Annotated in this window: 186 protein-coding genes, 2 tRNA genes, 2 other RNA genes and 1 riboswitch (2 of these 191 only partly in view); of the genes, 69 read left to right on the top strand and 121 right to left on the bottom strand. The window is 65.1% G+C overall.

The features are described 5' to 3' along the window. Positions 1-296, top strand: the final stretch of a protein-coding gene (locus V2L18_RS01495; protein ID WP_336175952.1) for an antitoxin. The gene continues 5,200 nt to the left of window position 1, outside the view; 296 of the gene's 5,496 nt are visible here — the last part of the coding sequence; the start codon falls outside the window, past its left edge; its stop codon occupies positions 294-296. 257 nt (positions 297-553) lie between these two features. Here V2L18_RS01495 and V2L18_RS01490 read toward each other — a convergent pair whose 3' ends face one another. From V2L18_RS01490 to V2L18_RS01450, 9 genes are all read right to left on the bottom strand, one after another. Continuing rightward, positions 554-1,654 (bottom strand): thiolase family protein, encoded by a 1,101-nt coding sequence (locus tag V2L18_RS01490; RefSeq protein WP_336175951.1) that lies wholly within the window; start codon positions 1,652-1,654, stop codon positions 554-556. Next, the gene (locus V2L18_RS01485) at positions 1,651-2,799 is read right to left on the bottom strand and encodes an AMP-binding protein (protein WP_336175950.1); all 1,149 of its coding nucleotides are present in this window, start codon (positions 2,797-2,799) and stop codon (positions 1,651-1,653) included. The genes V2L18_RS01490 and V2L18_RS01485 overlap by 4 nt, the downstream gene beginning before the upstream one ends. Before the next feature lie 2 nt (positions 2,800-2,801). Next, positions 2,802-3,497: a nitroreductase gene (locus V2L18_RS01480; protein WP_336175949.1), complete on the bottom strand. Its 696-nt coding sequence runs from the start codon at positions 3,495-3,497 to the stop codon at positions 2,802-2,804. A 122-nt stretch (positions 3,498-3,619) separates the two neighbouring features. After that, a complete protein-coding gene (locus V2L18_RS01475; protein WP_336175947.1) occupies positions 3,620-4,477 on the bottom strand; it encodes an NAD(P)H-binding protein in 858 nt (285 codons plus the stop codon). Positions 4,478-4,554: 77 nt separating this feature from the next. After that, on the bottom strand, positions 4,555-5,241 hold the full coding sequence (locus V2L18_RS01470; RefSeq protein WP_336175946.1) for a YafY family protein: 687 nt from the start codon (positions 5,239-5,241) through the stop codon (positions 4,555-4,557). 63 nt (positions 5,242-5,304) lie between these two features. After that, positions 5,305-5,922 carry an ABC-type transport auxiliary lipoprotein family protein gene (locus tag V2L18_RS01465; protein ID WP_336175945.1) on the bottom strand — a complete coding sequence of 206 codons (618 nt, stop codon included), beginning with the start codon at positions 5,920-5,922 and terminating at the stop codon, positions 5,305-5,307. A gap of 237 nt (positions 5,923-6,159) precedes the next feature. Beyond that, on the bottom strand, positions 6,160-7,827 hold the full coding sequence (locus V2L18_RS01460) for an MlaD family protein (protein ID WP_336175944.1): 1,668 nt from the start codon (positions 7,825-7,827) through the stop codon (positions 6,160-6,162). Positions 7,828-7,919: 92 nt separating this feature from the next. Next, complete coding sequence (locus V2L18_RS01455) at positions 7,920-8,759, bottom strand: ABC transporter ATP-binding protein (protein WP_336175943.1); 840 nt, start codon at positions 8,757-8,759, stop codon at positions 7,920-7,922. 7 nt (positions 8,760-8,766) lie between these two features. Then, on the bottom strand, positions 8,767-9,912 hold the full coding sequence (locus tag V2L18_RS01450; RefSeq protein WP_336175941.1) for an ABC transporter permease: 1,146 nt from the start codon (positions 9,910-9,912) through the stop codon (positions 8,767-8,769). Positions 9,913-10,025: 113 nt separating this feature from the next. Here V2L18_RS01450 and dgcA point away from each other — a divergent pair, with 113 nt between their 5' ends. Further along, on the top strand, positions 10,026-11,018 hold the full coding sequence (gene dgcA / locus V2L18_RS01445) for an N-acetyl-D-Glu racemase DgcA (RefSeq protein WP_336176371.1): 993 nt from the start codon (positions 10,026-10,028) through the stop codon (positions 11,016-11,018). A gap of 85 nt (positions 11,019-11,103) precedes the next feature. Here the strand turns inward: dgcA and V2L18_RS01440 are convergent, their stop codons facing one another. Then, positions 11,104-12,276 (bottom strand): MFS transporter, encoded by a 1,173-nt coding sequence (locus V2L18_RS01440; RefSeq protein ID WP_336175939.1) that lies wholly within the window; start codon positions 12,274-12,276, stop codon positions 11,104-11,106. 139 nt (positions 12,277-12,415) lie between these two features. Between V2L18_RS01440 and V2L18_RS01435 the strand changes: the two genes are divergently transcribed. Then, positions 12,416-13,816, top strand: a complete 1,401-nt coding sequence (locus tag V2L18_RS01435) for a protein phosphatase CheZ (protein ID WP_336175937.1) — start codon at positions 12,416-12,418, stop codon at positions 13,814-13,816. A 108-nt stretch (positions 13,817-13,924) separates the two neighbouring features. Here the strand turns inward: V2L18_RS01435 and V2L18_RS01430 are convergent, their stop codons facing one another. The 3 genes from V2L18_RS01430 to V2L18_RS01420 form a co-directional block, all read right to left on the bottom strand. Continuing rightward, a complete protein-coding gene (locus V2L18_RS01430) occupies positions 13,925-14,905 on the bottom strand; it encodes a threonine/serine dehydratase (protein WP_336175935.1) in 981 nt (326 codons plus the stop codon). 129 nt (positions 14,906-15,034) lie between these two features. After that, entirely contained in the window at positions 15,035-16,072 is a 1,038-nt protein-coding gene (locus tag V2L18_RS01425; RefSeq protein WP_336175934.1) for a glycosyltransferase family 1 protein, read from the bottom strand. Then, the gene (locus V2L18_RS01420; protein WP_336175933.1) at positions 16,069-16,869 is read right to left on the bottom strand and encodes a UDP-2,3-diacylglucosamine diphosphatase; all 801 of its coding nucleotides are present in this window, start codon (positions 16,867-16,869) and stop codon (positions 16,069-16,071) included. The genes V2L18_RS01425 and V2L18_RS01420 overlap by 4 nt, the downstream gene beginning before the upstream one ends. 275 nt (positions 16,870-17,144) lie before the next feature. Here V2L18_RS01420 and V2L18_RS01415 point away from each other — a divergent pair, with 275 nt between their 5' ends. Continuing rightward, the gene (locus tag V2L18_RS01415) at positions 17,145-17,924 is read left to right on the top strand and encodes an SDR family oxidoreductase (RefSeq protein ID WP_336175932.1); all 780 of its coding nucleotides are present in this window, start codon (positions 17,145-17,147) and stop codon (positions 17,922-17,924) included. 187 nt (positions 17,925-18,111) lie between these two features. Here V2L18_RS01415 and V2L18_RS01410 read toward each other — a convergent pair whose 3' ends face one another. Then, positions 18,112-19,347, bottom strand: a complete 1,236-nt coding sequence (locus V2L18_RS01410) for an outer membrane protein transport protein (RefSeq protein WP_336175931.1) — start codon at positions 19,345-19,347, stop codon at positions 18,112-18,114. 535 nt (positions 19,348-19,882) lie between these two features. On the opposite strand from V2L18_RS01410, the gene V2L18_RS01405 reads away from it, so the two are divergent. Beyond that, positions 19,883-20,737 (top strand): fumarylacetoacetate hydrolase family protein, encoded by an 855-nt coding sequence (locus V2L18_RS01405; protein ID WP_336175930.1) that lies wholly within the window; start codon positions 19,883-19,885, stop codon positions 20,735-20,737. 256 nt (positions 20,738-20,993) lie between these two features. On the opposite strand, the gene V2L18_RS01400 is transcribed toward V2L18_RS01405, so the two are convergent. Genes V2L18_RS01400 through V2L18_RS01390 form a run of 3 tightly spaced genes read right to left on the bottom strand, consistent with a single transcriptional unit; the run spans position 20,994 to position 23,735 of the window. Next, complete coding sequence (locus tag V2L18_RS01400) at positions 20,994-22,082, bottom strand: TRAP transporter substrate-binding protein (protein WP_336175928.1); 1,089 nt, start codon at positions 22,080-22,082, stop codon at positions 20,994-20,996. Further along, positions 22,079-22,888, bottom strand: a complete 810-nt coding sequence (gene thiD / locus V2L18_RS01395; RefSeq protein WP_336175926.1) for a bifunctional hydroxymethylpyrimidine kinase/phosphomethylpyrimidine kinase — start codon at positions 22,886-22,888, stop codon at positions 22,079-22,081. Before thiD ends, V2L18_RS01400 begins: the two co-directional genes overlap by 4 nt. Before the next feature lie 22 nt (positions 22,889-22,910). After that, positions 22,911-23,735 carry a hydroxyethylthiazole kinase gene (locus V2L18_RS01390; protein ID WP_336175925.1) on the bottom strand — a complete coding sequence of 275 codons (825 nt, stop codon included), beginning with the start codon at positions 23,733-23,735 and terminating at the stop codon, positions 22,911-22,913. A gap of 136 nt (positions 23,736-23,871) precedes the next feature. After that, positions 23,872-23,972: riboswitch (TPP riboswitch) on the bottom strand. A gap of 137 nt (positions 23,973-24,109) precedes the next feature. Between V2L18_RS01390 and V2L18_RS01385 the strand changes: the two genes are divergently transcribed. Beyond that, positions 24,110-24,346, top strand: a complete 237-nt coding sequence (locus V2L18_RS01385) for an Lrp/AsnC ligand binding domain-containing protein (protein WP_336175924.1) — start codon at positions 24,110-24,112, stop codon at positions 24,344-24,346. Positions 24,347-24,472: 126 nt separating this feature from the next. Here the strand turns inward: V2L18_RS01385 and V2L18_RS01380 are convergent, their stop codons facing one another. Then, on the bottom strand, positions 24,473-25,402 hold the full coding sequence (locus tag V2L18_RS01380; RefSeq protein ID WP_336175923.1) for a DMT family transporter: 930 nt from the start codon (positions 25,400-25,402) through the stop codon (positions 24,473-24,475). Positions 25,403-25,645: 243 nt separating this feature from the next. Further along, complete coding sequence (locus tag V2L18_RS01375; protein WP_336175922.1) at positions 25,646-27,955, bottom strand: xanthine dehydrogenase family protein molybdopterin-binding subunit; 2,310 nt, start codon at positions 27,953-27,955, stop codon at positions 25,646-25,648. 380 nt (positions 27,956-28,335) lie between these two features. On the opposite strand from V2L18_RS01375, the gene V2L18_RS01370 reads away from it, so the two are divergent. Next, the gene (locus tag V2L18_RS01370; protein ID WP_336175920.1) at positions 28,336-29,295 is read left to right on the top strand and encodes a DMT family transporter; all 960 of its coding nucleotides are present in this window, start codon (positions 28,336-28,338) and stop codon (positions 29,293-29,295) included. Between the two features lie 353 nt (positions 29,296-29,648). Here V2L18_RS01370 and V2L18_RS01365 read toward each other — a convergent pair whose 3' ends face one another. Beyond that, positions 29,649-31,313 carry a long-chain fatty acid--CoA ligase gene (locus V2L18_RS01365; protein ID WP_336175918.1) on the bottom strand — a complete coding sequence of 555 codons (1,665 nt, stop codon included), beginning with the start codon at positions 31,311-31,313 and terminating at the stop codon, positions 29,649-29,651. A 233-nt stretch (positions 31,314-31,546) separates the two neighbouring features. Between V2L18_RS01365 and pgi the strand changes: the two genes are divergently transcribed. Continuing rightward, a complete protein-coding gene (gene pgi, locus V2L18_RS01360; RefSeq protein WP_336175917.1) occupies positions 31,547-33,238 on the top strand; it encodes a glucose-6-phosphate isomerase in 1,692 nt (563 codons plus the stop codon). 485 nt (positions 33,239-33,723) lie between these two features. Here pgi and V2L18_RS01355 read toward each other — a convergent pair whose 3' ends face one another. Next, positions 33,724-34,206 (bottom strand): BA14K family protein, encoded by a 483-nt coding sequence (locus V2L18_RS01355; protein WP_336175915.1) that lies wholly within the window; start codon positions 34,204-34,206, stop codon positions 33,724-33,726. A 344-nt stretch (positions 34,207-34,550) separates the two neighbouring features. Continuing rightward, a tRNA-Lys gene (locus V2L18_RS01350) sits at positions 34,551-34,626 on the bottom strand. Positions 34,627-34,858: 232 nt separating this feature from the next. Between V2L18_RS01350 and V2L18_RS01345 the strand changes: the two genes are divergently transcribed. The 5 genes from V2L18_RS01345 to V2L18_RS01325 all read left to right on the top strand — a co-directional run bounded on the left by V2L18_RS01345 (position 34,859) and on the right by V2L18_RS01325 (position 39,797). Further along, a complete protein-coding gene (locus V2L18_RS01345; protein ID WP_336175913.1) occupies positions 34,859-35,563 on the top strand; it encodes an HAD family hydrolase in 705 nt (234 codons plus the stop codon). Positions 35,564-35,815: 252 nt separating this feature from the next. After that, positions 35,816-36,556, top strand: coding sequence for a YrhK family protein (locus V2L18_RS01340; protein ID WP_336175911.1), 741 nt, complete (start codon positions 35,816-35,818; stop codon positions 36,554-36,556). 211 nt (positions 36,557-36,767) lie between these two features. Then, complete coding sequence (locus tag V2L18_RS01335) at positions 36,768-37,787, top strand: TRAP transporter substrate-binding protein (protein WP_336175909.1); 1,020 nt, start codon at positions 36,768-36,770, stop codon at positions 37,785-37,787. A 123-nt stretch (positions 37,788-37,910) separates the two neighbouring features. Continuing rightward, positions 37,911-38,468 carry a TRAP transporter small permease gene (locus V2L18_RS01330; RefSeq protein ID WP_336175907.1) on the top strand — a complete coding sequence of 186 codons (558 nt, stop codon included), beginning with the start codon at positions 37,911-37,913 and terminating at the stop codon, positions 38,466-38,468. Between the two features lie 18 nt (positions 38,469-38,486). Further along, on the top strand, positions 38,487-39,797 hold the full coding sequence (locus V2L18_RS01325; RefSeq protein ID WP_336175905.1) for a TRAP transporter large permease subunit: 1,311 nt from the start codon (positions 38,487-38,489) through the stop codon (positions 39,795-39,797). 95 nt (positions 39,798-39,892) lie between these two features. On the opposite strand, the gene serA is transcribed toward V2L18_RS01325, so the two are convergent. The 7 genes from serA to V2L18_RS01290 form a co-directional block, all read right to left on the bottom strand. Beyond that, positions 39,893-41,137, bottom strand: a complete 1,245-nt coding sequence (serA, locus tag V2L18_RS01320) for a phosphoglycerate dehydrogenase (RefSeq protein WP_336175903.1) — start codon at positions 41,135-41,137, stop codon at positions 39,893-39,895. A gap of 227 nt (positions 41,138-41,364) precedes the next feature. Further along, entirely contained in the window at positions 41,365-41,811 is a 447-nt protein-coding gene (locus V2L18_RS01315; protein ID WP_336175901.1) for a copper chaperone PCu(A)C, read from the bottom strand. Between the two features lie 41 nt (positions 41,812-41,852). Next, positions 41,853-42,593, bottom strand: a complete 741-nt coding sequence (locus V2L18_RS01310; RefSeq protein ID WP_336175899.1) for a cytochrome c oxidase assembly protein — start codon at positions 42,591-42,593, stop codon at positions 41,853-41,855. A gap of 303 nt (positions 42,594-42,896) precedes the next feature. Next, positions 42,897-43,469, bottom strand: coding sequence for an acetolactate synthase small subunit (gene ilvN, locus V2L18_RS01305; protein WP_336175897.1), 573 nt, complete (start codon positions 43,467-43,469; stop codon positions 42,897-42,899). 16 nt (positions 43,470-43,485) lie between these two features. Continuing rightward, positions 43,486-45,252 carry an acetolactate synthase 3 large subunit gene (locus V2L18_RS01300; RefSeq protein ID WP_336176370.1) on the bottom strand — a complete coding sequence of 589 codons (1,767 nt, stop codon included), beginning with the start codon at positions 45,250-45,252 and terminating at the stop codon, positions 43,486-43,488. A 439-nt stretch (positions 45,253-45,691) separates the two neighbouring features. Further along, positions 45,692-46,663 carry an HWE histidine kinase domain-containing protein gene (locus V2L18_RS01295; protein WP_336175895.1) on the bottom strand — a complete coding sequence of 324 codons (972 nt, stop codon included), beginning with the start codon at positions 46,661-46,663 and terminating at the stop codon, positions 45,692-45,694. Positions 46,664-47,034: 371 nt separating this feature from the next. After that, entirely contained in the window at positions 47,035-47,580 is a 546-nt protein-coding gene (locus V2L18_RS01290) for an NAD(P)H-dependent oxidoreductase (protein WP_336175893.1), read from the bottom strand. Between the two features lie 133 nt (positions 47,581-47,713). Between V2L18_RS01290 and V2L18_RS01285 the strand changes: the two genes are divergently transcribed. Next, entirely contained in the window at positions 47,714-48,145 is a 432-nt protein-coding gene (locus V2L18_RS01285) for a helix-turn-helix domain-containing protein (RefSeq protein ID WP_336175891.1), read from the top strand. An 82-nt stretch (positions 48,146-48,227) separates the two neighbouring features. Here V2L18_RS01285 and V2L18_RS01280 read toward each other — a convergent pair whose 3' ends face one another. Beyond that, a complete protein-coding gene (locus V2L18_RS01280; protein WP_336175889.1) occupies positions 48,228-48,677 on the bottom strand; it encodes a PadR family transcriptional regulator in 450 nt (149 codons plus the stop codon). A gap of 589 nt (positions 48,678-49,266) precedes the next feature. On the opposite strand from V2L18_RS01280, the gene V2L18_RS01275 reads away from it, so the two are divergent. Further along, on the top strand, positions 49,267-49,932 hold the full coding sequence (locus V2L18_RS01275; protein ID WP_336175888.1) for a TetR/AcrR family transcriptional regulator: 666 nt from the start codon (positions 49,267-49,269) through the stop codon (positions 49,930-49,932). 81 nt (positions 49,933-50,013) lie between these two features. After that, the gene (gene ilvC / locus V2L18_RS01270) at positions 50,014-51,033 is read left to right on the top strand and encodes a ketol-acid reductoisomerase (RefSeq protein WP_336175887.1); all 1,020 of its coding nucleotides are present in this window, start codon (positions 50,014-50,016) and stop codon (positions 51,031-51,033) included. A gap of 99 nt (positions 51,034-51,132) precedes the next feature. Here ilvC and V2L18_RS01265 read toward each other — a convergent pair whose 3' ends face one another. Then, positions 51,133-53,070: a cache domain-containing protein gene (locus V2L18_RS01265; protein WP_336175886.1), complete on the bottom strand. Its 1,938-nt coding sequence runs from the start codon at positions 53,068-53,070 to the stop codon at positions 51,133-51,135. 427 nt (positions 53,071-53,497) lie between these two features. Between V2L18_RS01265 and V2L18_RS01260 the strand changes: the two genes are divergently transcribed. The 6 genes from V2L18_RS01260 to V2L18_RS01235 all read left to right on the top strand — a co-directional run bounded on the left by V2L18_RS01260 (position 53,498) and on the right by V2L18_RS01235 (position 59,816). Then, positions 53,498-54,412 (top strand): PhzF family phenazine biosynthesis protein, encoded by a 915-nt coding sequence (locus tag V2L18_RS01260; protein ID WP_336175885.1) that lies wholly within the window; start codon positions 53,498-53,500, stop codon positions 54,410-54,412. 450 nt (positions 54,413-54,862) lie between these two features. Beyond that, entirely contained in the window at positions 54,863-56,485 is a 1,623-nt protein-coding gene (locus V2L18_RS01255; protein WP_336175884.1) for a 2-isopropylmalate synthase, read from the top strand. Positions 56,486-56,847: 362 nt separating this feature from the next. Continuing rightward, on the top strand, positions 56,848-57,750 hold the full coding sequence (locus tag V2L18_RS01250; RefSeq protein WP_336175883.1) for a class I SAM-dependent methyltransferase: 903 nt from the start codon (positions 56,848-56,850) through the stop codon (positions 57,748-57,750). Next, positions 57,747-58,499, top strand: a complete 753-nt coding sequence (locus V2L18_RS01245; RefSeq protein WP_336175882.1) for a pseudouridine synthase — start codon at positions 57,747-57,749, stop codon at positions 58,497-58,499. The genes V2L18_RS01250 and V2L18_RS01245 overlap by 4 nt, the downstream gene beginning before the upstream one ends. Positions 58,500-58,535: 36 nt before the next feature. Further along, the gene (locus V2L18_RS01240; protein WP_336175880.1) at positions 58,536-59,342 is read left to right on the top strand and encodes an AraC family transcriptional regulator; all 807 of its coding nucleotides are present in this window, start codon (positions 58,536-58,538) and stop codon (positions 59,340-59,342) included. Positions 59,343-59,414: 72 nt separating this feature from the next. Beyond that, positions 59,415-59,816: a DUF2000 domain-containing protein gene (locus V2L18_RS01235; protein WP_336175879.1), complete on the top strand. Its 402-nt coding sequence runs from the start codon at positions 59,415-59,417 to the stop codon at positions 59,814-59,816. Here the strand turns inward: V2L18_RS01235 and V2L18_RS01230 are convergent. Together V2L18_RS01230 and miaA are read right to left on the bottom strand one after the other, a co-directional pair. Continuing rightward, positions 59,809-60,279: a GIY-YIG nuclease family protein gene (locus tag V2L18_RS01230; protein ID WP_336175878.1), complete on the bottom strand. Its 471-nt coding sequence runs from the start codon at positions 60,277-60,279 to the stop codon at positions 59,809-59,811. The genes V2L18_RS01235 and V2L18_RS01230 overlap by 8 nt on opposite strands. Next, positions 60,276-61,226: a tRNA (adenosine(37)-N6)-dimethylallyltransferase MiaA gene (miaA, locus tag V2L18_RS01225; RefSeq protein ID WP_336175877.1), complete on the bottom strand. Its 951-nt coding sequence runs from the start codon at positions 61,224-61,226 to the stop codon at positions 60,276-60,278. The genes V2L18_RS01230 and miaA overlap by 4 nt, the downstream gene beginning before the upstream one ends. Here miaA and serB point away from each other — a divergent pair. Beyond that, positions 61,225-62,124 (top strand): phosphoserine phosphatase SerB, encoded by a 900-nt coding sequence (gene serB / locus V2L18_RS01220; RefSeq protein ID WP_336175876.1) that lies wholly within the window; start codon positions 61,225-61,227, stop codon positions 62,122-62,124. The genes miaA and serB overlap by 2 nt on opposite strands. 184 nt (positions 62,125-62,308) lie before the next feature. On the opposite strand, the gene V2L18_RS01215 is transcribed toward serB, so the two are convergent. The 7 genes from V2L18_RS01215 to V2L18_RS01185 all read right to left on the bottom strand — a co-directional run bounded on the left by V2L18_RS01215 (position 62,309) and on the right by V2L18_RS01185 (position 69,144). After that, positions 62,309-63,823, bottom strand: a complete 1,515-nt coding sequence (locus tag V2L18_RS01215) for a DegQ family serine endoprotease (RefSeq protein ID WP_336175875.1) — start codon at positions 63,821-63,823, stop codon at positions 62,309-62,311. Between the two features lie 263 nt (positions 63,824-64,086). After that, positions 64,087-64,272, bottom strand: coding sequence for a DUF2065 domain-containing protein (locus V2L18_RS01210; protein WP_336175873.1), 186 nt, complete (start codon positions 64,270-64,272; stop codon positions 64,087-64,089). Positions 64,273-64,282: 10 nt separating this feature from the next. Beyond that, on the bottom strand, positions 64,283-65,224 hold the full coding sequence (locus V2L18_RS01205; RefSeq protein WP_336175872.1) for a protease modulator HflC: 942 nt from the start codon (positions 65,222-65,224) through the stop codon (positions 64,283-64,285). Further along, positions 65,224-66,399, bottom strand: coding sequence for an FtsH protease activity modulator HflK (gene hflK, locus V2L18_RS01200; protein ID WP_336175871.1), 1,176 nt, complete (start codon positions 66,397-66,399; stop codon positions 65,224-65,226). The genes V2L18_RS01205 and hflK overlap by 1 nt, the downstream gene beginning before the upstream one ends. Before the next feature lie 285 nt (positions 66,400-66,684). Further along, complete coding sequence (locus V2L18_RS01195; RefSeq protein WP_336175870.1) at positions 66,685-67,197, bottom strand: dihydrofolate reductase; 513 nt, start codon at positions 67,195-67,197, stop codon at positions 66,685-66,687. Then, positions 67,194-68,312, bottom strand: coding sequence for an NAD(P)/FAD-dependent oxidoreductase (locus tag V2L18_RS01190; protein WP_336175869.1), 1,119 nt, complete (start codon positions 68,310-68,312; stop codon positions 67,194-67,196). Before V2L18_RS01190 ends, V2L18_RS01195 begins: the two co-directional genes overlap by 4 nt. Before the next feature lie 37 nt (positions 68,313-68,349). After that, the gene (locus V2L18_RS01185) at positions 68,350-69,144 is read right to left on the bottom strand and encodes a thymidylate synthase (protein ID WP_336175868.1); all 795 of its coding nucleotides are present in this window, start codon (positions 69,142-69,144) and stop codon (positions 68,350-68,352) included. Between the two features lie 202 nt (positions 69,145-69,346). Between V2L18_RS01185 and ssrA the strand changes: the two genes are divergently transcribed. From ssrA to V2L18_RS01160, 5 genes are all read left to right on the top strand, one after another. Next, positions 69,347-69,719, top strand: a transfer-messenger RNA (tmRNA) gene (ssrA, locus tag V2L18_RS01180). 192 nt (positions 69,720-69,911) lie between these two features. Further along, a complete protein-coding gene (locus V2L18_RS01175) occupies positions 69,912-70,499 on the top strand; it encodes an SspB family protein (RefSeq protein WP_336175867.1) in 588 nt (195 codons plus the stop codon). A 134-nt stretch (positions 70,500-70,633) separates the two neighbouring features. Further along, on the top strand, positions 70,634-72,022 hold the full coding sequence (gene fumC, locus V2L18_RS01170; protein WP_336175865.1) for a class II fumarate hydratase: 1,389 nt from the start codon (positions 70,634-70,636) through the stop codon (positions 72,020-72,022). A gap of 145 nt (positions 72,023-72,167) precedes the next feature. Next, positions 72,168-72,371 carry a DUF4169 family protein gene (locus V2L18_RS01165; protein ID WP_336175864.1) on the top strand — a complete coding sequence of 68 codons (204 nt, stop codon included), beginning with the start codon at positions 72,168-72,170 and terminating at the stop codon, positions 72,369-72,371. Continuing rightward, entirely contained in the window at positions 72,368-72,586 is a 219-nt protein-coding gene (locus tag V2L18_RS01160; protein WP_336175862.1) for a ribbon-helix-helix domain-containing protein, read from the top strand. Before V2L18_RS01165 ends, V2L18_RS01160 begins: the two co-directional genes overlap by 4 nt. A gap of 85 nt (positions 72,587-72,671) precedes the next feature. Here V2L18_RS01160 and V2L18_RS01155 read toward each other — a convergent pair whose 3' ends face one another. The 4 genes from V2L18_RS01155 to V2L18_RS01140 all read right to left on the bottom strand — a co-directional run bounded on the left by V2L18_RS01155 (position 72,672) and on the right by V2L18_RS01140 (position 79,389). Beyond that, positions 72,672-73,022, bottom strand: coding sequence for a hypothetical protein (locus V2L18_RS01155; protein WP_336175860.1), 351 nt, complete (start codon positions 73,020-73,022; stop codon positions 72,672-72,674). 195 nt (positions 73,023-73,217) lie between these two features. Then, the gene (locus tag V2L18_RS01150) at positions 73,218-73,577 is read right to left on the bottom strand and encodes a hypothetical protein (RefSeq protein WP_336175859.1); all 360 of its coding nucleotides are present in this window, start codon (positions 73,575-73,577) and stop codon (positions 73,218-73,220) included. A gap of 129 nt (positions 73,578-73,706) precedes the next feature. After that, on the bottom strand, positions 73,707-77,828 hold the full coding sequence (locus tag V2L18_RS01145) for an AsmA family protein (protein WP_336176369.1): 4,122 nt from the start codon (positions 77,826-77,828) through the stop codon (positions 73,707-73,709). 148 nt (positions 77,829-77,976) lie between these two features. Beyond that, positions 77,977-79,389, bottom strand: coding sequence for an FAD-linked oxidase C-terminal domain-containing protein (locus V2L18_RS01140; protein ID WP_336175858.1), 1,413 nt, complete (start codon positions 79,387-79,389; stop codon positions 77,977-77,979). 256 nt (positions 79,390-79,645) lie between these two features. On the opposite strand from V2L18_RS01140, the gene V2L18_RS01135 reads away from it, so the two are divergent. Next, positions 79,646-80,131: a thioesterase family protein gene (locus V2L18_RS01135; RefSeq protein WP_336175857.1), complete on the top strand. Its 486-nt coding sequence runs from the start codon at positions 79,646-79,648 to the stop codon at positions 80,129-80,131. A gap of 15 nt (positions 80,132-80,146) precedes the next feature. Here the strand turns inward: V2L18_RS01135 and V2L18_RS01130 are convergent, their stop codons facing one another. Next, positions 80,147-81,958 (bottom strand): chloride channel protein, encoded by a 1,812-nt coding sequence (locus tag V2L18_RS01130; protein ID WP_336175856.1) that lies wholly within the window; start codon positions 81,956-81,958, stop codon positions 80,147-80,149. A gap of 292 nt (positions 81,959-82,250) precedes the next feature. On the opposite strand from V2L18_RS01130, the gene V2L18_RS01125 reads away from it, so the two are divergent. The 4 genes from V2L18_RS01125 (at position 82,251) to V2L18_RS01110 (ending at position 85,975) form a co-directional block, all read left to right on the top strand. After that, complete coding sequence (locus V2L18_RS01125) at positions 82,251-83,909, top strand: chloride channel protein (protein WP_336175854.1); 1,659 nt, start codon at positions 82,251-82,253, stop codon at positions 83,907-83,909. 62 nt (positions 83,910-83,971) lie between these two features. Continuing rightward, positions 83,972-84,832 (top strand): AraC family transcriptional regulator, encoded by an 861-nt coding sequence (locus V2L18_RS01120; protein WP_336175852.1) that lies wholly within the window; start codon positions 83,972-83,974, stop codon positions 84,830-84,832. A 31-nt stretch (positions 84,833-84,863) separates the two neighbouring features. Continuing rightward, positions 84,864-85,667, top strand: a complete 804-nt coding sequence (locus V2L18_RS01115) for an AzlC family ABC transporter permease (RefSeq protein ID WP_336175850.1) — start codon at positions 84,864-84,866, stop codon at positions 85,665-85,667. Next, positions 85,664-85,975 carry an AzlD domain-containing protein gene (locus tag V2L18_RS01110; RefSeq protein ID WP_336175849.1) on the top strand — a complete coding sequence of 104 codons (312 nt, stop codon included), beginning with the start codon at positions 85,664-85,666 and terminating at the stop codon, positions 85,973-85,975. Before V2L18_RS01115 ends, V2L18_RS01110 begins: the two co-directional genes overlap by 4 nt. Before the next feature lie 249 nt (positions 85,976-86,224). Here the strand turns inward: V2L18_RS01110 and V2L18_RS01105 are convergent, their stop codons facing one another. After that, a complete protein-coding gene (locus tag V2L18_RS01105; protein ID WP_336175847.1) occupies positions 86,225-86,872 on the bottom strand; it encodes a glutathione S-transferase in 648 nt (215 codons plus the stop codon). Positions 86,873-86,990: 118 nt separating this feature from the next. Between V2L18_RS01105 and phaZ the strand changes: the two genes are divergently transcribed. Further along, complete coding sequence (gene phaZ, locus V2L18_RS01100) at positions 86,991-88,205, top strand: polyhydroxyalkanoate depolymerase (RefSeq protein WP_336175845.1); 1,215 nt, start codon at positions 86,991-86,993, stop codon at positions 88,203-88,205. Positions 88,206-88,571: 366 nt separating this feature from the next. Here the strand turns inward: phaZ and V2L18_RS01095 are convergent, their stop codons facing one another. Together V2L18_RS01095 and V2L18_RS01090 are read right to left on the bottom strand one after the other, a co-directional pair. Next, the gene (locus V2L18_RS01095) at positions 88,572-89,609 is read right to left on the bottom strand and encodes a phytanoyl-CoA dioxygenase family protein (RefSeq protein WP_336175843.1); all 1,038 of its coding nucleotides are present in this window, start codon (positions 89,607-89,609) and stop codon (positions 88,572-88,574) included. 260 nt (positions 89,610-89,869) lie between these two features. Continuing rightward, the gene (locus tag V2L18_RS01090; RefSeq protein ID WP_336175841.1) at positions 89,870-91,684 is read right to left on the bottom strand and encodes an aminopeptidase P family protein; all 1,815 of its coding nucleotides are present in this window, start codon (positions 91,682-91,684) and stop codon (positions 89,870-89,872) included. A gap of 437 nt (positions 91,685-92,121) precedes the next feature. On the opposite strand from V2L18_RS01090, the gene V2L18_RS01085 reads away from it, so the two are divergent. Beyond that, positions 92,122-92,337, top strand: coding sequence for a hypothetical protein (locus V2L18_RS01085; RefSeq protein ID WP_336175839.1), 216 nt, complete (start codon positions 92,122-92,124; stop codon positions 92,335-92,337). Between the two features lie 215 nt (positions 92,338-92,552). Here V2L18_RS01085 and V2L18_RS01080 read toward each other — a convergent pair whose 3' ends face one another. From V2L18_RS01080 to murC, 13 genes are all read right to left on the bottom strand, one after another. After that, on the bottom strand, positions 92,553-93,440 hold the full coding sequence (locus tag V2L18_RS01080; protein WP_336175837.1) for a 50S ribosomal protein L11 methyltransferase: 888 nt from the start codon (positions 93,438-93,440) through the stop codon (positions 92,553-92,555). A gap of 293 nt (positions 93,441-93,733) precedes the next feature. After that, positions 93,734-96,217 (bottom strand): UvrD-helicase domain-containing protein, encoded by a 2,484-nt coding sequence (locus V2L18_RS01075; protein ID WP_336175835.1) that lies wholly within the window; start codon positions 96,215-96,217, stop codon positions 93,734-93,736. 414 nt (positions 96,218-96,631) lie between these two features. Next, on the bottom strand, positions 96,632-98,791 hold the full coding sequence (gene ligA / locus V2L18_RS01070) for an NAD-dependent DNA ligase LigA (protein WP_336175833.1): 2,160 nt from the start codon (positions 98,789-98,791) through the stop codon (positions 96,632-96,634). Between the two features lie 351 nt (positions 98,792-99,142). Beyond that, on the bottom strand, positions 99,143-99,973 hold the full coding sequence (locus V2L18_RS01065) for an arylamine N-acetyltransferase (protein WP_336175831.1): 831 nt from the start codon (positions 99,971-99,973) through the stop codon (positions 99,143-99,145). A 173-nt stretch (positions 99,974-100,146) separates the two neighbouring features. Further along, entirely contained in the window at positions 100,147-101,811 is a 1,665-nt protein-coding gene (gene recN / locus V2L18_RS01060) for a DNA repair protein RecN (RefSeq protein WP_336175830.1), read from the bottom strand. Positions 101,812-101,967: 156 nt separating this feature from the next. Next, positions 101,968-102,798: an outer membrane protein assembly factor BamD gene (locus V2L18_RS01055; protein ID WP_336176368.1), complete on the bottom strand. Its 831-nt coding sequence runs from the start codon at positions 102,796-102,798 to the stop codon at positions 101,968-101,970. A 269-nt stretch (positions 102,799-103,067) separates the two neighbouring features. Further along, the gene (lpxC, locus tag V2L18_RS01050) at positions 103,068-104,006 is read right to left on the bottom strand and encodes a UDP-3-O-acyl-N-acetylglucosamine deacetylase (protein ID WP_336175829.1); all 939 of its coding nucleotides are present in this window, start codon (positions 104,004-104,006) and stop codon (positions 103,068-103,070) included. 679 nt (positions 104,007-104,685) lie between these two features. Then, complete coding sequence (ftsZ, locus tag V2L18_RS01045; RefSeq protein WP_336175828.1) at positions 104,686-106,470, bottom strand: cell division protein FtsZ; 1,785 nt, start codon at positions 106,468-106,470, stop codon at positions 104,686-104,688. Positions 106,471-106,654: 184 nt separating this feature from the next. Beyond that, the gene (gene ftsA, locus V2L18_RS01040) at positions 106,655-107,965 is read right to left on the bottom strand and encodes a cell division protein FtsA (RefSeq protein ID WP_336175826.1); all 1,311 of its coding nucleotides are present in this window, start codon (positions 107,963-107,965) and stop codon (positions 106,655-106,657) included. Then, positions 107,965-108,873, bottom strand: coding sequence for a cell division protein FtsQ/DivIB (locus V2L18_RS01035; RefSeq protein ID WP_336175825.1), 909 nt, complete (start codon positions 108,871-108,873; stop codon positions 107,965-107,967). Before V2L18_RS01035 ends, ftsA begins: the two co-directional genes overlap by 1 nt. After that, a complete protein-coding gene (locus V2L18_RS01030) occupies positions 108,861-109,784 on the bottom strand; it encodes a D-alanine--D-alanine ligase (protein WP_336175824.1) in 924 nt (307 codons plus the stop codon). The genes V2L18_RS01035 and V2L18_RS01030 overlap by 13 nt, the downstream gene beginning before the upstream one ends. Before the next feature lie 240 nt (positions 109,785-110,024). Next, the gene (gene murB / locus V2L18_RS01025; protein WP_336175822.1) at positions 110,025-110,987 is read right to left on the bottom strand and encodes a UDP-N-acetylmuramate dehydrogenase; all 963 of its coding nucleotides are present in this window, start codon (positions 110,985-110,987) and stop codon (positions 110,025-110,027) included. Next, positions 110,984-112,417 (bottom strand): UDP-N-acetylmuramate--L-alanine ligase, encoded by a 1,434-nt coding sequence (gene murC, locus V2L18_RS01020; protein ID WP_336175821.1) that lies wholly within the window; start codon positions 112,415-112,417, stop codon positions 110,984-110,986. Before murC ends, murB begins: the two co-directional genes overlap by 4 nt. A 232-nt stretch (positions 112,418-112,649) precedes the next feature. Between murC and V2L18_RS01015 the strand changes: the two genes are divergently transcribed. After that, positions 112,650-112,838 carry a hypothetical protein gene (locus V2L18_RS01015; RefSeq protein ID WP_336175819.1) on the top strand — a complete coding sequence of 63 codons (189 nt, stop codon included), beginning with the start codon at positions 112,650-112,652 and terminating at the stop codon, positions 112,836-112,838. A 4-nt stretch (positions 112,839-112,842) separates the two neighbouring features. After that, positions 112,843-113,244 carry a type II toxin-antitoxin system death-on-curing family toxin gene (locus V2L18_RS01010; RefSeq protein WP_336175818.1) on the top strand — a complete coding sequence of 134 codons (402 nt, stop codon included), beginning with the start codon at positions 112,843-112,845 and terminating at the stop codon, positions 113,242-113,244. 99 nt (positions 113,245-113,343) lie between these two features. Here the strand turns inward: V2L18_RS01010 and murG are convergent, their stop codons facing one another. The 18 genes from murG to V2L18_RS00920 form a co-directional block, all read right to left on the bottom strand. Beyond that, entirely contained in the window at positions 113,344-114,453 is a 1,110-nt protein-coding gene (murG, locus tag V2L18_RS01005) for an undecaprenyldiphospho-muramoylpentapeptide beta-N-acetylglucosaminyltransferase (protein ID WP_336176367.1), read from the bottom strand. Positions 114,454-114,506: 53 nt separating this feature from the next. Continuing rightward, positions 114,507-115,673 carry a putative lipid II flippase FtsW gene (gene ftsW, locus V2L18_RS01000; RefSeq protein ID WP_336175817.1) on the bottom strand — a complete coding sequence of 389 codons (1,167 nt, stop codon included), beginning with the start codon at positions 115,671-115,673 and terminating at the stop codon, positions 114,507-114,509. A 77-nt stretch (positions 115,674-115,750) separates the two neighbouring features. Continuing rightward, complete coding sequence (gene murD, locus V2L18_RS00995; protein ID WP_336175816.1) at positions 115,751-117,136, bottom strand: UDP-N-acetylmuramoyl-L-alanine--D-glutamate ligase; 1,386 nt, start codon at positions 117,134-117,136, stop codon at positions 115,751-115,753. Between the two features lie 61 nt (positions 117,137-117,197). Next, positions 117,198-118,283 (bottom strand): phospho-N-acetylmuramoyl-pentapeptide-transferase, encoded by a 1,086-nt coding sequence (gene mraY, locus V2L18_RS00990; RefSeq protein WP_336175815.1) that lies wholly within the window; start codon positions 118,281-118,283, stop codon positions 117,198-117,200. Between the two features lie 17 nt (positions 118,284-118,300). Then, complete coding sequence (locus V2L18_RS00985) at positions 118,301-119,731, bottom strand: UDP-N-acetylmuramoylalanyl-D-glutamyl-2,6-diaminopimelate--D-alanyl-D-alanine ligase (RefSeq protein WP_336175814.1); 1,431 nt, start codon at positions 119,729-119,731, stop codon at positions 118,301-118,303. Beyond that, complete coding sequence (locus V2L18_RS00980; RefSeq protein WP_336175813.1) at positions 119,728-121,215, bottom strand: UDP-N-acetylmuramoyl-L-alanyl-D-glutamate--2,6-diaminopimelate ligase; 1,488 nt, start codon at positions 121,213-121,215, stop codon at positions 119,728-119,730. The genes V2L18_RS00985 and V2L18_RS00980 overlap by 4 nt, the downstream gene beginning before the upstream one ends. A gap of 359 nt (positions 121,216-121,574) precedes the next feature. Next, positions 121,575-123,311, bottom strand: coding sequence for a penicillin-binding protein 2 (locus V2L18_RS00975; protein WP_336175812.1), 1,737 nt, complete (start codon positions 123,309-123,311; stop codon positions 121,575-121,577). Positions 123,312-123,396: 85 nt separating this feature from the next. After that, positions 123,397-123,750, bottom strand: coding sequence for a hypothetical protein (locus tag V2L18_RS00970; protein WP_336175811.1), 354 nt, complete (start codon positions 123,748-123,750; stop codon positions 123,397-123,399). A gap of 7 nt (positions 123,751-123,757) precedes the next feature. After that, the gene (gene rsmH / locus V2L18_RS00965) at positions 123,758-124,795 is read right to left on the bottom strand and encodes a 16S rRNA (cytosine(1402)-N(4))-methyltransferase RsmH (protein WP_336175809.1); all 1,038 of its coding nucleotides are present in this window, start codon (positions 124,793-124,795) and stop codon (positions 123,758-123,760) included. Continuing rightward, the gene (gene mraZ, locus V2L18_RS00960; protein WP_336175807.1) at positions 124,792-125,295 is read right to left on the bottom strand and encodes a division/cell wall cluster transcriptional repressor MraZ; all 504 of its coding nucleotides are present in this window, start codon (positions 125,293-125,295) and stop codon (positions 124,792-124,794) included. The genes rsmH and mraZ overlap by 4 nt, the downstream gene beginning before the upstream one ends. 577 nt (positions 125,296-125,872) lie before the next feature. Then, positions 125,873-126,274: RNase P RNA component class A (rnpB, locus tag V2L18_RS00955), an RNA gene on the bottom strand. 174 nt (positions 126,275-126,448) lie between these two features. Beyond that, positions 126,449-127,003, bottom strand: a complete 555-nt coding sequence (locus V2L18_RS00950; protein WP_336175806.1) for a lytic transglycosylase domain-containing protein — start codon at positions 127,001-127,003, stop codon at positions 126,449-126,451. 562 nt (positions 127,004-127,565) lie between these two features. Further along, entirely contained in the window at positions 127,566-128,309 is a 744-nt protein-coding gene (locus V2L18_RS00945; RefSeq protein ID WP_336175805.1) for an N-acetylmuramoyl-L-alanine amidase, read from the bottom strand. Next, positions 128,309-128,998 (bottom strand): DnaJ family molecular chaperone, encoded by a 690-nt coding sequence (locus V2L18_RS00940; protein ID WP_336175804.1) that lies wholly within the window; start codon positions 128,996-128,998, stop codon positions 128,309-128,311. Before V2L18_RS00940 ends, V2L18_RS00945 begins: the two co-directional genes overlap by 1 nt. 112 nt (positions 128,999-129,110) lie before the next feature. After that, positions 129,111-129,644, bottom strand: coding sequence for a winged helix DNA-binding protein (locus V2L18_RS00935; protein ID WP_336175803.1), 534 nt, complete (start codon positions 129,642-129,644; stop codon positions 129,111-129,113). A gap of 134 nt (positions 129,645-129,778) precedes the next feature. Further along, entirely contained in the window at positions 129,779-131,083 is a 1,305-nt protein-coding gene (locus tag V2L18_RS00930) for a TRAP transporter large permease subunit (protein ID WP_336175802.1), read from the bottom strand. After that, positions 131,084-131,644: a TRAP transporter small permease gene (locus tag V2L18_RS00925; protein ID WP_336175801.1), complete on the bottom strand. Its 561-nt coding sequence runs from the start codon at positions 131,642-131,644 to the stop codon at positions 131,084-131,086. Positions 131,645-131,924: 280 nt separating this feature from the next. After that, a complete protein-coding gene (locus V2L18_RS00920; protein ID WP_336175800.1) occupies positions 131,925-132,908 on the bottom strand; it encodes a TRAP transporter substrate-binding protein in 984 nt (327 codons plus the stop codon). 514 nt (positions 132,909-133,422) lie between these two features. Between V2L18_RS00920 and V2L18_RS00915 the strand changes: the two genes are divergently transcribed. Next, positions 133,423-134,112 carry an MBL fold metallo-hydrolase gene (locus V2L18_RS00915; RefSeq protein WP_336175799.1) on the top strand — a complete coding sequence of 230 codons (690 nt, stop codon included), beginning with the start codon at positions 133,423-133,425 and terminating at the stop codon, positions 134,110-134,112. Here V2L18_RS00915 and V2L18_RS00910 read toward each other — a convergent pair. From V2L18_RS00910 to V2L18_RS00885, 6 genes are all read right to left on the bottom strand, one after another. After that, positions 134,105-135,307 carry a glycosyltransferase family 87 protein gene (locus V2L18_RS00910; RefSeq protein ID WP_336175798.1) on the bottom strand — a complete coding sequence of 401 codons (1,203 nt, stop codon included), beginning with the start codon at positions 135,305-135,307 and terminating at the stop codon, positions 134,105-134,107. The genes V2L18_RS00915 and V2L18_RS00910 overlap by 8 nt on opposite strands. A 225-nt stretch (positions 135,308-135,532) precedes the next feature. Then, entirely contained in the window at positions 135,533-135,883 is a 351-nt protein-coding gene (locus V2L18_RS00905) for a cytochrome c (protein ID WP_336175797.1), read from the bottom strand. A 289-nt stretch (positions 135,884-136,172) separates the two neighbouring features. Beyond that, entirely contained in the window at positions 136,173-137,387 is a 1,215-nt protein-coding gene (locus V2L18_RS00900; protein WP_336176366.1) for a PQQ-dependent sugar dehydrogenase, read from the bottom strand. 251 nt (positions 137,388-137,638) lie between these two features. After that, positions 137,639-138,127: a BA14K family protein gene (locus V2L18_RS00895; RefSeq protein ID WP_336175796.1), complete on the bottom strand. Its 489-nt coding sequence runs from the start codon at positions 138,125-138,127 to the stop codon at positions 137,639-137,641. A 212-nt stretch (positions 138,128-138,339) separates the two neighbouring features. Further along, on the bottom strand, positions 138,340-138,780 hold the full coding sequence (locus tag V2L18_RS00890; RefSeq protein WP_336175795.1) for a BA14K family protein: 441 nt from the start codon (positions 138,778-138,780) through the stop codon (positions 138,340-138,342). Positions 138,781-139,072: 292 nt separating this feature from the next. Continuing rightward, complete coding sequence (locus V2L18_RS00885; protein WP_336175794.1) at positions 139,073-140,389, bottom strand: FAD-binding oxidoreductase; 1,317 nt, start codon at positions 140,387-140,389, stop codon at positions 139,073-139,075. 201 nt (positions 140,390-140,590) lie between these two features. On the opposite strand from V2L18_RS00885, the gene V2L18_RS00880 reads away from it, so the two are divergent. Next, on the top strand, positions 140,591-141,493 hold the full coding sequence (locus tag V2L18_RS00880; RefSeq protein WP_336175793.1) for a hypothetical protein: 903 nt from the start codon (positions 140,591-140,593) through the stop codon (positions 141,491-141,493). Between the two features lie 576 nt (positions 141,494-142,069). On the opposite strand, the gene V2L18_RS00875 is transcribed toward V2L18_RS00880, so the two are convergent. The 3 genes from V2L18_RS00875 to V2L18_RS00865 all read right to left on the bottom strand — a co-directional run bounded on the left by V2L18_RS00875 (position 142,070) and on the right by V2L18_RS00865 (position 148,471). Beyond that, positions 142,070-145,666, bottom strand: a complete 3,597-nt coding sequence (locus V2L18_RS00875) for a hydantoinase B/oxoprolinase family protein (RefSeq protein WP_336175792.1) — start codon at positions 145,664-145,666, stop codon at positions 142,070-142,072. A 464-nt stretch (positions 145,667-146,130) separates the two neighbouring features. Continuing rightward, positions 146,131-147,354, bottom strand: coding sequence for an alanine racemase (locus V2L18_RS00870; protein ID WP_336175791.1), 1,224 nt, complete (start codon positions 147,352-147,354; stop codon positions 146,131-146,133). A gap of 103 nt (positions 147,355-147,457) precedes the next feature. Beyond that, positions 147,458-148,471: an extensin family protein gene (locus V2L18_RS00865; protein ID WP_336175789.1), complete on the bottom strand. Its 1,014-nt coding sequence runs from the start codon at positions 148,469-148,471 to the stop codon at positions 147,458-147,460. Positions 148,472-148,587: 116 nt separating this feature from the next. Between V2L18_RS00865 and V2L18_RS00860 the strand changes: the two genes are divergently transcribed. After that, positions 148,588-149,214, top strand: a complete 627-nt coding sequence (locus V2L18_RS00860; RefSeq protein WP_336175787.1) for a LysE family translocator — start codon at positions 148,588-148,590, stop codon at positions 149,212-149,214. Between the two features lie 43 nt (positions 149,215-149,257). Here the strand turns inward: V2L18_RS00860 and V2L18_RS00855 are convergent, their stop codons facing one another. From V2L18_RS00855 to arsC, 5 genes are all read right to left on the bottom strand, one after another. Beyond that, entirely contained in the window at positions 149,258-150,241 is a 984-nt protein-coding gene (locus V2L18_RS00855) for a zinc-dependent alcohol dehydrogenase family protein (RefSeq protein WP_336175785.1), read from the bottom strand. A gap of 97 nt (positions 150,242-150,338) precedes the next feature. Next, positions 150,339-150,941 (bottom strand): DUF1007 family protein, encoded by a 603-nt coding sequence (locus tag V2L18_RS00850; protein ID WP_336175783.1) that lies wholly within the window; start codon positions 150,939-150,941, stop codon positions 150,339-150,341. Between the two features lie 34 nt (positions 150,942-150,975). Further along, on the bottom strand, positions 150,976-151,776 hold the full coding sequence (locus V2L18_RS00845; protein WP_336175781.1) for a hypothetical protein: 801 nt from the start codon (positions 151,774-151,776) through the stop codon (positions 150,976-150,978). 6 nt (positions 151,777-151,782) lie between these two features. Continuing rightward, a complete protein-coding gene (locus tag V2L18_RS00840; RefSeq protein WP_336175779.1) occupies positions 151,783-152,397 on the bottom strand; it encodes a HupE/UreJ family protein in 615 nt (204 codons plus the stop codon). A gap of 391 nt (positions 152,398-152,788) precedes the next feature. Beyond that, entirely contained in the window at positions 152,789-153,199 is a 411-nt protein-coding gene (arsC, locus tag V2L18_RS00835; RefSeq protein ID WP_336175778.1) for an arsenate reductase (glutaredoxin), read from the bottom strand. A 340-nt stretch (positions 153,200-153,539) separates the two neighbouring features. On the opposite strand from arsC, the gene V2L18_RS00830 reads away from it, so the two are divergent. Continuing rightward, positions 153,540-154,568: a hypothetical protein gene (locus tag V2L18_RS00830; protein WP_336175776.1), complete on the top strand. Its 1,029-nt coding sequence runs from the start codon at positions 153,540-153,542 to the stop codon at positions 154,566-154,568. A gap of 573 nt (positions 154,569-155,141) precedes the next feature. After that, positions 155,142-155,732 carry a hypothetical protein gene (locus V2L18_RS00825; RefSeq protein WP_336175775.1) on the top strand — a complete coding sequence of 197 codons (591 nt, stop codon included), beginning with the start codon at positions 155,142-155,144 and terminating at the stop codon, positions 155,730-155,732. 188 nt (positions 155,733-155,920) lie between these two features. Here the strand turns inward: V2L18_RS00825 and V2L18_RS00820 are convergent, their stop codons facing one another. After that, positions 155,921-156,430: a MarR family winged helix-turn-helix transcriptional regulator gene (locus tag V2L18_RS00820; RefSeq protein ID WP_336175774.1), complete on the bottom strand. Its 510-nt coding sequence runs from the start codon at positions 156,428-156,430 to the stop codon at positions 155,921-155,923. A 156-nt stretch (positions 156,431-156,586) separates the two neighbouring features. Between V2L18_RS00820 and V2L18_RS00815 the strand changes: the two genes are divergently transcribed. The 3 genes from V2L18_RS00815 (at position 156,587) to V2L18_RS00805 (ending at position 161,595) form a co-directional block, all read left to right on the top strand. Continuing rightward, positions 156,587-158,362, top strand: a complete 1,776-nt coding sequence (locus V2L18_RS00815; RefSeq protein WP_336175772.1) for an N-acetylglutaminylglutamine amidotransferase — start codon at positions 156,587-156,589, stop codon at positions 158,360-158,362. A 22-nt stretch (positions 158,363-158,384) separates the two neighbouring features. Then, positions 158,385-160,166, top strand: a complete 1,782-nt coding sequence (gene ngg, locus V2L18_RS00810; RefSeq protein WP_336175770.1) for an N-acetylglutaminylglutamine synthetase — start codon at positions 158,385-158,387, stop codon at positions 160,164-160,166. A 244-nt stretch (positions 160,167-160,410) separates the two neighbouring features. After that, positions 160,411-161,595: an osmoprotectant NAGGN system M42 family peptidase gene (locus V2L18_RS00805; protein ID WP_336175769.1), complete on the top strand. Its 1,185-nt coding sequence runs from the start codon at positions 160,411-160,413 to the stop codon at positions 161,593-161,595. Between the two features lie 124 nt (positions 161,596-161,719). Here the strand turns inward: V2L18_RS00805 and V2L18_RS00800 are convergent, their stop codons facing one another. The 7 genes from V2L18_RS00800 to V2L18_RS00770 all read right to left on the bottom strand — a co-directional run bounded on the left by V2L18_RS00800 (position 161,720) and on the right by V2L18_RS00770 (position 172,582). After that, entirely contained in the window at positions 161,720-162,784 is a 1,065-nt protein-coding gene (locus tag V2L18_RS00800; protein WP_336175768.1) for a DUF2336 domain-containing protein, read from the bottom strand. A 624-nt stretch (positions 162,785-163,408) separates the two neighbouring features. Beyond that, complete coding sequence (locus V2L18_RS00795) at positions 163,409-164,023, bottom strand: NAD(P)H-dependent oxidoreductase (protein ID WP_336175767.1); 615 nt, start codon at positions 164,021-164,023, stop codon at positions 163,409-163,411. A 566-nt stretch (positions 164,024-164,589) separates the two neighbouring features. Then, complete coding sequence (gene metH / locus V2L18_RS00790; RefSeq protein ID WP_336175766.1) at positions 164,590-168,309, bottom strand: methionine synthase; 3,720 nt, start codon at positions 168,307-168,309, stop codon at positions 164,590-164,592. A 16-nt stretch (positions 168,310-168,325) separates the two neighbouring features. Then, on the bottom strand, positions 168,326-169,240 hold the full coding sequence (gene metF / locus V2L18_RS00785) for a methylenetetrahydrofolate reductase [NAD(P)H] (RefSeq protein WP_336175765.1): 915 nt from the start codon (positions 169,238-169,240) through the stop codon (positions 168,326-168,328). A 1-nt stretch (position 169,241) separates the two neighbouring features. Beyond that, entirely contained in the window at positions 169,242-170,318 is a 1,077-nt protein-coding gene (locus V2L18_RS00780; protein ID WP_336175764.1) for a metalloregulator ArsR/SmtB family transcription factor, read from the bottom strand. A 361-nt stretch (positions 170,319-170,679) separates the two neighbouring features. Beyond that, entirely contained in the window at positions 170,680-171,396 is a 717-nt protein-coding gene (locus V2L18_RS00775) for a phenylalanine--tRNA ligase beta subunit-related protein (RefSeq protein WP_336175763.1), read from the bottom strand. A 97-nt stretch (positions 171,397-171,493) separates the two neighbouring features. After that, a complete protein-coding gene (locus V2L18_RS00770; RefSeq protein ID WP_336175761.1) occupies positions 171,494-172,582 on the bottom strand; it encodes a DUF2336 domain-containing protein in 1,089 nt (362 codons plus the stop codon). A gap of 419 nt (positions 172,583-173,001) precedes the next feature. Between V2L18_RS00770 and tsaA the strand changes: the two genes are divergently transcribed. Together tsaA and V2L18_RS00760 are read left to right on the top strand one after the other, a co-directional pair. Next, the gene (gene tsaA, locus V2L18_RS00765) at positions 173,002-173,556 is read left to right on the top strand and encodes a tRNA (N6-threonylcarbamoyladenosine(37)-N6)-methyltransferase TrmO (RefSeq protein ID WP_336175760.1); all 555 of its coding nucleotides are present in this window, start codon (positions 173,002-173,004) and stop codon (positions 173,554-173,556) included. Between the two features lie 34 nt (positions 173,557-173,590). Beyond that, a complete protein-coding gene (locus V2L18_RS00760; RefSeq protein WP_336175759.1) occupies positions 173,591-174,121 on the top strand; it encodes a cysteine hydrolase family protein in 531 nt (176 codons plus the stop codon). Between the two features lie 252 nt (positions 174,122-174,373). Here the strand turns inward: V2L18_RS00760 and katG are convergent, their stop codons facing one another. Then, positions 174,374-176,557 carry a catalase/peroxidase HPI gene (gene katG / locus V2L18_RS00755; RefSeq protein ID WP_336175758.1) on the bottom strand — a complete coding sequence of 728 codons (2,184 nt, stop codon included), beginning with the start codon at positions 176,555-176,557 and terminating at the stop codon, positions 174,374-174,376. 350 nt (positions 176,558-176,907) lie between these two features. Here katG and V2L18_RS00750 point away from each other — a divergent pair, with 350 nt between their 5' ends. Continuing rightward, positions 176,908-177,861: a LysR substrate-binding domain-containing protein gene (locus V2L18_RS00750; protein WP_336175757.1), complete on the top strand. Its 954-nt coding sequence runs from the start codon at positions 176,908-176,910 to the stop codon at positions 177,859-177,861. 15 nt (positions 177,862-177,876) lie between these two features. Here V2L18_RS00750 and V2L18_RS00745 read toward each other — a convergent pair whose 3' ends face one another. From V2L18_RS00745 to V2L18_RS00735, 3 genes are all read right to left on the bottom strand, one after another. Next, a complete protein-coding gene (locus V2L18_RS00745) occupies positions 177,877-178,308 on the bottom strand; it encodes a DUF4399 domain-containing protein (RefSeq protein ID WP_336176365.1) in 432 nt (143 codons plus the stop codon). A 134-nt stretch (positions 178,309-178,442) separates the two neighbouring features. Continuing rightward, the gene (locus V2L18_RS00740; protein WP_336175756.1) at positions 178,443-179,051 is read right to left on the bottom strand and encodes an MOSC domain-containing protein; all 609 of its coding nucleotides are present in this window, start codon (positions 179,049-179,051) and stop codon (positions 178,443-178,445) included. 106 nt (positions 179,052-179,157) lie between these two features. Further along, on the bottom strand, positions 179,158-180,903 hold the full coding sequence (locus V2L18_RS00735; RefSeq protein WP_336176364.1) for a radical SAM protein: 1,746 nt from the start codon (positions 180,901-180,903) through the stop codon (positions 179,158-179,160). A gap of 376 nt (positions 180,904-181,279) precedes the next feature. On the opposite strand from V2L18_RS00735, the gene V2L18_RS00730 reads away from it, so the two are divergent. Beyond that, positions 181,280-181,603 carry a DUF2293 domain-containing protein gene (locus tag V2L18_RS00730; protein WP_336175755.1) on the top strand — a complete coding sequence of 108 codons (324 nt, stop codon included), beginning with the start codon at positions 181,280-181,282 and terminating at the stop codon, positions 181,601-181,603. 54 nt (positions 181,604-181,657) lie between these two features. Here the strand turns inward: V2L18_RS00730 and V2L18_RS00725 are convergent, their stop codons facing one another. Continuing rightward, positions 181,658-185,419 (bottom strand): hypothetical protein, encoded by a 3,762-nt coding sequence (locus tag V2L18_RS00725; protein ID WP_336175754.1) that lies wholly within the window; start codon positions 185,417-185,419, stop codon positions 181,658-181,660. A gap of 255 nt (positions 185,420-185,674) precedes the next feature. Between V2L18_RS00725 and V2L18_RS00720 the strand changes: the two genes are divergently transcribed. Further along, positions 185,675-186,895, top strand: a complete 1,221-nt coding sequence (locus V2L18_RS00720; RefSeq protein WP_336175753.1) for an NAD(P)/FAD-dependent oxidoreductase — start codon at positions 185,675-185,677, stop codon at positions 186,893-186,895. 43 nt (positions 186,896-186,938) lie between these two features. On the opposite strand, the gene V2L18_RS00715 is transcribed toward V2L18_RS00720, so the two are convergent. Next, on the bottom strand, positions 186,939-187,973 hold the full coding sequence (locus tag V2L18_RS00715; protein ID WP_336175752.1) for an NAD/NADP octopine/nopaline dehydrogenase family protein: 1,035 nt from the start codon (positions 187,971-187,973) through the stop codon (positions 186,939-186,941). Between the two features lie 197 nt (positions 187,974-188,170). Here V2L18_RS00715 and V2L18_RS00710 point away from each other — a divergent pair, with 197 nt between their 5' ends. Then, a complete protein-coding gene (locus V2L18_RS00710) occupies positions 188,171-188,350 on the top strand; it encodes a hypothetical protein (RefSeq protein ID WP_336175750.1) in 180 nt (59 codons plus the stop codon). A gap of 13 nt (positions 188,351-188,363) precedes the next feature. Further along, entirely contained in the window at positions 188,364-189,104 is a 741-nt protein-coding gene (locus V2L18_RS00705; RefSeq protein WP_336175749.1) for a hypothetical protein, read from the top strand. Between the two features lie 368 nt (positions 189,105-189,472). Here the strand turns inward: V2L18_RS00705 and ettA are convergent, their stop codons facing one another. Beyond that, positions 189,473-191,125, bottom strand: a complete 1,653-nt coding sequence (ettA, locus tag V2L18_RS00700) for an energy-dependent translational throttle protein EttA (protein ID WP_336175748.1) — start codon at positions 191,123-191,125, stop codon at positions 189,473-189,475. A gap of 352 nt (positions 191,126-191,477) precedes the next feature. Between ettA and V2L18_RS00695 the strand changes: the two genes are divergently transcribed. After that, on the top strand, positions 191,478-191,729 hold the full coding sequence (locus tag V2L18_RS00695; RefSeq protein ID WP_336175747.1) for a hypothetical protein: 252 nt from the start codon (positions 191,478-191,480) through the stop codon (positions 191,727-191,729). 157 nt (positions 191,730-191,886) lie between these two features. Here the strand turns inward: V2L18_RS00695 and V2L18_RS00690 are convergent, their stop codons facing one another. Beyond that, on the bottom strand, positions 191,887-193,218 hold the full coding sequence (locus V2L18_RS00690) for a globin-coupled sensor protein (protein ID WP_336175746.1): 1,332 nt from the start codon (positions 193,216-193,218) through the stop codon (positions 191,887-191,889). A 472-nt stretch (positions 193,219-193,690) separates the two neighbouring features. Between V2L18_RS00690 and V2L18_RS00685 the strand changes: the two genes are divergently transcribed. From V2L18_RS00685 to V2L18_RS00665, 5 genes are all read left to right on the top strand, one after another. Next, complete coding sequence (locus tag V2L18_RS00685; RefSeq protein WP_336175745.1) at positions 193,691-194,947, top strand: lytic murein transglycosylase; 1,257 nt, start codon at positions 193,691-193,693, stop codon at positions 194,945-194,947. A 178-nt stretch (positions 194,948-195,125) separates the two neighbouring features. Then, the gene (locus V2L18_RS00680; protein WP_336175744.1) at positions 195,126-195,512 is read left to right on the top strand and encodes a 5-carboxymethyl-2-hydroxymuconate Delta-isomerase; all 387 of its coding nucleotides are present in this window, start codon (positions 195,126-195,128) and stop codon (positions 195,510-195,512) included. Positions 195,513-195,624: 112 nt separating this feature from the next. Further along, on the top strand, positions 195,625-196,605 hold the full coding sequence (gene hpaD / locus V2L18_RS00675; protein ID WP_336175743.1) for a 3,4-dihydroxyphenylacetate 2,3-dioxygenase: 981 nt from the start codon (positions 195,625-195,627) through the stop codon (positions 196,603-196,605). Positions 196,606-196,615: 10 nt separating this feature from the next. After that, positions 196,616-197,062, top strand: coding sequence for a nuclear transport factor 2 family protein (locus V2L18_RS00670; RefSeq protein ID WP_336175742.1), 447 nt, complete (start codon positions 196,616-196,618; stop codon positions 197,060-197,062). Positions 197,063-197,437: 375 nt separating this feature from the next. Continuing rightward, positions 197,438-199,072: a thiamine pyrophosphate-dependent enzyme gene (locus V2L18_RS00665; protein ID WP_336176363.1), complete on the top strand. Its 1,635-nt coding sequence runs from the start codon at positions 197,438-197,440 to the stop codon at positions 199,070-199,072. 118 nt (positions 199,073-199,190) lie between these two features. Here V2L18_RS00665 and V2L18_RS00660 read toward each other — a convergent pair whose 3' ends face one another. Continuing rightward, positions 199,191-200,219: a TRAP transporter substrate-binding protein gene (locus tag V2L18_RS00660; protein WP_336175740.1), complete on the bottom strand. Its 1,029-nt coding sequence runs from the start codon at positions 200,217-200,219 to the stop codon at positions 199,191-199,193. Positions 200,220-200,721: 502 nt separating this feature from the next. Between V2L18_RS00660 and V2L18_RS00655 the strand changes: the two genes are divergently transcribed. The 4 genes from V2L18_RS00655 to V2L18_RS00640 are packed head-to-tail and all read left to right on the top strand — an operon-like array spanning position 200,722 to position 204,659. Continuing rightward, positions 200,722-201,816, top strand: coding sequence for an ABC transporter ATP-binding protein (locus V2L18_RS00655; RefSeq protein ID WP_336175738.1), 1,095 nt, complete (start codon positions 200,722-200,724; stop codon positions 201,814-201,816). Further along, positions 201,813-202,751, top strand: coding sequence for an ABC transporter permease (locus tag V2L18_RS00650; RefSeq protein ID WP_336175736.1), 939 nt, complete (start codon positions 201,813-201,815; stop codon positions 202,749-202,751). Before V2L18_RS00655 ends, V2L18_RS00650 begins: the two co-directional genes overlap by 4 nt. Further along, positions 202,744-203,583: an ABC transporter permease gene (locus tag V2L18_RS00645; RefSeq protein WP_336175734.1), complete on the top strand. Its 840-nt coding sequence runs from the start codon at positions 202,744-202,746 to the stop codon at positions 203,581-203,583. The genes V2L18_RS00650 and V2L18_RS00645 overlap by 8 nt, the downstream gene beginning before the upstream one ends. A 44-nt stretch (positions 203,584-203,627) precedes the next feature. Continuing rightward, positions 203,628-204,659, top strand: coding sequence for an extracellular solute-binding protein (locus tag V2L18_RS00640; protein WP_336175732.1), 1,032 nt, complete (start codon positions 203,628-203,630; stop codon positions 204,657-204,659). Positions 204,660-204,913: 254 nt separating this feature from the next. Here V2L18_RS00640 and ptsP read toward each other — a convergent pair whose 3' ends face one another. Genes ptsP through V2L18_RS00620 form a run of 4 tightly spaced genes read right to left on the bottom strand, consistent with a single transcriptional unit; the run spans position 204,914 to position 209,953 of the window. Next, positions 204,914-207,409, bottom strand: coding sequence for a phosphoenolpyruvate--protein phosphotransferase (ptsP, locus tag V2L18_RS00635; protein WP_336175730.1), 2,496 nt, complete (start codon positions 207,407-207,409; stop codon positions 204,914-204,916). Then, positions 207,409-208,035: a dihydroxyacetone kinase subunit DhaL gene (gene dhaL, locus V2L18_RS00630; RefSeq protein ID WP_336175728.1), complete on the bottom strand. Its 627-nt coding sequence runs from the start codon at positions 208,033-208,035 to the stop codon at positions 207,409-207,411. Before dhaL ends, ptsP begins: the two co-directional genes overlap by 1 nt. Before the next feature lie 5 nt (positions 208,036-208,040). After that, the gene (gene dhaK, locus V2L18_RS00625) at positions 208,041-209,108 is read right to left on the bottom strand and encodes a dihydroxyacetone kinase subunit DhaK (protein ID WP_336175726.1); all 1,068 of its coding nucleotides are present in this window, start codon (positions 209,106-209,108) and stop codon (positions 208,041-208,043) included. 11 nt (positions 209,109-209,119) lie between these two features. After that, positions 209,120-209,953, bottom strand: a complete 834-nt coding sequence (locus V2L18_RS00620; protein ID WP_336175724.1) for an MIP/aquaporin family protein — start codon at positions 209,951-209,953, stop codon at positions 209,120-209,122. 949 nt (positions 209,954-210,902) lie between these two features. On the opposite strand from V2L18_RS00620, the gene V2L18_RS00615 reads away from it, so the two are divergent. Both V2L18_RS00615 and metK read left to right on the top strand, forming a co-directional pair. Continuing rightward, positions 210,903-212,594, top strand: coding sequence for a methyltransferase domain-containing protein (locus V2L18_RS00615; protein ID WP_336175722.1), 1,692 nt, complete (start codon positions 210,903-210,905; stop codon positions 212,592-212,594). Between the two features lie 126 nt (positions 212,595-212,720). Continuing rightward, complete coding sequence (gene metK, locus V2L18_RS00610; protein ID WP_336175720.1) at positions 212,721-213,908, top strand: methionine adenosyltransferase; 1,188 nt, start codon at positions 212,721-212,723, stop codon at positions 213,906-213,908. Between the two features lie 163 nt (positions 213,909-214,071). Here metK and V2L18_RS00605 read toward each other — a convergent pair whose 3' ends face one another. The 3 genes from V2L18_RS00605 to V2L18_RS00595 all read right to left on the bottom strand — a co-directional run bounded on the left by V2L18_RS00605 (position 214,072) and on the right by V2L18_RS00595 (position 216,709). Then, positions 214,072-214,476, bottom strand: a complete 405-nt coding sequence (locus V2L18_RS00605) for a hypothetical protein (RefSeq protein ID WP_336175718.1) — start codon at positions 214,474-214,476, stop codon at positions 214,072-214,074. A gap of 83 nt (positions 214,477-214,559) precedes the next feature. Next, positions 214,560-215,258, bottom strand: coding sequence for a response regulator transcription factor (locus V2L18_RS00600; protein WP_336175717.1), 699 nt, complete (start codon positions 215,256-215,258; stop codon positions 214,560-214,562). Then, positions 215,255-216,709: a HAMP domain-containing sensor histidine kinase gene (locus tag V2L18_RS00595; RefSeq protein ID WP_336175716.1), complete on the bottom strand. Its 1,455-nt coding sequence runs from the start codon at positions 216,707-216,709 to the stop codon at positions 215,255-215,257. Before V2L18_RS00595 ends, V2L18_RS00600 begins: the two co-directional genes overlap by 4 nt. Before the next feature lie 342 nt (positions 216,710-217,051). Here V2L18_RS00595 and V2L18_RS00590 point away from each other — a divergent pair, with 342 nt between their 5' ends. After that, positions 217,052-223,177, top strand: a complete 6,126-nt coding sequence (locus V2L18_RS00590; protein WP_336175714.1) for an MBG domain-containing protein — start codon at positions 217,052-217,054, stop codon at positions 223,175-223,177. A 26-nt stretch (positions 223,178-223,203) separates the two neighbouring features. Beyond that, positions 223,204-224,991, top strand: a complete 1,788-nt coding sequence (locus tag V2L18_RS00585) for a ShlB/FhaC/HecB family hemolysin secretion/activation protein (RefSeq protein ID WP_336175713.1) — start codon at positions 223,204-223,206, stop codon at positions 224,989-224,991. A gap of 625 nt (positions 224,992-225,616) precedes the next feature. On the opposite strand, the gene V2L18_RS00580 is transcribed toward V2L18_RS00585, so the two are convergent. Continuing rightward, positions 225,617-225,692 (bottom strand) — tRNA-Ile (locus tag V2L18_RS00580). 242 nt (positions 225,693-225,934) lie between these two features. On the opposite strand from V2L18_RS00580, the gene V2L18_RS00575 reads away from it, so the two are divergent. Beyond that, positions 225,935-226,690, top strand: coding sequence for an SIMPL domain-containing protein (locus tag V2L18_RS00575; RefSeq protein ID WP_336175711.1), 756 nt, complete (start codon positions 225,935-225,937; stop codon positions 226,688-226,690). Between the two features lie 91 nt (positions 226,691-226,781). Here the strand turns inward: V2L18_RS00575 and V2L18_RS00570 are convergent, their stop codons facing one another. Beyond that, positions 226,782-227,672 (bottom strand): carbon-nitrogen hydrolase family protein, encoded by an 891-nt coding sequence (locus tag V2L18_RS00570; protein ID WP_336175709.1) that lies wholly within the window; start codon positions 227,670-227,672, stop codon positions 226,782-226,784. Between the two features lie 284 nt (positions 227,673-227,956). On the opposite strand from V2L18_RS00570, the gene V2L18_RS00565 reads away from it, so the two are divergent. Continuing rightward, entirely contained in the window at positions 227,957-228,340 is a 384-nt protein-coding gene (locus V2L18_RS00565) for a septal ring lytic transglycosylase RlpA family protein (RefSeq protein WP_336175707.1), read from the top strand. A 42-nt stretch (positions 228,341-228,382) separates the two neighbouring features. On the opposite strand, the gene V2L18_RS00560 is transcribed toward V2L18_RS00565, so the two are convergent. Both V2L18_RS00560 and V2L18_RS00555 read right to left on the bottom strand, forming a co-directional pair. Beyond that, positions 228,383-229,024, bottom strand: a complete 642-nt coding sequence (locus V2L18_RS00560; RefSeq protein ID WP_336175705.1) for an MBL fold metallo-hydrolase — start codon at positions 229,022-229,024, stop codon at positions 228,383-228,385. Between the two features lie 136 nt (positions 229,025-229,160). Continuing rightward, positions 229,161-229,415: a hypothetical protein gene (locus tag V2L18_RS00555; protein WP_336175704.1), complete on the bottom strand. Its 255-nt coding sequence runs from the start codon at positions 229,413-229,415 to the stop codon at positions 229,161-229,163. Between the two features lie 640 nt (positions 229,416-230,055). On the opposite strand from V2L18_RS00555, the gene V2L18_RS00550 reads away from it, so the two are divergent. Then, positions 230,056-230,686 carry the 5' portion of a cold-shock protein gene (locus V2L18_RS00550; protein WP_336175703.1) on the top strand. The gene runs 38 nt beyond the window's last position, so 631 of the gene's 669 nt are visible here — the first part of the coding sequence; its start codon is at positions 230,056-230,058; its stop codon lies off the right edge, out of view.

Here is a 230,686-nt window from a genome sequence, read left to right as displayed (position 1 = left end):
TCGACCACGAGACCTTCATCGACCTGTGGGACCGCTACCGGGCCGGCGAGCGCAACGTCTTCACGCGCCGTCTGTACACCCTGCAGGGCCAGCAGACCTTCGACGAGATCCGTTCCAAGTATCAGCGCGACCCGGAATTCAGGGGTGCCGTTGATCGCTACATCGAGGATTTCGAGGCGCTGCTGACCCAGGTCTCCCAGAACGATCGCGACAACATGCTGAGCGAGACCTACATGTCGTCCGACACGGGCAAGGTCTACACCATGCTCGCCCACGCCAGCGGCCGCCTCGACTGAGGTTTAGCGACATAGCGAAACGACAGGGGGCGCGTCGCAGGACGCGCCCCTTTTGTTTTCGGCTTTTAAAATCCGGTAGATTTATCCGGCGTCATCCCCCGGCTTTGTCCGGGGGATCCACCTTTCAGCGCATCCCGGACGAACTGGATTGCCCGGACGGAGCCGGGCAATGACGGTGGCAAGCGTATTGATCAGGAAGATAACGGGGCCGCGAGCCGTCCCGAGGGAATCGGCTTCACACCGTCCTCTCGGCCGTATTATGCCCGCAGCAACAGCGCCGAACCGATGCCGCCCGCGGCCGCGATGGCGCACATACCCGTTCCACCTGTGGCGCCCAGTTCGTGGTAGAGCCGGCAGGCGAGGATCGCGCCCGACGCCCCGATCGGGTGGCCGCGTGCAAGCGCGCCGCCGCCGCGATTGATGCGGTCGGCAGGCAGTCCCGCACCTCGGATGCAGGCCATGGCCTGCGCCGCGTAGGCTTCCATCAGTTCAACAGCGACGAGATCGCCCGGACGGAGCCCCTGCCCTGCCAGAACGCGCTTCACCGCCCGCACAGGCGCAATGCCGGGCATCGTGCTTTCCCCGCCCGCACTCGCATGAGCGACAATCTCCGCCCCACGCAGATGCGGCATTTCGCGAAGAACGTCGGCAGACGCCACGAGGCAGAACGCCGCCGCATCCGCCTCCACCGCCGTTGCCGCGACGCTGACCGTACCGGAGACGACGGGCGTTCGCGCCGCAAGCCTTGGCGACAGCGCACGGGTGAACATGTCCTGCGCCACCCCCGCCAGCGGCACGATTTCACCCGCAAGCCGCTCCCGCGCGGCAAGCGCCCGGGCGTGGCTGGCGACCGCGTAGGCATCCTGTTCCTCGCGCGTAATGCCGTACTGGCGGGCGAGTTCATCCGCCGCATCCGCCATGTCGGGATCCTGTTCGGGAAAGGGCGAAAACGGCGGACGGGTGTAGAATTCGGGTTCTCGGCCATCGGCGAAGGTGTGGGCGCGCAAGGGCCGCAGCGAGAAGCTCTCCGCCCCGCCGGCAATCACGATGCGCGCCTGCCCCGCATCGATCATGGCAGCGGCGAGCGCGATCGCATCGAGCCCGCCGGCGCATTGCGCGTCGATGCTGAGGCCCGAGACATGTGGCAGCCCCGCCGCAAGGGCGGCGACGCGTGCCGGATTTCCGCCGCCGCCGAGCGCATTGGAAAGAATGATCTGGTCGACGCGGGCGCCCCCGATCCCCGCCTCGCGCAGCAGGGCTTCGATCACGGGAGCCGCCAGCTCGTGCGGGCGCAAGGCCTTGAAGGCGCCGCCGCGCGGCACCACTGCCGTTCGAAGCGCTGCCGCGATGAAGCTCATGTTGCCCTCCCCTCCAGAGCGCCAAGATCGGGTTTGCCGGAGGCGAGAAGCGGGAACGGGTCGAGATAGACGAACCGGCGCGGCACCATTTCCGGCCCGAGCTCACCGCGGATCTTCTGCCGGAGCAGCCGCTCTTCGGCATCGTCGTCCCGGCCCTCGATGAAGACGACGAGCACGTTTCCCCTGAGCACATCCTTGCGGCTGATGACGGCGCAGGCCCGACTGCCCAGAACCTCGGCCAGAACCCTTTCGATCTCCTCGGGAAAGACGTTCCTGTCGGCGATGGTCACCATCCGGCTCGTGCGGCCGGCGAGCCAGAGATATCCCTCGCCATCCTGCCGGCCGAGTTCGCCAACCGTCAGGAATTCGCCGTCGCGCCGCGTGTCCGCGCTCTCGCCCTCGCTGTAGCCTTCGAAGAGATACGGGCTCCTCACCCAGATCTCGCCGATGCCCGCCGAGGCGTTGCGGATCTCGATCTCGACGCCGGGATAGGCGCGCCCGACCGAACCTTCCGGCGTGCCACCGTCGCTGAGCGTGATGAAGCTCGTCTCCGAGGCGCCGTAGAACTGGCGCAGCTCAGCAGATGGAAAGACCGACGCGACCCGTTCCGCCGTCGCCCGGTCGAGCGCGCCGCCGCCGCACAGGATCAACCGCACGCCGGGAATGCCGCGCTCCGCCGGCAGCAACTTGAGCTGCGTTGGCGTGGCATAAAGAACGCTGACGCCGGCCTCGGCCAGCCGCTCGGCCTGATGATCGGGCCGCATGCCGGCCATGAATTCCACCCCCGCGCCGGCGTGCAGCGCTTCCAGAACGCCGTAGAGCGCCAGCGAATGGCCGAGATTGCCGAACACCGCCGCACGATCGTCGGCAGTGAACCCGAAGAGCTCTCGGTTGACCTCGAAGCTGCGTTCCCATGACGAGAGGGCGCGGCGGATGACCTTGGGTCGGCCGCGGCTTCCAGACGTCATGCATTCGATGTGCCCGGCGCCGGGCCGCGCCTCGACCCAGGGGGCGCGATGGGAGACCCGCAGGCTCGCCCCCTCCGCCCGCAGGTCGAGCAGCCGGGAGAGCGCATCGGCCATCTCGCCGGATGCCCGCTCCAGCGCAATGCCGTTGCAGGCGATTTCGACCCGCGCCTCGGCCATCCTCAGGCCTCCCCGTCGAAACCGTGAAAGGCTGCGTAGTCGGCGAGCCCGATGCGTTCGGTGCGAAAGCCGTTGACCGGCGCCGCACGGTCCGCCCGGCCCAGGGCGATGCCGCAGACGACGAGTTCGTCGTCGGCAAGGGCAAGGCGGCGGTGGATGTAGCGCCCGTAATTGGAGAGCGCGCCGATCGCGCAGGTGGCATAGCCGAGGCTTTCGGCCGCCAGCATCAGAGCCAGGACCGACATGCCGAGATCCATGTAGCAGCCAGCCCCCATGTCGCGGCGGATGGAGACGACAAGGCCGACCGGCGCATCGAAGAACCGGTAGTTCGCGGCAAACTGCGCCTTGCGGCCCTCGAGGTCGCGCCGGTCGATGCCAAGCGCGCGGTAGAGCGCATAGCCGGCCCCTCTGCGCCGCTCCTTCAGATGCGCGGGCATCGGATCGGGAAAATAGGAGTATTCCGGCGGCTCCGGCGCCTCGGCCTCGGCATGCGCGGCAAGATCGGCACAGAAGGCGCTAAGCGGCTCGCCGGTGAGAACCTGAAAGCGGCCCGGCTGCAGGTTCGAGCTGCTGGGTGCTGCGCGCGCGGCCCGAAGGAGCTGCTCCAGGATCGCCAGAGGCACGGGCTCGCTCAGGAACTTGCGGCAGGAATGCCGGCTTTCCAGAAGCGCGAACAGCGGGTTTTCAGGGCAGGTCATGGGGCGCGGTCGCAATCACGGGAGAGAGGAAACGATAGCGCGGCTTATAACCTTGAAGCCTTCATGCGAACAAGGACGGCAAAGCCACGGACGCATCCTCTCCCGATGACCGGCATGCGCCTTCAGTTGCTGAGAGCCGCGCGCAAATAGCTCTCCAGACCGGTCGGCCCGCGCACGGGATCGGCCGGCGTCTCGATCCCGCCATCGGCGACGACCCCGGTCATTCCGGCGAAAGACTGCGCGGACGCGGCGGAAAATCCGGCCTGGCGGTAGCATGCCTCCCATTCACCCGGCGGCACCTCCTCCACCTGTATCTGCCGCCCCCAGAGGCCGGAGAGCACATCCGCCACGTCGCGCGGCGTGTAACAGCGCGGGCCCTCCACATGCCAGGGCGCAATATCGTCCGCCGGTTCGAGCAGCCGGCGGGCGGCCGCCTCGCCCAGATCGTCGGGCGACACCATCGCGAGCGGCATGTCTGCGGGAAGAAAGGAGACAAGCCGACCCGTTTCACGGGCCTGCCGTGCGGAAAGCAGCCAGTTGCTCATGTAGTATGCGCCGCGATTGATCGCCGCCGGGATCGGCTGCGCAAGTGCGCCCTGTTCCAGCGCATGCAGGACCGTCAGGTCTCCGCAGTGCGAGCCGGGGCGCGCGCCATAGGTCGAGACCACGACGACCTTTTCCAACGGGGCGCCTTCAAGAGCCTGAAGGATTGCGGCCACACCGGCGCTTTCCTCCACATCGATATCGCCAGCCGGGTTTGCCGGCGGATTGAGAAGCAGAGCACGCCGGCCACGGGCGAGAACGTCATGCAGGGACCGCGCGTCGCGAATATCGGCGACCGCGATTTCGGCTCCGACCGCCCGCAGGCTTTCCCCGTGCGACGCGTCTCGAGTCACGATGGTCACCGGTTCTGCGCGCGCAAGCAGATAGCGCGCCGCCGCTGCGCCCACCTGTCCCGTTCCGCCAAGAATGATATGCACGATCAAACTCCTTTTCGTTCGCAAGCGAACGCGCGGAGTAGCAGCGCCTCCCGTCAATTCGTGTCAGGAGCGATCCGTCACAGGTCGGCCTCTGGTTCCTCCAGACTGTATTCGGCCAGAAGGATCCGCCGGGGCGCCGGCAGGCGATCGGCAAGGTTGCTCAAGGACTGGATGCGGTCGAGGCGGAAATGGCGGAATGCCTCGCGGCGCTCGCACCATGCAACCAGAATCTGCGTATCGTCGAAGAAGGCGAGCGCGATGGGCCAGACGATGCGTCTCGTCTCCGCACCGCGCGCATCGCGATAAAGGATCTCGATCTTGTGCTCGGCGGAAATCGCCTGGCGCACCTGTCCGATCCGTTCGCCGTCATCCGTGTTCGACGGGGCGACCGCAAGCCCGCTGGTGCGCATGGCGCGCGCCCGATCCTCGCCGAGCCCGGCGGCGATCTTGGCGAGCGCACCGGATGCGGCTTCGCACAGATCCGGATCGCCACGCCGCTGCACAAAGCGCAAGCCCAGCAGCACGGCGTCGGCTTCAAGCTCGCTTAGCGCCAGCGGCGGCATGAAGAAGCCTTTTCCGAGCACGAAGCCAAGGCCGGCCACGCCTTCCACCGGCGCGCCGAGTTCGGCCAGAACCTTGAAGTCGCGAAGGATGGTGCGCTCCGACACCTGGAACTTCGCCGCCAACTGCTTTGCGGTGACCGGCCGACGGTGCGCACGCAATTCCTCAAGAAGAGCGAGAAGACGTCCACTACGCCCGGTCATGGCGGACCCCAGGCAGTCAATTTAGAAGGGACCGCATCGCGGCAACGGGAGCGCATCCCACCCTCAGATCCGTCCAAGCGTCCAGTTCACGAGATCGACAAGACACTTGTCTGTGGCGCGGTCGATCGCGGCCACGGCATCCTCGACCGTATCGCTCGCCGCGCGCTCTTCGGCCCGGAAGGTGCGGCTGGCGAGAACCTTGCCGTTGCGATCGTTGATGATATTGGCGGCGAACTCCACCCGCGCCACGCGCGCGCCATCGACGGCGAGCTGGAAGGCGCGGATGTCGGTGGCGATCTGGTAGTCGATCAGCAACCCTTCGCCCGGCCGGCCGGCCGCGCGCACGCCGCCGGAATTCTGGAAGGCCTCGATCATCTTGGACTGCAGCAGGCGGGGAACACGGTCGCTCCAGGCCGCACCGCCGAAATAGCTCATCGAGATGTCGTTGGAGACGACGGCGATGTTGTCGGTATCGAGTGCGGCGACCGTATGCGGCGCCGCGACGAGGATCTGGGCCTTGCTGTGACGGCTCGTTGCGCCGAACTCGCGCGGGGCACTGAGCGTGTAGATGTCGCGCGGCGCCGGGCCCCCGCCGAGCGCGGCGCATCCGCTCACCGCCGCGACAAGCGCAACGGCCGCGCCGCGCCGGGCCACATCTGCGATCGTTCTCAGCCACACCATTGCGTCCGTCGCCTCTTTGCCCGCGCTCCGCCGCCGGCATTGCCGGCATCGCGTCACGTCGGTCCGTTTTTCGGCCCGAGGGCCACAGGCCCTTCCCGAACAGGCCTGCACCTTCACAGCCTTTTGCGCTATTCGCACAAGCCCGTAAAGCATCACGCGCCACGAGCCTCATAAATCAGACCGACATTGGTCCGGTTTCCTGTCGACCGGACGGATTCAATCTGACGGAAACATGCCCTAACGTCGCTTTCTCTCACCATTGTAGACGGGAACGTCGTCGCCACCATAAAGAACCCGGCTCGGATTGCGATCGAAATTGGCGAATACCGTCCGTATCTCTTCAAGGGTCTGCCGCGCCTGCTCCAGCACCGCATCCACATTGCGCAGGCCGCGGTCGGAGAAGCGGGCAAACCCGTCCGTGATGGGCCCGATGCGGCTGTTGATCTTGTCGGCGATCTCGCGGATGGAGCGCGCCGCCGCCGTCGCCTCCACGATCAGCCCCTCGCCGTCGCCCTCCACGTAGCCGTCCACCTTGGTCAGGACGTCGTTGACCTTCGAGGACGCAACGTCCAGCTTGCCGGAGATGTTCCGGGCATCGGAGATCACCCGGTCGATATCCGGCTGGCGCTTGCGCACGTCCTGGGTGAAGGCCTGGAGATCTGCGGAGGCGCCGCGCGCATCGGCGAGCGTTTCCTCGATGGTGGTGGTCTGGCCGGCGAGACTCTTGGTGACCTTGTCGACCGAGGCGACGATATCCGACACCCGGTTCGGATCGACGGAACGGATCACCTTGCCCGCATCGTCCATGACGCCGTTGACGTTGCCGGCGACCGTCTTGAGCTGGTCGGCGACCGCGCCGGCATCGTCGATGAACTTGGAGATGCGTTCGGACTTCGCCGCCACGGTATCGCTCGTCTCGCGAATGCTGGCCGCCGCCGCCCGCGCATCGGCGATGATCTGGTCGATCTCGTCCGCCTTGGCGGAAAGCCGGTTCGTCACGTTCTCCACGTTGGCGACGATCGCACTGACCTTGTCCCTGTCGACCGCGCCGATGACGGCGTCGATCTTCTCAAGTTCCGCGTTGAGCCCGGCGGAGAACGTCGACAGCTCGTCCGTCACCTTTTTCGCGCCCGCGGCCACCTGGTCGACCTGATTGAGCGCGTTGTCGAGCTTGCCGGAAGCATTGGACATGTTGTCGACGAACGTCGACACCTTCTGCGGATCGACGGCGGCAACCAGCGTGTCGGCCCGTTCCACCAGCCCCTGCAGCTTGTCGGAAAGCCCGGTGAAGGCCTTGGTCGCGTCCGAGACGCTTGCCATGAAACCGCTCACGCCATCGGAATTGGCGGCGAGCGCATCGGTGAACTTGGTGATGTTGTCGATCGACTCGCGGACCGCCGGGCGGTTCGCATCGATCAGGTCGTTGATCGTGGAAAGGGACTTGTCCGCCTTCGAAAGCACATCGCGCGCGCCCTGCATAAGGTCCTGGAAGCCGGACCGGTCGGCGATGAGTTCGGGGTTCTCTTCCGTTTCCAGAAGGCCCGGCATGTCCTTCGAGCCACCCACAAGCTCCACGTAGGCGACGCCGGTGAGACCGGAAAAGCCGAGCGAGGCTTTGGTATCGGCGCGCAGCGGCGTGTTCGCCTTGATCGCGGTGACCGCGACGACGCGCGTGGGATCGTCATGGGCGAAGGTCAGATCCGTCACCTCGCCCACGCGGATGCCGTTGAAGAAAACCTGACCGCCGACCTCGAGCCCCGTCACCGCGCCGGGAAAGATGACCCTGAGCGTACGGCGCGTGTTGCCCTCGCCCGTCCCCGCCAACCACCAGACGAAGATGAAGGCGGAGAAGATCGTCAGCAGGACGACCGATCCGATCGCGATGTAGTTCGCCCGGGTTTCCATTCCCGTCCACTCCTTGACGACCGGATCACCGCGACGGTGCCCCGATCCGCATGCTGTTCAACGGCCTCTCATGGCCGCGTTGCGCGTGTCCCTCATGCACCCGAGCGACCGCCATCAGGCCTTTCCTGCCCGGCCCGCCTGGCGCCGCGCACGCCGTTGAAATAGGACTGCACCCAGGGGTGATCGAAAGCGAGCATCTCATCGATCGTCCCCGTCGTCAGAACCCGCTTTTCCGCCAGCACCGCAATCCGATCACACGTGGAATGCAGGCTGTCCAGGTCGTGGGTCACCATGTAGACGGTCAGACCCAGCGTGTCGCGCAGCTTGATCGTCAGATCGTCGAAGGCGGCGGCCGCGATCGGATCGAGCCCCGAGGTGGGCTCGTCCAGAAAGACGATCTCCGGATCGAGCACCAGCGCCCGCGCCAGGCTCGCCCGCTTGATCATGCCGCCGGAAAGCTCGGAGGGGAACTTCTCCGCCGCATCGCGCGGCAGGCCCACCAGATCGAGCTTGAAGAGCGCCAGTTCATCCATCAGCCGCTCGCTCAAGCTGAGGTGTTCGCGCATCGGCACCTGGATGTTCTGGCGCACGTTGAGCGAGGAGAACAGCGCGCCCTGCTGGAACAGAACCCCCCAGTTGCGCTCCACATGGGTGCGCTCCTCATCGTCGGCCTTGTCGAGGTCGATGCCGAGCACCTCGATCGTTCCCGCCCGCCGGGGCGTCAGCCCCAGGATCGCGCGCATCAGCACCGACTTGCCCGTGCCCGACCCGCCGACAAAGCCGAGGATCTCGCCGCGATAGACGTCGAGATCCAGATCCTTGAGGACCAGCGTGTCGCCGAAGCCGACCGTCACGTCGCGCACGGAGAGCACGACATCACGCTCAGGGGCCTGCGCCGGCGGGGCCGTTTGCGTGGACGCGGGATCGATCATGGCTGCCTCAGATCCCGATGCCGGCGAAGAACATGGCGAAGAGCCCGTCCGTCACGATGACCATGAAGATCGCCTTCACCACCGACAGCGTGGTGTGCAACCCGAGGGATTCGGAAGAACCGCGCACCTTGAGCCCCTCCACGCAGGCCACCAGACCGATGATCAGCGCCATGAACGGCGCCTTGACGAGGCCGATCATCAGCGTCTGGAAATCGATGGCCGCGCGCAGATATTGCAGGAAGTTCTGCGGCTGGATGCCGAGATAGCTCCAAGCGACCATGGCGCCGCCGACGAGCGAAGCGAGATCGGCGAAAAAGGACAGCATCGGCAGCGCCAGCATCAGCGCCACGATGCGCGGCAGCACCAGCACCTCGCCCACGCGCAGGCCGATGACATGCAGCGCGTCGATCTCCTCGCGCATCTTCATCGAGCCAAGTTCGGCCGTGAACGCACTGCCCGAGCGCCCCGCCACCATGATCGCGGTCAGAAGCACGCCGATTTCGCGCAGCACCAGCACGCCGACCAGATCCACCGAATAGCGGTCCGCCCCGAACTGGCGCAGATAGAACCCGCCCTGCTGGGTGATGATGGCGCCGATCAGGAAGCTCATCAGCATGACGATCGGGATGGCGCCGATGCCGACCCGGTCGAACTGATGGGCGATGGAGACCAGCCGGAGGCGCCGGGGATGGACGATCGTGTTGGCGATGACCACGCCGAGCGTGCCGAGGATGTGCAGCACGGCGACGGCGTCCTTGCCGACTTCCACCATCTGACGGCCGGTCGCCTCGACCAGCCACAGCAGCGAAATCCGGCGCCGGCGCGCGTCCCACGGCGGCGGATGATGCGCCTCCACCTCGTCGAGCAAGGTGCGGAACCGCTCCGTGACGCCGTTGATGCGCACGCGCGCGCCCTTGAACTCGCACCGCCCGCGAATCCTGTGGATGAGCCATGCGCCCGCGGTATCGAGCTCCGTCACCTGCGACAGATCGATCTCGACGATGGCAGGCTTGCCCAGATGCACCGTCTGCACGAGATGCTCCGCCCCGGCCGCATGCGCGAGCAACCACGGACCTGACAGCGACAGGAATGCCGTGCTTCCGGCGCGTTGCGATGAAATCGCCGGCTCCGCGGAGGCGGTCTGATAGGTCATTCGGTTCCGAACGTCCGTGGGGCAAAAGGACCTGCCAAGACTAACCCGTTTGGCCTAACATGTCCCCCGGCAAACACCCGATTCTTCCGTCTTTTCTGAAAGCTATGATCAAAATGACACGCCGGCTGACAATTCAACGCGAGGCCTGGCCTCTGGCCGAGGCCTTCACGATTTCACGCGGCAGCCGCACCGAAGCGGTCGTCGTCGTCGTCGAAATCGAACAGGACGGCCATATCGGACGCGGCGAATGCGTCCCCTATCCGCGCTACGGCGAAACGGTCGAAAACGTCATGAGCGCCATTCGCGGCCGTGAAACCGACCTTGCGGCGGGGCTCGGCCGCGAGGCGCTGCGCACGACGATGCCGGCAGGGGCTGCGCGCAACGCCATCGATTGCGCACTGTGGGATCTGGAGGCGAAGCTGTCCGGCGTACCGGTGGCCGAGGCCGCCGGCCTTGCCCCGGCAGGGCCCGTCACGACCGCCTACACGATCAGCCTTGGCACGCCCGAGGCCATGTTCAAGTCCGCACAGAAAGCCCAGAGCCGCCCGTTGCTGAAGATCAAGCTTGGCGGCGACGGCGATATCGAGCGTATCGCGGCGGTTCGCGAGGCGGCCCCGGAATCCGTTCTCATCGTCGATGCCAACGAGGCGTGGCGCGAGGACGGGCTGGCCGAGTCCGTTGCCGCCTGCGCCAGAGCGGGTGTCGCCCTCATCGAACAGCCGCTGCCGTCCGCTGACGACGATGCGCTGCGCGGGCATGACTTTTCTGTGCCGATCTGCGCCGACGAGAGCATGCACGTGTCCGCCGATCTGGAGACCCTGCGCGACCGCTACGACGCGATCAACATCAAGCTCGACAAGACCGGCGGCCTGACGGAGGCGATCACCACGCTGACGAAGGCGGAGGAACTGGGCTTTCAGGTGATGACCGGCTGCATGGTCGGCACATCGCTCGCCATGGCGCCCGCGCTGCTGCTGACTGCCCATGCCGCCTTCGTCGATCTCGACGCCCCGCTGCTGCTGGCGAAAGATCGCGAGCCCGGTCTCATCTATGAGGGCAGCGTCATCCGCGGCTACGACGGCGCCCTGTGGGGCGGCACGGCCTGAGCCTCGCCTGAGCGCGATTTGAAATGCAATGGACCCGGCCGCGCCTGGCCGGGTCGAGACAGGCCGGGTCGCAACAGGCCAGACTTCAGCCTTCGCGCAGCGTGCGGCCGGCTCCGCGCACGGCCGCAAAGGCCAGCAGAAGACCGGACAGCACGCAGGCCATCGCCATCGCCCAGAAGGCATAGGCGGGGTCCGCGCCATAAAGCGGACCGCTGACCAGCGTTCCAAGCGCCGTGACGAGACCGACGAACGTGCCGCCGAGGCCTTGCGCGGTGGCGGCACGGCGGGCGGGAATGCTGGCGGCGATGAAGGCGACGAGCCCGAGATGCGCGGCGCCGAACGTGAAGCCGTGCAGCATCTGCATCGCGAGCACCGCGGCGGGGGCGGTGAGGAGCGGGAAAAGCGTCCACCGCACGACGCCGGCGAGAGCTCCGAGCGCGATCATCCCCATCGGCGGCATGCGCATGCCGAGGCGCGTCGCCCCCATGAACAACCCGACCTCGACCACCACGCCGGTCACCCAGAAGACACCGATCGCCGTCTCGCCGATGCCTTGTCCGCGCCAGTAGAGCGAGCCGAAACTGTAATAGGCGGCATGGCTTCCCTGAACGAGCGCGGCAGCGAGCAGCACGGCGAGAAAGAGCGGCTCGCGCAGGCCCCGCGCGGAGGGCAGCGCGGGCTGCGCCGGATCCGAACGGTTCAGTTCCGGCAACGTCTGCGCCATCAGGCCGCAGGCCACGAGCGCAACCGCCATCGCCAGGGGAACGAGGTTCGAGGACATCGCCTCCAGCGCGGCGCCGCCGGCCAGTGTGGCGATCATGAACGCCACCGATCCCCACAGTCTCATGCGTCCGTAATCGCCCTCTCCGGCACGCACCGTATCCATCGCATAGGCATCGCTGAGCGGAATGATCGCCCCGTGAAAGATCGCCATGGCAATCATCACCATCAGGATCTGTACGAAGCCCTGGGCCGGCAGAAAACCGGCCACGGCGACACCCGAAATAACGCAAACGATTGATATTGCAGCAGAACGACGGCCAAATCGATCGGCGATCGCCGCGATCACGGGGCCACAGACGATGCGGATGGCAAGCGGCGTGGCGAGGACCAGACCGATTTGCGCATCCGTCAGCCCCTTGTCGGAAAGAAAGATCGCGAAGTACGGCAGGAACAGACCCATCGCAAGAAACTGCAATGCGAAAAGAAGCCCGACACGCCGTTTCAGGGCAAAAGAGGCAGGATTTGCGCGAACCATTGCGGCTATCTAAACTGCCGTTAACGATTTGGACCGATACTGAACGGCGATGGACGAGTTCGGGTCACATTAGAACCTGAAGCGCGCCACGCATAGAGCGCGCGTGAAGCGTCAGGAAATGAAGCCGAGGCGAGAAAGCATGGCCGCAGTCAGCCCCCCTTCCCTTATGCGGGAGGAAGACTACGAAGCAATCGAATCCGCCGTCATGGAGACGACGCGGGGCCGCTGGTTCCTTTCAGAATATGCCCGGCGTAACAGGTCCGCCGACACGAATATCCTGCTCGATGCGATCGGCAAGCTCGAAGGCATGATGCGCCGCGAGCACAGGGTGCCGAAGCTGGAGCGCATCCAGCTCGATCTCGCCGACATGCAGGAGGCAATCCAGCGCACCCGGCGCGAGATCGCCCAGATCAAGACCGAATCCTCCGACGGCGACCGCTTCGCCGAGGCCTCCAACGAGCTCGACGCCATCGTCACCCAGACCGAGGGCGCGACCCAGGACATCCTGCACAAGGCGGAACTCGTTCAGGAACTGGCCTGGACCCTGCGCGAACAGGGCGTGGACGAGAAGGTGTGCGACGACATCGACGCCCACACCACCGACATCTTCATGGCCTGCTCGTTCCAGGACCTGACCGGCCAGCGCACGCAGAAGGTCGTCCAGGTGCTGCGCTACCTGGAATCGCGCATCAACGAGATGATGGAGATCTGGGACGTTCAGGCCGACGAGTTGAATGTCGATCCCGGTCCGATCAACCCGGAAGAACACCGCCCCGACGCCCACCTGCTGCACGGCCCGCAGGGCGAGGACAAGGCCATCAAGCAGAACACCGTCGACGAGCTGATGGACGCCGAAGCCAGGTACATGGCCGATGACGATATGGCCGACGCGGACAGCGCCAGCGCGGAGACGGCGGCAGAGAGCGCCGACGAAGCGGGCGTATCCGAACAGATCGACATCGACGCCATGGATTTCGCCGCCATCGACACCAGCGATGCGGCCGAAGAGGCCGAGCCGAACGAGATCGAGCCGGAAACCGCTGCCGAGCCGGAGGCCGCAGCCGTCGTCACCGAGGACGACCCGCAGGACGACGCGGAGTTGACAGCTGTCAACCCGTCCGCGGACGCCGAGGACGGCGGTTTCGATATCAACGACATCTCGTTCGACAAGATCGACATGGGCGACGAAGAGGCGGAAGCGGACGCGATGGAGGCGACCGTTGCCGACGAGGCTGCAGCGGACGAAACCGGTGAAGAGGAGACCGCCGGAGACGAACTCCCGAAAGATCTCGCGGGCGCAGGCAACGTCCTGGAAGACATGCTCGACGCGGACACCGACGACGAATTCGCCGCCCTTGAGGTTGATCCGCAGGAGCCCTTCGACGCCGCCGACGAGAACGCCGGCCTTGAGAGCGACGAGGACGAAGAGGACGCCGATCAGGCCTTCCTCGACGCGGAAGCCTCTGCCGAGGAAGAGGACGACGCCGCCGATCCGCTGCGCGCGCTTTCCACCGGCGAACGGCTCGCCCTGTTCAACTAGAACATATTTCGGGCGGGTGCCCCCGGATCGCGGGATCTTTTGCTGCGGCCAATAGAGGCGGCGCTCCGCCTCTTATTGGCCCAGAACGGGATCTCCAGCGCCGACGTCCTACCCGAGTGCCTGGGCGAGCATGTCTCTTTCGATGTTGCCACCGGAAAGCACGACGGCAAGCGTGCGCCCCTTGGTCTCGATGCGGCCGGCAAGGACAGCCGCAAGCGCCGCAGCACCCCCCGGTTCCGCCACCAGCTTCATTTCCCGGAACGCGAAGCCCACAGCATCGAGCACCTCTGCATCGGAAACGGTCAAGCCACGCGCGCCGCGCCGCATGTTGATCGCGAAATTGATCGCGCCCGGCGAGGGTGCCATCAGCGCATCGCAGACCGAACCGGCGGCAGCCGCGTTCGACAGTCGCTCTCCCGCCGCAAGCGAACGCGTGTAGTCGTCGAAGTCCTCCGGCTCGACCGGATGGATCGTGGCCCGGGGAAGCGTATCCTCCAGCGCCAGCGCGATGCCGGCCGTAAGCCCGCCGCCGCTGCAGCACACCAGAACCGCCTCCGGCTCAAGCCCCATCGCGGCCGCCTGCTCCACGATTTCAAGTCCCGCCGTGCCCTGCCCCGCGATCACGCCCGCATCGTCATAGGGGTGCACGAAGGTCGCCCCCGTGCGCGTCTCGATCTCGCGCGCGATCGCCTCGCGGTCCTCGGTTTGCCGGTCGTAGCGGACGATGGTCGCCCCGCTTCTGGCAGTACGTTCCATCTTCAGCGCCGGCGCATCGGCCGGCATGACGATGGTCGCCGACATGCCGAGGCGGCGGGCTGCCTCCGCCACGCCCTGAGCGTGATTGCCGGAGGAGCAGGCGACCACGCCTTTCGAGCGCTCGCCTTCCGGGATCATCGAAAGCCGGTTGAAGGCGCCACGGAACTTGAAGGATCCGGTCACCTGCAGGCATTCCGGCTTTACCAGAATGCGACCGCCGGTCAGTTCGTTGAGGAACGGGAATTCAAGAAGCGGGGTGACGACGGCGTGTCCGGCGAGGCGCGCGCGTGCGGCGCGCACGGCGGCCGCATCGGGCGGCGGCAAGGGGCTCATGGGCAAAACTCCAGAAGGCCGGCCGGAAGAAGGCCGGCACAAACCGGGTAGCAGCCCGTAACGCCTCGGGCAAGCGCCCCGGCAACGCGTCACGGCACGGGAGGCAAAAACCGTCCGGCAACGACCCCGCTATTCGGCCGCCCGGCGCATCGCCACGCCGTTCGCCTCCATGACGTTGTCGAGGAACTGCTGCGCCGCCTTCGCCCAGGTGTAGCCGAGCGCCACCTCGCGGCAGCGCGCCCGATCCACATCGAGCGCGGCAAGCGCCGCCTTGCCGAGATCGGCATCGAGCGCGCCGGCACCCGTGCCCTCAAGAATATCGAGCGGGCCGGTGACCGGGAAGGCCGCCACCGGCACCCCGCTCGCCAGCGCCTCCAGAACCACGTTGCCGAAGGTATCGGTGAGGCTGGGAAAGACAAAAACGTCGCCCGCCGCATAATGGACGGCAAGCTCCTCGCCGAATTTCGGGCCGGTGAAATGCACGTCCGGATAGGCACGCTTGAGCCCATCGAGCTGCGGCCCGCCGCCGACGACGACCTTCGATCCCGGCAGGTCGAGCGACAGGAAGGCCTTGATGTTCTTCTCAACCGCGACGCGGCCGACATGGAGGAAGATCGGACGCGGAAGATCCTTCAGCGCTTCCGGCACGTCCTGGCGGGGATGGAAAAGCTCGTGATCGACACCGCGCGACCAGCGCATCAGGTTCTCAAAACCGCGCGCCCTGAGATCCTCCTCCAGCGAGCGCGTGGCCACCATGCAGCCCGAGCCGTCGTTGTGGAAGCGCTTCAGCCAGCCGTAGGACCACGATTGCGGCACCGGCAGGCGCGCGGAGACATATTCGGGAAACCGGGTGTGGTAGCTGGTCGTGTAGTGCCCGCCGTCCCTGAGGATCACCCGACGCGCGAGAAGCCCCAGCGGCCCTTCCGTCGCCAGATGGAAGAAATCCGCCCCGCTCTTGCGGATGCGTCGGCGCAGGCGCGTGGGCGTTGCGAGCGACAGGCGGATTTCAGGGTAGGTCGGGCACGGCAGGGTGGTGAATTCCGCCGGCGTCACGAACTCGACCTCAACGCCGATTTTCGCCAGTTCCTGTTCGGTGATCTCCAGCGTGCGAACCACGCCATTGACTTGCGGCCGCCACGCGTCGGTGACGATCAGAATTTTCGTCATGCAACCGCCTGATGATGGGCGAGCTGCAGCGGCACACCGGTGCGGCACATGTCGGCCCAGCGGATCAGCTCGAAGGTTCCGTCGTGACGTTCCGCGATCGCCGTGCAGCTTTCCACCCAGTCGCCGGTGTTGATGTAGTGGATGCCGTTGGTTTCCTGATCCGCCGCATGGTGGATGTGACCGCAGATGACGCCTGAAACCCCGCGCCGGCGCGCCTCGTCGGCCAGCGTTTCCTCGAAACGGCCGATGAAGTTCACGGCGTTCTTGACCTTGAGCTTGGCCCATGCCGACAGCGACCAGTAGGGGAACCCAAGCTTGCGGCGGACAGCGTTGACGACGGTGTTGACGTTCAACGCGGTGACATAGGCCCAGTCGCCGAAATAGGCGAGCCAGCGGGCGTGCCGCACGACAACGTCGAACTGGTCTCCGTGGATGACGAGGTACTTGTCGCCGCCGGCCGTTTCATGCAGGCAGCTGTCCATCACCTCCACGCCACCGAAATGGGTGCCGGCATATTCGCGCAGAAATTCGTCATGATTTCCGGGCACGTAGACGACACGCGCGCCCTTGCGGGCCTTGCGCAGCAGCTTCTGCACCACATCGTTGTGCTCTTGCGGCCAGTGCCAGTTCTTGCGAAGGCGCCAGCCGTCGACGATGTCGCCGACGAGGTAGACCGTCTCGGCATCGTGCACACGGAGAAAGTCGAGCAGCATGCCCGCCTGGCAGCCGCGCGTTCCCAGATGGATGTCGGAAAGAAACAGGGCCCGATAGTGGCGCGGTTCCGTTGGGGCGTTCATGTTCCGCTCTCCATTGCGAAAGTAACGCTCTTATTCTCGATTCACGTCTCACTATTGTGACAGTGCGCATTTCCTGCCGTGACGGACGCGCCACAGGCGCGATCGCACGATGCCTCCCGCCGCCGCCCCGCGACGCCCCCTTGCCTTCCGCATTGGCATTTGCGAGCAATGGAGCATTGGCCGCCTGCGCACGCGCCGACCTCTGCCGGCACATGCCGTTGCGGACGGTCGGGCGGCCCGGCGGAACCGTTCGTTCAAGAGGGGCAGGACACGGCATGGATCTGGGAATTGCGGGCCGCAAGGCGATCGTCTGCGCGTCGAACCGAGGCCTGGGGCGCGGCTGCGCCGAAGCGCTGGCACAGGCCGGATGCGAGGTCGTCATCAACGGTCTCGATCAGGACCGGCTGAAGGAAACGGCGGCGGCGATCGCGGGCGCAACGGGTGCCAAGATCATCCCCGTTGCCGGAGATGTCTCCGACCCGGGCGCGCAGCGCGCCCTGCTCGCCGCCTGCCCGGAGCCGGACATTCTCGTCAACAACAATGGCGGGCCGCCGCGCAAGGATTTCCGCGAGCTTGACCGCGAAGCCATGGCCCGTGGCGTCGTCCAGAACATGATCACGCCGATCGAGATGATCCAGGCCGTGATCGACGGCATGGCGGAGCGCGGCTTCGGGCGCATCGTCAACATCACGTCCATGTCGGTTCTCATGCCGCTCGAAGGGCTCGATCTTTCCAGCGGCGCCCGCGCCGGCCTCACCGCGTTTCTGGCGGGCGTCTGCCGACAGGTCGCGGGCAGCGGCGTAACGATCAACAACCTGCTGCCGGGCAAGATGGACACGGACCGCCTGAAGGGCCTGTTCGAGCGCACGGTCGCGGCGACGGGCATGAGCATGGAAGAGGCCCGCGCCACCCAGGCGGCTGAGATCCCGGCGGGGCGCTTCGGAACGGCAGAGGAGTTCGGCCAGACCTGCGCCTTCCTGTGCTCGGTCCATGCCGGCTACATGACAGGCCAGAACCTCCTGCTCGACGGCGGGCTCTACCCGGCCGCCTTCTGAGCCGCACCCGGGACGTTTCATGGTTTGGTGGAAGCGGATCGCAGATCTTCCAGCTCGCGGCCCATCCGTCTGACCATAAGCTCTTACAGACAAAAACGCCTGGAGCGCGGGCTCCAGGCGTTTTTCCTGCGATCCGACGCGTGCCCCCCGCTACGCTTCGGGCGCGCTTGACGCGCGCGTTGCGCCGCTACCAGGTGTAGCGGACGGCCGCAGAGACGATGTTCACCGACGAATCGACATCGCCGGTATAGGTCAGACCGGCATAGTCCTGATGCGAGGGACCGATGTTCACGCGGACATCGTCGGCGGAGAAGATGTAGGTGTAGCCGAGATCCAGCGACAGGTTTTCCATCGGCTTGTAGCTGAGGCCGGCGGAGAGCCAGACGCGGTCGCTGTCAGGCAGGCGCAGCGAGCGGATATCCTCATCGATCGGCGACATCTCGTAGGCGACCCCCGCGCGAAGCGTCAGGTCCTGGTTCCAGTCGTACTCGCCGCCGAGCGCAAAGAACCAGCTGTCATCGTAGTTGAAGGGCAGCGTGCGCAGCTGCACTCCGTTGTCGAGGACGACGGCCGGTTCCTTCAGACGGCTCCAGTTCGTCCATTCGACGGTTCCCATGATCCGGAAGCTGTCGGTGATGCGTTGCTTGGCCGACAGGGTGACCATGTCGGGGGTCGCCATCTTGGCCGTGATCCCGAGGTCGGTGCCCGCTGCGGAGAAGACGCCGTCGAGTTCGTGGAACACGGCAGAACGATAGCCGATGCCGATCTCGGTGCCCTTCATCGGCGTCAAGGTGACGCCGGCGGTGAAGCCGTAGCCGATGTCGTCACCCGTCAGTCCCGCGGTCGCCGAGCCGGGAGCCACGCCGGTCGCGCTGGTCAGCCGCACGTCGAAATACTGGAACTGCATGCCCAGACCGACGGACAGCATGTCGTTGAACTTGTAGGCGACCGTCGGCGTAACGTTGACGGAGAACACTTCGGACGTACGGGCATAGATCTGACCCGACCAGTTCGGCCCGGATTTCGTCGAAAGACCGAAGGGCGTGTTGATCGACAGGCCGAGATACCAGTTCTCGTCGATCTGATAGCCGGTATAGGAGGCGGGTATCCAGGCGTCGTTCGCAAGATCGCCGCTGGGGCCGAAGGCCGCCGTCGCCACGCTCGCATCCGGCGTGATTTCCGAGTTCGGCACGATCAGCGTGTGGTGCGATTCCGAAACGAGGCCGATGGTGTTCGTCAGCGTTGCCGGATTCCAGAACATCGAGGAGATCGAATCCCCCCCGACCGCGTTGCCCGCAAAGGACATTCCCTGAAAATAGGCGCTCTGCTCGCGCAGGGCGAAACCGCCCGCGAGGGCTTGGGTCGCCCCGCCGGCGAGCACCGCCATGGAAACCGTGAGAAAGAGATGGTTTTTCTTCAACATGAGCGTCTTCCGTTCCCCGATACTGCTTCGACAGCGCGTCTATCGCTGTCCAGGTACCCTTATTTGTCTGGATGGTAACGACACCGAATAAGTACTGACAACAGCTATAAGGGCATCGATCCGGTCACCCTGCGGAAGGGACGAAAGAACAATGAGCCGGCTTTTTTGCACGACCGTTTGCCCAAGGTTCGAAAACGGTGCGTCAAACCCGCCCAACACCGCCGAAATATGTGTCTGGAGATAGAACTCGTATCGACTGCACAATTTTTGTGCACGTATACAGCATTCAATGACAACCGTCACGAAAGTGCGAATTCGTCGTCATTGTTGCCGAATTGCGACACATCTGTGGCAGGCCGGCATGGTCGGCCCGCCCGCCACGAGCGCGACGGGTTCCGGCTCGCATCGCCGCGCTTTACCGACGATTCGTGTGATGGCGGTGGCGGCCGTCGCGCCGCGGGTGCTTGAAACCGGCCGGGCCACCGGCCATGATCCACGCCAAATCTGCACCACAGGGATCATTGAGGAACCGCCCATGAAACTCGTCCGCTTCGGACCCGCCGGCCAGGAAAAGCCGGGCCTGCTCGACGCCAGTGGCACCATTCGCGACCTCAGCCAGCACACGGCGGACTTCGCGGGCGAGACGATAAGCCTCGGGGCGCTCGACCGGCTGCGGGCGATCGATCCGCAAAGCCTGCCCACCGTTGCCGCCGATACCCGCCTTGGCGCACCGCTTGCCCGCATCGGCCATTATCTGGCGATCGGCCTCAACTATGCCGACCACGCGGCGGAGGCCGGCATGCCGATCCCGGCCGAGCCCATCGTCTTCTCCAAGGCGCCGAGCTGTCTGTCCGGTCCGAGCGATAACGTGGTTCTGCCGAAGGGATCGGAAAAGGCGGATTGGGAGGTCGAGCTTGCGGCCGTCGTCGGCGCGCGCATGTGGCAGGTGTCGGAGGCCGACGCGCTCGCCCATGTTGCCGGCTATGCGGTTGCCAACGACGTGTCGGAACGCAAGTGGCAGATCGAGGGCACGGGCCAGTGGATCAAGGGCAAGAGCGCGCCCACCTTCGGCCCGCTCGGCCCCTGGCTGGTGACGCCTGACGAGATCGCCGACCCGCAGGCGCTGGACATGTTTCTGGATCTCAACGGAAACCGCATGCAGACCGGCAACACGGCCACGATGATCTTCTCCGTGGCGCGATGCCTGTCGTTCCTCTCCACCATGATGGTGCTGGAACCCGGCGACGTGGTGGTTACCGGCACGCCCCCTGGCGTCGGCATGGGCCGCAAGCCGCAGGTCTTCCTGAAGCCCGGCGACGAAATGCGCCTCGGCATCGAGGGCCTCGGCGAACAGCGCCAGAAGGTGGTCGCGGAACAGGCTCGCGCATGAGGCGCCGCTGATGCCGTTTTGGACATTGCGCGTCACCGCGGGCTTCGCCCCCTGCCGAGCGGTTCAAGATCCTGCTTCAGCCTTCGCTCTTCCACCGTCATCACCCGGCTTCGTCCGGGTGATCCAGCACGCGCCGCGCATGCCGCAGCCGGCATTAGATTGCCCGGACAAAGCCGGGCAATGACGACGGAGGGGATTGGACCAAGGCGGAAAAGATCCGAAATCTCTCCTCAAGTTGCCCTGGCGCGCGACGCCCTCACACCCGGACGTTGAGGAACGTCACCTCGTTCGCCCGGCTCCACGGGGTCATGGTCTCGCGCGCCGCCTTGAACGAGCGGTAGACCTCGGCATCCGCGCCGCCCATGTCGGCGAAACCGGCGAGCACCTCGTCCGACGTACGCCGTGCGGCCTCCAGAACGTCGTCGGGGAACTGCATCAGCTTCACGTCGAACCTGTCGGTCAGCGTGCCGAGCTGAACGGCGTTCATCCATTCGCCTTCGGCTAGACCCAGCGCGTTCTCCGCCCGGATGGCGTGAATGACGATCTCCTGGAGGTCCTCCGGCAGTGCGGCGAGCGCGGAAGCGTTCACCAGCGCCTCGCCGGTGCCGTTGGGCTCGTGCCAGCCGGGGCCGTAATAGAGCTTCGTCGCCTGATGGAAACCCATGGCGAGATCGGACGAGGGCCCGAGGAATTCCGCCGCATCGATGACGCCGGACTGGAGCCCGGTGAGGATTTCCGACGGCGGCAGCGAAACCGGCGTCGCCCCCAGTCGGCGCATGACCTCGCCGCCAAGCCCCGGCATGCGGATTTTCAGACCCTTGATGTCCTCAAGCCCCGCGATCTCGCGCTTGTACCAGCCGCCCATCTGGAAGCCGGTGTTGCCGCCCATGAAGGGGCGCACGCCGAAGGGTTCGTAAAGCGCGTCCCACACCTGCTGTCCGCCGCCGCGCTCGATCCAGCACATGTGTTCGAGCGGCGTGAAGCCGAACGGAACGGCGGTGAAGAAGGGGGCGGCCGCCATCTTGCCCTGCCAGAAGAACGAGGCCGAATGGCCGATTTCCGCGGTGCTTCCGGCAACCGCATCGAAGACCTCAAGCGCCGGCACGAGTTCGCCCGCGGCAAAGAGATCGATCTTCAGGCGCCCGGCTGAGAGCCGCGTGATGGCCTCCGCGATGCGCCGCGCGGAAACGCCCGGCCCCGGCAGGTCCTTCGGCCAGGAGGTCACCATTTTCCAGGTGATGACCGATTGCGCCACGGCCGGCGTCGCAAGACCCGCCACGGCGGCGACGCTGCCCGCGCCGCCGAGCCGCAGGGCGCTGCGGCGGCTGATGCCTTTCGTGTTCATTTTGCCTTCTCCCAGAGCGCGTGGAAATGGTGGACGGGTCCGTGACCGTGGCCGATGCGGAGCGTGTCGGCGGCCGCGATCGCGGCGGTGACGTAGTCCTTGCCGAGACGCACGGCCTCGGCGAGCGAAAGCCCGAGCGCGAGCCCGGCGGCAATTGCGGAGGAAAGCGTGCAGCCCGTGCCGTGGGTGTTCTGCGTGTCGATCCGCGCCGCGTCGAACCAGTGCTGGCCGCTGTCGTCCAGCAGGAGGTCGGCGCTCTCGCCGGTCGTGCCGTGGCCACCCTTGAGGAGCACGGCGGCGGGCCCGAAGGCCTTCAGTTCCACGGCCTGCGCCTGCATTTCCTCCCGCGTTTCAGCGAGCGGCGCACCGAGCACCCGCGCCGCCTCCTGCAGGTTTGGAGTGATCACGTCGACGATCGGGAAAAGCCGCTTCACCAGGAAATCGACCGCATCATCCGCGATCAGCGGATCGCCCGAGGCCGCCACCATGACCGGATCGAGAACGACGTTCTTCACCGCCCAGCGCTCAAGCCCCGAAGCCACGACCTCGATGGTGTCGGTGCGCGACAGCATGCCGATCTTGGTGGCCTTGACGTCGAGATCGGAATAGATGGCATCGATCTGCGCGGTAACGAAATCCGGCGGCACATCGTGGATGCCGGAAACGCGGCGCGTGTTCTGCGCCGTCAGCGCGGCGATGACGCTCGCGCCGTAGACACCCAGAGCCGAAAACGTCTTCAGATCCGCCTGGGTGCCCGCTCCGCCGCCGGAGTCCGACCCGGCTATCGTTACCGCGATTGCCGTCATGGGGTTTTCCCGCTCCCTGTTTTCAGTCCACCGTTTCCGCGACGAGATCCGCCGCGTCGACGTTCTCCCGCATGATATCGAGCCGGTCGCGAAGATCGTCCACGTCAAGCCCGTGCAGCGCATCGACGAGCGCACCGGCAAAGCCGCCCGGTCCGGCGGCGCGCTCTGCGGCGATCTCGCCGGCAACATTGACGATGGAGACGCCGGCAGCGGCCGCGACCAGCGGATCCGGCTCGACGGCGAGTGCAGCGGTGGCGACAGCCGTCACAGCCCGCCCCATGGCAGGCACGCGGGCCATCATCTCGTGACCGTTTGCAAGCGCGTACTGCCGCATCCCGTCGCTGACCGTGTCCACGACGCCGCTCAGGATGACCGTCATGCGTTGCGCCTTCGCGAAGCCCGCAATCGAATCGGTCGGCGGCAGCAAGACCAGGAGTTCGGAAACGTTGGCGCGCAGGATGCGCGGTTGCCGCCTCAGGAGCCGCACCGCCAGTTCGCGGCGCGCGGACGCGCGGTCGATGGCGACGGGGGCGAGAACCCAGGGGATGCCGGCGACATCGGCGCCCTCGATGGCCCGTTCGACGGTCTTTGCCGTCATTGTCTCCGTGGCACCGAGATCGACGAGGAGTGCATCGGCGCTGGCCGCGAAATCGCGCACCTCTTCCGGCGCGCCGCCCATGGTGGGAACGGCCCCCATCGCCAGGAGAAGTTCGGCCGTGCGCTCCTGCGCCAGCGAGCCGGTCAGGCAGTGGATGCGCGGCCCGATGAGCCGAAGCCGCTTCAACACCGAGGAAATGCGCGCCGACAGCGGCAGGTGATCGCCGGCGAGGCGACCGGCGGCGCTCATGTCCGCGTCGCCATCCTCTTCGCACCAGCCGTCGTTGGGCCCAAGGCGGGCAGACGCGCCCACGTCGCTTGCGCTCGAAACGGATTTCGGGCTTTTGAATGATGTGGATTGGTGCCCTGTACGGGCTGTGCTGATCGTTCTCTTCATTCCAATTCCCTCCGCCGGCATGATCCGGTTCAGGTTCGAGGGGTTGGCGCTAAGCCTCTCAGCCCTTGTCGGGCACCCCCATTGGATGAATTAACACCTAGTAGGAACGGCAGGCCATGACAAGGGCGACGGTACACCGCTGTGCGTCCTCGCACGGCAAGCTTGCCCCAGGCAGTGCAATCCGTTTGATTGGGGCGAATTCGCTTCACGCCCACCCGGAGACATTCATGATCCCCTTCTTCGTGCTTATCAAATGCGACCTTGGAAAATCTTACGAGGTGGCCAACGAACTCGCCGATGCCGAGATCGCTTCGGAGATCTATTCCACCGCCGGAGACTACGACCTGCTGGCGAAGTTCTACGTGGAGAACGGCACGGATATCGGCCAGTTCGTGAACCAGAAGGTCCACTCCATCAGCCACATCCAGGACACGAAGACGATCCTCACCTTCAAGGCGTTCTGATAAAGGGCAAGGCACTCCGGCGCATCTGGCCGCCGCACGCGGACGTGAAGCCCGCGAACGGCGGCCGTTTTTGCGAATCAGACCTTCGGATCGCCGATAGGCGGCATCCGCTTTACCCGCCTTCGCTCACACCTTGCCCGGCGTCGAGGCGCGGCGGGCGCGGGTGCGGTCGATGCCGAGGCGGTGTTCGCGGTAGAGGACGAACAACCCGGCCGCGATGACGACCGCGGAACCGACGATGACGAGCGGTCCCGGAACTTCGGCGAACATCAGCCAGCCGAGCGCGGTGGCCCAGATGATGGTGGTGTAGTCGAAGGGCGCGATCGTCGAGGCGTCGGCAAAGCGATAGCTCGTCGTCATCAGGATCTGCCCCAGCCCGCCGAGAAGCCCGATCGCGATCATCACCAGCCATTGCTCCGCATTCGGCATCACCCAGGCCTGGCTCGGCCAGAGGAGCCCGAGCGGGATCGTCGCCAGCGCGATGACCGAGGAGGAGGCGGAAAACCACACGACGATGGTGGAGGACCGCTCCGACGTGATCAGCTTGCGCACGATGATCGCCGCCCCCGCCATGAACAGCGTCGCGGTCAGTGCCAGGCTGGCACCGACGGCGGTGCCGTGGTCGAGGTGGCTGTTGCCGAGGTTCGGCGACAGGATGATGATCACACCGACGAAACCGACGCCGACCGCGCTCCAGCGGTAGATGCCCACCACCTCGCTCAGCAGGAACACCGCCATGACGACGGTGAGAAGCGGCGCGGCATAGCCGATCGCCGTGGCATCGGGCAGCGGAATGAAGGCGAGCGCCGCGAAATTGAGCCCCATCGCCGACACGCCGACAATGGCGCGCAGGAAATGGCCCAGCGGCCGCTGCGTCTTGAGCGCCAGGGGCAGCTGGCCCTGGAAAGCCATCATCAAGAGCACCGGAACCATGCCGATGAAGTTGCGTGCAAAGACGACTTCTCCGGTCGGCACCTCGTCGATGACCAGCTTGATCAGCGCCGACATCACGGTGAACACGATGGTGGAAAGGATCTTGAGGACGATGCCGAGCATGGGTCGGCGCTGCGTTTCGTATACAGGCGTCGGCGACGCACCGGAAGACATCTAGAACTGCTGCTTTCAGGCCACGGAAGCGGTGGCGGTCGGAGGGAAGGCGCCAACAGGCGTCAGGTCTGGAAGCGGTCGCCGCCAGGGCGACCGGTCCCGGTTCTCGAGCCTCCTGCCCTCAGGCTCTCATGGCCTGATGGCAGAAAGCTGCCCGATGCACAAGTGCCGCGGCGCCAGCCACGCGCGCCGTCAGGCCTGGGCCGCGCGGATCGCCTGCCAGACCCGCTCCGGCGTCGCCGGCATGTCGATATGGGCCACGCCCGCGCCGCGCCTGAGCGCATCGCCGACCGCATTCATCACGGCGCCGCAACCACCGATGGTGCCGGCCTCGCCCGCGCCCTTGATGCCCAGCGCGTTCGTCGTGGACGGCACATTGCGGGTCTGGAAGTCAAAATCCGGCACGTCGCCGGCACGCGGCAGCGCGTAGTCGAGCAGGGATGCGCTCAGCAGCTGCCCCTCGCCGTCATAGACCGTGTCTTCCATCAGCGCCTGGCCGATGGCCTGCGCGACCCCGCCATGGACCTGTCCGGCAAGCAGCAGCGGGTTCACCGTGACACCGAAATCGTCAACAATCGTGTAACGCACGATCTCGGTCGTTCCCGTCTCCGGGTCGATCTCCACCTCGCAGATATGCGTGCCGTTGGGGTAGGTCGCCTCGGTCTGCTTGATGCGCGCCTGCGCCTTAAGGTCCTCAGGATCGGCCGTGCTCGCCGCGATCTGCGAGAAGCTCACCGCCCTGTCGGTGCCCGCCACCCGGACCATGCCGTCGGCAAGTTCCAGATCGTCAGGTCCCGCTTCCAGCTGATCGGCCGCAAGCGCCTTGATCTTTTCGACGAGCGTGCGCGAGGCCACATCGACGGAGGGAAGCCCGATGGGGATGGAGCGCGAGCCGCCCGTGCCGCCGCCCGTGGCGATCAGGTCGCTGTCGCCCTGAACCACCTCAATGCCGTCGAGATCGAGACCGAGGATCTCGGCCGCCACCTGACCATAGGCGGTGGCATGGCCCTGCCCGTTGGTCTGGGTGCCGATGAGGAGCTTAACCCGGCCCGTTTGGTCCAGCTGCATGTTGACCTCTTCGGAGCCGGCGAAGGCGCAGGCCTCGATGTAGGTCGACATGCCGATGCCGCGATAACGCCCGCGCGCACGCGCCTCATCGGCCCGCGCATCAAAGTCGGCCCAGCCGGCCACTTCCATCGCCTTGTCCATGTGGGCGGCGAATTCGCCGGTGTCGTACATGCGTCCGGTCGGCGTCGTATAGGGAAGCTTTTCCGTCGGAATGAAATTGCGCCGACGGATTTCCGAGGTGGAAAGCCCCATCTCGATCGCGGCCTTGTCGACCAGCCGGTCGATCAGATAGGCCGCCTCAGGCCGCCCCGCGCCGCGATAGGCATCGACGGGCACCGTGTGGGTGAAGACGCCGCGCACCCGCACATGCAGCGCGTCAATGTCGTAGAGCCCCGTCGACATGGTCGTGCCCACGTAGGGAATGTAGGGCCCGAACTGGTGCAGGTAGGCGCCCATGTTGGCGATGACGTCGATTTTCAGGCCGAGGAAGCGACCGTCGGCGTCCATCGCCATCTCCGCATGGGTGAGGTTGTCGCGCCCGTGCGCGCAGGCCACGAAATGTTCCATGCGCTCGCTGACCCATTTGACCGGCCGGCCGAGCCTTTCCGCCGCCACCAGGCAAAGCGGATATTCGCGGTAGACGAACATCTTGGTGCCGAAGCCGCCGCCGACATCCGGCGTCATCACGTGCAGCCTGGCCGGATCGATCTTCAGGATATCGCCGGCGATGATGTCGCGCATACCGTGGACGCCCTGGGAGCCGGTGGTGAGCGCATAGCGGCCGGTGGTCCTGTCATATTCGCCGATGCAGCCGCGCGTCTCCATGTAGTTGGTCACGAGGCGGTTGTTGACGATGTCGATCTTTGTGACGTGCGCAGCGCGCGCGAACGCCTCATCGGTCTTCGCCTTGTCGCCCTGGCCGAGTTCGAAGGCCTGATTGGTGCCGGTTTCAGGCCAGACCAGCGGCGCGGCGCCATTGAGCGCCCTGCCCGTCTCCACCGCCGCATCGAGCGGATCGTATTCGACCTCGATCAGCTCGCCTGCCGACTTCGCCGCATCGACGCTGTCGGCCACCACGAAGGCGATCGCGTCGCCGACGAAGCGCACCGTATCGGAGCACAGCACCTCGCGCGGCGGCACGGCATGCTGCGTGCCGTCGACCTGGGGCATGACCGCCTTCGTCGGCATCAGTCCGAGATCGGGGATATCGGCGGCCGTCAGCACCAGCGACACGCCCGGCGCGCGCCGCGCCTCGTCGAGGCCCGAAAGCGAGAACCGCGCATGCGGCATGGCCGAACGCAGCACCCAGGCGTGAAGCGCCCCCTCCGGCGTAATATCCGGGACATATCGGCCGTGGCCGGTGATGAGGCTCGGATCTTCCTTCCGACGCACCGGCGCACCGATGCCGAATTTCGCGTTGACCGGCTGGTTCATGCAGAAATGCCTTTCGGTTCGCTGTCGCTCTGAGACAATGCTGGCTTTCCTCAAGGAAAGGATAGACAGAAAAGACAAGGATAGAAGAGCCCCGCGACTTGGCCAGCCCCCAAACTCGTTTCCCTGCCCGCCATCGCACCATCCCTTTCCTTGCCGCTTCGTCCACGTGCAGCCGCCCCACTCGCCGGGACGACACGCATCTGCGGTGTGACGGTCGGCAGGATGGGCGGGAGCGCGGCAACCGGGAATGAGATCGGCCGCCGGGACGGATAGTCCTTGCGGTGAAGGTCATTATGATGGACGTTCTGCGCGGAGTATACAATCGCATGCAAGATTCACCACCCCACCCCGATCGCCAACCGCCCGGCGAGCGCCCGGCAATGCAGGGACGCCCCGGCATGGCCGCCCGCGGCCGCCTTCGCTGGCTCGCATGGTGGGAAACACTTGCGGGCAATGCCCGCGGCGCCTTGTGGATCCTTGCCGCCGCCTTCTTCTTCACGATCATGACGACGCTGATCAAGGTGGCGGGCCAGCGCATCCATGTGACGGAAATCCTGCTCGTGCGCCAGATCGTGATGACGATCATCGTGGCACCGACAATCATCGGCTCCTTCCCCTCCTCGCTGCGCACGGCTCGGCCCGAACTTCATCTCATGCGCATCGTGCTCGCCTCCGGCGCGATGGTCTTCGGCTTCACCGCCGTCATTCACCTGCCGCTGGCCGATGCCACCGCGATCTCGTTCGCCAAGAGCTTCTTCGTCACGATCTTCGCGATTCTCATCCTGAAGGAGACCGTCGGCCTGCATCGCTGGGGCGCGGTCGTCGTCGGCTTCATGGGCGTCCTCGTCATGCTGAACCCGACCGGCGAAGGCACGATGAATGTCTATGGACTGATGGCGGTTGCGGGCGCTGCCTGCGCGGCGATGGTGATGATCCTCATAAGGCAGATGACGCGTACCGACCGCCCCGTCACCATCCTGACCTACCAGGCCTGCGGCGTCGGCCTCATCATGATCGTGCCGACCTGGATCTACTGGGTGACGCCGACGCCCACCGAACTCGCGATCCTGCTCGCCATCGGCGTCGTCGCGTGGTGCGCCCAGATGTGCAACATCCAGGCCTTCCGCGCCGGCGAGGCGACGGCGATCGCGTCGCTCGACTACACCCGCCTTCTCTACGCCACCGCCTTTGGCGTCCTGGTCTTCGACCAATGGCCGGGCCTGACCACCTTTGCGGGTGCGGCGATCATCATCGCCGCCTCGCTTTATACCGTCCATCGGGAGGCAAGGCTCAACCGCCGCCTCGTGCGCGATGCCGAAGGACGCGGATACAACAACTAGGATTGGCTTCCGGCTTGCCACCTGAGCCCCCGCCCTCAAAGGTGGAGGACGCGAGGGGCTCGTCCTGAGGGTCGCGGCGGGTTTCGTTGGGGCATCTGGAGAAAGAGGTTAGCAGCACGGAACACCTCCCCCTTGAGGGGAGGTCGAACGGCTTCTTCGGCCGTTCGGGTGGGGGTGAAGGCGGCAGGTTCGGAGCAAGCGAGGGTACCCCCACCCCTAGCCCCTCCCCTCAAGGGGGAGGGGGACGCAAGGGGGCAACTCAGGGCGTTGCGGCATCGTTTGTGCTCGCGGGGAAAAGAAAAAAGTCAGCCGTTCGGGCGGAACGGCAAGCGCCACGTTCGCAGCAAGCGGCCTCACTCCGCCGCGACATCCCCAGACTTGGCCTTTTCCTCTTCCACCAGTTCCTTCTTGGAAAGCTTGCCAACGAGCGTTTTCGGCAGTTCGTCACGGAATTCGATCTCGCGCGGCAACTCAATCGCCGACAGGTGCCCCTTGAGGAAGGTCTTGAGCTCGTCCGCCGTGACTTCCGAACCCTCCTTCAGCTTGACGAAGGCCTTCGGTGCCTGGCCGCGATAGCTGTCGGCGATGGCGATGACGATCACCTCCTCCACCGCCTCGTGCTGATAGATCGCCTCCTCGATCACGCGGGGATAGACGTTGTAGCCGGAGCAGATGATGAGATCCTTGATCCGGTCGACCAGATGGATGTAGCCGTCCGCATCGCGATAGCCGACGTCGCCTGTATGAAGAAAACCGTTCTCGATGGTGCGGTTGGTGTCGTCCGGACGCTCCCAGTAACCGAGCATGACCTGCGGCCCGCGAACGCACAGTTCGCCCTTCTCGCCCTCCGCCATCACCTCGTAGGGGTCTTCCAGCGAGCGGAATTCGCATTCCGTCCAGGCGACCGGCTTGCCGATGGAGCCGGCGCGCGGCTTGCCCTCCAGCGGGTTGCAGGTGACCACAGGCGATGCCTCCGTCAGCCCGTAGCCTTCCACCAGAGTGCAGCCGGTCAGCGCCTCGAAGTTCTCCTTCACCTCCACCGGCAACGGCGCGCCGCCGGAAATGCACATGCGGATGGAGGTCAGGTCGTAGTTCTTCGTTTGCGGCGCGTGGTTGATGGCTGTGTAGATGGTGGGCACGCCGGGGAACAGCGTCACCGACTTGCGCTTGATGAGCTCAAGCAGCATCTTCAGCTCGAACCGCGGCATCAGCGCCATTTCCGCGCCGATCAGCACCGAGAGGTTCTGCGCCGCCGTCATCGCGAAGACGTGGAAGAACGGCAGCACGCAGAGCATCACTTCCTCGCCGGGCCGCGCGGCGGAGAAGAACAGCCGCATCTGCTCCATGTTGGCCGACAGGTTCGCATGGCTCAGCATCGCGCCCTTCGGCACGCCCGTGGTGCCGCCGGTATATTGCAGCACGGCGACATCGGTCATCGGATCGACCTTCGGCGCGCCGGTGATCCTCGGTCCGGAAACGAGTTCGGCAAACGGCAGGTGCGCAGCGTCGCGGGGAACGGAGGCCCGTTCCTTCGCCTTGAACAGCGTGAAGAGCAGCTTCTTCGGCTGCGGAAGGATGTCGGCCATCCGGCAAACGACCAGCGTCTCCAGCCCGCCGGACGCCCTGACCGCCTCCACCTTGTCGTAGATCACCTTGAGATCGAGGGTCACCATGATGCGCGTACGGGAATCACGCGTCTGGAAGGCGATCTCGCGCTCCACATAGAGCGGATTGTAGTTCACCACCGTGCCGCCGGCCTTCAGCACGGCGAAATAGCAGATGGTGAAATAGGGCGTGTTGGGAAGGCACAGACCGACCTGAACCCCGCGCTTGACGCCGAGCTTGCGGAAACCCTCGGCCGCGCGATCGACGAGATCGCCGAGCTGCCGGTAGGTCCACACCTTGCCCATGAAATCGAGCGCCGGACGATCCGCGAACACGCGGACCGTCTCGTCCAGATAGTCGGCCATGGGCCGCGGCGTGAAAACGGGGGCCGCCGCCGTCGCGTCGCCGTTCATTGCGTTTTCTCCCTCATCTGCCCCTCGCGCAACCGAACAGGCCGGTGCCGCGTTGGAAGCCGTGCGCGCCTTTTTCGAATGGCGCATCTCTGACGTGACTTTGGGGGCGGTTTACGCAAGGGTCAACTCCATGACGCTGCGGCACCTGTCGTTTTTCATGTGCGATCGTCCCTGACAAGCCTCCTGAAACCGAATAGCCTGCCCCCGCAAGAGCAAGACGGAGCGACCGACGCATGACCGCGATCAATCCCACGACCGATACAACCGCCTCGGGTCACGTTCCTGCCGGCGACGGCCCGCTCGGCGAAGCCTGGCAACACCTGCTGGAGCATCACCGCGCGCTGACGGCCCATCCGCTCGCCAGCCTGTTCGACGAGGATCCCGACCGGTTCGCACGCTTCTCGCGCGAAGGTGCCGGCCTGCTGCTCGACGTCTCCAAGGTGTTGATGACGGGCGAGACGCTCGACCGGCTTTGCGCCCTCGCCCGCGCCGCCAGAGTGGAGGAACGCCGCGAGGCGATGTTCTCCGGCGCCGCCATCAACGCGACGGAACATCGCGCCGTGCTGCACACGGCCCTTCGCAATGCCGCTGGAAACCCCGTGGAGGTGGATGGCGTCGATGTGATGCACCAGGTCACCGCCGTTCTTGCCCGTATGAAGGCATTTGCCGAGGCGGTCCGCGGGGCGCAGGTGCGCTCCCACACCGACGCGCGCTTCACCGATGTCGTCAATATCGGCATCGGCGGCTCGGATCTCGGCCCGGCCATGGCGACTGCGGCGCTCGCGCCCTACCATGACGGCCCGCGCCTGCATTTCGTCTCCAACATCGACGGGGCGCATCTCGCCGACACGGTCAAGAACCTCGATCCGCGCTCGACCCTGTTCCTGATCGCGTCAAAAACCTTCACCACCGCGGAGACGATGACCAACGCCGCTTCCGCCCGGCGCTGGATCGTGGCGAACCTCGGCGAGGGAGCGGTCAAGGCGCATTTCGCCGCCATTTCCACCGCGCTCGACAAAGTCGACGAGTTCGGCATCGCCAGCGACCGGGTCTTCGGCTTTTGGGACTGGGTGGGCGGACGCTATTCGCTGTGGTCGGCGATCGGCCTGCCGCTGATGATCGCCATCGGCCCGGAGAGGTTTGCCGAATTCCTGGCGGGCGGGCGCGAGATGGACGCACATTTCCGCACCGCACCGCTTGCCGACAACCTGCCTGTGCTGCTCGGCCTCGTCGGCGTCCTCCACCGCAATGTCTGCGGCTACCCGACCCGCGCGATCCTGCCCTATGACCAGCGCATGCGGCTCTTTCCCAACTACATCCAGCAGCTCGACATGGAGAGCAACGGCAAGAGCGTGACGCTGTCGGGCGAGCCGGCCGCAGGCGCCACTGGCCCTGTCGTGTGGGGCGGACAGGGCACCAACGGCCAGCACGCCTTCTTCCAGCTGCTCCATCAGGGCACGGACGTCATCCCGGCGGAATTCATGGTGGCGGCCAACGGACACGAGCCGACGCTACGCGACCATCACACCATGCTGGTCGCCAATTGTCTGGCGCAGAGCGCCGCCCTGATGCGCGGGCGCACGCTGGAGGAAGCGAAGGCGCAACTGAAGGCCGCCGGCAAGGACGCGGCGGCAATCGAAGAACTCGCCCCGCACAAGGTGTTCCCGGGCAACCGTCCGTCCACCACGCTTGTCTACGACCGGCTGGATCCGCGCACCCTCGGCGCGATCATCGCGCTCTACGAGCACCGGGTCTTCGTGGAAGGCACGATCTGGGGGATCAACTCCTTCGACCAGTGGGGCGTGGAGCTTGGCAAGGAACTGGCCACCGCACTGCTGCCGGCGGTCAAGGGCGGCGAGGTGCCGGCCGGCGCCGACGGTTCGACACGAGGACTGCTCGCCGCACTCGCGAGCCGGGCCGGATAGAGACGCCGGTTTTCTGGGGTTCGAGCTGGTTGTTCGAGGCGGGGGCCATCCTTCGAGACGGCCCTGCGGCCTCCTCAGAGCCTAGCTCGGAAATGGTAGCCGGTTCTACGCGCCGAATTCTACGCGCCTTCATACCTCTCCATCGTCATCACCCGGCGAAGTCCGGGTGATCCAGCGCGTGCCCCGAATGCTGCGGCTGGCGATGGATTGCCCGGACTTCACCGGGCAATGACGGTCGAGAGGCATGAGGGGACGAGATCAAAAGCACGCAACCCGATATCATTTCCGGACCAGTCTCTCAGGACGACGTTATCGTGGTGTTGGATTTCCTCAATTCCTCAACACACACAACGTCATCCTGAGGAGCACTCGTGAGAGCGCGTCTGGAAGGATGGGCCCATCACAACACTCCTGCCCGAACGAAAAGCGGCGCCTCTTTCGAAGCGCCGCGAAGTCGGGCGTTCCAATGGCAATAGCCGTTCTGCCTATCGGCAGAAGCGCTGCTCGCCGCCGTAGGTCGTGTAATAGCCCGTTCGCGGATTGAACGAGCGATACTTGCGCGAGCAGTAGTCGTGCCAGGCCGGCGACCACGGCTCGAAACGGCCGCCGTGGCGCGGCGGCGGCGGTCCGCGACGCGCGCCGCGCATGCAGTCGTCATACGCATATCGGTAGTTGCGGTTCCAGTCCGACGAGGACTTGCCGGCACCGGCGATGGCTCCAACACCGCTGCCGATCGCGGCGCCCTTGCCCCAGCTGCCCGTCACAGAACCGATGACACCGCCGACGACGGCGCCACCAACCGCGCCGCCCACCACATTGTTGCCCGTTCGCGTCGCGCGGTTGGCGTAGTCGCGCGCATAGGCATCGCACCGGCGATGCGACTGCGCGAAGGCATCGCTCGCCATGACCGCAAGACCGCCGACGGCGATTGCGACCGCAAGAACCGAGGTCCGAATAATGTGCGTCACCACGCACCTCCCTTTTGTCGTCCCGGGCCACGCCGGGAGCCAAAGACACTAGATCCGCGATCGTGGCTAAATCGCGATATCCCGGGTCGGCACGGCCGGCGCCCCGACTGGAGGCCGCACCGCCTATGGTTTGAAGGATAGACCGTCCTGCACCGATGCGCAGTGACGTTCATCACCTAACGTCGTTTTGACGTTAACCGATACGGATGATGGATCGTTCCAGCGCGCGGCCCACGTGCGACGCGAAACGGACGACGCACACAAGCGCCCCGCGAACGACGGCTCAATAAAACGGCTGGGCGTCACCCGAGGTGACGAATGTCTTTTCTATTTTAGGGAAGGAATGGTGGGTGAGCAGGGACTCGAACCCTGGACCCGCTGATTAAGAGTCAGCTGCTCTACCATCTGAGCTACACACCCGAAGGCCGCTGCGGTCCGCCCCTTGTCGGGCGGCGGCGACGAGGGGGTATATATCGGGGCGGCGCCGGGAGTGCAAGCGGGCTGTCAATGATTTTGCATGCTGGGGAAAACCTTTCCTGAACAAAGGCGCGCGCGATGGGCCGTTCGGCCATTGAATTGCCCCTGCAAAGCCCGGAAAATGGCGGCATCCTCTTTCGTTTTCCCGATCATCCAGTAACACGGCAGGTCTGACATGTCCCGGGGTCGTCCTCTCGACACAATCGGTTTCGATGCGGACGACACGCTCTGGCACAACGAACAGTATTTTCGCCTGACCGAAAAGCGATTCACGGAGCTGCTGGCCGAGTATGCCGAGGCCGGCCATCTGAGCGAACGGCTGCTGGCGGCCGAGAGGCGCAACATTTCGCGCTACGGATTCGGCATCAAGGGCTTCACCCTCTCGATGATCGAAACCGCGCTGGAGGTGACGGACAGACGCGTTCCGGCAACCGTGATCGGCGAGATCCTGGAGGCGGGCCGCGCGATGCTGAGCCAGCCGGCGGAGCCCCTGCCCCATGCGCGCGAGACGCTCGAGCGGCTATGCGGCCGCTACCGGCTGGTCCTCGTCACCAAGGGCGACCTGTTCGATCAGGAGCGCAAGGTCGCGCAATCGGGGCTGGCGGAGATGTTCGATGCGGTGGAGATCGTTTCCGACAAGACCCCAGACACCTATCGGACCGTGTTCGCGCGCCACGGCAGCGGCGCGGAGCGGGCCATGATGGTCGGCAATTCGCTGAAGTCGGATGTCGTTCCAGCGCTTGAGGCCGGCGCCTGGGGCGTCCATGTTCCGCATGATCTCACCTGGGCGCTGGAGCATCACGATACGCCGGATGCCGCCCGCTTCCGCGAGATCGCGAACCTCGGCGAGTTGGAAACGGTGATCGACGAAATCGGCTGACGGCCCGGCACGCACCTCTCGCGCATGCGCCGGTGCTGTCGGCGAGCGAAGCCTCTCACCGGGTTTTCCCGAAATGCCGGAATGGAAGATCTCGCTACGGAACCGACATCCGTCGCCGTCGTTGGGGTAGCAAAGGCCCGCCGGGACGCGTCCCGGGCGGGGTCCGAGACCCAGACAGCGCGACCCGCAAGCTTCCGGCAACGCAAGCCGCGAAGGCAAGCACCGGGGCGCCATTCAAGCGGACCGTCGACAATGGCTCATCTCTACACAGCCCGCCGCCGGGCGCTCAACCTCTTTGCCGGCAAGGCCGATCGGAACGCGCAGCACCGGTGGGAACAGATCAATGCCGTTCTCTACAATGTCGGCGGTCTGACCTTCATCGCCGGGAGCCTCTTCTTCGTGCCCGGTCTTCACCTGGAGACGACCGTCGGGGCCTGGATCTTCGTGGCCGGCTCTTTGGTCTACCTGCTCGTCACCATCCAGGACTTCACCGAAATCCAGCAACGTCTGGCCGAAAAGGGGGCAAGTCCGGCGCGCGAACGGCTGGAGGCCGCAGCCGCCTGGCTCTATCTCGTCGCCACCGTTTTCGTTCTTTCGGGCAGCCTCTGCTTCACCGCACTCATCGACCGTAAGGCGACCGGAGGCCTCACATTTCTCATCGGCAGTCTGGCGTTCTTCATCGGCGGCGCGATCAACCTTTCCCAGATCACACCGGACGTGCAGATGCGTGCGCGACAGATGATGAACCTGACGGCCTTCAGCTTCTCCTCAGGCGCCCTGCTCTTCGCCGTCGCCTCGGTGCCCTATCTCTGGATCCAGCCGGGCGGCGTGAACGCGGAGGCGATCAAGACCTATATCGCCTGGCAGTTCGTCCTCGGCAGCGCCCTGTTCCTGCTGGGCGGCGTGACGAACCACATACGTCTTCACCTGCGTCAGGCGGGGAGCGGCGCTCAGACCGACTATCCGCGGGAGGCAAAAGCGCAGGCGGAGTGATAGCGGCCCGACCAGAAGCGCGGCATCCTCCCCAGGGCGTTTCCATCGGCCATGTCGCCAATCCCTGATGAATTCGGAGTTGTCCGAATGGGGAGTTGATTCTCCCCGCTCTCCATGTGCAGGGTTAATTTGACGCTGCGTAAGCGTGCGAAGACGCGCCGCCGCATCGAGGGATTTGACCTGCGAACAGTCATCAGGGAGGACACAACTGATGTTCAGGCAACTCATCGGGGCCGCCATCTTCGGCGCGGCCGCACTCACCATTCCGCACGCGGCCGGTGCCGCCGACTACAACTGGACATTCCAGACCTCCGAGACGGCCGGCGAGCCGGGCTTTGTCAACAAGCAGAAGTGGGCGGAAAGCGTGAAGACGCTCTCCGGCGGCCGCATCGAGATCGAGGTCCTGCCGATCGGCGCAGTCGTTCCGCACACCGACACGCTGGAGGCGGTTGGCTCGGGCATCCTGCAGGGCCACCTGACCGATCCGAGCTATTTCGCCGGCAAGGACCCGGCCTTCGCCATGATGGGCAATCTCGTCGGCGCGTGGTCGGATCCGTTCGAACTGCTCGGCTTCATGAAGTCCGGTGGCGGCAACGAGCTTTATTCGGAACTGGTCGAGCCCTACGGGGTCCATTTCATCGGAGCGGCGGCGACCGAGCCGGAAGCCTTCGTCTCCGCCAAGCCGATCCGCACCGTGGAAGACCTGAAGGGCATCAAGCTGCGCGCGCCGGAAGGCATGGTCTACGAGATCTTCGCCAAGGCCGGCGCGTCGCCGGTGGTGCTGCCGGGATCGGAGGTCTTCACAGCCCTCGACAAGGGCGTGGTCGATGCGGCCGACTACACGGTCTTCGCCACCAACCAGGCCCAGGGCATGAACGACATCGCCCATTACCCGCTCTATCCCGGCTTCCACTCCTTGCCGCTGATCGACATCTCGATGAACAAGGAAATCTGGGACGGGTTGCCGGATGACCTCAAGGCGATCCTCAACGCCTCCGTCGACCAGTTCACCTTCAACCACATCTATTCGGTGAGAAAGCTCGATGCCGAGGCCGTGAAGCAGGCCAAGCAGAACGAGGACATCGAGATCATCAACTGGTCACCGGAGGAACGCGCCAAGTTCCGCCGCATCGCCCAGCAGGAGTGGCAGGTCTGGGCGAAGAAGAACGACATGACCCAGCGCTACTACGATGCCGTCATCAAGTACCTGGAAGGCCGAAACCTGCTGTGATGCACCATTTCGCGCATTGAAGACGAAGGCGGCGCGGCGTGCCGGGAATTTCCGGCAATGGCGCGCCGCCCGCCTCTCCCCTTCCCGCCTCCTTTTTCCCGACCGTCAGCGCAAGGACCAACGATGACGCAGGATGACGCGCGATCCCCCTCGCCGGACGACACCGGCCCGCCCCCCGGCGCGACCGCTCTCGACCGGCTTGTCGCCGGCTCGGCCAAGGTCTTTGCCTGGGCGATCTTTCTAGCCTTCGCGATCAGCGTCTACGAGGTCGTCGCCCGCTACGTCTTCAAGGCTCCCACCTTCTGGGCGCACGAGACGACGACCTTCCTGATCGCCGCGATCTTCCTGATCGGCGGACCGATCGCGCTCGCTCGTGACAAGCACATCCGGGTGCGGATGATCTACGACGCCGTCCCGCCCGGCGGCCGCCGTCTCCTCGACATCTTCAACGCCATCGTCGCGCTGATCTTCTTCGCCGGCCTCGGCTATGCCGGCGCGATCATGGCCTGGAAGGCGACGCACACGCCCACGGGCGACATCCACCTGGAAGGCACCGGCACCGCCTGGAACCCGCCGACGCCGGCGCTTTTGAAGATCATCATCCTTGCCTGCGTGGTGCTGATGTTCGTCCAGACGGTCCTGCATCTGGTCAGGGCCATCCGCCGCGATGGATCAAGCTAAGTCCGGAGGGCATCGCACATGGGTCTGAACGCCCTCGGCATCGAGGCCGGCACCTACCTGCTCGTCGGCGCCATCTTCGCACTGCTTCTGACCGGCCAGCCTCTCGCCTGGGTCACCGGGCTCGTGGCGCTCGTCTTCACCTTCGGCTGGTTCGGCGGCAATGCGCTGCCGCTCGTCACCGCCCGCATCTTCGGCTTCATCACCGAATATTCGCTGGTCGCCATCCCGATGTTCATCCTGATGGCGGCGCTGCTCGACCGTTCCGGCACGGCGAAGGATCTCTTCAACGGCATGCGGGTGCTGGCCGGGCGCCTTCCCGGCGGCGTCGCCGTGCAGACGTTGATCGTCGCCATTCTGATGGCGGCAATGTCCGGCGTCATCGGCGGCGAGATCGTGCTCCTCGGCATCCTCGCCCTGCCGCAGATGCTCAGGCTCGGCTACGACCGCAACCTTTCCATCGGCGTCGTCTGCGCCGGCGGTTCGCTCGGCACGATGATGCCGCCCTCCATCGTGCTGATCATCTATGGCCTTGTGGCGAGCGTCTCCATCGCCGATCTCTTCGTCGCCGCCGTCACCCCGGCGCTGCTGTTGCTCGCGGCTTACGTCGCCTACGTGCTGGCGAGATGCCTGAAGAACCCGGAACTCGGCCCGCCGATGACGGCCGAGGAGCACGCCGAGGAGTCGGTCACAAGCGCCCTCATCTCGCTCATCGCCCCCGCCTTCATCGTCGTCGTGGTGCTGGGCTCGATCTACGGCGGTATCGCCTCGATCACCGAGGCGGCGGCCCTCGGCGTTTCCTCTGTGCTGATCGTCTCGGCGCTGCGTGGCGAGTTGTCCTTCCGCATGCTGCAGGAAAGCCTCGTCCACACGCTGGAAACCTGCGGCATGATCATCTGGATCGGCATCGCGGCGGCCGTGCTCGTCGGCGTCTACAACCTGATGGGCGGCAACAGGTTCGTTTCCGCCGCGATCCTCGGGCTCGATGCCGCGCCGGTCGTCATCGTCCTCGTCATGATGGCGATCCTGCTCGTGCTCGGCATGTTCCTCGACTGGATCGGCATCGCCCTCCTGACCCTGCCGATCTTCGTGCCCATCGTGAAGCAGCTCGGCTACGATCCCGTCTGGTTCGGAGTGCTCTTCGCCGTCAACATGCAGGTGAGCTACCTCACCCCGCCGTTCGGCCCCGCGGCCTTCTATCTGAAGAGCGTCGCGCCGCCCTCGATCACCCTGCAGCACATCTACACCGCGCTGCTGCCCTTTATCGCGCTGCAGCTTGCGGTGCTTGCCCTGTTGCTGTTCTTTCCCGCGACCGCGCTGTGGGTGATGTGAGGGCGCGGGAAACACCACGCACAACGAAAAAGCCCCCCGCATCCGGTCGGAGGCGAGGGGCTGTCCTGCTTCGTCAGCGGCGGTAGCAGAGCGCTTTACACCCGGTTCAGGAGCCGCGCGCGGATCGTGCCGGGGATGGCGCGGATCTTTTCCAGGATCTCGACAGAATTCGCCACCTGGCCCTCAATGTCGACCACAACGTAGCCGATCTCGCCGTCCGTCTGCAGGTGCTGGGTGACGATGTTGAGGTCGTTGGAGGCGAACAGGTCGTTGAGCTTCTTCAGGGAGCCCGGCGTGTTGTCGTGCACCTGGATGAAGCGGGTCGCATCCGTGCCCTTGGGCAGCAGCACCTGCGGGAAGTTGACCGCGCCCATGGTGGACCCGACATCGGAATATTCCACGAGCCGGCGCGCCACTTCCTCGCCGATGCGCTCCTGCGCCTCTTCCGTCGAGCCGCCGATATGCGGCGTCAGGATGACGTTGTCGAACTCCCGCAAGGGGCTCAGGAACTCGTCGTTGTTGGACTTCGGCTCGCTCGGGAAGACGTCGATCGCGGCACCCGCCAGATGCTCGCTCTTCAGCGCCGCCACCAGCGCGTCGATATCCACCAGCTTGCCGCGCGCGTTGTTGATGAGGAAGGAGCCCTTCTTCATCTTCGCGATTTCCGCCGCCCCGATCATGCCGCGCGTTTCCGGTGTATCGGGTGTGTGGAGCGAAACGAAGTCGGAGACCGACAGGAGATGGTCCAGGCTTTCCGCCGGCTTGACGTTGCCGTGCGAGAGCTTGTCGACCTGATCGTAGTAGATCACGTGCAGCCCCATCGCCTCGGCGAGCGTTGCAAGCTGGGTGCCGATATTGCCGTAGCCGATGATGCCGAGCGTCTTGCCACGCACCTCGCGCGAACCCGTCGCGGACTTCAACCAGCGCCCGTCATGGGCAGCAACGGACTTCGGGAAGATGCCGCGCATCAGCATGACGATCTCTGCGATCGTCAGTTCCGCCACCGAGCGGGTGTTGGAGAACGGCGCGTTGAAGACCGGGATGCCGCGCTTCTTGGCAGCGGAAAGGTCCACCTGGTTGGTGCCCACCGAGAAGCAACCGATGGCAACCAGCGAATTCGTGGAGGCGATGACCTCGTCGGTCAGCTGGGAGCGCGACCGGATGCCGACGATCTGCGTGCCTTTCAGCGCTTCCTTGAGCGCATCCTTGTCGTAGGCGGTCTGCACCCGCTCGACGTTGTGATAGCCGTTTTCGTTGAGGACCGAGACGGCCGACTGGGAGATACCCTCAAGCAGCAGCCAGCGAATCTGGTTTTTTGGGCGGGAAAGGCCATTGCTCATGACGGCACGTGCTTTCGTTTGGAATGGGCGTTCTGAATGGGCTTTGTCGCGACGCGGGATGCGACAAGCGGTCCCGGTGCGCGGGCCCAGACTTATACGCCAAGGCCGCGCGAGATCAACGGGCGTAACCGAGGAATTGCGCCCCCGGCCCTGGCCACCGACGACGGCGCGTCATGGCCTCGCGACCATGCCGATGCCGCGGTGCCCTGAGGATTATTCCTCGAAGATCAGTCGCTTGGCGCCGCTTCGACGAGCACGTCGACGTCGATCTTGCCGACATGCGCGAAATCGAGCGTCATGGAGAAATGATCGCCGGCGGCAAGCGGCCGCTCGTTGCCTTCCACGAAGAGGTGTTCCCGCCATTTGGCGAAGGCCACGGGCTTGCCCGGCTGAAACGTGAACGTGTCGGAAAAGGTCGGCGTGCCGTCATCCACGCGCCGGATACGGACGTCCTTGCCGATCTGCGTGCGCGCACCGTCCAGAACGACGGGTTCGCCGCCCATGTCCAGGATCGCACCATAGATGGGCACGCCCGCACCGGCCGCGGCCGGCGGCGCCCACAGATGGCCGATCCTGAGCGGCCCGAGCCTGTAGCTGTGCGCCGCGGCGAGCCCCGCCGACAGAACGACCACGAGCCCGGCCAGCGCCGCGATGCGCGACAAACGCGAAAACATGCGGAATTCCTCCCTTTACGAATGGTCGTTTCCCCGACGCCCTAGCGAACGACGGGGCTTCCCGACCCGACGCGCTTGGCATCGACGCTGAACTGCGCCTTTCCGCTCGACGAGAGTTCATCGTCGAGCGCCTGCGATCCGCTTTTCAAGGCCCGCGCGGCCGCCAGATTGCCCTGCGACTGGTCGGTGCTCTTGAAGAAGGTATAGGACAGCGTGACCTCGCTCGTCTTTGCCGCGTCCTCGTCCTTTTCCAGCTGCTCGTCGATATAGAAGACGAGCGGCATGCGGGCCGTCTCGCCGGGATCGAGCCTTTCCTCGGTGAAACAGAAGCACTCGATCTTGAAGAAGTAGGGTGCGGCGTAATAGGGCGTGACGTTGTAGGTGGCGCGCGCGACGATCGGGTGATTGGTGCGGTTGTGCGCGGTGTAGTAGACCTTCGTCGCCTCGCCGATGCGGGTTTCAACCGTACGCTGTTCGGGTGCGAAGTCCCAGTCGAGATCCGGCGCGACATTGGCATCGAACCGCACCTTGATCGCACGGCCTTCCGCCTTGCCGGCGATCTCCTTGGTGGTGGTGCGATTGACGGCACCGCCATATCCGGTCGCCGCGCAGAACATCCGGTAGAGCGTCGGCGAGTATATGACGAGACCGACCATGACGCTCAGCATGGCGATGGCCACCGTCACCACGCCGCGATGGCTCTTGCGCGGACGCTCGTGCTCCGGATGGTCGGGCGCGGGGCGATTGGCGTCGGAGGGCTGGTGCGTGGATGTCTCGTTCATGGGCAGCCCTCGACTGTCTGGACAGGCTCAGGCGGGCGGAGCGAAGGGCCCTGCGCCGTCGACTGCCTACGGGCCTAGCATTCCGCCGGGTGAGGAACAAGGTGACGCACGAGGCAGATTGTCGCAGGCGAGATTGAAGCGGCACGCGTGTGACACGTTGTGTGGCCCATCCTGAGGAGGGCCGCAGGCCCGTCTCGAAGGATGGGCCCCGCGCACATGCCCGGAAACGCAAAGCCCCCCGCCCGATTGGGAGCGAGGGGTTGCAAGCATTCGATGTCCGTCGGCGCGCGCGCCCAGATCCCCTCAGATCCCTTCCGGTCCGCGCTGCACCGCCGCAATCCCCGATCGTGACACCTCCACCAGCCCCAGCGGCTGCATGATCTGGATGAACTGCTCGATCTTGGAGGTCCGGCCCGTGATCTCGAAGGTGAAGTGATCGGTCGTGGCATCGATCACGTTCGCGCGGAAGGCATCGCCCAGACGCAGCGCTTCCAGCCGCTTCTCGCCCGCCCCCTGCACCTTGACCAGCGCAAGCTCGCGCTCCAGCGGCTTTTCCTGCCCCTTCTCGTGCGCCTGCACGGTCAGGTCCACCACCCGGTGCACCGGCACCAACCGTTCCAGCTGATGACGGATCTGGGTAATGATCATCGGCGTGCCGGTGGTCACGATGGTGATGCGCGACAGGTGCTGCTCGTGCTCGATCTCGCACACGGTCAGGCTGTCGATGTTGTACCCGCGCCCGGAGAACAGGCCGATGACGCGGGCAAGAACGCCCGGCTCGTTGTCCACGATCACCGATAGCGTGTGCGTTTCCACGTCGTCGCTCACCTTGGTAAGGAAATAGGCCGAAGGCGCGTTTAGGTTCTGTGCGTTCATGTCCCTGTCCCCCTGATCAGACCAGCATCTTGCCTTCGGCGGAAATGGCGTTGGCCACCGCCTCGTCATTGGCCTCGTCCGGCAGCAGCATCTCGTTGTGGGCCTTGCCCGACGGGATCATCGGGAAACAGTTGGTGAGGTTCGCCACCCGGCAGTCGAACACGACCGGCCGCTTGACGGAAATCATCTCCGCGATCGCGTCGTCCAGATCACCGGGTTTGGAGCATTGCATGCCCACTCCGCCATAGGCCTCCGCCAGCTTGACGAAGTCGGGCAGGGATTCCGTGTAGGAATGCGACAGTCGGTTGCCGTGCAGCAGCTGCTGCCACTGGCGCACCATGCCCATGTACTGGTTGTTCAGGATGAAGATCTTGACCGGCAGCTCGTGCTGCACGGCCGTGGACATCTCCTGGATGTTCATCAGGATGGAGGCGTCGCCGGCGATATCGATGACGAGGCTGTCGCGGTGCGCCACCTGCACCCCGATGGCCGCCGGCAGGCCGTAGCCCATCGTGCCCAGCCCGCCCGACGTCATCCAGCGGTTGGGCTCCTCGAAGCCGAAGAACTGCGCCGCCCACATCTGGTGCTGGCCGACCTCGGTGGTGATGTAGGTGTCGTGCCCCTTCGTCGCCTCGTAGAGGCGCTGGATCGCGTATTGCGGCATGATGATGTCGCTGTTGGGCTTGTAGGCGAGCGAGTCGCGCGCGCGCCACGTGTCGATCTGCTTCCACCAGGCCTTGAGCGCCTTCTCGTCGCCCTTCAGCGCCGACGAGCGCCAGACCCGCACCAGATCCTCCAGCACGTGGCCGACATCGCCGATGATCGGCAGGTCCACCTGCACGTTCTTGTTGATCGACGAGGGATCGATGTCGATGTGGATCTTGGTCGAATTGGGCGAGAAGGCATCCAGACGCCCGGTGATACGGTCGTCAAAGCGCACGCCGATGGCGACCATGACGTCGCAATCGTGCATCGCCATGTTGGCTTCATACGTGCCATGCATGCCCAACATACCGAGCCAGGCATCGCCGGAAGCCGGATAGGCGCCGAGCCCCATCAGTGTGGACGTGATGGGGGCGCCGGAGAGCTTCGCCAGTTCACGCAGCAGCTGGCAGGCCTGCGGCCCGGAATTGATGACGCCGCCGCCCGTGAACAGGATCGGCCGGCGCGCGGAGGCCAGCAGTTCCGCCGCATGGCGGATCGAGGCCATGTCACCCTTGATCTGCGGACGGTAGGTCTTGTGCTCGACGCGGCTCGGCCCGTGGTATTCGCCGGTGGCGAACTGCACGTCCTTCGGGATATCGACGACGACGGGCCCCGGACGTCCGGTGGTCGCCACCTGGAAGGCCTCGTGCAGGATGCGCGGCAGGTCTTCGATGCGACGGACAAGCCAGTTGTGCTTGGTGCAGGGCCGGGTGATGCCGACGGTATCGCATTCCTGGAAGGCGTCGGAGCCGATCAGCGACACGGGAACCTGACCGGTGATGCAGACGAGCGGAATGGAATCCATCATCGCGTCGGTGAGCGCGGTGACCATGTTGGTCGCCCCCGGCCCCGATGTGACCAGCACGACGCCCGGCTTGCCGGTGGAGCGCGCATAGCCCTCCGCCGCGTGGCCGGCCCCCTGCTCGTGGCGCACGAGGACGTGCTTGATCTCGTCCTGCTGGAAGATCTCGTCGTAGATGGGGAGGATCGCACCGCCGGGATATCCGAACAGATATTCGACATCGTGGTCCTTCAGCGCCTGCAGAACCATCCCGGCGCCTGTCATCTCCCGTGTCATCGTCTCGTCCTCGTCCTTACCGCCGGTTTCTTCCGGCTCACCGGCCCGCGAGAAGGGCCTCATTGTTCCGTCAAGCTCCGCCCGTTCCGCAACAGCCGATCGGGTAATAAAAAAGGGCCCCGAGGGCCCTGTTGCGCACGACACCGTTCCGGATGACCTCAGGCCATCCCGGCAGCGTGCGCGTTCCTTACAAGAATGAGAGTCGTCATGCGTGAATCCCTTCCGCGACCGGACCCCCGACCACGATGCGGCAGACCCTAAGCGCGCGCGTCGGAGCGGTCAAGCGTAAAAGCGCGAATATTTCGTCGCAGCAACGCATGCTTCTCGAATCTTTCGCATCCGCCCCGCGATCGCCCCGTACCCCCCAGAGGCCGCCCTCCCCCAGGCAGCCTCGTCCGGTCCGCTATTCGCATGCCTTTGGGCCCGACGTCGCGCCTTCTCAGGCCATCGGCACCACGATGGAGCAATGCATCCCTGTGGAATTGAAGACGCGTTCGACCTCACCTTCCACCTGCATCGGCATCACTTCCTCAATGATGCGCGATCCGAAACCGATCGTGTCCGGCGCCTGGACGTCGTGGAGACCGTCTTCGTTCCACTCGATCTTGAGCTTGCCCGCTTCCAGCGTCCAGCGCACCTCCAGCCGGCCAGCCGGATCGGAGAAGGCACCATACTTGGCCGCATTCGTGGAGAGCTCATGAAAGGCCATGCCGAGCGCCTGGGCCTGCGTGCTGGTCAGCAGGACGCGGGGGCCACGCAGGGTGATGGCGCCACGACCCTCGTTGCGGAACGGCGTGAGCTCGCCTTCCAGAAGGTCTGACAGCAGCATGCCGTCCCACCCGCCATTGACGAGCAGCTGGTGGGTGCGCGCCATGGCGTCGATGCGCTGGCCGAAGACGGTGGTGAAGTCCTCCATCGTCCGCGCCTGCGCCGCCGTGCGCCGCGCGATGACGGTGATCGTCGCCAACAGGTTCTTGATCCGGTGCGCGAACTCATGGGAAACGGCATCGCGCATCTGCTCGGCGGCGACCTCGGACGTCACGTCCACTGCATGCTGCACGACGCCGCAGATCTCTCCGTTCTCGTCGTAGGCGGGAACGTGCCGGCAGGTCCAGCAGACCTCGCGCCGGCCGCCGTTCTCGGCGTCCGGTTCGGGAATCGGAAAGATCTGCCGCTCCAGAACCGAGGTCTGGCCGCTCAGCGCCTCCCGCAAGGCGGTCTCGAAAGGGGCGATCTCTTCCGCAGTCGCGGGAAAGGCGTCGAAAACGTAACGGCCGATCAGATCGGCCCGCGTGCGCTGCGTCACGTCCAGATAATGCTGGTTCATGTCCAGAAAGCGCAGCTCGGTGTCCAGCACCATGTAGGGTGTCGGCAGGTCGTTGAAGAGCCGCCCGTAGTCAATCGCGGTCATCGCCGTACTTTGTTACCTTTCCCGCCATGCAACGTGGGCGGACCACGCTCCGGAATGCGCTGTCGGCGGGCAAAAGCGCGCCCTGAGCAAAACACCGCGCTCTGGAAGCTTCAAACGAACGCAGCCCGGAAGCGTGGTCGACTCGACCAGATCACGCGCATGCTCTGCGAAAACTGGTATCGGATACGATGGGAAATGGGAAGCGGTACGGGCAGACCGTACGGATTCGAACAATGGTCGAACTTCTGCGGTCGAACTTCTGCGGTCGAATTCCGGCGCTGTCTTGAGACGACGCCATGCCGGTCGCGGGAGGCGACAGGCGCCGGATGCGGGCCGAGGAGGTCCGCATCCCAGTGTCCAGACGCCGGCGCTCAGCCGACCCGGTCGATCCACGCGGCAAAACTGTCGACGAAGCTTCGCAGGAAGGCGGCGGTCTGTTCGTCGACGATGTTTCCCTCGTCGTCGAAGAGCTCGTCCCTGTAGGCGAAATAGACCTCCGGCTGCCCCATCAGGATCATGCCGACGACGACGGCGACCTGCTTGAGCTGGGACTGGCCGACGGCGGCACCGATGGCGCCGGGCGAGGTGCCGACGATGGCGGCGGGCTTGCCCGTCCAGGAATTCTTGCCCCAGGGACGCGTGCCCCAGTGGATGGCGTTGTCGATCGCCGGCGAATAGGTGCGGTTGTATTCCGGCGTGACGAACAGAACGCCATCGGCGCTCTCGATGTCGCTCTTCAGCCGCAGGACGGAGGCCGGCGGGTTTTCCCACAGATCCTCGTTGTAAAGCGGCAGGTCGCCGATCTCGACGAACTTGAAGGCGAGCTTGCCATCGGCGAGCTTTGCAAGGATTTCCGCGAACTTGCGGTTCAACGACGCGGCTCTGAGCGAGCCCACGAGCACGGCTACGGTTTTCATGGAGGATTGCCCCGTATACATTGGTAACCGGCTCTACATGCGAAACTGGTTGCTGCATCGCAAGATGGCACCTAAAGGTCCCCTAGGCACCTTGATGAAACCGGGTACCATTCAAGTTTCCAAAGGAGATGCAATGGCCTACCTAGCGGAAGAGGCGAAAAGCCGCGCTTCGGACCCCGCCACCCCCGCCGTCTCGCCTTCGCATGTGCACAAGCCCGGACAATGCACCCGCGCCAACGAGGTGATCTCGCTGGTGGGCGACAAGTGGAGCGTCCACATCGTCATGCTGCTGGGGACCGGACGGCATCGGTTCATGGAGATCAAGCGGACGATCGACGGAATTTCGCAAAAGATGCTGACAGTGACCCTGCGCGGGCTCGAGCGCGACGGATACGTGACGCGCACGGTCTATCCGACCATTCCGCCCAAGGTGGAATACGAGTTGACGGATCTGGGGCGTGAACTGCTGGTGCCGCTGCGGGCGCTGGGCTCGTGGGCACTCGCGAACCACGATCGCGTCGTCGCCGCGCGAGAAGCTTATGATGCGCGTGAGCAGACAAAATGAAGCGGGGGCGACGCCGCGTTTCCGCTAACGTCGCCCCCTCTCGCATCCCGGTTTTCCGGTCAGGACGTACGTACCGGAGGACCTACAGCCGTTCGATCTTGCCAGCCGCCTCGTCGATCAGGCCGACTGCGGCGAGAACCTTGTCCTCGTCGAGCCCTTCGCGCAGACGGTTCTGAAGCACGGCCCGCAGGTTTTGCATGGCCCTGCGAACGGGCACCACATCGGTGCGCTCCTGCATCTCCGACAAGGCATCGAGCCGCTTGAAAAGCATCTCGATCACATCGCCCTGCTCGTCGAGCTGCGCCAGCCCTTCCGGCGTCGCCTCGAACAGCTTGCGCGCGCCGTCCGCCGGCTTCTCGCTGATCAGGCCCATGTCGGTCAAAAGCGTCAGCGTCGGATAGACGACGCCCGGGCTCGGCGCATAGCCGCCGGCCGTCCGCTCCTCGATGGCGCGGATAAGATCGTAGCCGTGACGTGGCGCCTCGGCGATCAGCTTCAGCAGCACAAGCCGCAGCTCTCCCCCGTCGAACATCCGCCGGCGCCCGCGCCCGCCATGCCGGCGTCCGTGGCCCTGTGGCCCGTCCTCGCCAAACTCTCCGCCGAAACCGCGATGCATGCCGCGATGCATGCCGCGATGCGGCCCTTCATGACAGCATTCGCCGCCTCCGTGCCCGTGGGGACCGCCCTGGCCATGATGGCCGCCGCAGCATCCGCCGCCATGGGCCCCGTGCATGTGTCGTTGTCCATTCATCGTGAACACTCTCTTTCTGTTTCGATAGCACTAAGATATATCTTAGTTCGATAGCGTCAAGATATATCTTGAAAAGAATTCACGTGGCTTTCGCACCCATATCGGGCGCCGGCCTGCACTTTCAGCCTGCGCCCCTCCCCCACTGCAAGGCTGGCCGCCGCGCGTTACCTCCATGACCACCTTCACAGGCCTTATAGACTTCGCCTCGTCCACATCTGTCTTGACAGGCTTCGCCGCGTTCGCCATTGTTCCGAACCGTACGGTACGGTTCCCTCCAGCTGAAGCGGAAATGCCGACCGTTCCAAGGGCGCGTCCCGGTCCGCGAGGGCGACGGGAAAGATGCCGACCCATTCGATGCGCAGGAAACGCCATGGCCCGCACAGCCGGCACGGTTGCAGATGACAGCGATTTCACGCCCCGCCAGGCGGCGGTGCTGACCTGTGCGTTGTCGCTGCTGGTGGAGGGCGGTGAAAAGGGGCTGACGACGGCAGGCCTTGCGCGCGCCGCCAACTGCTCCAAGGAATCCCTCTACAAGTGGTTCGGCGACCGCGACGGCCTGCTGGAGGCCGTGGTCACCTTCCAGGCCTCCAAGGTGCGGCCGCTGGGAGCCAGCGAAAGCGCGCTCGATGCGGCAGGCTACCGTCGCCGGCTCGTCACCTTCGCCCATGAGCTTCTGTCGGTTCTGGCAGGCGACGTTTCGCTTGCTCTCAACCGGCTCGCCATCGGCCAGGCCTCGCGGCCCGAGTCGCCGCTCGGCCGGCTTCTGGTGGAGCGCGGCAAGCATTCGGTGACGGCGCGCGGCCGGGCCCTGCTCGCGGCGGGCCGGCGCCAGCGCCATCTCGAATTCGACGATGCGACAGCCGCCTACTCCACCTTTTACGGGCTGGTGGTGCGCGACGTTCACCTGCGCCTGCTGCTGGGCGATGCGCTGGAGCCCGGCGAGGACGATTTCGCCGCACAGGCGGAAGCGGCCGTCAATCAGTTCTGCCGCCTCTACGGATCGCAACGATCGGTGGAGGCGCTCTCGACGTCTTGAGACTGCCGCACGCGGCGAGGATGCGCCCTCACCGCGGCGGCCGGAATGACTGCACAAGATCAACGTTTGGAAGGAAAAGCTATGCGCGTCTATTACGATCAGGATGCCGATCTCGGCCTCATCAAGGACAAGAAGGTCGTGGTCATCGGCTACGGTTCCCAGGGACGCGCCCATGCGCTGAACCTGAAGGATTCCGGCGTGAAGGAAATCGCCATCGCGCTGCGCGAGGGCTCTTCCTCTGCGAAGAAGGCCGAGGCCGACGGCTTCGCGGTCAAGAGCGTTGCCGACGCCGCCGCCTGGGCCGACCTGATGATGATGGCCACGCCCGACGAGCTGCAGGCCGACATCTACAAGGACCACATCGCCCCCAACATCCGTGACGGCGCCGTCCTCGCCTTCGCCCACGGCCTCAATGTCCATTTCGGCCTGATCGAGCCGAAGTCCACGGTCGACGTGATCATGATTGCGCCGAAGGGCCCGGGCCACACCGTGCGCTCCGAGTATGTGCGCGGCGGCGGCGTGCCGAACCTGGTGGCGGTCGCGCAGGATGCGTCGGGCAACGCGCTCGACATCGCGCTCGCCTATGCGGCGGGCCTCGGCGGCGGCCGCGCCGGCATCATCGAGACGACCTTCAAGGAAGAGTGCGAGACCGATCTCTTCGGCGAGCAGGCGGTTCTGTGCGGCGGCCTCGTGGAGCTGATCCGCGCCGGCTTCGAGACGCTGGTGGAAGCCGGCTACGCGCCGGAAATGGCCTATTTCGAATGCCAGCACGAGATGAAGCTGATCGTCGACCTGATCTACGAGGGCGGCATCGCCAACATGAACTACTCCATCTCCAACACAGCGGAGTGGGGCGAGTACAAGTCCGGCCCGCGCGTCGTCGGCTCCCAGTCCAAGGCCGCGATGAAGGAGATCCTCAAGGAGATCCAGTCCGGCCAGTTCACCTCGGAGTGGATGCAGGAATGCAAGGCCGGCCAGGCCCGCTTCAAGGCCACGCGCCGCAACAACGACAGTCACCAGATCGAGGAAGTCGGCGAAAAGCTGCGCGGCATGATGCCCTGGATCAAGAAGGGCGCGCTGGTCGACAAGTCGAAGAACTAGGCCCGGCCAACGGGCCCGGGCATTAGTAAAGCCCGCAAAATACAAGCCCCGCCGGTTGGATCCGGCGGAGCTTTTTCGTGTCGATAACCGAGGTCCCCCTCAGGCGGATGCGACGTCCTTCAGGAAGCGGGCGATCTCGGTGCGGAAGGTCTCCGCTTTCGATGCAGCATCGCCGCTGGCGGTGAGCATGGATGCGGCCGAGCGGTTGGTCTCGTTCACCGCGTCGTCCAGCGAGCCGATGCTCTTCACCACAGACTGGGTCTGTTCGGCCGCGTTCTGGATGTTGCGGCTGATCTCCACCGTTGCGATGCCCTGCTGCTCCACCGCGGCCGCAATCGCGGCGGTGTAGCCGTTGACCTCGTCCATTGTGCTCGAAATCGCGCCGATCGCGCCGACGGTTTCCTCCGTCGCGACCTGGATGGAGGAGATCTGCGCGGAGATTTCCTCCGTCGCCTTCGACGTCTGCGTGGCGAGTTCCTTCACCTCCGCGGCGACGACCGCAAACCCCCGCCCCGCCTCACCGGCGCGCGCGGCCTCGATCGTCGCGTTCAGTGCCAGAAGGTTCGTCTGTTCCGCAATGTCGCGGATAAGGGACACCACGTCGCCTATCTTCTGCGCGGAATGGGCAAGGCCTGCCACCTTCTCGTTGGTCGATTGCGCCGCGCCGGTCGCCTGGCCAACGATATCCGTCGTCCGCACCACCTGATTGGAGATTTCGGAGATCGACGAGGACAGCTCTTCGGCCGCCGAGGCGACGGTCTGCACGTTCGACGCCGCCTCGCCGGAGGCATCCGCAGCACCCCGCGCCTGATCCGCACTCGCCGCCGCGACGCTTTCCAGGCTCCGAGCCGTCGATTGCAGGCCGATATTGGTCTCTTCCACCGAGGACAGCAGCCCCTGCGAGGTGGCGCGGAACGCCTCGATCAATTGCTCGATGCGCTGCTGGCGATCCTCGCGGGCCTTCTGGCTGCGCCCCTGTTCCGCCTCCAGTTGCTCCCGCTCTATGGCGCCCACCCGGAAGATATCAACGGCGCGGGCCATGTCGCCGATCTCGTCGGCACGCTCGGTTCCCGTGACCGCGATGTCGCGCGCGCCGCCGGCAAGGGCGACGATCTCGCCCGCGACGCTGCGCAGCGGACGCAGGACCGAGCGATTGGCGAAATAGAGGATCCCGCCGGCCACGGCCAGGAGCAGAACGCCGATGGCGATGCCGACGACCTGTGCCGTCGAGGCGATCGCCCGATAGGCCGACCGGTCGACGGCGAGAAGCGCGACGGCGATCGGCTGGCCCGAATAGTCGTTCACCGACACCCGGGTGATCCGGTAATCGCCGCTCTCCAGACTGCTGCCTTCGCCAGCAAGCTGCGTCATCAGCCGGTCCGGCGAAAACCCTTCCGGCAAGGTGTTGCCGATCACGTCGAAGCCGCCTTGCGCCGGGCGCAGCACCGCCAGCCGATAGCCCGTCTGGCGCGTGAAGCCGGAGACGAAATTCTCGTGAAAATCGAGCCCGAACTCCACCGAGCCGATATGCCGGCCATCCTTGAACACGGGCACCACACCGCGGTTGCCGATCCCCGCCACGCCCTTTTCCAGTCCCCAGACCGGCTTTTGCGTTTCGTTGGTCTGCACGACCGTCTTGCGGAAGCCGGAAAGATCGTCGCCCGACTTCTCCGGCTTGTGCACGCGCAGAAACGACGTCGCGGGCGGCAGGTGGAACTGGAACTGGCGAATGCCGAAGTTCTTCTTGAGCGCGGCGAAGGCCCCCGTGAATTCGGCGGCGAGGCCGTCGCGGTCTCCGGCAGCGAATTTCTCCTGCACGCTGGCCTCGCCCGCGACGAGGCTTGCAAGCATCAGTGCCTGGCGGCTTTCCGACTCGATCGCCGCCTTCAACTGCTGCTCGGCACCCTGGACTTCCCGCGTCAGCGCCGTCTCGACCATGTGGCCCGACACCCACTGCGACACCCCAAAGATCGCCGCTGACGCCAGTATCGCCAGCCCCACGATCAACAGGCTCAATTTGGCTCGAATGGTCTTCATAGGTGCGCCCTCGACAGTCCGGTAAATTTCGTTGTATCGATAAAATTGTCGGGGAAAATAATTACGTATAAACATGTAAAGTTGCTTAAGCTCGCGCCAGCCGCTTGCGTGCGCTGACTTGGCCTTCGATCGGCCCTCGCTTGTTTTACAGGCCTCGGGCGGATTAACGATTTGTTCACGATGAACGACGGAAAGCGCACGCCGGGCGCGGGAATGACCACCACGGCCGGTTTCGCCAGAGAAACCTTGCCCTGAAGCGGCGATCCCCTGGGGTTTTCAACGCGCAAACGGCCTGGGCTTGACGAATTGCGGAGCGCCGGGACGATATTTTGTTGGCCGGGCCGGGGGCCTTTCCGCTATTGGAAGACGTTGAGGGCCCGCCTTCGACCGCCGCCCAAATGCCAACCTGAACCCGGGAACAAGCCTGATGTCGCGACCGTATGCCATCCTCGACGTGTTCACCAACCAGGCGCTTGCGGGCAACCCGCTTGCGGTCGTTCTGGATGCGGACGGGCTGGAAGACGCGGCGATGCAGAAGATCGCAGCCGAGTTCAACCTGTCGGAGACGGTCTTCGTCCTGTCGTCGAGCAATCCCGCACACTCGGCCAGGGTGCGCATCTTCACGCCGGCGCGCGAACTGCCCTTTGCCGGCCACCCGACCATCGGCACCGCCATCCTGCTCGCCACGGACCGCTTCGGCGAGATCGATCAGCCTCAGGACGCCATGGTGGTCCTGGAGGAGACGGTCGGTGCAGTCCGCTGCGGCGTGAAACTCCAGCCCAAGGCCGCAGGATTTGCGGAATTCGATGCGCCGCGCATCGCCAAACCCCATGGCATCAGTCTCGGCGACAAGGCCGAAGTCGCCGCCGCGCTCAATCTCAACACCTCCGACATCGGTTTCGAAAACCACCGCCCCTCGGCTTTCGAGGCGGGCGTGCCGTTCGCCTTCGTGCCGGTCGGCGGCCTCGATGCGCTGGGACGCGCCAGACCCAACCTCGCGGCCTGGGTCGCCGCCTTCGGCGATGGCGATCACAACTCCGCCTTCCTCTATTGCCGCGACACCCGCAACCACCGCACCACTTTCCGCGCGCGCATGTTCGCGCCCGAGATGGGCATCACCGAGGACCCGGCGACGGGCTCGGCCGCGGCCGCCTTCGCCGGTGTCGTTCGCACCTTCGACAAACCGACCGACGGTACGCACTTCATCCGCATCGAGCAGGGTTTCGAAATGGGCCGCCCCTCGCTGATCGATCTGGAAATCGACGTGGAAAGCCGCGAACTCGACGCCGTGCGCATCGGCGGCCAGGCGGTGATCGTCGCGCGCGGAGAGCTGTTCGTGTGAGCTCTGCGCACGGCCATTTTGCCGTTGCATGCCACAAAGACGCTTGCGCCGGGCGGCGCGATCACCTAAGAACCTTTCTTAATCTTTCGATAACCGGTAGTGGCCACACTGGCCGTTACGGATGGTTCTGGCAGCCTCGGACATTCGGGCAGCCTTGAAACGGCAAAGCGGAGAACGACGGGACCGATGATCGCCCGCCGCAACATTACGGCTCTTGCGATCGACGCGCAGATGCGCGGCGCCCCCTCCCTTATTGCCCTTCTTTCCCTTTCGCTTCTCGGCGCGCTCCTCCTTATCTGCCCCTGAGCGTCGACTGCCCTTGTCTTGAGGGCGGGCACTCAGGGGAGTTTCAGATATCGAGCGACAAGCCCGAATGAACGTTGACGCCCCAACGGCCGCCATTTCACCAAGAGCAGGCCCCGGGCAAGGAAACCGAAGGACGACCCCGCAATGACCGCAGGCACCCCCGCAGGCACCCCCGAAGACACCAAAGCCGCGAACACCAATTCCACCGTCTCTTCCGAAGCCGAGCACGTACGGATCTTCGACACGACCTTGCGCGACGGCGAGCAATCGCCCGGCGCCTCGATGACGTTTGAGGAGAAGCTGCAGGTCGCCGAACTGCTCGACGAGATGGGCGTCGACATCATCGAGGCCGGCTTCCCGATCGCCTCTACCGGCGATTTCGAGAGCGTGCAGGAAATCGCGCGCCGTTCGAAGAACTCCATCATCGCTGGCCTGTCGCGCGCCGCCTTCAACGATATCGACCGCTGCGGCGAGGCGGTGAAGCCGGCCCGGCAATCGCGCATCCATACCTTCATCTCCACCTCGCCGATCCACATGAAGTACAAGCTGCAGATGGAGCCGGAAGCGGTGCTGCAGCATGTCGCCGACAGCGTCGGGCGCGCCCGCAAGTGGGTGGATGACGTGGAGTGGAGCGCGGAGGACGGCACCCGCACCGAATTCGAGTTCCTGTGCCGCTGCGTGGAAGCCGCCATCAAGGCCGGCGCTACCACCATCAACATTCCCGACACGGTCGGCTACACCACGCCGCTGGAATACAAGGATCTGTTCGAGCGCGTGCGCGCCAACGTCCCCAATTCCGACAAGGCGGTCTTCTCCGTCCACTGCCACAATGACCTGGGCCTGGCGGTCGCCAACTCGCTGGCCGGTGTCGCCGGCGGCGCGCGGCAGATCGAATGCACCATCAACGGGCTGGGCGAGCGCGCCGGCAACGCGGCGCTGGAGGAGATCGTCATGGCGATCCGTACCCGCCATGACGTGCTGCCTTACACCACCTCGATCAAGCCGCACTACCTGATGCGCGCCTCCAAGCTGGTCTCCGCGGTGACGAACTTCCCCGTGCAGTACAACAAGGCCATCGTCGGCAAGAACGCGTTTGCGCACGAGAGCGGCATCCACCAGGACGGCATGCTGAAGAACGCCGAGACCTACGAGATCATGAAGCCCGAGGACGTCGGCGTGAAGGCGACCTCGCTGGTGATGGGCAAGCATTCCGGCCGCCACGCCTTCCGCGAGAAGCTGTCGGATCTGGGCTTCGAGCTGGGCGACAACGCCTTTGCCGACGCCTTCCGCCGCTTCAAGGATCTGGCCGACCGCAAGAAGAACGTCTACGACGAGGATATCGAGGCGCTGGTGGAAGACGAGATCTCCACGCGCGGCGACGAGATGGCCAAGGTCATCGCCCTGACGGTCATTGCCGGCACCGGCGGTCCGCAGAAGGCGATCATCACGATGGAAGTCGACGGCCAGCACATCACCAAGGAGGCCAACGGCGACGGTCCAGTGGATGCGACCTTCAAGGCCATCCGCACGGTGGTGCCGCACGATGCGCATCTGGCGCTCTATCAGGTGAACGCGGTGACCGAGGGCACCGACGCCCAGGCCGAGGTTTCCGTCCGTCTGGAGGCCGGCGGCCGCATCGCCACCGGCAAGGGCGCGGATACCGACACGCTCGTCGCCTCCGCCCGCGCCTATGTCTCGGCCATGAACCGGCTGGCGCAGCGCATGAAGTCCTCCAACCCGCAAGGGGGAGCGCTGAAGGCGAGCTGAGCGGGAACGGCAGCAAGATCGAAAGGGCCGGCCGATGCGCCGGCCCTTTTTTGTTGGGCGTTGGTTGGCTGGAAGAAAAGGGAGACGGAGCGGCTTTGCCGCGCTTGCCCACGCTGGATTTCGGATCAGCGCTCGGCTTCGCCTCGCTTGTCCGGAATGAGGGAGGGTGAGTTTGGCTTCAAGCCCGCCACACACACCGTCATTCCGGGCGGTCTGCAGCGAAGCTGCATGGCCAGACCCGGAAACCAGCGTGGGCAAGCGCGGCGAAGCCGCTCCGCATTCTTTCTCCCCTCATCCACCGCTCTTCCCCCTGCCTCTTCCCCCTGCTATTCCCACGCCAGCAAACGATCCACGGACATCCCATGACCACTGGCCTTTATGGCGCACCGTCGCGCGACCTTGTCGATATCCCGGCAGACGCCCTCCAGCTCTCGCCGCTCGTGCCGGATGCGCAGGCAATAGAGACGCTGGCCGATGCCGCGCTCGATGAACTGATCATGCTGGCGCCTCCGGGCACGGACGAACGCGCCTTCGCCATGGCGCATGGCTTGCGCGCGCTGAAACCCGGCGCGCCCTTCACCATCCTCGCACCGAAGGACAAGGGCGGCAGCCGGCTTGCCAAGGAACTTGCCGCCTTCGGCCTCGATGCCGAACAGACCTCCAAACATCATCACCGCATCTGCACCGGCGAACGGCCGGCCGAGCTTCACAACCTCGATGAGGCCATCACCCGCGGCGCCCCGCGCTTCGACGAGACCCTCGGTCTGTGGACCCAGCCGGGCATCTTCTCGTGGAACCGGCTCGATCCCGGCAGCGCGGCGCTTGTGGACGTATTGCCACCGCTTTCCGGCAAGGGGGCCGATTTCGGTGCCGGGCTCGGGATCCTGTCAGCCCGCGTGCTCGGCTCGCCCTCGGTCACGAGCCTCGATCTCTACGATCTCGACCACCGCGCCGTGGAAGCCGCGCGCCGCAATGTCAACGATCCGCGCGCGCACTTTCATTGGGCGGACGTGCGCACGGCATCGATTGCCGGCGATCTCGATTTTGTGGTGATGAACCCGCCCTTCCACGAGGCAGGCCTTGAGAACCGCACGCTCGGCCAGACCTTCATCCGCCGCGCCGCCGGCGCGCTTCGCAAGGGCGGCGTGCTGTGGCTGACCGCCAATCGCCACCTGCCCTACGAGGCCCCCTTGCGCGAGGTTTTTGCCCGCGTGGAGACGCGCGGCGAGGTCGCCGGCTTCAAGCTCTTCGAGGCCCGCAAATGACCAAGGCCGTCCGTCTCGACAAGCTTCTCGCAAACATGGGCTACGGCTCGCGTCGCGAGATCCAGATCCTTGCGCGCTCCGGCCGCATCGTTTTCGACGGGTCGGAACTCAGAAAGGCGGACGATCGCATCGCGCTCGATGTGGACCTGCCCGCCCGCATGGAGATCGACGGCGAGCCGCTCGATCCGTTGCCGGGTATGTGCCTGATGCTCCACAAGCCCGAGGGCGTCACCTGTTCCCACAAGGAAGCGGGTCCGCTCGTCTATTCGCTGCTGCCCGAACGCTGGCGGCGGCGCGATCCGGCGCTCTCCACCGTCGGCCGGCTCGACAAGGAGACCTCGGGCCTGCTGCTCCTGACCGACGACGGCACGCTCCTCCACCGCATCATCTCGCCGAAGAACCACGTGGCCAAGCGCTACGTGGCGACGCTCGCCCGCCCCTTGCGCGGCGACGAAGCAAAGGTCTTTGCGTCCGGCACATTGATGCTGGAGGGCGAGGACAAGCCGCTGGCACCGGCAATGCTGGACGTCGTGTCGGAAACGGAGGCCCGCCTCACCATCACGGAAGGGCGCTACCATCAGGTCCGCCGCATGTTCGCGGCGCTCGGCAACCACGTGGAGGCGCTTCACCGCGACCGCATCGGTGGGCTCGACCTGCCGGAGGATCTTGGCCCCGGAGAATGGCGGGTGATGGGCGCGGCCGATATCGACCGGGTCTTCGGCACGCAGGCGCCAGGCGAAGACGCCTGAACCTCACGCCCCCGGCAAGGACGCTTTGGTCTCGCCATGCAGCACAACCGCTACCATCATCTTGGCTGGCATCACGGCATCGAGGTCTTCGAGGCCTCGTTCAGCACGCAGACCTTCGGCCGGCACAGCCACGAGGGCTTCGCCATCGGCGCCATCGCCGAGGGGGCGGGAGGCTATGACTGTCGCGGTGAAAGCGTGGTCCTGCCGGCTGGCTCCCTGTCGCTTCTGAACCCCGACGAAGCCCACACGGGCCGCGCCGTGGCCGACCGGGTGCGCTACAACATGGTCTATGCCACGGAGGAGGCCGTGCGCGCCTCGCTCGGCCTGCGCAACCTGACCGGTTTTCGCGACGTGGCGCCGCGCGATCGCGACCTGAAGGTGGCGCGCAGCCTGCAGCTCCTTGCCGACCGGCTGAACGCGGCGCGCGGACCGGACTGGCAACTGGCCGTTGAAGAGGCGATGCACGATGTGCTGGCGCGCACCTTCGCCTGCTATGCGGGCGCCCCGTTGCGCCGCCCCGGACGCGAGCCCGGCATGGTTCGCGCCCTGCGCGAAAGAATAGAGGCCGGCGTGACGGCAGGAGAGCGGCTGAACCTTGAGGACCTGGCGCGCGAAACCGGCTTCACGCCGTCCTACCTCATCCGCAGCTTTGCCCGCGCCACCGGCATGACGCCGCACGGCTATGTCGTGCAACGCCGCATCCGGCTTGCCCGTGACCTGATGCTGGACAACGTTCCGGCCGCGGAAGCCGCACTCGCCGCCGGCTTCTGCGACCAGGCCCACATGATCCGGCAGTTCCGACGCCACTACGGCGTCTCACCGGGTGTTCTGATCCGGCACTGACAGGTCAATTTCGTCCAATCCTTCCGGCCTGCCCCATGGCATGAGCCCCCTTCCCTCACGAAGGAAGCGAACATGCCGACCAAACCCGTCATCATCCTCTCGCAAGAACTGCCGAAAGGACTGCAGGCCAATTTCGCCGCCGTTCTGGCGATGAGCCTTGGAAAGCTTCAGCCGGACCTCGTGGGCGACGCAACGCCGACCGCCGACGGGATCACGCTGGAAGGGATCACGACCGTTGCCGTGCCGATCCTCGCCGCACCGGCCGAAGATCTGCCGCAACTCTTCGAGGACGGAGCCGACCTGCCGCTTCGCATCGCCTACATGCGCTCCGCCTTCGAGGCCCGCAACTACGACGACTACACGATGCGCATCGCCGAAAAGCCGCTGGCCGATCACGTGCCGCAGGCGCTGCTCTTCGCCGGACCGCGCAAGGCGGTGGACCGCCGCTTCGGACGCCTGCCGCTTCTCAGGTGATGTCGGCACCGGCGCGCGAGGCGCTCGCACCCGGCCAGCGCAGCAGATGCGCCGGGCACACGCGGCAGTCGGTGCTGCCGAAGCCGGGCACAGGAACCGTGAAGCCAGCCTGCATGAGCGTCGCGACCAGATCGCATTCGCCGCGATCCGTGAACGCCGCCGCGCGCACTTCGCCGGCCGCGACCGTCAGCCGGTCGACGTGCCAGCGCAGCACCTTCTCCCGCCGCATGTGCCGGGAGACACGCGCCCGGATGCCGCCCGGACCATGCGCGCTGCCGCAATAGGCATACCAGCCGCGAAGGAGCACCGGATACCCGAGGCGGGGCATGTCGAGCGCGCGCTTTCGCGACAGGCGGATCAACAGGACATAGGAACCCGGCGCCTCCGGTAACCTGCCAACGGTCTTCTCCGAAACCCAGGACACGCCCTCGATCACGCATCCAAGTGCGGCCGGCAGGCTCACGTCAGAGCCTCCAGCTCCCGCGCGACGCGTGCGGCCGTCTCGTCGATCTCGTCGGGTGAGACGCGCGACCAGTCGCCCATCTGGTTGCGAAACCACGTCTCCTGCCGCTTGGCGTAGCGCCGCGTGTCGGTCTTCGCCCGCTCGATCGCCTCGGAGAGATCGCGCGCACCCGATGCCGCTTCGGCCAGCGGACGCACGCCGATCGCCTTCAAGGCCGGCATGGCGGGATCGAGCCCGCGCGCCACGAGCGCGCGCGCCTCGTCCAGTCCGCCCTCGGCGACCATCGTCTCGAAGCGGGCATTGATGCGGGCATGAAGCCAGGCGCGATCGGGCGCGATGACGAGCCGGATGGCCTGCGGCCCGACCAGCGGTCTGCCCGCCGCCGCCTGCCACTGCGAAAGCGAGCGCCCGGTCGAACCGATGACTTCCAGCGCCCTGAGAACGCGCTGCGCATCGCTCGGCCTCAGCGCCGCCGCCATGGCGGGATCGCGGGCCGCGAGCATCGCGTGAAGATCTTCCGACGGCATGCGCGCAGCCTCGGCCCGCCAATGCGCCCTGACCTCCTCGTCGACCGGCGGCACCGGCGACAGCCCTTCGCTCAGCGCCTTGAAGTAGAGCCCCGTCCCGCCGACGATCACCGCAGGCACCCCGCGCGCGGAAAGCTCCGCCAGAACGCCGGCCACCTCATCGCGCCAGCGCCCCACCGAATAGGGCTCCTCAGCCCCGACATGCCCATAGAGGCGATGCTCGGCCTCGGCCTCCTCCTCCGCGCTCGGGCGCGCGGAAAGAACGCGCAGGTCGCGGTAGACCTGCATGCTGTCGGCATTGACGATGGCCGCGCCGGAGGCCTTCGCGATTTTCAGGGCCAGAGCCGACTTGCCGCTTGCCGTCGGGCCAGCTATCAGGACGGCACGCCCGAAGGCCCCCTGCGCAACCGGATCATTCATGTCACACGTCGCAACGCTCATTTCCAATCCTGCGGAACCGGCCGTCGACGGCGCGCTGCTGCAACGCCTGTCGCGCCTGATGCCCGGTGTCGGCGAGGCCCGGACGCTGAAGCCCGGCGTCGCGGCGGATCTCCCCTTCGAAGCCGGCTCCATCACCGACCACGGCGGCTTCGTAGCCACCTTGCGCGATGAACTGACGAGCCTGCCGGTCGATGTCTTTGTGCAGAAGGCGGAAGGCCGGCGCAAGCGGCTGCTGCTGGCGGACATGGATTCCACCATGATCGGGCAGGAGTGCATCGACGAACTGGCCGCCGAAGTTGGCCTCAAGGATCGCATCGCCGCCATTACAGAGCGCGCCATGCGCGGCGAGATCGCTTTCGAGCCGGCGCTCAGGGAGAGGGTATCGGCGCTCAGGGGCCTTCCGGTCGCCGCCATCCGGCGCGTCATCGACGAACGCATCACGTTGACGCCCGGCGGTCGCACGCTGGTCATGACCATGAAGGCCCATGGCGCGCGCTGCGCGCTGGTTTCCGGCGGCTTCACCCATTTCACCAACGCCATCGCCGCGATGATCGGCTTCGACGAGAACCACGCCAACACGCTGGAGGCCGACGGAGACACGCTGGCGGGCACCGTGCGTGAGCCGATCCTCGGCCAGGATGCCAAGCTCGCGCACCTGAAGCGGCTCACCGCGGAGTTGGGGCTAGATCCGTCGGCGACGATGGCGGTGGGCGACGGTGCGAACGATCTCGCCATGATCAGGCAAGCCGGCCTCGGCGTCGCCTACCACGCCAAGCCGGCGGTTGCCGCCGAGGCCGCCGCCCGCATCGACCACGGCGACCTTACTGCGCTCCTGTACCTGCAAGGATACCGGGCCGAAGACTTCGCGGAGGCGTGACGCGCCGCTTGCCCCGGAACCGCTCCCACCTCGCGGTTCTCGCAATCGAATATCCATCGACCTGCCGAAATACTCTCCTTCCACCGGCGAAACACAAAGGGCCGGACCCGGTTTCCCGGATCCGGCCCTGTCTCGTGATTTTCACAACGCGACGATTACTGACGCCGTCGAAACAGGCCAGAGGCTATTTCGCCTCCACCCGCACGGCGACGAAGCGAAGCTCGCCGTTGGGATTGGAGAGCAGCAGCAGCGCCGTGCGGCGACCCTCCTTCTTCAGCTTGGCAATCTGGGCGGCCACGTCTTCCGGCGATGCCACCGGCTCCTGCGCGACCTCCATGATCACGTCGCCGGCAACCACGCGCTTTTCCTCGGCCGCGCTGCCGCTTTCCACGCCGTCGACCAGCACGCCCTTCACGTCGGCGCCGATCTTGTATTTCTCGCGTGCGGCATCATCGAGAGCGGCGAGCTGCATGCCGAGCACGCTGGTCATCTTCGGCGCCACGTCGCCCTGCTCGGCTCCCTCGTCGCCCGAAGCCGCCTCCTCGTCGCTTTCCTTCAGCAGGCCGACCTTCACCTTGACGTCCTTTTCCTCGCCCTTGCGCAGCAGGACGACATCGACTTCCTTGCCGATCTTGGTATCGGCGACGATGCGCGGCAGCTCGCGCATCTCAGGCACGTCCTTGCCGTCGAAAGTGATGATGACATCGCCCGGCTCGATGCCGGCCTCGCCCGCGGGGCCCGCATCGTCGACCCCGGCGACGAGTGCGCCGTGCGCCCGGTCCATGCCGAGGCTCTCGGCGATCTCGTCCGTCACCTGCTGGATGCGCACGCCGAGCCAGCCGCGCCGGGTCTCGCCATATTCCTGCAGCTGTTCGATGACGTGCTGGGCCGTGTCGGAGGGAATGGCGAAGCCGATGCCGATGGAGCCGCCCGACGGCGAGATGATTGCGGTGTTGATGCCGATCACGTTGCCATGCATGTCGAACAGCGGGCCGCCGGAGTTGCCCCGGTTGATCGCCGCATCCGTCTGGATGAAGTTGTCATAGGGTCCGGAATTGATGTCGCGGTTGCGCGCCGACACGATGCCGACGGTCACCGTTCCGCCAAGGCCGAACGGATTGCCGATGGCCATCACCCAGTCGCCCACGCGCGACTTGTCGGAATCGCCGAAGGATACCGACTTCAGTTCCTTTTCCGGCTCAACCTTCAAAACGGCCAGATCGGTCTTCTTGTCGCTGCCGATCAGCGTCGTGGTGAGCTTCGTTCCGTCGTTGAAATTGGCGGTGATCTCGTCGGCGCCCTCGATCACGTGGTTGTTCGTGATGATGATGCCCTTCTTGCCGTCGATCACGAAGCCGGACCCGAGAGATTGCACACGGCGCGGCTGGTCCTGGTCCTTGTTCTGACGGTTGAAGAACTCGTCGAAGAACTCCTGGAAGGGCGAGCCTTCGGGCAGCTGCGGCATCGGCACCGAACGTCGGGCTGCCACCGTCTGCGTGGTGGAGATGTTGACCACCGCATCGAGCAGGTTCTCGGCCAGATCGGCGACGGAGGCTGGCCCGTAGGTGGGCGCGCTCACGGGCGCCTTCGTGGCATCCTGGGCATGAGCACCGGCTGCCAGGCTCGCCCCCATGGCAAGCGCCAGAACCGCTGCGCGCGAGTTGCGGAGCATGAATCCGGTGCGGACGTTCAAGGCCATAGGCCAGTCTCCTATCCACTGAAGGTGTCGTGCCGGTGAGGGCATCTGTTGTCGTGACCGGGTCTCTTGTCCCGGAGCAATCCTCGTCATCGGCCCATTGCCCGAAATCCGGCAATCGGAAATCGGCCATCGGAAATCGACCGACGGCAGCATAACGTGCAGCGCAATCAAACCCGAAATAAGGCCGAAAATCGACCCCGGCCCGCACGCCCGATCAAACCTGCGTCAGCGTCTCCGGGCGCGTCCCACCCGCGCGCAACCCTTCAGCCACGCACGAGCCAGACAATGAAGACGCCCGCGGCAAGCGCGCCGAGACCGGCGAGCCGCAGAACCTGGTCAGGCGCCCCCTGCGCCTGAGCCATCATTCGCTTCAGGGCGCCGGGCAGGAGCGCATAGAGGGTGCCCTCGATGGCAAGCACCAGCCCGATCGCCGTTATGAAGTCGTGCATCCGCCGCCGACTATTGCGTGCCGGCGGAAGACGACGGCATGGACGGTGCGACTTTCGCCGCTCCCGCGCCGGACGCCTTGCCGCCCGGGCCCTGCGGCCCGAGGAAGAAGCGGAAGAAGTCCGAGTCCGGCGAGATCACCATCCGCGTGTCGCTCGAACTCATGCCCGTCAGATAGGCCTGCATGGAGCGGTAGAAGGCGAAGAACTCCGGATCCTTGGAATAGGCCTCGGCGAAGATGCGGTTACGTTCCGCATCGCCGTCACCGCGAATCTTTTCCGCATCGCGCTTGGCCTCGGCCACGATGACCGTGGCATCGCGGTCGGCGCGCGACTTGATGCGCCGCGACTGTTCCTCACCCTGGGCGCGGATTTCGGTCGCCTCGCGCTGACGTTCCGTCTGCATCCGGCGGAACACCGCCTGGCTGTTGGCGTCCGGAAGATCGGCACGGCGGATCTTCACGTCGACGACATTGACGCCGATCTCGGCCGCACGGCGGTCGATATCCTTGCGGATCGCTTCCATCAGCGCCGCGCGACGGTCGCGCACCACGTCGGTGAACGACGAACGGCCCAGTTCCGAACGTAGCGAAGCGTCGAGGAACGTGGAAAGGCGCAGGTCCGCTTCGCGAACGTTGTTCACCGTCTGGAAGAACAGCACCGGGTTCTGGATGCGGTAGCGGGCGAAGGCGTCGACGACGAGACGCTTCTTGTCCGCCGCGATCACTTCCTTGGGCTCCATGTTCAGATCGAGAACGCGGTTGTCGAGGAACACGACGTTCTGGATGAACGGGATCTTCACATAGAGCCCGGGCTCTTTGGCCGTGCGCCGGATCTCACCGAACTGCAGGACCAGCGCCTGCTGCGTCGGATTGACGACGAAGAACGACAGGTAGGCGAGAACCGCCAGCACCACGAGAACGATGGCGACGAAACCGAAAAGACCGTTTTTCATCAGTTGCCTCCCGCACCAGAGGCGCTTCCGGTGGTACTGCGGCCCGTCCGGCCGAGCTTGTCAAGCGGCAGATAGGGCACGACGCCGCTGCCATTCTTGTCGTCGACGATGATCTTGTCGGTGTCGCGGAACACCTTTTCGATCGTCTCCAGATAGATGCGCTCGCGCGTCACGTCCGGGGCCTTCTCGTACTGCTCGTAGACCTTGAGGAAGCGGTTGGCCTGACCTTCGGCCTCCGCGATCGTCTGGTCACGATAGCCGTTGGCCTTTTCCAGCACCTGCGCCGCCTCGCCTCGCGCTTCCGGCACCACCTTGTTGGCGTAGGCCTGGGCCTCGTTCTGGATGCGCTCCTGGTCGGCGCGCGCGGCCTGAACGTCGCGGAACGCGTCGATGACCTGGGTCGGCGGATCGACCTTCTGCATCTGCACGTTGGTGACGTCGATGCCGGCCTTGTAGCTGTCCAGCGTCTGCTGCATCAGCTTCAGCACCGCCTGCTGGATCGGCGCGCGGTTCTCGGTCAGGATATCATCGATCTTGCCCGCACCGACGGCCTCGCGCATGGCGCTTTCCGCCACCGCCTTCACCGTGCCTTCCGGATCCTCGATGTTGAAGAGGTAGGCGACCGCGTCCTTGATGCGCCACTGCACCTTGTAGTTCACGTCGACGATGTTCTCGTCGCCCGTGAGCATCATGCTTTCCTGCGGCACGTCGTTGGAGGAAACGCCGCGCGAGGTGACGTATTCCTGCGTGCCGACGTTGGTTTCGCGCAGACGCGTCACGGCAGGCGTGTAGACCGTTCCGATCGGATAGGGCCAGTTGTAGTTCAGGCCCGGCTGCGTGCGCGCGGTGACCTGGCCGAAAACCAGTTCCACGCCGAGTTCGTCCTGCTCCACACGATAGAAGCCGGTGAGAAGCCACACCGCCACCGCGATGATCACCGCCAGAAGAATGCCCTTGGCGCCGAGGTTGCCGCCGCCACCGGGAAGCACGGTGCGCAGGCGATCCTGGCTGCGCTTGAGGAGTTCCTCAAGATCCGGCGGATTTCCGCCGCCGCCACCGCCACGCTGCGGACCACCGCCCCAAGGGCCACCCTGGTTTCCGCCGCCGCCGTTCCCCCAGGGCCCGCCGCTGCCGCCTTTCCAGCCGCCGCCCCCGCTCTGGTTACTCCAAGGCATCAAGACATCCTTTGTCGCCGGTCCTCACCGCTCCTCACGATGCACCCCGCGAGTGGCCGGAACCGTGTCCATAGTGTCAAAAACTCCGTGGCCGCGGTTATAGGCGAGATAGCCGCACCTTTCAACGAACGCACACCCGGAGTTCCCCGCAGTCCTCCGCCTTGAAATCGGGTTGGCGAAGGCTCCCGTGCAAGTGGGGTTTTACCGCACGAATTCAACTGCCCGGGCCACAGGAAACGCCTGTGTCGCACAGGGGCGTGCGCATCCTTGCGCGCCTCTGAGGGCCTAGCCCGCCCGGCAGTAGGTCAGGAACGTCATGTCCGCGCTGTCCCGCTCCCCGCGAACGCAGGTCTCCCGCGCGCTTTCCATCCATATCGCGGGGTCGATTTCGGGAAAGCGCGTATCGCCTTCGGGCGCGGCATGCACGCGGGTGATATAGAGCCGGTCCGCATGCGCGATCGCATCCGCGTAGAGCGCCCCGCCGCCGATCACCATCGCCTCATCGACCTCCTCCTCAGCGGCGAGCCGTTTCGCCAGATCGAGCGCCGCGTCGAGCGAGGATACGACCTCAATCCCTTCGGCTGAGAAATCCGGATTGCGCGTGACGACGATATTGGGCCGGCCGGGCAGCGGCCTGCCGATCGATTCGAACGTCTTGCGCCCCATCACCACGGGCTTTCCCAGCGTCAGCGCCTTGAACCGCTTGAGGTCGGAGGACAGTTTCCACGGCATGTCGTTGTCCCGGCCGATGACGCCGTTCTCCGCCACCGCCGCGATAAGGCAGATCTTTGCGCTCATTGGGCCTTTCCGTATCCAAGCAGGGCCGCGACATGGTCGGCCACCGCGAGCGACGACGTCAATCCCGGCGATTCGATGCCGAAAAGCCCGACGAGACCGGCAACGCCGTGGGTCTCCGGGCCTTCTATGACGAAATCGCGCGCAGGCTCGCCGCGCGCCGTGAGTTTCGGCCGCACGCCCGCATAGTCGGGCGCCAGCGCGCCGTCGGGCAGTCCGGGCCAATAGCTGCGCACCGCCTCGTAGAAGACCTCGCCGCGCGCGGGATCGACGTCGTAGGCGGGCTCGGCGTCCCAATCCACGTCCGGACCGAACTTGACGCGGCCGGAAAGATCCAGCGTGGCGTGAATGCCCAGTCCGCCATGCACCGGAACCGGGTAGATCAGGCGCTCGAAAGGAGACTTGCCGCTCAGCGCGAAATAGTTGCCCTTGATGCGATGGATCGGCGGAACGGCCTCGGCCGGATAGCCCTCGATCGCGGCCGCCGCATCCTGCGCGCCGAGCCCGGCCGCGATCACGACCTCATCGGCAACCAGGCTCATCGGCGTCTCGCCGCCCACATCCAGCGCGATGCCGTCATCGAGGATCCGCCCGCCTTCAAGCGGCGCGTTGAAGGCGATCATCGCGCCCGCGGCCTCCGCATCGCCGCGCAGGGCCAGCATCAGCCCATGCGCATCGACGATGCCGGTGGAGGGAGAGAGGATCGCGCCTGTGCAGGCCAGATGGGGCTCCATCTCGTGCACCTCTTCGGCCGAGACAAGCCGCAGGTCGTCGACGCCGTTGACCCGCGCGCCCTCCATGATGCCGGAAAGCTTGGCGAGCTGCTCTTGGTCGCAGGCGACGATCAGCTTGCCGATCTTCCTGTGGGCAACGCCATGGCTTTCCAGATAGGGATAGAGCTTCTTGCGGCCGGCCACGCAAAGCCGCGTCTTCAGCCAGTCCGTCGCATAATAGATCCCGGCGTGGATCACCTCCGAATTTCGCGAGGAAACCTCCGATCCGATGAGCCCGTGCCGTTCCAGCACGATGACCTCTCGCCCGGCCTGCGCCAGCGCTCGCGCAATCGCAAGCCCGATGACGCCAGCCCCGACAATGACGGTCTGAACACGCTCCCCCACGACAACTCCCCCCTTTTGTTGTGTTTTATTATGCCGCCTAGACCGCCACCGGCGCCTTGATGTGCGGATGCGGGTCGTAGCCTTCCAGCCGGAAATCCTCGAACCGGAAGCCGAACAGGTCGTGCACCTCCGGGTTCAGCACCATTTTCGGCAGCGGCCGAGGCGCGCGCGACAGCTGCAGTTCGGCCTGCTCCAGATGGTTAGAATAGAGATGCGCATCGCCGAGCGTGTGGACGAAATCGCCGGGCTCGAGCCCCGTTGCACGCGCGACCATCAGGGTGAGCAGCGCATAGGAGGCGATGTTGAACGGCACGCCGAGAAACACATCGGCGGAGCGCTGGTAGAGCTGGCAGGAGAGCTTGCCGTCGGCGACATAGAACTGGAACAGGCAATGGCACGGTGCCAGCGCCATGGCCGGCAGGTCGGCCGGGTTCCAGGCCGAGACGACGAGGCGCCGGCTGTCGGGATTGCGCCGGATTTCGGCGACGATCTCGGCGATCTGGTCGATCGAGCCGCCATCGGGCGTCGGCCACGAGCGCCACTGCTTGCCGTAGACGGGGCCCAGATCGCCGTTTTCGTCCGCCCATTCGTCCCAGATGGAGACGCCGTTTTCCTTCAGGTAGGCGATGTTGGTGTCGCCGTTCAGGAACCACAGGAGCTCGTGGATGATCGAGCGCAGGTGCAGCTTCTTGGTGGTGACCAGCGGAAAGCCTTCCGCCAGATCGAACCGCATCTGATGCCCGAAGACGGACCGTGTGCCGGTGCCCGTCCGGTCGGTTTTCACGGAGCCCTCATCGAGGATCCGCCGCATCAGGTCCAGATATTGCTGCATGGAGACTGCTTTCCGATTCGTTGGAGGCAAAGGTTCGGAGCCAGCGCGCGCCAAGGCAAGGGAAACCGAAAAACATCCGCGCTTTCCCCAAGACAAGAGCGCGCGTGGGGTACGTGCATGGCCCACCCGATCCCCCGAACATTGCAGCCTTTTGCGGGAAACGACGCGCATCCCCAGCAGAAAAGCCGGCCAAGGCCGTCACACTCTTTTCATCCGGGCCACCGCTCCCTATATTCGAACTGCCGGGGCAACCCGGCTATGGCGATAAACGGTCAGTGCAATAAACCTATCGGACCCGGGGGCGGTACCCGGCGCCTCCACCAGAGACCATTGAAGCCGGAAAACGGCGAGCGGTGGTCTCCGGCGGGGGCGAAACAGGATCGACGAGGGTGTAAAGACTGCGCTTTCGCCCGGCATGGTTCCGCCGTTATCGGGCCTTATCAATAGTTGCCAACGACAACTATGCTATGGACAACGCCGTCGCCGCGTAATGCGGTGCAGGTAGTCCTTTAAAGTCCTGTCGGGTAGCACCGGCAGGCGGGGTCCGGAGGCACCTGGCAACAGAAGCCTCCACTTTCTTTTCAGCTGGAGGGAAGATTGTAACGGCCGGCAGTCATGCGTGACGCAGACCGCTTCCCTTTTGCATCGCGAAAGTCCATGTTCGCGGGATCCGAAACGTCTGAATCGAACCCGCATCCATTCGGATGCCTCCCCAACGATACGGCGCGCAGGGCCGCTCCTGCGTTCCACGGAATGTCGAACAGCTCATGCCCGAAGACCTGATCCGCTACGACATCATCATCCAGGACGCCCTTCGCGGCGCAGTGAAGAAGATCCTGACCGAGGTGGCCCGGACCGGCCTTCCCGGTGAGCATCATTTCTACATTGCCTTCGACACGAACGCTCCCGGCGTGCGCATTTCCCAGCGCCTTCGCGAGCGCTACCCGCAGGAAATGACCGTCGTCCTCCAGCATCAGTTCTGGGATCTCACCATCACCGATCACACCTTCGAGGTGGGCCTGTCCTTCGGCGGCGTGCCCGAGCGGCTGCTGGTGCCGTTCGCCGCGATCAAGGGCTTCTTCGACCCGTCCGTCCAGTTCGCGCTGGAATTCGAGCCGGGCAAGACGGCGGAGGAACTGCCGGCCGAGGTGGTCGCCGCCGGCGATGCGGCCCGCACGCTCTCCGACATCGACCAGATGACCACGCCGGGCACGATCGAGACGCTGAACACCGAGACGCCCACCGCCGAAGGCGCGGATGAAAGCGGAAAATCCGCTGGCGACAAGTCCGGCGAAGACAAACCCGCTACCGGCGCCGACGTCGTCTCCCTCGACGCCTTCCGCAAGAAGAACTGACAGCCGAAACGGGGCTGCGCATCGCGCACGCCCCCATCGTCCCGTGCGCGCACGGGAAGGCTTGACGTCGACAGGCCGGGTGCCATTTTCCCCGCTACCCGCCTTCGATTTCATTTCCAGTCCGGAGCCTTCCCGTGGCAAGTCGCACAGAGACCGATACGTTCGGCGAAATTTCCGTTCCCGCAGACCACTACTGGGGCGCGCAGACCCAGCGCTCCATCCAGAATTTCCCGATCGGTGACGAGCGCATGCCCGAACCGCTCGTGCGGGCGCTTGGCATCGTCAAGATGGCGGCCGCCAGGGTGAACGCGGACATGGGCCTGCTCGACGCCAAGCTCGCCGATGCCATCGTCAAGGCCGCCGGAGAGGTCGCCGACGGCAAGCTCACCGGCGAGTTTCCTCTGGTCATCTGGCAGACGGGGTCCGGCACCCAGTCGAACATGAATGCAAACGAAGTCGTCTCCAACCGGGCGATCGAGATTCTCGGCGGCGAAATGGGTTCCAAGTCGCCCGTCCATCCCAACGATCACGTCAACAAGGGCCAGTCGTCCAACGACACCTTCCCGACCGCCATGCACATCGCGGCTGCGCGCGAGATCACAGACCGCCTGGTGCCGGCACTCGTTCGCCTGCACGGCTCGCTCGACGCCAAGGCCGATGCCTTCAAGGACATCATCAAGATCGGCCGCACCCACACCCAGGACGCGACGCCTCTGACGCTAGGTCAGGAATTCTCCGGCTACGCGGCCCAGGTCGCGTCCGCCATCTCGCGCATCGAACAGTCGGCCGACGGCCTGCTGGATCTCGCCCAGGGCGGCACGGCGGTCGGCACCGGCCTCAACGCGGCGAAAGGCTTTGCGGAAAGCTTCGCGGCGGAGGTCGCAAGGCTCACCGGCCTGCCCTTCCGCACCGCGCCCAACAAGTTTGAGGCGCTCGCCGCCCACGATGCGATGGTCTGGGCCCACGGCGCGATCGAGACGGCTGCGGTGGCGCTGTTCAAGATCGCCAACGATATCCGGTTTCTAGGCTCCGGCCCGCGTTCGGGCCTCGGCGAGCTGAGCCTTCCGGAGAACGAGCCGGGCTCCTCGATCATGCCGGGCAAGGTCAATCCGACCCAGGCGGAGGCGCTGACCATGGTCTGCACGCGCGTCGTCGGCAACCAGGCAACGATGGCGTTTGCCGGCTCGCAGGGCCATTTCGAGCTCAACGTCTACAAGCCCGTCATGGCGGCGACGCTGCTTCAGTCGGTACGCCTGCTGGCCGATGCGGCCGTCTCGTTTGCCGAACGCTGCGTAGACGGCATCGAGGCGAACGAGACCCGCATCGCCGAACAGATGCAGCGCTCTCTGATGCTGGTAACCGCGCTTGCGCCGAAGATCGGCTACGACAAGGCCGCCAAGGTCGCCAAGACCGCGCACGCCAATGGCACGACGCTGCGCGAGGAAGCGCTGCGGCTGGGCTTTGTCACGGGTGAGGAATTCGACGCGATCGTGCGGCCGGAGAACATGCTCGGACCGAAATAACCGCGTCGCCACACAAAAAGTGCAATTGGCAACGCAACTTTGTCGGCTCACCCGCGTTGCGGTAGTGGGCTGCATCTGGGAAGGACCGCGAGGCATCCCGGTTGCTTGAACGCATTGGGGCGGGGGCTTCGCGTCGGAGACAGTCATGACAGCCGACATCATCAATTTGCGGCAGGCGCGCAAGGCCCGGCGTCGTGCCGAAAAGGAAACCGCGGCGGCCGAGAACCGGATTCGCTTCGGCAAGACCAGGTTCGAGAAGGACAAGGCGCAAGCCGAGACCGAAAAGGCCACCCGATCGCTTGAGGGACACCGGCTGGAGACCCCCAGCCGCGATGACGACGGCGCATGAGATTGCACAAACGTTCACTCACCCTTCATGGTCACCGCACGAGCCTGGCGCTCGAGCCTGAGTTCTGGGACGCGCTGGAGGAGATCGCCCGCGACCGCTCGCTCTCGCTTGCGGCAACGATCGCCCAGATCGACGACAACCGGGCATCGGATGCGGCGCTCGCCTCCGCTGTCCGCCTGGCCGTGCTTGCGCACTATCGCGGCACCCGCCACTGAACGGTCGACAACCAGCACAACAAAAAAGGGCGGCGCCTCGCGGTGCCGCCCTGATTTTTTTCGCCTTGCGTCGCGGCGAAGCGACTTACCAGTTGCAGGTGTCCTTGCGCTTGGGATCCTTCGTCAGGCTGGTCTTGGTGAACCATTCCTTCGTGAAATCGTCGGCGGGCAGCAGCTTTTCACTGTCGTCGGACACCGAGAACGTGAACTTGCCGTTGGAGTTCAACACCACGAACTTCTTTCCGTCCCGCATCTCCACCGTATAGGTCCGCCGCGCCATGCCGCCGACATAGGCCTTGCCGGCATCGCAGAAGATCGCTTCGCTCATCATGCCATCGGGATCGTCGTTGATATATGTCCCCTGCAACCACTCATCTGCGGATGCCGAGCCTGCGGCCAGGAAGGCGACTGCGAAAATCACTGAACGACGGGACATTTTCATTCCATCTTCCTCGTTTTGAACAAATGGTCAAATATCAGACCGTTCGAGGAGAAAATGGGGTAGCCCTGCCGCGAACCTTGCGGGGAATGCGTTTTGCACAGTTTTTTGTCATCCGCGTCGCAGGCGTTCGGACGCGTTCCTCAACGAAGCGAAAAGACAGTTTGGCCGGGAGAGACGGGGCCGACGGACCTACCAGTCGCAGGTCTCGGTACGGGCCGGATCTCTTGTCAGTGCCGTCGCGGTGAACCATTCCCTGGTGAAATCGTCGGCCGGCAGCAGCTTTTGCTCGTCCTTGCTCACCTCGAACGAAAACGCGCCGTTCCAGTAGAATTCCACGTATCTTTTTCCGTCCCGCACATTGATCGCATACGTTCTTCGTTCGATGCGCGCCAGAGCCTTTCCGTCCTCGCAGAACAGCACCTCGTGTATGAACTGATCCTTGTCTTCGTTGACATAGGTGCCGTGCAACCAATCCGAAGCGAACGCGGATGCGGTGTTTGCGACCACAAGACAGGTCGCAAGCAACAAAGGGCTGCCGGTCAATTTCATCGAGACTTCCTCGTCTTGCCGCGGGTTCACGGACAGGTCTGTATATGAACGGAATCGGCATCTTGCAGCGCCACCGCGTTCAACCCGGCGTCTTACACGATTTATCGGCGTTTGAAGAACCCAGCCGTTCTAGTTGCCCGGATAATCGGGATTGGGAACGACGCGCACGCTTCCCGGAACCGTAATAAAGCGCGGGATCTTCGGCCGCTGCGGCGCCGGCCGGGTTTCACGTGCCGGTGTCCGGTCGCCCGCGATGGAACCGGTGTTCCCCGAGGCTTCGTCGCCGGCGGGAGCGGCGGGCCTGACCGGACGCGGATCGATGGTGATGGGGGCTGCCAGCCCGCCGTCGAGCTGCATCGGCCTTTCGCCGCCCGGCGAGCCGCCTCCGACTGTGTCCGTGTCGTCGGGCACGGCCGACCTGTCCCCGTCGATCGCCGGCCGAATGCGCTTGATGAATTCCTCCATCGACAGCGGCTCATCGGACGGGCCGGGCGTTGCCGCCTGCGGTGCCGGGCTCGGTTCACGTGCGGGAACCGCCTTCTTCGCCGCCTCCCGCGCGGCCTTCTCCCGGGCAGCCTTCTCCTGTGCAGCCTTTTCAGCGGCTGCTTTTTCTTGGGCAGCCTTTTCCTCGGCCGCCTTGCGCTGCGCGGCCGCCGTGTCCTCGGCCTCACGGGCGGCCTTTGAAGCCGCGTCGGCCTTGTCCCGCTCGGCCTGCTTTCGCTTGTCCTCGTCGCGGCGAAGCTGGCGCATCTCGCGCATCAACCGGTCGCGCTCGTTGATGTCGGACTGCAGTTCCTCCACCCGCCGCACTTCCTTCTCGAAGGCGCGCAGCGTCAGGAAGGCGGTGAAGGGCTGGATGTCGATTTCCCGGTGCGGATCGTCGAGCGCGCCGCGAAAGAGCACCCCCACCTGTGCTTCCGCCCCCGTCACCGCGTTCTCCCCCGGATCGACCTTCAGCGACCAGTCGCTCTCAAGCTTCCAGCGCTCAAGATCGACCTGCGCGGACCCGAAGGCGGTCGCGCTCGGGCTGTCGATCGTCACGTTGCGCGCCCGCGCCGTTCCCGCCGCGATCACCAGCGTACCGTCGATGCGTCTGAACGGCAGGGAGCCGGCATCGAGATGGCTTTCGAAAACGCTGGCGATCTTCTCCGGCTTCAGGTCGAGCCCGGCATCTGCAGCCCGGATGACGGAGGCGAACGCCGCCGGGTTGATAGACCGGATCTCGCCGTCGCGAATGGTGAAACTGCCGCCGCCGGCAAGCCCCGCGACGATCCCGGCAATCGAGCGTCCGGTTCCCTCGAAGTCGAGCTTGGCGTCGACAAGGCCGTTCGCCACCGGCCGATCGTTGCGCCGCCACACGAGATTTTCCAGCGCGGCGCCCGAAACGTCGAGATTGCCGGACACCGCCGCCTGCGCACCGGAACGCTTGACCAACAGCGATCCGGAAAGCGTGCCGCCGTTGAAGGCGCCGGAAAGATTGTCGATCGCCAGTTCGTCGCGCTTCAGCTGCACGGCGAAGGTCGCCTGTTCGACCGGCTGCGCAAGCCCGATATCGACCGCGCCGGTTGTGACGTTGAGCGACACGGTGCCCTGGCCCATCAGCGGCACGCCGAAGGCGGCCCCCGGCCAGTGCGATCCCGCCGCCGCGTCCGCGCCGCCGCCAACCGCCGTCCACGCATCGGCACCGAGCAGCAATTCCGAAAGCCGCGCCAGCACCACCTGCGAGACCCGCACATCGCCCGAAACGCGCCGCGCGGGGCCGCCCAGAACCGCATCGAGCTTGCCGCTCAAGGTGACATCGCCGAGCCGCGCGTTGACCTTCGAAAGCGACGCGGAAGCGCCGGCACCGCTCACCGTCGCCTTGGCATCCACGGGAATCTCGCCGTCCATCATCGGCAGCAGGCGCCCGGCGAGCATGCCGATGGGAGCGACATCATCGCTCTTGAAGGCGAGCGTGCCGTCATAGACCGGCCCGCCTTCGCCGGCCGCCCCTTCCGGGAAGGCCATCTTGCCGTCGAAAGACGCGGAGGCACCAAGGCCATCGGCAACCGCAGTCACGGCAAGGCCTTCGCCCGCCTTGCCCTCGGCCCGCAGCGTCACGGCCCCCGGCCCCATACCCGGCAGCGGAACCGCGTCGATCCCCATTTGCCCGAGAAGCCGCACGCCCTCGTCCGCCTTCAGCGAGACATTGGCCGCCACCTGCGCCTCGCGCCATCTCTCGACGCTGCCGGACGCATTCACCGCCGCGTCGAGTGTGGTGCCGCCGAGATCGCCGGCGAGCGACATTTGCACCTTGGAGCTGTCGGCGCTCTCGGCCCGCGCGGTGATGGAAGCGGAAAGGTCGAGCGGCGCGAGCGCATCGCCGCCGGCCTGAAGCCGGTCGACCAGCGCGCTTTGCGGAAAGAGGCCCTTGAGCATCATCACGAGCCCGTCGATGCGCTGCGCCTTCACACTCGTGTCGAATCTGCCGTCCGGCGCGGAGGTGAGCTTGGCGATGCGGCCGCGGGCCTCGATCTTCGCGCCGGCCAGATCCGCGGCCGAGAACTGCTCGACCTCCAGATCGTCGCCGGCAAGGCTGGCGCGCACCTGAACGTCGTCCGCTCGCACGCCGGAATAGACGAGCGTTCCCGCATCGAGACGAACGGACACGTCGGTGTCCAGTCCCTGCCCGGCCTTCGCAGCCTCGCCTTTCCCGTCTCCGCTCTCCCCGACCCCGTCGCGGCGCAGGACGCCGGCAAGCGTGGAAAGCTGGTCGAGATCAAGCCTGTCGGCCTCCAGATTGGCCGCGATCCGTGCCCGCCCGCTGTCTGTCGGGGCGCGCCACGTCACGTCGCCGGAAATCGCCGCATCGCCGAGCTTTCCCTCCAGGCCGTTGAAGGCGACGCCGTCGGCCGCCGCCTCCACATGGGCGGAGGCGGAGAAGGGTTCCAGCGCCAGCGGCATGCCCCCGCCTTCGCCGCGCCGCCACCAGGCCGCAAAGGCCGAAGGCTGCGAACAGGCGACGCGAACGCTGCCGGAAAAGGCGGGCTCGTCGGCAACGCGCAACTCGCCGGAGGACGACACCATCGTCTGGCCGGGCAGGCGCGCCTCAAGCGCGGTGACCTTCCAGCCGCGCGGCAACGTTTCCGCTTCCAGATGGATATCCTGGGCAAGCCCCCCGGCGGCCACGAGGGCGGGCAGATCGAGCTTGAAGGAACCCGGTATCGGCGGCAGCGGCAGGGCCTTTATCCCGGCCATCATCGCGGCGGCGCCTTGCGCGATCGAAATCGGCTCTTTCGGTCCGGTCCCGAACAGACGGTCCAGATCAATCTGCTTGGCGGTCAGACGGGCGGTGAACCGGGGCGTTGCGCCGAACCGGATGCGGCCGTCGCCCTCGATGCGCACCGCACGATCCTCCGGCCCGTAGCGGAACGCGCCCTTGTCGATCTCAAGCGCGCTCGGATCGAGCGAGAACGTCCCCTCGCCGCGCCAGAGCCGCGCCAGAGGTTCGAGCGAGCCCTGCGAATTCGCGTCGTCCGGGTCCGCCATGGCGACGCTTTCCACCGCGTAGCTGCCGGAATAGACCGGTTTGCCGGTCTCCTGGGAAAGCAGGCCGTCGGTCTGCAGGGTCGCCATGATGTCGGTCGGCTGGATGTCGGCCTTGACGCGGATGCCGTCCGCCCCGCGCCGCCCGGTGGCGATGCGCACGGACTGGTGAACGCCGGCAATCGTCGCGCTGCCGTCCGCCTTGAACGGGCCTTCCAGCGAGCGCGCGGAAATCTGGAGATTGATGTCGTCGGCCCGGTAGGTCCGTCCCGTGCGCGCATCCACCACACGAACCGCGCCGTTGGTAACCTGCACGTCCTCCAGCTGGACATCGTCGGGATTGAGGCCGGAACCGGAATCCGGCACATGCGCCGTCAGCCAGTCGATCCGGCCGGATTCGTCGAGCGACACGTTGAGCTGCGGCTTGTCCAGCTCCATGTCGACGACCTGGATCTTGCCGGTCAGAAGCGGCGGCAACTCCACCCGCACCTTGAAGCGCGAGATCACCATCAGCGGGTCTTCCGCCTCGCCCACCCGCACGTCGGAGAAAGTGAGCGTCGGCGTCGGCAGCAGGCGCGCATCGGCGGAGCCCAGAACCGTGACCCGGTGGCCGAGCGCCTTGCCCGCATAGTCCTCGAATGTGGTGCGGTAGGCGCTCCAGTCGATGAAGACAGGCGCCACCAATGCCGCGACCAGCGCCAGGATCAGCGTAATGCCGACGGTGATGTAGATCGAATTCAGCGTTCGTCTCCGTCGCGGTGCCGCTCTGGGGTGCCAGTCTGGACCCGGGTTGTCCGGCGACCCCGGTTCATGGTCCCGGCAACGGGGACCGCTTCGCCCCGTCGCCCATGCCCGCGAACCGAATCGCCCCGTCTCACATGGGGATGATCTTCCCCGGGTTCATGATGTTCAACGGATCGATGGCCTGTTTGATCGCCCACATCACGCTCAGGGCATCACCATGTTCGCGCTTGAGATACTTCTTCTTGCCCTGGCCGACGCCATGTTCGCCGGTACAGGTGCCGTCCATCTCGATCGCACGCCAGTTTAACCGTTCGATGAAGCCGTGCGCAGCCTCAATCTCGCGCTCGTCTTCCGGATCGACAAGGATCGAGACGTGGAAGTTGCCGTCGCCGACATGCCCGATCAGCGGGGCGATCAAGCCGGTCTCGTCAATATCGGCGCGCGTCGCCTCCACGCATTCGGCAAGCCGCGAGATCGGCACGCAGACGTCGGTCGTCACCGACTTGCTGCCGGGCCGGAGCCCCAGGCACGCCCAGTAGGCATCGTGGCGGGCCTGCCAGAGCTTCGAACGGTCCTCCGCCTTGTCGGTCCACACGAAGGGCCCGCCGCCGAATTCCTGCGCGATCTCGCCGAACTGCTCCGCCTGCTCGGCCACGCCTGCCTTGGTGCCGTGGAATTCCAGGAACAGCGTCGGTTTTTCCTCAAGCCCCAGCTTGGAATAGGCGTTGCACGCCTTCACCTGCAGCGTGTCCAGAAGCTCGATACGCGCCACCGGAATGCCGGACTGGATCGTCACGATCACCGCATTGCAGGCGCTTTCCACGTCCGGGAACGGGCAGATGCCGCCGGAGATCGCCTCCGGAATGCCCTGCAGGCGCAGGGTGATCTCGGTGACGATGCCGAGCGTGCCTTCGGAACCGATGAGCAACCGGGTCAGATCGTAGCCGGCCGACGATTTCTTGGCCCTGCTGCCTGTGCGCACGATGGAGCCGTCGGGCATCACCGCGGTCAGCGCCAGCACGTTGTCCTTCATCGTGCCATAGCGCACGGCGTTGGTGCCGGAGGCGCGCGTCGCGGTCATGCCGCCGATGGAGGCGTCGGCGCCCGGATCGATCGGAAAAAAGAGGCCCGTGTCGCGCAGGTACTCGTTGAGCTTCATGCGCGTGATGCCGGGCTGGACGACGCAGTTCAGGTCCTCCGGGAAGATCTTGATCACGGCGTTCATCTGGCTGAGATCGACCGATACGCCCCCTTCCGGCGCATTGATGTGGCCCTCCAGCGAGGTGCCCGCCCCAAAGGGAATGATCGGCGTGCGGTGGGCGGCGCAGATCTTCACGATCTCAGCCACCTCCTCGGTCGACTGCGCGAAGACGACGGCATCCGGTATCTGATTGGCGAGCAAGGTCGTGGTGTGTCCGTGGTGCTCGCGCACCGAATGCGACACCGAACACCGCTCGCCGAAGCGCGCGCGCAGTTCCGCCACGGCGGCCGCGATGCCTTGCCTGTCTTCCCTCTGAGCCTGCTCCGCAGTCGCCAGCGCCATATTTCCTCTCCAATCCGTGGTAAGGCCGGTTCCTGTCGCGGCCCCATTGTTTTTCATGACAAGGTTGCGTTTGATGGCCGGCGAGGCGCCAAACGCAGGCGCCTCGGTTTTTCGACCGCGCGACGGCCCCGCCCCGAGAGGCAGGCCGCAAGGGCGAGCCCCCGACCTTCGCGCTCACTGTCAACCGTCAGGCGTCGCCGCGCAAATCATTTTGCGGCGATCATGCCACACGCGCCATCCAGCCGAGGAGCTTTTCATGCCGAATGCCGATGCCCCCTTCCGCTCGAGCGTCATGCGGGTGGAGGAAGACTGGATCGACTACAACGGCCACCTCAACATGGCCTATTACAACGTCCTGTTCGACCGGGCCATCGACGAGGCATTCCTGGCGGTCGGGCTTGGCCCGGATTACCTGAAGGAGGCGAATGCCTCCTACTTCACCGCCGAAACCCACCTGTGCTACGTGCGCGAACTCTCGCAGGGCGACGCGGTGACGGTGACGACACAGATCCTCGGCTTCGACGCCAAGCGCATTCACGCCTTCCAGGAGCTGCGCCATGCCGACGGCTGGCTATCGGCCACCTCGGAGCAGATGTCGCTGCATGTGGACATGGGAGCGCGCAAGGTCGCCCCGTTCCCCGATGCGATCGCGGAAAAGCTCGCCTATTACGCGAAGCTCCACGAGGCGCTCGGCCGGCCGGAGCGTGCCGGCCGGAGCATCGGGCTGCCGAAGGCGAAATAGCGGCAGCCCGAACCGTTACGCGTAGTGGTTCGCGATGACGGCGCTTGCGATCTCCGACGTTTCGATCACGCCGACGACATCGTCCGGCCGCGGAACGCCGGGATCGCCCTCGATGATGATCGCGTAGGAGCGATCGCGCTGGTTCATGCGGGCGATGACCGAGTTCAGGATGTTGGTCTGCGGCGCGATCACGTAATCGGTCGACATGATGTCGCGCAGGGTCTGGCCGCAGTCGCGGTCGGGCGCATAGGGGATGGTGCCGAAGCGCACGAAACCGGCGATCCGCGCGCCGTCGGAGACGATGACGTGCCGGGCGCCGCACTCGGTAAGCTTGCCGACCACATCGGTCAGCAACGTATCGGCCGGCAGGATCGCGAAGTCCTTCGCCATCACCTCCTTGGCCTGGCGCACCAGATACATGTTGGTGTGCCGCATGGAGGGGATCGGCTTGCCGCGGTTGCGCAGCTTGATGGTGTAGATGTTGGCGGAGATCAGCGCACGCCTGACGCCCACCGCGATCGCCACCGCCAGAACGAGCGGCACGATCACGTTGTAGTCGCGCGTCATCTCGAAGATCATCACGATCGCCGTCATGGAGGCGCCGGTCGCCCCGCCGACGAGCGCGCCCATGCCGACCAGCGCGAATTCGGCCGGCGAGAAGCCGTGGCCGGGAAACAGCATCGAGCCGACGACGCCAACGGCCCCGCCGAGTGCTGCACCGATGAAGAGCGAGGGCGAGAACACCCCGCCCGAGGCACCCGAGCCAAGGCTGACGGAGGTGGCGAAGATCTTCGCCAGCAGCAGCACCACGAGCAGAATGAACGTGTAGGGCGTGCCGTTCAGAATGTCCTGGATGGTAGCGTAGCCGACCCCGGATGTGTGGTAGTGGCCGGTTGTGAGGAAGAAGCCGTAGCTCAACATGCCGATGATCAGCATGCCGATGATGTTCTGCGTGTACTCGTTGCCCGGAAGTGCGGGGAAGATGTCCTCGCACCAGGCGAGGAACTTCACGAAGGCCCAGGAGGCGATGCCGGCGAAGCCGCCGAGCACGGCGTAGGCGACGAGCTGGACCGCGTCGACCGCCTGATGGGGCTCCAGCCCGGCGACCGGCACGATGAAGGCCGGATCGAGCCCGAGCGCGATGCGTGCGATATAGGTCGCCGTTGCGGTGGCCACGACCACCGGCAGGAAGGTGCGCGAACTCACTTCCGGCAGCAGCATTTCCACCGCGAAGAGCACGCCGCCCAGAGGCGTGTTGAAGGTCGCCGCGATGCCGGCGCCCGCACCGGCGGAAAGAAGCGTGATCTTCTGCCAGCGCGCCAGCCGCAACGTGCGCGCGAGCGTGGAGCCGAACGATGCGCCGATCTGGATGATCGGCCCCTCGCGCCCGACCGAAGCGCCCGATCCGATCGAGATGGCCGAGGCCAGCGATTTCACGATCGCCACGACCCCGCGCACATTGCCCTTGTTGTGGTAGATCGCGAACATCACCTCCGGCACGCCGTGGCCCTTGGCTTCGGGCGCGAACGTCTTGACCAGGAAGACGACGATCAGCCCGCCGATGACCGGCGCCAGGATGATGAACGGCCCGAACGAACTCGGCGCCTCGAACTGGTTGGCATCGTAGTAGAGGGAAAAGGTGCCGTAGTAGAAGAGGTTGTGAACGATCGAGATCAGATAGCGAAAGATCACCGCGCCCATGGCCGCCACCAGACCGATCAGAAAGGCGAAGACACAAAGGGCGGGAATGGAATAGACGCGGGCTTCCGGAGAGGCGAGCGGATCGATTTCGGCGGCTTGGGTACTGACTAATTCGGGCGCGGACATGACGGCACAAGTTCCATGAACTGGACTACGCGGAATCGGCCGGGAAAAGGTCGATGCTGGGGTCCAGGCAATGTTTCGCCGTTCGGGAAGCGGGGCCTCTCGAGCAACACGGCGCTTGACGGGGCGTGGACGGGCCAGTCCTGAACCCAGACGCGACGAAAATCAAGGGTGCACGCCGATTTTTGCATAAAACGCGACCACTTTCCCTCGCCTCCGTATCCATCTCATCCTATGCTTGTGGCAGACCCTCGCGAATCGTAACCACAAGAAATAACAAACGCTTTCCCGTCCGATGGCGACAGAAAAGACGCTCCTGAGGAAAATACTGACCCCGCTTGGCAGCGGCTATACTTTCGTGGCAACCGACATAAAGGTGAACGCGCAAGCCTTCATCGCGCGACGACAGCCGCTGGTCTGGCTTCTCGCGCTGGCCATCGGCGTCATCGTCGCTCTGGCTGCGGTGCTCTTCCGTATCGGCATCGGGCTGATACAACTTCCCTGGCTTGGAACGGCATCGGAACACGTCGTTACCGCAAGCCGCAGCGTTCCCTTCTACGTGATCCTGTGCGCCCCGATCGCCGGCGGGCTCATCGTCGGCCTGCTGTTGCACACCATACCCAAGCAACGCACCTTCTCCGTGGCGGACGTGATGGAGGCGCGCGCACGCGGCGGCCACGGCCTGCCGTTCTGGCCGGGCATTTCGTCTGCGCTGCTGACCGTGCTCTCGCTCGGTTCAGGTGCCAGCGCGGGCCGCGAAGGCCCGGTCGTCCACCTGGGCGCGACGCTCGCCACCGCCTTGTGCAACCTGTTCTCGCTCGCCGTCACCGCCCGGCGCGTGATGCTCGCCTGCGGCGTCGCCTCCGCCGTCTCCGCCTCCTTCAACGCGCCCATCGCCGGGGTGCTCTTCGCCCACGAGGTGGTGCTCGGCCACTACGCGCTTTCCGCCATCGTGCCGATCTCGATCGCGTCGGTCGCCGGCACGCTGATCTCGCGGCTGTGGTTCGGCGACGTCGCCGCCTTCGTCATTCCCGGCCACCAGATCACCTCCTACTGGGAATTTCCCGCCTTCGCGCTGCTCGGCGTCGCCTGCGCGGCGGTGGCAGTCATCTTCCAGTTCTCGCTGATCGGATCGGAATGGGTGGCCCGCCACATCCCCATGCCCCTGTGGCTGCGCCCGGCGGTCGGCGGCGCCGCCGTCGGCGCCATCGCACTCGCGTATCCCGAAGTGCTGGGCGTCGGCTATGAGACGACGGACGCAGCACTCAGGAACAATCTGCCGCTCATGACCATGCTGATCCTGCTGGTCGCAAAGACCGCCGCCACCGCGATCACGCTCGCCTCCCGCTTCGGCGGCGGGATATTTTCGCCCTCGCTCTATCTGGGCGCCATGGTCGGCGGGGCCTTCGGGCTGATCGCGGCGAAGGTGTTTCCCGGCCTCGCCTCCTCCGAAGGGCTCTATTCCATCCTCGGCATGGGGGCAGTCGCCGCCGCCATGCTGGGCGCACCGTTCTCCACCACGGTGATCGTTTTCGAGCTGACCGGCGGCTACACGCTGTCGATCGCGCTGCTGATCACCGTGTGCATCTCTACCGGACTGACCCTTGCCGCGCACGGTCGGTCCTATTTCCATTGGCAGCTGGAAATGCGCGGGCTGGAGCTGCAGGCCGGGGCCCACGGCTATCTGGTGCGTTCCGTCCATGTCCGGGATTTTCTGGAGCCGCCGGGCGAAGACGACCCGAAAACCCTCGATCTCGAAGCGGATCCGCCACGCCTCGTGCCGGGCGATTCCATGGAGACCGCGCTGCGCCTGTTCGATGCCTCGGGCATGCCGCGAATTCCCGTGGTCGAGGCGCGCGGATCAGCGGAAGTCGTTGGCTTCGCCCGCCATATCTCGGCGCTCGACCGCTTCAACAAGGCGCTGATCGAGGCGAGCCGGGAGGAACACCAGTAGGCGCGCGTTTATAGAGCAATTGCGTCCAAGACACCCAGCGGCACAATCGCTAAAGTCGCGTCATGACGATGATGAGCCAGCCCGAGGCGCTTCAGGAGACGCCGCTGATGACAGGAGAGCGTGCCCGCTTCTGGCGCGAGGCGCGCCATGGCGCGCTCGAATGCCTGTCTGCAACCTTCCGCACACACGCCTATGCTCCGCACACGCACGAGACCTATGTCGTCGGCGTGATCGTCGCCGGTTGCGAGGGGTTCACCATCGCCGGCCTGAAGACGGCGGCCCGGCCCGGCGACGTCTGTTTCGTCAACCCCGGCGAGCTGCACGACGGCTGTCCCGTCGGCGACGGCTATGCCTACCGCATGGCCTATCCCGAAGTCCGGTTCCTCATCGACATCGCCGAGGATCTGCTCGGGCGCCGGCTGCAAGCCGTCCCCCTTTTCCGTGCGCCCGTTGTGCGAGACCCGATGCTGGCGGCCATGTTCGCGCGGGCCCACCACCGGCTGGAGGAAGGCCGCGGCAGCCTTTACGACGACGAGCTGTTCCATCAGTTCTTCTCCACATCGCTGTGCCGCTACGCCGATCTGGAACCGGCCAGCTACCAGGTCGGCCACCACCCGGGGCTTGCGCGGGCGCGCGACTATATCGATGCGTATCTGTGCGAAAACGTCGACCTTGCGACGCTCGCCTCCATCGCAGGCCTCAGTCGGCACCACTTCCTGCGCGCCTTCCGCAAGACCTACGGCCTTGCCCCGCACGCCTTCCTGCTTGACCGGCGGGTCCACGCGGCCCGGCGCCTTCTGTTGCAAGGCCTCGCCCCGCCGGACGTGGCCACGGCCTGCGGGTTCTGCGACCAGAGCCACCTGAACCGCGTCTTCAAGGGCCGGATGGGGGTAACCCCCGGCGCCTTCCGCGCCGCAAGCTGACCCTTCTGTCTTCTTTCCGGAAACGCCGATCATGCAGCCCCTCACCGAAAGCCCGCGCGCGCCGGGCGCGGAATTCACCGCCGGCATCGTCAAGGCGACGCCGATCATTCTGGCCACGGCCCCCTTCGGCCTGCTGCTGGGGGCCATCGCGGCGCAGAAGGGCCTTTCGCTTCTGGAAATCGGGTTGATGAGCACACTCGTCTTTGCCGGCAGCGCGCAGTTCATCGCCATCGACCTTTGGAGCGAACCGGCACCGTGGCTGGCACTCGGCTTTTCAGCGCTGCTGATCAACCTGCGCCATGTGTTGATGGGCGCCTCGATCTCGCCCAAGCTCGGCCTGTTCCCGCCTGCGCTGAAGCCCTTTGCCATGTATTTTCTGGTCGATGAACTGTGGGCGCTGGCCGAGGCCCGCGCGGCGCGTGCGCCGCTCACCCCCGCCTTCTATTTCGGCATGGGCCTCGTCTTCATCGTCGGCTGGAACACGTGGTCGCTTCTGGGTGGCGTCGTCGGCCCCGTGCTTGGCGATCCTGCGGCCATCGGCTTCGACTTTGCCTTCACCGCGCTTTTCATCGTGCTGATCATGAGCTTCTGGAAAGGGGCGACGACAGGCGCGGTGCTGCTCGCCAGCGCCGGCACGGCCGCCTTCGTCCACGCCCATGTGGAGGGCGCCTGGTACATTCTGGCCGGAGCCTTCGCCGGAATGATCGCAGCCGCCCTTTTCTGGCGGCCGGACGAGCCCGAAACCGCCGGCGCGGATCAGCCCGAATGGAGCGCGGATACGCCCGGCGCCCGCCTTGATGCGCCCACAGGACACGCCACGGAGCCCCGCTCATGAGCGCCTTCGATCTCGATCCCGCAACCCTCGCCGCGTTCGTGGCGATGGGCGTTGCCACCTACGCCACCCGTCTCGCCGGCCTCCTGCTGGTCCGCCACATCCCGACCACCGGCCGCTTCAAGGCAGCGCTCGAAGCCGTGCCGCCGGCCGTCCTGATGGCCGTCATTGCACCCATGGCGATTGCCACCGGCTGGGCGGAGACCATCGCCGCCGCCATCACGGCGATCGCGGCGACGAAATTGCCCCTGTTCGTGGTGGTGGTGATTGGTGTCGTCTCGGTGGTGGCGTTGAGGATGTCGATAGGCTGAGCGGGAAAGGTCGGCTGTGGCCCATTCTGAGTGTCTGGCCCAAAATGGTATCGGGCTACGCGCTTTCGGTCATTCCCCCTCATACCCCTCCGCCGTCATTGCCCGGCGAAGTCCGGGCAATCCACCACCAGCCGCAGCATTCGGGGCACGTGCTGGATCACCCGGACTTCGCCGGGTGATGACGATGGGGGGTATGAAGGTGCTTAGAATTCGGTGCGAAGAACCAGCTACCATTTCCAGGCCGGGCCCTCAGAACTCCACCTCCAGCTCGATGATCTCGTCCGGCTCCTCCATGGCGCCTTCGGTCCATTCCTTCATCAATGGCCAGTCGAGGATCGTGTCGCAATAGGCGGCAAGTTCCGGTTCCAGGCTCACCGCGTAGGTCACGAACCGCGTGCAGACGGGCGCGTACATCGCATCGGCGATGGTCGGCGTCTTGCCGAAGAGATAGGGCCCGCGATAGGCCTCCAGGCATTCCGACCAGATCGTCTTGATCCGCTCCACGTCGGGCCTGGCGCCGGAAAAGATCTTGAAGCTCTCGTGCCTGGCCTTGAGGTTCATCGGCAGGGCCGAGCGCAGGTTGTAGAAGCCGGAGTGCATCTCGCCCGAAATCGCCCGGCAATGGGCCCGCGCGACGCGATCGGTCGGCAGCAGCCCGGCCTTGGGGAAGGTTTCCACCAGATATTGCCCGATCGCCAGCGTGTCCCACACCGTCACGTCATCATGGACCAGCCGCGGCACCAGCACCGAGGGCGACAACAGAAGCAGCTCCTGACGTGCTTCCTCGTCGAGATTCACATGAACTTCCTCGAATTCCAGCCCCGCCATCCGGCACAAAAGCCAGCCGCGCAGCGACCAGGAAGAATAATTTTTTGATGAAATCGTCAGCGTCGCCATGGAACCGTACCTCCCACATACGCATTTTGCACCGCGGGATATCTTCTCGCATTGCACAATAAAATGCATTAGCGCATTTTGTGCATATGATTGCGGGCGGGGCAAACAGGACGGATCCATGATGTATCAGGCTTACCAGCTGCAGGATGACCTGATCGAGCCGATGCGCTTCTTCGCGAAGCAACTGCGCAATTCGGCCGATACCCTGCTCTGGAACTGGACCGACCCGGCCCGCCGCAGGCTGACGGCCGGGCTGGAAATGATCGAGCGTTTCGAGATCACCCACACGAGCCCGGAATTCGGCATCACCGAGGTGATGAGCGGCAACCGTATCGTGCCGGTGCAAACCGAGGTTGCCCTCGACCTTCCCTTCGCGAAGCTTCTCCACTTCACCAAGAACATCGACACGCCGCAGCCGCGCGTGCTTGTCGTCGCGCCCTTGTCGGGCCACTTCGCCACGTTGCTGCGCGGCACCGTCCAGACGCTGCTGCGCGACCATGACGTCTATATAACCGACTGGGCCAACGCCCGCGACGTGCCGGTCTCCGCCGGCCGCTTCGGCGTGGAGGACTACATCTCCTACGTCATCCGCTTCCTGGAGGAAATCGGCCCCGGCGCCCACGTGCTCGCCGTCTGCCAGCCCTGTGTGCAGACGCTTGCCGCCGTCGCCGTCATGTCGGAGGACCACCACCCCGACACGCCGCTCTCCATGACGCTGATGGCCGGCCCGATCGACCCGCGCGAAAGCCCGACGGAAGTGAACGAGTTCGCCGTCGCCAAGTCGCTCGGCTGGTTCAAGCGCTCGGTCATCTCCACGGTGCCCTCGCGCTATCCCGGCGGCGGACGGCGCGTTTATCCCGGCTTCCTCCAGCTCACCGCCTTCATGGCGATGAACATGGATCGCCACCGCAAGGCGCATGAAAACCTGTACCAACACCTGGCCAATGGCCGCACGGAAGAAGCGCAGAAGATCAAGGACTTCTACGACGAGTATTTCGCCGTCCTCGACATGACGGAGGAATTCTACATCGAGACGATCGACCGGGTGTTCCACAAGGCCGAGCTTGCCAAGGGCGAGTTCACCTACCAGGGCCGGCCGGTCGACCCGGGTGCGATCACCCGCACCGCGTTGCTCACCGTCGAAGGCGGACGCGACGACATCTGCGCCATCGGCCAGACCTCGGCCGCCCACGAGCTGTGCAAATCGCTGCGCCCCCACCTCAAGCGTCACCACCTTCAGGCCAATGTCGGCCACTACGGCGTCTTCAACGGCAAGCGCTGGGAACGCGAAATCTACCCGGTCGTCAGGAACATGATCCTGTCTATGGAGTAGGCTTCGCAAAGCGGCACGGACGCGTCCCCTCTCCCATGGGGAGAGGGCTAGGGTGGTTCATGGTTTGGCGGAAGCGCTCAGTAGGGAAAACACCTCTCCCGTGGGGAGAGGTCGGACCGAAGGTCCGGGTGAGGGGGTTCAGGTTCTCCGTATCCACGAAAGCCCAACACCCCTCACCCCAGCCCTCTCCCTATGGGAGAGGGGGGCGGATACGGCTGCTTCCGTGAAAAGATGAAACGCTCTAGGGTGAGGGGATGCGGCGCCAGAGGGATACGGAAAATTCGCCACCCCTCACCCGGCGCATGCGCGCCGACCTCTCCCCATGGGAGAGGTGATTGAAGAGCCCCAAACAGGCATTCACACCGTCTACCCTCGCCACCTCACCGGCGGATCGAGCGGCTTCACGACCCCGACCGGCGGCTGGCCCGTTTTGCCCTTCTTCGCCTTCCAGGTGTTGACCCTATCGTGGATCTCCGCCTGCCGCCCCTTCAAACCCGGCAGCGAGAACGGATCAAGCCCGGTGAACGGGCGGAACGGATTGCGCCTCAGCGAGCCGTAGATGCCGAGCCGCACCGTCGCCCGGCTGCTCACGCCGCGTGCGTGAAAGCCGTGCGTATCGGCCACCACCAGCGTATTCGCCGGCACCACCACGCGCACCGGCGCGCCGTAGCCCATGTCGCGCAGTTCCTCGTCCGATATGCGGAAAGACCCCAGCGCATGATGCCGGTTCTTGTCCGCGTGCGCGGTGAGCGACTTCTCGTATTCGAAACGCAGCCGCGCCGAGGTCATCCGGTGCGAGCCGGGCACATAGGTAAAGGGGCCGCCGTCCTCGGACACGTCCTCCAGAAACAGCCAGGCCTTTGCGGTCGCGTGGAAGGTGTCGGAGTGAAACACCGTCTGCGGATCGCGCGGTCCTCTGTCGGGCTCGGCGAAGACCGTGTGCAGAAACACGATCGGATCGGCATTGACCGAAGCCACGTAGCGCAGCAGCCCCTGGAACATCGGCCCGTTGACGAAGGCGCCGATCTCCGGATGCGCGCCGCACATGGCCCTTGTCACGGGCGCAAAGCGCGTAACCGCGTTGCCTTGCCACATCTCCTGTGCGGGGAATGCGTTGTCTTCCACCGCGCGCCGCAAGGCCCGAAAATCCGCTTCCGGCAGCGCGTTGCGGCGGATGACGAAGCCGTCGCGCTCATAGGCTTCGATATCGCTCGGCTCGACCAGATGCGTCAGCCGCCGCCGGCGCCAGTCGGCCATGCTTTCGGCAAGCTTCACGCGCTGCAGATGGAGCCCGCGCCGGTTGAGCGCGGGCGAACCGATGATCGGGTTCTGGCGAAACGACTTCGCGCCGCTCGCCAGTTCCAGTGCCCACAGCGGCGCGCGCAGCACGTCGAGAGCCTTCATGTCTCCTCCCCGGCGTGAATATCCCCTGGCGGACCGATGGGGTCTGTGGCCCATCCTTCGAGACGGCCCTTTGGGGCCTCCTCAGGATGACGTTGTGCTTGTTGATGTCTTCGTCAAGAATAACAACATGATAACGTCATCCTGAGGAGGCGTCGCAGACGCCGTCTCGAAGGATGGGCCGCAAGTTCCGAACCCGCCCCCCATCGGCGCGTCCCCCAGCACCGGGAGAGAACGTCCCGCGCCCTCTCCCGCATTGTCGCCTAATCCTCCAGCGGCGCGGTCGCCTTTTCAAGCCAGTCTCGCGTCTTGTCATCGACCAGCGGGCCGATCTCGGCCAGCACGCGGGCGTGATAGGCGTCGACCCAAGCGCGTTCCGCCGCGCTCAACATGGCGGTCACGATCAGCCGGCGATCGATGGGCACCAGCGTCAGCGTCTCGAAGCCGAGCATCGGCCGGTCGCCGCCTTCGATCCTCTCCGCCGGCCTCACCAGCTCCAGATTCTCGATGCGGATGCCCCACTTGCCGGCATTGTAGACGCCCGGCTCGTTGGAAACGATCATGCCGGGCTGGAACGGCGTCGTGCCGGTCTTGGCAATGCGCTGAGGCCCTTCGTGAACGCTGAGATAGGAGCCGACGCCGTGGCCCGTGCCGTGGTCGAAGTCGAGCCCGGCCTTCCACAGCGGTATGCGCGCCAGTGCATCCAGCTGCGCGCCGGACGTACCGGCAGGAAAACGCGCGGTGGAAATGCCGATATGCCCCTGAAGCACCAGCGTGAACTGGCGCCGCATCTCATCGTCGGGCGTGCCCACCACCATGGTGCGGGTGATGTCGGTGGTGCCGTCCTCATACTGCGCGCCGGAATCGCACAGATAGATGCTGTCCCTCTCGATCGGCAGGCTCGTTGCCGTCGTCACGCGGTAGTGGCAGATGGCGGCATTCGGCCCGGCACCGGAGATCGTGTCGAAGGAGATATCCTTCAGCTTGCCGGTCTCAGCCCGGAAGCCCTCTAGTTTCTTGGCAACCGAAACCTCGTCGAGCCCGCCCTTGGGCGCGTTTTCCTCAAACCACACCAGGAACCGCGCGAAGGCGGCACCGTCGCGCCGGTGCGCGGCGCGCGCACCCTCGATCTCCGCTTCGTTCTTGATCGCCTTGGGCAACAGCACCGGATCGGAGCCGAAGCTCACCGTGGCGCCGGCGGCCTCAAGACGCCGCGTGATCGCCTCCGCCGACATGTCGGGATCGACCAGCACCGTGCGGCCCGAAAGCCCGTCCAGCGCCGGCAGGAAGGCATCGGGCTCCGCGACCTCGGACAACCGGCCGAGCGCATCGGCCACCGTGTTGGAGAGCTTGCGACGGTCGATGAAAAGCTGGGGCGCCGCATCCGCGCGCAGGATCGTGAAGGCGAGCGCCACCGGCAGATGCGGCAGGTCGTGACCACGAATGTTGAAGGTCCAGGCGATGGAATCGGGCTGCGCAATCACCGCCGCATCCAGGCCCGCCTCGCGCAGCTCCACCTTAAGCCGCTCGATCTTGTCCGCCGCCGATACGCCCGCGCTGGAAAGCGGATGCAGCACGACCGCCTCAAGCGGCGGCTCGGGTCGGTCCGTCCACACAGTATCGATCGGGTTGCCTTCGACCGGGACGAGTTCGGCGCCGGCCTTCTCGCACGCGTCTTTCAGGCGCTTGGCACCGTTCACCGTGTGCAGCATCGCATCGTAGCCGATGCGCATGCCCTTCTTCGCGACAAGACGGATCCAGGTTGCCGGCGGCGTCTCGATCAGGTGCAGCGGCTCGAACAGCGCCGCATCCACCTGGGCGCGCACCTGCAAGGTGTAGCGGCCGTCCACGAAGATCGCCGCCTTGTCCTTGAAGACAACGGCCGCACCGGCGGAACCGGTGAAGCCGGTCAGCCAGGCAAGCCGCTCCTCGCTGGGGGCGACGTATTCGTTCTGATGGGTATCGGTCCGCGGGACGATGAAGCCATCGAGACCGCGCCGGGTGAGTTCGGCCCGCAGGGCGACCAGCCGGTCGCTGCGCGCGCCTGATTCGGAGGGGGGATCATAGGTCTGGAACATGCCTTCAAATTAGCGCGTTCCATCCGCGAGGCGATACAGGATTCGCATATTTGCGCACCGCTTAGCTCCAGCCCTGGCATCGGCACAGGCCCGCGGCGCCGCCACCGGGCCGGCGACATCCGGCCCGACCTGCGACCAACCGGCGCGCTTTCCCCTCGCAAGGGCGAGATCCGGTAAAACATGGTTAACGGAACATGAAGACGCTGTGCATCGGAAAATCTCCGAAAAGCGCAGAAAACCGGCATTTACCGCACACAGAATGTGCCACCCGCCCAAGAATTATGCTGCACTGCAAACGTACAATTACGTACATGTCGAAATGTGAGAGCAGCTATGCGGTGGACGCGCTTACTCGGGGTCAGCGTTGTTCATACCTTGCCATCAGTGAGCGGCGGACAGGACGGATCCAGCCGCAAGTGACGCAAGGAGATTTCACCATGGCGACTGCCTCTGTCACCTCGACCGGACTCCACGGCGGTGCCCGCCACGGCCTGTTCCGCCGCGCTCTCGACCGCATGGTCAGCGCCCGCGAACGCCAGGCACGCCGCTATGTCAACGGCTACCTGCTGTCGCTCGACGACGCCACTCTGAACGCCTACGGCTACGACCGCAGCGAGCTGGAGCATGAAGGCTCCATGACGTTCCCCTACTGAGCAGGCACCCGGCTGAGCCCCTCTCGGGCGGGATGACCGGTCAAACGGGTCGGGATACTTCAGGTCCAAAAAAACGGGACGCAGCCGCAAGGCGCGTCCCGCTTTTGTTTCCGGGGCCTGTTCTTTTTCGCAAGAAGCGGATGGTCGTCCCAGGAGCTCGATCCCTCCAGCGTCATCGCGGACGAGAGGGAGCATCAGGGCACTCCGAATAGCCCCTACAACTCCACCCGCGTATTTGCGAATGTCAGCGTCAGCCAGTCGTCGTGCTCGATGCGGTGGGTGAGGCGGAAGCGCTGGTCACAATAGGCGGCGATCACCCGCGGCCCGTCGGCAACCCTGAGGCCCGAGAGCACCAGCGTGCCGGGCTTTGCCATCAGTTGCGAGATCGGGTGCGCGAGCGCCATCAGCGGGCGCGCCAGAATGTTGGCGACGACCAGATCGAACGGCGCGCGCGCGCGGATGCGCGGATGCTGGACGCCCGCCGCCGTCACGCATTCGATGAGCCCCGGCACCTCGTTGAGCCGCGCGTTCTCCCGCGCCGCCTTCGTCGCCACCGGATCGATATCCGTGGCGAGCACCGGCAGATGCGCGAGCTTCGCCATGGCGATGGCGAGAACGCCGGAACCGGTGCCGAGATCGAGGATCGAGGAGTAGCGCCGACGCTTCAGCACCCGGCACAGTTCCTCCAGGCAGCCGGCGGTGGTGCCGTGATGGCCGGTTCCGAAGGCCTGGGCTGCCTCGATCTCGATGCCGATGGCGTATGGCGAGATCCTGTCGCGGTCGTGACTGCCGTGGACGACGAAGCGCCCGGCCGTGACCGGCGTCAGGCTTTCCAGCCCCTTGGCGACCCAGTCGATCTCCTCCAGCACGTCCGCCTCAACCGGCGCGGCGAAGGCATCGGTGCCGACCCGGTCCAGAATATCGGCCTTGACCGCCTCCGGCTCGCCGTCGAAGAACAGGATTTCGGCCACCCACGGCCCGTCCATCACGGTCTCGTAGACGGAAACCGGATAGGCCTCCTCTTCATAGGCAGCCTCGAGAATACCGGCGATGCGCCGGGCTTCGAGTTCATCCGCCGTCACGCGAGCGCGGATCATGGGCATGGGGGTACGTCCTGGGTAGACGGGCGCGATATGGCGCCCGGAAATGTCTGGTGTTGCGCCTTATAGGGCGAAGGGGATGGACGTGAAAGGGGGCGGATGGGGCCGAGACCGCGTTGAAATCGGTTACATCCGCAATGTCATTCCCGCGAAGGCGGGAATCCAGCAACCACAGAATTTACTGGTGAGACTCCTACGGCTCATTCCGGGAGTGCTGGATCCCCGCCTTCGCGGGGATGACAAAAAACGGCACCATGGGAAGCCCCTTTATCCAAGCCGCGTGCGCAGCCCGTCCCTCAAACCGCCTCGACGAAGCTGTCCAGCACCTTCTTGCGGCCGGCCTTCTCGAATTCGATGGTCAGCTTGTTGCCGTCGATCGAGGCCACCCGGCCGTAGCCGAATTTCAGGTGGAAGATCCGCTCGCCGACCGAATAGGCCGACGCCGTCTCCGTCACGCTTTTGGCGACCAGCTCGCCCTCGATGGTCTTCGGCCCGCCGCGCCCGCCGCCCTTGCGGCCGAACGAACTGCCGCTTTCGGAAAAACCGCCGCCGCCGTTCTCGCGGCTGCGCTGGGCGCGCTGCCAGCCGGGCGTGGAATAGCTGTTGCCCCCGGCAAACGGATCGCGCGTGTCGAAGCGGCTGGCGCCATAAGGCCCCATGCCGCTCGTGCCATAGCCGCCATAGGAGGTGGACGCCTCGGCGACCTCCACATGCTCCTCCGGCAATTCGTCGAGAAAGCGCGAGGGGATCGACGCCTGCCACATGCCGTGGACGCGCCGGTTGGAGGCAAATCGGATGCGGGCGCGTTTCTTCGCCCGCGTGATGCCGACATAGGCGAGCCGCCGCTCCTCCTCCAGCCCCGCCTTGCCCGATTCATCGAGCGCGCGCTGGTGCGGAAACAGCCCCTCCTCCCAGCCGGGCAGAAAGACGGTGTCGAATTCCAGCCCCTTGGCGGAATGCAGCGTCATGATGGAGACGGCATCGTCGCTGCCGTCGCCGGAATCGCGGTCCATGACCAGCGAAATGTGCTCCAGAAAGCCTGCCATGGACTCAAATTCATCCATGGAGCGGATCAGTTCCTTCAGGTTTTCCAGCCGCCCCGGCGCATCCGCAGACCGGTCGTTGCGCCACATCTCGGTGTAGCCGCTCTCGTCCAGAATGATCTCGGCCAGATCCGTGTGCCGCATCGTCTCGATCTGCGCGCGCCAGCGGGCGAAGTCGGCGAGCAGGTTCTTCAGCGTGTTGCGCGGCTTCGGCTTCAGCTCTTCCGTCTCCACCAGCAGTGAGGCCGCCTGCATCAGCGGAATGTTCTGAGCCCGCGCCAGCGCGTGCACCTGCTTCAGCGAGGCCTCGCCCAGCCCGCGCTTGGGCGTGTTGACGATGCGCTCGAAGGCCAGATCGTCCGACGGCTGGATGGTTGCGCGAAAGTAGGCCAGCGCATCGCGGATTTCCATGCGCTCGTAAAAGCGCGGGCCGCCGATCACACGGTAGTTGAGGCCGAGCGTGACGAAGCGGTCTTCGAACTCGCGCATCTGGAACGACGCACGCACCAGAATGGCGATGTCGTTGAGCGCGTGCCCGTGGCGCTGCAGATCCTCGATCTCGTCACCAATCGTGCGCGCTTCCTCTTCCGAATCCCACACGTTCGCGACCGAGACCCGCTCGGCATCCGGATCATCGTGATCAGTGAACAGCGTCTTTCCGAGCCGGCCGTCATTTCTGGCGATCAGATGCGAGGCGGCGGCCAGAATGTGCGAGGTGGAGCGGTAGTTGCGCTCCAGCCGGATGACCTTGGCGCCGGGAAAATCATGGTCGAAGCGCAGGATGTTATCGACCTCCGCCCCGCGCCAGCCGTAGATCGACTGGTCGTCATCGCCCACGCAGCAGATGTTCTTGTTGCCCTGGGCGAGCAGGCGCAGCCAGAGATACTGCGCGATGTTGGTGTCCTGGTACTCGTCCACCAGCATGTAGCGGAAGCGCTCCTGAAAGCTCTTCAGGATTTCCGGCTGTTCGCGGAAAAGCCGGATAGTGAGCAGCAGAAGATCGCCGAAATCGGCGGCGTTCAAGACGGTGAGCCGCTCCTGATAGTCCTTGTAGAGCTTGATGCCCTTGCCGTTGCCAAACGAACGCCCCTCGCCTTCGGGCACCTGGGAGGGCGTCAGCCCGCGGTTCTTCCAGCCGTCCATCAGCGAGGCGAACTGACGGGCCGGCCAGCGCTTGGCGTCGAGCCCCTCGGCCTCGATCAGCTGCTTGATGAGCCGGATCTGGTCGTCGGTATCCAGAATGGAGAAATCGGGTCTCAGGCCCACCATCTCCGCGTGCCGGCGCAGGATCTTCACGCCGATGGAGTGGAACGTGCCGAGCCACGGCATGCCCTCCACGCTCTCGCCGACGAGTTTGGAAATGCGGTCCTTCATCTCGCGCGCGGCCTTGTTGGTGAAGGTCACGGCGAGGATCTGGCTCGGAAATGCGCGCCGGGTCGCGAGAATATGCGCGATGCGGGTGGTCAGCACCCGCGTCTTGCCCGTGCCAGCACCGGCCAGTACCAGCACCGGCCCGTCGACGGTCTCCACCGCCTCGCGCTGTTCCGGGTTCAGCCCGGCCAGATAGTCGACAGCCGCAGGAGCGGGACGCACGGCAGCCATTGCACGCGCGGCGATGCCGCCGGTGGCGGGACGCGGCGGCGCAGGCTCGTTTGCCCGGCCGGCCTGTCCCCCGTTCGGGGCCGGCAGGTCCCAGCCGTCCAGATCGTCGTCATGCGTGCCGCCGGAAGTGCTCATTCGTCCACGAATCTCTTGTGTCATTGCAGAACAATATAGCAACGATCGTGGTGCAAGCGAGGCCGGCGGCCTGGTTTGTTGAGGGGATGGTGGCGGCAAGGCAGGCTTTGTCCGAGGCCGCAACTTCACGCCTGCAGGTTTACTGCCCCGGTCCCTCCGCCCGTCATCCCCGACTTGATCGGGGATCCACTCTGATCACGGCTTGCGCCGGATCGGCCTCGGCATCCCGACAGCACGCATCTGGCCCCGAGATTGTCAGGCGCTTTTGCGGGCCGAAGACGCGCGCGTCTCGCGCGCCGGAGAGACGTCACACCGCATGGAGAGGGCAATGGATCCCCGATCAAGTCGGGGATGACGGATACGGGTGGAACGGAGCACGCGGGAAGGCCCCGATTTCCCCCCACCCCAGGCGACCTACTCCCCCACCAGCTCGAACCATGCGTCCTCGGAGATCACCTCCACCCCGTGCTCTTCCGCCTTTTTGAGCTTCGATCCAGCCCCCGGCCCCGCCACCACGAGATCGGTCTTCTTGGAAACCGATCCCGCCACCTTGGCGCCCAGCCGTTCCGCCATTGCCTTGGCCTCGTCGCGCGACAGCCGCTCCAGCGAGCCGGTGAAGACCACCGTCTTGCCCGCGACCGGCGAGCCTTCCGAGGCCGGTGCCGCCATATCAAGCGGCGTCACCTGCGCCAGCAACGCCTCCAGCGCCTGCCTGTTGTGCGCTTCCGCAAAGAACTGCACGACGGCCTCCGCGACGATCTCGCCGATGCCGTCGATGTTGTTGAGGTCCGTCCAGGCGCCGCTCGCATGGTCCGCCGCCTCGCGCATGGCCTCGGCAAACGCCCCCCACGAGCCATAGGCGCGCGCCAGCAGCTTGGCGTTGCCCTCTCCCACATGGCGAATGCCGAGCGCATAGATGAAACGGTTGAGATCGATCTCGCGCCGCGCGTCGATGGCCGCAAAGAGGTTCTTCGCCGAGGTCTCGCCCCAGCCGTCGCGGTTCTTCAGCTTCACCAGCGAGCCGGCATCGCGGGCCTGCAACGTGAAAATGTCCGCCGGCTGGTGAATGCCGCCCTGATCCACCGGGATCTCGTAGAAGAACTCCACCTGCTTGTCGCCAAGCCCCTCGATGTCGAAGGCGTTGCGCGAGACGAAGTGCTTCAGCTTCTCCTTGGCCTGCGCTGCACAGGTGAGCCCACCCGTGCAGCGGCGGATCGCGTCGAGCCGCCCGGTCTTGGGGTTTTCCTCACGCACCGCGTGGCTGCCGCACACGGGACACACGGTGGGAAACTCGAACGGCGTCGCATCCGCCGGGCGCTTCGTCAGATCCACGTCGATCACCTGCGGGATGACGTCCCCGGCGCGCTGGATCTGCACCGTGTCACCCTTGCGGATGTCCTTGCCGCCGCGGATGGGCTCGCCGTCCTGGCCAATACCCTTGACGTAATCCTCGTTGTGCAGCGTCGCGTTGGAGACGACCACGCCGCCGACCGTCACCGGCTCAAGTTTGGCGACCGGCGTCAGAGCACCCGTGCGGCCCACCTGGATCTCAATATCGCGCACGATGGTGAAGGCCTTTTCGGCCGGAAACTTGTGCGCGATGGCCCAGCGCGGCGAGCGCGAGACGTAGCCGAGCCGCTCCTGCAGATCGAGCCGGTCGACCTTGTAGACCACGCCGTCGATATCGTAGCCGAGCGTCGCCCGGTTCTCCTCGATCTCGTGATAGACGGCGATCAGTTCTTCCACGCTCTCGCAGCGTTTCATCAGCGGGTTGGTGACAAAGCCCCAGCCCTCGAAGGCCTCGATCATGCCCATCTGCGTGTCGGCGGGAAGCGACGTCATCTCGCCCCAGGCATAGGCGAAATAGCGCAGCGGCCGCGATGCCGTGATTTCCGGATTGAGCTGGCGAAGCGACCCGGCGGCCGCGTTGCGCGGATTGGCGAAGGGCTTGCCGCCATTGCCCACCATACGCTCGTTGAGCGCGGCGAAATCGGCATGCGCCATGTAGACCTCGCCGCGGATCTCCACGACGTCGGGCACCCCCTTGGGCAGCCGCTTCGGGATGTCGTCGATGGTCTCGGCGTTGCGGGTGACGTTCTCGCCCGTGGTGCCATCACCGCGCGTCGCCGCCGTCACCAGCTTGCCACCCTCGTAGCGAAGCGCCAGCGACAGGCCGTCGATCTTCGGCTCGGCGGTTACGGCAAGCGCGCCGTGGAGCGGATCGTAGCGCAGGAACCGGCGCACGCGGGCGACGAAATCGGCCACGTCCTCGTCGGAAAAGGCGTTGTCGAGCGACAGCATGGCGATGGAATGGGTGACCTTGCCGAAGGCCTCCTGCGGCGCCGCGCCGACATGCACGGAGGGCGAATCCTCACGCACGAGTTCGGGAAACGCCTGCTCGATCGCCGCGTTGCGCTGGCGAAGCGCATCGTAGTCGGCATCCGAGATCTCCGGGTCGTCCTCGCGATAGTAGAGCGCGTCATGGTGCGCGATCTCCTTCGCCAGCCGCTCAAGCTCCACGCTGGCCTGATCCTTGGTCAGCTTTTCGACAGGGAGGGACGCGGTCTCGGACATGGAAGGATCTCGGATGAAGGGATTCGGGAGGCCGTATTATGCCGTTGGAGAGAGCCCGGGCGAAAGCGCGAAGGTGGCGAAAGGAAGAGTGTCCCCGCCCCTCCGTCCGCGGCCTTGCCGCTAGCCCCTCGGTCCTCCGTCCGTGGTCTTGCCGCTTGTTCCCTTCTCCCCCCTTGTGGGGGAGATGTCGGCGTCAGCCGACAGAGGGGGGTAACGCCGCTTGCTCCAAACCTGCCGCCTACCCCCCTCTGTCACGCGAAGGCGTGACATCTCCCCCACAAGGGGGGAGAGGGGAGCGAGCCGGAACATAGCGCCATGCGCCGGTTCCATCATTGTCAAACAAGCCCCAACTCACGCTACCGAGCGTACATCCTCTTCCATCGGCAGTCCGATCTTCTGCGCGATTACGGCGATATCCTCGCCCGCCATGGCCAGCCCGAAGCGCTTCGCCAGCGTGCAGGCGAGATCGCCAGCATCGCGAAGCTCGCGCACGCTCTTCACGCCGTCGCGCACCTCGGTGACCTTCACGTTGAACATGCCGATACGGCCCCAGGGCGTCAGCCGGTGCAGCATCAGGTTGGCGGAAAACGGCGCCTTGTCCCACGTGGCACAGAGATGGTTGGCCGCCTCGATATCGATCGGCGGAACATCCGCACGCTCAAAGCCGTAAAGCGAATACCACTTATCCTCTGCGAGCCTCTGCAGGACTGTCTCGCCCGTCGCGACGTCCGCGACGATCCGGTAGACCTCGTCCGGCTGATAGTCGAGCCGGTAGCGCTCCACCGGCACCGGCCGACGCGCGCCGCCGCCACCGAAGCCCACGTCGACGAGCCATTCGCGCCCCTCCACATGGACGATATGGGCCAGATGCGAACGAATGCCGCCCCGCTCGCCGCCATTGCGCACCCGCGCGAGAACGGGGTCAAACTCGAAACCCAATGCGTCGAGCGCCAGAGCCATCAGCCCGTTCTGCTCGAAACAGTAGCCGCCGCGCCCGCCCGCAACGAGCTTGCGCTGGAGCGCCCCCGGTTCGAGCGCCGGCACGCGCCCCATCAGCGGATCGAGGCTTTCAAAGGGAATGGCTGAAAGATGCGCCTCCTGCAGCCGCGCGAGCCCTCTGCTCGTCGCGGACGGCGCATCGATGCGTATGCGCGCCAGATAGGCATCAAGATCGAATGTCAAGACAGGTCTCCCGGAATGCTCCCCCACCCGGCGAACGGCCGGCTGCGGTTGCCCTTGTCTAGCTCGTGACCGGGCCTCCACACTGTGACCGCCGCCACACTTTGATCTCTGGCGGCATGTCCCTGACAGATGAAACAGTCCGAATTTCGGCGGACGGGAAAAATCGGGCGGGCTTACGCGCCAGCCATCAGCTTTTCGGCCGCCGCCCGCGCCTCATCGGTGATGACCGCGCCGGCCAGCATCCGCGCGATTTCCTCGCGGCGCGCGGCGTCCTCAAGTCGGGTGAGCCGCGTCGCCACGCGGTCCTCCTCAACCTTCTGCTTGGAAATCTGCAGATGCCCGACCGCACGCGCCGCCACCTGCGGCGCATGGGTGACGGTGAGCACCTGCACCTGCGAGGCGAGCCGGGCAAGGCGAATGCCGATGGCCTCGGCCACCGCACCGCCGACGCCCGTGTCGATCTCATCGAAGACCAGCGTCGGCGCCGAGCCCTTGTCGGCGAGCGACACCTTCAGCGCCAGCAGGAAGCGGGAAAGCTCGCCGCCCGAGGCGACTTTCATCATCGGTCCCGGCCGGGTGCCCGGGTTGGTCTGCACCCAGAATTCCACTTGGTCGATGCCATCGGCGGCGCGCGCCTGCCGGTCGCTGGTGATCTCGACAATGAAGCGGGCGTGCTCCAGCTTCAGTTCCGGCAACTCCCCGGCAACCGCATGTTCGAGGGCTGCCGCCGTTTCGCGCCGCCGCTCGCTCAAGGCGCTGGCGAGCCGGTCGTAACGCGTCTCCGCCTCCTTGAGCGCCGCCTCAAGCGTCACAAGCCTTTCCTCACCCGCATCGAGATCGGAAAGATCGGTTTCCATGCGGGCGCGCAGCGCGCCAAGTTCGTCAACCGGCACGGAAAACTTGCGTCCCGCCGCCCGGAGCGCGAACAGTCGCTCTTCGGAAGCCTCCAGCTCGCGCGGGTCGAATTCGGTCTTGCGCAACGCGGCCTCCAGCTCGCCGCGCGCCTCCTCCAGCAGGTCGAGCGCCTGCCCGATCAGGGAGACCGGCTGGTCGATCATGCCGGCCGCAGCTTCCGCCTTGCGCTCCAGCCGCCGCATCAGCGAGGCGAGTTCGGGGATCGGCGAGGCCGTGCCGTTCAGCGTCTCCACCGCCTCCGACAGATCGCCGGCGATCTTTTCCACCCGCATCATCGCCGCCCGGCGTTCGGCAAGCGTCTCCTCCTCGCCGGCCTGCGGGTTGAGGACGGCGAGTTCCTCGGTCGCGGCACGCAGGAAATCGGCTTCGCGCCGGGCGGTTTCGATACGCTCCTCGTGATCGCGCAACGCCTTGCCGGCTGAGCGCACGGCGCGGTGGGCCTCCGCGACGCCGGCGACCTCCGCCTCCAGCCCGCCATAGGCATCGAGCAGGCGGCGATGGCTCGCCGCATCGACCAGCGCGCGCTCGTCATGCTGACCGTGGATCTCGACGAGCCGCGCGCCGATATCGCGCATCAGCGAGGCGGAGACCGGGCGGTCGTTGACGAAGGCGCGCGTGCGCCCGTCGGCGCTCTGCACCCGGCGCAGGATGATGTCGCCGTCGTCGTCGATGTCGTTTTCGGAAAGGATCTTGCGAGCGGGATGGCCCATGGCAACGTCGAAGGCCGCCGTGACCTGGCCCTGGTCGGCGCCGTGACGCACGAGCCCGGCATCGCCGCGCCCGCCAAGCGCCAGCGTCAGCGCGTCGAGCAGGATCGATTTGCCCGCACCCGTCTCGCCGGTCAAGACCGTCATGCCGGCGGTGAAATCGATGTCCAGCCGGTCGATCAGTACGATATCGCGGATCGAGAGCGCTGCCAGCATGTTGCGATCGGTTCGGAAGATCTCGTGAAGCGGGTCCTGTCTGTCAGGAAAGGGCCGGCCGCACCTGCGAACGGCCCCTATATCTCGGCAGCCGGAGCGCCATGGAGGCTTCCGGTGCGCCCCTTGAGGCCCGAATCAGGATCGGGCCGGCCGGGATCAGATCACCTTGATACTGTTAAACGCCTTGCTGATCCAGCTTCCCGGATTGGCGGAGGGCTCGTAGCCGCCCTTCTTCAGCAGGGTGTAGCTATCCTTGTACCACTGGCTTTCGGGATAGTTGTGCCCGAGCACGGCGGCCGCGGTCTTTGCCTCGTCGATCACGCCGAGCGCGTAATAGGCCTCGGTCAGGCGCGCCAGCGCTTCCTCGATGTGGCGGGTTTCCTGGTAATTCTCGACCACGTAGCGGAACCGGTTGATGGCCGCCACGTAGTTGCGCCGCTCCAGGTAATACCGGCCGGTCTGCATTTCCTTGCCGGCGAGCTGGTCGGTCGTCACGCGGATCTTCTTGCGCGCATCCGCGGCATATTCGCTGTCGGGATAGCGGCGCACCAGCTCGCGCATCGTCGCCAGCGCCTGGGCCGTCACCTGCTGGTCGCGGGTCACGTCCGGCATCTGGCGATAGTAGGAATTGCCCATGATGTAGAGCGCATAGGCGGCGTCCGGCGAACCGGGATAGAGCGTCGCAAAGCGCTTCGCAGCCGTGATCGCTTCCGCGTACTTGCCGCGCGAATAGTTCGTGTAGGCGAGGTTGATCAGCGACTTGCGCGCATATTCGGAATAGGGGTGAAGCCGGTCGACTTCCTCGAACTTCGCCGTCGCCTGCTTCAGGTCGCCGGCGGCGCGGAAGGCCAGGCCCTCGTTGTAGAGCTGATCGGCCGGCGTGTCGTCCATGGCCAGATCATCGGGCTTCTTGGAGGCGCAGGCCGTCAGGGCCAGCGCGGCGACCAGCGGCAGCACGCGAACCAGCGCCCGGCTCCGGTTCATCATTCCCCGCGCCGCAGCCCCGAGTTCGGGTACGTCCGATACGATTACACGTCGCAACACTGATCGCCTCTCCTCAGGAAGCCGCGGCCGTCCCAGTGACAGCCCGGCTTTCTCCAGACCCGGTCCTTCTAGCGCGGAATTCCCCCTGATGGAAAGGGGGCGTGGAACATCGGCCCGCCACCCTTCGCCAACACGCGTCGAGCGCCGCACGTCGTGCATGCGACTTGGCCCGGCTTTGCAACTTTTTTGTGGCGATTGCGCCGGATCGCCGTTCAGGCGACTTCCGGGCAGTAGGCGGGGACGGCGATCTCGCCGGAAAAATCGACCGGAGCGGCCTCACGCTGCGGACGGCCGACGACCAGCTCGTACGCATCCTCGTCGGCAAACAGCGCGACGAGCATGGCGTGGTTCATCTTGTGGCCGGGCTTGTAGGAGCGGTACTCGCCGAGAATCGGATAGCCGGCGAGGCTCAGGTCGCCCACCGCATCCAGCGTCTTGTGGCGCACGAATTCGTCCGGCCAGCGCGTGCCTTCCGGATTCAGAACACGGTCGTCGGCGATTGCCACGGAGTTCTCCAGCGAGGAGCCCTTGGCAAAGCCCATCGCCCACAGCTTCTCCACGTCGGAGACCTTGCCGAAAGTGCGCGCGCGGGCAAGCTCGGTGCGGAACACGTCCGGGGTCAGGTCGGAGACGAAGCGCTGGCGGCCGATCAGCGGCGTGTCGAAATCGATGGTCACGTCGAAGCGCGTGCCGGCATAGGGACGCAGCTCGCTCACCGCACCGTTCATCTCGATGCGGACCGGCTTCAGAACACGGATATAGCGGCGCGGCGCGGTCTGGGTGATGGTGCCGACCTGATCGATGGCATCGACGAACTGGGCCGAGCTGCCGTCCATGACCGGCACCTCGTTCGCGTCCACTTCCACGACCACATTGTCGATGCCGAGGCCGCGCAACGCCGCCATAAGGTGTTCGATCGTGCCGATCGCCTCGCGATCGCGGCCGATGACGGTGCACAGCGCGGTCGCGGAAACCTGCGACCAGTGCGCCTTGATTTCGTTTTCGGTGCCGGGAGCGATAAAGGTGATGCCGTTGTCGGCCGGGGCGGGATGAAGCGTCATCGAAACGGGAGCACCGGAATGAACCCCCAGACCGTCAAGCGTCACGCGCCCGGCCAGAGTTTTCTGCCTGTCGTTGCGAAATCCCGTCATTCTTCTGTCCTCAAGCGGCCACATCGGCCGAGTGCCCCGTTGGGGCCTGGCGGCCCCGGCTGATCGCGTCATCCGTCCGGCTCAGCGTAGGTCGCGAGCGCCGGATGCGTGACCGCAAGCCACGGCAGGACCGCGACTTCGCGAGGGACACTACCCGCAGGGGCGGAAAGGCAGAAATAAAGCTTTATTACGCATTGTAACGGTTCCCAAACCTTCCGCTCCGAAGGCGGGCGCAATCCGCTCCACTCCCGATTGACCGGATATTTGCCGTGATCGGGCAAAATGCAAGGAATGCCTTTGGTTCGGGGCGCCCAATACCGCCCTCCCCCGGCTTTCCCCTCGCACTGTTACAATGCGCGATCAGCCGCCGATCCCCGTGATGGCGGGGATGTGCAGAGCGTGGAAAAGAGGAACTCGCAAGGGCTAGGCTGTTGATGAAGCGGCCGGAATGGGCGCTGGCGACGGGCATATCCGATTCGGCATTCGCCCCCCACCCGACGGGACCTGCCGTCGATCGCATTGCGCTGCTTGCTCCCCTCTCCCCCCTTGAGGGGGAGAAAGGAACAAGCCGCGACGTCACGGATTCCCTCCCATTCCGAAAATCCCTCCCCCAAAACGACAAACGGCCCGGCAAATGCCGGGCCGCTGCCACGAGGAAGTCGAGGAAGTATCTGCGTCGTCAGTTGGCCTGACGGCGCAGGAAGGCCGGGATTTCCAGCTGGTCATCCTCGGTCTGCTGACGGGCCTGGGGGGCAGGCCGGCCATGCGGGTCGAGACGCCCGGCGGCAGCCTGCTGGGCGGGCCGCTTGGCGTACTCATTGTAGGCGGGCTGCGGTGCCGGCTGGGCCGGCATCGGCTGCGGGGCCGCCTGACGGGCCGCGGGCTGCGGCTCGTGGGCATGGGCCTCGTGCCCGAATTCTTCATGCTCGTCGCGACGGCCGAGGCCGGAGGCCAGACGGCGCAGCAGGCTCATCGGCCGGCGGTCGTCCTCGTCCTCGTAGCCATGGCCGTGGGCCGGGGCCTGCGCCTGCTCGTGCTCTTCCGCCGCAACGCCCATCGACTGGCGGATCTCGGCGTGAACGATCGGCGGGAAATCCTCGATCTCCGGCATGCGGCGGCCCGTCACCGCTTCCGCGGTGGGCGGGATGTACGGTTCGGCCGCGGGCTCGTCGACCGGCGCGGGGGCTGCCGGAACCTCGTCGAAGTCGAGCGGCATTTCACGCTGGGAGACGACGCCCGGATTCGGCTGATAGGCCTCGATGGTCACGTCCGGGTCGGAGGCGACCGGGGTGGGACGGTGATGGGCGAGTTCCGCTTCCAGCGCATCTTCCGCGATCGCGGCCGGGGCCGGGGCCGGCTTCGGCGTGAACGCGGGCGCCTGCGAGGAAACCGGCTGGGAGATCTTCTCCTGCTTCTTCGGCTCCGGGTAGCTCACCGCCTTCAGCCGCTCGGTCAGAACCGACATACGGGTTTCGGCGGGAGAGACGTCGTCGCGAAACTCGCGGTCGATACCGGTGGCGACGACAGAGACGCGGACTGTGCCCTCCAGGCTCTCGTCGAAGGTGGCGCCCATGATGATGTTGGCGTCCTCGTCGACTTCCTCGCGAATGCGGGTCGCCGCCTCGTCCACCTCGAACAGCGTCATGTCGCGGCCGCCGGTGATCGAGATCAGCAGGCCCTTGGCGCCCTTCATCGAGGTCTCGTCGAGCAGCGGATTGGCGATCGCGGCCTCGGCGGCCAGCATGGCGCGGTTCTCGCCGGAGGACTCGCCCGTGCCCATCATCGCCTTGCCCATGCCGCGCATGATCGAGCGCACATCGGCGAAGTCGAGGTTGATGAGGCCTTCCTTCACCATCAGGTCGGTGACGCAGGCCACACCCGAATAGAGCACCTGGTCGGCCATCGCGAAGGCGTCGGCGAAGGTGGTCTGTTCGTTCGCGATGCGGAACAGGTTCTGGTTCGGAATGACGATCAGCGTGTCAACCGACTGCTGCAGCTCCTGAATGCCGTGCTCGGCAAGGCGCATGCGGCGCTGACCCTCGAAGTGGAACGGCTTGGTGACGACGCCCACCGTCAGGATGCCCTGCTCACGGGCCGCCCGGGCGATGACCGGAGCCGCACCCGTGCCCGTGCCGCCGCCCATGCCGCCGGTGATGAACACCATGTGCGCACCGGCAAGGTGGTCGTTGATCTCGTCCAGCACCTCTTCGGCCGCCGCGCGGCCGACTTCCGGCTGCGAACCGGCGCCGAGGCCTTCCGTCACCGCCACGCCCATCTGCACGACGCGGTCGGATTGGGAGAGCGTCAGGGCCTGCGCGTCGGTGTTGGCGACGACGAAGTCGCACCCCTGCAGGCCGGCCTGGATCATGTTGTTGACGGCGTTTCCGCCTGCGCCGCCGACGCCGAAGACCGTGATTCTCGGCTTCAGCTCCGTGATATCGGGAATCTGGAGATTGATGGTCATGACTTCCTCGTAATCCTTGGCACGCCCGCTTGCGGGCGCTCCGGCTTCCTCGTCCTCGTTACCGGCTGTCGCCGGCGTCTCGCTTCAGCACCCGCCGCTTCCTCGACGGCGGAGGCTGCCGCCCCCTTGCCTTGCTCCAGAGCATTCCTGTCGTTCAGGCGAACCCGACGGCCCGGAAGGCGCTCTAGAAACTCTCCCGGATCCACCGGCCGACACGGCCGAAATACCCGGTTCCGGTCATCCGCCACTGGCGGCGATCCGGCTCGAACTGTTCGATCTGCGCGACCTGCGGATAGATCAGAAGACCGACCGAGGCCGCAAAGGCCGGTCCCTTCGCCGCTTCCGGCAGGCCGACGATGCCAAGCGGCCGGCCGAGGCGCACATTGCGCCCCATCACCCGGCGCGCCTGTTCGGCCATGCCGTTCAACTGGCTGGCGCCGCCGGTGAGCACCACGCGCTTGCCGACCTGGCCGGCAAACCCGGATGCGTTCAGCCTGTCGCGCACCAGCTCCAGGATTTCTTCCACGCGCGGCCGGATGATCTTCGTCAGCACCGACCGCGGCACCTGTTGCGGCATGTCGCTGTCATCGACCGGCGGCACGGAAATCAGATCCAGATCGTCGCCACCGCCCGGCAGCGTGTTGCCGTAAAGCGTCTTGATGCGTTCCGCATCGCGCAGCCGGGTCGAAAGACCGCGCGCGATGTCCATCGTCACGTGATGGCCACCCACCGCGATCGCATCGACATGCACCGCCTGGCCTTCCACGAAGACCGCCAGCGTCGTCGTGCCGCCACCCATGTCGATGCAGGCGACGCCGAGTTCGGCCTCGTCGTCGACCAGCGTCGCAAGGCCGCTGGCATAGGGGGTCGCGACCATCGTCTCCACCTTCAGGTGGCCGCGATTGACGCAGAGTTCCAGGTTGCGGAGCGGCGGAAATTCGGCCGTGACCACATGCATGTCGACGCCGAGCTTGCGGCCGATCATGGCGCGCGGATCGCGGATACCGCGATTGCCGTCGAGCGTGTAGGAAATCGGCAGCGCATGCACGATGGCGCGGTCGTTGACCGCGAAGTGCTCGCCGCCGGCCGCCAGCACGCGCTGGATGTCGGCCTCGCTCACCGCGTCGCCGGCAAGCGGCACGCTGGCGCAGAAGATTTCGGAGGCAAGCCGGCCGCAGGTCGTGTTGACGATCAGCGATTCAACCGTCACCCCGGCCATGCGCTCGGCGCTGTCCACCGCCTGGCGCACCGCCTGCTCGGCAAGATCGAGATCGACGACGACGCCGGACTTGATGCCGCGGGCGCGCTGGTAGCCGTAGCCCAGCACCTCCACCGCGTGGGTGCGGCCGGGCAGCACGTCGCTGTCCTCGTGCGGCGTCAGCTTGGCGATCAGGCAGCACACCTTGGTCGAGCCCAGGTCGAGCACCGAGACGATGACCGAGCGGCGCGTCGGCAGCGGCTTCATCCGCGGGAGATAGGGAGAGGCAGCAGGCATTACGTATCCGCTCCCTTGCGCGAGACCGAGACTTCGGGCCGGTTTCCGCCCCGGTTGAGCTTCGCATCCTTGGCGAGCTTGACCACGATGCGGTCCTTGAGCCTGAGGTCGACGGCGGTGATGTCGCGGGACAGGAGCCCCTTTTCCTGGTCGAGCCGCACGAGGTAGCGCATCGCATCCTCGGCGCCCTCCTCCGGCAGCCGGACCGTGATGTTGTTTTCCAGAACGAGGTTCCAGCGGCGCTCGGCGATCAGCACCAGCGCGCGGACCCGCGAGCGCAGTTCCGGCACCGCGTCGAGTTCGGCGAGGATCTGCGGCGCCTGCTTCTGCGCGCCGTGGCCGACGACCAGCGGCAGGTTGGCGTAGCGTTCCTTCACTTCGTCGGAGATGACCGTTCCATCGCGATCGATGATCGAGACGACCTTGCCGCGCTGCCACAGCGCGTAAGGCACCCGCTCCTGCAGCGACACCTTCAGCGTGCCCGGATAGAATTTCTGCACCGAAACATCGCGCACCCAGGGATTGCGCTGGAGACGCGCCCGCGCGGCCGCCGCATCGAAGGTGAGCAGCGAGGAACCGTTCGGGATTTCAAGCTCTTCCAGGATCTCGAATTCGGTCGTCTCGCGCTGGCCGGACAGCTGGATTGCCTGGATCGAGAAGCCGGCCTCGGCCGTCAGCGCGTTGGCGGCGGCCTGCGTGTAGCCGCCCAGCACCATGCCGTAGAGTGCGGTGGCGCCCAGGAAACCGAGCGCGCCGGCCGTGCCCACCCAGGGCGGCAGGTGTGCGAGAAAGCCCGCCTCGCGCCACACCGGACGACGATGCAGGCGTGCGACGCCGCGGCCCGGCTTGTCGCCGATCCCTGCCGTCTCGCCCCGCTTGTCGTTCCGACGCTTGATTAGCGCGCGCAACTTGCATCCTCCACCATCCAGCTCACCACGTCCTCGAACGAGTGGCCCGCGTGTCGGGCCATGTCCGGAACCAGGGACGTCGGCGTCATGCCGGGCTGGGTGTTAACTTCCAGGCAAATCAGTTCGCCGGTACCGTGAAGCCTGTCATCGAGGCGGAAATCGGCCCGGGAGACGCCCCGGCACCCGAGTGCCTGATGCGCCTTCAATGTCAATTTCTGTACTTCATGGTAAATATTTGGTGAAATTTCCGCCGGCAGGATGTGTTTTGAACCGCCGGGCGCGTACTTGGCGTCGTAATCGTAGAACTGATGCTGATCGGACACGATGTCGATCACGCCCAGCGCAACATCACCCATTACCGCACAAGTCAATTCGCGGCCCGCTACATAGCGTTCCACCATGATCCGGTCGCCATAGGGCCATTCGGAAGAATAGAGCTGCTGCGGCGGATGTTCCTGGTCCTCGCCGACGATGAGCACGCCGAAGCTGGACCCCTCGTTGACGGGCTTGATCACGTAGGGCGGCTTCATGGCGTGTTCGCGCGCCGCTTCCAGCCGGTCCATGATGCAATGCGGAGCGACCGGCACGCCGGCGGCCTTCATCACCGCCTTGGCGCGGTCCTTGTTCATGGCCAGCGACGACGCCATGACGCCGGAATGGGTGTAGGGAATCTCAAGGATTTCAAGCAGTCCCTGGATGCAGCCGTCTTCTCCGAAGGGACCGTGCAGGGCGTTGAAGGCGACGTCGGGGCGCAAGCTCGTCAGCACCGTGGCAATGTCGCGGCCCACGTCGACGCGGGTCACGCGATAGCCGCGCGCCTCCAGCGCATCGGCGCATTCCTTGCCGGATGCCAGGCTCACCGGCCGTTCCGACGACCACCCGCCCATCAGCACTGCGACATGCTTCGTCATGACCGCACTCAAGCTCCCGTGTTACGCAGCCCCTTGTTCGGGCCTTATCGGGACATGATGCGGTTAAAATTCGTTAGAAAGTGTTAACCTAACCGGGATCTGAACGCGTTTCGTCGATTTTTGTCGTCGATTAATTTTTGTCTCGAATTTCCCTCGAATTTCCTCGCATTTGGCGCAAATGCGAAGACCGTTCGAATAGTCCCGGGCGGGGATAAATTACGAGAATTTTTACCCTGTCCGTTAACCCCGGCCGAGAAACGGTTCGACCGATTTGCCCGGCTCGAACAGGCCGAGCCGCTTGATCTCCCACTCCAGCCGGATGCCGGAATTCTCCAGAACGCGCGCCCTGACCGTCTCGCCGAGCGTCTCCAGATCGAACGCGGTGGCCTCGCCGCGGTTGATCATGAAGTTGCAGTGCATCTCGCTCATCTGGGCATCGCCGATGGCAAGGCCGCGACATCCCGCCGCATCGATCACCTTCCAGGCGGAATTTTCGGTTGGGTTCTTGAAGGTCGAGCCGCCGGTCTTCTCGCGGATCGGCTGTGCCTTCTCGCGATGCTCCGTGACAGCGTCCATTTCAGCCGCAATGGCCTCCGCCTCGCCCGGAACCCCCTCGAAGACGGCGGACGTGAAGATCAGATCGCCCGGCTGGCCGGAGTGACGGTAGGCGTAGTCCATGTCGGCATTGGAAAGCCGGATCACGGTGCCGGAGCGGTCGACCGCGTTGAGCTCCACCATGCGTTCGCGCGTCTCCGCGCCGTGCGCCCCGGCATTCATCCGCAAAGCGCCGCCCACCCCGCCTGGGATGCCGGCATAGAAGGCGAAACCGGAGAGCTTCGCCTGAAGGGCGGCTTGCGCCAACCGTTTGTCGGGCACCGCCGCGCCGACGCGAAGCCGCGTCTCGCCGACCGGTTCCAGATGGCCGAAGCCCTTGCCGGTCAGCCGGACGACGACACCCGGAATGCCGCCGTCGCGGATCAGCAGATTGGAGCCGAGCCCCACCGGCAACACCGGAACCTCTTTCGGCAACACCTTCATGAAGGCAGCAAGGTCGGCCTCGTCGGCCGGCTGGAACAGGAGCTGCGCCGGGCCGCCGACACGCAGCCACGTGACGGGCCCGAGCGGCTGGTTCGCCAGCATCCGGCCGCGAACGTGGGAAAACGCCTCGCGGCCGAGTTCATCGATCAGATCGGGAAAACTCAACGCACCGCCTCCCCGCCGGCGAGCGCCTGAAGCTGGCCGGGCAGCGCATAGGCCCACTGGCTGATGGAACCGGCGCCCAGGCAGACGACGAAATCGCCGGGCTCCGCCACATCCGCGACAAGCGCCGCCAGCGCATCCGGCCCTTCCAGCGCATGCACGTTGCGATGCCCGCGTGCACGGATGCCGGCGACCAGCGCATCGCGATCGACGCCCTCGATGGGCGCTTCGCCGGCCGGATAGACGGGCGCGACGATCACCGTGTCGGCATCGTTGAAGCAGGCGCAGAAATCATCGAACAGGCTCTGCAACCGCGTGTAGCGGTGCGGCTGGACGACGGCGACGACCTTGCCCGAACCGGCCCCCTGAACGCCGGCGCGGGCGGCCGCAAGCACGGCGCGGATCTCCACCGGATGGTGGCCGTAATCGTCAAAGACCGACACCCCGTTCCAGGTGCCCGTCGGCGTGAACCGCCGCTTGACGCCGCTGAAGCCCGCAAGGCCCTTGGCGATCGCCTCAGCCGGAATGCCCAGATGATCGGCAACCGCGATGGCGGCGGTGGCGTTGGAGACGTTGTGCATGCCCGGCATCGGCAGCGAGAGATTTTCAAGCTTAGCGTGACGGCCGGAAATGCGGTCCTGGATGACCACGTCGAAATGGGTCGTACCACCTTCCGGGCGCACATTCTCGAAGCGCACGTCAGCCTGCGGGTTGGCACCGTAGGTGACGATGCGCCGATCCTCGATGCGGCCGACCAGCGCCTGAACTTCCGGATGATCGAGGCACATCACGGCGAAACCGTAGAAGGGCACGTTCTCCACGAACTGCATGAAGGCGGCACGCACGGCTTCGAAATTGCCGTAATGATCGAGGTGCTCGGGATCGATGTTGGTGACGACCGCGATGTCGGCCGGCAGCTTGACGAAGGTGCCGTCGCTCTCGTCCGCCTCCACCACCATCCAGTCGCCCTCGCCGATGCGGGCGTTGGTGCCGTAGGCATTGATGATGCCGCCGTTGATGACGGTCGGATCGAAACCGCCGGCGTCGAGCAGCGCGGAGACCATGGAGGTGGTCGTGGTCTTGCCGTGGGTTCCGCCGATGGCGATGGCCTGCTTGAAGCGCATCAGTTCCGCCAGCATTTCCGCCCGGCGCACCACGGGAAGCGAGCGCTCGCGCGCGGCCACCAGTTCCGGGTTGTCGCGCTTGATGGCGGAGGAGACCACCACCACCCGGGCCTCGCCGAGGTTTTCGGCGGCGTGACCGACATGAACTTCGATGCCCTTGTCGCGCAACCGCTGGACGTTGGCGCTTTCAGAGAGATCCGAGCCTTGCACGCGATAGCCCAGCCGGTTGAGCACTTCCGCGATACCGCTCATGCCGATGCCACCGATGCCGACGAAATGCACCGGCCCGATATCCTGCGGCATTTTCATTTGGAAACTCCTGATTGCGTCTGTTCTGGCGTCTGCGCCCGAAAGTGGGAGCGTTAGCGCAATTCCGTAAGCTTGTCGCCCCCCTCGCGAGGGGCGGTGGATAGTGGAAGATGGCGTAGCGGGTGAGGCCAGCATTTGGCGCATTATTGCTTTGTTGAGTGCGCCGCCATAAATTTAGGATGCGTTCGCTCGGGCGAAGGTCCTTGCCCCAAGATGGATTTCGGAGAACGTCATGTCGCGTAAGAAATTGAACGACGGACCCGATTGGTTGGCTCTGCGTGAGTCCGGGAAGGATTCAAGCGGTCCGTTCGACATCAATCGTCTCATGCAGCAATGCAAAGGCGACAAGCGCGACGCGAAAACGATCGCAGACGAAGACATTAGGCGCTTCGCGAAGACCATCGAGATACTGGGCAAATAGGCCCGTGACCACCCCGATCTGGCTTACCTTCGAAGAAATTCAGGAACTCAGCGAGGTCGTCGGAAGTCATTTTCCCGAGCATCCCGTTCTATTGCCGTCGGCACGGGAAGACGCCCTCGCGAGCGCATTGAGCAGAGCGCCCAACAGGTTTTTCTACGATCAACAAACCGACATTTTGGTCTTTGCGGCGCTCTATATCCAGTCGATCGCAAAGGCTCATGCATTTCTGGATGGAAACAAGCGAATTGCATTTCTGGCGGCAACCTTGTTCCTGCATCGCTATGGCATCCGGCTGAACGAACCCCTTCCCGGTTTCTTCGCGGCGATCGTAATCTCGTTGGTAAAAGATGAGATCTCGGTCGAAGCCGCCGCCGAGATGCTGCAGACGTACGCGGAATTCGAATAGAGCGCTTTCCGACCAAGCGCGTTCGCTTTGTCGACAAGAATATGCTCGGCGCGTCGCTGCCTCCATGTACCAGTTCACCGCAACACCCCAAGCCCCCCCTCAATAAATAGACGCCTTGCCGCCTCCGGCGACGTGCTCCACGAGATCGGCGAGCCGCTTCACCGCATCCGGGCGGCCTTGCGTGTGGGCGGCCGCAGCCGCCGCGATCAGGCGGTCCGGATCGTTCATCAGTTCGCCGAGTTCCTTCGCCATGCGGCGCGCGGTGAGGTCTGCCTGCGGAATGCACCAGGCGCCGCCCGCCTCCTCCAGCACTTCGGCATTGGCGCTCTGGTCCTGGTCGAGCGCATGGGGCAGCGGCACCAGGATCGACGGGCGGCCAATGACCGAAAGCTCGGCCACCGACGAGGCACCGGAGCGGCAGATCACCAGATGGCTGAGCGCGATGCGGGCCGGCATGTCGACGAAGAACGGCGCGATGCTCGCATCCACACCGAGTTCCGCATAGCGCGCGCGCACCCGGTCCATGTCCTCCGGCCGGCACTGCTGGACGAGCGCGAGGCGCTGGCGAAGTGCGGGATCGAGTTCGGCCAGCGCGTCCGGCATCAGATCGGAGAAGAACCGCGCCCCCTGCGAACCGCCGAAGACCAGCAGCCGGAAGGGCTTGTCGAGCGACGGCGGATCGTAGTGCGTCTTCGCGTCTTCGATCACCGCCGGGCGCACCGGATTGCCGGTGTGGCCGGCCTTGGCGGCGAACGGCTCGGCAAGCCGGGTTTCGGCAAAGCTCTGGGCAATGCCGGTGACGAAACGCGCCAGCATGCGGTTCGCCCGCCCCATCACCGCGTTCTGCTCGTGCAGGATCGTCGGAATCCGGAGCACGCGGGCCGCCATCATCGGCGGAAAGGTCGGATAGCCGCCAAAGCCGATGACCACCTGCGGCTTGAGCCGACGCAGGATCATCAGCGACTGAAAGAAGCCGCGGGCCAGCGCCAGCGCCGTTTTCGCAATCGCCGCCGGGCTCTTGCCGCGCAGGGTTTCCGAGGCCACGATGTGGATCTTGCGCGCCGGGAATGACTGGCCGTAGCGGTCGGCGCGCTCGTCGGTGGCGAGTTCCACGATGAAGCCGCGTGCGGCAAGCTCGCCAGCCAGCGCCTGGGCGGGAAACAAGTGACCGCCGGTACCCCCGGCCGTCAGCAGGATCGTCTTTTCCATGGGATCATTCATTCGTTGATCGGATGAGGCCGTCCATCATTCGGCACGCCACCTCACTTGACCGGATCGACCGGCGTGCGCGCCACGCGGCGCACGATGACGGGGGCCGTGCGGCTGGGGCGCGGGCGCTTGCGCGTCAGCGCCAGCACGAAGCCCATCGCCAGCGCGACCGCCAGCATCGACGAGCCGCCATAGGAAATGAAGGGAAGCGTCATGCCCTTGGCCGGCATCATGTTGAGGTTCACCGCCATGTTGATGGCCGACTGGATGCCGAACATCACCATCAGCCCGGCGGTGGCGAGCCGCACGAAGGGATCGGGCTCGCGCCGGGCGTGCGTCAGGCCGCGCAGCACAACGAAGGCGAAGATGGCGAGGAGCACGATGCACAGGATGATGCCGAATTCTTCCGCCGCGACCGCGAAGATGAAATCGGTGTGGCTGTCGGGCAGGATGCGCTTGACGGTGCCCTCGCCCGGGCCGCGGCCGAGCCAACCGCCCTGGACGATGGCCTCGAGCGCGGTGTCGACCTGGTAGGTATCGCCGGAGGCGGGATCGAGGAAGCGGTTGATGCGGGCGGTGACGTGCGGCAGCAGCATGTAGGCGGAGCCGAGGCTCGCGACGCCCAGAAGCCCGAGCACGCCGATCCACACCCACGAAAGCCCCGCCATAAAGAAGAGCGCGCCCCACACCATCAAGAGAAGCATGGTCTGGCCGAAATCCGGCTGGGCGACGAAGAGCGCGGCCACCATGACGAACAGCAGGATGGAGAACAGCCGGCCCGGCACCTCCGGCCGCTTGCCGGCTTCCGACAGCAGGAAGGCGATGAGGATGACGAAGGCCGGCTTGATAAATTCCGAGGGCTGGATGGAAAAGCCGAGAATATCGATCCAGCGCCGGGCGCCCTTCACCTCCACACCGGTGAACAGCACCAGCACCAGCGCCACGAGACAGAGCCCGAAGATGACGAGCGCGGCGCGGCGCACCATGCGCGGGCTGAGCATCGAGGCGCCCAGCATCACCGCCAGCGCGGGAACGAGGTAGATGGCCTGACGCTTGACGAAGAAATAGGGCTCCAGACCGATGCGCTCGGCCAGCGGCGGCGAGCCGGCGAACGACAGCACGACGCCGCCGAGCATCAGGGTGACGAAGCCCGCAAGCATCAGGTGGTCGACCGTCCACAGCCATTCCGAAAAGGCGCTGCGGTCCACGCGGCTGGCCATCTGGTTTCCTCTTCAAGCCGGCCGGGCATCGGCACCCGGCGCTGTCATCTGTCAAAATGCGGTCCGCATCGGCGCCGTCAGGCGACCACGTCCCCGAGCGCGGCAACGGCCTCGCGGAAGACGTTCCCGCGATGTTCGAAACTGGAATACTGATCAAAGCTGGCGCACGCCGGCGACAGCAGCACCACAGGCTCGCCGTGCGGATCGGCCATGGCCGCCCGCGTCGCCTCGCCGAGCGCCGCTTCCAGCGTCCGGCTCATCGTGTGCGGCACGGCATCGCCCAGCGTTGCGGCAAAGCGCTCGGCCGCCTCGCCGATGAGATACGCATGAACGATGCGCGGAAACCAGTCGGTGAGATTGTCGATGCCGTCGGTCTTGGCGCGCCCGCCGGCGATCCAGTAGATGCGATCAAAGGAGCCGAGCGCGCGCTGGGCGGCATCCGCGTTGGTCGCCTTGGAATCGTTGACGAACAGCACCCGGCCGAGCCGGCCGACGATCTCCATGCGGTGCGGCAGGCCGGGGAAGGTGGCAAGGCCGGCCGCGATCGTCTCGGCATCGAGGCCAAGAAGGCGCAGGGCGGCGAACGCGGCGGCGGCGTTCTGCGCGTTGTGGGCGCCGCGCAGGGTGTCGACGCCGGCAAGGTCGGCGACCTTCACCGCGCTGCCTTTCGAAACCTCGTAGAGCTCCGTGCCGACGGCGTGGACGCCGTCTTCCACCGGATGCGTTGCCGAGACGCGGTGCACGCGACCGAGGCCGTCGTCGAGCTGGTCGGCGATGCCGGCGGAGATCGCGTCATCGACGCCGATGACGGCGGAGCGTCCGGCAGCGGCGAGACGGGTCTTGATCGCGACGTAATTGTCCATCGAGCCGTGGCGGTCGAGATGATCGGGAGCGATGTTCATCAGGACGGCGACGTCGGGGGCGAGCCCCGGCGCGAGGTCGATCTGGAATGAGGAGCACTCCACCACGTAGGTCCGGCCCGGAGCGAAGGGATCGAGCGCCAGCACCGGCGTGCCGATATTGCCGCCGAGCTGCGCGTCGCGCCCGGCGTGCTTCAGGATGTGGGCGATCAGCGAGACGGTGGTGGACTTGCCGTTGGTGCCGGTGACCGCGATGAACGGGCAATCGACGGGCCGCAGCCGGCGTTCGCGGGCAAACAATTCCAGATCGCCGATGATCTCGATATTGGCGTCATTGGCGGCGCGCACCGTCCAGTGCGGCTCGGGATGGGTGAGCGGCACGCCGGGGGCGAGGATCAGCGCGTCGAAGACGGACCAGTCGGCCGACGCGAGGTCGACCAGCGGGATGCCGGCGACCGCCGCCTTTTCGCGCGAGCGGGAAGCATCGTCCCAGGCGGAAACGGTCGCGCCGCCGGCCATCAGCGCACGCGCCGTGGCGAGCCCCGAGCCGCCAAGCCCGAACAGCGCCACCGACCTGCCGGCAAATGAAGTGACCTCGATCATCGATCTATCTCGGCTTCCCAGATTTATCTCAGCTTCCCCGGTCTATCTCAGCTTCCCCGGTCTATCTCAGCTTCAACGTGGCGAGCCCGATCAGCGCGAGCACCACGGCGACGATCCAGAAGCGGATCACGACCTGCGATTCCGTCCAGCCCAGTTGTTCGAAATGATGGTGGATCGGCGCCATCTTGAACACCCGCTTGCCGGTCAGCTTGAACGAGAACACCTGGATGATGACGGACAGCGCCTCAAGGACGAACAGGCCGCCGATGATGGCGAGCACGATCTCGTGCTTGGTGGCGACCGCGATGGAGCCGAGCATGCCGCCGAGCGCCAGCGATCCGGTATCACCCATGAAGATGGCGGCCGGCGGCGCGTTGAACCACAGGAAGCCGAGCCCCGCCCCCATCACCGCACCGGCGACGACGGCGAGTTCGCCGGTACCGATGACGAAGTTGATCTGGAGATAATCGGCAAAGACCTTGTTGCCCGAAAGGTACGCGATCAGGCCGAAAGAGCCGCAGGCGATCATCACGGGGACGATGGCGAGGCCGTCGAGGCCGTCGGTGAGGTTCACCGCATTGCCCGCCCCGACCATGACGAAGGCGGCGAAGACGATGAAGAACAGGCCGAGATCGACCACCATGTCCTTGAAGAAGGGAAAGGCGAGCGAGGTGGAGAAGGGCTCGGGCTGGAGAAGCGAGATGCAGAACGCCGCGATCACCGCGATGAGGACTTCCAGCGACAGCCGGAAGCGGCCGGAAAAGCCCTTGTGGCTCGACTTCGTGACCTTCAGGTAGTCGTCGTAGAAGCCGATGCCGCCGAAGCCGAGCGTCACGAACAGCACGATCCAGACATACGGATTGGACAGGTTCGCCCACAAAAGCGTGGAGACCAGCACGCCCGACATGATCATCAGCCCGCCCATGGTGGGCGTGCCCTTCTTGGTGAGAAGGTGCGAGGCCGGGCCGTCCGCGCGGATCGGCTGTCCCTTGCCCTGCCGGATCCGCAGCGCGGCGATGATGGCGGGGCCGAACAGGAACACGAACAGGAGCGCCGTCATGATGGCGGCACCGGTACGGAACGTGATGTATCGGAAGACGTTAAAGGCGGAGAAATCGTTGGAAAGGTCCACCAGGAAATAAAGCATTCAATCGCCCCAGTTGGTTACGACGCCGCGCGGTTCTTCTTCGCGCCGTAGGCGTCGGTGAGGGCGGAAACAAGCGGTCCCATCTTCGTCCCCAGCGAGCCCTTGATCATGACCGCATCGCCTGCCCGGATAGCGGCGAGAAGGTCCTTTTGCAATTCCTCGGAGGTCTCCGTCCACCCTCCGCGCCTGCTTTCGGGGATCACGTCCCACAATTCGCGCATCGACGGGCCGACACAGTAGACGAGATCGATGCGGGCCTTTTCCAGCGGCTCCACCAGCTCCCTGTGAAGCTCGCCGGCCGCCTCTCCCAGTTCCAGCATGTCGCCGATGACGGCGATGCGCCGGCCGCCGCGCGCAACCCGCGCCTTGCCCAGAAGCGCGATGGCCGCGCGCATGGAGGCCGGGTTGGCATTGTAGCTCTCGTCGATGAGCGTGGCCGTGCCGCCACGCAGGGCCAGTTCGTGCCGCTCGCCGCGCCCTTTGGGCGCCTCCATGTCGGCGAGCGCCATCGCCGCGCGCGCAAGGTCCGCGCCCGCAAGTTTCGCCGCCGCCAGAACGGCGAGCGAATTGCCGACGAGATGGCGGCCCGGCGCGCCGATCTTCCAGGTCACGTCCTCGCCCAGGATCCGCCCGGTCACGCAGGAGCAGTCGGAGCGCTCCACGACCTGGGTCGTATGCGCATCGAAAGACCGGTCGGTGCCAAAGGTGACGATCTCCTTCACGCCGGCGGCGACCGCCAGAAAGCGCAGAAGATCATAATGCTCGTTGGAGGCGTTGAGCACCGCCACCCCGCCCGGCTCCAGTCCGGTGAAGATCTCGCCCTTGGCCCGGGCGATGCCCTCAACGGAATCAAACTGCGCCAGATGGACGGGCGCCACCGTCGTGACGATCGCCACATGCGGGCGCACCATGGCGACGAGCGGCGTGATCTCGCCGGCATGGTTCATGCCGATCTCGAACACGCCGAATTCGGTATTGGCCGGCATGCGCGCCAGCGTCAGCGGCACGCCCCAGTGATTATTGTAGGAGGCCACCGAGGCATGGGTGCGCCCGCACTTGGCCAGCGCGAGCCGCAGCATCTCCTTGGACGAGGTCTTGCCGACCGACCCGGTGATCGCGACGATCTTCGCGTTCGTGCGCGCCCGCGCCGCCCGGCCGAGCGCCCTGAGCGCTTCCAGCACGTCGGCAACGACGACATAGCGCCCCTCCGGCGGCAGTTCCGACAGCCGGTCCTCCGCCACGACCGCCAGCGCCGCGCCGCGGCTCAGCGCCCCGTCCACGAACCTGTGCCCGTCGCGGATCTCGCCCCTGATGGCGAAGAACGCCTCGCCGGGCTGGATGGAACGGCTATCGATGGAGATCCCTGTCACCGTCGTCGTCGGATCGCCGACGACGCGGCCCGAAACCGCCTCCACCAGGTCGTTCAGCATCCACAGGACGTCACTCATCCAAGGGTCTCCTTGAGGGGGTTCGGTGCCAGATCGGCCAGCGCCGCCGCCACGGCGTCGTGGTCGGAAAACGGCAGCACCGTGTCGCCCACGATCTGGCCCGTTTCGTGACCCTTGCCGGCGACGCACAGGACATCGCCCGCTTTCAGCATTTCCACCGCGGCGTGGATGGCGATGCCCCGGTCGCCGATCTCCATGGCGCCGGGGGCCGCGTTCATCATCGCCATGCGGATTTCCGCCGGGTTCTCGCTGCGCGGATTGTCGTCGGTGATGATGACCACGTCCGCACGCTTCGTCGCGATCTCGCCCATGATCGGCCGCTTGCCCTTGTCGCGGTCGCCGCCGCAGCCGACGACCACCATGAGCCGGCCGCTAGCATAGGGGCGAAGCGCGGCAAGCGCGTTGTCGAGCGCATCGGGCTTGTGGGCGTAATCGACGAAGATCAGCGCGCCCGCCTGCGTGCGCCCCACCAGTTCCAGCCGCCCCGGCGCGCCCTCGAGTTTCGAAAGTGCGGCTATCGCGACATCCGCCGAAACACCGCTCGCCATGGCGAGACCGGCGGCAATGAGCGCGTTGGAAACCTGAAAGCGGCCGACGAGCGGCAGGTCAACTTCGAAGCGGCGGCCTTCGGCCTCGATCGTCAGACGCTGATGGAAACCCTCGATGGTCAGGCCGACGAGCTTCAGGTCCGCACCCGTTTCACCGACGGTGATCGTCTTCAGCCCCCGCCGCTTCGCGATCTCCGCGATGCGGTCGGTGTATGCCTCGCCCGGATCGTAGACGGCCGTACCGCCCTCGGGCAGCAATTCCTCAAAGAGGCGCAGCTTGGCCTGAAGGTAGTCCTCCACGGTCGGGTGATAGTCGAGGTGGTCGCGGCCGAGATTGGTGAAGGCGGCGGCCTTGATCCGCACCCCGTCGAGGCGACGCTGGTCGAGCCCGTGGCTGGAGGCTTCGAGCGCGGCATGGGTGACGCCGTCGCGGGCAAGCTCGGCGAGCGTCGCATGCAGGGAGACGGGATCGGGGGTCGTCAGGCTGCCGTAATGCGCACCCTTCGACGTAACGACGCCGATGGTGCCGATGGAGGCGGCATGGAAGCCGGCGGCATCGAAGATCTGACGCGCGAAGACGGCGACCGAGGTTTTGCCCGCCGTGCCGGTGACGGCGACGAGCGCCTCCGGCTGCGCGCCGGCAAGACGTGCGGCCAGAAGCGACAGCGCGCGGCGCGGATCGGCGGCGCGGATGATGGGCACGCCGAGCGCGGGAAGATCGGCATCTTCGCCCGTGAGTACGGCGATCGCACCGGCGCCGGCGGCGGCGGCGGCGAAGTCCGCGCCATCGGCCTTCACGCCCTTGAGCGCGGCAAAGATCGCGCCGGGACCGGCCTTGCGACTGTCGGCGGTGATCGAGGAGACATCGAGCGCGAGCGCGGCTTCAGGCGCGCTCAGCTCTTCGGGCAGATCGGCGATGAGATTTTCAAGCAGCATTTCATTCCCGCTTCGGCTATGGCCATGCGCATTCCCGTGAGCTCGCGCCTTGTTCCCCTCTCTCCCCTTGTGCGGGGGATGTCACGCGAACCGCGTGACAGAGGGGGCGGCAGGCTGTGCGCCGTGTGGCTTACCCCCCTCTGTCGGCAGGAGCCGACATCTCCCCCACACGGGAGGAGAGGGGTGCAGATTGCGACGCCACGGGCACACAACGCCGTTCAGGAACTGCGCGGAAGCCGTTTCTTCCACTCACCGACCAATTCCGAAGAAGATCAGGTACGCGCTGTTCATGTCTCGCGAACGCGGCCTGAATCGCGTCTCTCCGGGCTTTCCTCGTATTTCACCTTTGCCGCCCGGGCTCAATAGGACACGAGCGTCGTGTCGCTGTCTCCGGTGAAGTGCGGCGCCACTCCGAGCATCGGCGCGACGCGGGCGATGATCCTGGAGACGGTCGGCGCGGCGTTCATGCCGGCGGTCGCGTAGATCTTGCCCTCTTCCGGCTTCGGCTCATCGATCGTCACAAGCACCAGATACTGGGGATCGTCCATAGGGAAGGCCGCGAGGAACGAGTTGCGGCGCTTGTCATGAGCGTAGCGACCGTTGACGACCTTGTCGGCCGTACCGGTCTTGCCGCCGACCATGTAGCCGGCAACGCGGGCGTTGCGTCCGGAACCTTCCACCGCGTTCAGCCGGAAGAGATAGCGCATCATGTCGGAGACGCGCTTGGAGATCACCCGCTTGGCCACCTTCGCCGCATCGGCCTCGGTGCGGGGGAAGAAGGTCGGCTCGATCAGCAGACCGCCGTTGACGAGCGCGGCACCCGCCACCGCCGTCTGCATCGGGCTGACGGAGAGGCCGTGGCCGTAGGACGCGGTCATGGCGGTGATCTCACTCCACTTGCGCGGAAGCAGCGGGGCGGCGACCTCGGGCAGTTCGGTATCGACCTTGTCCAGAAGGCCGATGCGCTTGAAGAACTCCTGCTGCCGGTCGATGCCCACGGCAATCGTCATCTTCGCCGTGCCGATGTTGGAGGAATGCAAGAAGATCTCCGGGATCGACAGGACACGGCGCGTGCCATGGAAATCGTGGATGGTGAAACCGCCGATGCGGATGGGCGTGGTCGCATCGAAGGTGCTGTCGAGCGTCACCTTGCCGCTGTCCAGCCCCATGGCGATGGAGAAACTCTTGAAGACGGACCCCATCTCATAGACGCCGACGGTCGCCCGGTTCAGGTTTTCCGGCTTCAGCGCCTCGGCGGGATCGTTGGGATCGTAATCGGGCAGCGAGGACATGGCCATGACCTCGCCCGTATGGACATTGAGGATGATGCCGATGGTAGCGATCGCGCGGTAGCGCTCCATCGCCTTGGTCAGTTCGTCGCGCACCACATGCTGGACGCGCAGGTCCATCGACAGCTTCACCGGCTTCAGCGCCTGATCCGTGGCGAAGCCGAAGCGCTGCAGATCGGCGATACCCTGCCCGTCGATGTATTTCTCAAGCCCGGCGATGCCCTGTTCGTCCACGTTGGCGATGCCGACGATATGGCCGGCCGTCGGCCCGCCTGGGTAGAAGCGGCGGTTTTCGGTGAGAAAGCCGATGCCGGGAATGCCGAGCCGGTGGATCGCCTCGCGTTGCAGCGGCGTGATCTCGCGCTTCAGCCAGATGAAGCCGGCGTTGCTTTCCAGCCGCTTGCGCATCGCATCGGAGCCGAGCTCGGGCAGCACGGAGGACAGCTTGTCGATCGCCTCGTCGACATCGACGATCTTGCGCGGCTCGGCATAGACGGAAGGCGCCTTGATGTCGGTGGCCAGCAGCTCGCCGTTGCGGTCGACCAGATCGGGCCGCGAGGCGAGGATCGCCTGCTGCGCGCCGATATAGGCGGATGCGGGCGTTTCCTCCGACAGGCCGAGATCGACCAGCCGGAGCGCGATCAGCCCGTAGATGAGCGCGAATGCGGCCATGACGACGACGACGCGCGCGGGACTGCCGGCATCCTCCGCCATGGAGCCCGAAGCGACGGCCGACGCCCGCGCGTCCTTGGCGCGGGAGGGAGCTTTTGCGGCGAGCGGAGAGAAGTCGCTGGCAGCGAGGGACATCGAGGGCTCCTTCGGGACCGGTCGCAACGATGGGGCGGCCGGGAACGCATGAACGGGCATCAGACGCGGCAACGGCCGCGGGCAACTATCGGATGACGGCGCCGCCGGAGGCGTAGCCGCCGAGCGGATCGGCGTTGAACGGAGTGAAGTCGATCGGCTTGGTCGGCAGGTCGTCGATCGAGGCGATCTGCTTGGCGTCGAGCGGTTCCAGCTGCAGGTAGGCGTTGTAGCGCTCCACCAGCCCCTGAAGCCGGGCAGGCTGGTTCAGTACGCTCCACTCCGCTTTCAGGAGGTCGATCTTCTCTTCCTCCTGGTCGATGGCGCGTTGCAGCCGGGCGACCCGCTCCGCGGCGTTCTCCGCGTCGTGCTTCATGTTGAAGACCACGGCGGCGCCGATGACGACGGCGAAGATCAGGACGATGTTGAGGATGCGAAACACGGGGATCTCAACCTCCAAGCGTCTGGAATGCGGGCAGACGGGGAGCGCCGAGGTTTTCGGGCGCTTCGTCGCGGGACGGGTTTTCGGTACGGATGCCGGCGCGCAGGCGCGCGGAGCGGGCACGCGGATTGGCGGCGACCTCCGCCTCCCCCGGCTCCACCGCGCCCTTGAGCGCGAAGGTGAAGGTCGGCGGGGCGATGTCGGCCTCCGGCATGTGGCGCGAACCGCCGGCATGGACGCGGCAGCGCTCGGCGAGGAACCGCTTGACGATCCGGTCTTCGAGCGAATGGAAGGTGACGACGACAAGCCGGCCGCCGGGCTTCAGGCAGCGCTCCGCCGCACTGAGCGCCTCGACGACCTCGCCGAGCTCGCTGTTCACGTAGATCCTGAGCGCCTGAAACGTCTTGGTGGCGGGATGCGTCGCCTTGCCGGGCTTGCGCCCGATAGTGCGCTCGACAAGCTCCGCCAGCTCCAGCGTGCGGGTGAAGGGCTTCGTCTTGCGCGCTTCCTGGATGGCGCGGGAAATGGCGGAGGCGCGCTTTTCCTCGCCCAGAATGCCGATGATGCGGGTGAGCTCGCGCCCGTCGATCTCGTTGACGACGTCGGCGGCGCTGGGGCCGGCCTGTTCCATGCGCATATCGAGCGGGCCGTCCTGACGGAAGGAGAAGCCGCGATCGGCCTCGTCGACCTGCATGGAGGAGATGCCGAGATCGAGCACGACGCCATCGACCTGCGCATGACCGGCGGCCGCCGCGTGGGCATCGAGTTCGGAGAAGCGGCCGGGCACCAGCGTGAGGCGGCCTGAGAATTCGGCGACCATCGCCTGCCCGTCGCGGATGGCGTTGGGGTCGCGGTCGATGGCGATGACGTTCGCGCCCGCTTCCAGAATGGCGCGCGTGTACCCGCCGGCACCGAATGTGCCGTCGACGATCGTCTCGCCCGGCTTGGGCTTCAGCGCCTCCAGCACCTCGCCGAGGAGAACGGGAATGTGACGCGCCGGTCCGCCAGCGACCGGGGGCTCTCCCCCTTCGCGACCCGCCATCATCCCGTACTCCCCGTAGGCGTTCCCGAAGGCGTCGATGCCCCGGCCGAAGCGGCGGCAGGCTGCGGGGCGCCGGAAAGCACCTCCAGCGCGCGCTTCAGGGCTTCGGCGCGATGCTCGGCGAAGCGTTCCGGGTTCCACATCTGAAACTTGTATCCCTGCCCCACGAAGGTCACCTGGTCCGTAATCCCGGCATGAAGCCTGAGCGTTTCCGGCAGGATGACCCGGCCGTCGCTGTCGAGCTTGAGGTTCTCCGAGACGCCGAACAGAGCCATGGAAACGAAATCGTGCTGCGGCGTGAGCGTGGTGAAACTGTCGACGCGCTTCTGGATCTCGCCCAGAAGCGCATTGCCGCCCGCATCCACCGCCGGCAGATGGGCTGACGGGAAGCAGTAGACGCCCTCGTAGCCCTCGCGAGACAGCGCGGCGCGGAAGGACGCAGGCACGGAAACGCGCCCCTTGGCGTCCAGCCGATTTGTGAAGTTCGACACGAAGTCGGCCATTCATCGCCTCGCCCCTCGCACAAGCAGCCCAAGTGCGAACCCACGCCATCCCGGTTGCCGGCCACCGGATCACCGCCCGACGGATCACGCCCCGGCCGGCCGTCACCCGATTGGTCCTTACGAAGAAACGCGACGGCACCGGGGCACACGCCTCGGCACGAGCCGGAGCACGCAACGGCACCCTGCACGCGGGCGGAAAGGACACGGACGCCGACACCCGGTTTCGGGCCGGATCAGACGGTCTCTTCGGCCCCGTTACGGCAGAAATTCGTCTCTCAAACGGGATGATATGGGATATCATGGGCGATCACGGGCGTCAATGGAACAGACACGTCAGCGCAGGTTTCGATCCCCCCGGAAGTCCCCTGAACGAGGCCGATTTAAACCTCATTAGGCTTAACGGGGAGTTGCCAGCCGGGCGCGTGCGCAGGCCCTGTTCGGCCGCGATATTTCATGGTTAACAAAGGGTTTTCAGAAAAGCGCAGACACGATGCCGCCGCTGCGGCAATTCGCCCGGCCGCGTGCGCCGCACACGGACCGACGCGTTCATGCGCAGGCATGTGGATAAGAAGGATAAGGTGCCAGTCGGCCTGTAAGCCGGGTTCTGTTCGGCGGGCGAACCCGCCGCGACGACCATTCATCTGGGACGCCCGTTGCCGGACGCCTCGCGCGACCTACCCGGACGGTCAACGTGAAAACACGCCTGGGAGTTGCCTCCCGCGCCGTCCCTATTCGGTCTTGCTCCCGGTGGGGTTTACCGTGCCGGCCCCGTTGCCGGGTCCGCGGTGGGCTCTTACCCCACCCTTTCACCCTTACCGCACTTCGCCCTGACGGGCTTCGTGTGGCGGTTTGCTTTCTGTGGCACTTTCCCTGAGGTCGCCCTCGCCGGGTGTTACCCGGCACCGCGTTTCCATGGAGCCCGGACTTTCCTCCCCCGCGGCCTTTCGGCGCTTGCGGGAGCGGTCGTCCAGCCGACTGGCCCGCCGTCAGTAGGGACCGCAGCCGATAAAATCAAGGCCGGACCGCATCGCGGCCCGGCCTTTGATTGTCCGATGCTTGACAGGCTGGGGCCTTCGATCAGGCCCGGCAACCATTCGAGCCCCGGGCCGGGTGCGATCGAGACCGCAACCGGGCACCGGGGCTCTTCGCCGCCTCAGACGACATCGCCCAGAAGGGCGAGGACCCGGTGGCAGTATCGCTTGCTCACCGGATTCATGCGCCGTGCATAGTGCCCGGCATTGTAGCGAAGGATGGTGCCGCAGGTGTCGCCGGAGGCGAGCTCGTGCGCCTTGGCCAGATACCGCATGCCCCATTCCAGATTGGTGGCCGGATCGTAGAGCGCCTTGACCGACCCGCGAAAGCCGATGCCGCGCGCCGTGGCCGGCTTGATCTGCATCAGCCCGATCTCGCCGTGCGAACCGCGGGCACGGGCGTTGAAGTTGCTCTCGATCCTGACGATGGCCTTCGCGAGGCTCACCGGCACGCCATGCTTGCGTGCAGCCGCCGCGATCAGCGCCGAGTATTTCCCCTTCGCATGGCTCTTGACCTCGTCCGCCTCGTCTTCCCCGACCGAGGTCTTGTCGAAATGTGCCTGGTAGGCCCTGAGCGCGGCCAGTGGCCCGCTTCCGTTTCCCGCCATAGCCGGCATGTTCGTCATGAAAGCCCCCGTCGCCACGACCAGGGCGACCCAAAGTGCACGTCCATTCATTCCGGTTGTTTACCCGTTTCCTGTTTGAAGACGGGCGGCGGTATGACGACGGGAGCCGACCAAAATCGGACCGGCCAAATCACGAATTGTTACGAAAAACCCGCGAAATTCCGCGATTTCCGGGGTTGAAATACGAGAATTGGGCAGCGAACTGACGAAGGGTGACGAGACCTTGGGCTTGATGTGAAGGAAGCATGGCCACAATCGGGCACGCCTGATGGCGCCGTGCCCGCATTCGCGCAAGCGCTGACGCACTTTGCGTGCAAACGGGATCGTCGCCTGCACCCCTCAAACGCCGTTTCCGCCGCTTTGGTTCCGCATTTCCACGCAGCTGTAATTCGGGCAAGCCGACACAGGCGTTAGGCAAAGGTTAAGCTTAAGAGAAGGTAAAGGGTGAAAGGCGGCTTTTGCCTCAATCCCTCCGTCGTCATTGCCCGGCTTCGTCCGGGCAATCCACCGCCGGCTGCGGCGGCTGTGGCGCGCGCTGGATCACCCGGACGAAGCCGGGTGATGACGATGGAGGGAGCGGGGCACGGAGGCGCGGGGCCCGGAAGCCCCTTCCCTACTTCCTGAGCGTCGTCAGCAAGCGGTGGAGCGTGGTGATTGTGGAGGCGTCGGCCACCCCGTCCACCTTCATCGGCCGGAAATGGCGCTGGAAGGCCTCGACCACCGTGGTCGTCGCCGCATCGAAGGCCCCCGTCACCGGCACGTTGTAGCCGTAGAGCGACAGCATGGTCTGCAAGGCCTCCACGGGCTGGCCGATGGCGCCTTCCTGCAGGAACCGGCCCGAGACGATGGGTTCGGGCTCCACCCAGTGGCCGACGCCGGCCGAAGCCAGCCGTGCCCAGGGAAACTTCTCGCCCGGATCGATCTTGCGCCCCGGCGCCACGTCGGAATGGGCGAGGACGCGCTCCGGCCGGATCTGATGCCGGCGGACGATGTCGAGGCAAAGCGCCGTCACCGCATCGACCTGCGCGTCGGGAAAGGCACGATAGTCGATCTCGTGACCGGGATTGACGATCTCGATGCCGATGGAGCAGGCGTTGATGTCCTCCTCCCCCGCCCAGAACGACTTGCCCGCATGCCAGGCGCGTCGGTTCTCCGCCACCATCTGGACGATGCACCCGTCCTCGTGGATGAGATAATGGGCCGAGACCTTGGCGTCCGGATCGCTCAACCGCTGAAGCGCGGCCTCTGCACTGACCATGCCGGTATAGTGCAGGATCAGCATGTCCGGCGGCGCGCGGCGCGCGTCATGATTGGGCGAGGCGACGACCTCGCCGGCGAGCGGCGTGTCTGCTTTCATCAAAGACCCCGTTCCAGCGCCACCTTGCGCCACGCCTCGTTGAGCGCGGCCATGCGATCGTTCGCGATGCGCACGAATTCCTCCGGCACCCCGCGCGCGATCAGCCGGTCGGGGTGGCTTTCCGCCACCTGCCGGCGATAGCGGCGCTTGACCTCCTCGTCGCTCGCCGAAGGCTCGACGCCCAGTACCTTGTAGGGGTCCGCGCCCTCGATGACGTGGCGCGCGCGGATCTGCTGGAAGCAGCGATCCTCGATGGAGAAGATCTCCGCCACCCGCTCCAGATAGACGAGCTCGGCCTCGTGCACGTAGCCATCGGCCTTGGCGATGTGGAACAGGCCGTCGAGAATGTCGATCAGCGTCTCCGGCTGCTCGGTGAAGAGGCCGGCGATGCGACGGGCATAGGTCTCGAAGCCGGCGACATCCTGCTTGGCGAGGTTGAAGACGCGGGCGACGTTGCGCTCCTCGCCGGGCGGAATGTCGAAGAGACCGAAGAAGGCGATTTCCTCATCCGTGGTCACCACGCCGTCGGCTTTCGCCATCTTGGCCGAAAGCGCGATCATGGCGGCGGAAAAGGCGACCGAGTTGCGCGCCTCGCCGCCCCCGACGAGGCTCGCGATGCGGTCAAACAGCTGGGCGCCGCTCGACTGGATGGCGGAGGCGACGGCGGCAAGGGTGGACCAGAGACTCATGCGGCGAGTTTATAGGCGAGGCGGGCACCGGACGAACACGGAAAAATACAAACACGGCCCATGTGGCGGAGGCATGGCGGTTTTGCCGCAGCGGAACTGCGGAAAACGCCTTCTACATTGCCGCCGCCGAGCGGGCCGCCTGGTCGTAGTGGCCGGAGACCGAGCGCATGACGGCGGCAAGGCGCGACAGTTCCGCCTCGTCGAGGCCCAGCGTCTTGACCGGGCCGACCAGAAGCGCCTCGCGGATACGGCGGTATTCAAGGCAGGCCGTCTCGCCGGCAGCGGTGATCGAGGCGGTCTTTTCCTTGCCGCGCTTGCCGGTGGAAACGAGGCCCGCCGCCTCAAGCTTCCTGAGCGCGTAGGTGACGGTGTGGGTGTCCTCGATATTGAGGACGAGGCAGATGTCGGCGAGCGTCTTCGGCCGGCCGCGGTGATTGACCGAATGCAGCACCTGCACGTCGAGCGGCGCCATGCCGGGCTGGCCAGCCGCCGTCATCGCCCGCACCATCCAGCGGTGATAGGCGTTGACCATCATCGTGACCGCGAACTCCACCTCCGACAGCGCCGGCATGGCGCCGGCGGCCAGGTGCGCGGAGGAGACGACGGGGCCCACTCCGGCGCCACGGGGCGTTTCGTTCGATGACATGGCGGTTTCCTCGTTGCGTTCGGTCTTTGTCGTTCGGGCGACCCTGCTTCTGATAGAGGTGGTTACCGGATTCCCGCCGGCGCGGGAATGACAAGAAAGAAAGCGCGCGGCACGCGCCGGCCGTTTCCCTTGCCCTAATGCGCCATCATGTTGTGCGGCAGCCACAACGCCAGTTGCGGGAACTCGACCACCAGCGCGACGGCGACGACCATCAGCAGGAAGAACGGCAGCGCCATGCGCGCGACCTTGAAGATGTTGTGGCCCGTCATGCCCTGCAGCACGAACAGGTTGAAGCCCACCGGCGGCGTGATCTGGCTCATTTCCACGACGATGACGAGGTAGATGCCGAACCAGATGAGATCGAGGCCGGCCTGCTCGATCATCGGCAGGATGACCGAGGTCGTGAGCACCACCACCGAGATGCCATCGAGGAAGCAGCCGAGCACCACGAAGAAGATGGTGAGCGCGGCCAGCAACTCGTAGGGCGTCAGGTTGAGCGAACCGATCCACTCCGCAAGCTGGCGCGGGATGCCGGTGAAGCCCATGGCGACCGTCATGAAGGCCGCACCCGCCAGAATGAAGGCGATCATGCAAGAGGTGCGCGTCGCGCCCATCAGCGCCTGGGAAAACGTCTTGGCGTTCAGCGTGCCGGCGGCCCAGGAAAGAAGCAGCGACAACAGCACGCCGACGGCGGCGGCCTCCGTAGGCGCGGCGAGGCCCGCATAGATGGAGCCGACGACGCCGATGATCAGCACCATCACCGGAAACAGCCGGCGCGTCGCCTTGATGCGCTCCCACAGCGGGATCGGATCTTCCTTCGGCGGCATCTTGGAACGGTTGAGCACCGACCAGATCGCCACGTAGCCCATGAACAGCGCGCACAGCATGATGCCCGGCACGACGCCGGCGATGAACAGCCGCGCGATCGACTGCTCGGTGGCCGCCCCGTAGACGATGAGGATGATGGAGGGCGGGATCAGCAGGCCGAGCGTGCCGGAGCCGGCGAGCGTGCCGATCGCCATGCGCTCGTCGTAGCCGCGCTTTTTCAGTTCCGGCAGCGACATCTTGCCGATGGTGGCGGTGGTGGCGGCCGAGGACCCGGAGACGGCGGCGAAGATGCCGCAACCCAGAATGTTCACGTGCAGGAGCCGGCCCGGCAGATTGCGCATCCAGGGCGAAAGGCCCTCGAACATGTCCTCCGACAGGCGCGAGCGGAAGAGGATCTCGCCCATCCAGATGAACATCGGCAGGGCGGTGAGATCCCAGGAATTGGAGGCGCCCCAAACGGTGGTGGCGAGCACGGTGCCGGCCGGTACCGAGACCAGCAGCACGACGGCGGCAAGCGCCACGGCGAAGAGCGCGACGGCGACCCAGATGCCGGTGGCGAGCGCCGCCAGCATGCCGAGACCGAGGCCGATGGCGATGATCGTGGTGTCCATCTACTCGGTCCCCTCGACGAGATCGTGATCGGGCAACGGCTCCATGTAGCTCGGCTCGCCGCCCATCAGCGTGACGACGAGATCGTCGAGAAGCGAGATCAGGAAGACGGCGAGCCCGGCCGTCATCGCCGCCTGCGGAATCCACAGCGGCACCGGGATGATGCCGAAGGAGACCTCATTGAACTGGTAGCTGTCGAGGGTGAGCAGGGCCGCGTTCCAGGCGAAATAGGCGATGAGCGCGACGGCCACCGCCAGCACCCAGATTTCCAGGAAGCGGGCGAGGGAGCGCGGGACCATCTGCAAAAGGATGATGACGCGGATGTGGTCGGCGTTGCGCAAGGTTGAGGCGAGCGCCAGGAAGGAGGCTCCGACCAGCAGGAAGCCGGCGATTTCGGCAAGCGAGGGCACCAGCAGGCCAAGCGGCTCGAACCCGAGCAGCGAACGGGCGCCGTCGAGGATGCGGCCCGCGACCTGGGCCACCACCATCAGGGCGATCAAGACCAGGCACAGCGCAGCAAGGGCGGCCGACAATCGGTAGAGCGCATCAAGTGCTTTGCGCATGACTTTGCTTTCGAATGATGCGGGCGGACGGTACGAACCCGGAGGCCCGATAACGGCTCAGGATCCGGCTGACGGGCGGAGGGGATGGAGGCTGCGCCGGTCGGTCCTGTAGCGCCGCGCCGGTCTCTCTCCCGTCATTGCCCGGCCCGAGACCGATAATGGCCGGGCAATCCATTTCGGCTCGCAGCCGTTGCCGACAGGCGATGGATCCCCCGGACGAAGCCGGGGGATGACGGCGGCGAGGGACGTGCCGGCGGAGAGAGGGTGCCTCTCTGACCGCCTACTTGGAATAGGCGTCGATGATGGCCTTGCCCTCATCGCCGGCCTTGGCCTGCCACTCCTTGACCATGGTCGCGCCGATGGCCTTGAAACCGTCCTGCAGCTCGGGCGACGGCGCGGAGACCTCGATGCCGTTGTCGGCGAGTTCCTGGGTCTTTTCTTTCGTCTCGGTCTTGGACGCTTCCCAGCCGCGCGTCTCGGCGGTGGCGGCGGCTTCCTTCACGGCCGCCTGCACATCGGCCGGCAGCGCCATGAAGGCGGCCTTGTTGACGATGACCATGTTCTTCGGCAGCCAGGCCTGGGCGTCATAATAGTGGTCGAGATAGTCCCACGCCTTGGAGTTGGCCCCCGTCGAGGGCGAGGTGATCATCACCTGAACGCGGCCGGTGGAGAAGGCGGTCGGCAGATCCGGCACTTCCACCTGGGTCGGCACGGCACCGGCAAGCTGGGCGATCCGCTCGGTCGCGGCATTGTAGGCGCGGAAACGCTTGCCCTTCAGGTCGTCCATGGAAGAGATGGCGCCCTTGGAATAGATGCCCTGCGGCGGCCACGGCACGGAGAAGAGCAGCATCAGGCCCTGGGCGTCGAGCTTCTTTTCCAGAGCCGGGCGCGAGGCGTCATAGAGCTTCTTGGCGGCATCATAGGAGGTGGCCAGGAAGGGCACGGAATCCAGTTCGAAGATCGGGTCCTCGTTCGACAGGCGCGAGATCAGCACCTCACCGACCGGCACCACGCCCTTGCGCACGGCGTTCTTGATTTCCGGATGCTTGAGCAGCGAGCCGGCGGAATGGATCTGGATGGTGAGCTTGCCGCCGGTGGCCTTTTCGACATCCTTGGCGAACTCGGCGATGTTCACCGTGTGGAAGTTGGTGTCGCCATAGGGCGTCGGCATGTCCCACTTGGTCTGCGCCGACGCGGCGAAACCGATGACGGAAGCGGCAACGAAAGCCGCACCCGCCGCTACAAGACGGTTCGTTTTCAGCATGTAGTCTCTCCCTGTCGAGGCGCCGGGCTTCTACCCTTGACGCTTCATGAGGCCTTGACGATTGACGAGGCCCGGATTTTCCCAAGGTATTACGGACCGCGCACGCGGATCCGAAGTCCAGAGCCCAATACACCTGTTCTCGGGAGTCAACGCTAGCTTTTCGGCACCGGAACATCAACGATTTATCGACAAATTGTCGAAATGTGCCCAAATACACCGCAATTGATCAATAATAGTGCAAAAATCCGCCGCGTCATTGTGCAAGTATTGGCGAAACCGCCCGCTCCGCCCGTAGGGCAGATACGAATATGACCTGCCGCCTCCCGCGATTGCGCACGCATTGCCCTTGGTGTCCGGCCCGAAATGGCATCGGGGTTTGCGCTTTCGACAATTCCCTCTCATGCCTCGCCGCCGTCATTGCCCGGCACCCGCCTTGCCTCTGGCCATCGCAGCCGATCCGGGCCACTGTCGGAGCAACGCTGCGAGACCCGCCCTGTCCTGAAAGTTCTCCGCCATGCCCTCTCCCCGCTTCCATGTCCTCGTTCCCGGGTCCAGCCTCGCCTTTCGCGGTGGCTTCTTCGGGATTTCCTCCATCGTTCTGGTGGAGGCCGACGGCAAGCGGGCGCTTTTCGATGTCGGCCACGGGGTGACCCGGCGCATGCTGGTAGAGGCACTCGACGCGCGCGGACTGAGCCCCCGCGACATCGATCTGCTGGTCTTCTCGCACGGCCATTTCGACCACGTGCTGAACATGGACCTCTTCCCCGACGCGCCGATCGTAATGGGGCGCGAGGAGCGCGACTACATCGACGCGATCTTTGCCGAGGATCACGTCACCCCGCGCTATCTGCCGGCACTGCTGCGCGAACGACGGGTGGAGACCATCGACGGCGAAGCGGAGATCCTGCCTGGCGTGGTGCTGTTTCCCACCCCCGGCCATTCGCCGGGCCATGTCTCGCTGGAACTTCGCACGGAAGAAGGCCCTGTCGTGCTGGCGGCGGACGCGTTGAAGACCGCGCGGGAGGCAACGACCGGCATTCCCGACATGGAGATCGACCCGCAAAAGCGCGGCCGAGCCTCGATCGCGGAGGTGCTGCGGCGGGGACGGATCATCGTGCCCGGCCATTTCCCGACGCTCCACCGCGAGGCAGACGGTCGACTGTGGTGGGACGAGGTCCAGGAAATGCCCCTGCTGGTCAGGTAGCGGCGGCAGCCTTGTCGGAGGATCGGAAAGGCGCGGCCACGAGAATGCGCCGGCCGGCGAGCGCAAAGAGCATCAGTCCCGGCAGAGGGCCGGAGCCGAATGGCACCACGATGCCGAGCCCGCCGCTCAGGAACATCAGCGCAAAGCAGGCCGCCAGCGCCGATTTCTCATAAATCCCAAAACCTTCCTCAAGCCCAAGACGGATCAGCAAGCCGGCCGGGATCGCCAGCAACGCCATGTCGTAATCGAGAATGAAGGGGACCACGAGGGTCGCGCCGGACACGAGGATCGCCGCCTTGAGCGGCATCGACGGCGCGCGCCGCCACGCGAGCATGACGGCGGCGAAGACCGCGACGGAAAGCAGGAGCTGTGCTGCCATCGCCGCATTGGCACCGACGCCGGCCTGCCGTAGCCAGGCAAAGAGCGAGATCATCCGCGCCATGGAAATGCCGGCCTCGACCAGGTTTGCGCCGGCAAGCGGGATTTGCGCGAGGAAGGCCTGCCAGGTGGCCGTGCCGAATGCCAACCAGGATGCGGCGGCGACGGCGACGGTGGTGACCGCGGCAGCGGCGAAGGCCCGGTATTCGCGCCCCGCCAGCAGCGCGAAGGGAACAAGCAGCCCGAAATGCGGCTTGTAGGCGAGAAGTCCGATGGCGAACCCGGCGAGCCACGACAGGCGCCGCTCCAGCGCGGCCATGGCGAAGCCGAACAGCGCGGCGCTCAGAAGCCCGTTCTGGCCGTGCAGCAGGCAGAACAGAAAGCCCGGGAAGGCGAGACTGATCCACAGCGCCTCACGCCGGCGCACCAGACACCTCATGGCGAGACAGGCAAGGATGAGCGTGAGGGCCTCGAAAAGCGCATATCCGAGCCCGAACGGCACGAGGCCGAAGGGCAAGAGATACAAAAGCCAGCTCGGCGGATAGAAGAAGGCGACGCCGGAAATGCCGAAGATCTCCATCTGCCGCTGCGAGAACGCGACGAGATCGTAAGGCAACGTCGGGTTTCCGGTGAGCGCCGAGCGCGCCGCCGTCCAGAACGATACGAAGTCCATCCCGACGGCCTTGCCCGGATCTCCGGTGGCGAGCGCGACATAGACGAAGTAGCCAAAAAGGCTGGCATAGGCCGCGATCAGGATCACCGCGGCACGCTCCACGTTTTCCCGCCGGATCTCGCCGCCAGCGCCGATCGCGCGCATCAACCCGTTCAACCGAGACCCCCCGTGCCATTCGACCCCGTGCTTTTCGACAGGGCGAGACTAGGCGGCCGACTTTAAGATTTCGCTACGGAGAGGATGCGAGGCGGGGCCGATGGCGCAGCCTCCTGAAATGTCCGGTCTTTGCTGAGCACGCGGCAATCGTACGGGCCCAATCCTTCTTCGACGAGGGAAGGGAACCCGCCTCCCCGTTCACTTCGGCCCCGCTCACTTCGGCGGCGTCGCGGTTACCTTGATCGCGGAGAAATAGGCGGCCGCATTGGCGATGTCGGCGTCCGACAATCCTTGCGCGATGATCGACATCTGTTCGTGCGTTCGGGTGCCCGAACGGAATGCCTTGAGCTGCTTGGAGATATACGTCTCGCTCTCGCCGGCGAGGTTGGGCACGGTCGGATTGGTGCCGATGCCGTTCATGCCGTGGCAGACCTGACAGACGGACCGGACCTTCTTGCGCCCCGCTTCCAGATCGGCGGCGCCGGCCGAAGATATCGCGGCACTAAACGCAACCGCACAGCACAACGCGGCCCGCAGGATGCGGGCGTCTCCCCTATCGCGCATTCAACTCCCTCCCCTGACCGCCGATCCGGCGGCCGCGTTATTGTAGGCCAGTTTCCGGCGGCCTGTTTCTGGCGGCCAGTTTACGCGCGCCGGCAGGCGGCGGGCGATCGTCGGTGCCCGCCGCACCATTGCTCAGCGTCTTGCCCGCCCCCGACCTCTCCTCCGTCATTACCCGGCGAAGTCCGGGCAATCCGCATTCAGGAACCGCATCCACCCGGGGCCCTATGGATCCCCCGGACGAAGCGGGGGGATGACGCTAGAGAGAGCGGAGATTGCGGCAACGATCGCGCTATTGCGGCTTGGAATACGAGATCCGGTAGATCGCGCCGGCGAGATCGTCGGAGACCAGCAGCGAGCCGTCGCGAAGCTGCGCCACATCGACCGGCCGGCCGAGATACTCGCCGTTCTCGTCGATCCAGCCTTCCGCGAAGGGCTCGGCACTGGCCTTGCCCTCGGCGTCGATCTTCGTGACCATCACCCGGGCGCCGACAGGCGTGGTACGGTTCCACGAGCCGTGCTGGGCGGAGAAGATCGCGCCCTTGTATTCGGCAGGGAACTGGTCGCCGGTATAGAAGGTCATGCCGAGATCGGCTGCATGCGCGATCATTTCGACAGCCGGAAAGACGACATCGGCGGGCGGCTCGTCGTTCTTGTACTCGTTGGTGCGCACCGAGCCGCCGCCATACCACGGGAAGCCGAAATTCTGGCCCGCTGCCGTTGCGTGGTTGATCTCGCCGGGGGGAATGTCGTCGCCCATGCCGTCGACCTGATTGTCGGTGAACCAGAGGTCTCCGGTGGCGGGGTCGAAGTCCATGCCGACGGAATTGCGGATGCCGGTGGCATAGACCTCGCGCCCCGTGCCGTCGGTGTTGAGCCGGATGATGCCGCCGAGGCCCCATTTGGTGTAGAGATCGGCCTTTTCCGGCGCCGGCACGTTGAAGGGCTGGCCGAGCGCGATGTAGAGCTTGCCGTCCGGCCCGATGTCGCACACCCGCGCGGTGTGGTTGTAGCTCTCCTCCTCCGGCGGGATCAGCTCGCCCTGCTTGACGACCTCGAAGGCCGCCACGTCCGGGCTTTCATAGAAGAACTCGGCCGCCGGGAAATTCAGGACGCGGTTCTGCTCCGCCAGATAGAGGTTGCCGTCCTTGGAAAAGCACGGCCCGTTGGGAACGGCGAACTGCAATGAGGGCGCGAAATCCTTCACCTCGTCGGCAACCCTGTCCTTGTTGCGGTCGGTGACCGACCAGACCTTGGTCTTGCGTGTGCCGACGAAGGTGACGATGCCTTGCGGGCCCACCGCCATGTGCCGTGCATCGGGCACGATGGCGTAGAGATCGATCCGGAAGCCTTCCGGCAGCTTGATCCGCTCCAGGGTCTTCTTGATCCCGGCCGCATAGGCGCCGCCCTGCTCCACGTATTCGAAATCCACGGTGCCCGTCTTCTTGAAGCCGGACAATTTTTCCAGATTGTTCTGCGCCGCGGCAAGCCCGACGCTGCCGGTCATGAATGTCGCCGACAGCAAAGCCGTCAGAAATGGATGTTTCATCTGCTCCTCCCGAGGATTGCCCTTGTTTTATGCGGGCATTGACGAGACGGATCGTAACATAACCGCTTGTGACTTCCCGCCCGGCTTTCATGCCGTAACGGAAAATATGGCTTTTTGTTTTGGAAAGAATGACGGCGCCGCCCGAAAACGCAAAGGACCGCAGGCGGGCGCCTGCGGTCCAATTCCGGTTCAAGGGTGAGAGCTGTGCCTCAGCGTGCGCGGCAGAAGTGGTATTCGCCGTCATAGCCCAGGTAATAGCCGGTACGCGGGTTGAAGCTGCGGTAGCGGTTCTCGCAGTAGCGGTACCACTGCGCGCTCCACGCCGGATAGCGGCCGCCGTCGTAATAGCGCGGCGCGGTGGCGTTGCCGATGGCGAGACCGGCACCGAGCCCGATGATGCCGCCGAGGATCGCCGCGCCGGCGTCATTGTTGCGGTGGCGGCGATGATGGCGCCAGTTGTCGCGACGGTGATGACGCCAGTTGTCGCGGCGCCAGTCGCGATCGCGATAGACGCGGCGTGACCTGTCGCGGTCGCGATAGACACGATCGCCGCGCTGCTGCCAGCGGTATTTCCCGGACATTTCGGGCGAATTGTCGGAATCCCCGGCAAAGGCCGGCGGAACGGCCATCGCGGAAGCGAGCGAGAGGGCCAGCGCCAGGGATATGGCCTTCCAGGCCTTGCGACCAGTCTTCAACATTGCAGTCCTCCACTGTTTCGTCAGGCACTGTTTCGTCGGGCACTGTTTCGTCGGGCATCCGCCTCGCCGCGTAGCATAGGCTCTCTGCCGGTCGGTCTTTCCTTGTAAACCCCGCGCGACCGCTCCGCGTTCCGGCACCGGGGCGCCCGGCGCCGGAATTGCGCTCACTTCATCGAGAGCACGGGCCAATCAGGCCCTGCGAGAAAGGCGCCCTAGCGGCAGAAGTGGTATTCCCCGTCATAGCCCAGGAAATAGCCGGTGCTGGGGTTGAAGCTGCGGTAGCGCGACAGGCAGTAGGCGCGCCAGTCGGATGTCCAGGGCCGCGGCGGGCCGTAATCGTAGCGGCCGTAGTCGTAATAGTCGGCGGGCGGAGGGGGCGGCGGCGGGGGAGCGGCGTTCGCGGAACTGGCCAGCGCGCCGCCGAGGATCAGCCCGGCGCCGAGGCCCAGCAGGCCGGCGGCGGCGCCATCCATGCCCCTGTCGCGATGGTGGCGACGATGATCGCGCCAATCGCGGCGGTCGTAGTGATCATAACGCGGCCCGCCATACCAGCCGCGATCGTGCGCCGATGCGGTGACCGTGCTCGCGGCCAGCATGCTCGTCACCGCCAGAGCGGAGAGAGTGGTTGTCGCAACCTTCTTCAATGCGGACATTGAACGCTCCATACGTTTCCGGCCCCCAAAGCCCGGTTCCGGTCATGCAGCCACCCTATCCCTGTCCCGCTGAACGCCTTCTGAGACGATTGTTCAGGAGACATTCATGTTGCATCGCGCGTTTTCCGTTGGGTCACCTTCGATTTCGTGACGAATGCGCGCGCGGACAAGCCGGGCGGACTGCGACTTCGAGCCGCACAGCGGTCCGAGGCCTCCATCTTGCGCCGGATTAAGGCTTTATGAGGCCCGAAGGTTCCATCGCAAGCGCAGGAAAATGCGCCACGGGCCGCGGTTAGCCCCGCGCGCGGCCCCGGCGCGAAAGACGCGAGAGCGCGAAGGGCGCGGGATCGACGCAGGGTGCCGCCCCCGTCGCGATGTCCGCCGCAAGCCGGCCCGCGCCGGGGCCGATGCCAAAGCCATGGCCGGAAAAGCCGGTGGCAATAAAGAAGCCCGGAAGCGAGGAAACCGGCGAGATCACCGGCACGGCATCCGGCGTGGTGTCGATATATCCCGCCCAGCGCTCGGCGATCTCAACCTGCGCAAAATCAGGAAGCACCGCCACCAGATCGCGCCAGGCTGCCTCGAGCGTTGCCGCCACGGGCCTGGGGTCGAGAACGCGGCAGTCCTCAAAGACGGTCGGGCGATCGAGCGCCCATGTGCCCTTCTGCTTCAGGCTTTCGAGGAAACGACGGCCTATGCTCAGCCGCGTGTCGCGCCATTCGTCCTTCAGGATGGGCAGGAAATCGAAGAAGTAGCGGAAGCTGTCGGCGGTGATATCGGCGGTCGACAGCCCGCCATGGGCGATCGAATAGCCGCCGTCGAGCCGGCGGCGCAGCGCGAATTTCTTCGTCCAGGCGCCGCCTTGCGTGACATCGGGCCCGCCATGGGTGCGCATCACCGAGGAGCGCACGGTGAGCTGCGGCAGGTCGATGCCAAGCGAGCGACTGAAGAGCGAGGACCACGCCCCGCCGGCGAGCAACACCGTCTGCGTGGCGATCGTGCCGCGTTCGGTGACAACGCCCGAGATGCGCCCGGCGGAGCGCTCCAGCCCGCGCACCGCGCAATTGGTGAGGACGGCGGCGCCTTCGCGTTGCGCCGCGCGCGCGATGGCCGGTGCCGCAAGCGCCGGTTCGGCGCGTCCGTCCGACGGGGTCACCATGCCGCCCGCCCAGGCGCGTGTGGCACCCGGCAGGGCTTGCGCCGCTTCCGCCTTGCTCAAGAGCCGCGTGTCGAGCCCATGGGCACGCGCATGCGGCATGAAATCCTCAAACCGTTTCATGCCGGCGGCATCGGCGGCGAGATAATGGACCCCGGTGCGCCTGTATCCGACATCCTCACCCAGATCGTCGGCCATGGTTTCCCATTGCCGCATGCTTTCCCGGATGAGCGGCAGTTCCGCCGGATCGCGCCCCTGCTGGCGGCAATAGCCCCAGTTGCGCGAGGACTGCTCGCCGCCGATGACGCCCTTCTCGCACAGCGCCACCGATATGCCCCGCCGGGCGAGATGCCAGGCGGCGGCAACGCCTATGATGCCACCGCCGATGATCACGACATCGGCGGATGCGGGCAGGGTTTCAGTGGAGGCGACAGGGGCGACGTAGGGGGACATGGCGGGGCATCCGGGAGGTGTTTTCTGTCGCCATAGCACGGAGGGCACGGGCGGAGAAATCGGGATTTTTGGGCGGGGTGTCGCGGGGGTCGTACGGAAGCCTGCGGCTAGTGTGCACTTTCCCATTGATTATTTGAAGCCGATCAAATCTTCTACGTGAACCGGCTTCAAACCCCGTAAATTTGGTCGCCTGGAAATAAAATGAGCAATTTTCTTTATTTACTTGTTCGCATTCTTTCACACCCAACAGTTTGGGTTCCCGGAATATTTTTCTTCCTTGCCCCAAGGGGACTTGCGTGGAGGATCTCAACCTTATTATTACTATTGATAGGACTAGTACTATACATTTCACGTCATGATATTTATTTTTTCATTACTATTTTTTCTCTCGCGGCCATCACCATAGAGATTGCCATACTCTATTTGGCGATATTTTTGCTAAGGCTGGTCGGCATCAAAGGAAAAATCGACAAGCTCTGGGAGCGTATCCTCAACACGCTACCACGACTGAACGCAGAACTGTGGCTCCGTGGAATCAGCGCGGCAGACGTAGCGCTGTGGTCGATCATCGGAGCCCTGCTCGCCGCACATCTGTTCCTGAGGATTTCGAAAATCCTCGAGGGGATTCCTTTCGGCTTTATTGTTCATGCGCTTGCATTGTTCCTATCCGGTTGCGCCATTGTCTTGCTGGTGTCCGGCGCGAAAGACACGAACATCGGCCCCAGAACGGCCGGCTGCGGTCTGGCTGGAGCAGGCGTATTCGCCTGCTGCACCATTGCCAGCGCACTGTTTCCCGCATTCGTCATCATGAAGGCAGATGAGATCGGAAAGGCCAGCGACGGCTATTGCCTCGCACTCAGTTTGCCATTGCGCGAGGCAACGGCCATGGAGAATTTCACGTTCCTCACTATGGGCAAGAGCCGCTTCGGCAATCATGCGATCCTGACCGTTCGTGAGAGCGACGGCACCATGAAGCACTATCACTGGTCTTACTGGGCCTTGGCGTTTCTTCCAGGAACATATTACGGATCGGTCGCCCATTGTCGTCCAACACCCCATTTCGGATCGAAGCTTCCAATTTTCGGCTGGCCCTTCAACGGGTAGGCATCAGCACCCCACACGGCGCGCGCGCCGAATTCTCCGTCCGAATGGAGGAAAGGATTGGGACCGCATGGACGTACATGCATCCCTTGCGCAAGCGGCCCATCCTTCGAGACGCCCGCTCACGCGGGCTCCTCAGGATGACGTTATCGTGCTGTTAGTTCGATGAAATCATCAACACACACAACGTCATCCTGAGGAGGCGCGACGCGCCGTCTCGAAGGATGGGCCGCTTGCGCAACCATTGCCTCACCGCCTTCCGTGCAAGAGAGAGGGAGACACAAGCGGTCCCCACGGGTCACCTCCCCCATGAGAGGAGGCTCGAAAGGTCAGTACGCCCGCACCTTGTTGTACTCTGCCCCTTGAGGGGGAGATGTCGGCTGCGAGCCGACAGAGGGGGGCTGGCGGCAGGTTCGGAGCAAGCGGCTTTACCCCCCTCTGTCACGCGAAGGCGTGACATCTCCCCCGCAAGGGGGGAGAGAGGCGCAAGGCGACTATTCTTGGGCCCCATCTGCCCCACAAACGAAAAGACCCGCGCAACACCTGCGCGGGCCCTGTCGTGTAACGGTTCTCCCGTCCCTACTCCGCCTTGCCGTAGCCGCCGCCGGTGGGCGAGATCACGATCACCGCCTCGCCGGCCTTCAGGATGGTCTGGTCGCAGCCCTCCAGCTCGTCGATGGTGCCGTCGATGCGGCGGACCAGCGTCTTGCCGCATTCACCGGGCTCGCCACCCTCCAGCCCGTGCGGGCGGATGGTGCGGTGGGAGGAGAGGATCGCGCAGTCCATTTCCTGAAGGAACCGCAACGTGCGCGAGGTGCCGTTGCCCGCGTGCCACTTGCCCTTGCCGCCGGACTTCGGGCGGATGTGGAAGTCCTCGAGAAGGACCGGGAAGCGGAATTCCAGCACTTCCGGATCGGTCAGGCGCGAGTTCGTCATGTGGACGTGGACGCCGTCGGTGCCGTTGAAGCCGGGACCAGCGGGAGAACCCGAACAGATCGTCTCGTAGTACTGGTAGGTGTCGTTGCCGAAGGTGAGATTGTTCATCGTGCCTTCTGAGGCCGCCATCGCCCCAAGCGCGCCGAACAGCGTGTTGGTGACGTGCTGCGACGTCTCCACGTTGCCGGCAACCACGGCCGCCGGATACTTCGGCTTCAGCATGCAATCGTCGGGGATCACGATGTTGATGGGCCTCAGGCACCCCGCGTTCATCGGGATGTCGCCGTCCACCATCACGCGGAAGCAGTAGAGCACGGCGGCGCGGGTGACGGGCTCGGGCGCGTTGAAGTTCGAGCCCTGCTGCGGGCTGGTGCCGGTGAAATCGACGGTCGCCTCGCGCTTTTCCTTGTCGACCGTGATCTTGACGCAGATCTTCGCGCCCTGATCGGTGGTCGTGGAAAATTCGCTGTCGTGCAGCGCGTCGATCACCCGGCGCACGCTTTCCGCCGCATTGTCCTGCACGTGGCCCATGTAGGCCTGCACCACGTCCAGCCCGAAATGGGCGACCATCTTGCGAAGCTCCTGCACGCCCTTCTCGTTGGCCGCGATCTGGGCCTTGAGGTCGGCGACGTTCTGCACCGGATTGCGGCAGGGGTAGGTGTGATCGGTCAGCAGCTTGACCGTCTCTTCCTCGCGGAAACGGCCCTGATCGACCAGCAGGAAGTTGTCGATCAGGACGCCTTCCTCGTCCACCGTCGTGGCGCGCGGGGTCATGGAGCCCGGCGCCGTGCCGCCGACATCGGCGTGGTGGCCGCGGCTCGCCGCCCAGAACAGGATCTCCTTCTGGTCGTCGTCGAAGACCGGCGAGACGACCGTGATGTCCGGCAGATGCGTGCCGCCATTATACGGCGCGTTCAGCGCGAACACGTCGCCCGGCCGGATCTTGCCCTTGTTGAGGCGGATGACGGTTTCAACCGAACGGTCCATCGAGCCCAGATGCACCGGCATGTGCGGCGCGTTGGCGACAAGCGTGCCGTTCTGATCGAACACCGCGCAGGAGAAGTCGAGACGCTCCTTGATGTTGACCGAATAGGCGGTGTTCTGCAGCGTCACGCCCATCTGCTCGGCGATGTTCATGAAGAGGTTGTTGAAGACCTCCAGCATGACCGGATCGGCCTCGGTTCCGACAGCGCCGGCGCGCTTTGCCGCGACCACGCGCTTCAGCACGATGTGATCCTTGACGGTGAGTTCTCCCTGCCAGCCCGGCTCCACGACGATGGTGGCGTGCGGCTCCATGATGAGCGCGGGGCCGGCGACAACCATGCCCGGCTGGATGGCATCGCGGCGGTAGATGCCCGCCTCGTGCCAGACGCCGTCGGAGAAGAACCGCGTCTTCGCCGTGGCCTTGGCTTGCGCCTCGGACAGCGCGTGATCCGGCTCGACGATGCCGGCACCGCCGCCGATGGTCTCAACCTCCAGCGCTTCCACGACGATCGCCTTCGCCTCGTAGACGAAGCCGAACTGGGCTTTGTGGGCGGCCTCGAACTCCGCCATCATCGCCGGAATATCGGCCAGCGTGACGGGAAGCGGCGTGTCGGTGCCCTCGTAGCGCAGATGCGCGCGCACCAGCGTCTCGCACTCGGCCGCCGGGATGCCCTGGCCGACGAGCTCGCTCTCGGTCTCCTTCGCGAGCGAGGCGCGCAGGGCATCGAGATCGCCCCGCATGTCGTCCTTCAGCGTCTTGACGACGGCCTGCTGGCGGGTGGCGCGGATATCGGCAAGGCCCATGCCGTAAGCCGACAGGATGCCCGACAGCGGATGGACGATCACCGTCTTCATGCCGAGATTGTCGGCGACCATGCAGGCCGACTGACCGCCGGCGCCGCCAAAGCAGGTCAGCGCGTATTCGGTGACGTCATAGCCGCGCTGGACGGAGATCTTCTTGATGGCGTTGGCCATGTTGGCGACCGCGATCTTGAGGAAGCCGTCGGCGACCTCCTCCGGGCTGCGGCCGTCGCCGATCTCGTCGGCCATCGCCTTGAACTTCGCGCGAACGACGTCCTCGTCCAGCGCCTCTTGCGCCTCGGGGCCGAAGATTTTCGGGAAGAATTCCGACGACAGCTTGCCGACCATGACGTTGGCGTCCGTCACCGCCAGCGGGCCGCCACGGCGATAGCACGCCGGGCCGGGATTGGCGCCGGCGCTATCCGGGCCGACCTGGAAACGGCCGTCGCGGTAATGCAGGATCGAGCCGCCGCCGGCCGCGACCGTGTGGATCATCATCATCGGCGCGCGCATGCGAACGCCGGCGACTTCCGTCTCGAAGGCGCGCTCGTATTCGCCGTTGTAATGCGAGACGTCGGTGGACGTGCCGCCCATGTCGAAGCCGATGATCTTGTCGAAGCCCGCGATCTTCGAGGTCTCGACCGCGCCGACGACGCCGCCGGCGGGACCGGAGAGGATCGCATCCTTGCCCTGGAAGAGATCGGCTGCCGTGAGGCCGCCCGACGACTGCATGAACATCAGCCGGCAGTCGGTGCCCTCGATCTGGAGTTCGGAGGCGACCTGCTCAACATAGCGGCGCAGGATCGGCGAGAGATAGGCATCGACCACCGTGGTATCGCCGCGCCCGACGAGCTTCATCAGCGGCGAGACCTCGTGGGAGACGGAGACCTGCGGGAAGCCGACCTCGCGGGCGATCTCGGCGACGGCCTTTTCGTGCTCGGGGAAGGCGTAGGCGTGCATGAAGACGATCGCGAGCGAGCGGATGCCGTCGTCATAGACGGCCTTCAGCGCGGCGCGGACCTCATCGAGATCGGGCGCCTGCTCCACCGTGCCGTCGGCGCGCACGCGCTCATTGCACTCCACGACCGTCTCGTAGAGCATTTCCGGCTTGATGATTTCCTTGGCGAAGATGTCCGGGCGGTCCTGGTAGCCGATCTCCAGCGCATCGCGGAAACCGCGGGTGATCAGCAGCGCGGTGCGGTCGCCTTTTCGCTCCAGCAGCGCGTTGGTGGCGACCGTGGTGCCCATCTTCACGGTGTTGATGTTTTCCGCCGGAATGCGCGCGCCTTTTTCCACGCCCATCAGCTCGCGGATGCCCTGAATGGCGGCGTCGCGATAGACTTCCGGGTTTTCCGAAAGCACCTTGTGCGCGCGGATCTCCCCCTCCGGCGTACGCGCCACGATATCGGTGAAGGTGCCGCCGCGATCGATCCAGAAATCCCACTTCGCCGTCATTTGAATAGCCTCTTTGAGGTTCGTACGTTGGAAGGTGTGCCTGTCGGAACCCGGGAGCAGCCCGGCCCGGAATGAAGGAAAGGCTGCGACCCGTCATCGCAGGGCGCAACATTCACAATTTATCGATAAAATGTCAACGTTGGAAAATGAGGGAAGCGGAAGGGGGAGGAAGGAAGGCGCGGAGAAGGAGGCAAATACGGCGCGGACGGGACGAAGGAGGAGGCGAAAAGAGAAGAAGATGGAGCGGCTTCGCCGCGCATGTTGCGCTGGATTCCGGATCTGCGCTCGGCTTCGCCTCACTTGTCCGGAATGAGGGAGGATGGATTGGGCTCCAGGCCAGCCACACACGCCCTCATTCCGGGCGGTCTGCCGCGTAGCGGCATGGCCAGACCCGGAATCCAGCGCAAGAAGGGCGCGCATGGCGCGCTCCGACTTCTTTTCCCTTCCCTTCCCTTCTCTCCCCCTCAATCCGCCATCGTCTCGATCGACGCAAAACTCACCGCCGGCTTTCCGGGCTCGTCGAACGGCCGCTCCACCTCCACGATGGTGTCGGGATAGAACCCGTTGAAATGGGTCCGGAGTGCCAGCGAGTAGGCACCGATGTGGCCGATCTCGATCCAGTCGCCGGTGTCCACCGTCTCCGGCAGCCAGAACGGCCGCGACAGGATGTCGACCGAATCGCAGGTCGCGCCGCACACCTTGAAGGGCACGATCTTGTCCGCATCGCCCGCCCGGCGCTTGCGGGCGGGATCGGGAATATGGCGCGCCGGCAGCGTGATCTTGCCGGTCCAGCTGTCCGACAGAGAGGCCCAGATGCCGTCGTTGATGTAGAGCCGGCGGCCCTTCTTCAACAGCACCCGCACCACCAGCGAGACCGAGCGCGCGCAAATCGCGCGGCCCGGCTCCGCCACGATGGGCATGTCGGAAAAGCCCCATTCGTCGAGATCGTTCTTGAGCTGGTCGATCAGTTCAAGCGTGGTCGGCACCTGCGGCGCCTTGCGGCGCGGATCGTGGCCGTAGGTGGCGGGAAAGCCGCCGCCGACATCGAGGCCGACGAGGTCGACGCCGGCGCGCGAGCGCACCCAGTCGGCAGACGCCAGCGCGCGCTCGTAGGTCTCCGCCTCCTCGATCTGCGATCCGACATGAAAGCAGAGGCCGCACTTGAAGCCGATGCGGTCGATCCTTTGCAGAAGCTCCACCGCGTGCCCCGGCGCGGCGCCGAACTTCTTGGAAAGCTCGTAGGCGGCATGCCCCTTGGTCGCGATGCGCACGAACAGCGTGATGTCGGCCGGATCGATATCCAGCGCGCGCACGATCCTGAGGATCTTCGCCACCTCGTCCTCGTGGTCGAGCGACATGGTGCGGATGCGGTAGGTCTCAAGCGCCAGACGAATGTCGGACTGCGCCTTGACCGGGTGCATGTAGAGCATCTCCGCCTTCGGCGCCACGGCGCGCACGGCGGCGAATTCGGCCGGCGAAGCCACATCGAAACAGTCGATGCCGGCCTCCGCCACCGTTTTCAGCACGAAGGGTTCGCCGTTGGTCTTGACCGCATAGGCGGTCTTGCCCGGAAAGGCCTTGATGAAGGCCTTCGCATCGGCGGCGAGCACTTGCGGGTGAAAACAGTAGACGGGCTGGTCAGGCCGGAGCGCGAGAGCCATCTCGCGCGCGCTTTCATATCGTTCCATCAATCGCCTATCGAGCTCCCCTCGTTGTTCGAAACGGCCGCCACAGCATGACAGCCGCCTCCCGCCGCCACAACCGCACTCACCACGATGGCGAGCACCGCACTCAGTGACAGATTCGGTAGATGCAGGTCTTGCCGTGGCAACCCTGGTCGAGATGCATGTGATCCTGATGATAGGCATCGCCTTCCGGCGAGAGCACGGTGAGAAAGCGATCGCACGCCTCCTTGCGCACATGCATCAGGAACGCCTTCTCCTTGCCCTTGGTCTTCCAGCCGTCGGCGACGGTGACGATCCGCCCGTCGGCAAGGCGGAAGGCGGAAACATCGACGGCGTTGCCCTTGGCGTGCTCGGAAATCTTGCCGGAGGAAAGGTTGTTGCGCCGCCGGCACTGGAAGGAGGAGGCGACGCGCAGGCCTTTCAAATCCGAGCCCAGATAGCTGCGCGCCGCTGGCGCCACCACGTCGCGTACCCAGCCGGAGAACGCCGAGGCGAGCGCGCAGTCGAGCGTGGCGTTCGGCTTCAGGTCGATGGCCTGCGGCTCGGAGAGAGCGGAAATCTCCACAGGAACAGGGATCTGGCAAGCCGGGATATCGGGGGCAGGCTGCTCAACCCGCTCGATCTCCGCCCCGTCGAAACTGCAGGCGACCGGCTGTTGCGGCCGGCCCTCGGGAAGGTCAGGCGCTGCGCGCGCGAAGAGATCGTCGGTTTCGGGTTTGGCGGCCGGTTCGACTGAAGGGGCTTTCGGAACCTTGTCGGTGGCAGCGGGCGCTTGCGACCTGTCGGCGCCGGCGAGCATGTCGGGCTTGGGCGGAGGAAGATGATCCGACTGCGGCTTGGGTGCGGGCGCGGGTCTAGACGCAGCCTGAGGTGCCGGTTCTGGCGCAGGCCCAGGCTCTTGCGGGGGCTCGGGATCTTGCTGGGGCTCGGGCGCTTCCGGCGCCGCGGGAGCATCCTGTTTCTCCGTTTCCGGCAGCGGGATTTCCATGGCCTGGCCCGCCTCGTCCTGCGCCACCGCACCGCGTTGCTGCGTTGGCGCAGCGCTCGTGCCTGCGGAGGGAAAGATCAGAAGCCCGGCGGCGATAACGGCAAGGAGACCGGCGGCTTGTGTTTTCGGCACGTCCTTTGCCCTTTCGCCTTGCAAGGTTCCACTTAAGCTTCCTGTCGACAACGCCTAAGGTGGGCAAGTGGTTTCGTGAAGCGCCGGTCTGCGCCCCGGCTGCGTGGGAGGTTGGCATGACGTGGGAACTCTATTCGGCCTATCTGGTGGCGACCGTGATCGTGCTGGCGATCCCGGGACCGACGATCATGCTGGTCGTCTCCTACGCGCTGGCGCAGGGACGGCGGACGGCGCTCGCCTCCGTCACCGGCGTCGCTCTCGGCGATACGACGGCCGCCACCCTGTCGCTTGCGGGCCTCGGCGCGGTGCTGGCCACCTCCGCCCTGCTCTTCACCGTGCTGAAATGGGTGGGTGCGGCCTATCTGATCTGGCTCGGCTGGAAGATGTGGCGCACCTCGCCCGTCCCGCTTGAGACGGTGGCGACCGCCACCCGCGACGGCAAGACCATCCTGCTGCACGCCTGGATCGTGACGGCGCTGAACCCCAAGGGCATCGCCTTCTTCATCGCCTTCCTGCCGCACTTCATTGCCCCCGGCGCTCCGGTGGCGCCGCAGCTCGTGCTGATGGGCGTCACCTTCGTCGGGCTCGCCATCGTCAACGCACTCGTCTACGCGCTTGCCGCGTCCGCCGTGCGCGAGAAGGTCAACCGGCCCGCAACCCTGAAGGCGATCAACCGGCTGGGCGGCAGCGTGCTGATCGCCGCCGGAGCGATGACGGCCGCGATGCGGCGGGTCTCGGCGTAGGAAGAGAAAGAGGGTGGACGCATGCGCGATGCGGGCGGCCCACTCAGATCACCAGCACCGCCGCCCCCGACAGCCGGCCTTCGCGCAGATCGGCCAGCGCCTCGTTGGCGCTTTCAAGCGGATATTCCGTCACCTCGGTGCGGATGCCCGCCACAGGCGCCAGCGCCAGGAACTCCACGGCATCGGCCCGCGTGAGATTGGCGACCGAGCGGATGACCCGTTCCTCCCACAGGTCGCGATAGGGAAAGCTCGGGATATCCGACATGTGGATACCGCCCGAAACCACCACCCCGCCCTTTTTCACCTGTTTCAGCGCAACGGGAATGAGCGCGCCGACAGGAGCGAAGATCAGCGCCGCATCGAGCGGTTCCGGCGCGGGTTCGTCCGACCCGCCGGCCCACGCAGCCCCCATGTTTCGCGCGAAATCCTGCGCGGCCGCATCCCCCGGCCGGGTGAACGCATGGACGGTGCGGCCCTCGTGGCGCGCGAGCTGGGCGACGATGTGGGCGGCCGCGCCAAAGCCGTAGATGCCGATGACCTTCGCAGGGCCGGCAAGCTTCAGCGTGCGATAGCCGATGAGCCCGGCACACAGCAGCGGCGCGGCCTGCGCATCGGTGTAGCCATCGGGCAGTGCGAAACAATAGTCGGCATCCGCCACGATATGCGTGGCATAGCCGCCGTCGCGCGTGTACCCGGTGAAGCCCGGATGATCGCACAGGTTTTCGCGCCCGCTCTCGCAATAGGGGCACGCGCCGCAGGTGTGCCCAAGCCACGGCACGCCGACGCGCGTGCCCGGCGAAAACGCTGTCACCCCTGCCCCGAGCGCCGCCACGCGGCCGACAACCTCGTGCCCCGGCACGATGGGCACCGGCACATCGGGCAATTCCCCATCGACCACGTGCAGGTCCGTGCGGCAGACGCCGCAGGCTGAGACCGCAACGAGGATCTCGCCGGGCCCAGGCTGCGGTGTTGCCCGCTCCCTTGCGACGAGCGGCGCGCCGACCTTTTCCAGCACCATCGCCTTCATGCCGATCTCCTCTTCCCGATACGGCTACCACGGACATCGGAAACCTTCCGGCACCGCAAGGCAAGCGGCATCCGTGCGTCACGGGCGTAACGGACGATCACCGCGCGCCGCAGCTGAGCGTGATCACCTGCGGCGCAACGGCAAAGCGCGGGTAGCTGCCGGCCGGGCCCGGCGCGATCGAGGCCGCGCAAGCTTGTGCCGGCGCATCCTTCACGATCGCCAGCTTGTCCTGCGCCGGTTCCACATCCATGACGAAATCGGGATCGCGCACCGTGACGGTGAGCGGCGTGCGGGCCGGATCGACCGGCTGCGGCAGGCGCAGGCCGAAGGCGATGATGACGATCGGCCCCGACGCATAGGCGCGAAAGCCGAACGGCTTCAGGACGCCGGGCGAGCGGCCTGCCACCTGCACCGCCGTCAGATAGCCGCTGGAGGCGAGATTGCCCATGATGTCGGCGCCGGCGGCCGCGCTTTCGGCCTTGTCGAACGTGCCGTCGCCGTTGCGATCGTAGGTCTTGAAGATCTGCGCGCTGGTGCCCTCGTCGAGCGTCCAGGCCTCGTCCACGGCCTTGACCACGGAGCCGGAAAACGGAAAGGCGACGCGATAGACGAGCTGGGTCACGGTATGGGCCGCAGCGGGCATGACGCCCGCCCCAAGGACCGCGATGACGGCGGCAAGTGCCGCGATGTGCCGTTTCACCTTGAAAACCCTCCTCGGGGTTGAAGCCCGGGCCTCAGGGTTGGCGCGCGGGATCGAAACCGTGCGGGCGGTCCGTCCCCGGCAGGGGGTCGGACGCGTCGGGATTGGGGAAGAACGTGCCCGGATCGACGCCCGGGGGCGCGGCGGGATCGGGCGGCCGGGCTGCGGGAGATGTGGGCGTCATTGGCGCGGGCGGCATCCGCTCGATGCGCACCGCTTGGGCGATCACCGCGCCGCCGTGCATGAGGCCGATGGCGACGAGCCAGCTTCCGGCGATACGGCCGGCCACATCGAACCAGCGTTGGCGCAGCACCCGAACCGTCAGCGCCACGGCAAGCACGAGCCAGCAGACCACGGCCGCCCCGGCAATGGGGAAGGCCGGATCGCGCAGGCTCGGATCGCCGAGACGCAGGAACAGCCCGCACAGCCCGCCCGCGACCAACGCCGCCGCGGGCACGAGCCCGGCACGAAGCCGGCGGGGCCCCAGCAGCCCGAGACCGACGACGATGGACGCCGCCGGGGTGACGAGGCCGGCGGGATCAGGCAGGCCGCCGGCAAGCCCGAGCAGGAACGCCTCGCTCGCGAGGCCTGCGGCGAGCCCGAGTGCGAAGGCCGCAAGTCCGGCAACCAGAACGCCCCGCCCGGCAAGGCCGAGCGCGATGGCGAGCCCGACGAGCGGCAGCACCTGCTGCGGCGCCAGCACAGTGGTAACGATCCACCAGTCGAGCAGCGAGCGCTTGGGCAGCACGAAGGCGACGACGAGGATCGCCACGACACCGACAAGCGCCAGCGCCGGGCCGATCCATCGGGCCTTGGGGGTGAAGGTGCCGGCCATGCCGCGTCACGTGACCAGAAAATAGCAGCCGCCGAGCGCGATCGCCGCCCCCAGCACCCGCGACAGCCGGCCTTCGTGAATGCGCTGGAGCCCGAGCCCGACGCCGATGCCGATCAGATGGATGGTGCCGGTTGCGAGCACGAAGCCGATGGCATAGTCGGCCGGATCGGCGGCGCGCGGCAGTTCCGCGCCGTGGGCGTAGCCGTGACAGATGGCGAAGATCGCGATGAGCGCCAGCGCGCCCCATTCCGGCGGATGCCAGGCGAAGGCGATCGCCAGCCCCAGCGCCAGGATCGACAGGGCGATGCCGGTTTCGATGCCGATCATCGGCACGCCGAGAATGCCCATGATGCCGCCGACGACCATGATCAGCGGAAAGGCGACGGGCAGGCTCCACACCGGACGCCCGCCCATCTGCGCGCCCCACAGGCCGACCGCGAACATGGCAAGGAAATGATCCGCCCCGGTGAGCGGATGTTCAAAGCCGCTGGTGAAACCGCCCGCCCCGCCCTGGATGATGTGGGCTGCGGCCGGAGCGCTGAGCCCCAGCACCGCAAGGCCCGACAAGGTGGTGACAAGGCCCGCGGACGCAAGCCCGCTCTTCCGCCCGTTTCGACGCATGCGCAGTCCCCTCTCCGGCTCCGCCCGAAGACGGAGCGACGACGGCAGGGCCCGGCTTCCTCACGGCTCACACGCGCCGGTATCGCGCAGCCGCCCGACAGGTGCGGCTGGTCAACGTTTCCGGCAACGATGAGTGCCCGCAAGACCGAACGGCCCGCCGCGTCTCACGTCGCAACCCCGAAACCGTAATGTTATAACGTTATGTCCGGATTGTGGCGAAGGGCGCGCATGAACGACGGGGCGGGAAAGAGAGACGGATCGCGGCGGCATCAGAAACGGCAGGAGGCCGTCCCGCACGGGGCGACAAGGGCACACAGACACCGCGAGGGGCGCCCTCGCCCGCCAGCGTGATGGCGCTCGAATGAGGTACGCGCGGACGTGCGCGCGCCGTTCAGGCTCCGCCCTTCGCCCCGACCACCTCGCCGTCTTCCTTGGTGAAGGCGGCGACGGGGCTGTCCAGAAGCTCCAGCACTGTTTCCGAGGGCCGGCACAGCTTCACGCCCTTCGGCGTCACGACGATGGGTCGGTTGATGAGGATCGGGTGTTCCATCATGAAGTCGATCAGCTCGTCGTCGCTCCACTTCGGATCATCGAGGCCGAGTTCGTCATAGGGCGTGCCCTTCTGGCGCAGGACGGCGCGCACGGGCACGCCCATGGCCTTGACGAGGCCCACCAGCGTCCCGCGCGAGGGTGGGGTCTTCAGATACTCGACAACCTCCGGCTCCTCGCCGCTTTCCCGGATCATCGCCAACACATTGCGCGACGTGCCGCATTTGGGGTTGTGGTAGATGGTGACGGACATGGCGGGCTCCGGGCATGGACAGTTCAACGGAGGCTATCAGGTAACCCGGAAACGGACTTTGGGGAAGGGAGGATTGGGGGGGGCTTGCTGTGAAGTTGAGGACTGGCGGGTATGGGGCCGGGAGGGGACTGACGGCTTAGAAGCAGCATATCGCCGAAGCTGACATTCATACAGATCCGGACGGTGGCAGATTTCGACCCTATCACGGTTCAAACCGAGCCTATAACGTCTCACCGAGAGCGGACATTCGAGTGCGAGTTAGCATCGTCAGTGAAATTTCACCATAGAGAAGCGACACGAAAATTGTTAATTCCGAGATACACTGACGGGGAGGACGGCATTGAAAACTCAAACAGTAAATAACATAGAGCGATGGCAAACGTGGTGGGTTGTAACAGGACCGAAGCTTCCGCTTAGTGAGCTTAAATTTTCGGATCACATTGTCCTTGCGCCGTTGTCTGAGGCAGACTTTCAAGAAGCAAAAACGAGACGACCGCCTGTCCTCAAGCTGGATGCGTCACTCGATTCCCACGTCATCGCCTACCCTCCACGGGAGGAGGTGCAAAGCCGGCACCGCCTTCAAATCGATGTCGAGGCAGCGAACGCCGATGAAGCGTCCGATATTGCGCAGCGTATAGCTGACAGACTGCTTCTGTCCCTGAGTCTCTCGATTCCTGGTAGGCGTTATCATGCTGAGCTTCGCAAGCTTCGTCGCGTAGGCGAGCAACAAGAAATTACCGCTTGGTCGCAAACCGCCAAGCTCACGATGTTCCAGGAGCCGGACCCTTTGCTCGAGACCGACGTGAACGAGGCCCGGACACTATTCTTGACCACCGAGACAGATTCAGTTGCCGAGAACGCGTACATCCATCTACTGACGGCATGGCAACTACAGAATACCGCCGGGGCGAAACCGCTTCAGCGTTCGATCCTTCAGCACTACGCCCTCTGTATTGAAGCGATAGTCACCGGTATGCTGAGCTCGATACGACGCGAACGAGCAGACAGTATCCGACATGAAGAGCGGAAATTTGCGGCAGAGTTCGCCGAGACTCTTCCAAAGCGGGCAAACAAGCCGGAAGCTATTCGGGAAGCATCAACGGAACTCCGGAGAATCGGACTAGTCAACATGTTGCCATCGATTGCAGCGGTCTCCCCCGTATTAGGATTGCCCGACATAGTTAGGGATCAGGCCGTAAACCTATATCGTTTACGTTCAAGCAATCTCAGTCATCCAGGCAGAGACAAACCAGAGGTATTCAAAGAGTGGTTGGCCGTTGGGCTTACCGTTGATCAGTTTTGCCGAGCAGATATGATCGCACGGAATTTTTTAGCAGCTTACTGCAAGCATATTTCGGGGATCCGGTAACGACAACTTTTGCGTCCGTGCTGAGACGGGTTGCCAGCCGTAGGCCATTGAAGGTCTGCTTTTGAGGGTTGCTCTCCGAAAGCCACCATTCCGCTCACCACCCATTCAGGACCTTGGTGCGGAGTGCCGCGGATGGCTGCTTCCAGGAATTGGGTCCAAGCTTGTGTACGACCGAAATCGGAACACAAAACAACCATCCTCTCCAATTCGTCGATCCACATGCTAACGACCACATAGGCAACCACGCGGCAGCGCCATCGAACGCTTCAGTCGCACTCGCCGCGCCCCCTCAAACCACAGCCCCAAGCCGCGTGACCTTGATCTCCGCCTCGCTCTCCCGCGCCCGGGCGAGATCATAGGCCGTCTGCATGCGCAGCAATGTGTCGGCCTTCACGCCAAATGCCTTTTCGAAGCGCAGCGCCCATAGCCTGTCCCTTTTAACCAATTCGAAAGCCGATATTTCTATTGGTTTCGATGCACTTGGCATTTTTGTCGATATTCAGAGTATTTCATGCGGCGCCCGGCTCCTGCCGGCGACATCTTCCAATTGCCGACGGAAGGAAACGTCCAGTCATGCTTCGCCTCATTACTGCGGCTTTTCTGACGCTCATCCTCGCCGCCTGCCAGCACACGAGCACCACCGGGTCCGCTTACCGGATCGACCGGGTGATCGTGGAGCCTTCCGCTCATGAGGGTGGCGCGACGATCGCCGCGCAGTTGCGCGCAAGCCTGCAGGCCGTCGCCGACGACATCAACGCCCAGATCCCCGCCTCCGCCCCTTCCAGCGACCTGATCGTCCGCGTGGAGAGCGCGAAGTACGTTGCCCCAAAGGGACCGTTCATGCTTGGCAGAAGCCGCGTCAAGGGGACAATTATGGGGACAGGAGCTTTGGCCGGCGAAACCTATCGCTTCACCGCTTCCGACAGCGGCAGGCCGGATCTTGGCAATGCCTTCAACCTCGGTGGCTACTACTCGTTGCGCGCGAGCTTCGGCAGGATCGCAAACAAGATCGCGGCAGAATATTCGAGGCGTTACGCCGCCCGGCACGGAACGAGAGCACTGCGGCGCGGTGATGTCACGCGTCGCGCCCACGTCTCAGGTACCGCCGCCCCGATCGGCCCACGCCAGATCCCGCCGCCGCCTCTCGTCGTGGTCGCGCAGTAGGCGGCTGCCGGGCCAGTGCCTGTTGCCCATCCTTCGAGACGGTCGCTTCGCGCCCTCCTCAGGATGACGTTATCGTGTTGCAATTTTTGGACAAAGTTTCAGCCCACACAACGTCATCCTGAGGAGGCCCGCAAGGGCCGTCTCGAAGGATGGGCAACGCGCACATTCGCCCGCCCAACGAATTCCCCCTACCCCAGCCTCTCCCCCACCACCAGCATCGAGGCGGCGTCGAAGCCCTTGGTGTCCATCATGTCGGCCACCTGCTTCATCGCGGCCAGCAGAGCCGCGCGCTTTTCCGGCGGCAGGGCGGCGAAGCGCTGGCGGAAGTCGTCGTGCAGCATCGGCGGCGCGGAACCAAGTACCTCGCGGCCGCGTTCCGTTACGCGTGTATGCACGATGCGGCGATCGTCTGAGGAACGGTAACGCTCCACCAGCCCCTTCGCCTCCAGCTTGTCCAGGATGGTGACCACCGTGGCGGAACTCAGATCCGAACGCTCCGAAATCGCCCGCGTCGTCACCTCGCCCATGTCGTGCGCCGCCTGCAAGACGACGATCTGCGGGATCGTAAGCCCCACCGCGCGCGCCACCTCGCGCGAGCGCAGGTCTATGGAGCGCACGATGCGGCGGATGGACTTGAACACCCCGGCCGCCTCGTCGGGAATACCGGGGCGCATGTCGGCGGGCAATTCTGGGGACATGTCGGCGAGATCCTTCCCGCTCGTGCCGGCGCGCGGAGCGTGCGGGTTCGTGTCGCGAAGCGTTGCCAAGGGCGAATTCCATATATCGTTTGAACTCTAATCGATATGCCTCTAACTATATCGCGTCAAATGAAATCGAGAGGTGCCTGACCAGCCATGTGCGGACTTTGCGGCGAGATCAACTTCGACGGTGCCCCGGCATCCGCGTCCCGACTGGAACGCATGACCGACGCAATGGCCCCCCGCGGGCCGAACGGCGCCGGCATCGTGACGCGCGGGCCCGTGGGGCTCGGACACCGCCGGCTGAAGATCATCGACCTGTCGGAAAAGGCGGCCCAGCCCTTCGTCGATACCGGGCTCGGGCTCACCATCGCGTTCAACGGCTGCATCTACAATTACGAGGAACTGCGCCGCGAATTGCAGGGCAAGGGGCACGTGTTCGCCTCCACCGGCGATACGGAAGTGCTGATCAAGGCGTGGGCCGAATGGGGGCCCGACGCGGTTGCGAAGCTGCACGGCATGTTCGCCTTCGCCATCCACGAGCGCGACAGCGGCCGGGTGACCCTGGTGCGCGACCGCTTCGGCATCAAGCCGCTGTACCTCGCCGAGACCGGCAAGACCCTTCGGTTTGCCTCCACGCTCCCTGCCCTTCTCGCCGCGGGCGACGTGGATACCGACATCGATCCGGTCGCGCTGCATCACTACATGACCTGGCACGCCGTGGTGCCGGCCCCGCGCACGATCCTGAAGGGCGTGCGCAAGCTGCCGGCCGCCACCATCCGGGTGATCGAGCCGGACGGATCGCACAAGGACACCACCTACTGGAAGCCGGTGTTCGAACGCTCCGAGGAGGACATGCGCCGTTCCGCCGACGACTGGCGCGATAGGGTGCTTGAGGCGCTGCGCCTTTCCGTCGACCGCCGCATGGTCGCCGACGTGCCGGTCGGCGTGCTTTTGTCGGGCGGCGTGGACTCGTCCATGATCGTCGGTCTGTTGGCTGAGGCCGGGCAGAAGGGGCTCACCACCTTCTCCATCGGCTTTGAGGAGGCGAACGGCGAGAAGGGCGACGAGTTCGTCTATTCCGACCTCATCGCCAACCACTTCGGCACGAAGCACAACAAGATCTTCATCAAGTCGACCGAGATGATGGAGAACCTGCCCCATGCGATCGCCGCCATGTCGGAGCCGATGGTATCTTATGACAATATCGGCTTCTTCCTGCTCTCGCGCGAGGTCTCCAAGCACATCAAGGTGGTGCAGTCCGGACAGGGCGCGGACGAGGTTTTCGGCGGCTATCACTGGTATCCGCCGTTGCAGGGCGCAGCCGATCCCGTCTCCGCCTACCGCGACGCCTTCTTCGACCGTACGCACGAACAGCTTGCCACGCATCTTCAGCCGCACGTGATGGCGAACCGCGACGAGAGCCTCGCCTTCGTGGAGGCGCATTTAGCGGCCGCTGGGGCGGACGATCCGGTCGACAAGGCGCTCAGGCTCGATACCAACGTCATGCTGGTGGACGACCCGGTCAAGCGCGTCGACAACATGACCATGGCCTGGGGGCTGGAGGCGCGCGTGCCCTTCCTGGATCATGAACTGGTGGAGCTTGCCGGCCGCATACCGGCGAAGTTCAAGCTCGACCAGGGCGGCAAGGGCGTGCTGAAGGAAGCCGCGCGCAAGGTGGTGCCCGCCGACGTCATCGACCGGCCGAAGGGCTACTTCCCCGTTCCGGCGCTGAAATACATCCAGGGTCCCTATCTCGACATGGTGCGCGATGCGTTGACCAACGACAAGGCGCGTTCGCGCGGCCTGTTCCGGCAGAGCTACCTGGACGAACTCTTCGCCAACCCCACGGAGCACATCACCAAGCTTCGCGGATCCGAATTGTGGCAGGTGGCCATTCTGGAGATGTGGCTGCAGGCTCAGGGACTTTGAGCACAAGCGGGGGTTTGAGAGCATGAGCGAGCAGGAGAAGACGCGGCGCCGGGCCAAGGCCTCCTACGACCACCGGCTACGCCGCATGCGCGACCAGGGGCTGAAGCCGCCGCTGGAGACGACGGAGACGCGCAAGAACGCCTCCATCGATTGCGGCTGGGGTCGGCTGATCTTCGCCGAGACCTTCGAGGACCCGCAGCAGCTCGCCGCCACCTTGCGCGAGGAAGGCCCCGACCGGCGCGACATCGCCTTCTACGTGCGCGATCCGCATGTGCTCTTGTCGTGCGCGCCGCAGGAGCTGTTTCTCGATCCCTCCCACACCTACCGCGTCAACCTCGCCACCTATCGCCCGGCGCGACGCGGCCACAAGGGCTTCCATGTCCGCCGGCTGGCGACGGAGGCCGATGCGCAGGCCGTCAACGTCATCTACCAGACGCGCGGCATGGTGACCGTGCCGCCGGAGTTCTTCTGGTCCAAGCGATCCGCCCAGGCGATCACCGTTCTGGTGGCGGAGGATGCGGAGACCGACGAGATCATCGGCACGGTCTACGGCATAGATCACCGCCACGCCTTCGGCGATCCGACCAACGGCTCCTCGCTGTGGTGCCTGGCGGTCGCTCCGCAGGCGCGTCACGGCGGCATCGGCGAGGTGCTGGTGCGCCACCTGATCGAGCAGTTCCAGGCCCGCGGCTGCGCGTTCCTCGATCTCTCGGTCATGCATGACAACGATCAGGCGATCGCGCTTTACGAAAAGCTGGGCTTCGAGCGGGTGCCCTTCTTCACCGTCAAGCGCAAGAACCCGATCAACGAGAAGTTCTATGCAGGCCCCGCAACCGAAGAGAAACTGAACCCCTACGGCCAGATCATCGTCAACGAGGCGCGCCGGCGCGGCATTCATGTCGAGGTGACCGACGCGGAGGGCGGCTTCTTCCGCCTGACCTATGGCGGCCGCTCGATCCATTGCCGGGAGTCGCTGTCGGAATTCACCTCCGGCGTCGCCGTCTCCATCTGCGATGACAAGGCCGTCACCCGGCGCGTGGTGGAGCGCGCCGGCGTGAAGGTGCCCGCCCAGATCGAGATCGGCCCGGACGAGGACATCGCGCCGGCAGAAGCCTTTCTTGGCGAACACGGCGCGATCGTGGTCAAGCCCGCGCGCGGCGAACAGGGGCGCGGCGTCGCCATCGATCTCTCCACGATGGAGGAGGTGGAGGCCGCGATCGAAGCCGCACGCAAGCTCTGCGACCGGGTGATCCTTGAGGAATTCGTGGAAGGAAACGACCTGCGCCTCGTCGTCATCGATTATCGGGTGGTTGCCGCAGCCATGCGCCGGCCACCGCTGGTGGTGGGCGACGGCCGCTCCACCATCGCGGAGCTGATCGCCAAGCAGAGCCGGCGCCGACAGGCGGCGACGGGCGGGGAATCCTCCATTCCCGTGGACGAGGAAACCGAGCGCTGCCTCGCCGCCGCCGGCCATGCGCTGGACGAGGTGCTGGCGGAAGGCAAGGACGTGATCGTGCGCCGCTCCGCCAACCTGCACACCGGCGGCACCATCCACGACGTGACCGGCGAGGTGCACCCCGTTTTGATCGAGGCGGCGATTAACGCGGCACGCGCCATCGAAATTCCGGTCACCGGCATCGACCTGATGGTCAAGAGCCCGCGCCTGCCCGACTATCGTTTCATCGAGGCGAACGAGCGCCCGGGGCTCGCCAATCACGAACCGCAGCCGACGGCGGAGCGCTTCGTCGATCTGCTGTTCCCGCTGTCGATCCCGCAAGCAAGCCGCGAGGCAAGGCGGAAATAGGGAATGGGTCTTGGTGGCCTATCCTTCGAGACGGCCGCTGGCGCGGCCTCCTCAGGATGACGTTGTGTGTGTTGAGAGAAAAGCAGATCCGTCAACATTCACAACGTCATCCTGAGGAGCGCTCGCAAGAGCGCGTCTCGAAGGATGGGCCACCGCAAGAGAACCCGACAGAGCCCCTGTCGAAGGCAAAAGCCGGGCTCCTGCCCGGCCGTGACGAACGAGACAACGAGGAAACGCTATCGCCATGACGCTGCTGGCCGTCGATATGGACTATCTCGCCAAGACGTTGCGCGACCTGCTCGCGATCCCGAGCCCCACGGGCTACACCGACGCGATCGCCCGGCACGTGTGCGAGGAACTGGGCCGGCTCGGCCTGACCTACGAGCTGACCCGGCGCGGCGCCGTGCGTGCCCTGCTGCCCGGCCGCAGCCGCCGCCCGGCGCGCGCCTTCGTTTCCCATGTCGACACGCTCGGCGCACAGGTGAAGTACCTGAAGGACAACGGCAGGCTGGAGCTGGTGCCGATCGGGCACTGGTCGGCACGCTTTGCGGAAGGCGCGCGCACCACGATCTTTACCGAACAGGGCACCTATCGCGGCACCATCCTGCCGCCCAAGGCATCGGGCCACACGTTCAACGACGAGGTCGACACCGCACCGATCGGCTGGAAACATGTCGAGCTGCGCGTCGATGCGCTGGCCCGCAACAAGGCCGATCTGGAGCATCTCGGCATCGATGTCGGCGACATCGTCGCCATCGATCCGCAACCGGAATTCATGGACAACGGCTTCATCGTCTCCCGTCACCTCGACAACAAGGCCGGCGTCGCCATCATGCTGGCCGCGGCCAAGGCGCTGGTGGAGGCGGGCGAGAAGCCGCCGGTCGACATCTTCTGGATCTTCACCATCGCGGAGGAAGTGGGCCACGGCGCGTCCTCGATCCTGACCCCCGACGTCGCCTCGCTGATCGCCATCGACAACGGCACCACCGCGCCGGGACAGAATTCCGACGAGTTCGGCGCGACCATTTCCATGGCCGACCAGAGCGGCCCGTTCGATTTCCATCTGACCCGCAAGCTGGTGCAGCTGTGCCGGGACAACGACATCCGCTACCAGAAGGACGTGTTCCGCTACTACCGCTCGGATGCGGCCTCCGCGATCGAGGCGGGCGCGGATGTGCGCACGGCGCTGATGACCTTCGGCGTGGATGCCAGCCACGGCTACGAGCGTATCCATTTCCACGCGCTTCGTTCGCTGGTGGAGCTGACCGGCGCCTTCGCGCTGAGCCCCGTCGCCATCCGCCGCGATGCCAAGGAGCACGCCGGCCTCAGAGGCTTCACCCGCCAGCCGATGAACAAGGCCGAGCAATATCTGACGCCCGAGATCGACGAGCCGGAAGAAGTGGAAAGCGAATACGAGGCGGAGGAGTAGGCCCCCTCGCCGGACATGCGGCCTGGTCTGCGAATATGGATTGTCGGGTGTGGCCCATCCGTCGAGACGGTCGCTTGCGCGATCATCGGAAACGGGGAGCGAACAGTCCAGTGGCGCCGCCGCGCTACTCCGCCGCCTTGTGGCTGCCGGAGAGAATGGCGCGGGCCTTTTCGGGCGTCATCTCGTCGTAGCGCTTGAGGCTTTCCTGGGCCTGCTGGCCGGTCAGGCGCAGCCGGCGCGAGCGCATCCTCACGACCTGCGAAAACGCCTCCGGCGACAGGTTCAACGCCCGGCACAGCAGCACGAGCGGCGCGTCGTCGCCCTTCAGCACAAGCCGCGTCGTCACCGTTTCCGCCACATTGCCGACCCGCGAGAACAACAGCGCCAGATCGACGGGCTTGTCGTTCTTGGCGAAGAAGATAGCTACCTCGTCCAGCGTCGCCTTTCCGGAGGTGACCGCATTGAGGGCGTTTTCGGTCTGGGTCTGCGAGGCGCCGAGATCGCGCAGTTGCGCCTTCACCTCGTCCGCCATGCACTGGGTGAGAAGCTGGATCAGCCGCGGATGCCCGGCGATGCTGTCGAGCCGGCCGCGAATCTGGCGGGAGAGGAAGGGAATGAGCCGACGCGCGGGATCGGGCGGGAGATCGGGGCGACGCACCAGGGCTTCCTGCAGTTCCTCGTCCTTGCGCGACTTCGCCACCAGCGCATCGAAACTGTCGCCCGACAGCGAGGCCGAGCGGTTGTCGGTGACGGTGCGCAGGACATCGTTGGTCCCACGGCGCACGAGAATGTCCGTAACCGGGGTTTCCAGGTTGAGCCGGGCGGCCAGCGCTTTCAGATGGTCCTGGGACTTGCGCTCGGCCAGATCGACCAGATCCTCGGTATCGAGTACCGGCGAGTTCGTCAGGATCTGGACGGCGATCTCCAGAAGCTCGTCCTCCGCCAGCCGCAGCGCCAGTTCGCGCGGCAGGAGGCGGTGATCGCCGACGCGTTCGGCAAGCGCGAGACGGGCGGAATCCTCCAGCCGGCCAATGAAACCGAGCACCACGTTGCCGAAGACCTGAGCCAACTCCTCCGCCTTGGAGCCTTCCACGGCGAGGAACAGGTCGGTCAAAACGTCGATCAGCGCATTGCGGTCGATCTCGTCGCCGCTGCGTGCCATTTCGGTCAAACGATCGAAAGCCTGCATTCTCAACCCGTATCAGCTGTCTGGAGCCCTTCCGGCCGGCCCCGTTCGACCCGATCGGACACCGCTCTCACCGAGAGCGCCTTCCAAGAACCACCCCGAGACCCATCCCGAGAAGCATCATTGTCAAAAGCCTTGAGCCGAAACGATGCTGGTTTCCAACCAAATAGCCTACTTTTCATGACTTCAGGAAGGATTAACGTCGCCGGACGTTTTTTCCGCCCCGGCAAACGACCAACGCAGGATCAGGAGTGTCCCTGCGACACTTTTGCTAACGCTTTGAATCGCGGCACCGAATGACGCTGCCGGCGTTTGCCGCCGGCATGTTGCTGCACAGCAACATCATTTATGCTTCTCAACCGGCTTCCGCACACCTACTCTTAACACTTATAGGCAGTCCGAAAGGGAGGCATTGCAATGACTCTGGACCGCAGTCTCGGCCTAATCATCGTGTGCGCCGCGTTAACGTTCGTCGTCGCTATCGTCGTAGGCGTCCTGTAGTGGCCCGATGAAGTCGTCTCGGAATCGGATGTTTGAATGAGTTTCGGGGCGCACCGGCATGCCGGGCGCCCCTTTTTCATGTTCAGCAGAAGGGGCCGCACCGTATCCGACGCCCCCTCTTGGCTTTCAGGCTGCGACGGTTTCGAAGCTGTTCACGGCTTCCGCGATCTGTCCGCGCGCCTTCTCGCGCGCTTCTTCCTCGCGGAAGAGCTGCTCGGCGGCCGAAATCACGGTCACGTCGGTGATGCCGACGAAGCTCAGCATCTGGCGCATGTAACGGCCGGCGAAATCGACCTCGGAATCGAGCGGCACGCCGGTGGAGGCGTAGACGAGGTACGCCTTCTTGCCCTTCAGCAGGCCTTCCGGACCGTCCTCGGTGTAGCGGAAGGTCTCGCGGGCGCGGCAGACGAGATCGACCCAGGCCTTGAGCGCGGCCGGGATGCCGAAATTGTAGACCGGCACGCCGATGACGACGACGTCGGCGGCCTTGAGCTCGCCGATCAGCGTGTCGGACAGCGCGAGCGCCGCCTTGTGAGCGTCGGTGCGCTTGTCCGCATCGGTGAAGTTGGCGCCGATCCAAGCCGGATTCACGACCGGCAGGCCTTCGGCCACGTCACGGGTGATCGTGGTGAGACCGGCATGCTTCGCCTTGAAAGTGTCGACGAGATGGTTGGCAAGATCGCGAGAGGTGGAAGCTTCGCCACGGGCGGAGGAGTCCACCTTGAGGATGGTGAGAGACATGTTTTCTTCCGTTTGAACCCGGATGGGAGGGCGGGTTTGTGTCAAACGGACGTTCTACTCATGTTTCGCCGCAGCATAAGCCCTTGTTTTTCGAACACATTGTTCACACCGGGGAATTGACGAGGCGGGAGGTCTCGTGGGGTGGTTCGGGAACGCATGGCTGCGGCGGGTGGTTGTGGCCTATCCTTCGAGACGCCGTCTGCGACGGCTCCTCAGGATGACGTTGTGTGTGCTGCTATTTCAGTAAAGCCATCACCACACACAACGTCATCCTGAGGAGGCCTGAAATTGGTATCGGGTTGTGCGCTTTTAATCTTTCACGTTCATGCCCCACCGCCGTCATTGCCCGGCGAAGTCCGGGCAATCCACCTCCAGCCGCAGCATTCGGGGCGCGCGCTGGATCACCCGGACTTCGCCGGGTGATGACGATGGAGGGGTATGAAAGCGCTTAGACTTCGACGCGAAGAACCGGTTACCATTTTCGGGCCAGACTCTCAGGAGACCTGAAAGGCCGTCTCGAAGGATGAAAACCACCGGATCAGAGCGAACCCGCTCCGAAGCCGTTCCTACTCCGCCGCCTCGCGGGCGTGCGGGTTGTAGTTGAGGATCGGTGCCAGCCAGCGCTCCACCACGTCCACATCCCAGCCCTTGCGCGCGGCGTAGTCCTCCACCTGGTCGCGCTCGATCTTGCCGATGCCGAAATAGTGGCTGTCGGGATGGGCGAAGTAGAGACCCGAAACGGACGAGGCCGGCCACATCGCAAAGCTCTCGGTCAGGCGGATGCCGGTGGCGGCTTCCGCGTCGAGAATTTCGAACAACGTCGCCTTCTCGGTGTGGTCCGGCTGGGCCGGATAGCCCGGCGCGGGCCGGATGCCCTGGTAAGCCTCCGAAATCAGCTCCTCGTTGGAGAGCTTTTCATCGTCCGCATAACCCCAGAGTTCGGTGCGCACCTTCTGGTGCAGCCGTTCGGCGAACGCCTCCGCCAGCCGGTCGGCCAAGGCTTGCGAGAGGATCTTGGAATAGTCGTCGTGCCTGTCGGCAAAGGATTTGGCCAGTTCCTCCTCGCCGAGCCCTGCCGTGACCGCGAAACCGCCGATATAGTCGGGAATGCCGCTGTCGGCTGGTGCCATGAAGTCGGCCAGCGCCATGTTGTTGCGCCCGCCACCCGAACGCACCATCTGCTGGCGCAGCGTGTGCAGCGTGGCAAGGCGCTTCGTGCGCGCCTCGTCCTCGTAGAGCACGATGTCGTCGCCCTCGGCGGCTGCCGGCCAGAAGCCGACGACCGCATTGGCCCTCAGCAGCTTCTTCTCCACGATCTCTTCCAGCATCTTCTGGGCGTCCTGGAAAAGCGCGCGCGCGGCCGGGCCGAAGGTGTTGTCGGTGAGGACCGCCGGATAGGTGCCCTTCATCTCCCACGATGAGAAGAACGGCGTCCAGTCGATGGCGGAGACGAGATCGTCGAGCGGATAGTCCTCGATCTTCTTCGTGCCGAGGAAGGACGGCTTTTTCGGCGTGTAGTCTGCGAAATCCGGCACGAAACGGTTCTCGCGCGCCTTTTCGATAGAGGCGCGCTGCTTGCCGCCCTGCCCGCGCGCGTGGCTTTCGGCCACCTTCGCGTATTCCTCGCGGATCTCCGAATAGTAGGCGTCGCGCCCCTTGCCCATCAGCTTCGAGGCAACCCCCACCGCGCGGCTGGCATCGGTGACGTAGATCGCCTGGCCGCGCGCATAGTTCGGATGGATCTTGACCGCCGTATGCACGCGGCTCGTCGTCGCCCCGCCGATCAAAAGCGGCACGTCGAAGCCCTCGCGCTCCATTTCGGCCGCCACATGGCACATCTCGTCGAGCGACGGCGTAATGAGGCCGGAGAGCCCGATGAGATCCACCTTCTCGGCCTTCGCCGTCTCCAGGATCTTTGCCGCCGGCACCATAACGCCGAGATCGATGACCTCGAAATTGTTGCACTGGAGGACAACGCCGACGATGTTCTTGCCGATGTCGTGGACATCGCCCTTCACCGTCGCCATCAACACCTTGCCGGCGTTGGAGCGATCGCCCTCCTGCTTCTCCGCCTCCATGTAGGGCATGAGATAGGCCACCGCCTGCTTCATCACGCGGGCGGATTTCACCACCTGCGGCAGGAACATCTTGCCGGAGCCGAAGAGATCGCCGACCACGTTCATACCCGACATCAGCGGACCCTCGATGACGTGCAGCGGGCGTTCAGCCTTCTGTCGCGCCTCCTCCGTGTCCTCGACCACATATTCGGTGATGCCGTTGACGAGCGCGTGCTCCAGCCGCTTTTCCACCGGCAGCTCGCGCCAGGAGAGATCGACGACGCGCTTCTGGCCGCCCTCGCCGCGGAATTTCTCGGCGATCTCCAGCATCCGGTCGGTGGCGTCGTCGCGGCGGTTCAGCACCACATCCTCGCCACGCTCCCTGAGTTCGGGATCGAGATCGTCGTAGATGGCGAGCTGACCGGCGTTGACGATGCCCATGTCCATGCCCGCCGCGATGGCGTGGTAGAGGAAGATGGAGTGCATCGCCTCGCGCACCGGCTCGTTGCCGCGGAAGGAGAAGGACAGGTTCGACAGGCCGCCGGAGATGTGGGCGTATGGCAGGTTCTCGCGGATCCACGTCGTCGCCTCGATGAAATCGACGGCGTAGTTGTTGTGTTCCTCGATGCCGGTGGCGACCGCGAAGATGTTCGGATCGAAGATGATGTCTTCCGGCGGGAAGCCGACCTTTTGCGTCAGCACGTCATAAGAGCGCTTGCAGATCTCGATCTTGCGCTCCTTCGTGTCGGCCTGGCCCTGCTCGTCGAAGGCCATGACGACAACCGCCGCGCCATAGGCGCGCGCGAGCTTCGCGTGGTGGATGAAGGCCTCCTCGCCTTCCTTCAGCGAGATCGAATTGACGATGCCCTTGCCCTGGATGCACTTCAGCCCCGCCTCGATGACCGTCCACTTGGATGAATCGATCATGATCGGCACACGGGCGATGTCGGGCTCGGCGGCGACGAGGTTGAGGAAGGTCACCATCGCCTTCTCACTGTCGAGAAGGCCCTCGTCCATGTTGATGTCGATAACCTGGGCGCCGTTCTCCACCTGGTTGCGCGCGACATCGAGGGCGGCGGCGTAGTCGCCTTCCTTGATGAGCTTGCGGAAGCGCGCGGACCCGGTGACGTTCGTGCGCTCGCCGACGTTGACGAAGTTGACCTCCGGCGTCAGCACGAAGGGCTCAAGGCCCGAGAGCCGCATCTGGCGGGGGATTTCGGGGAGCTTGCGGGGCGCGTGCGGGGCAACGGCCTCGGCGATGGCCGCGATGTGCTCCGGCGTCGTGCCGCAGCACCCCCCCACCACGTTGACGAGGCCGGCTTTCGCGAACTCGCCGAGCATTTCGGCCATCGCCTCCGGGCTTTCGTCATATTCGCCGAATTCGTTGGGAAGGCCTGCGTTGGGATAGGCGCAGACGAAGGTATCGGCGGTGCGCGCAAGCTCTGAGATATGGGCGCGCATTTCCTTCGCCCCCAGCGCGCAGTTGAGGCCGATGGTGAAGGGCCCGGCGTGGCGCAGCGAATACCAGAAGGCGGCCGGCGTCTGACCCGACAGCGTGCGCCCCGACATGTCGGTGATCGTGCCGGAAATCATGATCGGCAGGCGCACGCCCTTTTCCTCAAACACCTCCTCGATGGCAAAGAGCGCGGCCTTGGCGTTGAGCGTGTCGAAGATGGTCTCCACCAGAATGATGTCGGCACCGCCGTCGATGAGCCCGCGCGCGGCCTCCGCGTAGGCCTTGGCGAGATCATCGAAGGTCACGGCCCGGTAGCCCGGATCGTTGACGTCCGGCGAGATCGAGGCGGTGCGGTTGGTCGGTCCGATGCCGCCGGCCACGAAACGTGGGCGCGAGGGATCATCGGTCTCCATGCGGTCGCAGGCGGCGCGGGCCACCTTCGCGCCGGCGAGGTTCATCTCGTAGGCGAGATCCTCCATGCCGTAGTCGGCCTGGGCGATGGTGGTGGAGGAAAAGGTGTTGGTCGCCACGATGTCGGCGCCGGCGGCGAGATACTTGTAGTGGATCTCCTCGATATCGGCCGGCCGGGTGATGGACAGAAGGTCGTTGTTGCCCTTCAGGTCCTGCGGCCAGTCGGCGAAGCGTTCGCCGCGGAAATCCGCCTCCTCCAGCCGCAGCGCCTGGATCATCGTGCCCATGGCGCCGTCGAGCACCAGAATGCGATCTTTCGCCAGCGCCTTCAGGCGCGACAACGTCGGATTGTCTTGCGTCATGATCAACGCCGCCCGCTCAGGCGGCTTCCTTTTCCGGTGTCTTGGGGCGCAGGCCGAGAAGATGGCAGATCGCGAAAACCAGATCCGCCTTGTTCATCGTGTAGAAATGGAAATCGGTGACGCCGCGGTCGACCAGATCCATCACCTGCTCGGCGGCAACCGTGGCCGCCACCAGTTTGCGGGTTTCCGGGTCGTCGTCGAGCCCCTCGAAGCGATGGGCGAGCCAGTCGGGCACGCTGGTGCCGGTCTTGGCCGAAAAGCTCGCCACCTGCTTGAAGGAATGGATCGGCACGATGCCCGGCAGGACCGGAATGTCGATGCCGGCCGCCCGCACGCGTTCCAGATAGGCCTCGAACAGGTCGTTGTCGAAGAAGAACTGAGTGATGGCCCGCGCCGCGCCCGCATCGACCTTGCGCTTCAGGTTGTCGATCTCCACGCCCCAGTCCACGCTTTCCGGGTGCCTTTCCGGGTAGGCGGAGACGGAGATGTCGAAATCGGCGATGCGGCGGATGCCGGCCACCAGATCGGCGGCGTTGACGTAGCCGTCCGGATGCGGGCAATAGGCCGTGCCGATACCGGCTGCAGGGTCGCCGCGCAGCGCCACGATGTTGCGCACGCCCAGTTCCCAATAGGCTCGGATCACCTCATCGACCTCGCCGCGCGTGGCATCGACGCACGTCAGATGGGCGGCGGGGCGCAGCTCGGTTTCCTTGAGGATGCGCGCGACCGTGTTGTGGGTGCGCTCGCGGGTAGAGCCGCCGGCACCGTAGGTCACCGACACGAAGTCAGGACACACCGGCGCCAGCTTGGTGATCGACTGCCAAAGCGTTTCCTCCATCTTCTCGCTCTTGGGCGGGAAGAACTCGAAGGACACCCGGATATCGTTTGCCCCGGTCTGCCGGGCGTGTAGTTCATTGGCGTGTTCGATCATGTCAGGCGACTTCCTTGGCGGGCTCGGCGGCGATCTCGGTCCCCGATACGGATTCGGCGCCGTCGTGCGACGCGGTTTCCGACGCGGTTTGGGAGGCGACCTGAGGGTCGCGGGCAAGCCAGAGGGTGACGGTGAGCGGATCTCCCGCATCGGCCGGCCGGTCGGCCGGGGGCGGAAGATCGCGGATGGAAACGAGCTCCAGACCGGCGGCCCTCAGCCAGCCGGCCATCTGCTCGTGCGAGAAACCAAGCCGGCGGTGGGCATGGTCGGTCCTGAGGAATTCCAGTTCGTGCGGCGCGAAATCGACGACGAGCAGCCGTCCGCCGGGCATCAGCGCACGGGCGGCCTCCGCGATGGCGCCGGGCACATCCTCGAGATAGTGGAGAACCTGATGGATGGTAACGACATCGAAGCGCTGGCCGGCCACCGGCAGGGAATAGATGTCGCCGTGGCGCACCTGGGCCGAATGCATGCCGGCGCGCTCCATGTTGGCCCGCGCCACCCGCAGCATGTCGTGGCTGGTATCGACCCCGAGCCCGCTTTCATAAAGGTCGGAGAAGAGTTCCAGCACGCGGCCGGTGCCGGTGCCGAGATCGAGCATGCGGCCGAACCGCTCCCCGCCGATCGCCTCGCGCATGGCGGCTTCCACCGCGTCTTCCGCGATGTGGAGGGTGCGCAGCGAATCCCAGCTTTCGGCATGGGCGCGGAAGTAGGCGGCGGCGGCCTCGGCCTGCGCGCGCTTGATGGCATCGAGCCGCTCGCGATCGCGCTCCACCACCGGATCGCCGACGTCGAGCCGCGACAGCAACGCCTCCACGAGACCGCCCTGGGCGTTGTCGGCGAGCCGGTAATAAACCCAGGAGCCTTCGGGAAAGCGCTGGACGAGGCCGGCTTCGGTGAGAAGCTTGAGATGGCGGGAGATGCGCGGCTGGCTCTGGCCGAGAATGGAGGTCGCGTCCTTCACGGTGAGTTCGCTCTGGGCGAGCAGCGCCAGCAGCCGCACCCGCGTCGCCTCGCCGGCGGCGCGCAGCCCGTTCAGAAGATCGTCAAGCGGCAAGGCGAGATCGCTGGAAACCATCAGTCCGTTCCATAGATGGATATAAAGATATCTTTATACCTGATGAGAACGGCGTTGCAAGGGGGAATGGGGTGCGGAAGGTGGACAGGGTTAGCGAACGTCTACGCGGATAGGAGAGACTGAACGGGTTACAGAGGTTGCGCTCTCGTCCCACCCGATTGGCGCGCGCTATTGGCTACCTGCGAGATTTCTCCTCCGTCATTGCCCGGCTTCGTCCGGGCAATCCATCGCCGGCTGAGGCAAACGCGGAGAGTACTGGATCACCCGGACTTCGCCGGGTGATGACGACGGTGAGATAGCCTGGACGGAAGGTGTCTCGCGTGGAGGAGGACAGTCCCCACGGCGTTTGCCGCCCCCGCCTTCAAAGCTCCGGCAGTTCGACCGTCGGGTTCGAGGCCTCGGCGATGACGAAGGCGCTGGTGCCGCCGCAATAGCGGTGGAGAATTTCGCGCAAGTCCTCGACGGCCGCCTCCAGATCGCCCGCGCCGTTATATTGCACGGTGACAAGCGCCTGCGTGGTCTTCGCGGTGACGAGCGAGCGCGCATCCTGACGCCAGTTCCAGCGCCGGCACAGGACCTTGTCGGCATCCGCATAGACGACCTCGCCCTCCTTGGGCGGATCACTGACCGGATCGCCGAGCCTGTCGGTGACGCCCATGTCGCGGAAATCGTCGCCGGGACGGGAATAGCGGAAGGCGATGTCGCCTGTGACGCAATCGAGATCGTCGGCGCCGAGCGGCATGACATGGGTCAGCGAGATCGCGTTATAGGCATCGACGAAGGCGTTGATCTCGGGCATCGGCCGCGCGCTCTGCGCGTTCTTGGCAAGCCGCTCCACCGAGCAGCGATAGCTCGTCTTCTTGATGCCGAAGGCGCGGTAGGCTGCGCGCCAGACCGCGACGCCCGGGATCTCGGACAATGCCGTCTCGCCCCAGCGCGCGCGAAAGTCCTCTTCGCGTTTTGCGATTTCCTCGCCCAGATGATCGTTGCGCGGCGCAATGAGAGCGCCGGCGACCAGCACGGCCGCCACGCGAAAATCGGGAAAATCCTGAGCGAGATCGGAAATGTCGAGGCGCATGCACCATCATTAGCCAAACGGCCCGACATTGGAAAGATTTCCAAGCCGGGCCGACTGACAATTTCAACCGCAATTCTTGCGGCGTTGCGCGGGTGCCTCAGCTCGCCATGCGCTGGTCGCGCCACATGGCGACCATGCGGCGCGCCTTGTCGCGGTTGAGCGACTGGTAGCGGTTGAAGGTCTCCATGCGCATGTCCGCCGACAGACGATGACGCCACGGGCCGATCTTGAGCAGTGCCTGCACGGTCATCGGCGTCAGCCCGCAGGCCCGCGCCATGACGACGAAGGGCTGGGTATCCACCCGCACCATCCAGTGCATCGCTTCCGACAGGCCGATACCGGCAAGGCAGGCAAACGTCACCACGGCTTCGGGGAAACGGTCCTCCTCGGCGAAGCGGCGCAGAAGCTGTTCGGACAGGCCGTTGCGGCCGAAGCGGCCGATGACCGCCTCCTGCGCCGTCTCGAAATCGTAGCGCGCGAGCCAGTATTCGTTGGACATGCGTTGCGCGGCGAGACGGGCCGCCTGGGGAATGCGCGAGGCGGTGCCGCCTTCGCCCTGTTCCACCAGACGCTGGCGCACCTGTTCGGAGGCGATCGCGATCAGGCGGACGATGTAGTCGTCGTGCAGGTCGCACCTGAGGCCGAGATTGAGCTGAAGCTCCTGATCGCCCTCGGCTGCGTGCAGCAGCTTGTTGACGCTCTGGTCGGAAAACGCGGCGCCCGGATTGGCGGCCAGCGTGCGCTTGACCGGCGCCTCGCCCTTGTCCACCAGCACGTCGGTCACCATTTCCGACAGCACGTCGCGAACCGCGATCGCCTGCATGTGCTCCTGGGTGCAGCGGTTGGCGATCTCGATCAGGTCCGCGTCGCGCAGGATGGTCGATTTCTCCAGCAGCGGCCGGGCGACGTCGATGATGTCGTTGGCGAGCTTGAGAACGACGGATTCCGGCGCGCGGCGCAATTTCGAAAGCGTCTCCGCCATGTGGCTGCGCCCGTCGTCGGAGACGAGGTCAGCGAGCCGCATCAGCACCGCGTCGTAAATGTCCATCTGCTCCTTGGAGCAGGTCGCCGATGTCAGCGAGTAAAGATTGACGACGTTGCGGGTCAGCTCTTCGCGCTGCTCCTGAGTCGCAGCCTCCTCGAGCATCGAGAAGTTCACAAGTTCCGTGTGGATTGACTCGCTCATTGGATACTCTGCCGCCAGGTTTATGTGTCGCTCCAGGGATTTTGTAGAGCCAGACGGATTAAATATTCGACGTACGAGTCGCGTTTTTTTGAGGCTGTTTTTCATTTAAACCGAATAAATTTCAAATAAAACGCAATCCTAATTTGATTAAAATTCGAAATAAAATGTCGGCGCACCCCTGCAGAAAATGCCAGGGGCGAGCGTGACCGGACTATCTTATTGAAAGAAATAACGTTTGACCGGATCTCGCGAAGGCGGCGCGCCAACGCGCGGATGCCGCACGGCGGCAACCGCGACCTTGCCGGTGGGTCAACGGGGTGCCGCGCCTGCGTCGAAGCGATGACTTGCATGCCCTCCCCCGGGCAATGCTAATTTCGATTTTGCTAACCGGCCCTGTATGAAACGGACCCAAACGTTCCATGAAAAAACGCCCGGGCGAAATAGCCCTCCCCTTCGACCCGGCCGAGACCGCCCGGGACGCCGCGGTCATCTTCATCGGCCGCATCCACACCCCGTGGAAAACGCGAAGCGATTGCCCGCGCCGTGGCGCCGGCAATCAGGAAGTCTGTCGCATCGAATTGGACGAGCCCTTCAGGCTGGGGCTGCAATCGGTGGAGGGGTGCTCCCACCTCTACATTCTTTACTGGATGCACGAAGCCCCGCGGAACCTGATCATCCAGTCGCCGGCCTTCGACGACAAGACCCACGGCGTCTTCGCGCTGCGCTCGCCCGCAAGGCCCAACCCGATCGCGCTTTCCGTCGTGGACCTTTTGAAAGTCGACGAGACCGGGCTCGACGTGCGCGGCCTCGACTGCCTCGACGGCACGCCGCTGATCGACATCAAGCCCTATTTCCCCGATACCGACGCCCGGCCGGACGCGCAGGTCGGCTGGCGCGGTCACGTGCCCTATCCTGGCCGCCGGTCAAAAGACCTTGCCGAGGTGCCGGAAGGCGACACCGGGGAAGAGAGGTAGAACTCAAGCCGGCGCAGCGACAGGAGCGAGCCCGTTGGAAGCACTGATCATCATCGACATGCAGATGGAGATGCAACATCGCATCGACAGCGGCCGGGAGTGCGTCAACGCGGATGCGGCGGACCGGATTGCCAAGCTTGCCGCGACCTTCCGCCAAAAGGGGCTGCCGGTTCTCCATATCCGGCACCACGCCGAAGACCCTGCCTCGCCGTTTCATCCGGATGCGGCAGGCTATGCTCCCATGCCGTGCGCGGAGGCCCTGGATGGCGAGCCGGTTTTCCGGAAACACACGTCGTCCGCCTTCGCCTCGACCGATCTGTCCGCGCACCTGCACCGGAACGGCATCACCGATCTGGTCGTCACGGGTGCCGTGGCAGGGTTTTGCGTCAACAGCACGGTCCGGAGCGGGGCGGATCTGGGTTTCAACATGACGGTGGTACGGGACGCCGTGATCGCCTTCAGCCTGCCTGACGCAGGGTTATCCGCCCGCACCGCCTTCGATGTCACAATGGCTCATCTCGAAGCGGACTTCGCGCGGGTCATCGACACATCGGCCATGCTCTAGGTATTGATCTGGAGCGATTTCTTACCGATCGGACGATTCCGTCTGATCCGAAAACGTTCCAGATGACGGTCTGCCGCAGTCGTTTGCAAGAGCGGGCGGGCCGGGCGACGCCCGAAAAAAAACCGGTGCCCTCAGGCACCGGCGAGTTGCACCCACCCGGCGTGTGAGGCAGCCGGGCATTCGGGATCGGATTGTTGACGTCAGGGGCAGGGCGGGAGCCGGAGGCCCCGCCCTGTTTCACATCGGCGCCGCTCAGGCGATGTCGAAGCGGTCCGCGTTCATCACCTTCGTCCAGGCGGCGACGAAGTCCTTCAGGAACTTCTCCTGTGCGTCGTCCTGGGCGTAGACCTCCGAATAGGCCCTGAGGATCGAATTCGATCCGAACACCAGATCGATGCGCGTGGCCGTCCACTTGAGCGCGCCGGACTTGCGGTCGCGGATCTCGTAGGTGCCGTCGCCCACGGGAACCCAGGTGTTGGCCATGTCGGTGAGGTTGACGAAGAAGTCGTTCGTCAGCGCGCCCGGCCTGTCGGTGAACACGCCGTGTTTGGTACCACCATGATTGGTGCCGAGCATGCGCATGCCGCCGACGAGCACGGTCATTTCCGGCCCCGTCAGGCCCATCAGCTGGGTGCGGTCGAGCATCAGCTCTTCCGGCGAGACGATGTAGTCCTGCTTCAGCCAATTGCGGTAACCGTCGTGGATCGGCTCCAGCGGCTCGAAGCTGTCGGCATCCGTCATCTCGTCGGTGGCATCGCCACGGCCGGGCGCGAACGGCACGGAGATATCGAAGCCGGCTGCCTGCGCAGCCTTCTCGATGCCCACGTTGCCCGCCAGCACGATCACATCGGCGATGCTCGCCCCGGCCTCGGCCGCGATCGGCTCCAGAACGGAAAGCACCTTGGCCAGACGCGCCGGCTCGTTGCCTTCCCAATCCTTCTGGGGAGCGAGACGGATACGCGCGCCGTTGGCGCCGCCGCGCATGTCGGAGCCGCGGAAGGTGCGCGCGCTGTCCCATGCGGTCGACACCAGTTCGCCGATGGAGAGCCCGCTCGCCGCGATCTTCGCCTTGACGTTGCCGATATCGTACTGAGTAGAGCCGGCGGGAACGGGGTCCTGCCAGATCAGGTCCTCGGCCGGCACGTCCGGACCGATGTAGCGGGACTTCGGGCCCATGTCGCGATGGGTCAGCTTGAACCAGGCGCGGGCGAAGGTGTCCTTGAAGTACTCCGGATCGGCCATGAACTTCTCGCAGATGGCCCGGTAGGTCGGGTCCATCTTCATGGCCATGTCGGCATCCGTCATCATCGGGTTGTGACGGATCGAGGGATCGGAGGTGTCGACCGGCTTGTCCTCTTCGCGGATGTCGACCGGCTCCCACTGCTGGGCGCCCGCGGGGCTGCGCCTGAGTTCCCACTCGTGGCCGAACAGCATGTCGAAGAAGCCCATGTCGAAGGTCGTGGGATGGGTCGTCCACGCGCCCTCGAGGCCCGAGGTCACGGCATGGCTGGCGAGCCCCTGCTGGTTGGGGTTGTCCCAGCCCATGCCTTGCGCTTCCACACCTGCGGCTTCCGGCTCCGGCCCGAGCGCCTTGGCGTCGCCGTTGCCATGGGTCTTGCCGACGGTGTGGCCGCCAGCCGTCAGCGCCACGGTTTCCTCATCATTCATCGCCATGCGGGCGAAGGTCTCGCGCACCTGGGCGGCCGTCTTCAGCGGATCGGGCGTGCCGTTGACGCCTTCCGGATTGACGTAGATCAGGCCCATCTGCACCGCGGCAAGGGGGTTTTCCATCGTCTTGGGATCGTCGACATTCTCGTAGCGCTCGTCGGACGGCGCCAGCCATTCCTTCTCCGCGCCCCAGTAGACGTCCTTTTCCGGGTGCCAGATGTCCTCGCGACCGAAGGCGAAGCCGAAGGTCTTCAGCCCCATGGATTCGTAGGCGATGTTGCCCGCCAGAATGATCAGGTCGGCCCACGAGACCTTGTTGCCGTACTTCTTCTTGATCGGCCACAACAGGCGACGTGCCTTGTCGAGGCTGACATTGTCCGGCCAGGAATTGAGCGGCGCGAAGCGCTGGTTGCCGGTGCCACCGCCACCGCGCCCGTCGGCGATGCGGTAGGAGCCGGCCGCGTGCCAGGCCATGCGGATCATCAGCCCGCCGTAATGCCCCCAGTCGGCCGGCCACCATTCCTGGCTGTCGGTCATGAGGTCGGTGAGATCCTTCTTCAGCGCCGCGACGTCGAGCTTCTTCAGCTCCTCGCGATAGTCGAAGTCCTTGCCCATCGGGTTCGGCTTCGTGTCGTGCTGGTGCAGGATGTCGAGGTTCAGCGCGTTCGGCCACCACTCCATCACGTTGGAGCTCAGCGCCGTGTTGCCGCCGTGCATGACCGGGCACTTGCCCGTGGTATCGTTCACTTCCTTGAGTTTCGCGTCCATCGTCCTCTCCTAACCCGTGTTGTCGGCTTGCCCGCAGCCCCATGTTTGGCCCCGGCTTTCGCGATTTCTTGTTTGCGCTGGATCGGGCGCGAACCTCTGGCGGCCCACAAAGCCCGGGTGCAGCGCGCGCACCACCAAAATCCCATTTCCACGCCAATGTTCGTTCCAATAAATATAATAAAAACAATACTATAATACTTGGCGCAGGTTTCACCCGGAACAGCTCCCGGATGACGAAGGCGACGCGAAAAACCGTCTTTCCCGCCGCTCGCATGAAAGAGTATGGCCCGCTGATTTGATTAATTCTAATTCGTTTGCATGGGGGTATCGATAAGGTTATCTTATCGCTCATGATCACCCTGAAACAGTTGCGCTATTTCGAGGCGCTCGCCCGTCATCGCCACTTCGGCAAGGCCGCCCGGGCCTGCGCCGTCACCCAGCCGGCTCTGTCGATGCAGATCCGCGAGCTGGAGGCGCAGCTCGGCGTGACGCTGGTTGAGCGCCGCCCCAACGAGGTGCGCCTGACGCGGGAAGGCCGCGAGGTGGCGCGGCGGGCCGGCGTCATCCTGTCGGAGGCGCGCGACCTGATGGACTACGGCCGGCACACGGCGAGCGTCCTCAACGGCTCCCTGCGGCTCGGCATCATTCCCTCCATCGCGCCCTATCTCCTGCCCCGCGTGCTGCCGGCACTGGAACACAGATACCCGGGGCTCGACCTCAGGTTGCGCGAAACGCTGACGGAAACGCTGATCGACGAACTCGTCGATGGCGACCTCGACGTGGTGCTTATGGCGCTGCCGGCCGGCCACGGCGACGTGGAGACCATGCCGCTGTTTTCAGACCGCTTCCTGCTCGCGACCCAGGCCACCCCCGATCTCGATGAACGCCGACGGGTGGCGCCGGGCGAGATCGCGCCGGACAAGCTGATGCTGCTGGAGGAGGGCCATTGCCTGCGCGACCAGGCGCTGACCTACTGCTCGCCGCTCGGCATGGGCCGCTTTTCGAATTTCGGCGCGACCAGCCTGACGACCGTGATGCAGATGGTGGCCGCCGGCTATGGCGTCACCCTGCTGCCGGAAATCTGCACCGACGTGGAGGTGCGCGACGAGCGCATCGCGCTGCTGCGCTTCGTGGAGCCGCAGCCGGCGCGCACAATCGGCCTCGCCTGGCGCAAGACCTCGCCGCGCAAGCACGATTTCGAGGCGCTCGCGGAACTGATCACGGCGGCGGACACCCACGCGCCCGCCAGGCCGCAGACGTCGCCCCCCGAAGCAGCGGAGCCGCACGCCGCCGCACCGGGATGAAAGCGCGGCCCGTCGTCACTCGACCGTTATCGTCACCTTGTCCGACATGACGGGCGGAGTGTGCGGGATGTGGTTCGCATCGCCCATGATCAGCTGCAACGTGTGCTTGCCCGGCGGCAGATCGATCGTGGCCTCCGTCTGACCGCCGCCGAAATGGCGGTGATGATCGTCGGAGGGGATCGGCTCGTTGAGCGCCTCGCCCGTCATCTCGGTATCGATGAGCAGGTGATGATGGCCGGTCTTGTCCTTGGCGACGCCGGCCGGTGCCACCCCCATGCCTTCCAGACCGAAGAGAACCGTGACAGGGCTCTTTACCGTTGCTCCGTCCTTGGGCTGGATGATGTAGACCTTCGCGCCCTCGGGCGCGGGCGTTTCGCCGGCGAGCGCAGCTGCGGGCAATAGCCCGAGCGGCAATGCGACCGCAATGGCCCCTAAAATCCGGTACATGGCGTCCTCCCTCATCTGCCAGTATTTCCGCAACGGCACCCATCAGAGCGGAGCAACGTGGCAGGATTGCGGGCTATGGAGGCCGAGGCGACTGCGACCGCATCCGGGCACCCCGGCCGCGCGCTCAGTTCGCCCTACCCTTCGTAGATCCACTGCTCGGGAATGTTCGCCGTCACCTTCTCGCCCGGCACCACCGTGCCCGGCTTTTCTACCCAGGCGACAAGCCCGCGCAGCCGGGCGGCCACCTTGGGAAAGGCGAGATCCAGTCCCTCGCGGTCGGGGTAATGCGCGGCAATGGAGCGGCCAGCGATGCGGCAGGGCGCGTTCTGCCCGTCGACGCGCAACACCGCTCCCCCTTCGAAGGCAAGGCGTGTGCGCGACGGGATCATGGACAGGCGCGGCAGCCCGTCCAGCACCATGTTTGCGCCGATCCATTCCGGCTCGATCGTCTCGATCTCCATCCGCCGCGCCGCTTCGGCAAGCTCGTCGCTGGCAAGGATCGATATCTGACGTTCGTTGCGCATTTCCGTGCCACGCGGATACCACGGCTCGCGGCCACCGGAGCGCCGCGTCGCGCCTGCGTGAACATCACCGGGAATACCATCGAAGGTAAATGTCAGGCTGTCGACCGCGCTGGTGGCAAAACCATCGCCTTCCGCCGCCAGCAACCGGGCGACCGTGCCAGAGATCTTGCGGGCGCGGAGAATGCGCGGCGTCTCGGCGCTGAACAGATCGGCGGTCATGGAGCACTTCCTCGATGCGAAAAGCGGAAGGCCGAGGATTAACCGCCCCGAAAGCGCATGTCGAGCGGACGCCTGCCCAAGGCTCTGCCCTCGATCGCCCGCACGCCTACTCCGCCGCGGATCGCGCGGCGGCCCGCAGTTTCTTGTCGCGCCTCGATTTCTCCACCGCCGCCTGGCCGCCGGTCGTCTGCGTGAACATCTCCAGTTCCTCCAGATCGAGATCGCCCTTCGACAGAGCCCGGTCGGTATAGGAGCGCCGGTTCGGATCGGCCTTCACACGGCGATAGCGCCACCAGGCGCGCGCCAGATCGTTGCCATAGCCCAGATGTTTCCTCACCGTCTCCGCGACGAAACGTGGGTAGAAGGTGAGCGGGTTCTCCAGCGGCAGGCCCTTGCGCCGGTCGCGGCGGTGCTTGAGACGGAAATAGCCGCCTTCCAGCGGATGCACGCCCTCGTATTTCACCATCAGGTAGAACCAGAGCATGAGAAAGAGCTTGTTGCCGGGTCGCCCCTTTGGGTGGGCGGCGGCGCGGCGCAGCACCGTCTCGATGTGATCGGGCGAATAATAGGCATCCCACGCCTCGCGGTAGACCTGTTCCCATTCCGCATCCGACATCTTGCCATGATGCGCGACGCGGTGGTTGAGGTCGTACTTGTTGAGATCGGGGTCCATCCATTCGCCTTTTTTGTAAAGGTTGAGGTGGTCCTCGGAACCGGGAAGCGGGGTGAGGAAGAAGAACTCCAGCAGGTCGAGCGGCAGTTCCTTCCTGATGATGGCGATGTCGCGCAGGATCGTCTCGCGCGTGTCGCCGGGAAAGCCGAGAATATAGCCGGCATAGGTGGTGGCGCCGCGCGCGCGCCAGGCCTGCAGCATGTCGCGATATTCGGTGATCTTGTTCTGCCGCTTCTTGGCGGCCAGCAGGTTTTCCGGATTGATGTTCTCCAGCCCGATGAACACCCGGTTGACGCCCGCCCGCGTCGCCTTCTCGATGAAGCCGTCGATCCTGTGGCACAGCGTATCGACCTGGATGATGAACTTGATGTCCAGCCGCTCATCTTCCCGCAGGGTGATCAGCCGGTCGAAGAACGCTTCCCATTCCCGATTTCTGGCGAAATTGTCGTCGGTTATGAAGAAGCGGTTGATGCCTTGCGCGAGGTTATCGCGGATGATGCGCTCAAGATCGTCGGGCGAGCGGAACCGGCTCTTGCGTCCCTGCACGTTGATGATGGTGCAGAACGAGCATTGATAGGGACAGCCGCGTCCCAGATCGAACGAGGAATGCGCCCCGGCCGTGCGGCCGATGTGCTGGGAGGGCAGGATCGGCGTCGGCTCGTCGACGAGGCCCGGCAGGTCCTTCATGTAATTGTAGAGCGGCTTGAGCGTGCCGGCATAGGCCTCGCGAAAGACCTCGTCGAGCCGGTGCTCTTCCGCTTCGCCGGCGAAGAACGAGATGCCCTCGGCCTGCGCGGCGACCATTTCCGGGGGCATTTCCGGCAGCATCGAGATGCAGCCGGAGACATGGAAACCGCCGATCATCACGGCAAGACCATGGGCACGGAAGGCGCGAGCGAGATCCAGCGCTCGGGGAAACTGGTTGGACTGCACGCCGACGAGCCCGATCAGCGCGGTGCCGCCCTCTCTCTCGATCATCCGGGCGATCTTTTCCGGCCGCACACGACGGTTGGTCTCATCGAAGGTGTGAAGCCGGATCTCGACGCCTTCACCCAGCACCTTGCGCGCGCGCGCATCTTCGGCCAGACCGTTGAGGCAGGCGAGCGTGTTGGAGGGAATGGCGGAGCGCAGCCACTGGATCGGATAGCCGTCATCGTCGTAATGGGTCGGCTTGATCATGACGAAATGGAAGAGGCCCGATGGCTTTCCCGCTTCCTCAGCCCCGGTTTCGGCAAGGTGCCGCGCGGCGGCGGAAGCTCCGGCGGGCGGATTGCCCCCGGTGATCGGCTCGATGCCAGGTGCGGCCATGTGGTCCCCAATGTCCTTGCGCCGGAAGAAGCCGGTGGTGGCGCGTTCACGTGTCCCGACCGACCGCCCGCACTGCCAACGCCGCAGCCCGCGCCCATGGACGCTTTCAGCCGCGGTGCCGTTGCCGGTATATTGTGGAGACTGCGGACGTATGACGCAAGGTAAAGACCACCCCACGACAAAATCTTCAGCACCCATGTGACAATCAGAGTGCCACTTTGCCTCGCCAATGATGACGGAAGTACGAGTGAACGGCGGAACCCGACGACAAAAAGACATACGCAAGGCGCTGCGCGGCCTTGTTCCGCGCGTGCCGATGGAGGATGCCGAGATAATTTTCGCTTCGGCCCTGGCCGGTCACCTGCGGCATCTTCCGCCGGCGATCGCGGTGTGGCTCGCCACCACGTCCCGCGCCCGTCATGCCCACACCGAATACGACACGCTCCTGGCCGAAGGCTACGAGCCGGACGCGGCGCGGTTTTTCGTCATCGACGCGATGAACGAAGTGCTGACAAAATGGGGCTGCGCACGACAGGTGGAGGCGGAGGAGAACCTGGCGGAACCTCGATGAAAACCGGGGCCGACCGGACCTCCCCCGCCGAGAGCTCGTGCGGCAGTAAAGAAATCACGCGAACAGGAAGTCGGAGAAATCGACATCCGCCGAGGCGACGCCCACCAGCTTGATGCTGTCGCCGGCATAGGACACCATCGTATCGGCGCCCATGTCGGTAATGGTGAGCTGCGAGAAGTCCGTCAGCCCGGTCACGCCGGTCATGTCCAGAACCTCCGCTCCATCCTCGAAATCCAGCAGCAGATCGTTGCCCCAGTCGTCGGCGAAAACGAAGGCGTCGGTACCCGCCTCACCTCTCAGGATGTCGTTGCCGACACCTCCGGTGAGCGTGTCATCGCCCAGATAGCCGCGCAGATAGTTGTTGCCGGCATCGCCCGTGATGACGTCGTCGTGGGCCGAGCCCAGCACGTATTCGATGTCGATCAGCGTGTCGCCCTCGGCCTCGCCGCCGACCTCCTTGCCCGCATCGGCGAGGTTCACCGTCACACCCGCCGACGAGGTCGAATAGTCGACCCAGTCGATCCCGGCACCGCCGTCGAGGATATCCCCCCCGGTGCCGCCGCGCAGAACGTCGTTGCCGGCCTCGCCGCGCAGGATGTCGTTGCCGCCATTGCCGATCAGCCGGTCGTTGCCGTCGTAGCCGCGCAGCACATTGCCCGCACCGTCGCCGAGGATCACGTCGTCGTGGGCCGAGCCCAGCACATATTCGATGTCGATCAGCGTGTCGCCCTCGGCCTCGCCGCCGACCTCCTTGCCCGCATCCGCCAGGTTCACCGTCACACCCGCCGACGAGGTCGAGTAGTCGACCCAGTCGATCCCGGCGCCGCCGTCGAGAATGTCTCCGCCCTCGCCGCCGCGCAGAACGTCGTTGCCGGCCTCGCCGCGCAGAATGTCGTCGCCGCCGTTGCCAATAAGACGGTCGTTGCCGTCGTAGCCGCGCAGGAGGTTGCCGGCATCGTCGCCAAGGATCACGTCGTTGTGGGCCGAGCCCAGCACGTATTCGATGTCGATCAGCGTGTCGCCCTCGGCCTCGCCGCCTTTCTCCTTGCCCGCATCGGCAAGGTTCACCGTCACACCCGCCGACGAGGTCGAGTAGTCGACCCAGTCGATCCCGGCGCCGCCGTCGAGGATGTCGGCCCCCTCGCCGCCGCGAAGCACGTCGTTGCCGGCCTCGCCGCGCAGGATGTCGTTGCCGCCGTTGCCGATGAGCCGGTCGTTGCCGTCGTAGCCGCGCAGGATGTTGCCCGCACCGTCGCCGAGGATCACGTCGTTGTGGGCGGAGCCGAGCACATATTCGATGTCGATGAGGGTATCGCCCTGGGCATCGCCGCCCGTCTCGCTCGCGCTGTCGGCGAGGTTCACCGTCACACCCGCCGAGGAGGTGAAATAGTCGACCCAGTCGATACCTGCCCCGCCGTCAATATAATCGGCGCCCTCGCCGCCGCGCAGAACGTCGTTGCCGGCGCCGCCGCGAAGCGTGTCGTTGCCGGCGCGCCCTTGCAGGACATCGTTGCCGTCACCGGCTTCGAGGATATTGGCCCCCGCATCGCCGCGCAGCGTGTCGGCGAAGGCGGATCCCAGAAGATTCTCGATCGAGGAATAGGTGTCGCCGGCGGCGATCCCCGTGTTCGTTCCCGCCAATTGCAAATCGGCGACCACTCCCGCCGAAGCATCGTCGTAAAGCGCCCAGTCGGAACCGGCACCGCCCGATAGCGCATCCGCGCCGGCACCACCGCGCAGCATGTCGTCGCCGGACGCGCCCGTCAGCGTGTCGTCGCCGTCGCCGCCATCGAGCGCAATCGCACCGCCGCCGGCACCCGAGACGGCGATGACATCGGCCGCCGCCGTGCCCAGAATGCGCTCCACGTTGAAGAACGCGCTGCCGCCGAGTTCCGGAGCGGCCTGCAGGTCGGTGTTTTCCGCTGAGCCGACGCCGGTATCGACATCGTAGCTCACCGTCACGCCCTTGCTGGTGAAGTCGGAGAAATCGAGGATGGCGTCGCCCGTACCGTCGCCGTTGTTGAGCGCGGTGAACGAAAGCTGCGTGTCGCCGCCGTTGGAGTGGAGAATATAGGCGAAATTGGCGTTCTGCCCGGCCGCCGTGATGCTCGCAAAATCGAGATCGAACGCGCTGTTGGAGGAGATCACGACATAGGTATCGTTTGCCGAGAAGAGATAGCCGCCGGCCGCCTGTATGACGAAATTGACCGTATCGTCCGTCGTTAAGGAACCGGAGATATCGAGCCTTCCTGCGCTCGCGCCGTCGGCGGAGACGCCGAAGACGATGGAAGCCCCGCCGAGGACCTGGGTTTCGCCGGTAAGGTCGCCGACGCCGCCGGCTGTCACCTGCAGGGTGCCGGCGTTGATGCCGATGATCCCCGTGCCCGCATCCACGCTGCCATTGTCGAGAACGAGCGTACCGCCCCTGCCGACGATGACTTCGCCCGCCGAGAGCAGGCCGCCCGCCGATATGGTGAGTTCGCCGTTTCCTGCAGGCGTGGCGCTGAAGTAGCTGTTGTAGCCGATGAGCGCGAGATCGGCGCCCTGGATGGCGGAGCCCGTCCCGTCTATCAGCGCCGTGGCCGAGGTCGTGCCCTCGTTCACGCCGACATTGAAGGCGCTGTCGACCGCCGTGCCGCCCGTCCCCGTCAGCGTGAGCGTGCTGCCCGACAGAACCTGGAGACTGCCGCTGGTGCCGGCGGAATAGGCCACAGAGAACTGCGCGAAATCGCCCGTCAGCGCGAAGGTGGTGGCATTGGCAAGCACCATTGTGCCCGAGCCGCCGATGGAGACGCCGTCGGAGACATGACCGAGGCGGACGATGGCCGTATCCGAGGTCGACGACACGGTCACCGACGCACTGTCGAAACCCGCCGCGCCCGTGCCGCCGTCGCGACCCAGGTTGAGTGCCGTATAACTGTCCGCCCCCGTGCCCTTGATCTCGAACGTGCTGCCGGTAACGGTGAGGGTGCCGTCGCCGCCGGCCTGCCGACCGATATTGTAATAGGCATCGAGATCGGAAGAGGTGAAGCGCAGCAGGCCGCCATTGGTCACATCGATGGTGCCGGTGGCGTTGTCGCGGCCCATGTTGCCGCCGGCCTCACCGGTCGTCGCCTCGATGATCAGGCTCGCGTTGTCGATATCGAGGTCGCCGATCGATCCGTTGCGCCCGACGGTGAGGATGGCGCCCGGCTCGTAGGACGGATCGACCGCCGTCGCGTTGCCCGCATGCACCGTGACGGTGGAGCCGCTTTCGATCGACATCGTGCCGCTGGTCGCGCCCGTGCCGTTGCGCCCCACATCGAGCCCCGCCACCGCCGTGCCGGTCAGGTCGATCGTGGACCCGTTGGAGACGGTCATGTCGCCGGTGCCGTCATCGCGCCCGACATGGACGGTGGCATACCAGCCGGACATGTCGATGTTGCCGTCATCGACCAGCATGGTTCCCGAGCCGCCCGCCTGGCGGCCGAGAGAGAAGGTGGACCCGCTGTTCACGACATCCGGCACGTCGGACATGCTCAACGAACCGCCGTTCACGATATTGACGGTGCCGGTGCCGAAATAGCCGACATGCATGAAGAGGTCGTCGTCGCCGATGCCGACGAAATCGACGGCCGAGCCGGTGCCGGTGACGGTGAGCGTGCCCACCCCCGTCGCCTCGCCGCCGAGCCGGATATGGGTGGCGCCCGGGTCGGTGTTGCCGTCGTAGGTGGCGACAGAGCCGCCGTCGACGGTCATATCCCCCGTGCTCGTCACGCCGATCAGCGTGACGAGACTGCCCGTCAATTCCAGATTGCCTGTCGCCGAAACCGCCATGCCCCAGCCCCCTTACATGTTAAACGGATGGTTAAGGACATAACGTCGCAACGCCGCCTTGGGCATTCCCCACATGGGGAAGCGGGCCGGAAAAACGCGTGGCACCTGCGCATGTCCGGGGTTTTCGAGGCAGGCACCTGCCCCTTCGCTGACCCGTTCGCGCAGCGCGGATGACCTTTGCTGCCGGTTCTGCTAGGCGGGCGGCAGGACCGGTGCCCGCATGGCCGGCAACGCGGGCGGAAGATGGAAGCGGACATGACACGATACGACATGGTGGTGATCGGTGCGGGCGCGGCCGGCATGATGTGCGCGGTGGAGGCGGGCCGGCGTGGGCGCCGCGTTCTCGTCATCGAGCATGGCGCGAAGCCCGGCGAGAAGATCCGCATTTCCGGCGGCGGGCGCTGCAACTTCACCAACCTCCACGCCAATGAAGGCATCACGCAAGGGGCCGGCGGCTATCTCTCGCAAAACCCGCGTTTCTGTGTTTCCGCGCTGAAGCGCTATCGACCGGAGGATTTCATCGCGCGCATCGAGGCGCACGGGATTGCCTGGCACGAGAAGACGCTCGGACAGCTTTTCTGCGACGGCCCGGCGAGCCAGATCGTCGACATGTTCCTTGGCGAAATGCGCGAGGCCGGCGTGGACTTGCGGCTTTCGACGACGGCGCGCGACATCGAGCGCGATGCGGATGGCTTCCGGCTGGTGGCGGGCCATGCCGGCTCCGGCGACACGGCGATTTCATGCGCCGCGCTGGTGGTGGCGACGGGGGGAAAATCTATCCCGAAGATGGGCGCGAGCGCGTTTGCCTACGAGGTGGCCCGCAAATTCGGCGTGCCGGTCACCGAGACGCGCCCGGCGCTGGTGCCGCTCACCTTCGAGCCGCACCTTCTGGAGGAAACGAAGGCGCTCTCGGGCGTCTCCGTCGCGGCGCGGGTATCCTGCGGCAAGCGGCATTTCGACGAGGCGGTGCTCTTCACCCACCGCGGGCTTTCCGGCCCGGCCATCCTGCAGATCTCGTCCTACTGGCGCGAGGGCGAGGCCATCACGCTCGACATGGCGCCGGGGGTGGATGTGTTCGAACGTTTACGCGCCGCACGCAGCCAGTCCGGCAAGCAGGCGGCGCAGACGGCTTTGGGCGAAATCCTGCCGAAACGGCTGGCGCAGGCGATCGTGACGCGGCTCGGCGCCGATGTTCCGCTGGGTTCGCTCCCCGACAAGCGCCTGCGCGACATCGCGGCGGCCGTGAACGCCTGGACGGTGAAGCCGGTCGGCACGGAGGGTTTCCGCACGGCGGAGGTGACCCTGGGCGGGGTGGACACGACAGCGCTCGACGGTAAGACAATGGAAGTGAAGTCCGTGCCGGGCTTGCACTTCATCGGCGAAGCCGTGGATGTGACCGGGTGGTTAGGGGGGTATAATTTTCAGTGGGCCTGGGCGTCAGGGGTGGCTTGCGGGGCGGGGGATGCCACCAACTGAAAGCCGTCTGAATGGCGCATTCACGGGGACGCATCGCTCGATATCACACCGCCAAGCCGGAAGCGAAATTAGCCGCTTTACGACGAACGGCTGGCGACAGACAACTGGCCAGCGATACCAGCGTGGCCGAAGGCGTTCCGTGCAAACGGGTCAGTTCAAGAACATGCGCCAGACTGATGTCGACATCCTCAGTAAAAAGGCGCGAGGCGGTATCAAGGAAATAGCGATCCCCGTGAAGGCAACAGGGCGCTATGTAGCGGCGCAACCCTTCGATGGAACGAATGCGTTCAGCCAACCTGTCCGCGTCATTCGTCTGATAGTGCTGGGGTACGAGTTGAATTTCACTCAGGTCACGTACACCAAGCGCTTGCGCCAAAGCACGGACTTCCGAGCTTGCATCCAGATAAAGCTGCGCCGTGACGTGGGTCCAGTGAGCATAGAGAAGAGGCGGTTCTGCAAAGCCACCAGTCTCTTTCTGAACCTCAAGTAACCGCACCAGCGTTGCGGGATGAAGCAGCGTGTTGACAGGGCGTAGCAGGGGAACGAAGACGCTCGATAGAGGATCTACCGGCAGCCCCAACAAAACGCTTACTCGCCCGCAGATCGCATCCTGTGCACCCGGCGACAGCACTGCGACTCCCAGACGCGGCGCAACGCCGTAAATCTCTACCACGTCTCCCCGGCGCGAGATCCGGCAATTGTACGGAGCTTCCCGACCGAGGAAGACCCGCTCCGGATCATCCAGAAGTTTCGTGGCAAGGTCGGCGAACAATCCGGCCGCAGGTAACGCTCCGACCAGACAATTCTTGGGGGCGTGCGCGGCTACGATCCGCAGGGCTTCCTCATGAAGGGAGCCCGGCACTGTGACGAATACCACATCGGCATCCCGCAACGCTGCCTCCGGCTCGGAACATACCCTAACCGGACGGCCCACCACTGCGTGCGTTCGCGTGCGCGCGACAATATCCCCCCGCGGAAATGAACGGCGAGTGAAAACGGAAACCGCGTTCTCACCGCTCATTACAGCCGCAAACGCATGTCCCAGATTACCGCCTCCGATGATCGCCACGCGCGCCATGAAGCTCTCCGCCTTCCCTTCGGCAAACCATCAACCGCGCCGTGCTTGCGAAAGCCCAGAACGTCAACACTCGGATGACAACATCCGCTTTATTTAAATATCTATTTATATAAATACGAGTATTGATCAAGACAATAATCTCGATTATATTCTCTATGCAATGTAATATTATCATTTTTATTTGCGAGGTTAATCAAATGAGTGCCGATAAAGTTCAGGACATTCGCAAACGCCTTTCCTCGAACTCCCTTCAGGATGATGACAAGAAATACATAGATTTCTTGTTGGCGCAGGCCGAGAGCCAAGGCCTCGGAGAGAAGATCGGGGATCGACGTATCATCGCGCGACTGCCCAACGGTATGGACCTTATCAAATAGGCCAGCAGCAGATATGAACGACGTCTCTGGAATTTCCGCCGACCCATCGGCAAGTTATCCGCGCGTAGTCTGGAAGGACTGGGGCGGCGATTTTGCCGCTTGGGTCGACGACCTATTGATCCGGGAAGGACAGACATTTCTGGAAGACGTGCCCGCAGCCGCCGCTTTGACCGACGAGAGTCCACTCAATGAGGCCTACTACCTGCGGCATCGCATCGAGACAGTATGGCGGATCTGGCTGACCGCCCGAACGGACGCCCTCGCGCTGGCCGCCATGATCGGAGAAGACTACGAGAGTGCCAGGAGTTGGTCGGAGTACACCGCCGAAGAAATGGATCACGACCGCATGTTCCTCGCCGATCTGCTCGTCCACGGAGTGACGCGCGAGGAGGTGGTTAAGACCGGACCACTCCAACCAACCATCGAGATGGTGGAATACATCGAGCAGGGCATACGCGAATATGGCGCGCTGCCAGCGGTCGCGTATTCGCTTTTCGTGGAGTGGAATTCCGAAAGATTTTCGCGACGCGCAGTGCAAAAGGCAGAAATGGCATTCTCAGAGCGGCACGTCGCCGGTTCGAAGTTTCATGTGGGCATCGACCTGGAGGAAAGCCATCTTCCCGTCATGCTCGGCATAACCGAACGATTGGTGCGCAGTTCCGGGAACCGGGCGCTTCTTGAAAAGCTGCTACGCGATATCGCGCGCTTTTTTCGCGCCTATTTCGTCAAGCTGCATGAAGAAACGAACACGTAAAGAAGGCTCTGCCGCAACCGACATTGGATTGCCCGGACCAAGCCGGGCAATCCAATGTCGCGATCTTGCGGCCCGGACAGAGGTGCGTGCTGCGCGCCATCGCGACCACCAATCGTGGCAATGCTTAGCGGCGGTATCCCGGCTCGGAGGCCGGGATGACAGCAGAAGGGCCAGGGGGCACACGTAGAGACAACGCCATGGCCTCCGGTTCTCCCCACCGACAAAGCCGGCCCCGACAAGACCTTTCAAAGTCGGCAAACCCGCCCCGATACCTCCCCCCCCAAAAAAACAAAAGCGGCGGCCCACCTCCGCGAGCCGCCGTCCTGCATCTGTCATGAAACCCCGCATCGGCGGCGGGGCAATCATCCTTACCGCGTCAGCGGCTTGTACTTGATCCGGGTCGGGTCGGCGGCGTGGGCGCCGAGGCGGCGGACCTTGTCCTTCTCGTAGTCCTCGAAGTTGCCCTCGAACCATTCCACGTGGCTGTCGCCCTCGAATGCCAGCATGTGGGTCGCGAGCCGGTCGAGGAACATGCGGTCGTGCGAGATGATGACCGCGCAGCCGGCGTAGTTCTCAAGCGCGTCTTCCAAAGCTGCCAGCGTCTCGGTGTCCAGATCGTTGGTCGGCTCATCGAGCAGCAGAACGTTGGCGCCCTGCTTCAGCACTTTGGCGAGATGCACGCGGTTGCGCTGGCCGCCGGACAGATTGCCGACCTTGGCTTGCTGGGCCGGGCCCTTGAAGTTGAAGGACGAGCAGTAGGCGCGCGAGTTGATCTCCTTCTTGTCGAGGTAGATCACCTCCGCCCCGCCGGAAATCTCTTCCCACACGGTCTTGTTCGGGTCCAGCGCATCGCGCGACTGGTCGACATAGCCCAGATGCACGCTGTCGCCGATGGTGACGGTGCCCTGATCCGGCTTTTCCTGTCCGGTCAGCATCTTGAACAGCGTCGACTTGCCGGCGCCGTTCGGCCCGATGACGCCGACGATGCCGCCGCGCGGCAGCTTGAACGACAGGTTGTCGATCAAAAGCCGGTCCTCGAAGCCCTTGGAGACGCCCTCCACGTCGATGACGTTGGCGCCAAGCCGCTCGCCCACGGGGATGAGGATCTGCTCGATCGAGGGCATGCGCTCTTCCTGCGCGGACAAAAGGTCCTCGTAGGCCCTGATACGCGCCTTGGACTTGGTCTGCCGGCCCTTCGGGCTCATGCCCATCCACTCGCGCTCGCGCTGGATGGCGCGGTTGCGGGCCATGTCCTCGCGGCCCTCCTGCGCCATGCGCTTGGCCTTCTTTTCCAGATAGACCGAGTAATTGCCCTCGTAAGGGATGCCCTGGCCGCGGTCGAGTTCGAGGATCCAGCCGGTGACGTTGTCGAGGAAGTAGCGGTCGTGGGTGATGATCAGGACCGAACCCTTGAACTCGCGCAGATGCCGCTCCAGCCAGTGGACGGTTTCCGCGTCCAGATGGTTGGTCGGTTCGTCGAGCAGGAGCAGGTCGGGCTCGGAAAGCAGCAGCTGGCACAGCGCCACACGGCGGCGCTCACCGCCCGACAGGTTGGTGACCTCGGCATCCGACGGCGGGCAGCGCAGCGCCTCCATCGCCATCTCGACCTTGCTTTCGAGGTTCCAAAGGTCTTCCGCGTCGATGATGTCCTGGAGCTTGGCGCCCTCCTCGGCCGTCTCGTCCGAGTAGTTCATCATCAGCTCGTTGTAGCGGTCGACGATCGCCTGCTTGTGGGCGACGCCCTCCATGACGTTTTCCATGACGTTCTTGGATGGATCGAGCTGCGGCTCCTGCGGCAGGTAGCCGATCCGGGCGCCTTCTGCGGCCCAGGCCTCGCCGGTGTACTCCTTGTCGAGCCCGGCCATGATTTTCAGGAGTGTCGACTTGCCGGCGCCGTTGGGGCCGAGAATGCCGATCTTGGCGTCGGGGTAGAACGAGAGGTTGATGCCGTCGAGGACCTTCTTGCCCCCGTCGTAGGACTTGGACAGTCCGTGCATGTGATAGATGAACTGGCGCGCCATGGGCGGGCGGTCTCCGTATCCTGGAAATCAGGGAAAAGGTTCTGGCGGCCTCAATACGCGAAGCCGGGCTTGGGGGCAATGGCAGGCTGCCATGGCAGGGGGATCGCAGGGCCATCAGACGCCGCGCCTGCGTGCGGGTTCAAGATGGGGACGACGCGTCGCCATGCCAAGAACCGCGCCTGCGGGCCGTTCCTTGGCCGATTTTACCGATTATTTAAACACCTGGTTCACCATGCTTTCCGGCTGGGGTGCGCGCCGGCCGCCGAGACCGCGTTCAAATCCCGTTCAAAGCGGGCTTTTTTCCGCAGGCTCAGCGACCGGCCCCGCACGAAAAGCAAAGGAGTTCCAACCCATGCGCATGACCGCAAAAATCGTCGTGATCCTCGCCGTCGTAGGCGGTCTTGCCGGCTGCGGCTCCACACCGATGCAGCGCGCCGCTTCCGGCGGCGGCGTCGGCGCGGCCGCAGGCGTCGGAATCGCCGCGATCGCCGGCGCCCCGATTCTTGCCGGCGCGGCCGTGGGGGCCGCCGGCGGCGCCGTCGTCGGTGCCATCACCAACGAATGCCAGATCGACCTGGGCCCGCGCCGTCCGAAGAACTGCTGAGCGGCATCCAACCCGCCGGACGCTGCAGCCTGCCGATAAAGCCTGACAGCGCAGACAGGACCACCATGATGCAAAGGGCCGGCGGAGCGTTCCGCCGGCCCTTTGCTATCGCCTGCCCTTCAGCTGCGCGTCCTCCCCTTCGGGACAGCTGCGGCCGCTACGCCGACAACACCTTTTCCAGGAACCGCTTCACGTCGCCGCCAAGCCGTTCGGCCTGATTGTTGAGGCCCGCGGCCATGCCCGCGATCCCTTCCGCGGATTGCTGCGTCATCTCGGTCTTGGCCCGCACATGCCCCATCTCGACGGAGATGTCGGCGGTGTTGCGCGCCGCGTTCTGCACGTTGACCGAGATTTCGCTGGTCGCGACCGTCTGCTGCTCGACAGCGGAAGCGATGGCGGTGGCGATCTCCGACACCTGGTCGATGGTCGCCGTGATCGTCTCGATGTCGTCCACCGACTGCTGCGAGGCGCGCTGGATGGCGGCGATCTGTTCGGTGATCTCTTCGGTCGCACGCGTCGTCTGACCTGCGAGCTCCTTCACCTCGGCCGCAACGACCGCGAACCCCCGACCGGCCTCGCCGGCGCGCGCCGCCTCGATGGTCGCATTCAGCGCCAGAAGGTTGGTCTGCTCCGCCACATCGGAAATGAGCCCGATAACGGAGCCGATCGTCTGCGTCGCGTCCGCCAGGCTCTTGACGGAGAGATTGGTCTTGCGCGCGCCGTCGACGGCGGATCGGGCCACATCGCGCGAGCGGGTCGCCTGACGGCCGATCTCGGCGATGGAGGCGGTCATCTCCTCCGTGGCGGCGGCGCTCGACTGCACGCTGTCGGAGGTGGAGGAAGCGCCCTCCTCCATGTTGGAGACGCGGTCGTTGGTCTCCTCCGCGGCGCCCATGAGGCCCTTGGCGGTTCCTTCCAGTTGTCGCGCGGCTTCGCCCAGCGAGCCGGTCGCCTCGTTGATGACCTCATCAAGATCGCGCACCGCGGACCTGATCGCCTCCTCGCGCGCATGGCTCTGCTCGATCATGACGTCGTGGTAGGTCGAGATGGCGAGATCCATGTCGAGCATGACGACCTTGTTCACCGCCGCGATCATCTGCGCGACGCCAGCACCCGAGAAGCGTCGCTTGCGCCCGATGATGGCGATCAGCCGGGTCATGACGAACGCATAGCCGCCGATATACCAGGCGGGTTCCAGACCGATCTTGACGTGTGCCAGCCCGATCCGACGCGCGCTTTGCACATAGTCCTCGTCGAAGGAGAACGAGAACAGCCGCGCCCAGTGCTTCTTCTGCGCCTGGGCCAGGCGGTCTTCGTGACCACGCGCCAGAACCGCAAGCTGCTCGGCGGTCCTGACATGGGCGTAGAAGCCGCGCATGATGTCGTCGAGCTCGCTCCGCACAAGCGTCCAGGCCTTCCTGACGAGTTCGCCATCCTCGGCCGTGAGCTGGAGGAATTCGATCCGTTCTTTCAATGTTACGCCCGACATCTCGCCTCCACGCCCGGCAACGCAAAGGTGACGCCCGGGGTCGAAATGGATCATTCAAGTCAGCCGGCGAGTCCGCACCTGCCGCTGTGTTCGCCGATCCATATATCCAAATATCCCGCTTAAAATTGAGTGAATTTCGCTTTTCGATTATATAAATTCGCACAATGAGAAGCCCAACCCGAGACAATTTCGCGAAAATTATTGAAATTACGGATATATACTTACAAAAAAACAACCTGATGAACGATAAGACGATAATACTATTATCGATAAGCAATGTATTTGTAGAAGGTGAAAAGTCCGGAATTACCTCAAACCACATCTGAGTGTCGCAATCGGGACGTTCGGCAACAAGAAGCATGATCGCCGAGCCGGTCTGGCCGCCCGGTTTCCCGCTGGGCCCGAGTCGCCTATTATCCGGCGACCGTCTGGAAAACGCCCACGAAACCGGTCCGCAAGAGATGCAACGATAATGCGCTGCCGCCCGATACTCGTTCTTGCCGTAGCGCTCATCCTCGCGGCGCTGGCGCCCGCACCGCAGGCAGGAGCCGCAATCGACCGACCGGCAGTGGAGCAGGCCTTCCGGGTCTGGCTCGAGCGCGACCTCTGGCCCCGGGCCAGGCAGCGCGGCGTAACGCGGGCGACGTTTGCCGGCGCGACACGCGATCTCTCGCTTCAGTGGAAACTCCCCGACCTCAACCCGCCCGGCGCCCCGGCCGCCCAGCCCCGGCAGCAGCGCCAATCGGAATTCCGCTCGCCCGCGCGCTATTTCTCCGAGGGCAACCTCGGCACGCTCGTGGCGCTGGGGCGCGATCGCATGCGCCAATGGCAGACAACGTTGCAGCGCATCGAGGCGCGCTACGGGGTGCCCGCACGCATCGTCGTCGCCATTTGGGGCAGGGAGACCGGGTACGGCGCCGCCAGCCTGCCGCACAACGCGCTGGCGGTGCTGGCGACACAGGCCTTCATGGGACGGCGCAAGGAGATCTTCGAGGAGGAGACGCTGGCGGCCCTCGTCATTCTGGAAGAGGACCATTTCCCCGGCACCGCACTCAGGAGTTCGTGGGCCGGCGCGCTTGGCGGACCGCAGTTCCTCCCCTCCAAGTTCCTGAAATACGCGGTCGATTTCGACGGCGACGGCAAGCGCGACATCTGGAACTCGGTGCCCGACACGCTCGCCTCGATCGCGAATTACCTCAAGCAGCATGGCTGGCAGACGGGCCGCGACTGGGGCTTTGAGGCCGCGATTCCCGACAGCCTGTCCTGCGCGCTGGAAGGGCCGGAGCAGGGCCGCCCGATCAGCCGCTGGATCGCGGCAGGCGCAAGGCGCATTTCCGGACGCCCCTTTCCCGAACACGAACGCCCCCGCACCGGCTACTTGCTGATGCCGGCCGGACGCCTTGGCCCCGCCTTCATCGCGACGCCCAATTTCTACGTGCTGAAAGCCTATAACGAGTCCGATGCCTACGCCCTGTTCATCGGCCACCTGGGCGACCGGCTCGCCTATTCCAACAAGCCGCTGGTAGCCCCCTGGCGCGACCCCGGCGATTTCTCGCGCCAGGCGGTGCAGCAGATGCAGGAACGGCTGGTCGCCGCCGGCTACGACGTGGGCGGTGCCGACGGGCTCGTCGGCTTCAAGACCCGCACCAGTATTGGCCTTTGGCAGCAGCGGCACGGGCTGAGGGCGACCTGTTATCCCGACAAGGATCTGATCGCCCGGATCCGCTGAGACCGGAAACGCGCAAATGATAGCGCAATGACGGCGAAACGGGCTTGCCTACATTGTTAACACGTTAATATTATAGACCGTCCGAATTTCCTGCGTGCCGAGGATCAGGGACGCAGGATCGAACAGGCGAGAACGGGCTGGGTGGGATAGTCCGGGCACGATTTGGGAGGATCGTCTCATGCCACATTTCACGATGGAGTATTCGGCCAACCTCGATCGGCGCGTGGACATGGGCGAGCTGTGCGAGGAGGTGCGCAAGACCATGCTCGCCACTGGTGCATTCGAGGCGGGGGCGGTGCGCGTTCGCGCGGTGCGCTGCGAGGCTTATGCGATCGCCGACGCGATGGAGGAGAACGCCTTCATCGACATGGTCCTGCGCATGGCGCCGCGCCCCGACGAGGTCCAGAAGGCGGTCGGCGAGCAGATATTCGCGGCGGCGGAAGCCTTCCTCGCACCATTGTTCAACACGCCGCATTTCGCGTTGTCGCTGGAGATCCGTGAAATTGGCCGCCCGCTGAGCTGGCGGCGCAATGCCATGCACGCGCGCCTGCGCGACGACAGCTGAGACACCGGGCACAAGCCCGGCAAAACAACGAAAAGCACCGGCCGCGCCTCGTCGCGGTGCTGGGAATTGCAATCCGAGCGGCCGGGGGAGCGGCCGCGACCGGGAGGAACCGATGCCGATACCCAAGCCGAACCTCTATCCGCCGTTCAATATCGTGCGGCTCAGTCACGTGGAGTTCATCGTCTCCGACCTCGCCGCCTCGCGCGCCTTCTATGTCGACACGCTGGGTCTTCAGGTGACCCACGAGGACGAAAGCGAGATTTACCTGCGCGCGATGGAGGAACGCGGCCACCATTGCGTCATCCTGAAACAGGGCGACGAGCCGCGCGCCGACCATCTGGGCTTTAAGCTTTACGGCGAGCGCGACCTGGAACTGGCCGAGAACCACTTCAGCTCGCGCGGGCTGCCGGTCAAATGGGTGGAGCGGCCCTTTCAGTCGCGCACGCTGAGGACCTGCGATCCGCACGGCATTCCGCTGGAATTCTACGTCCAGATGGACCGCCTGCCGCCGATCCACCAGAAATACGCGCTCTACAAGGGCGTGAAGCCGCTCCGGATCGACCACTTCAACACCTTCTCGCCGAGCGTCGACGAAAGCGTCGCCTTCTTCAACGAGATCGGCTTCCGGGTGACGGAATACACCGAGGACGAGGAAAGCGGGAAACTCTGGGCGGCCTGGACGCACCGCAAGGGCGGGGTGCACGACATCGCCTTCACCAACGGCCGCGGCCCGCGCCTCCACCACACCGCCTTCTGGGTGCCCACCCCGCTCAACATCATCGACCTTCTCGATCTGATGTCCACCACCGGCTACCTCGCCAACATCGAGCGCGGTCCCGGCCGGCACGGCATCTCCAACGCGTTCTTCCTCTACATCCGCGACCCCGACGGCCACCGCATCGAGATCTACTGTTCCGATTACCAGACCGTCGATCCGGACCTGGAGCCGATCAGGTGGGATCTGAAGGACCCGCAGCGCCAGACGCTGTGGGGCGCACCGGCCCCCAGAAGCTGGTTCGAGGAGGGAAGCCTCTTCACCGGCGTGGAGCCTGTCGCCTCCGCGCTCACCGCACAGCCGATCATCGCACCCTGACGAGGCCCCCGTGACCTACCCGAACCCTTATGATCCTTACAAGCGTACCGACCTTTCGGCCAACGAACAGACGCTGCTGATCTTCATGCGCGACTGCATGCACGGCGGCGACCTGAGCCTGATCGAGACAATGGTGGCCGAGGACTACATCCAGCACACGCCGGGCATCGGCCAGGGCCGCGCGGGGCTTCGCGCCTATATCAGCCAGATCGGACACCGGCGCCCGGGTTGGCGGGACTGGCGGCCCATCCAGCTCTTTGCGAGCGGCGACTTCGTCATCCTGCACAAGCTGCTGCCGAAGGTGGTCATCGCCGATTTCATGCGTTTCAATGCCGATGGCCTGATGGCCGAGCACTGGGACGTGGTGCAGCCCCTGCCGGAACCCGACTACGACCCGATGAAACCGTCGAGCGAAAACCTGGATCGTTTTCGGGCATTGTTCGGGATCGCGGATTGACGAGGACCGGCAAAGCGGGACGTTCCCGGCCACGACTCCATCGCCCCGTCATCACCCGGCGAAGTCCAGGTGATCCGTTGCCCTTTCGAGACTCACGGTTGCCGGCTGTGGATTGTCCGGACGGATCCTGTACCCGCGAAAGCGGGTGCCGGGCAATGACGGACGAGAGCGCGGCGGCCTTGGCCACCCTCGCGGCGCATGGCCGTTAATTGCCACGTGACATCGAAAGAATTGACGAGCCCCCACCAAGCCGGATCAAATCGGCAGATCAAACAGGGCCGCACCAGATCGGACCCGAACAAACAACGAGCCACCGCAAATCCCAGCCACTGTCGAGGAGAGACATACGTGATACCGAACCACGACGGACGCATCATGACCGGCGGCGAAGCGATCGTCTCCGCACTTCTCGCCAATGGCGTCGATACGGTCTACGGCCTGCCCGGCGCGCAGATGTATCCCTTCTTCGACGCGCTCTACCAGCACGCAGACCGCATTCGCACCGTCGGCGCGCGCCACGAGCAGGCCTGCGCCTACATGGCCTTCGGCCACGCCCGCACGACCGGCAAGCCGGGTGTCTTTTCCGTCGTGCCGGGACCGGGGGTCCTCAACGCCATGGCGGCGCTGTGCACGGCAGCGGGCTGCAGCGCGCCCGTGCTGCTGGTCACGGGCCAGGTGCCCACACCCTTCATCGGCCGCGGTCGCGGCCATCTGCACGAATTGCCCGACCAGCTCGGCACCCTGCGCTCCATCGTCAAGTGGGCCGCGCGGATCGAGCGGCCGGCCGATGCCCCGCATGTCATCAACGAGGCGTTCCGGCAGATGATGTCCGGCCGGCCGGGACCGGTCGCGGTGGAAATGGCGTGGGACACCATGGCGTCTTCCGAGCGCGTCCATCCGCTTGATGCGGCGGAGCCCGATGCCCCGGTGCCGCCGCTCGCCGAGGCGATCACGGAAGCCGCGGAGCGGATCAAGTGGGCCAAACGGCCGCTGATCATGGTGGGCAGCGGCGCCCAGCACGCGGCGGCCGCCGTGCGTGCGCTTGCGGAGGCCACCGGCGCGCCCGTGACCGCCTTCCGCGGCGGGCGCGGCATCATGCCGGAAACCCACGCGCTCGGCCTTTCCTCCTACGCCGCCTATCGCTACTGGCCCGATGTGGACGTGGTCATCGGCATCGGCTCGCGGCTTGAAATGCCCTACATGCGCTGGACCGGCATGCGCACCATGATCGACGCACCCGAGGCCCCGCCCCACCTCATCCGCATCGATATCGACCCGGCGGAGATGAACCGGCTGAAGCCGCACACGGCGATCGTCGGCGACGCCGAGGAAGCGACGGAGGCGCTGCTCGTCGCGCTGAACCATGCCGGCCACAAGGCACATCCTGCGCCCGAGGCCGTGGCGTCCGCAAAGCTGAGCGCGGCGACCGAGACCGCGTCGGTGAAGCCGCATGTCGACTATCTGCATGTCATCCGCGAGGAGCTGCCCTACGAGGGTATCTTCGTGGAGGAACTGTGCCAGGCGGGTTTCACCTCACAGTTCGCCTTCCCCGTCGTGCGACCGCGCAGCTACCTGTCGGCCGGCTACCAGGGCACGCTCGGCTTCGGCTTCATGTCGGCGCTCGGCGCGAAGGCCGCGAACCCGGACCGGCCGGTCGTCTCCATCACGGGCGACGGCGGTTTCCTGTTCGGCGTGCAGGAGCTGGCGACGGCGAAGCAATACGGGATCGGCGTGGTCACGGTGCTGTTCAACAACAACGCCTACGGCAATGTCATGCGTGATCAGCAGACGGGCTTCGGCGGCCGCACGATCGGCTCCAGGCTGGAGAACCCGGACTTCATGGATCTCGCCCGCTCCTTCCATATTTCCGGACACCGGGTCGAGACGCCGGAAGAACTGCGCCCGGTCCTGCGCAAGGCGATCGCCGCCGACGCGCCGGCCCTGATCGAGGTGAAAGTGGACGCCGGCAGCGAAGTGCCGCCCTGGCCGTTCATTCATCCGACAGCGTGAGGCGGTCGAAGGATGGGCCACGGGCGAAAGGGCAAAACACCGAGGCCCCCTCGCCCCGAAATGAAAAAGACCCGGGCGCTCGATGCACCCGGGTCTGTCGTTTCTGCGCTTCCAGTCCCTACTGGAACAGCGAATTGTACTTCTTCAGCGTAGCGACGTAGTCGTTATAGGCCTTATCGGCATCTATGCCGGTGGAAGCGACGGACTTCTTCCACTCGTCAAGCAGCGGCGCGGCGGCTTCCTTCCACATCGAAACCTCCTCGTCGGTCGGCTTGTAGAGCGTGTGCTCGCCGGACTCGATCATCTTTTCCCGGCCCGCCGCTTCGTTGTCGGCCCAGCCGGTGGAGAATTTTTCCGACCATTCCGGCGTGCAATGCTCGTCGATCACTTGTCTGTCCTCGGGCGCGAGCCCGTCATAGACGCCACGGTTGATCACCAGCGTCTGAAGGGACTCGTAGAACGGCATGTCGAGGTGATATTTCGTCTCCTTGTCGATGCCGAAGATGTAGATCGAGTTCCACGGGAAAGTGATTGCATCCGCCGCCCCCTTGGAGAGCGCCTCGCGTGCCTCCGGCGCAGAGACCTGAACGCTCGCCCCGCCAAGAAGATGGACGAACCGGGCGATGGTGGCGTTCGCCGGTCGCACGTTCATGCCCTTCACGTCGGCCGGCACGTGCACCGGCGTCTTGGAATGGATCGTGCCGGGGTCATGCGGGTTCATCACGCACAGCTTGACCTCCGGCATCTCCTTTTCGGCATAGTTGAGATACCACTCGTGCATCGCCTTCGCGCCGGCCTTGGCGTTGTTGGCGAGGAACGGAATCTCGATCAGCGAGGCGATCGGAAAACGGCCGGCATTGTAGCCGGGATTGACGTAGCCGATGTCGGTGATGCCGTCGCGCGTCATGTCGTAGTGGTCGGGCGCCGCACCCAGCTGCTGGGCGGGATAGATGGTGATGTGGATCCGCCCGTTCGAGGCCTCCTCCACCGCCTTCACCCACGGCTCGATGCCGTATTTCTGGATCGGATGGCTGGCCGGCACCCAGTGCGCAAGGCGAAGCTCCACTGCCGACGCCGTCGTCAGCGTGGCGAGCGAGGTCGCCGCCGCCAGAACGGCAGGCAGAATCATCCTGTTGATCTTCTTCACGAACGTTCCCTCCTCCGGGGTATCTTGCTCTTTTTTGAGCGGAATTATGCTTTGTTAATTAACGTAACAATGGTTTTGGACAGCAGCAAGCGGGAAAATGGCGGGAAGGTAGCGCTGCGAAAGGCGGACTTCATCCGGCGGGATAGCTGCCCCGGCGCTTCGCCTCCCGCTCTCGGCCCCCGTCCTGCGGACATGCCCGTTCTTTAATCGTCTGCGGTCCGAATATTGGGCTGGCCATGGGCACCGCAGCCGGTCTAGGCTTTACGAAAAGTCACAATGGAACATGCGCCAGACTTCCGGCGGATGCGAAGGAATATGCCCATCACGAGAAACAAACAAGAAAGGTTGAAGCGGGATACGTCCGAATTCACGCGCCCCCCGAAACTGCCCCCACTAACGACTTCATGACCTAGCCTCGCCGCCACCATGTCGTCCAATTGGCGGAAATTCTACCAGTGCGTGTGAATTCGAATAAAATACATCCCTTTTCAAGAAAACTCCGGTGCCAGTCGCTGCCATAGAAACGAGAGAAATTTCCAAGACATTCGGATCCGGAGACAGGGAGGTTCGCGCGCTCGACCACGTCTCCCTCGAAATCCGCGAGAACGAGTTTTTCACCCTCCTAGGCCCTTCCGGCTGCGGCAAGACCACGTTGCTGCGGCTCATCGCCGGCTTCGAGGCGCCCACATCGGGCCAGCTTCTTCTCTACGGCGACGACATCTCCAACGAGCCGCCCTACCGCCGCTCGGTCAACACCGTTTTCCAGAGCTACGCGCTCTTCCCCCACCTCACCGTCGCCCAGAACATCGCCTTCGGCCTTGAGATGCTGGGAAAGCCGAAGGCCGAGATCTCCCGCACGGTCGATGAAATGCTCGCCATGGTGCGTATGGAGGCGATGGCACACAGAAAGACCAGCGAGATTTCCGGCGGACAGCAGCAGCGCGTGGCACTCGCTCGCGCGCTCGCCCCGCACCCGAAGGTGCTGCTGCTCGACGAGCCGCTCTCCGCGCTGGACCTGAAGCTTCGCAAGGAAATGCAGCGCGAGCTGAAACGGCTGCAGATCGAGACCGGCATCACCTTCGTGTTCGTCACCCACGACCAGGAAGAAGCGCTGACCATGTCGGACCGCATTGCGGTGATGAGCGCGGGAAAGCCGCTGCAGATCGGCACCCCGCGCGAGATCTACGACCGGCCGGCGAACCGCTTCGTGGCGAGCTTCATCGGGGAATCCAACTTCCTCGGCGCCACGATCACCGCCGCGACCGGCGATGTCGCCCGCGTGCGGATCGGCGGTGCGATCGACATGGAAGCCTCATTGCCCGCCGAGGCGCCGCGTTCGGGCAAGGTGACGGTGGCGATCCGGCCGGAACAGGTGCGCCTGGTGGAGGCGGAGGCCGCCAATGCCCTGCCCGCCACGGTGACAGACACGGTCTATTTCGGCACCGACACCCACACCCATCTTCTGCTTGATGGCGGAGAGACGGTCGTCGCCCGCTTCCAGAGCACGCTTGCCCATTCGGAGGAGCGCGCCAACGGCACCCGCGTCGGCGTCCAGTTCTGGGAAGGCTCAGTCCAGGTGCTGAGGGAGATGCCATGAGCGCGGTCGAGATCTCACCCGCCGCCGGCACCGATCAGGAGGCGCGCGCGGAGGCCGCACGAACGCGGCGAAACTGGCTCCTGTCGCTGCCCGCCGTCATCCTGCTGCTGTTCGCCGCCTCCGGCCCGCTGGTGATCGTGCTCATCTATTCGTTCCTGGAGCCGGGCGACTACAGCGGCGTCAAATGGATCCCGACGTTCGACGCCTGGACGAGCATCCTGTTCACCCGGGACATCTTCGACGACACGCTCCAGCTGGCCGACGCCCATCTGACGATCTTCTGGCGCTCGGCAAGCCTGTCGCTGTTGACGACGCTGATCACCTTCCTGCTCGGTTTCCCGACCGCCTATTTCATCGCCACCCGCCCGCCCCGCCAGCGCGGCCTGTGGCTCTTTCTCATCACCATCCCGTTCTGGACCAACCTCCTCATCCGCACCTTCGCGATCATGGAGGTCATTCGCAACGAGGGGCTCCTGAACAAGCTTTTGATGATGACGGGCCTGATCTCCGAGCCGCTGCAGATCCTCTATTCCGACACCGCCGTGCTGATCGGCATGGCCTATGTCTACCTGCCGCTGATGGCGCTGCCGCTCTATGCGGCTCTTGAACGCTTCGACTTCCGGCTGGTGGAGGCGGGCTACGACCTCTACGCCGGCCGCTGGATGGTGCTGCGCAAGGTGATCCTGCCGCTGGTGAAGCCCGGCATCGTCGCCGGCTCCATCCTGGTCTTCATGCCATCGCTTGGCGCCTACGTGACGCCCCGGGTGCTGGGCGGCGGCAAGCACATGATGATCGGCAGCTTCATCGAGCTGCAGTTCGGGCAGGGCCGCAACTGGCCGCTCGGCGCCTCGCTGTCGATGCTTTTGCTCCTGATCGTCGGCATCGGCCTGTTCTTCTACGTGCGCGCCATGTCGAAGGAGAAGGCCCATGACTGATACCTCCGCCGCCCCCGGACCGCGCCGAAAGGCCTTTTCCGTGCGCACGATGCCGGGCTTTTCCTCCGTCGCGATCGTCTGCTTTCTGGCGCTCTACGCGCCGATCGTGGTGATCGTGGTCTATTCGTTCAACAGCGGAAACTCGATCGCGCTGTGGGAGGGCCTGTCGCTGAAATGGTACGCGACCGCGTGGCAGAACGATGCCGTGCAGGAGGCGACCATCCGCTCGGTGATCATCGCCGCGTTCGCGTCCGTGATTTCCACGGTCGTCGCCACCATGGCGGCGCTTGGAACGACCCACGGCGGCAACTTTCGCGGCCGCACGGTCATCTACCTGCTGATCAACCAGCCGCTGATGGTGCCGGAGATCGTCACCGCCGTGGCGCTGCTGATCTTCTTCTCGATGATCCGCATCGCCACCGGCTACTCCGGGCTCGCCTATCTGATCGCGGCGCATGCCGCCTTCTGCGTGCCCTTCGCCTACCTGCCGATCCGCGCCCGGCTTGAGGGGATGGACACCATGCTGGAAATCGCCGCCGCCGATCTCTACGCAACGCCGTGGAGAGCGTTCCGGCGCGTGACGCTGCCGCTGATGGCGCCGGGCATCGTCGCCGGCGCCATGCTCGCCTTCGTTATCTCGCTCGATGACGTGATCATCACCGAATTCGTCAAGGCAGCCGGCCAGGACACGCTGCCGACCTACATGCTGGGGCAGCTGCGCCGGGCGATCACGCCGGAAGTCAACGCCATATCGACCGCGCTTCTGGCGATAACGGTGGTCCTGCTCACCCTGTTCTTCATCCTGACCAGAAAGAGAAGCCCGAAAGCCTGACGACACCTGAAACCCAACAGGCATCAAACAGAGGAAGACCCGACATGCGCTCTCCGACCCTGCTGATCGCCGCCGGAGCATTGCTCGCGGCAACAGGCCTCGCCCACGCCGAGGGTGAGCTCAACATCTTCAACTGGGGCGACTACACGAACCCGGATCTCATCAAGAAGTTCGAGGAGAAGTTCGACGTCAAGGTCACGGTGACGGACTACGACTCCAACACCACGGCGCTGACCAAGGTGTCGGCCGGTGGCCATGGTTTCGATATCGTCGTGCCGTCCGCCAACTACGTGCCGATCTTCGTCGAGCAGGGACTGCTCCTGGAGGCGCGGCCCGACCAGATGGAGAATTTCAAGAACGTCTCCAAGCGCTGGCGCGACGTGCCGTGGGATCCGGGCCGTCATTACACCGTGCCGTGGCAGTGGGGCACGACGGGTGTCGCCGTCAACAAGACGGCCTATTCCGGCAACGTGAACACCTCGGCGATCTTCATGGACCCGCCGGAGGAACTCGTCGGCAAGGTCAACGTCATTCCCGAAATGTCGGACGTGATGGCCATGGCGGTCTGGTATGCGGGCGGTGGCGTCTGCACCCAGGACAAGGCGGTGCTGAAGAAGGTGCGCGACCTGCTGGTCGCCGCAAAGCCCAAGTGGATGTCGATGGATTACGGCATGAGCGACAAGCTGTCGAACAACGACGTGCTCGCCTCGGTCAACTGGTCCGGCTCGACTTTCCGCGCGCGCCTCAACAACCCGGACGTGGTCTACGGCTATCCGCAGGAAGGCTATCCGGTGTGGATGGATTCGGTTGCCATCCTCAAGGACGCCAGGAACGTTGAGAACGCGAAGCTGTTCATGAACTTCATCATGGAGCCGGAGAACGCTGCGATGATCTCGGCCTTCGCGCGCTACGCCAACGGCATCGACGGTTCGCAGGAATTCATGCCCGAGAACATGAGGACGGCGCCGGAAGTGAACGTGCCGGAGGAATTTGCGGCCGCCGGCCAGTTCCTGCCGACCTGTCCGCCGGCCGTACAGAAGATGTACACCGCGATCTGGACGGAAGTGATGAAGTGAGAAAGGCGTGCGGGGCCGGAAGGCCCCGCATTCACTCTGACCGCGGTCTTCGACGGGCACTGTTATGACACGCGCGTGGCACCAGAAATGCTGCGTCACATTCGATGTCATTCCCGCGCAGGCGAGAATCCAGCAACCACCGGGTCCAACCCATGAGCACTCGAATTCCTCTCCGGGAGTGCTGGATCCCCGCCTTCGCGGGGATGACAATCGATACCGGGGCGGCGAGCGGTGGCGTACAGGCGATCGCAGGCCTACACCGCCGCCGCCAACTTCCGCACCGCTGCCGCACTTTCCTGCTCAAGCGCCTTCTTCGCCAGAGCCTCGCAATCGGCCCGGCTCAAGCCCTTCAGCGTCAGCTTGAACTCCGCCACATCGGCGGCAGCCATGGAGAACTCGTCGAGGCCGAGACCCAGCAGGATCGGCACGGCCAGCGGATCGCCGGCCATCGCCCCGCACATGCCGATCCAGATGCCGGCCTCGTGCGCGGCTGTAATCGACTTGGCGATCATCGACAGCACCGCCGGGTCGAAGGGGTCGCAGAGCTTCTGCACCTTCGGATTGGCCCGGTCCGACGCCATCACGTATTGCGTCAGATCGTTGGTGCCGATGGAGAAGAAGTCGACGTGGGAGGCCAGAAGCGGGGCCCGTTCGGCGGCCGCCGGCACCTCGATCATGATGCCGACCTCGATCTTGTCATCGAAGGCCTGACCGCGCGTCTTGAGCGCCTCCATGGCCTTCTCGACCGCCGCCTTGCCGGCCGTCACCTCGTCCAGCGTTGAGACGAGCGGGAACATGATACGGACCGGGCCGTGGGCACTGGCGCGCAGGATCGCGGCGAGCTGGGTTTCGAACAGATCCGGCTCGTCGAGCGAGTAGCGGATGCCGCGCCAGCCGAGATTGGGGTTTTCCTCCTCCGGCCGATCCATGTAGGCCACCGGCTTGTCGCCGCCGATATCGACCGTGCGTACGGTCAGCGCCCCGCCTTTGAGGCCTTCGACCATCTGACGGTAGATGTCGTACTGCTCGTCCTCGGACGGGGCCGCCTCGCGGCGCATGAACAGGAATTCGGTGCGCAGCAGCCCGACCTCCTCCGCCCCGCTTTGCGCCACCGCCGCGACTTCCTCCAGCGACGCGAGATTGGCGGCCGCGCGGACGCGTTCGCCGTCCTTCGTCACCGCCGGATCGTCCTTGACGGCTTGCGCTTCGGCGCGGCGCTTCTCAAGCCGTGCGCGCTCGGCTTCGATCTCATCAAGAAGCGCCTTGTCGGGCGCGACCGTCAGTTCAGCCTTGCCGCCGTCGAGCAGCACGTCCGTGCCGTCGGCGATCCCGGTGAGATCGATGCCGAGCCCGAAGACGACCGGGATCGGCAGACCGCTTGCCAGGATGCCGGCATGCGAGGTCTTGCCGCCAAAGGCAGAGGCGATGCCCAGCACCTTGTCCGGCTCCAGCGTGAGCACGTCGGAAGGGCGCAGGTCATCGAAGGCGAGGATCGCCGCCTCCGTTGCGCCCGTCCCCTCGCCTGCCTCGCCGGACAGATGACGCAGGACCCGCAAGCCGACATCGATGACGTCCTCGCCGCGCGCCTTCAGGATCGGATCGGCAAGGCCGCGATAGGATTTGGAGAGATCGGCCACCGCATCGCGCCACAGGGAACCGGCCGACACGCCGCGCTCGCGGATGCCCGTCTCCACCGGCTCGGTCAGCGCCGGGTCGTGCAGGAAGGCGATGTGGGCATCGAAGATCTTGCGGTCATAGGCAGCGATGCCGTCGCCCTTGGCGTCAAGCGCCGCGCGAAGCTCGTCTTCGGAGGCGGCAAGCGCCGCATGGAAACGCTCGATCTCGCCGTCCTTGTCCGCGACCTCCGTCGCCTCCACCGCATCGGGCAGCGCCCGGCGGATCTGGCGGATCGGACCGTGGGCGAAGCCCTTGGCGATGGTCGCGCCGTTAAGCTTGCCGGAGGTGATGGCTTTCGCCTGAGGCGCGGCCTCGGCTTCCTGCTCCGGTTCGCCGTCCGGCACATCGGGCGCGCGTTCCGCCTCGCCGAAATTGGAGGAAACGAGGTCCTCGACCGCCGCGAAGAGATCGTCGGCGACCGACGGCTCTGCGGAAAGCCGGATCACATCGTTGCCGCCGACTTCAGACAGCATGACGCCGTTGATCGACTTGGCGTTGGCGGCCGGTTTCTTTTTCGTGAGATTGGTGATGCGGACCGAACCGTCGAAGCGGTTCACCGTCTGGACGAACAGCGCGGCCGGGCGGGCATGCAGGCCGTGGACGGTCTTGATGCGGAATTCGCGCGCGGCCCCTTCTTCGCCCGCCGTCTCCGGCGCGGCTTCGGCACCACCTGCGCCATCCACGAAAGGACGCGCGGCTTCGCGCGCCTCCGCGATGGCCGCCTCCATGTCGCCGCCGGACGCGATCTGCACGGTCGCGGCCAGCACGCCCTCGACCAGCGGGGCATCGCACAGCCGAACCTTTTCGCGTTCCTCGTCGTCGAGCAGGTCGAGCGCCATTTCCGCGTTGAGCTTTGCAGAGCCCAGATCGGAGAAGACGAGGACGCCGTCGTCGCTCATCACCTCCTGGATCGCTTCCATGATGCGGATGGCGTCAGTCCCCAAAGGGGCATCGGGATCATCGATGCCGCCGGCCGACGCGATGGGCACAGGTTCCTGGCTCATCGCGTCGGCAAGCTCCTTCAGACCGTCGGAAAGCAGCTTCGAATGCGAGACGATCACGATACCGATCATCAGGCAGCCTCGTTCTGCGCGTCCGCGAGCGCCTTGACGATCATGTAGCTCGAGGTGGCGCCTGGGTCCTGATGATCCCTGGACCGCTCGCCGAGATAGCTGGCACGCCCCTTCTTGGCGATCAACGGGATCGTGTCCTTCATGCCCTGCTCGGCCGCCGCCACGGCAGCCTTGAGGCCGGCATCGAGGTCTCCGGCCTTGCGGAAGGCCTCCGCCGCCGGCACCAGCGCATCCAGCATGGTCTTTTCCCCGGCCTCCGCCTTGCCGCGCATCTTCACGCCCGCGACCGCGTCGTCGAAGAACTGCGCCAGCTCGTCAAAGCCGATCTCAGACTTGCCCATGAGCGGCTTGGAGCCTTGCAGGAACATCGTGCCATAGAGCGGCCCGGCGGCGCCGCCGACCTTGGAGATCAAGGCCATCGACACCGCCTTCAAAAGCGCTCCGATGTCATCGCCCTCGGGCAACTTCTCGACCACGGCCTTGTAGCCGCGGTCCATGTTGTTGCCGTGGTCGGCATCGCCGATGGCTGAATCGAGTTCCGTCAGATAGGTCCGGTTCTCGGCCATCACCGCAGCCGTCTTTTCGATCCACTTGCGAACGGTGGCACCGGTAAGCACTTCTGCCATTTTTATCAGACTCCCCAACGAAGCGCCGGCGTCTTGACGGGAGCGTCGTAAAGGCGGAGCAACTCGTCATCGACCTTCAAAAGCGTGATCGACATGCCCGCCATTTCCAGCGACGTGATGTAGTTGCCGACCAGATTGCGGACGATCTTCACGCCATGGCTCCCGGCCACTTCGGCCAGCTTGTTGTACACAGTGTAGAGTTCGGACACGGGCGTGCCGCCCATGCCGTTGACGAGGGCGATGACCTCGTCGCCCTTCTGGAATGTGATGTCGGTGAGCTCGGTGTCCACCCAGTCGCCCGTCTCCACATCCCATTCCGACAGCTTGCGCGTGTAGGCCTCGTCCTCGAAGATGTGCCGGCACAAGGTCTCGGTGATCTCGTCGGCCGACTTGATCTTGGTCCGTTCCACGCCGGGCTCGCCGTGGATGCCGATGCCGATCTCGATCTCGTCCTCGGCAAGTTCGAAGCTGGGCGTGCCGTTCTGCGGCGTCGTGCACGGCGTCAGCGCCATGCCCATGGACTTGCCGTGGATGTTCACCTTCTTGCAAAGGGCGGCGAGCTTGTCGAGGTCATAGCCTTCGAGCGAGGCCGCGCCGCAGATCTTCTCCGCAAGCACGGTGGTGCCGAGGCCGCGGCGACCGGCGGTGTAGAGCGAATCCTTCAGCGCCACATCGTCATCGATGATGATGTTGCGCACTTCGATGCCATCGTCGCGCAGCATGTCGGCGGCCATCTGGAAGTTCAGCACGTCGCCGGTGTAGTTCTTGACGATCTGCAGGATGCCCTTGCCGCCGTTGATCGCCTTGCCAGCCTCGTACATCTGGTCGGGCGTGGGCGAGGTGAAGACCGGGCCGGGGCACGCCGCATCGAGCATGCCCTGGCCCACGAATCCGCCATGCAGCGGCTCGTGGCCGGAACCGCCGCCGGACATGACGGCGACGCGATCCTTCACGCCGCCGGCCACGCAGACGAAATTCGGATCGAAATGAACCTCGATCTCGGGATGGGCGGCGCCGAACCCCTTGAGCTGTTCAACGACCACGTCTTCGGCATTGTTGATGAGCTTTTTCATCGAGGCTTCTCCTAATTGGACGTTTCGTCCGTGTCATAGGCTTCGAACACGAACTTGTAGTAGCCGCGGTAGAAGGCACCGGCGACGAGACCGCCGACGATCGTGGAGACGGTGGGGATCCACCAGCCGCCGCGCGGACCGGGCAGAGCCATCTCCCCCCAGCCGAAGAAGTAGGACATCACCCGCGGCCCGAGATCGCGTGCCGGGTTCATCGCGGTCATCGAGATCGGCGCCTCGTAGGCGACAAGCGCCGCGACCAGCAGGCCGATGAAGAACGGGGCGAGATTGGCCGCGGGCGCCGCGGTGTTGTGGGGATCGGTCAGGTAGAGGACGCCGAAGACCAGAATGGCGGTGGTGAAGGCTTCCGACAGGAACCATTTCGTGAGCGACACCTGCGCGAAGGCCTCCGGGGTCGTTCCGAAGAACGCCGGATTCGGTGCATAGGTTCCAAAGCCCATGCCGGAAAGCTGGCTGCCCGGCTGACCGCGAACGATTTCCTTGCCCGCCTCGAAGACGGTGATGATGTCGGCATAGAACCAGTAGATGGCGGCGGCCGCCAGCATGGCGCCGATGAACTGGGCGATGATGTAGGGGGCGACCTTGGACCAGGGGAAGCCCATGAAGACCGCCATGGTGATGGTGACGGCGGGATTGATGTGGCCGCCGGTCATTTTCGCCGACACGTAGACGCCGAAGGCGACGCCCAAGGCGAACATCATGGATACCGGCCAGAGACTGAGACCTCCCGTCCAGACCGAAACGGCGACCGACCCGACGCCAAACAGAACAAGAATGAACGTGCCGAGCCCTTCGGCAGCCATCTCGCTGACTATTCCTCGTTTCATTATGGTTCTCCTCACACTTGCCGGCAGCGGCCCCGATTATCGGGGTGGGTGCAGTTGGGGCCGGGTCATTCACGAAACCGGAGCACCGCGTTGGCCTTGTCAGGGGCGGAAACCGGATTTCGTCGCGAACCTTGTCAGCTGCCGAAACGGAAGTGAGCCCAACACAAACCCCCGCATTCGGCAAAATGCGCATGTGCGGCATTCTGTCGCACACTCGAGAAAACGGCGGAACAGTGGCATTTTTGCAGCGCAACACAACAGTTGACGATAGGGCAGTTTTGTTGCCTCGAATTCCGTTTAACGAATTATTCCGCTGCGTTACGTCCGCAACCGGACGTGAATCGCGAGCCGCGAGTGTCACCTGCCCTCAGTGAGCGCCCGCCGCCGGCTCCAGTCTCTCCTTTCAAGCCGAATACGAAGAACACAAAGAAATCCAGCGCCATCAATAAGCTTTTCTGCCTCACTCCACTGAACCGAGAATTCCGTCCATCCGATTGGCCGATCGGCATAGCGTTTTTCGGGCATTCGTTCATGCAAGCTTCACAGGATTTAATTTCTCTTTTCATACCATAATGTTACGAGATCATATCGTTATAATTTGCATGAAACCGACCTGTTGGCGGTTGAATTACGATCTCCGACTGGTAATCTCCGAAAAATCTTGGGTTCAGAGCGCAATTGCAGGCCTCCATTGACGGTAGGTCCACCGCCAGACCTGCCCGAGCGGATGCGAAATCGGCCGGCTGCGTTCGCCCCCTTGATGTCTGGTCCGTTCCCGCAGGCGCGCAGCCGATGCAGGAACACTCCCCTCAGCGTCTCACGCGCTCAATGACCGGGCCCGCGACAGGACGACATTCCCGCTTCGACCACCGGCCCCGCCGGTGGCCGGTGGCTGCGCACAACGCGTGTCACCGGGCGCCAATACAGGTTCAAAGAGGAGACCTTCCACATGCGCACTGCGTACGCATCGCGAAACGCCGAACTTGAATTGGACGAACAGGCCTACGGTCAGGATCCGACCGCCGATCGCGAAACCGATCTCTATCGCGGCGAATACATCATGTCCTTCGTGGAAAAGTGGGACGAGCTGATCGACTGGGACGCACGCGCGGAGAGCGAGGGCCAGTTCTTCATCGACGTGCTGCGCGCCCGCGGCAAGGAGACGGTGCTGGACGTGGCCACCGGCACCGGCTTCCATTCCGTGCGCCTCACCCGCTCCGGCTTCAACGTGACGTCTGCCGACGGTTCGGCCGCGATGCTCGCCAAGGCTTTCGAAAACGGCCAGAAGCGCGGCATGATCCTGAAGACGGTGCAGGCCGACTGGCGCTGGCTGAACCGCGATATCCAGGGCAAGTACGACGCCATCATCTGCCTCGGCAATTCCTTCACCCACCTGCACGAGGAAAAGGACCGCCGCCGGGCGCTCGCCGAGTTCTACGCCGCTCTGAAGCACGACGGCATCCTGATCATCGACCAGCGCAACTACGACGCCATGCTCGACCACGGCTTCACCACCAAGCACAAATATTATTATGCAGGCGACAAGGTGAAGGCGGAGCCAGACTATATCGACGAGGGGCTGGCGCGCTTCAAATACAGCTTCCCCGATGGGGCCGAGTACACGCTCAACATGTGCCCGATCCGAAAGAACTACATGCGCAGGCTGCTCTCCGAGGCGGGCTTCGAGCGCGTGCGGACCTACGGCGACTTCCAGGAAACCTATGCCGAGGAAGATCCCGATTTCTTCATCCACATCGCGGAGAAATCGAGCCTGCACATGGTGCGCTGGGGCGGCGGCGCGCTCGCCGAGGGCGAGAACGACATCCGCGAGGTGGCCGAAAGCTATTACGACAGCGACGACGCCGACACCTTCTACAGTCTCGTGTGGGGCGGCCAGGACCTGCATGTCGGCATCTACGACACCACCAGGAACATCCGCGAGGCCTCCGACCTGACCATCGACGCGATGGTCGGCATGCTGCCGAACTTGGGGCCGGACGCGAAGATCCTCGACATCGGCTCCGGCTATGGCGGCGCGATGCGCAAGGTGGTGGGCGAGAACGGCGGCTCCGCCACCTGCCTCAACATCTCCGAGGTCCAGAACGACACCAACCGGCACCGCAACCGCCAGAAGGGCTTTGCAGACCGGATCAGCGTCGTGCATGGCGTTTTCGAGGACATTCCGGAAAAGCCCGGCACCTTCGACGTGGTGTGGAGCCAGGACGCGATCCTGCATTCCGATCAGCGCCAGCAGGTGCTCGCCGAGGTCTTCCGGGTGCTGAAACCCGGCGGATATTTCATCTTCACCGACCCGATGCAGGCCGACGACGCGGACCCCAAGGCGTTGCAACCCGTCTACGACCGCCTTCAGCTCAACAGCCTCGGCTCGCCGCGTTTCTACCGCGAGGCAGCCGAAGCGCTGGGTTTCGAGACGATCGAACAACGCGACATGGTCGACCAGCTGCGCACCCACTACTTCCGGGTTCGCGAGGAACTCATGACCAATTACGACAAGCTGCGCGCCGAGGGCGCCTCGGCCGAGTACCTCAACAAGATGGCCGACGGCCTGCAGTCGTGGGTCGATGCCGCCGATGCGGGCAATCTCGCCTGGGGCATCCAGCTCTTCCGCAAGCCCGAATAATCCACCGCCTGGGGGAGCCGGCCGCGCCGCTCCCCCTTTTCCTATCGCGCGCCCGCCGGCGCGCGACTGCATGCACGCGTCAAGCGCGGCAGCGGACAAGATCAATCAACCGAGGGAGTTCGCCACATGGCGCAGAAATCCTGGCTCTTCACGAGTGAATCCGTTTCCGAGGGCCACCCGGACAAGGTGTGCGACCGCATCTCCGACACCATTCTCGACGCATTTCTCGCCGCCGATCCGCATGCACGCGTGGCCTGCGAGACGCTGACCACCACCAATCACGTTTCCATCGCCGGCGAAGTTCGCGGCCCCGAAGCGGTGCTGAAGACCGTCGACGATCTGGTCCGCGAAGCGGTGCGCGACATCGGCTACGAGCAAGACGGCTTCAACTGGAAGACGCTGGAGATCGTCAACCGCCTGCACCAGCAGTCGGCCGATATCGCCATGGGCGTGGACGAGGGCGACAAGGGCGAGGAAGGCGCCGGCGACCAGGGCATCATGTTCGGCTATGCCTGCAACGAGACGGAAGAGCTGATGCCGGCCCCGATCCAGACCGCGCACCGAATCCTGCGGCTGATGGCCGAGGACCGCAAATCCGGCAAGGAACCCCGGCTTGGCCCCGATTCCAAGAGCCAGGTGACGCTGAAATACGAGAACGGCCGCCCGATCGGCGTCGATGCGGTGGTGGTCTCCACCCAGCACGGCGAGGACGTGGATCAGGAGACGGTGCGCGACATCGTCCTGCCCTATATCCACACGGCGTTTCCCGAAGGCTGGAGCGTTCCGGAAGACCGCATCTACATCAATCCGACCGGGCGCTTCGTGATCGGCGGGCCGGACGGTGACGCTGGCCTCACCGGCCGCAAGATCATCGTCGACACCTATGGCGGCGCGGCTCCGCATGGCGGCGGCGCGTTTTCCGGCAAGGATCCCACCAAGGTCGACCGTTCCGCCGCCTACATCGCGCGCTATCTGGCGAAGAACGTGGTCTCCGCCGGCCTCGCCGATCGCTGCCTGATCCAGCTCGCCTATGCCATCGGCATGCCGGAGCCGGTGGCGGTCTATGTCGACACGCAAGGGACCGGCAAGGTGGACGAGGCCGAGCTTGCCCGGGTGCTGCGCGAGACGGTCCGCCTGACGCCGCGCGGCATCCGCGAGCAGCTGGGTCTCTTGAAGCCGATCTACGCCCGCACGGCCGCCTACGGCCATTTCGGCCGCGCGCCCGATGCCGACGGCGGCTTCGGCTGGGAGCGCACCGACATCGCCGACGATCTCGCCCGCCACTTCGGCGAACGCCGCGACGCGGCCGAATAGCCCGCGATCGATCTTCCCCGACAAATGGCCGCTCCCGGCGCATATCTCCGGGCGCGGCCTTTCGCATTTTCGCACCGACGCCGCCGGCGCGATTGCTTCACGCCAGGCGCACCAAACGGCACTTCATCAGACAAGGCGCGGGAAGGCGGTGGGCCCGGCGAACCTAGAGCATTTTCCGACCAGATTGAGGCAATCTGATCGATAAGAAACCGCTCCAGGACAACGGGCTCATCGAGACGTTCAACAGCAAGCTCCGGGCGGCGTGTTTGAACGCCATTCGTTCATGGACCTCGCGGACGCCCGCGAAAAGCTGGAGAATTGGCCTAGACACTACGATGAGGACTAGCCCCACGGCACGATCCGGTACAAAGTCCTGATCGCGTTGCATTTTTTTCCCAATGGCGCAGGATTTGGTTGGGCGCGCGCGCCAGGGGGTCACTGCGCGCGTTACGAAAAGCGCGATATGGCCATCAATCATTTCCCGCGGATAGGCGCTCGTCCTCGCATCGCCCTTCAGCGCCGCCGCGATCGCATGCCATTCGGGCGCGAAGGCGTCATGAGAATTCATGCGGACCGGCTGCTTCAACCGCTGTCGGACACGTTTGTGAGAGGCGGCTGGATCGCGCGGACCGTATCCTTCTGCAGAACCGGCTACGTCTCGATCCGTCCGGCATCCGTGAACGCATAGCCGACGCCGTAGACCGACTTGATCGGCGGTTCCCTCTGTGACTGACTGGCGATCTTTCTCCGCAGCCGGCTGACGACCGCATCGAGATGACGATTGTCGAACTGGGTCTGGCGACGCGCCAGAAGGCGTGTGAGATCATCGCGCGAACAGGCTTCGCCACCTTTTTGAACAATCGCCTGAAGAAAGGTGAGTTCGGTCGCCGTCAGCTTGATGGCATTGCCGTCCGGTGTCAGAAGATGCCAACGGCGCAGATCCAGCACCCACTCGTCCGCCGCTGGTTCCTCGCCATCTTCCGCGACGCCGACGCGCCTCAGCAGATTCTGGACTGCCGCGGCGATCTCGCGCAAGGGCGCGTGCTTCACCAGATAGACGTCCGCGCCGCTCTCAAAGCCTCTGATCCGGCTTTCCGCATCACCAAGGGCGGTCAGCATGATGATGCCGCAGTCGATCCGGCTCCGAATTTCCCGCGCGAGATCGAAGCCGCCGGCGTCAGGCAAGCCGACATCCAGGATCACGACCTGGGGCATCGTCCCGCAAGCCAGCTCCGATCGCAGCCTGGCCGCCGAGGCGACGCCGCTGGCCTCATATCCGCTGAGGGTCAGGAAATCGACGAGGTCACCGCGCAGCGCCGCTTCGTCCTCGACAATGAGGATACGCGTCATGCTGTCATCGCCTTCCCGGCTTCAAGACCCTGAGACAGGCCCGGCAACGGCAGGTGAACCGTCGCAATCGTCCCCTCCGGCGCACGCGGACCGATAGTCAGTGTCCCGTCGTGGTATTCGAGCAGGCGGCGGCACATGTGGATGCCGAGCCCGGTCCCGGTGGCGGCCTGAGTGTTGGAGGCACGGAAGAAGCGCCGGCCAATATGGGGCAGGTCCGATTTGGGGATCCCGATGCCCTTGTCGGAGACCGAAATCCGCAAGGCTCCGTGTATGACCTCAAGTTCGGTTTCCACCGCCTGATCGTCGGCCGAGTACTTCAGGGCATTATCGACGAGGTTGACCAGAACGCTGAGCAACATGTCGGCATCGCCCCAATATTCCGGCAGCGGGCGTTCGACGACGAATACGAGACGATCGCTGCACCCGATATGGTCGAAGTGACGCTCGACCTCCCCAAGCAGCGCGTCGAAATCGACACGCGTCACCTCTACCACGCTGTCATCCTGGCGTTCCGTGTCGAGAAACCGATCTATCAGCGTGGTCATGCGGCTGGTAGCCTCATCTATGCCGCTCAACCGCTGAGCGACCGCCTCCGTCGGCCTTGCCAGCAGCACGCCGATCATCTCCGTCGCATAGCGGATGATGGCGAGCGGCGTGCGGAACTCGTGGCTGACCATGCGCACGAGCTGGCGCTGCTCGGTTCGCAGTGCCTTTTCCGCGGCGAGACTGTCGGAAAGCTCACCCTCCAGCCGCTGGCGGACTTCCACCTCACGGGCCAGGGCAGCATTGCGATCCATCAACTCTGCCGAAAGCCGCGCGCCGACCATGAAAACCATCCAGACGAAGAAGGCCATGAGGAACAGCGTGCCCTGAAAGAAGTACCATGCGTTGTAGTTCGACAGTACGGGCGCGTTCTCCACCGTCGCCGGATAGAGCTCGGCGAGCGCGCTCTGCAGGAGACTGGCGATCATATACTCCGCCAGAAGGACAACGCCGATCCAATTCAGCACGCGCGGCTGGCTTCTGTCGGCGATCAGCGTCCGGCACATCATCGTCATGACGGTCACCGTAAACAATGTCGAGATATGGATACGGATCTCAAGGGTGTCGGGGAAAAGGATCACCGCCGCGGACCAGGCGACAACCTGAGCCACCACGAGAACCAAGCCGATCCGCAGAAGTCTCGGCTGACCGAGAAACCGCGCCAGTCCCTCCGCCATCAGCACGACGCCGACCTTGATGATTGCATTGTCGAACACAATCCGGAATGCCGACGGGTCTGGCCCGCGCAGAAACAGCAGCAAAAGACCGATCGATATCATCGCAAACGCACCCATGATGAATATCAATTCGTACAGATGCCGCCATGCGCGCCAGATCATGAACCATGCGGCGGCTTGCAGAGTCGCGAGGCAGAGTTCGAGCAAAAGCAGGGTTTTGAGATCGAGCATAGCGTTCTCAATGCCTCGCCGCCGTCAGCCATGCAAGCCAGCATTAAACAAGATAACGACATTCGGCACGAATAGCTGAATGTTTCCGCGTGAGTATGATCGTTCTGTCAGAAATCGTCAGAATTGATCGGAATTGGTAGGTACCGGCTTGCGCCCCTGACTCTGTATTTAGCCCTACGTCAGACCTTTTCGGTTCTGGCAGCCAGTCTTTTGGGGGGTATGCCAATGGGGACGCACGGGACGCCATTTAGCCGGTCAAGTGCGCGAGCACATGGCTCGCGCCGGATTTCATCGTGTCGCGACGCCCGAATTGGCAGGGGTTCCCGCGCTACTCTTGCGATCTTGCTCGCCACGAGCGCCCTCATTCCCGTTTCCGCCCTTGCAGATGGCGCCTTGCCCAGCGGCGGCCAGTTTACCCATGGGTCGGGCACAATTACGCAGTCCGGCTCGACGTTGACGGTCAACCAGACTTCCAATACAGGCGTCGTCAACTGGAACAGCTTCTCCATTGAGGACGGCAACGGAGCCCACTTCGATAACGGGTCGGGCGCGACGCTCAACCGCGTCACCGGCAACATCCAGAGCCGGGTCGATGGCGCGCTGACTGCGACCGGCAGCCTCTATCTGATCAATCCCGCCGGCGTCGTTGTCGGCACCGGCGGCATGATCGCCACCGGCGGCTCCTTCGTCGCCTCCACGCACGACACGACGGATGCCGATTTCCTTGACGGCGGCAACATCACCTTCAAGGGCACAAGCACGGCGAGCGTGCTGAACGCAGGCACGATCACGTCAGCCCAGGGCGATGTGGCGCTGATCGCGCGCTCCGTCACGAACACGGGCGCCCTGTTCGCGCCGAATGGCACGGTTGGCCTCGCGGCCGGTTACGAGATCCTGATGAAGGACGCGGCCGATGCCGACGGGCTGCTGTCGGTGAAGGTCGGCGGCGCGGATACACAAGTCGTCAATTCCGGCACGATAGCGGCCGCGAATGCGGAGATGCGAGCCAATGGGGGCAACGTCTATGCGCTTGCCGGCAACACCGATGCCGTGATCAAGGCGACGGGGGTGACCAGCTCGGGCGGCAGGATCTTCCTGACGGCGGGCGATGCCGGTTCCGTCAAGGCGACAGGACAACTACAGGCCCGGCGCATCGCGGCAAGCGCACCGCCGCTGCCGAGCGCCAAGCCAGCACTCGATGGCGGAGAGATCACGATTGCCGCCGGGAACATCGACCTTTCGGGCGGTATCGATGCGTCGGGCTACGGCGCAGCGACGAATGGCGGCACGGTCACGGTAATCGCGAAGGACACCCTGACCTTTTCGGGAGCGATCGAGGCAAAGGGCGGCGAAGGCGGTTCGGGCGGCTTCGTCGAGACCTCCGGCGCGCATCTCTCCGTCGCCGACAGCGCGCGTGTGACGACGCTGAGCGAGAACGGGGCGGCCGGCACCTGGCTGATCGACCCGAACGACCTGACCATTGCCGCTTCCGGCGGCGATATCACCGGCACGGCGATTTCTGCCAACCTTGCTGGTGGCAACATCACGCTCTCGAGCAATGACGGGGCGACCAGCGGCAATGGCGACATCTTTGTCAACGATGCCATTGCCTGGAGCGCCGACACGACGCTGACGCTCGACGCCGTACGCAACATCGAGATCAACGCCGACATCGCCGCGAGCGGCGCGAGCGCCGGACTGGCGCTCACTTATGGCGGGGACTACAGCTTCGGCGGCGGGACGGTGACCCTGTCCGGCGCCTCCGCCAGCCTCGACATTGGCGGCACGGCCTATACGCTGATCCACGACGTCGACGACCTCCAGGCAATCAACGGCGCCGGCAATTATGCGCTTGCGGAAAACATTGATGCGACCGGAACCGTATCCTGGAACGCCGGTGCCGGCTGGGAGACGATCGGCGGCTTTTCCGGCATCCTCGCGGGCTTGGGCAACAAGATCGACGGGCTGACTCTCAATCGTCCGTGGGATACCTCGGTCGGGATGTTCAGCTCAGCCTCTGGTCGCTTCCGCGATTTCACTCTGTCCAACGTCTCGATCTTGGGCGGCGGAAGCGCCGGCGCTCTGGCCTACCGGATCGAGGGGGGCAAAGGCGTGAGCAATGTCCATGTCACCGGCAGCGTCACTTCCGTTGGCGGCGGTGGCCAGGTCGGCGGCCTGATCGGCTGGATCGATCAGACCCCGATTTCCGGCAGTTCCTCGGCGGCGACGGTGACCGGCTTCGGCGAGGTCGGCGGCCTCGTCGGGCGTCTGCGTGCGGGCAGCATCACCAATTCCTACGCGACGGGGGCCGTCACCGGAACGACCGACTATGTCGGCGGGCTCGTCGGCAGCTCCTATCAGGGCGGAACGCTCACCAACGTCTATGCCAGCGGCAACGTGACCGGAACGACCAATGTCGGCGGCCTCGTCGGCGGCGCTGCCTTCGCCGGCACGGTCACAGCAACCAACGCCTATTGGGATGCCGATTCCACGGGACAAAGCACGAGTTATGCCGGCACCAGCATTAGCAATGCCAATGCTTACACCCAATCGACCTATTCCGGGTTCGACTTCACCAACACCTGGGTGATCGTTCCCGGCGGGTCGCGGCCGATGCTGCGAAGCGAGTATTCGACCTCGATTGCCACGGCGCATCAGCTGCAGCTGATATCGCTGGACCTCAGCGCCGACTACACGCTCGTCGGCGACGTCGATATGACCAGTGCTTTCGTCGCCAATGACGGCGGATATTACGGCGACGTCTGGGACAGCGCGGGTTTCGTGACGATCGGAACCGGCGTCGATCCGTTCACGGGTTCGCTCGACGGTCTTGACCATGAGATCATCGGCCTCACTGTCGACGGTGGTGGGGGCACCTACAAGGGGCTCTTCGGTTCCGTCAACGGAGCAGCCTTCTCCAATCTCAGCCTTGTCAACGCGACGGTCACCGGCGGGGGCTATGTGGGCGCGCTGGCCGGATACGCGCGTGGCGGTTCCACCTTCACCAATGTCCACGCCAGCGGCAGCGTCACCGCGTCGGGCGGCTACACCGGAATGCTGGTCGGATTGCTGGCCGGCAGCAGCATGGCCTATTCGTCGTCCTCGGGCTCGGTCACGGCGCTGGATACGGCAGGCAATGCCGGTGGGCTGGTCGGTCAGCTCAGCTCGACCGCGACACTCGATCAGGTCTTCTCCACGGCGAACGTGCGCGGCAACAAGAATCTCGGCGGTCTGGTCGGCACAAGCCAGGGTGCAATTTCCAATGCCTATGCCATGGGCTCGGTCACCGGCGTCGCCAGCGGCGGCTCGCCGGCACAGGCGATCGGAGCGCTGGTCGGCATCCAGGCGGGCGGTTCCATCACCAGTTCCTTCGCCACCGGCTATGTCAGTGGGGCGAACGATCGCGGGGGGCTCGTGGGCGCCAACCCGAGCAACGTCACGAACAGCTACTGGGACAAGGAAACGACTGGCACGCCGACCGACGCCGGAGGTACGGCTGCGACGACCGCGGAACTCCAGGGCACCTTGCCGACGGGGTTCGACAACGCGATCTGGGGGATCGGCGAGAACCTCTATCCGTACCTGAAGTGGCAGTTCGCTTCGACGCCTGTCGCGGTCTCGGGCAAGGCCTACAGCGATGCCGGCAGCACGGTTCTGGCCGGCGTGGACGTCAGCGCGATCTCTGGCGGCAGCCTGCTGGGAACCGCCACCACCGGGGCCAACGGCTACTACTACATCCTCTCCGCGCCGGGCTCCATCGACGCTGCCGGGGCGCTTGCCTACTTCGATGGCGAGAGCAGCCAGGCAGCAACCTATAGCGACCGGGTGACCGCGACCGGGGTCTCCGGCGCGGACATCTGGAACAACACCTTCCGGATTGCGACGGACGCTGCCACCTTGAGCAGCGTTTCCACGGCGCTGCAGACGACGATCGGCTCTCTCAGCGACGTTGATCTGGATTTCATCAACAATATACCGGGCTCCGTGCTGAGGTCGGATGGAAACGGCAAGAGCCTCGACATCGTTCTGGATGCCAGCTCCGATCTCTCGCTCGACTTGAACATGTATGCCGGTGGTGGGCTGACGGTTTCCACCGGCGGCACCTTCTCCGTTGACAAAAGCCTGATGACCCTGTGGGCCGTGAATGGCGACCTGACAGTGAATGGTGACGTGGCCTGGGGCAACAGCTATGCCCTCAACCTCTATGCAGATACCAGCAACACGTCGATCACGATCAACGGATCGGTGACGGCCGCCAACGGCACGCTCGACGTCGAGCGGACGGGTGCTGCCGGGAACGTTGCCGCAACGGCGACCGGTGCCATCAATGTCGGAAGGTTCGTTACCGATACGAACTGGACGCAGATCGGCAGTAATCTTCCGGCCTTCTACGCCGGCGATTTCCGGATCGACGGTGCACAATTCATCCGCGCGCTCGGCGGCGACGGTTCGTCGGCAGATCCCTATCAGCTCACCGATGTCTACGGCTTGCAGGGCATGGGATCGAGTGGCCTTCTCGCCAATTCCTTCGTGCTTGCCAACGACATCGACGCCTCAGGCACGTCCGGCTGGAACAGTGGCGCCGGCTTTGACCCGATCGGCACGTTCAGTGGCGTCCTTGATGGCCAGGGGCACACGATTTCCGGCCTGACGATACATCGCGACGCGGAAAATTCCGTCGGTCTCTTCAGCCTGTTGTCCGGAACAGTGTCCGATATCGGCCTCCTCGGCGGCGACATCGAAGGCGGTGGCGACAGTGGCGCGCTTGTCGGAACCGTCAATGCTTCGGGCGTTGTGACGCGCAGCTACTCAAGCGCCGCGGTCTCCGGCAGCGACAACTTCATCGGTGGGCTCGTCGGGCATAATTACGGTTCGATCTCGCTCTCGTTTGCCTCCGGCGCCGTTACCAGCACGGCGTCGTCGGCCGGCGGCTTTGTCGGGGTGAATGAGGGGACCATCTCCAATTCCTACGCGACGGGCGCCGTCATCGCCGACAACTATGCCGGCGGCTTCGCAGGCGGCAATCGGGGGACGCTGGAGCACGTCTATTCCACCGGCCTTGTGTCTGGCGCCGGCACCAAGGGCGGCCTGACGCCCTACAATTCCGGAACGATCACGGCAGCCTTCTGGAACACGGAGACCTCGGGCACGTCGAGCGGCTACGGGACGGGGCTGACCACGGCTCAGCTTCATTCGCTTTCGACCTTTGCCGATGCTGGCTTCGACATCGACGACGCGGGCGGAACGGGCGCGGTCTGGCGCATTTACGATGGGTATACGGCACCGCTGCTGCGCACCTTCATGACCGGTCTGACGGTTACCGGCGGCGAAGGTACCAAGACCTATGACGGCAGCGCGACGAGCACAGACGTCGGCACGCTCACTTATGATCCGACGAGCTACGACAGCAGCCTGTTGCTCGGCAGCGCGTTCTACACCGCATCGAGTGCCGATGCCGACAGCTACTCCGGCGCCAACCTCACGCTCAGCGGGCTTTATTCGACCCAGTTCGGCTACGATCTGACGCTGGACGCCGGCGCGTTGACCGTGAACAAGGCGAGCCTTTCGGTCACGGCCCACGCCCTGTCCAAGACCTATGGCCAGAGCGACCCGGCGCTGACCTACACCTATTCCGGCCTCGTTGGCGGTGACGACGCCTCGGTCTTCTCCGGAGCGTTGACACGCGACAGCGGCGAGAACGCCAGGACATACGCCATCTCCCAAGGCGATCTTTCGGCCGGCGGCAACTATGCGATCAGCTTTACCGGCGCCAACTTCACTATCAACAAGGCAGTGTTGACGGTTAACGCGAACGCCCTGAGCAAGACCTATGGCGATGCCAACCCGACGCTCACCTTCGGCTACAGCGGCCTTGCCGGCGGCGACGACGCTTCCGTGTTTTCCGGAGCCTTGGACACGTTGGTCGACAAGACGACAGGCATCGGTGCCTACGCCATCACGCAAGGCACCCTCTCGGCCGGCGGCAACTATACGATCGATTACACCGGCGCGAACCTGACGGTGAACGCGCGCGCCATCACCGTAAAAGCTGATGATATCGCGCGTCTGCAAGGCGACCCCAATCCGCCCCTGACCTGGACGATGACGAGTGGCGATCTCGTCAACGGCGATACTCTCAGCGGCACGCTGGAAACCGTGGCAGACATGAATTCCGCCGCAGGAGACTACGACATCACCCAGGGCACGTTGGCCGCGACCTCGAACTATGATCTGAGCTTCGATGCCGGCACGTTGACCGTCAACGCCAAGGCCCTCCCGCCGACGGGCCCGGAATATCCGGCGCCACCGCAGACCTTCGAGAGCAATGCACCACGGCTTGATACGCCGGATACCGGCGGCACGGAACTGCGCTTCTGCAGTGTCGGCGTGGTCGGATCGGATGCCGCGAACGTGGTCTATCCCTGCAACCGGTCGTTCGGGTCCTGGCTTTCGGCGGCCGCCCAATGAACCGGATGCGGACAAGAATGGCGAGCATGATGTGTAGCGTAACGTCTTTCCGCGTCACCCTGCCGGCTGTCAGTGCGGCCATGGCCCTGGGACTTTTCCTGGCTGGCTCGCCGGCCCTGGCGCAGTCTGCGATCGAGCGTCATCCTCCGAAGCGGCCCGATGTGCCGACGTCCTCCGTCTCGATCGCGGAGCAGGATTTCGGCAGGGCGAGCGAAGCGCCGCTCGGAGTAAACCTCGCCGGCATCCACATCATCGGCCAAAGCGACGCCGTCGCCGCGCATCCCGCATCAGGTATCACGGGTATCGCTGCGGTTGGCGAGGCCGGCAAGACGGTCGATCCGACGTCGATCCGCGCAGCCCTGTCCCCCTTCCTCGGCAAGCCCCTTTCCCTGGCGCTTGCGCGCGACGTCCAGGCGGCGATCGCCCGTGTCTACAAAACGGCCGGCTTTCCTTTCGTCTCCGTCACCCTGCCGCCGCAGGAAATCACCTCCGGCGTTCTGCAGGTGCGCGTGATCGAGTTCCAACTGGGAACCGTCGCCGTCAATGGCGAACCGGCCGAGAGCGCCATCAGTTCGCAGCTACGCGCAAAGCCCGGCGAACCGATCGATGCCGCCCAGCTCGAAGAAGATCTCTCCTGGCTCAACCGCACGCCCTACCGACGGGCGCAAGGGGCTTTCAGGCCGGGTGAGCAAACGGGACTGAGCAATCTCGATCTGACCGTGCGCATGGAGCGCCCGTGGCAGGTCTTTGCCGGCTGGTCGAATTCCGGTTCGAAGGATACGGGCCGAGACCGCTACTTCGTCGGCGCCAACGCCTATCTGGCGGCGCTCGGCGGCACGGTCGTTTCTTACCAGCTCACCGGCAGCGATACGGCCTTCGCCGATCCCGGGCGGCTGGTGCCGCAGGATGGCGACTATCCCGACTATCTCAGCCATTCCGCGCGCATCACCATCCCGACTTTCGCCCGCCAGGAACTCGAAATCGCCCCCGCCTTCGTGGCGAGCCGGCAGGAGCCGAACCCCTTTATCGCTTTCGAGAACCGCACATTCGAGTTGCCGATCATCTACCGCTCTGCCGTCTCCAATCTGCTGCCCGGCCATTACTGGGGCGAAATCTATGGCGGCGTGGAGTTCAAGCGGCTGGAACGCACGACTTATTTCGCCGGCATTCCCGTTGCCAATGGCGGCGCGGATCTTTTCCAACTCGTGCTCGGCTGGACGCGCACCGTCAACGACCGACTGGGGCGCACGGCCATCGATGCGCGCGTGAAGGCCGATCCCGGCGGCGTTCTGGGCGACAATGACGCGGCCGCCTGGTCTCTCTTTTCCAACAACCGCGTCGATGACGTGACCTACGCCTACGCGGCGCTCGACATCAGCCGCATCACGCCGTTGCCGGCACATCTCACCTGGGTCTCTGCGTTTTCGGGCATTCTCTCAGGCCAGCCGCTACCGGATACCGAACGCATGTCGCTGGGCGGTCGCTACGCCGTTCGTGGCTACGGCTACGATGATGTCAGCGTCGACAGCGGCTTCACCTGGCGCAACGAGCTGCGCCTGCCGGCCTTCGCCCTTCTCGGCCGGTTCACCGGTCTGTCCGATCGCCTTTCGCCGTATCTGTTCGCCGATGCGGGATACGGCGTCGACAAGGCGAATGATGACTCATCGACGCTTGCCAGTGTCGGGCTTGGGGCGGATTACGATATTGGCAAAAGCGTCTCCACCAGCCTCAGCGCCGCCTACGCACTGACCAACGTCGGCGCGACGCGATCCGGCGACTGGGCGATCCAAGCGAGCTTTACCGCCCGCTACTGACGGACCTCCGCGCGACCGCGAAGGACAAGCTTGAATGCACGCGTGCGCTTTGTGTCTGACGATGGCGTTTTCGACTTGCTAGCGGGCTTGCCAAGCAACCAGCAAGATAAGCTCCGACTGATGGTCTTGAAGAATGCCTCGACCACATCGCGTTGTCGCAGGAGCTTCCCTGGCCGTCCATCGAGATCCGGCGGTCCGAGCTTGGAGAGCGGCGTAACAACAATCGGGCTCCAGTCTCCGTTGGATGAAAGGACCGCGGCAGGTCAGACAAAATGCGAGATAGGTGCGATCGGGCCCAGCTATTCGACTGCTCTTCCCAGGGACTCAAAAAAGCAGCCACAACCGTGCTCGCAGAGGTCGGAGCCACCGAATACCAGTTGATGGCCGTGTTCGGATGGAGCGTCCAAAGACTGCCCGTATCTACACCCTCAAAGCCCGACAACGCCGTCTGGCAGCTTCCGCGTTCGACCATTTGAACAAGGAAAATTCGATCCAGGCGGACCGCCTACAGGCCGACCCACAAGACAAGCGGGCCCACAAAAATGTCCCACTTTTCACCCCTCGTTCCGTCGGTGAGACAATTCGAGAGAATTCTCTTGAAATATCAATGCTCGGCGGAAGGGGGTGGTGGGCCCGGCAGGACTCGAACCTGCAACCAGACCGTTATGAGCGGTCGGCTCTAACCATTGAGCTACAGGCCCCCGAACGCCCCGTCGCCAGGGCATTCCCGACAGCAGTGCCCCGAATTCACGGGGCCGGCTCTTGACGTTTCCTATACCAGCAGACAGCGTCGGCACAAGAGCCGCGATGCGGTAACGCACGGCACACGCACGCCTCGTTGCGCGAATGCCGCAAGGGTGCCGCAATCGGCGGCGATGACTGCGAACGGGTCACCCGATACCGCATGACCCGCAAACACCGACTGCAGATCAAAGGAAACACCATGACGCGCTCGCACCTCCCGGCCATCAGCCCTGCCCTCGGCAAGGCCACCGCCGCCATGCTGGTCGCCGCGCTTTGCGCATTCGCGATGCCGGCCTCCGCCCAGAGCCAGGACAAGATCGCGACCATGAGCCTGACGGGCACCGGCGAGGTGACCGCCACCCCGGACATGGCCGTGGTGACCTCCGGCGTCGTTTCCCAGGCCAAGACCGCGCGTGAGGCGCTTACGGCCAACACCGACGCGATGACGGGGCTGATCACGGAGATCAAGTCCGCGGGCATCGAGGCGCGCGACATCCAGACCAACGGCTTTTCCATCTCGCCGCGCTATGCCGAGAGACGGGATAGCAACGGCAACTGGCTGGAAGACCGCAAGATCGTCGGCTATCAGGTCAACAACGGCGTCGTGGTGCGGGTGCGCGACCTCTCCAGGCTCGGTGCGCTGCTCGATGCGATGGTGACCAAGGGCGCCAACAATATCGGCGGAATCAATTTCATCGTCTCCGATGCCGACAAGCGGCGCGACGAGGCCCGCACGGCCGCGGTCGCCGACGTGAAGCGCAAGGCGGAACTGTATGCCAAGGCCGCCGGCGTGCGCCTCGGCCGGATCCTCTCCATCGACGAGGGCAACGTCAGCCGCCCGCAACCGGTGATGATGATGCGGGCGATGAAGGAGGACGCGGCCGCGGTTCCCGTGGAAGCCGGCGAGGAGACGCTGAGCGTCAACGTCACCATCACCTGGCAGCTCGAGCAATAGCGCCCGCGCTAAGGACGCAGGACACGGCGAGGGAGAGGATCGGGCCATCCCGGCGCGCCCTTTCCCTTGCCGCTTTCGCGATGGCCGACGCTCAGCCCGTCGTGAGATCTATGACTTCCGCCTTCGGTGCGGTGCCGCCGGGCTTGTTCCGGTCGGCGAAGATCAGCACGTCGCCGTCGGCGCGCGCCGAGGTCACGAGCCCGGGATCGACCTCCGCGTACACCCATTGCGCCGCATCCATCTCTCCAACCGCAAGAAGCCCTGTCTCCGCAAACCCGATATCCGGCGGGCAGACGACGCGCGCCGCACCGCGATTGACATCGACCGCCGCAGACCACGACGCCCGGCCCGATGTCGGGGCCGTTGCCACATAGCATTGGTTTTCAAGCGCCCGTGCGGCGGCCCCGATGGCGACCCGACTTGCGCCCATCACCCCCTCCGTCGCGCTCGGCGCCAGGATCAACCAGGCCCCCGCTTCGGCCTGGGCGCGGGCGATGGCGGGAAATTCCACGTCGTAGCAGATATCGATGGCGATGCGGCCGAGCGTCGTCTCGAACACGCGGATCGGCCCGCCACCGACAAAGCCCCAGCGCTCGCCCTCGAAACGGGTCATGACGATCTTCGCCTGCTCGCCGCATGCGCCGGCCGGCGTGAACAGGCGCGCGACGTTGCGTACCGCGCCCACCGCGTCGCGTTCGGGGAAACTCGGGGCGAGAATGTGCGCGCCGGAGCTTGCCGCAAGTTCGCGCCAATGCGTGTTCACGTCGGGCAGCAGGTCGCCCATCGCGGTCACCGACGCATGGATATCGCCGGCGACCTCCCGGCCGAACAGCGAGGCCAGCTCCATCGAGCCGTATTCGGGAAAGACCAGCAGCTCCGCCCCCCGGGAGCGCGCGCGGTCCACCCAGTCGCGCGTCTTCGTCTTCCAGTCGTCCAGGCTGTCGAGCCAGTCGATCGGGTATTGTGCGGCCGCAATGCGCATCCGCCTGTCCTCCTGAATTTCTGAAAGATCCCGGCGTGGCCGGTTCTGGAAAGAACTATTCCAATAGCACGCCGGACAGCCTTGCGAAAATACCTGAGGCCGACCACCCGGCGGCGCCGGAGCGGCAGACCTCTACGCAACGGTTAACGGCAACTCTGCGTCTCCCGGCGAACAAAATACGTCAAAAACCGGCCGTGCCGCAGCTTTGCCCCATTATGCCCCTAAGGGCGGACCTTTCCAGGCGCGCTCGACCGCCCGAAGCGACGCCCTATCGGGGATACACCATGAGACAGCACCTGATCATCGCGGCCGCCGCGTTTTTCGGCGCCTGCTCGCTCGCGCAGGCCGCTCCCTCCGCCTGCGGCAAGGCCGCCTGGTACGAATACACGACCCGCACGGCCAGCGGCGAAATGGCAAATCCCAATGCCATGACCGCCGCCCACCGCACCTTGCCATTCGGAACGAAGGTCAAGGTCACGAACCTGCGCAACGGCAAGAGCGTGACAGTGCGGATCAACGACCGTGGCCCCTATACGCGCGGACGCGTGATAGATCTGACCCGGGCAGCGGCCCGCAAGCTCGGCTACATCAATTCAGGCACCGCGCCGGTGTCCCTGATCCTCGCCGACGATCCGGCCGGCAAGCCCGTTCCCGGCTGCCCGGACTGAGCTCTTTCCCGCTCGCGACGGATCGGGCCGCACCCGGTGCATTCAGTCCTGAAGGAAGGGGTTGCTCGCGCGTTCCGCGCCGATGGTGGAATGAGGCCCGTGTCCGCACAGGAAGGTGACGTCGTCGCCGAGCGGGAACAGCTTTTCCTTGATGGAACGGATGAGAGCAGCGTGGTCCCCGCCCGGCAGATCCGTGCGCCCGACCGAGCCCTTGAACAGAACATCGCCGACGAGCGCGAAGCGCGACGGTTCGTGGAAGAACACCACGTGTCCGGGCGCATGTCCTGGACAGTGCAGAACCTGGAACTCCACTCCCGCGACATCGACCGTATCGCCCTCGACGAGCCAGCGGTCGGGCGTCATCGCGCGCACGTCGGGCAAGCCGAACTGGCGCGCCTGATCCTTCACCCGCTCGATCAGCGGCTTGTCCGCCTGATGTGGCCCCTCGATCGGCACGCCCAGCGTTTCGGCCAGCTCCGCGGCCCCGCCGATATGATCGATATGGCCGTGGGTAATCAGGATGCGTTCGACCTTGATGCCTTCCGACTTCAGCGCGTCGAGAATGGCCTCGACATCGCCGCCCGGATCGACGACGACGCCGGCCTTGGTCTCGTCGTCCCAAAGAAGCGTGCAGTTCTGGGCGAAGGGCGTGACGGGAATGATCGCCACCTTGAGCTGGGTCATGGGATCCTGCCGGGCTGGAAAAACGCTGACCGGGCAGAACTAGAATACTCCGCCGTCCGGGGAAACCACCCGACATCAAAAAGTCGCTCGAAAACCCGTCGGGTCACCGGATAGGGGCGTGCGTCGCGACCGGCCTTCAGCCGCCCAGCGCATCGGAGACGTCGCGAAATCCGCGCCTTGCGCGCGCCATCATGTCCCGGGTTCTTTCCACGTCCCGCCCGAGCTGGCGATAGCCCTCCGACAAATCGTCGCCCACGTCCCGCGCCTGCCGAGCGGCCCAGCGCGTGTTTTCCATGAGCTGCTCGTGCGCTTGCGGCTCCAGCCCGGTGACGGTTCCCGCAACCAGACCGGCGATCACGGCGGCCGCAAGACGGTCGTCGAAACTCTTCATGGCGGGAGCTCCCTGCAAATCGGCAGTCGACAATCAATGAATATTAACGAGTCCTTACCTCGACCTTTAAACTTTGTCTCGATGTTTTGCCGCGCATACTTAACGCGCCGGCCGGTGCCGTTGCGCCGCCAGCCACGATACGGTGGGAAATACGTTCGCGAATTCCTCTACATCGCCCCCGACGCGCAAGAACGATTAGGGGGCGAATAATTGTTTTTAACGGATCAAACAATAATCGCCCCCGGGACAAGACCAGCCAGGCGAGCTCCGCCGAAATTGTCGCAATTGCTGAGCTATGACTTGCTCTGTGGGGGAACTTAATCTTAAATGGCGACGGCCAGGTGCGGACGTGGAATCCGGAGCGCGAATGGAGGCCGAAACGGCGCAGAATGCGTTGCCGCTTCACGGTCCATCAGCCCGACCAGGCAGGACGTTTCCGGAAAGGGGCGCCTTTTGGGCACCCTCTGGGAGGCATGGTCGTTTCCGTTACGGCTTGCGGCTTTTCCGGCATGAACGCCGGATGACCCGCGACGGAGCGGCGCGTCAATTCGACGACGCGATGGTGAAGGGTCGAAAGTGACTGGGAAGAGGCAGGAATACGATGGCTGATTGGCGCAGCCGCAAGGGTGGCGATCCGGACATGGATGACGAGCCGGAACGCCGCAGCAAAGGACGACGCGGGCACGGCCGCGGGTCCCGCGGTTTTGACAGCCGACCGGACTTTGGCGGTCCGGAAGATTTCGGATACCCCGCCGATTTCGGGGGCCCTGTTTATGGCAGCGAGCCGCCCGAACGGACCTTCGCTCCGCGTGACGACTTCAGTCGCGACCGGAGCGGCGATACGGGAGGCTATGGCGACCGGCGCGGTTACAGCGGCGGTGGCGACAGGGGTGCGGACCGGGGCCCGGGGCGCGGTGATTTTGCGCGCGGGGGCGAACAACGCGGAGACAGAGGTGGAGACCGGGGCGGCGAACGCAGCTTCGGCGGCGGCCGCCCTGCGGAAGACCGTCCCGGCGGCGGCTATCGCCCGCGCCCCGACGGACCGCGTCCCGAACGCCCGGCAGCCGATCGCGCCCCCGTCGAACGGGGCCCGCGACAGACGGGGACGGTGAAGTTCTTCAAGGCCGACAAGGGCTTTGGTTTCATCACCCCTGACGAAGGCGGGATCGACGTATTCGTCCATATCTCCGCGGTCGAACGGTCCGGCCTGAGCGAACTGGAGAGCGGGCAGCGCCTGTCTTTCGAGACCGAGCCCGACCGGCGCGGCAAGG

It is taken from the genome of Breoghania sp. JC706, from assembly GCF_037026715.1.
Lineage (GTDB): Bacteria > Pseudomonadota > Alphaproteobacteria > Rhizobiales > Stappiaceae > Breoghania.
The sequence above is the reverse complement of the archived record's forward strand: the minus strand, read 5'-3'. Positions and strand labels throughout refer to the sequence as shown.

What these genes read in the sequence shown, in the direction of transcription:
- V2L18_RS00575 (WP_336175711.1), top strand. Translation starts at nt 225,935, where the DNA reads ATGACGCGCTCGCACCTCCCGGCCATCAGCCCTGCCCTCGGCAAGGCC.
- V2L18_RS01085 (WP_336175839.1), top strand. Translation starts at nt 92,122, where the DNA reads ATGGCGACTGCCTCTGTCACCTCGACCGGACTCCACGGCGGTGCCCGC.
- recN (WP_336175830.1), bottom strand. Translation starts at nt 101,811, where the DNA reads ATGCTGGCAGCGCTCTCGATCCGCGATATCGTACTGATCGACCGGCTG.
- V2L18_RS00895 (WP_336175796.1), bottom strand. Translation starts at nt 138,127, where the DNA reads ATGTTGAAGACTGGTCGCAAGGCCTGGAAGGCCATATCCCTGGCGCTG.
- V2L18_RS00890 (WP_336175795.1), bottom strand. Translation starts at nt 138,780, where the DNA reads ATGTCCGCATTGAAGAAGGTTGCGACAACCACTCTCTCCGCTCTGGCG.
- V2L18_RS01235 (WP_336175879.1), top strand. Translation starts at nt 59,415, where the DNA reads ATGCCGACCAAACCCGTCATCATCCTCTCGCAAGAACTGCCGAAAGGA.
- dgcA (WP_336176371.1), top strand. Translation starts at nt 10,026, where the DNA reads ATGACACGCCGGCTGACAATTCAACGCGAGGCCTGGCCTCTGGCCGAG.
- V2L18_RS01325 (WP_336175905.1), top strand. Translation starts at nt 38,487, where the DNA reads ATGGGTCTGAACGCCCTCGGCATCGAGGCCGGCACCTACCTGCTCGTC.
- V2L18_RS01465 (WP_336175945.1), bottom strand. Translation starts at nt 5,922, where the DNA reads ATGGTGTGGCTGAGAACGATCGCAGATGTGGCCCGGCGCGGCGCGGCC.
- serB (WP_336175876.1), top strand. Translation starts at nt 61,225, where the DNA reads ATGTCACACGTCGCAACGCTCATTTCCAATCCTGCGGAACCGGCCGTC.
- V2L18_RS01150 (WP_336175859.1), bottom strand. Translation starts at nt 73,577, where the DNA reads ATGAAATTGACCGGCAGCCCTTTGTTGCTTGCGACCTGTCTTGTGGTC.
- ligA (WP_336175833.1), bottom strand. Translation starts at nt 98,791, where the DNA reads ATGTCCGAGACCGCGTCCCTCCCTGTCGAAAAGCTGACCAAGGATCAG.
- V2L18_RS00870 (WP_336175791.1), bottom strand. Translation starts at nt 147,354, where the DNA reads ATGGAACGATATGAAAGCGCGCGCGAGATGGCTCTCGCGCTCCGGCCT.
- V2L18_RS01155 (WP_336175860.1), bottom strand. Translation starts at nt 73,022, where the DNA reads ATGTCCCGTCGTTCAGTGATTTTCGCAGTCGCCTTCCTGGCCGCAGGC.
- V2L18_RS00920 (WP_336175800.1), bottom strand. Translation starts at nt 132,908, where the DNA reads ATGCTGAAAACGAACCGTCTTGTAGCGGCGGGTGCGGCTTTCGTTGCC.
- V2L18_RS00985 (WP_336175814.1), bottom strand. Translation starts at nt 119,731, where the DNA reads ATGAGTGACGTCCTGTGGATGCTGAACGACCTGGTGGAGGCGGTTTCG.
- V2L18_RS01365 (WP_336175918.1), bottom strand. Translation starts at nt 31,313, where the DNA reads ATGAACGGCGACGCGACGGCGGCGGCCCCCGTTTTCACGCCGCGGCCC.
- V2L18_RS00915 (WP_336175799.1), top strand. Translation starts at nt 133,423, where the DNA reads ATGCCCTCTCCCCGCTTCCATGTCCTCGTTCCCGGGTCCAGCCTCGCC.
- V2L18_RS00780 (WP_336175764.1), bottom strand. Translation starts at nt 170,318, where the DNA reads ATGGTTTCCAGCGATCTCGCCTTGCCGCTTGACGATCTTCTGAACGGG.
- V2L18_RS01430 (WP_336175935.1), bottom strand. Translation starts at nt 14,905, where the DNA reads ATGAGCCCCTTGCCGCCGCCCGATGCGGCCGCCGTGCGCGCCGCACGC.
- V2L18_RS00815 (WP_336175772.1), top strand. Translation starts at nt 156,587, where the DNA reads ATGTGCGGACTTTGCGGCGAGATCAACTTCGACGGTGCCCCGGCATCC.
- V2L18_RS00855 (WP_336175785.1), bottom strand. Translation starts at nt 150,241, where the DNA reads ATGAAGGCGATGGTGCTGGAAAAGGTCGGCGCGCCGCTCGTCGCAAGG.
- V2L18_RS01315 (WP_336175901.1), bottom strand. Translation starts at nt 41,811, where the DNA reads ATGTTTTCGCGTTTGTCGCGCATCGCGGCGCTGGCCGGGCTCGTGGTC.
- V2L18_RS00745 (WP_336176365.1), bottom strand. Translation starts at nt 178,308, where the DNA reads ATGTACCGGATTTTAGGGGCCATTGCGGTCGCATTGCCGCTCGGGCTA.
- V2L18_RS01485 (WP_336175950.1), bottom strand. Translation starts at nt 2,799, where the DNA reads ATGGCCGAGGCGCGGGTCGAAATCGCCTGCAACGGCATTGCGCTGGAG.
- V2L18_RS01480 (WP_336175949.1), bottom strand. Translation starts at nt 3,497, where the DNA reads ATGACCTGCCCTGAAAACCCGCTGTTCGCGCTTCTGGAAAGCCGGCAT.
- dhaL (WP_336175728.1), bottom strand. Translation starts at nt 208,035, where the DNA reads ATGGCAGAAGTGCTTACCGGTGCCACCGTTCGCAAGTGGATCGAAAAG.
- arsC (WP_336175778.1), bottom strand. Translation starts at nt 153,199, where the DNA reads ATGTCCGTCACCATCTACCACAACCCCAAATGCGGCACGTCGCGCAAT.
- V2L18_RS00860 (WP_336175787.1), top strand. Translation starts at nt 148,588, where the DNA reads ATGACGTGGGAACTCTATTCGGCCTATCTGGTGGCGACCGTGATCGTG.
- V2L18_RS01265 (WP_336175886.1), bottom strand. Translation starts at nt 53,070, where the DNA reads ATGAAGACCATTCGAGCCAAATTGAGCCTGTTGATCGTGGGGCTGGCG.
- thiD (WP_336175926.1), bottom strand. Translation starts at nt 22,888, where the DNA reads ATGACGGCAATCGCGGTAACGATAGCCGGGTCGGACTCCGGCGGCGGA.
- V2L18_RS01120 (WP_336175852.1), top strand. Translation starts at nt 83,972, where the DNA reads ATGACGATGATGAGCCAGCCCGAGGCGCTTCAGGAGACGCCGCTGATG.
- V2L18_RS00665 (WP_336176363.1), top strand. Translation starts at nt 197,438, where the DNA reads ATGACCGGCGGCGAAGCGATCGTCTCCGCACTTCTCGCCAATGGCGTC.
- V2L18_RS00940 (WP_336175804.1), bottom strand. Translation starts at nt 128,998, where the DNA reads ATGAGTCTCTGGTCCACCCTTGCCGCCGTCGCCTCCGCCATCCAGTCG.
- V2L18_RS01255 (WP_336175884.1), top strand. Translation starts at nt 54,863, where the DNA reads ATGACCGCAGGCACCCCCGCAGGCACCCCCGAAGACACCAAAGCCGCG.
- V2L18_RS01380 (WP_336175923.1), bottom strand. Translation starts at nt 25,402, where the DNA reads ATGCTCGGCATCGTCCTCAAGATCCTTTCCACCATCGTGTTCACCGTG.
- V2L18_RS00585 (WP_336175713.1), top strand. Translation starts at nt 223,204, where the DNA reads ATGATGTGTAGCGTAACGTCTTTCCGCGTCACCCTGCCGGCTGTCAGT.
- V2L18_RS00800 (WP_336175768.1), bottom strand. Translation starts at nt 162,784, where the DNA reads ATGCAGGCTTTCGATCGTTTGACCGAAATGGCACGCAGCGGCGACGAG.
- V2L18_RS01300 (WP_336176370.1), bottom strand. Translation starts at nt 45,252, where the DNA reads ATGACACGGGAGATGACAGGCGCCGGGATGGTTCTGCAGGCGCTGAAG.
- V2L18_RS00820 (WP_336175774.1), bottom strand. Translation starts at nt 156,430, where the DNA reads ATGTCCCCAGAATTGCCCGCCGACATGCGCCCCGGTATTCCCGACGAG.
- V2L18_RS01015 (WP_336175819.1), top strand. Translation starts at nt 112,650, where the DNA reads ATGTCGCGTAAGAAATTGAACGACGGACCCGATTGGTTGGCTCTGCGT.
- ilvN (WP_336175897.1), bottom strand. Translation starts at nt 43,469, where the DNA reads ATGAACGCACAGAACCTAAACGCGCCTTCGGCCTATTTCCTTACCAAG.
- V2L18_RS00725 (WP_336175754.1), bottom strand. Translation starts at nt 185,419, where the DNA reads ATGGCGGTTTCGGCGACAGGCAATCTGGAATTGACGGGCAGTCTCGTC.
- V2L18_RS01335 (WP_336175909.1), top strand. Translation starts at nt 36,768, where the DNA reads ATGTTCAGGCAACTCATCGGGGCCGCCATCTTCGGCGCGGCCGCACTC.
- V2L18_RS01285 (WP_336175891.1), top strand. Translation starts at nt 47,714, where the DNA reads ATGGCCTACCTAGCGGAAGAGGCGAAAAGCCGCGCTTCGGACCCCGCC.
- V2L18_RS00600 (WP_336175717.1), bottom strand. Translation starts at nt 215,258, where the DNA reads ATGACGCGTATCCTCATTGTCGAGGACGAAGCGGCGCTGCGCGGTGAC.
- V2L18_RS00565 (WP_336175707.1), top strand. Translation starts at nt 227,957, where the DNA reads ATGAGACAGCACCTGATCATCGCGGCCGCCGCGTTTTTCGGCGCCTGC.
- V2L18_RS01460 (WP_336175944.1), bottom strand. Translation starts at nt 7,827, where the DNA reads ATGGAAACCCGGGCGAACTACATCGCGATCGGATCGGTCGTCCTGCTG.
- V2L18_RS01440 (WP_336175939.1), bottom strand. Translation starts at nt 12,276, where the DNA reads ATGGTTCGCGCAAATCCTGCCTCTTTTGCCCTGAAACGGCGTGTCGGG.
- V2L18_RS01405 (WP_336175930.1), top strand. Translation starts at nt 19,883, where the DNA reads ATGAAACTCGTCCGCTTCGGACCCGCCGGCCAGGAAAAGCCGGGCCTG.
- V2L18_RS01205 (WP_336175872.1), bottom strand. Translation starts at nt 65,224, where the DNA reads ATGAAAAACGGTCTTTTCGGTTTCGTCGCCATCGTTCTCGTGGTGCTG.
- V2L18_RS00605 (WP_336175718.1), bottom strand. Translation starts at nt 214,476, where the DNA reads ATGAATTCTCATGACGCCTTCGCGCCCGAATGGCATGCGATCGCGGCG.
- murG (WP_336176367.1), bottom strand. Translation starts at nt 114,453, where the DNA reads ATGGAAAAGACGATCCTGCTGACGGCCGGGGGTACCGGCGGTCACTTG.
- V2L18_RS01165 (WP_336175864.1), top strand. Translation starts at nt 72,168, where the DNA reads ATGACAGCCGACATCATCAATTTGCGGCAGGCGCGCAAGGCCCGGCGT.
- phaZ (WP_336175845.1), top strand. Translation starts at nt 86,991, where the DNA reads ATGATGTATCAGGCTTACCAGCTGCAGGATGACCTGATCGAGCCGATG.
- V2L18_RS01250 (WP_336175883.1), top strand. Translation starts at nt 56,848, where the DNA reads ATGACCACTGGCCTTTATGGCGCACCGTCGCGCGACCTTGTCGATATC.
- metK (WP_336175720.1), top strand. Translation starts at nt 212,721, where the DNA reads ATGGCGCAGAAATCCTGGCTCTTCACGAGTGAATCCGTTTCCGAGGGC.
- V2L18_RS00875 (WP_336175792.1), bottom strand. Translation starts at nt 145,666, where the DNA reads ATGACGGCGAAGTGGGATTTCTGGATCGATCGCGGCGGCACCTTCACC.
- V2L18_RS00905 (WP_336175797.1), bottom strand. Translation starts at nt 135,883, where the DNA reads ATGCGCGATAGGGGAGACGCCCGCATCCTGCGGGCCGCGTTGTGCTGT.
- V2L18_RS00740 (WP_336175756.1), bottom strand. Translation starts at nt 179,051, where the DNA reads ATGACCGCCGATCTGTTCAGCGCCGAGACGCCGCGCATTCTCCGCGCC.
- V2L18_RS00680 (WP_336175744.1), top strand. Translation starts at nt 195,126, where the DNA reads ATGCCACATTTCACGATGGAGTATTCGGCCAACCTCGATCGGCGCGTG.
- V2L18_RS00880 (WP_336175793.1), top strand. Translation starts at nt 140,591, where the DNA reads ATGAGCAATTTTCTTTATTTACTTGTTCGCATTCTTTCACACCCAACA.
- V2L18_RS00650 (WP_336175736.1), top strand. Translation starts at nt 201,813, where the DNA reads ATGAGCGCGGTCGAGATCTCACCCGCCGCCGGCACCGATCAGGAGGCG.
- V2L18_RS00900 (WP_336176366.1), bottom strand. Translation starts at nt 137,387, where the DNA reads ATGACCGGCAGCGTCGGGCTTGCCGCGGCGCAGAACAATCTGGAAAAA.
- V2L18_RS01115 (WP_336175850.1), top strand. Translation starts at nt 84,864, where the DNA reads ATGCAGCCCCTCACCGAAAGCCCGCGCGCGCCGGGCGCGGAATTCACC.
- V2L18_RS01275 (WP_336175888.1), top strand. Translation starts at nt 49,267, where the DNA reads ATGGCCCGCACAGCCGGCACGGTTGCAGATGACAGCGATTTCACGCCC.
- V2L18_RS01390 (WP_336175925.1), bottom strand. Translation starts at nt 23,735, where the DNA reads ATGAGCGCCGCCGGTCGCCTCGCCGGCGATCACCTGCCGCTGTCGGCG.
- V2L18_RS01210 (WP_336175873.1), bottom strand. Translation starts at nt 64,272, where the DNA reads ATGCACGACTTCATAACGGCGATCGGGCTGGTGCTTGCCATCGAGGGC.
- lpxC (WP_336175829.1), bottom strand. Translation starts at nt 104,006, where the DNA reads ATGACGGGATTTCGCAACGACAGGCAGAAAACTCTGGCCGGGCGCGTG.
- tsaA (WP_336175760.1), top strand. Translation starts at nt 173,002, where the DNA reads ATGAAAAAACGCCCGGGCGAAATAGCCCTCCCCTTCGACCCGGCCGAG.
- V2L18_RS00555 (WP_336175704.1), bottom strand. Translation starts at nt 229,415, where the DNA reads ATGAAGAGTTTCGACGACCGTCTTGCGGCCGCCGTGATCGCCGGTCTG.
- V2L18_RS00770 (WP_336175761.1), bottom strand. Translation starts at nt 172,582, where the DNA reads ATGAGCGAGTCAATCCACACGGAACTTGTGAACTTCTCGATGCTCGAG.
- V2L18_RS00695 (WP_336175747.1), top strand. Translation starts at nt 191,478, where the DNA reads ATGCGCATGACCGCAAAAATCGTCGTGATCCTCGCCGTCGTAGGCGGT.
- V2L18_RS01435 (WP_336175937.1), top strand. Translation starts at nt 12,416, where the DNA reads ATGGCCGCAGTCAGCCCCCCTTCCCTTATGCGGGAGGAAGACTACGAA.
- V2L18_RS00980 (WP_336175813.1), bottom strand. Translation starts at nt 121,215, where the DNA reads ATGCTGCTTGAAAATCTCATCGCCGATCTGCCCGAAGAGCTGAGCGCG.
- V2L18_RS00945 (WP_336175805.1), bottom strand. Translation starts at nt 128,309, where the DNA reads ATGAAAGCAGACACGCCGCTCGCCGGCGAGGTCGTCGCCTCGCCCAAT.
- V2L18_RS01370 (WP_336175920.1), top strand. Translation starts at nt 28,336, where the DNA reads ATGCAGGGACGCCCCGGCATGGCCGCCCGCGGCCGCCTTCGCTGGCTC.
- V2L18_RS01090 (WP_336175841.1), bottom strand. Translation starts at nt 91,684, where the DNA reads ATGTTCCAGACCTATGATCCCCCCTCCGAATCAGGCGCGCGCAGCGAC.
- V2L18_RS00930 (WP_336175802.1), bottom strand. Translation starts at nt 131,083, where the DNA reads ATGGACACCACGATCATCGCCATCGGCCTCGGTCTCGGCATGCTGGCG.
- V2L18_RS01175 (WP_336175867.1), top strand. Translation starts at nt 69,912, where the DNA reads ATGCCCGAAGACCTGATCCGCTACGACATCATCATCCAGGACGCCCTT.
- V2L18_RS01425 (WP_336175934.1), bottom strand. Translation starts at nt 16,072, where the DNA reads ATGACGAAAATTCTGATCGTCACCGACGCGTGGCGGCCGCAAGTCAAT.
- V2L18_RS01185 (WP_336175868.1), bottom strand. Translation starts at nt 69,144, where the DNA reads ATGCAGCAATATCTGGACCTGATGCGGCGGATCCTCGATGAGGGCTCC.
- V2L18_RS00690 (WP_336175746.1), bottom strand. Translation starts at nt 193,218, where the DNA reads ATGTCGGGCGTAACATTGAAAGAACGGATCGAATTCCTCCAGCTCACG.
- rsmH (WP_336175809.1), bottom strand. Translation starts at nt 124,795, where the DNA reads ATGATGGCGGGTCGCGAAGGGGGAGAGCCCCCGGTCGCTGGCGGACCG.
- V2L18_RS00950 (WP_336175806.1), bottom strand. Translation starts at nt 127,003, where the DNA reads ATGAATGGACGTGCACTTTGGGTCGCCCTGGTCGTGGCGACGGGGGCT.
- V2L18_RS01280 (WP_336175889.1), bottom strand. Translation starts at nt 48,677, where the DNA reads ATGTTCGACGGGGGAGAGCTGCGGCTTGTGCTGCTGAAGCTGATCGCC.
- V2L18_RS00910 (WP_336175798.1), bottom strand. Translation starts at nt 135,307, where the DNA reads ATGCGCGCGATCGGCGCTGGCGGCGAGATCCGGCGGGAAAACGTGGAG.
- miaA (WP_336175877.1), bottom strand. Translation starts at nt 61,226, where the DNA reads ATGAATGATCCGGTTGCGCAGGGGGCCTTCGGGCGTGCCGTCCTGATA.
- serA (WP_336175903.1), bottom strand. Translation starts at nt 41,137, where the DNA reads ATGAGCAATGGCCTTTCCCGCCCAAAAAACCAGATTCGCTGGCTGCTG.
- V2L18_RS00775 (WP_336175763.1), bottom strand. Translation starts at nt 171,396, where the DNA reads ATGCGCCTCGACATTTCCGATCTCGCTCAGGATTTTCCCGATTTTCGC.
- V2L18_RS00825 (WP_336175775.1), top strand. Translation starts at nt 155,142, where the DNA reads ATGCTTCGCCTCATTACTGCGGCTTTTCTGACGCTCATCCTCGCCGCC.
- V2L18_RS01105 (WP_336175847.1), bottom strand. Translation starts at nt 86,872, where the DNA reads ATGGCGACGCTGACGATTTCATCAAAAAATTATTCTTCCTGGTCGCTG.
- ftsA (WP_336175826.1), bottom strand. Translation starts at nt 107,965, where the DNA reads ATGCCTGCTGCCTCTCCCTATCTCCCGCGGATGAAGCCGCTGCCGACG.
- V2L18_RS00735 (WP_336176364.1), bottom strand. Translation starts at nt 180,903, where the DNA reads ATGATCAAGCCGACCCATTACGACGATGACGGCTATCCGATCCAGTGG.
- V2L18_RS01295 (WP_336175895.1), bottom strand. Translation starts at nt 46,663, where the DNA reads ATGACCGCGATTGACTACGGGCGGCTCTTCAACGACCTGCCGACACCC.
- katG (WP_336175758.1), bottom strand. Translation starts at nt 176,557, where the DNA reads ATGGACGCGAAACTCAAGGAAGTGAACGATACCACGGGCAAGTGCCCG.
- V2L18_RS00720 (WP_336175753.1), top strand. Translation starts at nt 185,675, where the DNA reads ATGACACGATACGACATGGTGGTGATCGGTGCGGGCGCGGCCGGCATG.
- V2L18_RS01450 (WP_336175941.1), bottom strand. Translation starts at nt 9,912, where the DNA reads ATGACCTATCAGACCGCCTCCGCGGAGCCGGCGATTTCATCGCAACGC.
- V2L18_RS01160 (WP_336175862.1), top strand. Translation starts at nt 72,368, where the DNA reads ATGAGATTGCACAAACGTTCACTCACCCTTCATGGTCACCGCACGAGC.
- V2L18_RS00885 (WP_336175794.1), bottom strand. Translation starts at nt 140,389, where the DNA reads ATGTCCCCCTACGTCGCCCCTGTCGCCTCCACTGAAACCCTGCCCGCA.
- pgi (WP_336175917.1), top strand. Translation starts at nt 31,547, where the DNA reads ATGACCGCGATCAATCCCACGACCGATACAACCGCCTCGGGTCACGTT.
- V2L18_RS01110 (WP_336175849.1), top strand. Translation starts at nt 85,664, where the DNA reads ATGAGCGCCTTCGATCTCGATCCCGCAACCCTCGCCGCGTTCGTGGCG.
- V2L18_RS01240 (WP_336175880.1), top strand. Translation starts at nt 58,536, where the DNA reads ATGCAGCACAACCGCTACCATCATCTTGGCTGGCATCACGGCATCGAG.
- V2L18_RS00935 (WP_336175803.1), bottom strand. Translation starts at nt 129,644, where the DNA reads ATGTCATCGAACGAAACGCCCCGTGGCGCCGGAGTGGGCCCCGTCGTC.
- metH (WP_336175766.1), bottom strand. Translation starts at nt 168,309, where the DNA reads ATGACGCAAGACAATCCGACGTTGTCGCGCCTGAAGGCGCTGGCGAAA.
- V2L18_RS01455 (WP_336175943.1), bottom strand. Translation starts at nt 8,759, where the DNA reads ATGATCGATCCCGCGTCCACGCAAACGGCCCCGCCGGCGCAGGCCCCT.
- V2L18_RS01470 (WP_336175946.1), bottom strand. Translation starts at nt 5,241, where the DNA reads ATGACCGGGCGTAGTGGACGTCTTCTCGCTCTTCTTGAGGAATTGCGT.
- V2L18_RS00845 (WP_336175781.1), bottom strand. Translation starts at nt 151,776, where the DNA reads ATGGCCGGCACCTTCACCCCCAAGGCCCGATGGATCGGCCCGGCGCTG.
- V2L18_RS00805 (WP_336175769.1), top strand. Translation starts at nt 160,411, where the DNA reads ATGACGCTGCTGGCCGTCGATATGGACTATCTCGCCAAGACGTTGCGC.
- murC (WP_336175821.1), bottom strand. Translation starts at nt 112,417, where the DNA reads ATGAAAATGCCGCAGGATATCGGGCCGGTGCATTTCGTCGGCATCGGT.
- V2L18_RS01375 (WP_336175922.1), bottom strand. Translation starts at nt 27,955, where the DNA reads ATGAACCAGCCGGTCAACGCGAAATTCGGCATCGGTGCGCCGGTGCGT.
- V2L18_RS01055 (WP_336176368.1), bottom strand. Translation starts at nt 102,798, where the DNA reads ATGATGAACCGGAGCCGGGCGCTGGTTCGCGTGCTGCCGCTGGTCGCC.
- V2L18_RS01075 (WP_336175835.1), bottom strand. Translation starts at nt 96,217, where the DNA reads ATGAGCACTTCCGGCGGCACGCATGACGACGATCTGGACGGCTGGGAC.
- V2L18_RS01130 (WP_336175856.1), bottom strand. Translation starts at nt 81,958, where the DNA reads ATGTCCGCGCCCGAATTAGTCAGTACCCAAGCCGCCGAAATCGATCCG.
- hflK (WP_336175871.1), bottom strand. Translation starts at nt 66,399, where the DNA reads ATGCCTTGGAGTAACCAGAGCGGGGGCGGCGGCTGGAAAGGCGGCAGC.
- ftsW (WP_336175817.1), bottom strand. Translation starts at nt 115,673, where the DNA reads ATGGCCAGCCGCGTGGACCGCAGCGCCTTTTCGGAATGGCTGTGGACG.
- hpaD (WP_336175743.1), top strand. Translation starts at nt 195,625, where the DNA reads ATGCCGATACCCAAGCCGAACCTCTATCCGCCGTTCAATATCGTGCGG.
- V2L18_RS01290 (WP_336175893.1), bottom strand. Translation starts at nt 47,580, where the DNA reads ATGAAAACCGTAGCCGTGCTCGTGGGCTCGCTCAGAGCCGCGTCGTTG.
- metF (WP_336175765.1), bottom strand. Translation starts at nt 169,240, where the DNA reads ATGATCGAACACGCCAATGAACTACACGCCCGGCAGACCGGGGCAAAC.
- V2L18_RS01030 (WP_336175824.1), bottom strand. Translation starts at nt 109,784, where the DNA reads ATGACGAAGCATGTCGCAGTGCTGATGGGCGGGTGGTCGTCGGAACGG.
- V2L18_RS00640 (WP_336175732.1), top strand. Translation starts at nt 203,628, where the DNA reads ATGCGCTCTCCGACCCTGCTGATCGCCGCCGGAGCATTGCTCGCGGCA.
- V2L18_RS00685 (WP_336175745.1), top strand. Translation starts at nt 193,691, where the DNA reads ATGCGCTGCCGCCCGATACTCGTTCTTGCCGTAGCGCTCATCCTCGCG.
- V2L18_RS00750 (WP_336175757.1), top strand. Translation starts at nt 176,908, where the DNA reads ATGATCACCCTGAAACAGTTGCGCTATTTCGAGGCGCTCGCCCGTCAT.
- ftsZ (WP_336175828.1), bottom strand. Translation starts at nt 106,470, where the DNA reads ATGACCATCAATCTCCAGATTCCCGATATCACGGAGCTGAAGCCGAGA.
- V2L18_RS00710 (WP_336175750.1), top strand. Translation starts at nt 188,171, where the DNA reads ATGAGTGCCGATAAAGTTCAGGACATTCGCAAACGCCTTTCCTCGAAC.
- dhaK (WP_336175726.1), bottom strand. Translation starts at nt 209,108, where the DNA reads ATGAAAAAGCTCATCAACAATGCCGAAGACGTGGTCGTTGAACAGCTC.
- V2L18_RS01410 (WP_336175931.1), bottom strand. Translation starts at nt 19,347, where the DNA reads ATGTTGAAGAAAAACCATCTCTTTCTCACGGTTTCCATGGCGGTGCTC.
- V2L18_RS00620 (WP_336175724.1), bottom strand. Translation starts at nt 209,953, where the DNA reads ATGAAACGAGGAATAGTCAGCGAGATGGCTGCCGAAGGGCTCGGCACG.
- ilvC (WP_336175887.1), top strand. Translation starts at nt 50,014, where the DNA reads ATGCGCGTCTATTACGATCAGGATGCCGATCTCGGCCTCATCAAGGAC.
- V2L18_RS01095 (WP_336175843.1), bottom strand. Translation starts at nt 89,609, where the DNA reads ATGAAGGCTCTCGACGTGCTGCGCGCGCCGCTGTGGGCACTGGAACTG.
- V2L18_RS00705 (WP_336175749.1), top strand. Translation starts at nt 188,364, where the DNA reads ATGAACGACGTCTCTGGAATTTCCGCCGACCCATCGGCAAGTTATCCG.
- V2L18_RS01195 (WP_336175870.1), bottom strand. Translation starts at nt 67,197, where the DNA reads ATGAGCGCAAAGATCTGCCTTATCGCGGCGGTGGCGGAGAACGGCGTC.
- V2L18_RS01310 (WP_336175899.1), bottom strand. Translation starts at nt 42,593, where the DNA reads ATGAACGAGACATCCACGCACCAGCCCTCCGACGCCAATCGCCCCGCG.
- V2L18_RS01490 (WP_336175951.1), bottom strand. Translation starts at nt 1,654, where the DNA reads ATGAGCTTCATCGCGGCAGCGCTTCGAACGGCAGTGGTGCCGCGCGGC.
- V2L18_RS01340 (WP_336175911.1), top strand. Translation starts at nt 35,816, where the DNA reads ATGGCTCATCTCTACACAGCCCGCCGCCGGGCGCTCAACCTCTTTGCC.
- V2L18_RS00840 (WP_336175779.1), bottom strand. Translation starts at nt 152,397, where the DNA reads ATGCGTCGAAACGGGCGGAAGAGCGGGCTTGCGTCCGCGGGCCTTGTC.
- V2L18_RS01415 (WP_336175932.1), top strand. Translation starts at nt 17,145, where the DNA reads ATGGATCTGGGAATTGCGGGCCGCAAGGCGATCGTCTGCGCGTCGAAC.
- V2L18_RS01400 (WP_336175928.1), bottom strand. Translation starts at nt 22,082, where the DNA reads ATGAACACGAAAGGCATCAGCCGCCGCAGCGCCCTGCGGCTCGGCGGC.
- V2L18_RS00715 (WP_336175752.1), bottom strand. Translation starts at nt 187,973, where the DNA reads ATGGCGCGCGTGGCGATCATCGGAGGCGGTAATCTGGGACATGCGTTT.
- V2L18_RS00975 (WP_336175812.1), bottom strand. Translation starts at nt 123,311, where the DNA reads ATGTCCCTCGCTGCCAGCGACTTCTCTCCGCTCGCCGCAAAAGCTCCC.
- murD (WP_336175816.1), bottom strand. Translation starts at nt 117,136, where the DNA reads ATGATCGAGGTCACTTCATTTGCCGGCAGGTCGGTGGCGCTGTTCGGG.
- V2L18_RS01140 (WP_336175858.1), bottom strand. Translation starts at nt 79,389, where the DNA reads ATGGCGCTGGCGACTGCGGAGCAGGCTCAGAGGGAAGACAGGCAAGGC.
- V2L18_RS00795 (WP_336175767.1), bottom strand. Translation starts at nt 164,023, where the DNA reads ATGTCTCTCACCATCCTCAAGGTGGACTCCTCCGCCCGTGGCGAAGCT.
- V2L18_RS01385 (WP_336175924.1), top strand. Translation starts at nt 24,110, where the DNA reads ATGATCCCCTTCTTCGTGCTTATCAAATGCGACCTTGGAAAATCTTAC.
- V2L18_RS01245 (WP_336175882.1), top strand. Translation starts at nt 57,747, where the DNA reads ATGACCAAGGCCGTCCGTCTCGACAAGCTTCTCGCAAACATGGGCTAC.
- ptsP (WP_336175730.1), bottom strand. Translation starts at nt 207,409, where the DNA reads ATGATCGGTATCGTGATCGTCTCGCATTCGAAGCTGCTTTCCGACGGT.
- mraZ (WP_336175807.1), bottom strand. Translation starts at nt 125,295, where the DNA reads ATGGCCGACTTCGTGTCGAACTTCACAAATCGGCTGGACGCCAAGGGG.
- V2L18_RS01330 (WP_336175907.1), top strand. Translation starts at nt 37,911, where the DNA reads ATGACGCAGGATGACGCGCGATCCCCCTCGCCGGACGACACCGGCCCG.
- V2L18_RS00645 (WP_336175734.1), top strand. Translation starts at nt 202,744, where the DNA reads ATGACTGATACCTCCGCCGCCCCCGGACCGCGCCGAAAGGCCTTTTCC.
- V2L18_RS00570 (WP_336175709.1), bottom strand. Translation starts at nt 227,672, where the DNA reads ATGCGCATTGCGGCCGCACAATACCCGATCGACTGGCTCGACAGCCTG.
- V2L18_RS01080 (WP_336175837.1), bottom strand. Translation starts at nt 93,440, where the DNA reads ATGCCCATGATCCGCGCTCGCGTGACGGCGGATGAACTCGAAGCCCGG.
- V2L18_RS01260 (WP_336175885.1), top strand. Translation starts at nt 53,498, where the DNA reads ATGTCGCGACCGTATGCCATCCTCGACGTGTTCACCAACCAGGCGCTT.
- ngg (WP_336175770.1), top strand. Translation starts at nt 158,385, where the DNA reads ATGAGCGAGCAGGAGAAGACGCGGCGCCGGGCCAAGGCCTCCTACGAC.
- V2L18_RS01345 (WP_336175913.1), top strand. Translation starts at nt 34,859, where the DNA reads ATGTCCCGGGGTCGTCCTCTCGACACAATCGGTTTCGATGCGGACGAC.
- V2L18_RS01125 (WP_336175854.1), top strand. Translation starts at nt 82,251, where the DNA reads ATGGCGACAGAAAAGACGCTCCTGAGGAAAATACTGACCCCGCTTGGC.
- V2L18_RS01135 (WP_336175857.1), top strand. Translation starts at nt 79,646, where the DNA reads ATGCCGAATGCCGATGCCCCCTTCCGCTCGAGCGTCATGCGGGTGGAG.
- V2L18_RS00560 (WP_336175705.1), bottom strand. Translation starts at nt 229,024, where the DNA reads ATGACCCAGCTCAAGGTGGCGATCATTCCCGTCACGCCCTTCGCCCAG.
- V2L18_RS01215 (WP_336175875.1), bottom strand. Translation starts at nt 63,823, where the DNA reads ATGGCCTTGAACGTCCGCACCGGATTCATGCTCCGCAACTCGCGCGCA.
- V2L18_RS00925 (WP_336175801.1), bottom strand. Translation starts at nt 131,644, where the DNA reads ATGCGCAAAGCACTTGATGCGCTCTACCGATTGTCGGCCGCCCTTGCT.
- V2L18_RS01420 (WP_336175933.1), bottom strand. Translation starts at nt 16,869, where the DNA reads ATGAACGCCCCAACGGAACCGCGCCACTATCGGGCCCTGTTTCTTTCC.
- V2L18_RS00595 (WP_336175716.1), bottom strand. Translation starts at nt 216,709, where the DNA reads ATGCTCGATCTCAAAACCCTGCTTTTGCTCGAACTCTGCCTCGCGACT.
- mraY (WP_336175815.1), bottom strand. Translation starts at nt 118,283, where the DNA reads ATGCTTTATTTCCTGGTGGACCTTTCCAACGATTTCTCCGCCTTTAAC.
- V2L18_RS00615 (WP_336175722.1), top strand. Translation starts at nt 210,903, where the DNA reads ATGCGCACTGCGTACGCATCGCGAAACGCCGAACTTGAATTGGACGAA.
- ettA (WP_336175748.1), bottom strand. Translation starts at nt 191,125, where the DNA reads ATGGCGCGCCAGTTCATCTATCACATGCACGGACTGTCCAAGTCCTAC.